The sequence below is a fragment of the Paenibacillus sp. Z6-24 genome (assembly GCF_054161335.1).
In genome coordinates this window covers 1,265,172-1,495,857 of sequence record NZ_CP096398.1, presented here as the reverse complement: position 1 = coordinate 1,495,857, position 230,686 = coordinate 1,265,172, and the positions used below count along the sequence as shown (strand labels likewise).

The window sequence follows — 230,686 nt, the reverse complement described above, 5'->3', positions numbered from 1 at the left end:
TGATAATAATCCGTCATCTGCCGGATCACTTCTTCCCGGGATACTCCGGTTTCCTTGACCTGCTCTTCAACCATCAGTTCAGCAATCGTGAGAGAACGTTCCTCACAGAGTCTGATAATATCTTTTAACGAACGGAATTGCATTCCGGTTCACAACCTTCCATTAATCCAGATTAATAACGACCGCACGGGTCACGTAGGGTAATTGTTCGATTCTGTCCAGCACCTGCTGAACAGGCGCACTGTCCAGTTCGATGATGGTCATGGCTTCACCGCTGCGTGATTTGCGATCCACGTCCATAAAGCCGATATTCAGCTCGGATTCGCTCAGCGTACGCGTAATATCGGCCAGTACACCTTTACTGTCCTGATGTTCGACTGCCAGTGTCGGATACTGCCCCGAGCCCTTGAGATCGAATCCGTTCATCTCATGAATCTCGATATTGCCGCCTCCGATCGAAGCACCTGCCAATTCGGCTGTCTGCTCACCTTGGCGCAGCCGGATACGTACAAAGTTGGGATGCGGGTAATTGCCGCTCCCTTTATCAAACCGGATCGTCATGCCCAGCTGATCCGCTTCCTCGGCTGCATCAGGCAGACGCGGATCATCAGGGCTGTAATCCAGCAGGCCTCCAACCAGCGCCAGATCCGTACCATGCCCCCAGTACGTCTCGGCAAATGAACCATACAGAATGATATCCGCATGTTCCGGGCAGACACCCAGCAGCTGTCTGGCTGCACGGCCCAGGCGTGCTGCTCCTGCCGTATGTGAACTGGATGGTCCTACCATCGATGGACCAATAATATTGAATACATTTTTAAAACGCATTCTGATTCCTCTTTCCCGCATATGCGCCTGTGAATTGTTGTCTTGAACAAGTTATATTCCGGCAGAGATCTGCTGCATGCTGTCTCTCTCCACTCCATCTGCATCGCTGCCAGTTCTATAGCGTTTCCATATCTTCCACGAGTTGACAGAAAAAAGGACAGAGCAAAGCCTGCAAGGGCCTATTGCTCTGTCCTCGTTACCTGAGAGTTTGGACAGGAAACTGCTCCTGTCATACCCCTTGGGTGGCTTGCGCTCTCTCCAGAGTTGCGTCCGGCAGCGGTTCCTGGTACCTGAGAGATTGGCCGGGGGCTGGCATTCCCTCCGACTTGCTCCTTCGGTGGCGGATCGCATACATCCGCAGACTCTCCCGCTATCTTCATTCGCAGTCTATGTTATGGGGAATATCCCCGCTTGAATTCTGCTCATTATCCTTGTCATCCCTAGCTTAATTCAGCCAGTACGACACTGTCAATTCCCTGACCAAAAGTTATGACATCCAGGCATCCCCTACCTAAATATCCCCTTTCCCGAACAGGGAAAGAGGATAGAAGTTCTGCTGTCCATGGTGCAGCAGCATATCGTATTTTGGCCGTGTAATGAAGCTGCGGTTATTACCCAATCCAGGCTGCGGACTACATCAGCAACGATTCGGTTCCGTCCACGAATACTTCCGTACCGGAAATCTGGGATGCCTGCTCGGAAGCGAGGAAGAATACCAGGTTGGCCACTTCCTCCGCTTTGCCCGGCTCGCCTTTGAGCGGATGTTGACCGTCCGGATATTCTACCCGGATCTGTACCTTTTTGAGATCATCGCTCTCATATGTGTTGTCTTCGATGTCCGTATCGATAAATCCGGGACATACGGCATTTACCCTTATTTTATAGCGCGCCAGTTCCAGGGCGGCCATTTTCATGAAAGCAGTCTGTCCGGCTTTGGACGTTGCATAGGCGGAAGCGCCGATTTTGGAGAATGTACGGTTACCGTTAATCGAGCTGGTAATGACAATGCTGCCTCCACCTTGCTTCATATATGGAATGGCATATTTGACTGTTGCAAATGTACCTCTCAGGTTAATCTCAATCGTGCGGTTCCAATCCTCTATCTCCATCGTCTCGATCGGAGCGGTCTCCCCGTTAATACCTGCATTGGCAAATACGATATCAATGCTGCCGGATTCTTCACCCGCCTGCTTCATCGCCTGCTCAATCATCTCGGGATGCGAGACATCGCATTCGATGACACTGGCCTTGCCGCCGGCGCTCTCAATTTCGGATTTGGTTTTTTCCGCCTCTTCCGGTGTACGATCCAGCATATACACTTTCGCGCCTTCGGCAGCGAGCCGGATCGCGGAAGCTTTACCGATACCGGAACCTCCGCCGGTGACGATTGCGGTTTTGCCTGCTAATTGTAATTCTGCCATGTGAGTCATGCCTCCATTCTCAGAATCTGCTTTCCTGTGTCTGTCCACATGATGCTGCAGACCGACCTGTACGTACAGTAAGTAACCGTAAGGCCGGAAAGATGAATCAGCAGGCGCTTCAAACCCGATCAGATGGTTTGTACTGCGGCAATGTTAGAGTGAAGACAGAGCCAGAGCCCGGGTTGGAAGATACATGAAGCTGACCGTGATGGTCCTGCACAATCAGATGGGCAATATACAATCCAAGGCCGGTACCGCTGACTTTGCGTGAAGCTGTAGAGTGGGAACGGAAAAATTTCTGGAAAACATGCGGCTGATCCTGCTCGGGAATGCCGATGCCATAATCCTCTATCGCAATAACGACAGAATCACCTTCCTGCTGCACACTTATATCGACAGCCATACTGTCCGGTGAATATTTGAGTGCATTGCTGATCAGATTATGAATGACCTGAATCATCCGGTGTTGATCGCCCAGAATGTACAATTCTTCTCCGTCGCTGTGCACGCGAATCCGGTGGCGGGAATGAATATCCCATTGATAACAGACCGTCTGCACCAACTCACGTACCGGCAGACAGCTCATATGATATTCGATATGCCTGGCTTCGATACGCTGACTGTCCAGGAAATCATCGAGCAGTCGGGATAACCGATTCCCTTCCTGCTGAATCGTATGCATGAACTCCTGCCGCTTGGCAGCCGGCATATCCTCATACAGGGCGAGCATCTCAATATAGCCCATAATTGCCGACAGCGGTGTTCTGAGCTCATGAGAGACGACAGTAATCAGCTCATCCTGCATCTGGCGGACCCTTCTCTCCTCCGTACAGTCACGAAATACGAGCAGGAAGCCGTGTTCAATCCCTGCCACGGGGTCAATTACCGGTGTGACGTAGAGCGACAAAATACGCTTGCTGCGCAGCAGAATCAGCTCACCCTGCTCCCAGTGCTCCCCGCTTTTCATATAATGTTCCAGCCGGTCATTCAGGGAACCGGTATTGACGGTTAGCTGATCAATATGAACGAGCAGCTCGGTAATCGGGCGGCCGGTATAATCCTCCAGATTAAAAATTGCCTGCATCGTCGGATTCATAAACGAGATCAACTGCTGGGAATCACACATGACTACTCCTTCTTCGACCGATTGCAGCAGATTGCCAGTGATGCTTTTTTGCCTTTCGGCTGCTCCCTGTTCTTCCAGCAGACGGTCATTTAGCAGCTGCAGCTGACGAGCCTGTTCATTGTGCTGTTCTTTGAGATGCTCTTCTTCTGTCAAATCATGAATGAAAAAGGTACGGAACGAAGTGCCGTCCGCCAGCACCTTGCTGCGCGTCAGTTCTACCGGGAATGTCGTACCGTCAAAGCGGGTCGCCTGTACAGCAATGCAGGTCTCCTCGTCATCACCGGGCTCCGGCAGAATAATATCCGACAGCGGACGTCCGATCGCCTCTTCCTGTCTGCAGCGAAACATCCGCTCGGCAGCCGGGTTGAAGTCAGTAATGCGCAGCTGTCTGTCCGTAGAAATAATCCCGTCGATCGCCATCTGCAAAATGGCGTCCTTCTGCGCCTCGCTTTCCGCCAGATCAAATGTGCGTTCCACGACCCGGATTTCCAGCAGTTCCTTGTCTTTTTTGATCTGCAGATACTGGTGTTCCATAATGCTGACGACCGACTTAAAGTTGCGTATCAGCTTGCGCACTTCAATAATATTCGTCTCCGGCCACTCCAGCGGACGGTTCTCTTTGACTTTGGAAGGAATATTGTTGGATGCCTTGGCCAGCTGCATCAACGGACGAGTCAATTTGCGGCTGATCGGACGTGCCAGCACCAGTGCAACTACAATCACAATTAATATTTTTAGGATACTGCATAGATAAAAGGCATAATATGGGTATAAATAAAAGTTAAGAGGCATAGTTAAGACAAGACGATATTGTTGTGACAATGGTACATCCATTACCAGATAAGACTCCTGCCAGCGTTCCAGCTTGTATTGCGCCCGGTCAGGGAACTGCTGATAAATGCTCCCATGTACAGGCTGATCCTTCAGCAGCAGCTTCCTGTATCCTGTATTATCCGCAAAGCGGCTTACCATGTCTGCAGTCATTGTCGTATAACGGGCCTGTCCAGAAGCATCCAGTACCATGGAATCTATAACAAAGTCCTTTTTGAAATCAATCATCAGCGACTGAACCCGGTCTGGTCTTATCAGCAGATTCTGCTGAATTTCCTGTGTATACAAACGCGAAGACCGGCTCATATATTCCGACCCGTAGCCCAGTATATCTTCAAACTGCTGGCGGCCATTCATAAACATGACCAGCAGTGAAGTCAGCACCACCGAAGCCAGCAAATATTTAAAAATGATCCTTCCCAGCGATATCGGATAACTCGGGCGGCTGCCGATTGCGACCCGGCTCAGCAGTGACTCGACACCAATGGAAGCGACCAGCCCGTTAATGATGCCATTAAGCACATTGTTTATCGTTAGCAGCCCGATCAACCAGCTATCAGTATTTTCCAGTGTTTCCCGATACATGATGAACAGCAGCGGCATCGCAATCAAAATCCAGAAAGAGGCATCCACTTTCAGCAGGCTGCTTCGCGGGAACAGGCGGGAGCATAGACATACAAATACCAGTTCCAGTCCGAGTACAGCGATAAGCAGTCCGTACGAGCCTGTCCACAGGAAAGGCAAATTGATGAGCAGCAGCGCAGGAAAAGCAAACTTCAGCCCATACAGTCTAACAATCATCAGGGCTGCCGTGCCTCCAAAAATAAATTGCAGCACCACCGACAGATCCAACTTGAAGCAGTTTACTGCTATGCCGAGGATCGTCAGGATGCCTGTCCCCAGCCAGGGAGATTTTAACCGGTGAAGTATTTTGTAATTCATAACGAACGGTCCTTTCTCACACGGACAGCAGTTTCACCCGTAAGACCGTCTGACGAATCGTCATACTACGCCTGAGTGCATGTATACCTGATTTGGATGTTCCGATACGACATGATCTGTCTGTCACATTATCAGCATAAAATATTCCTTATCCACCATATCCGCTAACAATGGTACAATATATCCGTATTTGTCAGAAGGTTTGTTAGCGAAATCTGTATGTAAAGTATATTGCTGTCAGCTTGTTTTATTATAACGTCAAGAGACGGTTTGGAAAATAATTCATATTGTGTTCAGATGTATAAAACTATACTTCCAGTAACCTTACTATCTTACATATTGAACAGAATTACCATGGGGTCAGCCAAATTTATACCATCCATCATGATCCTGCACAGCCATTACAGCAGGCTGCGAACCGATTACACTTAAGAATTGAACTTTTACAATGGTTTATTCGTATGTTTGCAAAAAATAGTTCACTTAAAACAGCTAATGGGCTTGATCGTCATGCATACTCATCAAGCTTATAATTTTCACACAGGAGAGTGACTAGCATGCCCATCAAAGTTTTGCTTATTGAAGATGAAAAAAGTCTCGCTGATATGATCGCATTTTTCCTGCAGGAAGAAGGTTACCATACAGAACTGATTCACGACGCCAAAGAAGCAATTGGCAAACTTCATGACTATCAGCCCGATATCATTGTAACTGATCTGATGCTGCCCGATCTGAGCGGTAGTGAACTGGTACAGCAGATCCGCCGGCAATCCACCGTTCCGGTACTGATGATCTCGGCCAATACGATGCTGAACGAACGTCTCAAGGCACTGGATAACGGCGCAGATGACTTTCTCTGCAAGCCGTTCAGTCTCAAGGAACTGGATGCAAGAATCAAGGCGCTGCTCCGCCGCAGCGGTCCCCAGCGGCTCAATGGCTATAATACGACTGCACCGGTGGCCGCCCAGGTACAATCTAGAGTGTTGGTTAATGATTACCGGCACAGCCTGTTGGTCGAGAGTCAGGAAGTGGAAGTGACCCAGATCGAATTTGCAATTATGCGGGAGCTGTATCATTCTCCCGGTAAAGTATTCACGCGCAATGAGCTGATGGACCGGATCAAAGGTGGCGACCGCGCTTATCTGGAGCGCACGATCGATGTTCACATTTCCAATCTGCGCAAAAAAATCGAACGGGACCCCAAAAACCCCGAGCATATTCTAACCGTATGGGGTACCGGTTACAAATATATAATGTAAAATCAGGCTGAACTGGCAGCATAGGAGAGCAGACATGAATCAATCCATCAAGACCCGTGAGCACTGGATTCCACTGGAAGTGCTGTACGTAATCGGTATTATCGCTATTTCGTTTTCATCCATTTTTATCCGCTGGTCGGACGCAAATGTATCGGTGATCGCCATGTATCGGCTGTATTTCACCGATCTGCTGCTGCTGCCGCTGGCGATCCGTTATTATCGCGAACTATTCCGTATCCCTCCCAGGGTATGGCTGATGCTGTTCATATCCGGCCTGATGCTGGCGCTGCATTTTCTGCTGTGGATGGGATCACTGCGGCTGACGACGGTAGCCAGCTCTACGGTCATTCTCACCCTGGAACCGATTATGGTCGTGATCGGCTCGTACTTCCTGTTCAAGACGCGAACCAACCGGTATATGATCATCGGTATGGCGATGGCGGTTATTGGTTCTGTAGCGATCGGATTCGGTGATTTCCGGTTATCCGGCACGGCGCTGCAGGGAGATATGCTGTCCTTTTTCGGTACGATCGCAGTAGCGATTCATATGCTGATCAGCAAGCATATCCGCTCTCATATGGAGGCATTGATCTATAACTTCTGGGTATTCTTCATGGCTGCCAGCGTGCTTGCCGTGTATAATCTGGTCAACCATATTCCGTTTACCGGCTATGAAGCGAGAGACTGGGGTGTGTTCTGGCTATTGGCTCTCGTTCCGACGCTGTTTGGACATTATCTGTTCAACTGGCTGCTCAAATACATGAATGCCGGAGCCGTCTCGATGGCTGTACTCGGTGAGCCGGTCTTCTCCTCCCTGTTGGCTTTCTGGCTGCTCGGCGAAGCACTGACCGGTATGCAGCTTGGAGCAGGTACACTGATCCTGCTGGGTGTCTGGGTATTTATCCAGTTTGGCAAAGACAAGACCGAAGCGCTCGTGCCGCCGGACATTATGGCACCCGAGGGAGAGAATACCGACCAGCAGCAGGAGAAGCTGACACCCGTGTCCGGCAAAAATCACTGATCGCTCCAACGAACAGGCCCAACAAGCACCTATACAGCTAAATAAACATCCGTTCTAACCCTTTAAGTGTACAGGGGATGACTATCGACAAACTTATACGCCATAACCAAAAAGAGCTGTCCCTCATCCTCACGATGAACAGGGACAGCTCTTTGGGCTGCAAGCCTATGGTGTACAACAATCCGGATCTTTTATTTAACCATTTCCCAAATACCAATCAGCCTAATCGGCCCGGCTGCCTGATGGTACAGGATCAGCTCGTCGGACGATGCCAGTTGGAACGATACATCAGATACAGGAAGTACGGAGCACCAATCAGCGCGATCAGCAGACCCGAAGGAATCTCTGTCGGTGCGATTACCGTACGTCCCACCGTATCGGCCAGCACCAGCATGACCGCGCCGGTCAGCGCAGACAGGAACAACGAACGCCGCATGTGATGACCGGTCAGCAGACGCACCATATGCGGCGCAATCAGGCCGATAAAGCCTACCGTACCGACACAGGCTACCGCGCCTGCTGCCAGCAGTACACCGACCGCCATCGCCAGCAGGCGTGTTCTGCGTACAGACAGCCCAAGTCCCGAGGCACTCTGATCGTCAAATACGAGCAGTTCGAAGCGCCGGGCCATCCACCAGGCGACCGGTACGAGCAGCACGAGGAAGATACCGATCATCTTTACATGATCCCATGTACGTGCATAGGTACTGCCGGTCAGCCAGATGTAGCTGGACCCGCCCCACAGCGTGCCCTGGACGATCAGAATCTGGATGCCCGCACCGGCAATCGCGGAGATAGCGATACCGAGCAGTACGACTGCAGACGGATTTAACCCTTTATTCCAGGAAAGGAAGAAAATGATCGACGCTGCAGCCCCTGCACCCGCTATCGCAGCAATCGGCACCATAAATGCAGGCAGCGCAGGCCACAGAATCATAATTATCATCGCCCCCAGTCCCGCTCCCGAGGATACCCCGACGATCGAAGCATCCGCGAGCGGATTGCGCACTGCCATCTGGATCAGCACGCCGCTAATCGCCAGCGCCGCACCTGCACCCGCTGCCACCAGCGTACGCGGGATACGGAACTGCAGCAGCGCCGAATACAGTCCATCCGGGCTGAACAGCGAAGGCAGCAGATCGCCCAGCGGAATACGCAGGCCGCCAAACATCGTGCTGCCTACGGTCAATACAACTGCCAGCACCGTAAAAATAACCGCCAGTCGGCCAAACGGCCAGCGCTGGGCAGATGCTCCTGTACTCATCGAAGCAGAGCCGCCGACGCCATTGGCTGCCTTCATTTTCACCAGTACCAGCCAGATCAGCCATGGTGCGCCGATTAAGGCCATTACTGCACCTGTCGGCAGTTCCATGCTGGAGTTATGGACCATCTTGGCAAGTACATCGGCGCCGATCAGCAGCGCTGCTCCCCAGATAAATACACCCGGCAGCAGCCAGCGATGAGCGCGTATGCCGCTCAGGCGAACGAGATGCGGCGCGACCAGGCCGACGAAGCCGATCGGGCCCACCACACTAACGATAATCGCAGCCAGCAGCACAGCGACCAGCAGACCGCCGGCACGCGCTACGCCTACCTTTTGTCCGAGAGAGGAAGCTGTCGATTCATCCAGATCCAGCACATCCCACTGCCTGGACAGCAGCAGTGCCGCGATCGCGATACCTACGACCCACGGCCAGGCATACTGTACCCCGCTCCAGTCATTTTGTACGAGTGTACCCGATCCCCACAGGAACAGCCCCTGCGTCTCCAGGGCAAAGAAAATATGCAGCGCACTTGTAAAGGAGCCGAGCACCATCGAGATAATCATTCCCGACAGCGCGAGCCGGACCGGACTGGAAGACCGTCCTCCGCCCATCAGATAAGCTGCCGCTGCCGCCATCAGCCCGCCAAGCGCTGCGAACAGAAAAGGCGACGTACGGAGCAGATCCGGGAACATTACCGTACCCAGTACAACAACAAAATAAGCACCTGCATTAATCCCGAGCGTATCCGATGCCGCCAGCGGATTGCGGGTGATCGTCTGCAGCAGTGCGCCGGCCACTGCCAGTGCACCCCCGGCCAGAATACCGATCATCGTACGCGGCATGCGCAGATCCCAGATCATATTATGGTTCAGCGAATCCTGTCGTCCTGTCAATGCTTCCATTACCGTATGCAGCGGAATCGCCGCTTCCCCATAACACAGGCTCACGAAGAAAAGCACTACAAGAGCGGCCAATCCGCCGCCATAGATGCTGACGACGCGCCACGGGTACATGGAGCCTGTTAATGAAACCGAACTCATCGTGCAGCCACCCCGGCAGCCTTGTCCGCAGGTCTACGCGAAGCTCTACCATTATGGTTAGCCCGGTCATAGTCAGCCAGCAGACGATTCATTGCCATTCCCTCTATTGCTGTATGTATTGTTTGTGGCATCACGATTCCATCCCCCTGTGTATGTATATCTCATAATCCATAATGATAATCATTATCATTATGGATTATGAGGGTGTATATTCGCTTTGTCAATGTAGATCACTTACTTTTTAACGCAGAAAATAACCGGGCAGATAAAACTCCCGGCTGAACGTTCTCTATTCTCTGTTTCTTGTAAATCAGAAGCCGCCTCAAAAGCCGCGTCCCCGTGCTAGCGGTTATGCAGCCATTTCTCTGCCTTGCGGTCCTTGCCGGTAGAACGCATAGGCTTATCCAGGTACTCTGCCCATGGAGACAATACGGTATACGCTTCCGCCTCGATACAGTCCATAGCGTCTTCATAATGTCCTGACTTGAAATCATCCATCAGCTGGATCAGATCTTCACGATTGAGCAGCTTGACGCCATTCACCCCGGCCAGCGTCTCACAGGCAGCGGTAAAACGTCCGGCAGACGTCAGCACAATCGAGCGTCCTGCCTGGTAGTAGCGCATGGAACCATACACTTCCTGAACCGCATCGAGACTGATCGCATTATTCTCCTGATACCGCTTGGCCTGCAGTACATTGCGCACACCATGACGGTCGGTAAAGACCAGATCCGCACCAAAATCGCTGCTGTCCTTGGTCTTGAAGGTATCTTCGTAACCCAGTTCATGGAACAGACGGTATAAATACCTCTCAAACTCCGCCCCCTCCATCTGGTCGATATCTCCAATCGTAATTCGCCGCGGGTCCAGCTGCTCCCGCCGAATGCGTGCACTGCGGCGCCGGAGTCCCCGGATAATCAGCACGAGCAGCAGGGTAGCTACTACCGCTGTCAGTCCATACATCCACATCGGCTGGGCTATAAAAAAATCGTTGTTCATATCTTGGATGTCCCTTCTTCTATGTATTCTTCTGTGTATTCTTCTATATCTCGAAGTAACTATACCAGATCCGCTCAGGCTGCGGAAGATATTGCCTTCCAAGCCGCTGCTTTGCTGGGTCTTTCGCTGCATTTTGCCATAATCAATCAGGAGTGGCTGCACTGGTTAGCAGCCCCTTTGAATCCCAGCGGTGTGATCCTGTTATGCCTCATGTTGGGATTGCCTTCTGGTTAACTGCGGATGAGTACGGGTAAATGCAGTATTAGTGACATGTGCGAAATTAGTTTTTCAAATCATTTTCAATTCAAGGAGGACAATCATATGCTAGGTAAAAAAACCATTTTCATCACAGGTGCAGGCAGCGGGCTCGGTAAAGGAGCTGCGATTGGACTCGCCCAAAAAGGACATAAAGTGATCGCTACCGTCGAAACAATCTCCCAGGTTCCTCCTCTGCAGGACTATGCCAAGGAACAGGGACTCAATATTGAAGTATTCAAACTGGATGTAAATAACCCGCTGGATCGTGCCCAGTTGGAGAAATACGATATCGACGTATTTGTCGCCAATGCCGCGATCGGTCAGGGTGGACCGCTGGCTGAACTGCCGGTCGAGAACCTGCGCCGGATTTTCGATACCAATGTATTTAGCTCCCTGGAGCTGGTACAGATTGCCGCGCGCCAGTTCGTTGCCAAGAAAAAAGGTAAAATCATCTTTATCAGCTCCATTGCCGGACTGAGTGTAACGCCGTATCTCGGACCATACTGCGCATCCAAGCATGCTGTTGAAGCAATTGCGCAGGCGCTCAAGGACGAACTAGCCGAGTTCGGTGTCCAGGTCGCTACGATCAACCCGGGTCCTTTCAAAACCGGCTTCAACGATATGATGTTCGCCGAGAAGGAAAAATGGTATGACGAGAAGACCAATTTCACCAAACGCTCCGATATGATGAAAGGCGAGAAAATGCTCGCCCAGCAGTTCGATCCGCAGGATATGATCGACAAAATGGTCGAAATCATCGACGCCAAGCATCATCCTTTCCGCAACGTCTATCCGGAAGCATCCGAACAGCAGGTCAAGGAATATCAGGCTAAGCTGTGGGAAGAGCAGGTCTAATTAGCAGTACGCGTCTTGTATGCGATTATACCGATAATTCTTCTTTAAAAGGAATTGCTTTTTAACAGCTCATAAACGGCTAGTTTTACAGAATCATTTGTAAAAGTTATATATTAGTACCTTATTGCCAGCAAGAATACTCTATTACCGAAAAGCCCGCTGTGTGCGGGCTTTTTTATTTATATCCAGTGCTTGCTGCTGTACGTCATATACTGATGAAAATGAACGCTCCAACGCAGCATCTCCCTGTACCACATCCGGAATAGATGCCGCCGCCGATACAGTGTAAAATAGAAAGCATACCTATATCTACAGACATTCCAGTGCAGCACGAATCATATTTATTCCATTTTTCATAGACGAAAGGAGCACAACATATGCAAAATACCGTATCCATCAAATGGCTGCTCGCCCGGATGTTCGAACCGGATCTGGTTATCGCCGATTGCCGTTTCTGGCTGAATGACCCGCTGGCCGGACGGCAAAACTACAATGAAGCCCATATCCCCTGTGCCATCTATCTCGATCTGGAGGAAGATCTCTCCTCCCCGGTCAGTACTCATGGTGGTCGCCATCCGCTGCCCGAGCCGGAACAGATGGCCCGCATCTTCGGTCGTGCCGGACTAAGTCAGGATGACCGGATCGTTATCTATGATGATAACAACGGTATGAACGCTGCCCGGCTGTGGTGGATGCTGACTTATCTGGGGCACAATCAGGTGTACATACTGGAGCAGGATTTCAGCGCCTGGAAGCAGGCCGGCTATCCGGTGACCGATGAGCAGCCGGTAGTCGTGCCAAAAACGTTCGAAGCGCGTCCGCAGAAGAACATGGTAGTCGATGTGGATTATGTACGTCGGATGTCAGAACGCCTGTCTAGGTCTGATCGTGTGAATACGGGTAACGTTCATGATACTGCCGTTAATAGTAACGAAGCCGAATCAGATAAACATCTGAACACTTCAACAGTGATCATTGACTCACGCGCCCATAACCGCTATCTGGGACTGGAAGAACCTCTGGACAAAAAAGCCGGTCATATCCCCGGCGCAATCAATTTTTTCTGGCAGGATGTACTGACCGAAACGGGCAGCTTCAAATCTGCCAAGCAATTGGAAGAACACTTTGCCGGCCTGGATAAAAAGGCAGAGATTATTGTCTACTGCGGCTCCGGTGTGTCGGCTTGTCCGAATGTATTTGCCCTGAAGCAGCTTGGATTCGAAAATGTGAAGCTGTATCCGGGCAGCTGGAGTGACTGGATCAGTTATGAGGATAATCCAGTGGCGACTGGAGAAGAAATGTAGCATGTTAAAAAAGTAAAAAGGATTGATCCTATATAGTGATCAATCCTTTTTACTTTCCTGCTATTCTTGTTGTCAATTCAGATAAGTATACATACCCAGCTAGAGGTTATTCAGTTACTCCACTGCTTGTATCCCAAAACGGCAAGATTCGGATTCTTGCTTGAAATAAAAATACGGAATTTTTTGTAATCATTTCGAGGTGATTTCATATATTGCTTTTGTACTTTGGAGCTTGGTTGGAAAGTCGCTACAAATACAGGTTCCCACCCTTTATCGGTTTCGGTTTCCAGGCTGAATACTACACTTTCCTTATTTTGACCGGGAAAAGGAAATGCAGTGAATTGAACATCTGTCATCCCTTCTGCATTAAAGCTTATCGTCGAATGAGGTGTGGATTCAGCAGTAAAACCAGAGATAACATAATAATCAAGATCAGGCACCGGATCTCCTGGTTGTGGCGGTTCAGGAATGATAATCGGTCCAACTTGTACGCTGCTCGGCTGCATAACGCTTGAAGCGCTTTCTGCAAAAGCAGTAGCTTGACCTGGAATAGATACTGCCAATGACAAACCTAAAGTCATAGCTAAAACAGACAAATTTTTCACCAGCGATTTTAATGTTTTCATTATTCTTCCTCACCTTCATTTATTAAAATATTCAGCTGATCTCGAGCCGTAATGTTCTGCTCTCACCTCTTTTCTCTGTCAGTCCTATCTCATGTGTATATTTCAGCTTAATTAACTAACTAAGTGCACCCTTAATATAGAATATTTAGAAATATATGTATATATAACAAGGGATTTTTCTAGAGCAGAAGCTATATCACTATCCAAAAATGCTAGCCCACATCAGCCAGTTTACCTATCCATCCCTGTCGTTTCAACCTTCCTCTACAGGGTAAGGAATCTCTAGCTGTATCGCTTTGCTGTTGATCCATTGTTAGATGCAGTGTTTCTAATATTGTTCATTCTCGCTATTCTGTTTGTCCATCATGACACATATATAAACGCCGAGAGGAGCGACATAATGACAGTTCAAAAAGCACTTATTTCAGGTGCAAGTATTGCCGGTCTCAGTACTGCTTTCTGGCTTGGCAAAGTTGGCTGGGAAGTTACGATTATTGAACGTGCAAGTGCTTTTCGCGAAGGTGGACAGAATGTCGATGTGCGCGGAGTTGCTCGCGAACTTCTTCAAAAGATGGGCATCGATGAACAGGTTCGCAAGCAGACCACTACCGAAGAAGGTACTGCATTCGTCAACGACAAAGGACAGGTAGTCGGCGCTTTTCCCGTAGAGGATTCGGATGGGCTTACCGCTGAAATAGAAATTCTACGAGGCGATTTGGCACGTATTATTCTGGATGCATTGCCATCCGGCATTTCGGTTCGTTATGGGGAGTGGATTGAACAAGTTAACGATCAGCATGAATATGTCGAGGTCACACTGCATTCCGGACAAAAAGAAAGATACGACCTGCTCATTATCGCAGAAGGCGTTCGGTCCAAAACAAGAGACAAGGTATTCGGAGATCGTGTCTCCCGAAATGAACTGGGACTGAATATGATCTATGGAACGATTGAGAAGCAAGATGGAGATGACCGATGGTGGCGCTGGTATAATGCTGCAGGTGGACGCCAAATTTCGATTCGCCCGGATAATAAGGGAACCATGCGTGCAACGCTGGCCTTCAAAGATCGCGAGCGTAATCTATCAGCTATTTCTTCCGATCAGGCACGTGCTGAACTGCCAGATATCTTCATTGGAGCCGGCTGGCAGGACGAACGCGTGGTTTATGGGTTTGCTACCTCGAATGATGTTTACTTTGATTATCTCACACAGATTATGATGCCGACCTGGTCGGAAGGCCGAATATGTGTCACTGGCGATGCAGCATGGTGTGTGACTCCTATAGGCGGAGGAGGTTCATCGCTGGCATTGATTGGCGGATATGTTCTTGCAGCCTTTCTGTCTCAGACGGGTTCCAACCGAACAGAAGACCTGCAAAGTTGTCTAAGCAAGTATGAACAGTGGATGCGTCCTATGGTGGATAAAGCTCAGAAATTGCCTCCAGGAGCTCCGGATCTGTTTTTTCCGCAAAGCAAAGCAGGAGTAGGAACCGTCCAAATGGTTTTACGGATTGCCAGTTTCGGTCCGCTGCGCAAGCTGTTCGCTCATATCGGTCATGTGGCTGACAGCAAGCAGCAGCTTCCCGAGATTCGAATATTTCAGACAACATCGTAAAATGAAAACCGCCTTGATGAAAGGCGGTTTATTTTATGATTAACATCGTTTGGTCATCATTCAATCTTGTAATCTCACATTGTTCACGGTATTCGAACTCTTTTAATCTTTCTTCGATCGTCTTGCCTGTATCATCTTGAAATATATCTTCTCGATCATAATGAGGAAAAATGAGTTTATCAGTTACGTGTAAGGCAGAGAAATCTTTTATATCGAAAGTATTCATTTGCGGAGTAAAAAATTGAACAATTTTAAGGTGTGGTCCCAGTAAAATAGTACCGGCACTTACTCCAATAATGATGACATTTTGCGAGGCCAGATGCTTTAAAATTTCATCTGCCCCACTTTTCTTCGTATGGTATAACAAATTAAACGGATTCCCACCATTGATGTATATTATATCTTTCTGAATGAGTCGTTCTGGATTGTCGAACTCTAAATCGGTAAAATCAATATTCTGAAATCCCATTTCCCTAAAATCTTTTTTTGCCTTTTGTGCATATGCATTGTTCTCTTTTTTGGGTGAAGCTGTCGTAATAATTGTAACGTTCAACCGGGAAGTCTCTCTATCGATTAGCTGTAAAAATTGATCCTTAATGGAGTCAGTGTAAAAACCACATGAAGTGAGCAATATTTTGGCCAAAGCAGTCCCCTCCTTTACCATGAAATCCTCTTCAATATCAATCCGCTTACTTCGTTCCCTCATTAAAATAGGTGATGCCCTGACCACTGATTAATGTTTTCAATCCATCCTGGTAATAAGGCATCAGCTGCGCTGCTTGCTCCACATCAATCCAGACCAATTCAGCGATTTCATCGGGTCTCACTATTTCTTCCTGCCCACCGTGTATCTCACCTTTAAAGGTAATAAATAACACATGTTCCTGCTTGGCCGGGAATACACGTTCATTGATCGCTACGATACCGTGGACTGTAATATCCAGTCCGGTCTCCTCTTTGGCTTCCCGTATGGCTGCCTCTTCCAGGGATTCGCCGTTCTCTACAGCTCCACCGGGCAGAGACCAGCGGTCGCCATCCTCATCGTAGTTCTTAACCATTAATACTTTGGAATTCGTTGGATCGGTAATGAGGGAATAGACAACATCGACCCTTCTCATTTTATTAAGCATCCTTTCTGATACGGAATTCTATGGGTAGCATCTTCCGTTTATGTAGTCTGTCACTTGTGCTTTGTAGATCTGTATCCGGGCTGCTACATCGTACTTAGCCCCGCCTTTTTACCAGCGATGTTCGCTGTTTTCCAGTACGATCGTTCCTTTTGACATCGCTTTAACAATATAGCATTATATGGATGATACAGCATAATAGAGGTTACCAGAAAAATCCAGTAGAGCAGGCAGATAACTGCAGCGGTCGATAAACATGCAAAAAAGAAGAGACCGGCACAACATATGCGAATCGTCGCGTGGCGATACGGATACTCTCATGTATTTGAAGATAAATGTAACACTATCACCACCAACGCCTACTTTTTTGAAAGCATCGCCTGTGATCATACGCATAGGCACATACGGTGTCTCGAATCCCTCGAAAGAAGCAAAAGCCCGAACAATTTGCTGTACTGAGCAGCCGAATACGGTACATCATCCAGAGTAAAATTCAGCTGCGCATCCACACGTTTCTTCTCCTAACCCATTTCATGTATGATCTCCAAACACTAACGTTCTTCCTTGAAGTCCTGTTCCAGAAACCGCTCCAGCTGCCTGGGTGAAGTAAATATGTAAATGGTCTTGTTATCTTTGAGATCATCCAGCTTCTTCAATATCTTTGGTCGCTGATCCCGGCGGTATCTCCAGATCCACTTGGCAAACTTCAAGTCCATCTTCTCCTCGCACCCAGCTGCCATATCTGGACGTGTTCTGCCTTTATACTGAAATTTTCGCTTCACTGCCCGGAACAGACTGATATACGTTGGATAATCCAGATAAATGATCGTATCCGCTTTCTGCAGACGGATGTCCATCGTCCTCCCATAATTACCGTCGATAATCCACTCGCTTTGCGCTGTCAGCTCGGTCAAGAATTGATCCCATTCTGCAGCAGGTGTGGGCACCCAGCCCGGTCTCCAGTACAGGGAATCCAGATGGTATACAGGCAGCTGGAGCTTGGCTGCCAATTTTCTGGACAGGGTGGATTTGCCGGAACCACCGGAGCCGATAATCGCTATCTTTTGCATGTTATCCCTCCATTTTTTACAGCTTGAAATTTATTGATTGAACATTTCAAAAGAAAAGGATGCTCTGTGTTAGAGCGACCTTCTTTTTACCTGATTCTTACTTGCCCGCTGCCAGCAGAAATCTCTCCAGCGGAGCGGTATCGGTGATGCTATGGTTACAAGCTTCATCATCCATGCAGATATACTGCCCTGCGGATGCAAAATTATCCGGCGAGCCGCCGCCTCTTGTCTTCACATTGAAGAATCCGAGCTCCCGGTGCCGATTGCAGAACATACAGAATCCGTTCTTATTGGTCGACGTCATCTGTCCCTCGATTCCAAGCAGCTGTCCTTCGTATGGATAAACAATATACAGACGATTGGTTGCAATATCTATCCATCTCAGATATGTCGTACGCTTGTAGTCAATAGACGCCAGATCAGGCATCTTCAGCTTTTTGGACTTGGGGAACAGCTTCTGGATCTGCTTCACTGTCACCTCTGGAAAAGGAATCATCTGCGACTCCAGACTGTCCAGATAGCTTTGCAGTTCGTAGGCTGCTTCATATTGGGACATTTGTTCCAGCAGGCTTTTCTGCTCTGCCGTCAAGTAATCAAAGGCGTCGATGGCATTCAGTACGGCTGTGCCTCTTACAGTCTCCAGCACTTTGCGATCGGCTACCGTCCGCATCGTTTTCAGCAGAAAGTCCGCCTGTTTGTGAATAACATTCAATTGATGGTTATGAATAAATGGTGTTTGCATAGCTGTCAGCCCCTTATCTGGATTGGAAAAGCAATAAGGTGCAAAGCCTGCGCATGGTAACGAAAAAGTAAATCGGGCGACCCTGTCTATCGTAATCGCGCCCTACACAAAGACTCGCCCTTGTTCAGGCTCTGCGTAAGGCCTCTCTAGTGAACGAGCAACACAGCACTGCTGCCAACATTGCCAACGGTATGACCCCCAATTCAGTAGTATAGGAAAAGTATAGCAGGCGGGAGAACAAGGAATCAATTGCCGAATCGACCTGGCAATTCTTTTTATTGACAAGAACTATGGTTTAATTTTTATCATCATATTATCGACAATACACATCATTACCCATAAAGACCTCCGTATGAAATATTATTCGATCGGCGAAGCTGCCAAGGCAGCTCTGCATTCCTTTACGCTGAGCTTGCGGCATCAGCTGAACAGTACGGCTGTAGAAGTGATCGAGATCACGCCGCCGGCCGTCAATACGGATCTGGGCGGAGCCGGACTGCATACGCAGCGAGGATAATACTTCCCTTTCAGCGGATGTTCAAAAAATGATTGAATACTCCGGTGAAAATAATATCTATTCTGTCTGCGGCGGTACTGTCGCTTTGGGTATGTATGGTGAGTTCATCGTTCTGCAGGTCAACGCTATACGATAGGATTTTATTGTCATGTACGCTTGGCATTCTGGATTCTCCTTTTAAACACTCATTGTTTCTTGCCTACCGCGATCCATCTTCTGTCTATATCTTCAAATACAAACTTCTTGTTATTATAGTCTGTTTGGATCAGTGGTCTTACAATCAGAACTCTCAGCTCTCTTAAATCCTTCCTCAAATTATAAGCAGAAGTAACATTTCCGGAATACCATTCGTCTATCCCGTATGCCGGTAAAGACGGCCCCTATTCCCATTCCTAAAGGAGACTTCACTTATGAAAAAAAGATCGACGCTTCTTTGTACTCTGACCTGTATACGAATATTCCATCTTTCCGGAAGAATCTGCTCAAAAAGAACGTAAACGCCAAACATCGGTCAAATATCTGAAAAGTATCACCACGCAGGTGACTCCACATTTGCAAAAGTTTGAGCAGCTGGCCAAGACGCTTTCTCTAAAATAAAATGGAGCATTCCTGGATGATACAGATGATCTGAATATAGACAGCACCCGGTATATACATTTACAAAAAGGCAGCCGAATTGAATCTCATTCTGGTTGTCTTTTTGCATAATATATTTGCAGACTCCAGCCGATCTACAGCAAATGCTCCAGACCATACTTCCTGAACAGCTCCTGTATCTCACTCGCCGCTACATGCACAAACTGGTCCACTTGCTCAACCGTAAAATAATCTGGAGCGATATGCGGCTCATTTCGAGGATCATTCAGCCATTCCACCTTCATTTCTCTGTACCGATTGACTTCCATTTCGGTCACAAAAGGTTCAACCGCGTAAGCTTTAGCCTGCAGTAGCAGATTGACCGGGTCATCTCCATTCTGCAGTTGCAGCGATCGCTGCAGTTCAAATTCAATCTGTGCAGCTTCCTGATGATATGCATGCCGTCTATCCTCACCGCTGTAATTGCTGCTGAATTGCTCGTACAGACCATACGTCCATCTGGCATCGGTATAAATATGAGTAAAGTAGCCGACTATAAAGTCTGTCCATTCCCGCTCATGATGCTGATCGATGTATTGCTGCAGCGTCTTCATAATGAGTGCTGCGCTCGCCAGACGATCATTTTCAACGAGATGTGTTAATCCCTTCTCCTCTCTGGTCGTCTGCCCTCTCGCATGCAGAGCATCCGGCGCGATGCTGCCGAGTAACAGTTGTGGCGTAGGCTTGCCGGAATGGAGTTGATTGGATACTGCAAAGTGAACCATTGGCCATGGCATATGTATGCCTCCTTCTATTATTCCGGCACTTCAATATGTTCGGAAACTCTTGATTTTAGCAGTTCTATCAGTTCTTCATCCATGTATCCATACTCATCTTCGATATCGAGTCTTAGGATTCGTTTCCCGTCCAGGTCTTGTCCGAATTTGGCTTTCAGTCTTCGTTCATGCTTCTTCTCCATAACGGCTATCAGATCCGCCCAGCCGATGTCCGACATTTACTTTGATTCTTGCATTTTCTGCGGTTCCTGCGGATTTAACATCATATAGTCCGTATACTTCGAATATTTTCTCGGCGGTTAGCTTCTCCATTGGTTTCGACTGCAGATAAATAATAACTTTATAATAAACCCTCCTGTATGAATTCCTTTAATTGGGATATGTTTGAATTCAACCTTATTCATGCGCTGTATATTTGTTGATCCATTCTTTCCCTGTCGACCACTCTGTGACCGGGTTATCCATTTTCAAAATATCTGTACTTGCTTTTGCCATAATCCATTCTTTCAGTCCATTTTCTTCGCTGCTTTTCAATTCTGCAGTCAAATACTGCAAACCATCTTCACCTGTATTGATAATGCTGTCGTACTCTTGCTGGTTATGCTCGATATAATCGATAGGAGCACTGGATGCGGCAATTTCCTTATCACCAATGATCTTGTCCAAATGGCCTTCTATTTCCGCAGCTACATTGTTGTTGGATTGGCAAGCTACCAGACAGACATTTATCAACAAGAGAGTTATAACAAGTATCTTTCTCATCTCTACATCTCAACTCCAATGTGTCAATGCAGCTTATATATGCTAACTACATCGCCAAAATATAATTCTTATTTGCATATCATGAGAACATTCCCGTCAGGGTCTTGGATATTAAACCAGTGACCATCTTGGATCTCAGTAAGTATGCCTACACCCTGTGACTTCAAATAATCATATGACCTATCAATATGATCTGTCGCTAATTGCAGAACTGGAATATTATGTACATGGTGAGGAGAATATATCTTACTATCTAAAATTATATTAATTCCTCCTTGCATCGGCAGCACATAAATATGCCCAAAATATATCTCTTCATCAGAAGGTAAACCAAGTAAACTGCAATACCAATCCCTCGCCTGTTCAATATTACTGACCGGAATGAATACTCCTCTAATTTTATTCTGAATTGGGTTCGTCATTATCATTAAACCTCCATCTGGTTTTGGCTTTATACGATGTTACTAGTTTGAGAATAATGTTCAGGCGTTTGATGATTCTTAATCACTGCCTGGAGCTCCACTTGCCCAATCTATCAATAAGTATCCTCTATTCGAATATATCCGTTGATTTGTTCCTTTGTTCGTTGAAATATCCCTGATCTATTATGGAAATTCCCCTCTGCTGTAATGATTCGCCCTTGTTCCTTTTTTATTATGATTCCAATATGGTCATTTGGTCCGTTACCCAATATATTATCAAATATAGTGATATTCCCTTTTAGGCGACAATCATGAAACATAATTATGACTCAACAATCAGACAATCCTTCTTTGCTTATTGTTTCTTTCAATACTGCCAGAGATTTCTTCACAATAATTCACAACCTCAATCACCAATTCGTCTTCCATGCATCATATTCCTCCGTCACATAACTTTCTTATATTTCTTCAAGTTGGATAAATATATACGAATTATTGAATACGCTATCATAAAATAAAAAGCCTTCTTGTGCCTTTACGGATGCGCCCGATTGGTTCTCAGCCAACTCACCATAAAATCAAAAAGCCCCATCGAATAGCGATGATCATCTGCACAACCCGGCAGCTCACTTCTAATCCTCTCTACATTGCTCTCAATCCCGATCGCCTCAACAAAATCCAGACTCTGTCCATCGAACAGCGTAAAATCAAATGACCAGTTATACCAGAAAGGCTGGAACAGATCGATATCAATAATTACCTGTGTCTCCTGTTCGTGCCTGGCAGCCATATGCCAGCGATCCACCTGACGTTCGAAAAACCATTCCGGATAGAGCTGATCCGGTTTTTCCCACAAAGCAGCCACCTCTGGAATATGCAAAGCGCCACTTTGAGCTGAAAGTGCAGCCGAAGTCGTCGTCTTGCCTGCTGCGCTTGCTCCTTCGATACTTATAATTGTCATTTGCAGTCCTTTCTTTAGCCCATTCACTTTCGTACACGGTTGTCCACCTTATTCGGCTGCGACTCTGTCCTTTCTCGTATTCGGTTGGGAGATTACCAGAAATTCCAAACTGCTGTCTGATTGATTGAATACCTGATGAGGTACCAATGCCTGTACCTCAATACCTTCATGAGCCTGCAATGTATATACAGTACTATCCACTTCAATAGTCATCGTTCCGGACAGGACAAAGAAAAACTGCTCGGCTGTATTATGAAAATGCCTCGCTTCACAGGTCCCTGCCGGCATTTGCTCATGGATAATGCTTTTGTCCAATCTGTCTACCAATCGCCAACCATCACAATCACTGCCCCATTTGTAATGAGGTGCATTTTGTTTGCTAATCATCTGCTCGCCTGCTTTCTTTGATTTGGTATATGAGCCGCAATATGACTATAATTTTTCATCATATTTCTTCTTCTTAACCAGTCATAACTCGATGATTCCGCGGAGAATATGTATGTGCAGCTGTAAACAATTATCTTTTAAAAGCTATTCATAGCTCACATTTTAATTCCTATAGCTGCATAAAAATATGTTTTCCCCAGTCCTTCCACTCCTCTTTGATACAATCGATCAGCCATTCTCCTCCAAAGGTTATCGATCCTTCATGAGAGCAATATATGATCCATTCTTTACTGCTATCAAACCAATACCCTTCCCCTGTGCCTTCGTAAGAAGGTTCAAACGTTTCTGATTTGACTACATATCCTTCATACCTTCCCTCTCTGATTTCAAATATTTCATTTACATCTTTCATTATTCCCCTTAGCTTAGCAAAGCCAAATTGATTCTCGAAAGCAGCTGAATCAAAAGCAATTACCGGTTTAGCACAAGTGTTATAAAGAGGGAACCAGTATTCGTCGGAAATATCCCATCGTTTTACCAGTTCATCAAACATGGTATTCATCTCATCATTACTTAATTCTCTCCGATAGTATAATTCTTGGATGGTATTCCTCCCCTTTCTGATTAGGATGTGTTCTTTCCTGGATATACTATACATTGATGCATATACTCCAATGCGGGTACATGTAACTATTTTTTGATCCATTTAATTACATCCATTAATCAGGATGAATTATATCTTTCTTTGTATAGAGCTATACTACTTGGCTGTTCTTAATATTTCTGGAAGTGATATAGGTCGTATGGATTCTCTATATTTTGAAGCTATCCAGTTCTTTGTTATATGCCAAAAGTTACTATTTCCCCTTGATCATTTACTCCTCTAAATACGAATTCTCCAGTATCTTTTATAGCTAGTTCTTTATAGGCTGCTGCGAATCCGTTTTCTAATTTTAACTCTATAAACACAGTAGAATTCTTCTTTATTTCATTGATATTACTCAACACTTTACCATCAATACTATCATTGCTTATAATCACTTTTTTAATTTTAGGATTATTTGATACTACTCCAAATATGGTTTCGTACTTGTTCATTGAATTTAAGCTCGCTGACCATATTCGTTTGATACCCTTTTCTTTTCCCTGTGAGGGTGACATAGGTTGTAACTCGGCGACATTGGATACGTGATAAAAAATCCCCCATTTGGATTCTACCAATTTCACATAGTAACTCTGATTAGTCTTCCACATCACTATTTTTTTATTCGTATAACTTTTCTCATGTATTACTGTACCATCCTGAAAAGGATACGAATTCTTAATGGCAGTTTTCTCGATAATAGAATACCCTGATTCATTAAATACATAGATAATCAGTAACAGAAAGGCCAGTAGAAATGTTAATCTTCTTATAATTTTAACGTTCATAAGTTCTCCTTTTAAACCAAAAAATCAACGTTCATACTCCGGCTGCTCCATAAGTATAGGATTCGGATTGTTCAGTACCCACTGCACTGCCAGCTCGCACAGTCTTGCAGCTTCCACATCTCCATCTCCGTTGCGAAGTGTCTGGACGAGAATCTCTGCCTCCTCCAGCAGATCTGCATGTAAAGGCGTACCCATCCCAAAATACCGAATCAAGCTGCGCAGCATTTTGCGGAATTCATTATCCCAGTTACCGGCTCCGTTATCCAGAATTTCGTAAGATCCTTTACCGGTGATGCGGATCACTTCGCCCTGTACGGTCTGCGCGTATCCTTTGGATGGAATCAGCCAGCTCCAGAGCTCATTATGCTGTGCCCGCCAATCCGTGGCCGATACGGTTATGGGAGAGATTCCATCGTGCATCTTGCGTTTCTCCACAGGCGTTCTGTCAAACAGCTCATACAGACGCGACAGTCCCAGCTCGGTCTGCTCCAAATATTCTTTATTGAACCCTTCCCGGTGGAATTCAAATTGGCTTCCGATTTGTTTTACGGCCTCCTGCATTTTCGGTGTAATGGGAGTACCCGCATGAAGCAGCCGTTCTGCCACTTCCGCCATATTGGCAATATCCGTATTTCTGCATGATACCAGCGCCTTTTCGAGTGGCGTCTGGCCCATTCCATTTAGAGCATGAATGTTGGCGCCCCAGGTGATCAGCGTATCGACTGTCTGCGGCTTGAACGATGCCGCCGCGGCAAACAAAGGCGTCTCACCGCGATAATCCGCTGCCTCGATATCTGCACCGAGATCAAGCAGCAGCTCTGTATGACCGCACCAGCTCATCGCATGACTGTGCAGAGGTGTTCGTTGGTAATTGTCCCTGGCATTGATATCCGCCCCTTGCTCGACGAGCCAGCGGATCAGCTCAGCCGGTACATTGTAAAAGCTCAGGGCTGTTGATTTGCTGTAGCCGCCGCGGGCATCCCAGTCGCACTGGGTAAATACTTCCTGCAATGCGGAGACGTCACCAGCCTCGATGAGTTCGTCAAAGTTTTTGGGTAATGTTTTTTTCTTTCTGGCCATATGTAATTGACCTCCTTGCGTCAGCGTTTATGTTCATTACTGTATAAACTTTATATATTACTATCTTTTTCATTGGTCAATTATTGTGGTGTTCATTTATTTATCTGTTCTTGTCCATATGCCATTGCAGAGCACGCTGCTCCATCTCCTGTACAAATGGCTTTTTCGCTTTGCTGTAGAACGTAGTATCATCAAAGCGCTGCGCCAGTTCTTCTTTCAAGTCTCCATAACGCCTCATTTCGTCCGGATGGGATTTCAGATAGTCCCGGAATATTAAGTGCCGCTCTATCTGCGGATGATCCACGGGATATACATGAATATGATGGGTTCGATTTTCTCCACCTTTACGAAATAAGTTGCGACCCGGTATCCCCCATTCACCTGCTGCATCATAGCCCAGCGAAGACATTTTTTCATTAAAACTTTGAATGACTTCGATATTTCTCACAATACACATCATGTCAATGACTGGTTTTGCTTTCAAACCTGGAACCGCGGTGCTTCCGAAATGTTCAAACTTCACTATCTCTTTGCCGAATATCTCCTGCAATAACTGGGTTTCCTCCTCGTACATGCGTGTCCAATTCTCATCATATTCCGAAAGGCGTATCTTCATTATGTGATCCCCTTTCCACTTTCGTGCCAGATATATTGTAGTTTGTATTTCATTTTCTCCGTTCCACGCTTCTTCTGAATACCCTTACCTATTCAGTTTTTGATGAGCCAATATGGTATGTAACCTCCCTTCCAAAGCTGTACCATTACAGTTTGCCTTTGTGAAGGGAGGTTCTAATGTTCAGTCTGTATAAGCCTGCCTGTATTTTCTCTTAATTCATCTCATTATATCGTTCAATCGCAGTGCTGAGCAGGTAGCTGAAATTCTCTGGCGTACCATCTGTAGTATGCAGGAACTGACCGCTCAGATCCGAATCCGATACCGGTTTCTTGTTATTGATGCGTTCAATAATTTTTGAAGCGGCTGCTTTGGCTTCTGTGGCAGAATGAACATAGTTCTCGATACTGAAGCTGTTCAGTCCTTCTTTTTGAATCTGTGCCTTATCTTTGGATAGAGTCACGAGTGCTTCCAGATCCGCGGTCATGAGGTCGTATTTGGCTTTGTACTTCTTCATATCGAGCTGCAATACATTGCTGGCGCTGATCCCCTGCTCATTCATTTCGAGGGCAGTAGCCTCAGCGTCGATCATGAACTTCAATGCATGATAACGGATCTGCTGATCGGCATCCTTGAAACCTTGCAGATCTGCCTGGCGCTGCTCGGCATCCATTTTTCGCAGAACGGTAAAATATTCTTGAGCTGCCTTCTCGTAAGCGAGATTGGCATGGATCAGCTTGGTGTGCAGCTGTTTGCCTTTGGCAAAATCATCATCCACATAGCCTTTGCTGTCATAGTAGACTTTCATCTCGTCCAGAACGGTCAACAGATCCTGGAGGACCGGTGTCAGCTTGGTCACGGCGGCATCTGTATTTGCAAAAGCAGGCCCACGGGTCGTATACCCTTTCGCTTGCTCAATCACGTCCCGCTGCGCTGTCGGAACATCGAGCATAATGAAGCTAACATTTTTCTCGATAACAGGCTTCTTGTTTGTACCGAACTTCTCAAAGTAATGAATCAACACTTCATTGACTCGGCCTGTCATCAGGTTGTTCAGCATGACATACGAGTTGTATTTCTCGATTTTTTGGCTCTCGCCTGGCGTCATACCTGCACCTGCCTGATTCAGGCTGGATATACCGCCCGAACAAGCGGACAACACCGTGACGAGCAGGATACTGGTAATAATAAAGGATAGCTTTCTCAAAATAAGGATTCCCCCGACTGATTATTCGACCTCTTTTTGTTTGACAATGTATGTAAAGATGGTCTACTTCATATTAGAGGGATTTGATGATAAGGTCTTGAGTCCAGAGTAATGTAATTAACTTGCATGACCTATATTTGAGTGTTTCATACAGCTTTTTGGCTGCGATATTGTCCGGACTGTAGGGAATCGAGCAGTACTGTGCTGGTCCGGCAGGATAGGTACGAACAAACTCCATTATTTTCTCCATGGCTTCCCTGCCATATCCTTGGTTCTGATGATGCTTGTCAATCATTAGCCTGAGAATGCAGTAACCATCCTCTGCGATGGAAGGCAACTCATATCCCGTAATTCCATATGTAATCATCACAAACCCGACAGGCTGCTCATCCGCATATATTGCAGACGGAAGCGGATGCCCTCCGTTGGTCGCAAGAACAAAGCATGAAGTTACACTTGACAGATTGGATGCCACATAGCGCTGCTGATCTTCGGGATCTTCCAGATTAATATGGCGCGTCTATTTTCCAGTATGATTTTTCTAAGTATAATTATGTTAAATCCTCTCCTTAAATCCTTACTTATTTTGACATTACTCGATAGATTGATGCTCATCAGCAAGATTAGTAGAGATAAAATATTCAATACGAAATTTTCGAAATGCTTTCCCTCTTTTTGAAATATATTTTAGAAGGATAGTGTTCTTTATTTTTAGGTAATTTTATTTTTTTTCCTATTATATTTGAGTAATAATTCCCAACTCCTTGGATAATATAGTTTTCATCTACCCGAATTATCCCATTGTCAAATAATTTATGATGATTACTACATAGTAACAACCCGTTATTAATAGACATTTTTTCAGACTCCTCACATTTAGACCACGGAATAATATGCGATGCCTCTAATGCTACTTCATATGGAAATCTACAAAATGCACATTTAGATTCGTAGGCTTTTAAAAGGGATTTACGAAATATAGCCTGAGCAATTCCCCTAACTTTTACTTGAGCATAAAGTTCTTCTGAACGAATAGCATTTACTAGTATCTGTTCTACTATTGAGTCTTTAGTTTTGCCTGTCTTTGCATAAGAAAAGGGATTAGGGTAATTTCTCCAATTAAAATTAAATACTTTTTCAAAGCCTTCCTCCTTATTTTGTAAATCCCATGCAATAAAGCCTTGTCCAATCTCTCCTGCTTGATTATGGACAATAATTGTTAGCGGTGGCATTTTTTCCTGTAAACAATAATCTTGAATGAGTTCTAAAAAATATCTACATGTTCTATGGTGAACATTAAGCTTCTCACCGAGAGCCTTGTATGTAATTTTTTCTTTTTCACTTGCATGATTGACCAAAACATTCCACGCTCTAAATGCTCTTTCCTCTTGATTAACTTTTATATTCATTGTCATTTTAGTCTCCATTCATATCTCATAGGATTGGTTTATTTTGACGTCCAAGATACTGAAAAAAATTTTCCGAATCATAATTTTAGTGAATATACTTTATCTGATATTTACCTACTACTGAGAAGCTTACCTACATTATAGCCATATTAAAGCAATTACTTTATTCTTTTATGTTGCGTTTCTATCTAATCTATAAATTTCTAAATAGGACAAGTCTGCATACTATGTAAACCTTTCTTAATAGCCACTGCTATAAAACGAAAAGACTTATCGTCTATATACATGAATTCTTTATTCAGATAGCACTTAACAATTTTCTCATACGCCACCCCAAATCGCTTTTAAAAAGGAGAATCACAATGCGACTGTTTGAACTGCTGCTTTTTCTCACAACTATCGGTTTGTTAGCATTATCGATCCTGTTAAGAAAAGAACGACGCAGCGCTCCCATGTTCATTGCAAGCGGGATTGCTGCACTTGTAATGGTCATTCACTGGACAATAGAAGGATACAGAATCCAGCTGCTGCTCTCCTACGGTATAGCCATCATTTTTTTAGCCATTTCGGGTTATGGCTATTTCAGAAAGTCAGCTCCTCAAAAACTCCCACGATTCTTGTCAGGTACAGCTTATACCGCTATGGCAATCCTGCTGGCTGTCACAGGAGGTCTACTGTATGCTTTTCCGGTATTCAAGCTGCCTGCACCGACAGGTGAATTCCAGGTAGGCACGCAGACGTTTCATTTCGTGGACACCCACCGGAACGAGACTTTTGCTGCAGCCAAAAATGGCAAGCGTGAGCTAATGGTACAGCTATGGTATCCGGCTCAAGCACCCACCGGCAAGTATGCGCCCATGATTCCCGATACCCGGATTCTAGGTTACATGGCTGCAGAGTATGGCCTTCCCGGATTTACTTTCCAGCATCTGAAGTACGTATCCAGTCACTCTTATGCCGGAGCCAAAGTCTCTTCGGTACAGCCCTTCTACCCGCTGATCCTCGCCAATCCCGGCAATGGCTCATCCAGATTCCTCCATACTTCACAAGCCGAAGAGCTGGCGAGTCATGGATATATCGTGGCAGTGATCGACCATACATATAACACCTTCGCAACCGAGCTGCCGGATGGCCAAATCACTACCAATACCACCAAGAATCTGTTCTCGCCAGAAGATGATTACGAGACAGGCAGAGAGAGTCGGGACCAGCTCGGCAAAGTGTTAACCGATGATGTAACATTTACGCTGGATCAATTACAGCTCATACAGTCCGGGCAGCTGCCGAGTCCTCTTCAGGGAAAGCTGGATCTTGCTCATATCGGGGTGTTCGGTCACTCGATTGGCGGAGCAACATCGTACGACGCTGCTTATGATCCGCGGATCACCGTTGGTATCGATCTGGATGGAGGGCTGTATGGACTGCATGACGGCAAAAGTCTGCGCAAGCCGTTTCTGTTCATTACCTCGGAGAGCTATTTTCACCAATTACAAAGGGTAATGGAGCACCAGGTCTATACGGATGCAGAGATTGAACAGATGGGTTCTACTAGAGAGTGGGAAGAGCAGGTAGCGGAAGACAAAAAACTGGAGCTGGATCGGATGCGCGCCACGATCGGCAAAGGGGGACAGGTACTCTATATCGCGAACACAGAGCATTTGAATTTTACCGATGTGCAGTTCGTTTCTCCGGTATTCAGTCTGCTGGGAGTTACGGGCAAGATTGTACCGGAGCGGGCGAGCACTGTGGTTAATGCCTGTATGCTGGATTTTTTTGATATGTATTTGAAAGATCGAGACGGTGCCTTGATGAAAGGAACGGACCGCCGCTTCCCGGAAGTGAAGTTGGTGACGCCGCTGCTATGAAAGAGCGGTGTCCAGTTCGGAGCATTCCTGGTACTGAATGTAGCTTAAATAAGGCGATGCTACCTTGATTTCAACACCACATAATCTTCACTCCGTATATATTGATCTGATTCTTTGACTTCCATCGTGATATACAGTCCCATTTCTTTATGAAATATTGCTAACATTAAAGTAAATAATATTCTCAATCCTTCAGCTCCTTTGCTCCAGATTTCCCAAGAGTTTATCGGTGATTCACAAAATGCTGGATATGATTGCTGCTTTTCAATGTAAGCAGTTCGGTCCGTAAGATTTCAGGATAGACTTCTAACTCTCTCAATTGATCAATAGGGAACCATTTGAAAATAAGTCTTCCATCATCTTCGACTCCATGAAATTCTTCCTCATACTTTGTGATTTCATGCCCCTCGGGAAAAGAGATTAAATAATAAAACCCAATTTCATGAAATGGCTTGCCATCGTATTCGAAGAAATCCTCATTCACAAAGAGTAATTTATCATTTTGAACTTCAATATCCAGCTCTTCTTGCAGCTCTCTCACGACGGCTTGATCTGTCGACTCATTGAATTCAACCCGCCCTCCCGGTAGGTTCCAAAAGCCATCCTTCAACGTTGTATGTAATAGAACCCGATTATCATGAATAGCAATTCCGGCGACTCTAAAATTGAACTTTGTATTTCCCTTTTCAAATGTGATCATGAGATCCGCCTCTCAGTAATTGATTGGTCATCAATTTGATATTGTTCACCTGGTTGATCTCGATGCCCATATTCAAATTTACATTAAAATCCAACTTACTTGCCGTTTTGTTTTCAAAAATCATTCCTCTTTTTTTGAGTTCTGCAATAGTACAGCATAATGAGGAAAGATAGGAAGTTTTGATGCTCGAATAATAATGCTGTAAGCAGCTTTCTCATTTGCCGGTTTTCCGAATGAGTCCAGCAAATGCTTTAAATCCAAATAGAGTGCGGATTCTACAAACTTATTTAATTCAACTTCACCCAATTGCAGCTGAGCATGGTACTTTCTTAATAAACTAATCATTCTATTTGCTTGTTCTTCATTCAATTCCTCGCTCATAATATAATCCCATAAAGCATAAGCTTCCGGATCAATGACCATATCCCGCATTAAAGATAGATAGTATTCCATTCGTATGACTCTTTCTTCAAAACTTTTATATTGCAATGAATTCACTCCTTTATATTCAAATTAAACTTGGTATTCGTAAATTCTCATTTCCTCGTCGTTTGCAGAAGATCTCCTTTACTGTATGCTTTTGTAGTATTGCACATAACTTTCGTATAGAGCTGACTCCAACCTATACCGAAGGACCGACTCTGTCAAATCGAGGAGATAGGCCCGCAGCAGCATATAAATTGTAATGTTACCTGACTGCCTGGATCTATTCCAATTCATTACCACTTGCATATAAATCAATATCCAAATCAGGATTTAATCTACATAGCCATAATAGACGAGGTCGATCGATCTAGATAAATCCTTTGAAGAAATGATTTGCGATAACTTTTATGTTCATGGTTCAACAGTTACTCTCTATTCAATCTTCTTCCTCATATACAAAGCTATTTCTTCGTTCGTTGTATCGTTATTTGAATATAGTGATACATCAATCCCTTCAATACCATAATCACAATTCATATAAAAATGAATTGCAGGCACATTGGTATTTTGAGTTTCTACCGTTACTGCCCTGAAGCCTTTCTCCCTGGCCATATCATTCACCCGATTAAGCAGTAATCTCCCATAGCCTTTTCTTGTGTGTTTTTCATTGACCTGAAGATGCCAGATCATCAGTGTATTATTCCAATTTTGCGGTTCTACAATTGCATCTGCTATGATGCTGCCTTCACTATACAGCCCAAACGAACGTAATATCACCTAAAACTTTTGATCAATATTCCATTCTATTTTTCACCTTGGTATACAAACTCAACTTTACCATCCAGCAAATATCGATATTCAAATAATTGCATGGTTCTTTCCCTAATTCTCTCCCGTATAGCTGTACCCAGACTTACCGATCCTTGTGAACCAAGGTAACCATTATTAATAAATGTCTTCTCTACAAATTCTCTTTCTTTCAGGTGATACTGTAACCACTCTTTCTGTGATTCAATTAGTGCTTCTCTTGATTCTTGATCCAACTTAGCAAGAAGCTTTTTATATATTTGATTCAGCTCTTTATCCCAAATCTCTGTATATTTGCTTTCCAACGCTCCCCATCCCAATGTTGTCACAATTTCTTTAGAATTTTGCAATTCATTAAGTTCCACTTCATAATCCTGATCTATAGGATTTCGAAGCATTTCATCATAAAATTCTCCTTTTAGATCATAGTTCCCCATGCTCATGGGTAACACTGCATTATGGGAAGGATCTGACCGGCTTTCAGTTATTTTGTTTGATTCTGTTATGTCACTTGTACTCACTTCATCAGGAGGCAGTTCAGAATTCACTATTAATTTAGTCTCGCTGTTCAACATGGTCGATTGACTACTATTTTGACAAGATGAACATAGTATCGTAATAAAATATAATAAGAATATCTTAACCTTCATAAATTATCTCCTTAATTACTATGTTATATAGTGTCCTTTTTTTCTTTCCTGCATAATTGTTGTAAATTCATTATTGCGACATTGACTGATGTTTCGATATATCCTTGGATCTGTATAAAACTAAATACATTCAGCGGTTCATGTAGTACTTGTTGTTCATATTCCATATCTCCTAATACATAAGGAACAAATTCCGATACATCACTGGACTTCACCTCATCCAGATCAATGACTTCATCCGTTTGGTTATGAATGGCTTTTCTCATTTCATTAGTACAATCATAGTACTCCAACAGCTTTCCATTCAGTAATTTGAAATCATCGTGGTACAGTGGATACACTCCAGGATCTGCTTCCATTCGATTTCTCAGCCAAGGCATATAAAATCCCTTCATCCACTGCTCATCTGCAATTAAATGTGCAAAATACCCAAGCACGTACAGGTCATTTGAGTGTGATTTATATTTATCCAGGAATTCTTGATAGTCTATGTATCTTGTAAAGTTCTGATGTTCTCCTCTGTAGAAATGAGATTCATCTTTTGTAATCACGGCGTCTGGAGCAATGCTACCCAGCAAAAATGAAGCTTTATCCGCGATATTTAATCTCTCGGCAATTTTATGACCGATAATCAAATGCATGATTCTGGATCCCATAATAAAAATCACCTCATGGTAATTTGATCTTGATCTTCATGCTCTTGCAGGCATTGCATATAATGTTTTTGTATTCACGGCTCCACGTATGTCGAGTCGTGAATATTATGTTATATGATGTCCTCTGCTTCTTGTATGGATAAGTATTTTTTGGCTTCATAAATTATTCGTTTCCTTAGTGCATCTTCATTTTTCTTCTCTCCCTCATTGTCATAAATAACTCTATCTATAGCATCATTAATTTCAAGCCATACAACCAAATCGTCTGGATAATGTAATTCAACTACCTCTCTAAATATGTCACTTGCAACCATTAGAAGATCACTCTTTTGATTTACAATCTCCTGACACATTAGAATAATATGTGCTTTCACAGTCTCTTCATCAGTGGGGCTTTTCAATCCCATTTCCTCAAGTGATTTATAAAAAAAATCTTCAAATATAAATAGACTATCGGCTTTACTCATTGACGAAAGTTTAAACAATGATTCTGATTCCACATCATTCTCAAGTAACGAAAAGCTCCAATTTAAATAGTCGCTTCCTGAAGCTATATTCTTATATATTTTATAAAACAATAGATTAGTTTCAAATTTAATTAAGTCCATATTGAATGCTCCTAATACAATTTAAGGATTTCAGATAACGTTGTGGTATTCACGATCCAACGTATAATGGACCCAGAACGAATGTCCGCAGCATGAATATTATGTTAACAGATGTCAGTGACTTCCATGAATCAACTTAAGTATCACTCTTAAAAGAAACCAATTACCATACAGAGAGCTTTGTTCTAGTGTCATTATCATCAGTTACATATTTAAGTTTTTCATAGTTTTTATTCAATGCGTTTTTATACAGGCTTTCAATCAAGTTTGGATCTTTGCAGTAAATAGAAACATAACTACTATCAATGATCAATAATGATAACAAACATTCACTTTCAATATACTCTTTATACGTCGTTAATTCCGTGGCATTCTTTCCAATTGGAAAAGCATTTAGATTTGCAAAAATCAGATAATATATATTATTTTCAATTATATTTTTCAGTTCTTCCCCGTTCATCCCACATATCATCTCTGGAAAAAGCGGTTCATCTAACTCCTGATTTATAACAAGATATGATTCTTCACCTCCTATATACCAATTATATGAAGATATATTTATTGGCCTCAAAATCTCTCTTAGAAAGCTACCATATTTATTTGGTATTTGAAAAGATAAACCTCTTTTCATATTTAACCGCCTTCCCGCTGATTTCTGCTAACGTTCCTGTATTCACGAACCTTGAAGGGTTGTCTGCTGAAATGCCTCCTCGAAATCCAACTGCAGACCAAGGCTCCAACAGAGCCGCAACGTGAATATTATGTTATGTGGAGGATTAGCCTTCTTTGTTCAGCTGAAATACGTCTTGTCATGTATTTCATTTATTATTCTTCTACTAATTTCAATACTCTTCTCTTTAGTCTCTTGAAATTGATCCCCTAAATAATCATTAAATATCTTGTATATATAATATCCTAATTCATTCTCACTTATCGTTTCTTGTTGTTCTATATATATTGTTATTTCTCTGATTTCTGAGTGGTATTCATCACTTGGACAATGAATCGCAAGCAATTCTGCGGGATCCCACTCGTCTATTATTGTCTTAACCAACGCAAATAGTTTTGGATTCATATTTGTCTCCTTTCGGTTGTTATATAGGTACTTTATAAAATCTTTGCCGATCTTTCACCTAACGTTCCTGTATTCACGACCCGACGTATGTCGGGTGTCTGGCGTATGCCAGACCAAGGACGAATGTCCGTAGCGTGAATATTATATTATCGGATGCCGGTGTCTTCTTCGAATTCCATTCAAAAATTTCAGTTCTTAATTTCAATCCAATATCTTTGTATTTCAATATCATTTACAAATTCCTCTGAATCTAATATTCCACCATTATTTATTATTGTTTTTGCTGATCCTATATTATCTTTATCACAGGTTACAAGAATCCTACTCATTCCTAATTTCTTAGCCTCAAGTAAAGCTAGTCTAAGCATCTCAGTTGCATATCCTTTTTGCCTCTCACTAGGTCTTATTCCATATCCAATATGCCCTCCTATGTGTAAAAGATTATGATTAAGTCTATGACGAATATTTACTACCCCTAATAATCTTCTATCCTGATTTGCTAACCAGAAAGTCGAGCTGTTTACTTTATTCTCTTCGAGATTTTTATCAGTTCTTAAATGGTTAAGCTCCTCAATCATGATTTGAAAGTTTTCGTTATCAAAACGCAAAACCCAAGGTATAAGCTTCTCCCCTGAACTTTTCCATTCAGTAACCATATCTAAATATTCATTTTTATATTGAGAAGACGGTTCAATTAACATTAGATTATTTATCATTGGTTTTGTCCTTTCATAAGATTCTCTCCGGTTTCAGATAACGTTCCTGTATTTACGACCCGATGACCGTCAGGTGGCCGGCGAATGCCGGGTCAAGGGCGTATGCCCGCAGCGTAAATATTATGTTAGGTGATGTTGCTGTCTTCTTCGAATACCTAGAAATAGAATTTCACATCCTTATATTCATGTATTCCTGTTCCGTGTCTAGCTAATCCTTTATTTAAAAGCTCTTGTCCTGCATTGCTTAATCTATGAATAAATTCTTGATTTAAATCTAATTCATTATGTCCTGGAAGCACTCTAGTAATATGCTCGATTTGACTGATCTTCTCTAGGGATTTGACAAACAAAAGTGGATTCGTTGTTGGATAAAAAGCAAATAACGTACCCTTGTAAGCTAAATCACCCGTATATAAATAGCCGCGTTCTTCTTCATAAATACAAAGATGTCCGGGTGAATGCCCAGGTGTATGTAAGCAAATTAACTTTCTGTTCCCTAAATCTATCGTTTGGTTATCTTTCAATACAGCAGTAGGTTTCCCTCTGAATGGCTCATAAGTTCCTATGTTAAAATCAATAGGCAAAGGTTTAGAAATATCTCGGTTCACATCATGACGGATTACTTCAAGCGGTAACCCAGGTATTCCATTCTCTAACCAATCTTTTTCTAATTCATGCACATATATTTCATTAAACTGTCCATGGCTTCCAATATGATCCCAATGAACGTGTGTAGTGATCACTTTAATGGGTAGAGTGGTTAATTGATCGACTACATTCTTAATATTTCCTATCCCTATTCCTGTGTCAATTAGAGCCGCATATTCTTCACCTATAACTAAATAAGAGTGTACATTTTCCCAATGACCATATTCACTGATGACAAAAGTCATAGGGTCGATTTCTTCAATTGTAAACCATTGCTCTAGATTCAATGACTTTCTCTCCTTTTTAATAAATTCTTCACAGCAATTTCACCTAACGTTCTTGTATTCACGATTCGACGCATGTCGAGTGTCCGGCTACTACAGGATCAAGGACGAATGTCCGCAGTGTGAATATTATGTTGTAAGATGTCAGCGCCTTCTTCGAGACACATATGCAGTTCACGTCTCGTGCAACTAAACATGCTTCTGGAGTTTGATATTACATTCTGACGTTACCGCAGTAACGTATTCAATATAGTTTACAGACCCGTTAAAGTTCAAATAGGCTTCATAACGCATGCGGATTGCAGGTAGAGTAATCATATCTAGCACATTTTCTTTTGGAACCCACCTGCAATCACTTGTTTCTTCAGATGTAGATAACTCTCCACCTAAAGATTTGCATACGAAATCAAACATTACTTTCGTTGGAACATCAGTCACACCGTCATACCACTTATGTATCGCTGTGTTTGACACGACACTGATTAAATGGCTAACAGTAGCATCGATTCCACTTTCCTCTTTGATTTCACGAATTACGCCATCAATCAAGTTCTCACCAACTTCAGTTATTCCACCCGGATAAACCCAACCATCGTCATGAGCTTTTACTAACAGGATGTTTCCCTTCTCGTCTTCAACAATTCCGCCAGCCGATATAATATGTGTTGGAAATGCCATTTACACAACCTCCTATTTAGATGAAATATGTTTGCCATGGTAATTATACTTTTTTTTCTTGAAAGTAGATGCTTGTAGATTTTGAGTTTTTGCGCTGATTTCTTATAACGTTCTTGCATTCACGAACCTTCACCATTGGAAACCCAGAAGACTAAGATAGCTCTTATCTTAGTCTCCCAGGATTTCCGGCTGCGACGCGGTTAGGTGATGCAGGGTTGTCCGCTGAATCAGCTTCTTCGAAAATGCTTCCTACGGACCAAGGAGCGTATGCCCTGATGCATGAATGTCGTGTTAGATAATGTCGTCGACTCCTTGAACTGCCTACAAAGATTTCTGTTATATTACTGATCTTCTTCTTTATATTCATAAAAAATAATTCTATTTCCAAATGGATCAATGACACAGCATTCTTCGCTTCCCCATGGTGTACTTTCCAATCTAGGTCTGGAAAAATTGTATTTCTTCTCAATAAGTTCCCTATGATATTCATTGATTCCTTCTAATTCAATTCTAATTGCAGCTCCCGGACTGCAATCTCCATAATGTTCACTTAAATGTAACTTTAAATCATTCTTTGATATCTGCATGTAAAGAGGTGAATTTGCTTCAAATCGGTGCTCCCAATCCACTTTGAATCCTAAGTAATCTAAATAAAATTCTCTTGTCTTAACTACATCAAAAATACGGAGTATAGGAATGATCTCCTTAAACTTCATATGCCCACCTCCAAAATATTTTTTTAGAATCTCGACGATTTCATCTAGCGTTCCTGTATTCACGACTCGACGTATGTCGAGTGTCCGGCGCATGCCGGACCAAGGACGAATGTCCGCAGCGTGAATATTATGTTAGCTGCTATTGCATCTTATTAAGTAATCTTTAAACCTAAATGTTTTTGAAATCAGTTTCTACTTATTCATAGTTCACTTCTTTATGCTTTGCCCAAGACAGGATGTATCTTAATATCTCATTGGTAATTAGTATCATTATCTCAAAATACGACTTTATATCTTCTTTAGTGACTTTATCTGAACTAGGCTTTCGAATGGAAAAATTTATAGTTCCCTCTTTTGCCGACTTTTCAAGCGGCATTCTCATATGCACTTCAGAAAAATGTATAAAACCAGATGCTTTTTTATAAATCTCATCAATCCATGAATAATGGTCCTTTGCATGTTGTCTTAAACGTGCATCTGTTAACTTTTTGCCTTCATCATCAGTAAGTTGATAAAACGTTTTCCCGTTAAATAATTCTAACGTAATCTGATCGCTATTGTTCGCTTTTGCTATGTAGATTAACCTTAGCAAATTATCCAATTGCATTCTGATAAGAGGGCCTGCTGAGGTAATATTCCAACTATCAACAACCTGCTTGTAAGCTTCTATAATATCAATACTTCTCTGAGCAATAGCCACAATAAAGAAGTCAGTTGTCAACATTGTATCTTTAAGACTAGACTTCACTGACTGAATAAATAAATCGAAATAATTATCTAGAAGTTCTCTTTTTTCAACTAATTCTTTATAAACTTCATGGGGCTTAGACTGCATTCTCAATCTCCTCCTTTTTTGCATTTCAGCTAACGTTCCTGTATTTACAACTCGACGTATGTCGGGTGTCCAGCGAATGCCGGGCCAAGGGCGTATGCCCGCCGCGTGAATATTATGTTGTCAGAATTTTATTCTTTCAATTTCGTTCTACGACCTGTTTATCATCTAGACTTTTAATAGTTTGGTTGAGTATTACGATTGCTGACTTGAAATTATTCAATAAATCTTCATAAGAAGTTACTTCTGGATGCAATTCACCTTGATGTATTACAAAGCTACTATATTGATATAATCTTTTAAAAGATTGTGCTGAAGTTTTATCTAATATATTTTTACTTACCAATAAAGAAATCATTCGAAAAGTAGACAATCTTTGTTCTTCATTAAAAAATTTCATATAAAGATTACTTAGAATTTTTTCAAAAATCATTCTTTGCTCCATAACTTTAATAATAAACTCTTTATTTTTGAACAATTGATCGAATTCTACTTCTTCTACATTATCAAATTCAGACATTTTAAGCTGACTATCTTTGGGTAATAAAGCTTGATTTTCTGTCTCATTCTCGTCTCTGCCATTGATGAATTTTGCAACCCGTAAATTTAATTTTGGAGTGATATATAAATAAATTAAAAATAAAGCTATTGTTATAGCAAAAGAAGCAATGCTATCTATATTTTCATTCAATCTAAGATAACTAGCCAGAGCAAGTAATACTGAAAAAAAAGAAAAGGATATGGTAGCCATCATTCGTGGCCCTATACTTGGTTCTTGATATTCAGCAAGCTTATTCTCTAACAAACCTATTGAATAATTACTTAAAATCTCTTCAAGTTCCTTAAGCAATTGAACTCGCATATCATTACTTATATGTTCATTCTCATATACTTTTGCATATATCATTTCTATCACTTCAATGGTACTTAACTTAAGCTGACTATTTCTGAGTGATTCAAATCCGTCTATCACAACCTGTAAATCAATTGCCGATATAGAAACTCCGTTACTAACATGATTCCTTATTATCAAATTTGTGATTTCATCTCTTAATCTTAGTCTTTCTTTAGTATGTTCTTTCCTAGAACGTTGTTCTTGATATATAAAAAAAATTACTGTTAGTATCAATGAAAATATAGTTATGGTATTTATTAAAGAAGTAGAACTTACAATGTTATTCCAAATAGTATTCACTAGTAATTCTCCTTATATGAATTTCTGATAACGTTCCTGTATTCACGACTCGACGTATGTCGAGTGTCCGGCGAATGCCGGACCAAGGACGTATGTCCGCAGCGTGAATATTATGTTAGATGAAGTCATTAATTATCCCTTTACGTCTAGCATGATAAAGATATAAAAATCCCTTATCTGCAAGTTTATCTTTTGTTGTTTTATTAATATTCATATAGTTAACTGATACATCTATAGCTCCTGCTATACCAACCCCTGCTAAGCTCATTGAAGGAGAAACATTTAATAACTCATTTCCCGCTATTCCTGACAAAGTAGCAAGCATAGTTGGAGACTTGAGATTTATAACTGATCTAACTGAAGATAAGAAGCAATTCACCCCTGCGCCCTTTAACATTCTTGTTGTTTCTCTTGTTCCTTTTTCGATTACTTCTTTAAATTTAACTATTTCTTCTTTCAATTCAGTTTCAGTTGGACAATTACTAATCTTTTTTTCAAAGTCATTTATAGTGTTACGAAAAGAAAGTAAATCTTCTTTATACTTGCTTTTGAACTTTATAATACTTTTATACGAAACATCACTGCTAGGTGTGGGCAAGTAATTGAACACGATATTGAACACAGGTGTTTTATAATTTCCTGGCTTTTTAGATCCATACTTTACTGGATAAACATCATTGATATCTTTAATTTGATCTGTACCAATTACAGTTTGATGAACATCACTTAAGGCTATATACTTGGCCAAAGTTGACATATAGATTATAGCTAACCTACTATCTAATTCATTCCACTGTTCTCTACGAGTCATTAAACCTTCTCTTTCAAGCAAATTTTTAATTTGATATGATAATTTATCATCATGAATAAAGTAGTTGCTTTTTAAACCACTATTATTTGATTGAATTGAATTCATTCGAGTATTTATTCTCGCTTTCGGGTTTTCTACCATCTTTTTATAATATTTAATTCTTCTTACACACTCCTTCTCAAAATCAGGCAAACGCTCACTATTCATTAAATAATCAGGATGTATTGCACGATAATACCCTTCGTCATTCAATTCGCTTATAATACGATTATTTGAATACAGATCTCTTTGCATACTTCTAGGAACAATCGAACTTACTTCATCCCAATAAAGCAATGCATTTCTGAACCAATCCCCATCAGGAATTTCTATGCTTGGATAATACATTATTGTTCTTCTCATTTTTTTCTCCTCACTTAAGTTAATGATTTCATCTAACGTTCCTGTATTCGCGACGTCCGACGAAGTCGGATGTGTCTGCTGAGCCCGCTTCTCTGAAATCCATCCAGCAGACCAAGGGTCCGTCAGGAGCCGCCGCTTGAATATTATGTTATGTGACGTTTACATATCTCATTTTTAGACCGACCCTATCATTATCAATATATAAATCGTTTTGCTGCTTATCTTCTAAATTGAATGCATTATCATCCTTACTAAGACCTTTTTTCGCATAACTTTCTATTTTTCCCGGTAAAATCAATTTAGGTCTATAATACCTTCCTATCTTCCATTTGCATATCCAAGACAACGGCATTTCAGTATAAAGCAGTTCAAATATTTTCTCGCTGAATAAATCAATTTCATAAAATTTTTCACCTTGAATTTCAATTAATTCATATGTAAAGTATTCTTCATCTAAATACTCTAATAGTCCTTGATAGTATTTTTTTGTAACCTTCTCAAAAAGTTCATTATTGAATTCTACTTTTTCATTTATAGGATCATAATATTTGCAACGAATTCCTTTATACAGGTTATAAGAAACTGAAGCAATTGAAAAATTTACAGGTATACCTCCACTTTGAGATTGAAGTTTATGAGCATTCATATCCCCATATGAACCAGAATAACCTTTAGCCTCAATAGAAAACATACTATTGTTTTGAAAAGCTATTAAGTCTGGACGTTCACCAATAATCGGTAATTTATTTAGTTTCATTGCAGCTTCATAATTGACTGTGAATCTACTATTATCAATTTGTTTTGATAAAAAATCGGCTATTGCTTTACCTGCAAGATTAGAAAATTGACTTTTTTCAGTCGGGTCTGACAACTTGGCAGGTGGTTGAGAAAATTTATTTTTTCTCATCTCATTATCTTTCATGTAATAGCTATAATGGAGAAGCATTCCGACCGTTCTCAGTATTTTACGAAGCCTTGGAGCATAACCTTGCCCAGCTACTGCTAGATGCTTAGCAAAAGCAATTTTTGTTAAATTATGTTTCTGATTGTGTATTTGTCCGTTTGCATCCTTGTATTCTACTTTTATCTCCATTGTTTTATATCCTCTCTAAATGGCATATAACGTAATATTTACGAACTTCTGTAATCACTCTTATATCGCTGTATTCTCGAATCTCTCACATAGCCTTTAGAAGCCTTCCATCCGATCAAGCGGACTTTGAATATTCCCAATATTACGCTTGCTCACATGCGTGTAACGTTCCGTGGTTCGTACACTCTGATGTCCCAGCAGCTCCTGAATATAGCGAAGATCCGTTCCATTTTCCAGCAGATGGGTAGCAAAGGAATGTCTTAACGAGTGTATACTCACCTGCTTGCGAATTCCGCCTTGAATAAGCGCCTTCTCAAATACTTTCTGTGCGGATCGTTCGGTGAGATGACGTCCTGTTCGCTGTCCTGGAAATAGCCAGACGGTTGGCTTTTCTAGTTCTATGTATTGCTTTAAGATCGAAGCCGCTACTTCAGATAATAGTGTCTGGCGATCTTTTCTACCTTTCCCCTGACGAACACGAATCACATTTCGTTCATAATCACAATCTTCTATACGAAGACGCACAACCTCGCTTACTCGCAGACCTGCCGTATACGTTAGATACAGAATAGCCTGATGTTTGATATTAACGACACTTTTTAACAAACGCACTACTTCTTCCAGCGACAGCACACCTGGCAGCTTGCTTTCCTTCTTGGGACGAACGTAAGCGCTATGAGTATGGGGTTGCTGCAACACATATCGAAAGTAGAATTGGATCGCACTGATCGCTTGATTCACATAAGCATGCGAACGATCTTTCTCGAGTAAAGATAAAGTATATTTTTGTACAGCAGTACAGTGACTCTCTATTTCATGATTAATATTAGCAGCAATAAAACGTTGCACTTGAGAGGTATACGCTTTAATGGTTTTATTACTGTATCCTCTTGCTTTCAGTGCATTAATCAGATCTTGTTTTCGTGTAGGATTCCATGGTTCATGTTCTGGAGCAAGAGTCATTTCTCGCTCTTCTTTATTGTGATGCTCTAACTGATCGACAAGATAGGAATCTCTCGAACTCAGTTCGTTATCGCACTTGAATGAGTCGGTTGGATAAGCTTGAAGTAATTGCGTTAAGGCAGCACGAGTATACGGAATCGTCCAGATTTTGTTCTCTGGTATCCATTTTCTGCCGGTTACCGAACGAACTCCTGCTCGCTCTTCAGCACCATACCGTTCCAGCTGTACTCCGATTCGTTGATTGTTTAAGTAAGTCAGATAAATACCCATTATTATTGCCTCCTTATATTATCACCTGTTCCAATAATTTGGAATTGCTTTTTAATAAAAAAAAGGACTTCTAGATGATATACATCTAAAAATCCTGATTCTTTCAGCACGTAATATTATATTTTAAAATACACTATACTACCTATCTGTTCAGTTCTAAAGGCTAGACGAATATTTCCATCATAGTCCTACTGCAATAAACAACGATTGAACTACAAGGTACACTGCCAGTGCTGCATAGATAGACGTAATCGTCGCAAAAATAATAATACCACAGCCGTAACGACCAGCAAACCTACGAGCATATAAAAAGCAAAGACCCGCTGCTCCGAATTCTTTTTGTCAGAAGGTATATAGTATGCTTACTACTGCTTTTTCAGGTTCCGCTGATCAATCCAGATCCTTGATAAAAGCTACTATTCTATTGGCTTCCTCGAATCCCAGCTTCTTATGAAATTCCTGACTGCCGTGGTTATCGAGTTCAGTGTCCGAAGCAATCTGGCTGCAGCCAAGTGACCTTGACCACTCTTCACCTGCTGCCAGCAGCCTGGTGGATATTCCTCTATAACGAAAAGCTGGATCGACGTAAATGCCTTCGACATAGCCAACCGGACTGGAGTCGGAGCCTTCCACATAGTCGTGCCGGAGGGACATATGGATAAAGCCGACACTTATGTCCTCTGCATTTGCCAGATAAACGATATCCGTCGGAGAATCCAGTATTTCCGCAAAGTCTGCACGAAGTTCTGACTCTATATTGTCCGGCCATAGCTGCATAGCGAGGCTTGTTACTTGATGGAGATGGGACAGCTCTGCTTTTACAATAATCAATAGAAGTCATCCTTTCCGGCCAATTGGGCTCTATTTGATATTGAACGTTTACAATGCAAATCTGGTTATAATCATTTCCGCTGCAGCTTTTGCGTCCAGAGCGGTATTGTTGATCCTCAGGTAATTCGTCTTCTGTATCTCCCCGGGCAGTGAATTCAATCGATACTGCTCATGGGTCTCGATCAGATCCTTTTCCGACCACTGGATATCGCGCTTGGTAGGTTTGTGCTGCAGGCGATTTTCCGTCTTGTTGCGCTGTATTCGCTGCTCCATGTTCGCTTCGAGTTCGACGTAATAGACCGTCCCGCCTCTACTTTCAAACCGTGCAGCTACCTCTTCTATGTAATCCCAGTCACTCTGCAGATCGAACGCCCATACATAGGTAAAAATCAGACCTTCCAGATCGCTCCGAGAGACTTCTTCGAAAATCTCGCGCCGGATCAGGTTCACGAGCCGTTTGCCGGAAGGAGTGCCGTAATCGAAAAATTGGGATACGAGATCAATCGACATGTGATTGTGGAACAGCTTCATATTCGTTCTGGCTGCCAGATGCTGGCCTACGGTCATTTTGCCTACTGCCTGCGGACCGAACAGGATGATTAGTCTCATGAGAATGCTCCTTCCTTTATATTATTCCTTCATTCCAGTATTCCGCTCTGGTAATATGGACATTATAAGACATGATTCCGCTCCTTTTGTTTTGTATTGGTTCTTACTATTTATGTATTTGGCTTGAAGTGATTATACTCTATATTTTCCATTGCAAACACAATTTTTCATGGTAAACTAATATCTAAATGCTTACTCGCTTTATCGCTGTGAAGCGGGATTATTAGTAGTAAAAGTTACCGATAAAATGGACCGGAGGAGAATTATGACTACATTGCTGCATCAATGGAACCGAATAAGTCTGGTGAAACGCATCCTATTGGGGATTATCGTCGGGATTATCCTGGCCCTGGCCTTCCCGAATGCTTCTGGAATCGGCATTTTTGGTTCCCTGTTTGTATCCGCGCTCAAAGCGGTTGCGCCTATTCTGGTATTTCTCCTCGTCATGTCTGCGATCTCGCAGCACAAAAAAGGACGTCCTACGAATATGAAATCCATAATTGCATTATATGGGTTAAGCACGTTTCTGGCAGGTCTGATCGCGGTTATCGCAAGCTTTCTTTTCCCGGTCAATCTATCCCTTATCCAGAGCACAGAGGATCTATCGCCACCGGGCGGCATCGTCGACGTATTAAAAGGGCTGCTGCTCAATGTGGTCGACAATCCGGTTCATGCGCTGATGAACGCCAATTACATCGGTATTCTGGCCTGGGCAATCCTGCTCGGCGTAGCTCTAAAAAATGCCAAAGACAGTACAAAAAGCATGCTGTCCAATCTCTCGGATGCCGTCTCTCTGATCGTCAAATGGGTGATCAATCTGGCGCCACTGGGCATTATGGGGCTGGTGTATGAATCCATTACAGCCAACGGTCTGGCTTCGCTGCTCGATTACGGCAAGCTGCTGCTTCTGCTGATTGGCTGCATGCTGTTCATGGCCCTGGTGATCAATCCGCTGATCGTGTACGTCAATATTCGCCGCAATCCGTATCCACTGGTGCTCAGCTGCCTGAGAGAGAGCGGGATCACTGCATTCTTCACCCGCAGCTCAGCTGCCAATATTCCGGTCAATATGAAACTGTGTGAAAAGCTGAACCTCAACCGGGATACGTACTCGGTATCCATTCCGTTAGGTGCGACGATCAATATGGCCGGCGCAGCCGTGACCATTTCGGTGCTGACACTGGCTGCCGTGCATACACTCGGTATTGAAGTCGATATCGGCACTGCCTTTATCCTGAGCCTTCTCTCTGCTGTGGCAGCTGCCGGTGCGTCCGGTGTGGCTGGCGGATCTCTGCTGCTCATCCCTCTTGCCTGCAGCCTGTTCGGGATTCCGAATGAAATTGCGATTCAGGTCGTTGGTGCCGGCTTTATTATTGGCGTACTGCAGGATTCCTGTGAAACGGCATTGAACTCTTCTTCCGATGTGCTGTTCACAGCGACCGCCGAGTATGCCAAAGAGCGTAAAGAACTAGGGAATGCTTGAGTTTAATGTTTAAGATCAATTGGGAGATAGTTACGTTTTCGATTGAAATAGATAGAAGCGTATCCTGTATAAATGAACAAAAAGAGACTGCGAAATGTATTCGCGGTCTCTTTTTGTTCATTTATACAGCCGCCTATGGATTAAGCAACTTTCTTTATTGATCGGTTTCTTCATTGATCGATTTGTTCATTCCCAGGGGAACTTAGATGCTTTCTGCTGTCAAGCTGCGCTTGCTATTGAAGAATCGATTTGCGGATTTGTTGAATAGTATCAGCAGCACGATCACCAGATATACCACTCTTGGAATGATAAAATCTGCATACAGAATCAGTGCAAGGATACACCAGCCTACAATCATCCAGCGACCTGTATTTTCTCCTCTAAAAGCCAGAATACCGCCTACAAATAACAAAAGGCCACCCAGGTAGGCTAGGATCATATTGATCATGTCAGGCGTACCACTGTAAATTATGGATTGCACCGGCAGATTGCGATTGATGGTCATGGAAATCAGAATCAGATTGAGAAATCCAATAGCCAGAACGAGTATGGAGATGATAGCGACAGGTATGGGTCTTTTGATCATGAAAATGCTCCTTTAATTGGATTTTATGTATTTCTAATCTGGTAAAATACACCTTATACGTCTTCACCTCCTATCTTTTACTGTACCTATCTAATACGGCTCTTACTCTGCGCAGCCCTGAATGTATTCAAATATACAGAGGAGGAAATACAAACATGTCTAAGAATCCATTATTACATAAGTTTCTTAAAATCTCCCAGCAGGATCATCCTGGATTTGTGGGAGGAATCGAAGATCATTTCCCCGATGCCAACCTGTCTTCAGAAGAGCTAAAAGAACAGGTCCACAACGCTTTTGATATATTTTATAATGTCATGAATACGCTGATCACCCGTCATCCGGACGATATCGACATGCACAGTCTGTATCACCTGGTGGAACATACCGGCTATCATCTGGGGCAGATTGTAGATCGTACCAAGATCCCTGTCAATCAATTACTTAACTTTTGCCAGGATGGTATCAATGAGAAGAATCTGAGAGCTCTTATCGAAAAACGCAGCAACATGTAATTAACGGAGCTAAGCGTATATATATCCATTTATTCTACCCATTTGTACAAAAAATAGAGCAAATCATTGGTTATCTCCATTAAAAGGAAGTTTAATGATTACTTACATCAAATTCACATGACAAAGGGGCACATTACCATTATGAATCAAGTGACAGCAGGCATTGAATCAACGAGCAAAAATTATATCCAGTCTGTCTACGAGACAGTCATCGCACGCAATCCGCATGAAGCGGAATTCCATCAGGCAGTCAGTGAATTTCTCGATAGTTATGGCACCTGTGATCGAGAAACATCCTGAATATCGTCAGCACGCCATTCTGGATAGACTCGTGGAACCAGAGCGCCTGATCTCCTTCCGTGTACCGTGGGTGGATGATCATGGACAGGTACAGGTCAACCGCGGGTTCCGTGTGCAGTTTAACAGCACACTCGGTCCATACAAAGGCGGACTGCGCTTCCATGAAAGTGTAAATGCGAGCATTATCAAGTTTCTCGGATTTGAGCAAATTTTCAAAAATGCGCTCACCGGGCAGCCGATCGGCGGCGGTAAGGGCGGGTCTGACTTTAACCCGAAAGGCAAATCCGATATGGAGATTATGCGCTTCTGCCAGAGCTTTATGACTGAGCTGCATAAATATATAGGTCCTGACACCGACGTTCCAGCCGGAGATATCGGGGTGGGCGGACGTGAGATCGGCTATTTGTTTGGACAGTACAAGCGCATCCGCGGCGGCAATGAGCCTGGCGTGTTGACCGGCAAAGGTATTGGATACGGCGGCAGTCTGGGCCGGACAGAAGCGACAGGTTATGGGTGTATCTACTTTTTGCAGGAGATGCTGGCTGCGCGTGGTCTTGAACTGGGCGGACGCCCTACAGTCGTGTCCGGCAGCGGTAATGTATCGATCTACGCTATTCAGAAAGCGCAGGAGCTGGGCGCGCATGTCGTAGCCTGCAGCGACTCTGGCGGTTATATTCACGATCCACAAGGAATCCGACTGGATACGATCAAGCAGATCAAGCTGGTGGAAGGCGGCCGAATCAGCGACTATGTCAATCATCATCTGGAAGCTTCCTACCATGAAGGCAGTGCGAATATCTGGAGTATTCCCTGCGAGATTGCGCTGCCCTGTGCGACGCAAAATGAACTGGATGCCCATGCTGCCCGCCAGCTGATCGATAATGGTCTGATCGCGGTCGCTGAAGGCGCGAATATGCCAAGTACATTGGAAGCGATCGATATCCTGTTATCCCATCATATTCTGTTTGGCCCGGCCAAGGCTGCCAATGCTGGCGGAGTTGCCGTATCTGCACTGGAAATGGCGCAAAACAGCATGCGGCTGTCATGGAGCTTCGATGAGGTCGATGGACAGCTCCGACAGATCATGCAGCGCATTTACCGGGACAGCGTAGAAGCTTCGGAAGAATACGGGTTTGAAGGCAATCTGGTCGCCGGAGCCAATATCGCCGGTTTCAAAAAAGTAGCCGATGCGATGATTATGCAAGGGGTTGTCTAATACAGGAATTTGTATAGTCTGTAGCAGACCGGGAGCAGATGCTTCCGGTCTTTTTCATTTGGATAATCTGCGATAATAGATACGTCATAAATATGACACTTTACGATGTTATGGCAGGATAAGCGAGGATATGGGAGTACTTTTCTGAATACCTCTGCTGAATCTTCCTCTTCCCTGGTCAGGCTTTCTCAGCAGAGTTCAGCTCGTCTGATCCGGTTTGGGAGCTGGGAGGCTTTGCCGTATAATGGTAAATATTACGTCGAGTGTAACTTCAAGTTGTGATTCGTTGGCACATATTCGACATTAGAAAACGTGAGAGGATGAATAGACTTGACTTATACAGAAGCACTGGAACGCAAAAGCGAAATGTTGAAGAAAAACGTGGAGAACTGGATTTTGAAAGAAAACCGCAGCGGACTATCCCAGCAGGAAGCTTTTATTTACCGGCATATGATCAAGGAACTTCATCAGAACAAACAGGAACTGCACACCGCACGTGAAGAAGAATGGCACCACGAGACCTCGGAGCCAGTCCATTCGGAAATGGGTAAAACGTCGACTGCAAAAGCACATAGCATGTCATAAGGAAATAGTAAAACCAAACCGCTAAACTTTGTGAATACAGAGTTTGGCGGTTTTTGTTTTACCTTTTTCATTCTGTCGGTAGAGAACTGTTAGGCGGCGGATTTATGTATTTTTCTCTGTATGTTATCGAATGGTGCCTATGATCCGATATATTTACAGATAGATGTAAATACTGGATAGGTGGCATTGTCCCGATATTGGGCCGTCTTCAAGTTATAAAACAGGTTGTGATTGATCCTATCATTTGCTATGATTAGTCCTACAATAAATTAGGTCTTATTAACTACATAAATCTCCATGTCCATAGATAATGCCTACGGACACACTCATTTTATACGAATAAGGATGTGCACAATGATGCTATTTAAAAAGCTGATTTTACCAGCTTCCGTGATTCTCGTTCTGGCCGGCTGCGGAAATACCCAGGACACTCTGCCCGCCGATCATACCGGAATCTCCTCTTCCTCATCCACCTGGAGCACTGATCAGGCGGGAGACAATGCGAATGTCGAGAACGATGATTATGCCGAGAACGACGACGATATACGCAGTACTGAGCATGCTAGTAATCTTGATAATACCAGCAATACTGACAATACCAGTAATCCTCCAACCCAGGAGAATGGCTCGGATGCCGGTAATGTGTCAGCAACCGTAAAGACTACCACCTCGGTAGAGACCAGCGTTTCTGCAGGCAGCACTTCGGTAGAAACGAGCACTTCCGTTGAGATGAATCATTCTTCCAATCCGTCGCCAACAACTGCATCTCCTTTATCTCCTCAGGAAAAAAAAGATATTCAGCAGTATTTGCAGACTTACATGCAAGCAGGAACCTATATAGGACAACAACTGCAGAAACCAAATCAGTTGTTTGAAAATAATCAAGAGCTCACCAGCAAAGAAATGTTGGTTATTTTCCAAGAGCATGCCGACAATGTAAGTACATGCATGCAAAATTTGAAAGCTGTTCCTTTTCCCAGTATTAGTGATTCCAAGGTCCGTAAGGATGTAGTACAACTCCGCGATCATGTATGGAATTTGCTGGTTGTACAAAATGATATGATGCAGGAAACGATAAGTTATCTTCAAACCGATGATGAGAGCTATGCTGATCAAATTCTCGCAAATTATCAAAAATTGCAGCCACAATCTTTAACAGTTATGCAAGAAGCTGAACAACTCGCTCCGCTACTTCAATAATTTAGAAACAGACTGTCCTTTATGGGCAGTCTGTTTTACAATTCAGCTCTTTCCAGTATCCTCTTTACCGCTGCTACTATATATGTAAGCTGCTCAATTTACACATTAACCATCTTCATTTTTAAATATTGAAAGATACCACCACATCAATTTATGATGTCCTATTAATTTGGAAGGTATATCTTTAAGGCTGTGAATACTGTATTCATAAAAATATACATTATCACGGCCATAAAGCTGATAGGTTCCATCAATCGGTATTTCATTTTTGAACTTGTATAGTGCTACTACATAATTGTCTCTTAACTCTTGATTACTGGGATCCAAATCCTTCCGTGTCATATTATCGATATTACCAATTGCTGATATTGCTTCTCTTGCCTGAATGGTAATGGGTGGTGAAGATTCCTGTGGATAAAATGCGATGGTAACCCAAATCGTTAACGATACAGCAACAACAATTTTGAAGATAGTAAACTAGCGCTTCCAATAAGGAATTAATAAACAGCCTAAAACAATGAATGTATTGATAAACAATGTTACAGGGATACTGACGATTCTGGCCAATCGGGTATACGGAAAAAATTTGATCAATAACATGGTTAATATAATTCCTGGCAGCATAAGTAATGCATAATCCAATAATGGCTTAAAATTTCTCACTCTGATCCTCCTTGTTATAGTTGAAAGTCCGTAACTACACTATTACTCGTCTTTGTTCATTCTAACTGATCCTACTTTACAGCAAATATTGGAGCATAATCTATAAATTGAATAAAAAATATAAAAATAGCCTGCAGAATCGGATCTGCAGGCTGCTTCATATCGATACACATTTATCGTTTTACTTCGTAACAACTCCAACTACCTGATCTACCAGTGCTTTGGAAGATACCGGTCCACCGAATGTCCATGTAGTACCAGCCAATGGATACGTACGTTTTTCTTTGACAAAATTCAGTCCGTTCCAGACGGAATTGTCTTTCATGGCTGCACCGAATACATCGTCATCCGGCTGGGTGATGTAGATAAAGTTGCTGTCCTGAACTTTGGACAGTGCTTCGATCCCCACTGTGGAGAAACCGTAATTCTCTACTTTATCCGACTTCCAGTCATTGATCAGTCCGATCTTCGCCAGTGTACCTGCAACAACAGAGTTATCCAGGAACATGCGCAGGCTTGCTGCATTCTGGTAAGTGAACGCCTGAGTGATTACATAATGGAAATCCGACTTGCCTGCTGCTGCCAGTTTCTCCTTGGCATCGGCATAATGCTGATCCAGATCAGCCAGCACTTGCTTGGCCTGGTCTTCTTTGCCTACGGCTGTAGCGATACTGTTGAACACTTCAACCATCTTGTCATAATCATAACCGTTACCGGTATTCAGATTATACTCGATCGTCGGTGCAATCGTATTGAGCTGGTCGTAGATATCCTTGTTGCTGTCAAAGTTGGAAATGATCAGATCCGGCTTCAGCGCTGCGATAGCTTCCAGATTGGGCTCATTACGCATCCCTACATCGGTTACATCGCTGCCCAGCGCCGCTTCCGGACTCACATATATTTTGTACTGTTCGTTATCTGCATTACCCACTGGCTGTACGCCGAGAGCGACCAGATCTTCGGTAAATGTCCACTCCAATGTAACGACACGCTGTGCAGGCTTGTCCAGCTTGGTCTCACCGTGATTGTGTTTGATCGTCACCGGACCTGCAGTTTCTGTTGATCCGCCGCCTGCCGATGTAGCTTCTCCTTCAGCTTTCGTATTTCCAGCTGTTCCGCAGCCTGCTAGTGCAAGCATCAGAACCAGCATAAGTGCGATTCCGCTTAAACCCTTTTTCATCGTTATAAGCTCCTCTGTATGTATCCAATTTTAGATAATGATAATCATTATCATCTATGGATTATGAGGGAGGAGACTGCTTTTGTCAATGGTAAACGTTCTCAATTGGATAGCATTATTGACTTTTGAAGACTGGTTCGATTTATTCCTCTCCGCGTGAATAATGCCTTGCCGCCAGACTCGATTCTCTTACAATCAACCTTGGCTCAAATTCCACGCGTTCATATTCATGATGCTCCGGTGACTGGATGCGCTTGAGCAGCAGTTCGGCGGCCAGTCTGCCCACTTCATTGCCCATAATGGATACCGAGCTGATCTGCGGAGTGGTAACTGTCGTCCACAGGTTATTATCGATACCGACGATAGCCACATCTTCGGGTACACGGACGCCCAGTTCCTTGAACCGGTTCACCAGACCGATCGCGACCATATCGTTGACCGCATAGATGGCGTCAGGCATATTTTTGAGATTATAAAAGTAATCCGCCGCCTGGCGGCCGGTCTCAAAGGTGAAGTCCTCGCCAAAGTACACCAGTGACGTATCCACATGGCGGAGGGATTGTTCATAGGCCAGATAACGCTCTTCGATCTTGTCCTTGGGTGCTCCTGCATATGCGATCCGGGTACGACCGATCTGCAGCAGATGCTCCATTACGAGCCGGCCTTCCGGACGGGCCATGCCGACAATATCGGCTTTGAGATCGGGGCTGAGCTTTTTGCTGTAGTTAATGACCGATATGGGGATAGCCGACTGGTTGATCAGGTTCTCCAGCGTTTTCGGATAGGCCAGCGGCATAATGACCAGCCCATCGACATGCAGCTTTTTGATCTCACGCAGGGTCTCCAGCTCCATCCGGGCATTGCCGAGCGTATTGATCTGTACGACACGATAGCCGTGCTGCTTGGCGGCCTGTTCGACCGACCAGGCAATATCGGGAATAATCGCATTGCGTATATCGGGTACAGCGAGTGCAATCTGGCGGGTTTGACGTATTTTCAGGCTCTGGGCAGACGTATTCGGAATAAAGCCCATCTCCTCCACAATCTCCAGAATGCGTGCCTTGGTCTTGGCACTGATGCCTTCGCTATCATTCAGAGCACGGGATACGGTAGCTATACCGACTCCTGCTTTTTTGGCTACATCTTCAATTGTTACTTTTTTTCTATTGGCCATGCCGGGTTATTCTCCTCTTACCGGAATCGTTTCCATTCCTTTATGAAATTTTTCATTCCTTCCATACATTATACCATAGCTGACAGGAAACAGGCTTCCTTGCTTATACGGAAAAAAGGAAATAATACGGCTTACCGTTCAGGAATAGTTTACTTTAAATTTTATCTACTAACCAGCTGATATAATAAGGATATATGAATATCAAGCGACAGCTTTATTTTTTCTTATTTCTTGTAGCATGGCGTCAGTTCCTGCCGAAACCCATTTGACAGTATGTCTATAATGTGACATCATTAATAACGGAAACGTTTCCTAAAATAGTGTATACTTATCGATAGCAACAAACTTATAATCTCATGACCTCATAAGGAGATGACTTCGATGCAAGCATTACGTTGGCATGGTGTAAAAGACTTAAGAGTGGATACGATTGAAGAACCGGCAGTACAGGAAGGCAAAGTTAAAATTAAAGTGCAATGGTGCGGAATCTGCGGTAGTGACCTCCATGAATACGCGGCAGGTCCTATTTTCATTTCCAAAGATTCTCCTCACCCGCTGACTCATGAAAAAGCACCTGTCGTGATGGGACATGAATTCTCCGGACAGGTAGTTGAAGTGGGCGAAGGTGTAACCAAGTTCAAAGAAGGCGACCGCGTAGTCGTGGAGCCGATCTTTGCATGCGGTAAATGTACAGCCTGCCGTCAGGGCAAATATAATCTGTGTGAGAAAATGGGCTTCCTCGGTCTTGCCGGCGGTGGCGGCGGATTCTCCGAATATGTATCCGCAGATGAGCATATGGTACACAAAATTCCAGATAGTGTTTCCTTTGAACAGGGTGCTCTGGTTGAACCGTCTGCTGTCGCTCTGTACGCTGTTCGCGAGAGCCAGTTCAAAGTCGGCGACCGTGCTGTCGTATTCGGTGCAGGTCCTATCGGTCTGCTCGTTATCGAAGCGCTGCGTGCTTCCGGTGCAGCCGAGATCTATGCGGTCGAACTGTCTGAAGAACGCCGTAAAACAGCCGAATCCCTCGGTGCGATTGGCCTGAACCCGGCCGAAGTCGACGTGGTCAAAGAAATCCACCGTCTGACCGACGGAGGCGCGGATGTAGCCTATGAAGTAACCGGCGTACCGGTTGTACTGACCCAGGCGATTGAATCGACCAAGCTGAGCGGACAGATCATGATCGTCAGCATTTTCGAGAGAGAAGCACCGATTCATCCGAACCAGATCGTTATGCAGGAACGCAATATCGCCGGTATTATCGGATATCGCAATGTATTCCCTGCTGTTATCAGCCTGATGAATCAGGGCTACTTCTCCCCTGACAAGCTCGTTACCAAACGTATCGGTCTGAGCGAGATCGTCGAAGAAGGTTTCGAAGCGCTGATGAAAGAGAAAAATCAGGTGAAAATCCTCGTATCTCCGAACAAGTGAAACCTGGAATTGTCTACACGCACCAAACTGCTGGCTAAATTATGCCAGCCAGTTCTCTCTCCTCTTTTTTAATATATAATTACTTTGAAGTCCGTTATGCGGGCTTCTTTTTTTATTTGTAATCAGACCATGATATAGTAAAAATAAATAGTCACAGCGCAATTATTCTTACTATACATAAGCTTTTATCCAAATGAATTGCATATTGTGGTATGCATTTATCGAGCTGAATGCAAAGGAGAATCAGAAATGAATGAACATGTGAAGGTATTACTGGAGGAAACATGGAACCATCTGGAGTCCCTCGCTTTGCGGGAAAAGCAGCGGATTGGCGAGCTTGGTCAGCGCAGTATGCTGCAGGTCGGGATTCATGATTATATCCGTGTCGGCTATCGCAAAGGCAAAAACAACTGGACGGCTGGCAATATGTTTGTGGAGATAGAGCGGCCTTTTTCCTGGAGTGATTCGGCGTATACGTGGGAGCCTGAAGTAGATGTGGAAGCGCTGACCGATGAGCAGCTGCTGCAGGAGTGGCTGCCGGCTTTTCGGGACAGGCTGAAGCCGGTCTTTGAGGAAGATCGGTGGGGAGCGCAGTATTATGATTACAAGCTGGAGGTCGGTCTGTATGTCGAGCGGGCGCTGACCGGCGATACGCTGCAGCATACCGAATACTGGATAAACGAGCGCAAGCGGGATGTCCTGCGTGAGGCGCTGGATCAGTTTATTACGGATAAAGTGCAGACGCCACCTCCACGGTATCCCAAACCGCTAGATCTGCACTTTTTCGGTCAGCTGCTGTTAAATCCGGATATTATGGAGTGCGATACGGACCGGATCATCGAGCTGTGCAGCCGGATGGATACCAAGCTGCAAAGTATCCCCAAACTCCGGGCGGAATGGGATCGCGATCTGCTCTGGGCGCTGCGTACATGGGCGAATGAACAATATCTGCCCCACTATTTTAATAATAGTGATAGCTACAGTCAGGAGCATACGCTCAAGCCTACTACCGAGCGCCCTGCCGTCGATCCCAAAGAAATGGAACTGCTCCTCTATGCTGCCCTGTGCATGGGCCGGGAAAGCGCGGATGAACGGCAAAAGTATCTGGAATATGCAGCGCAGATCGGTTCAGATACAGCGACGCGGTATCTCAAGGAAGGCAGCGGCGACGTAGAAAGTGTGCGCAAAAACGCTTATATCGTCGGTAAAGCGAATGATATTTTACAGCTGATCGAGATCAAGCTGCTGACCGAAGATGAAGCGGCTTACCGGGAAGCACTCACCTATATTTGTGATCTGGTGCGCCAGGATTTCCCGCGCGAATACAAGCTCAAGCTCGGCAGTAAGTCCAAGCTGCTGCTGCCTGTAAAAGGGCTCGCCAAGTCACCATTACACCGCTTTTTCGCCGGGGCATTGCAGTATGATAATCTGCATCCGCTAATCGCTGATTATGCGAAGCTGGTGATGAAAGAGTTCTCCTGGTACAACGATGTGGAACCCGGCGAGAAATCCGTTATGCCGGGAACGTATGGGGTTCTCGGGCTGGGGCTGTACAGCACCGAATATTTCCCGCTGCTGACCGAGTATATGCAGCTGGTCGATACCGAGCACCAAATGGCTCACAACAGCTATATCCAAGTCTTTATCGAGACCCATGGGCTGGAACCGCAGTTGGTGCCTGTCCTGACTGCGGTTCTGCTGGGCAGCGGACAGTCGGCACGTCCAGTTAAAGGTCTGGCGGACCACTGGAATACACCAGAGCTGATCATGGCTCTGGATGAACAGCTGGCTGCTCTGGAAGACTATCAGCGCGAACAGCTGCTGTATCTGATTTGCGGCAGTGAGAGCAAGCAAAAGAAATTCCTGCAGCAGGCTAACCGGCTGCGAGCGCAAAAATGATTCTTTAGTATAGACGGCTAGATGGCTGCAGGTCGTATCCTGCATCTATATGCTATATTCTGTATGCTGCTCTGCAGGAGATCCAACGCATAATTATTTTATAATAAAAAACTGCCAATGCGATCATGGCAGCCAGCAAGCCCGGGCAACCGGGCTTTTTTATATGTTATTCGATCTTTTCATCTTCAGCGTATTCTGTCAATGCATCCAGAAACGACTGGATATTGTCCGCGATCGGCGCTACATTCTCTTCCAGCATCTGCTGGGCCTGCTCCGGTGTATCCGTCATTTCCACAGCATCCTCGCGGACGACTGCTTCGTCATGATCCATCAGCAGCACACGAGGTTCGTCAGGGTTATGCCGGTAATCCAGCAGATAATTATTGCCGCTGCTGACACTCCAGGCAAATGGAATCAAATGTTCCGGATCGGGATTGCATTCATCGACCAGCTCCTGATTGGTAGTAATAAAATGCTCATCCAGCATCATGAACTGGATTTCCCAGTCTATGAACCCTGCTGCTGTTGTAAAATTATAAGCTTGCTGGCCTGCCCGGTCTGCAAAGTCCAGATAGACCTGCGGAAAGCGGATCTGGTAATGCTGTTCTATCTGCTGTATGGCTTCATTTTTCATAGGAATGATCCCCTTTCTGTAGCTGTGATAGGTGTACCCATGTATACAAGCCAGTGTGATCCTGTTCAATGACTGGTAGTCGATCGGTGATTATGCGAAGCCGTCCATTTCCGTTCATCCTATTCTGCTCAGCTCTTATCCAGTACGATCTGCCATGCTTCCATAACGGATACCGGCTGCTTGCTGCTGGTCTCTCCGCCTCCTTCGGCCGTCCACAGCGGCGGATAGTAGGCAAATACCTGCCCTGTCTCCAGCTGCTCGGTCTGCTGCTTCCAGTTCTGCCAGCGAAAACTCTCATAAAACTGCTGCAGATCGCCTACGGCCAGCCAGTTGATAAATCCGGAATAAGCCAGTTCGGTCGATTCCCATTCCAGTGTATCCGGGGCAAAATAACAGATCTGTCCATCACTCGTATCCAGTGCGAAGAATCCGCCAGCTGCGTCGTAAGCGACCACCAGTTTGCCAACCGGCGTCTTCACCGGCAAATGATCCTGCAGTCCGTTCCATGAACGCAGATTACCATAGATCCCTTCGGCTCCTGCACCCAGCAGTGTAATCCATCCATGATCCAGTCGAATACCACCTGCTTCATAAGCGATAGCGCCCAGATAGGAGCGCGTGCTCACCTGCAGACGACGCAGCGTCTCCTCTCCATTCCTGCGGTCAGCAGGCAAAATCTCATATGTATGATTTCCTTTTTCCAGTAATTGCACGATCTCATCCCAGGCATGATTGTCCCGGTCGATCAATTGTTCTGCGGATAATATAGACATTGTTGACACCCCTTTATATCGATTTCCCAATAACGCTGCACATATCTCTGTACATAGGTGTAAGTATATCAGACCTGCGGAAGTTTAATCCATTTAGTGGAAGAACAGCTTATCGCTGGTCACTCCATCTGTGTGTGAAAAGCATGTCAATACCTGCTAACCCGGTGTTATACTGGACACAGCGGTACGAATAATATTGGGTATCCATTTAACATACCGGAAGGAATGGGCATGATGACTGACTTTACCGCACTACATACTGCTTTGACTTCATTTATCGAACAACAGGATCGTTATAACGAGGCATATGGATTGTTTCCGGATACGTATATCCGCAGCTACCCACAGCGAACTGATTACAAAGTCGATGAGCGAATCTTTCTTTCCCCTGAGCTTGAATATTTGTACAGTCATTATGAGATGCTGGACGAAAAGGCTGCCGGGACGCTGAAGCTGAAAAACGCATCCGTATTGATCGGAAGCGGTATTTTGTTGTCTTTTGCGGCACCGGAGCATCTGTATCGTCAGCAGCTGGGCTACCGCTGGATCGGCGATTCCGCTTCACCGCAGGAATCTGCCAATTGGCCGCCGCATCATGTAGTCATCGCAGTGTACAATGATGATCCGATTATCGTCGATACCAGCCAACCGGGGTCTCCGGTATATGCAGCCTTTAAAGGTAGTGATCCTGAACCGATTGCAGCATCACTCGCTGACTTTTTTACCACACTTGCGATTATGATTGAAGGAGCTTTTGACTGGCAGGGAGAGATTATGGATGAAGAGACCGAAGAGGTCAAAGCCGGCTATATGGAGAGTATACAGCCCCGGCTGCAGGAGCTGCTGGGCGAGACATTCATGCATCATCTGCTCGTATATCTGTCCCTGCGCTGGTAAACGGCCGGGAACAGCTGATCATTTATAAAAAGGAGAAGTGACGATGATCTATGTAGCTCTGCTGCGCGGGATTAATGTAGGCGGGAATAACAAAATCAATATGAAGCTGCTGCAAACCACCTTTGAACAGGCAGGCATGACGCAGGTCACGACGTATATTAACTCCGGCAATATTATTTTCGCCAGTGAGCAGCGGCCTCATCAGGAATTGGCTGCAGCACTTGAGCAGGCGATTGCGGCGGATTTCCAGCTGGATATTCCAGTGATGGTACGCAGTCTGCCCGAGATGGAATCTGTTATGACCGCTCTGCCGGAACACTGGACCAATGATGAGCAGATGAAGAGCGATGTGCTGTTTCTGTGGGATGAAATTAATAAACCGTCTGTGCTGGAAGAGATCCCGCTCAAGTCCGATATGGGTACCCTGCTCTATCTCCCAGGGGCTGTGCTTGTATCCGTGCCAAGGGAAAATGTTACGCGCAGCGGTATGAACAAGCTGGCCGCATCGAAGCTGTATCGGTATATGACGGTGCGCAATGTGAATACAACCCGCCAGATCTATCAGCGGATGCTGGCAGCAAGCGGACTGCAGACTTTGTAACCGAATCGTCCATCAGCTGCGCTGCTTGCTTGTTTTGTTCTCGGGCTATCGCTATTTGACGGCAGGAATCAAAAAAACTTACGGTAGTATGCTGGAAGTGACCATTCAATGCAGCGCTTCACCTTCTTCGCTGGATATCAGCTGTTTTATGGTTAGTGACGAGGGCAAGGTGCCTTCGGATGATTATTTTATCTTTTATAACCAGAACATTGATCCGGACCAAGCGGTTCAGCTGGTGCAGGCATATTCGCCCCGGTCAGCGGCTGCCAGTCAATTCTGCAGATTGGCGGACAGCAAATTACATATACACCACACCATCCGCATTGACGGATGAAACCGCATTGATTCTGATAGAAGTCTACAAATACAAAGAAACGTTCAATGGGCTGTTGGGCGCGGATTTTTTGGCGGGTTGCAGCCGCTGGCCGAGTCGTTTGGTGTGGAAATTGAGAGCAGTGATCCATCGGCTGAATACGAGGCAGGACCCGGACGATAAATGACAGGGTCCTGCCTTGATTTGCAGTACACTCTATTATTCTATTCAAAAGGAAACTCGTCCCACCAGTTGGTTCTCCCCTCTTCACGCTCTTCCAGCGTATCCTTTTTGCCGTACTGTATCAGCAGCTGGCGGAACTGCTTCATCATAAGCGGCGTCTTTAGTTTGGCATAGGCACGTTCAAGGCTGGGATTACGCAGCAGCGGTTCATACGCGTCTACCTTCATCTCCCAGGCTTCCCGGTGGGTGAATTCGATCAATGCAGGCGCATGCTCCAGCGTATGGATATCCCGCAGCCCTTTCATATTCTCCAACGAAATCTTGCGCAGCCGGTTCAGACGATCCAGGGAGGGCAGCTGCCGGATATGCGGCAGCGCTTGCAGAAAAAGGTACTGCAGACCGGTCAGTGAGGCAATCACAGATACATCTTCCAGTCCCTTGATCTGGGACAACTGTAAATATTCGATGGAATCTTTGCCTGCCAGTGCCTCCAGATTACGGATGCCGCCGAGCCGAATAGTCAGCTGGCGCAGCTCTGGCAGCAGCTGGAGCATTTTCAGATCCGGTAAAGTTATCGATTGCAGGATGAGCTGCTGCAGCCGGGACAGCCCGCTGATCACCTCCAGATGCTTGTGATGTCCATCGATATGCAGACTATGCAGCTGGTGAAATCGTGCCAGCACCTGCAGATCGGGCTTACGGGAGGTCGTCCGGCCAATATGCAGGTGATTCAGGGTGGATGGAACCTGCTCCAGTATATCCAGTTCGGTGAGTCCGGTTAGTGACAGCTGCAGATGATCCAGCCTGCCAAGCGTATTCAATGCATCCAGATTCCGCACTTCTCCCTCACATTCCAGAGACAGCCTGCGAATCTCCGGCAGCCATTTCAAGAATTCCAGATTACATACCGAATCATAAAATCCATAGATACGCAGCAGCACATCCTGACGTACTGCCAGCAGATGGGTATTCAGCAGTTTCCAGCTGTCCGGTTCCAGCGCTTCCGCAACCTGGATCGTACGGATGCTGCTGTTACGGGCGATCTGCTCTACTTCTGGCATTGTCAGTGATTGTTCAATCTGAATAGTGTCCTGGTAGATCGTCTGATACATAAAGTTCCTCCATTATTGTCATCGCCCATTTGACTGCTATTCCTTCTTCTTAAAAGACGACCGAATTCACAGCTGCCTGTGCCGTCCGCAGCAAAGCAGCATACAGACGTGCCGAAATCTGCTCATATTCCTCACTCTTGCCATGTTCATATGCCGAATAAGGCGGTTCATCATTCCATGAACCCATCGCACCGAACACCCATGTTTTGTAGACGGCATTGAGCAGCCGCCTCGCTTCATCGCTGTATACGTCCGGCAGTTCAAATGCGAGTTTCGGAGCAGACTCCCCATCCAGAATCGCAATCCCAGGGTCAAAAAAATTCTGCTTCCAAAAAGACTGCTGTATCTCTTCGGCCAGCGCAGCAATCTGCTGCAATACGTCCCTAAACTGCATTGCCACTTCGTTCAAAGGCAGAAACGTCCGCTCGGACGGCTGTCCCAGATCCTGTTCCTGCTCGGTATACGTAATATTCCAGCGCACCGATGAACGGAATTGCCCGCTCTCCCAATGCGGAATCCAGATCCGGTTCTGCTGTGCGCCGAGTGTAATGATACCTGCTCTCGCACCGCCGCCTGCAAACCCGCTCGTCTGCCATTTCTCTTCCGGTTGGCTGCCGCTGACCATCATGAGCCGCTGACAGCCGATGCTGCGCAGATAGACCAGCCAACCGGGCCAGTCCCAGCTCTGTGAGCCGTCCGTAAAGGTAACATAAATGCTGTCCGTATGTTGCAGTTCCTTGCTCGATGCATCGGTTCCATGGATCAGATAACCATTGCCCAGCGATGTAATCAGCAGCTGCTGATGAATCTCTCCATTCATTATTGAAGCCCCCATTGTCCAAAATAATCGGCAACCGCATCGGCATCATATCGATCCTGGCCTTCCCAGCCTGCGACTGATATAAAATCGCTGTAATGTCCTCTGCCAAGGCGTGGTGTATCACGCGGCACCAATATACCGGCATAACCGCATATTTCCATCAATTGATCACGTTCATTTTTGCTGGAGGGCAGCCAATCTTTCCAGCGCTTTTCCAGTTGGCGTGCGCCTTCATTCGGTGCGCAACCCTGTACCTGCGCCAGCAGCTGCCGGAAGATCTCCACATCCTCTGCTCCGGCAGTGACCGGCTGCTCACGGCTGAACAATTCCAGATCCAGCCAGCAGTACAGCAGCCAGTTCAGTCGCACACCGCCCCATTTGATCCGTTCAAAATGAAGTACGTTCAGATCTGCATTCGTATAGCTGCCATCCGCCATCAATCCGCAGAAATCACAGTCCCCGCAGCTGCTTGTGTTGGCATGAACCGCTCGGCGTTGTTCATACGTATGCAGCGGCAATTCCGCAGTCAGTGCCCAGCTGCTCAGGGCGCTGCGCAGATGTATTTTACGGGTGGAGAGACTGTGCAGGAATGCTTCACTGACCTGCTCCCTCGTAATACGCTGATGCAGTTCATGCAGACGCTCGATCAGTTCATCATGGGTAATGGTCACCGGATCGAACATGACTCCCTGACTGCGTGCATATTCAAAGTCTTCACCCGTCAGCACTGGAGGTCCGGGCTTCCAGCCGCCGGTCTGCCAGAATGTCCTGATCAGTATTTGTTTGGCTTTTTTGTCCATATGATCTTCCCTGTCGGTCCTCTCCTGGTATCCATTCTCGCCATCTGCTGCCGACATGCAGGGGAACTAGGTATCTGTACGGACATGGTCCCAGTCCTGCCCCAGATAGCCGGTCAGCCAGTTCAGCGCATAATGACGCTCATACACCACATCTGCATCCAGACCGCCTGGAACCGGACGCTGATGAACACGGCTGTCCACACAGGCCCAGTCATATCGGTAAATCAAATCGGCCGCATCCAGAATCTCTGCCGACTCACGCAGACGGGAACTTTCACGGAAAGCCGCAAAGCTGTCAAACTGCTGCAGGATTCCGACCGTCCGAGCCACATCACAGATCTCTGTCGGTTCGCCCAGCGTATCGGCATGCCCGAGCGCCCAAAGCATTACCCACAGCGCTTCATAACACCAGGAAAAGCGGGCCGCCGCCTCCTGTCCCGGCTGGTCCTGCTCAATGAACGCTTTCTCTTCCAGGGTGAAAAAGCGATCGGCGTCGTACTGCCGGATAATCCGGTCGATCAGTTCCCGCGTTGTTTCTGTCGTCTCACCGGCACCGACGCATTCTCCTTTGACAGCGGTGATACAGATCGCCACCGCGCGTGCTGCCACTTCATCCCGTGTTCGAATCCCGTCTGCCAGCTCATCTCCCAGTCGGGCTGGAAGCGTCGCATTCACCGGTATGCCACGGCTTTCCAGCCATTGGTTTGAGCGCTGCTTGCGGCTTTCACCCGATGGTGTGATCTGGAATTCATCATGCAGATAGCTCGTATGCGCAGTAACGGTATAATCTTCTACTCCGGAATGGCCTTCGGCATCCAGCAGCAGTCGGCCCTGCCCATCCAGCAGCTGGCCTCCGCCCCAGAACAGCACTCCATCCAGCGAACGGACAATATGCAGCAGCTCCCCGAAAAAGGCTTCCGAAATATCTTCTTCGGTCTCGATGCCGATCACCATGTTGAATGTGCTGATTTTGAGCAGTACCTTTTGCTGTAATTCTTTGTTCACTGCCGGCACCTGATAGAAGAATCCGCCCAGCCCATCGATCATGGCGCTGAACTGTGCAGGCTCGGTCCGGCTCGTCATAATGTTAAAACCTTTGGCAGTTTTCTTGCAGAATAATCCACCTTGAACCACTTCGATATGTGTCAGGTCCTGCTTAACGGTTATTTTCTTATCCTTGTACAGTGTACGCATAATTTCTTCCAGCTGCTGCAGGTCCGGAATGGAGCTGTAAATGGCTGCATTTTTCATTATATATCCTCCTGTTATCCTGTTGTGCCGCGCCTAGTTTGGCAGCACGTCTGCTTCCAATTCTGGCCTGTTGGATGATCCGCAGTCAAGTTCATGACCGATCTGTGCATACTTTGTATTGGTTCAGTTATCATCTTTGGTACAAATTTGACCTGCACTTAACTCACCGCTAACACTACAGCACTATACTGACCATTATAGCTGCGATATGACATTTAACGCTCTATCAGTCCCTTCAAATTCACAGTACTCAAAGGATGGTTAGTCTTATGGGAATTCACGCCTATTTCCGTTCACTGGATGATCTGGAACGGATTATCCGCTGCCCGGGCAAATTTAAATTTGAACAGCACAGCGTATCCGCGCACTCCTGGAAAGTCGTTCAGTACGCCAAAACGCTGGCCGATATCGAAGAGATGCACGGAGTTACTATAGACTGGAAAAAACTCTATGAAATTACGAGCAGTCATGACTATGGCGAGATTTTTATCGGTGATATCAAGACGCCGGTCAAGCATTCTTCCCTGGAGCTTCGTTCTCTGCTGCAAAAGGTCGAGGAAGGCATGATTGAGCATTTTATCGAAGAAAATATCCCGGATGACTTCAAGCCCATTTTCCGCAAACAGCTGCATGAAGGCAAAGATGATTCTGTCGAAGGCATGATCCTGCAGGTTGCCGACAAAATGGATCAGGTGTACGAAGCATTCTCCGAGCTGCAGCGCGGCAATACGGAAAAAGAATTTATCGCCATGTACCGTAATGCGCTGGTCAAGATCAAGCATGTCGATCTCCATTGTGTTGATTACTTTCTGGAAAACATTCTGCCGGACATGGTTCATGAAGGTACCTTTTCCACGATTGATATCAAGCGGATTACAGAAGAGGCCCTTGCGCTTTAAGCCGAGCTTCGTTCCGCTTGGATGGGCGCTCAGAACTCGTATGTACTCCCTACTCCCCGTGTTACTCCGTTACAATCTCACCATACTGTACCCTGCTGCATCTTCCTGCTGATTCTGACCGGACATATCGTTCTGGCCAGGTGCGGGCAGATGTATTTTTTATTCTCTTTTCCTTTGTAGGATGCGTATACACGTATTTCTGCCGTAAATGACATTTTTGTCACGTATAATCGTTCACATCCCCTTTGACTGCTTCTTTCTTTCACTATTTTTATGATTTTTAGATAATTTCAGATATAAATATTACAAATCGCTTAACTTATTGACGAATCGTGTCGATATAGATAGTAGTTCTAAATACCCTATTCACACATCAAAACCATTACTTTTAGACTGGAAAACAAACATTTACCTATTATCTGCTATGGATTGATATTCTAAATACAATTTCCACACCTGTTCAGTACCGCTGCATTACAAAAGGGGACTTTCGGCAATCGTCCGGACTTCCACCCATCCAGAGGAGGAATTATTATGATGACGCAAAATCGCAGAAAAACACCATTTCGTTATGTATTGAAAGAGCCTGTCCCCTTCGAACTGCACATCCTGCAGATCAATGGTCAATCCGTAAATTCCAAGCCAATCCAGGCGCTGCTGCTGGACTTGAGCAGTTCCGGCTGCCGCCTCTCGTTGCCCGTGGATGTACAGGCTGATCATCAAGAGATTCGTGTCAGCATCCATATGCTGCTGCATGAAGAACCCCTGTATCTGGAAGGCAGCCTGAAATGGAACCGCACCGAATCCGAACGCTACCATTACGGAGTACAGATCGAATTCCCGCCGAATGGACGCGATCAACTGCTTCGTGAACTGCGCATTCTCACCAGCAAAAACAAAATCATCATCACCTGATCCATTCAGCTATTTTACTGTGCTGTGCTCCTTTGGTTCCCTTCAATTTAGACAGGTGTCCGGTGATGACATAATGCATGACCGTCAGGTTTACTTGAAAATACACTATTGTAAGCATATAATAAATCAGCAATTTTCTGCCTAATTATACGATAGTGGAGGAATCAGACGATGGTCGAGACGAAGAGCAAAACAGTTCTAATTACAGGCGGTGGCAGCGGCTGGAGACAATTTGTAGCATTGAAAGTGGCGGAATCAGGCGTTAGGCAACCAATTCCTGCTGCGTGACCGTGCCCCGTATATCAACGGAGCAGCGATACCGACTGACTGTGGATTTACCGAACAATAGCGAATACTGCTTGCTGATACATACAGGACAGCCAGATCCACTACCAAATCTTCAGAACCCACTACTTAAGAAACTGTACCATCCTATATAGATAGCACGACCTATACAAGCCCGTTCGCCCTGTAAAGTAAAGCATGCTTTTCCATGAACATTCTCCCATTTTCCGGGTAAATGAATGAGCATGGCAGACGTATCTTTCAGGACGACAGGGCTTTTGCTTTGGCATATGGCTTCGTATCGTATCCGCTGCTTTTATGATGATCCGGTCTGCATGATCAGCAACACATCACTTTTTTCCTCTTCTATCCGCTCTGCTCATCCGGCAGCCTACGCAGCCGCTTAATATCACTCATCGGTGGCAGGCCGAATAGCCGGGCGTACTCCCGGCTGAACTGGGAGGGACTCTCGTAACCAACCCGGTACCCGACCTCTGCTGCGTCGGCCGATTCGGACAGCAGCATACGACGTGCTTCCTGAAGCCGCACCTGTTTTTGATACTGCAGCGGACTCATTCCGGTCACTTCCTTAAAATAACGATGCAGCGAAGAACTGCTCATATTGACTGCCGATGCCAATTCTTCGATGCGCAGCGGCTGTTCATACTGTTCCTTGATCCGTTTGACAACTCCGGCAATACGGGCAGTGCTGCTGCCGGTGACAGCCAGCTGCCGCAGTATATCTCCCTGTTCACCCTGCAAAAGTCGATACAGAATCTCACGGATCATCAGTGGTGCCAGCGCATCAATATGATCCGGCGTCTCCAGCAGCCGTACCAGCCGCAGCATCGCATCCGTCAGTCCCAGATCCGTTCGGCTTACACATAGCGCACGTCTCGCCGGAGCTGCTGCAGGCTGAAGCTTCGACTGCTGGACCAGATCCAGAATTTGCGCCGGATCGATATTTAGCCGTGCCGCCAGATAGGGACTGTCCGGCAGTGCTTCAATCACCTGCCCCGAGATCGGCAGATCCACAGACACCAGAAAATAATCTGAAGGTCCGTATTCATAACTCTCCTGTCCAAGCATAACCTGCTTGCGCCCCTGAGCAACCAGGCAAATCGCCGGTTCATAGATCATATGCAGCGGTGCAGTCACCTCGGCATTACAAATCAGACTAAGCGCCGGAATCCGGGTCGCCTGAATTCCCTCCCGTACGGCAAATTTTCCAATCTCATCAGCAAGCTCCTGCAGACGGTCACGGATGCGCTGGTCTGTATCCAATATGGTCATAACGATCCCTCCAGCTTCTCGCAGTAGAATTGATTCCTACTTTAACCAATTTGCGAGGATCAGGCAAGAACGTGGGATGATCTTTCTACCTCTCTGCCATTGGACAGGTCCATAATAAAGACATCAGCAAGCGGCAGTCGGAATCGCCTTTATCATTCCTCAGGCAGGGCTGACGATAGCGAAAATAAAAACATATCCACGCCGCTTCAACGATATACTACCGCGAGAGGAGCAGCTGCAAATGAATAAACAATTGGTATCTCCCCATCCTTATGCAGGCATGTGGGTCACCGCAGACGGTCACATCCGTCACGAACTATTGCCGAACGGACGCTATGATGAAGCAAGAGGATCTGTTCAAAGTGCCTATGTGGGCAGCTATACCATTACTGGTCATCATATCGACTATGTGGATGATACGGGATTTACAGCAGATGGGGAATTTCGGGAAGATGTTCTTTACCATGCAGGCATGATTCTTTACCGGGAACGTCCGGAATAAAAATATACATTCAGGAGGAATATTAATGTCTACCATTCATGGAAAAGTCGTCGTTATTACGGGTGCAAGCAGCGGTATTGGAGAAGCCACTGCCCGGCTGCTCGCTGCAAAAGGAGCCCATGTTGTTATGGGAGCACGGCGCACCGAACGGATGCAGAGCATTGCTGCCGATATTCAGGCTGCCGGCGGATCTGCTGCCTATCACCAGCTGGATGTAACCCGGCTGGAAGATATGCAGGCATTTATCGAATTTGCCGTTCATACCTTCGGTCATGTGGATGTGCTGCTGAATAATGCAGGTGTTATGCCGCTGTCGTTTCTTGAAGAGAACAAGATCGATGAATGGAACCGCATGATTGATGTTAATATCCGCGGTGTACTGCACGGCATCGCTGCCGGACTGCCGCTCATGAAGCAGCAGGAAAAGGGACATTTTATCAATATCGCTTCGATTGGGGCCTATAGCGTAACCCCTACGGCGGCTGTCTACTGTGCAACCAAATATGCGGTCAAAGCTATCACAGACGGACTGCGCATGGAGACCGATGGGCGTATTCGGGTGACACTGATATCTCCAGGCGTTACGGAATCCGAACTGGCCGACAGCATTTCCGATGAGCACGCCCGCCAGGCGATGCAGGAATACCGCAGCGTCGCGATCCCTGCTTCCGCTATTGCCAAAGCCATTCTATATGCGATTGAGCAGCCGGATGAAGTTGATGTGAGCGAGATGGTTATCCGGCCGGCTGCCAGCGCTCACTAACCCATGAGGGCAGCTCCTCAGCCAGTAAAGTTCATCAGTTAATGCAGTTCATCAACCTCTTATCGCGATACCCGGAATTGAGACAACATCATAAAAAGCCCCTGATTCAGAATCGGGGGCTTTTCATCTTATGTCCATCTGATCCCACCTACGGACTGATTCGGTTCAATACCGGTAGGCTCCGGCATGAGAACGCTTTGGACCATGTTCCTTAAAGGCACGAATAAAACGGGCCGGGTCCTGCCGAATGGTATAGGAGAATACACCTTTGCTCGTGTGCAAATAAAACAATCCTTCTCCTGCACCCAGTCTGCGGTAAGACATATCGAATATATCACACAGCGGAAATTCCCTGCGATGGGTAACCAGACGATCCTCATACAGCACCATTTCCCGTTCGTCAGTCAGGTATTTCTGTTCACGACCAGTAATCTCACGCTCTATTTTGTAATAAGGCTGTACGGCGATCTGCTTCACTGCAACCCCTGCCTTCCCCTTCGAGTATTCAGCGCAAGTGGAGCATAACGGAATGACTACGCTGACGAATATTGTTTTTTGGCGTTACGCCTTAATTTATATCGTCTTATTACCCATTATTCGGCCAAAATGTCGGTACAGATGAGGTTTTAGCAAATAAAAACGGTGATATCCCCTATTTTTTACATAAAAGTCGATGTAAAGATATTTCTTTTACACAGTCATTACAAAACACTCTGTTTTGGAATCTTTTCTTTTTGAAATAAATGCATTTCTTCCATACATTCAGGTCGTCTGACGTGCGATTAGCTTGTACTGCAGCTGTGCCGGCTCCATCTGCTGCTTGCCCAGTACTGCCCACAGCCGGTAAAAGGCATGAGTCGCCTGCTCGGCGATCGGATTGTAGATGGTAGTAATGCCAAGCGTATCAGCCAGCTCCGTATCATCAAAGCCGACAATCGCCAGCTGTCCGGGAATATCAAGGCCCAGCTTGTTCGCTGCAGACTGGATGCCGATTGCAACGTAATCGTTGGCACACAGGACTGCCTGGGGCATCTCGGGACCGGCAGTGAGCTGCTGCAGCACCTTTGTTCCGTCTGTGGGTGTAAATACGGAATAATGGTACCAGTCCGTCCGCACAGGCAGTCCGCGGCTCTGCATAAATTGTTCATAGGCCTCGCGCCGGCTCTGTGTATTCAGGCTTTCGATCCGGCCGAATAAATTGGCAATCCGGGTATAACCTCTGGTCACCAGATGCTCCAGCGCCAGGCGGTAACCTTCTCCCTGATCCATTGCTATGGATGGAATCTCGCCGCTATCCATCCGCTGCCAGGAGACAATCGGTCCGTACTCACAATATGCCTTCAGCACACGCGGTTCATTGACACAGGTAACAATGACCAAGCCGTCCATCCGTTTGCTGCGCAGATCTTCAAAGGCACGCAGTTCATTTTCTTTGTCCCCGCGTGTCGTATATATAATGGTCTGAAATCCGTAATCCATGGCGATGTCCACAAACTGATTGAGAAAAGAAAGTACCACTTCACTCGTACTAGCCATTACAATGCCAATCTGATTCGTCTGTCCTGTCGACAGAGAAACTGCATTCCGGTTGGGCATATAGTTGAGCTGCTTCATAATGGCGGTAATTTTCTCTCTCGCCTCCGGACTGACATGACGCGAGTGATTGATGACCCGGGATACGGTCGCTCTGGAATAGCCGGATAATTTCATGATTTCATCGAATTTGGACATCGGACTTCCCCTTTTACTTCTGAATAAATAAAATGCATCGCCTACCCGTTAAGCCCGCATGCAAGGAATACGGCTGATACCGAACAATGATAATATTTCCCATTAAAATTGCAGGTTGACATGTAACCCGTTACAACGATTACGCTTGAAGGGCAGTGCTGCTATCAGTGTAGCACAAAAATCAGAAATGAATGGAGTGCTGATCATGAGTAACTCTCAAAATACCCCTCTGAACTTCCCGCCGGGATTCCTGTGGGGCGGCGCGATTGCTGCCAACCAGGCCGAAGGTGCTTTTGACCAATACGGCAAAGGCTGGTCTACCCAGGATGTGGCCCCCAAAGGCGTAACCGGTCCGATCACCGAAGTTCCGACCGAAGACAATATGAAGCTGGTCGGCATCGACTTTTACCATCGTTATAAGGAAGATGTGAAGCTGTTTGCCGAAATGGGCTTCAAAGTATTCCGTACCTCGATCGCCTGGTCCCGGATTTTCCCAAAAGGCGATGAACTGGAACCGAATGAACAGGGTCTGCAATTTTACGATGACCTGTTCGACGAATGTCTCAAATACGGCATCCAGCCGCTCGTCACCCTGTCCCATTACGAGACACCACTGCATCTGTCCAAGGAATATGATGGCTGGGTCAACCGCAAGCTGGTCGGCTTCTATGAGCGTTATGCCGAGACCGTGTTCCGCCGCTACAAGGATAAAGTCAAATACTGGCTGACCTTTAATGAGATCAATTCGATTCTGGAAGCGCCATTTATGAGCGGCGGCATCTATACGCCCAAGGACCAGCTGAGCAAGCAGGATCTGTATCAGGCCATCCACCATGAGCTGGTCGCCAGCGCTTCGGCAGTGAAGCTCTGCCACGAGATCATCCCGGATGCCCAGATCGGCTGCATGATTCTGAGCATGCCCACCTACCCACTGACGCCGAACCCGGACGATGTGATTGCTGTTATGAAATCCGAACACAAAAACTATTTCTTCGGAGATGTTCATGCACGCGGCAAATATCCGGGCTATATGAAACGCTATTTCCGCGAGAATGGTATCCAGATCAAAATGGAAGACGGCGACGAGGAGATGCTGCTGAACACCGTTGACTTTATCTCTTTCAGCTACTATGTCAGCATCTGTGAGACTGCCGATAAGAGCAAAAAACAGTCCGGTCAGGGCAACCTGTTCAGCGGCGTACCTAACCCTCATCTGGAAGCGAGCGAATGGGGCTGGCAGATTGACCCGCAGGGTCTGCGTTATGTGCTGAACATGTTCTATGATCGCTACCAGAAACCGCTGTTTATTGTAGAGAATGGCCTCGGTGCTGTGGATGAACTGATTACGGGACCGAATGGTGAGAAAACGGTCGAAGACGATTATCGTATCCAGTATCTAAATGATCACCTGGTACAGGTAGCCGAAGCCGTGGAAGATGGCGTAGAGATTATGGGCTTCACTTCCTGGGGATGTATTGACGTAGTCAGCGCCTCTTCCGCTCAGCTGAAAAAACGGTACGGCTATATTTATGTAGATCGTCATGACGATGGATCCGGTACACTGGAACGCTATCGCAAAAAATCATTCCACTGGTACAAGGAAGTCATCCGCACCAATGGTAAAAGTCTGAAGCGCTAAGCTGATATAACAAAAAAGCAGGGTACCGTGATGTATCATCATCACGGTACCCTGCTTTTTTATGTGTTCTCTGTAATTGGCTGCATCTATCCAAGAGAATCTGCCTGAAAAGGTTCATTTCCAATTGTCAGATCGGCAGGATCAACTGTTACAGCCAGCTGATTAGTTGGTAAAAATATGCTGTCCAACCGTAATGACTGCCGGTCGTCTCATACTCCACTGTGAAGTCGCAATCCGTGGATTGTAATAATACAGCGAGCCGTTGGTCGGGTCAACACCTCGTAGTGCCTGGCGTGCTGCATTATAAGCGCTCTGATTCGGCTTGAGGTTATACTGGCCGTCTGCCACTGCCGTGAATTGTCCCGGCTGCATAACCACGCCCCAGATCGTATTCGGAAATTCATCGGATTGTACACGATTCAGTACGACAGCACCTACCGCTACCTGTCCACGGAAAGATTCACCGCGAGCTTCACCATAGATAATATGTGCCAGAATATCCACGGCATCCTTATCTGCCGCACTGTAGCTGGCACCCCGATTATTGCTGGAATTGCTGAAGCTTACGCTGGCCGTGACAATACCGCTCCGCTTACCACCCAGCTTGGACAGCGTTGCCGGACCGGCTACACCATCTGCACTCAGTCCATGTGCACGCTGAAATTGCTTCACTGCCGAAGTCGTGATGCTTCCATAATATCCTGTAGTATTCGCGTGAAAGAATCCGTGCTGAGCGAGCTGCCGCTGCAGCTGAACGACGTCTCCACTTCTCATACCCTGTGTCAGGACAGCAGCGTCTGCAGGTGACGCCATTAGTGTAATGCCTACAGCACAGGCACAGGATGCTATAAAAGCGGGTAGTTTTTTCATAATTCGTTATTACCTCCATTTTTTAAATAGTTTAGACCGATACAGCTCGCTGACCGAATGCCATACTGCTGAAATCCGGGTTACCCGGTACTCTGATCTGGAACTATAGTAGTAAGTATCGGTATTTAACCTGGCGGGAATAAATGGTTCCTCTAAATAGCGTTTGTCCGTTCTATATAGTCCTGCCCTAATCAAGACAATCGATAACGCATTACAAAATTGTAACCAGGTAAACACAGCGACAATAAACATATTGGTAGCAGTATAGCATACCTTCTGCATGACATCACCATGCCATGGACCCATAATATATGATGAAATCAAGCATTTTAAACATATTTCCACATTTTCATATTTTAAACTGGGTCGTATGTTTTAAGTTTATGTGACTTTTGGTAACCAACTTCACTACCAATATATTTCAAATTTGTAATCAGATCAAACCGGATATGTATGGTATGCAAATGATGTCATAATCTAAATTATCGAGTTGAAACCTATTTTTGGATTAATTTTATATTGCTCCAACTATACCGTAATGATTGAAAATCATAATAAATTTTATTGCTCTCGCTTTTGTCGCAGTTGGACAGAAATGAAGCGAACATACTCGGTTTATACTGGATTTATATAAAGTCATTTTGCAAAACCGCAAAAATGATCAAATCCCGATCTTTCCCGTCTGATAATCTAGTTACAGAAAGGAGGAATTGCATTGACGGAGAAAACAGTCATTCAGCATAGCATTGACTATATGGAGAGTCACCTGCAGGACGAACTGACACTTGAACAGATTGCAGCGCATGCAGGGTTCTCTCCCTATCATTTTCATCGGATTTTTCGCAGAGCTACAGGTATGAACATTGCTGATTATTTAAGACAACGACGGCTGAGCCAAGCTTCGGTGCTGCTCCTTCACTCAACGACTCCTATTCTGGATATTGCACTGCACTGCCATTTTGAGAGCCAGGAAGCTTTTACCCGGGCTTTCAAAAAAGTATATGGGCTGCCACCGGGACGCTATCGTCAGGTATTTACTGCTTCCCTTTCATCCTATTTTGACAAAGGAGAATCAACTATGGATACATCTTCCCCCATCAAAGGCTGGTTTTTGAGCGGAACCCATGCCCCTAATTATGAAATCGGTCTGGATCACCATACGGTGCATACCGGCAACACTGCCGGCTATCTCAAATCGGTGAATGTTAATGAGCCGTTTGCCTTTGCCACACTCATGCAGGAGTTCAAAGCGGAACGTTATCTCGGTAAACGAATACGTTTTTCAGGCTTTGTCAAAACCAGTCATGTGCATATCGCCTGCGGCTTATGGATGAGAGTGGATGGCGCCGATCAGCAGATTCTGCAATTTGACAATATGAGCGGCAGGCATATATCCGGAGATACGGACTGGAACCATTATTCCATCGTTCTCGATATTCCCCAGGCAAGCGATGTTATCCTGATCGGTGTACTTCTTACCGGCACAGGCCAGGTCTGGGTGGACGGATTCCGTTTTGAAGAAGTGGATCACAGTGTGGCGGTTACCCATCTTGAGCTGGAGAAGAAACTGCCGGACGAGCCGTCAAACCTGGCTTTTGAAGAATTATAAACGCGATTCTGCTCCATGGATTATCGTGGTGATCTGCTGTTCCCAGCTGTAGATTCTCTTTTGGGAAGCATGGATAGCTCCAAGTTTGTTATAGACGACCGCCAGGTGAGCTGCTGCGCTGATCGCATCACCTCTTTTAACCGCTGCTCTGTAGCTTTTGCGAGCGGCAGAGCGGCTCTTTTTGTAGGCAGCGATAGTTTTGTTCTCAGCAGTAATCTGCTTTTTAACCGTCTGGACAGGTGCGATAGCATCCTTGACGATTTTTTTGCGTGCAGCCGTGTCTTTTCTGGCCTGGGTTAGAGCGGCTTTCTTTTACTTGATTTCTGTGCGGGCAGATATGACTTCGGGTTTCATTTTGTTACGTTTAAGGCTGATCAATTCGGCTGTTTTGGCATTTTTCTGCTTGCGGGCAGCGGCTGCCTGCTTACCAAGCTCTGCGTATTCAGCAAATAGAGAAGAATACTTTTTCTCTGTCTGCTCGGCTGCTGCCTTGAGCGAAGATAATCTGGACTGATCCATTTCTCTGATCTTGGCATTGACTGATTGAAGACGGCTGTTATTCTGCTTGCGCAGTGTCTGGGTATGCTGGTTCTCCATCTGAATGATCGATTCCAGCGAAGTCACGCTATCGTATATGCTCTCAATCCCGCTGACTGCCGCTGCCCAGTTATCTGCAGACGCATGAGCTGCAGGCAGCATCTGAGCAAGCAGGGTAAAGATCAATCCAAGTGATAACAATCGGCAGACCAGACTTGTCGGTATTCGATACAGCCTGCTGGACTGGCGCTGCTTCTCTGTATGTACTGGCTTTTTACTCTGGTGGATAAGGTTCATTATATATTCCTCCTAGTATATGTCAGGCGGGTAGACAACAAAAAAAAGCACCTCCAGAAACGGCATAATGCCTGTTCCTGCGAGGTGCTTCACCCGCACAACATATTGATTTTGTATCTAATATAGCTGATGATATGCGATCTGTCAATCATTTATACGAACATACGCTTCCACTTCATGCGCCTGTTATGTATAAGTAATTATGCTTTATGGCTTTATGGCTTTATGGCTTCCTGTCCTTCCTAATCCTGGTCTTCCTTGCTTTGACCCGGTTCATGCTGACGAATCCACTGGTACACCTGTGTGAACAGCTCGGATGGATCACTGTAATAACAGACCAGATGCCCGCTATCCGGGAGGATCAGCAGCTTTTTGCAGGTGTCTTCCAGCGGCAGCTGATGATACAGATAGGTTCCGCTGTGCGGCTTCACCAGATGATCGCTGCCGGCCTGAACGATGAGCGCAGGTGCCGCCAGCTTCGTATAGATCGCATGGGATTCACGTACTATTTTATAAAATTCGCGTGTCGCCTGCGGCGGTACATGCCATAGATTGTACCAGTAACTGCGGATCATCTGCGGCTGAATCAGCGTCCGCATAATCTGCCGCGGATTCAGCGGGAACACAGGTGCAGACAGCATTGTTAACGTACGGATACTTTCAGGATAACGCATACTGAGATGCGCAGCGATCAGCGCACCTGTCGAGAAGCCGATCAGATGCACACACTCATGCTGCTGAAGCAGCAGCTGCAGTTCCTTTTCTGCACCATCGATCCAGTCCTGGCGGCTCGCATTCAGCATGTCCTGTCTTGTACCGCCGTGTCCGGCCAATGTAAATGTCCTCGTTATGCAATTTCTCGCTGCCAGATAGGCACGCAGCGGTTCGATTTCATGCGTCCCTCCGGTAAAGCCATGGATCAGCAGGCATATGCTCTTCATCTGGTCCTCCTTTTCCCAACCATGATACACTGGTATTATGTATGCTATTCAGGCAACCTTGCATCTACTCAGTCTGTTTTTGGACAGGCCGATCAGATGCTGTATGGGCTGATTGGATTTAATTTGGCATCATTTATCATTACAACCCTTAAGGAGATTATACACCAATGAAGCTTGTATCATGGAACGTCAACGGCTTGAGAGCCGCTGTCAAAAAAGGATTTAATGACTATTTCGACCGTGTGGATGCCGATATTTTCTGTATTCAGGAGACCAAGCTGCAGGCGGGCCAGATCGAACTTGATCATGGTGAAGAATATGAGCAGTACTGGAATTATGCCCAGAAAAAAGGCTATTCCGGCACCGCCGTGTTCACCCGGATCAAGCCGCTGTCTGTCCATTACGGTCTGGAAGAGAATTATGAAGAGGAGGGCCGGATGATTACGCTGGAATACGAAGGATTTTATCTGGTCAATGTATATACGCCCAATGCGCGCCGCGACCTGCTGAGACTTCCTTACCGGCTGGAATGGGAAGACCGCTTCCGGCGCTATGTGCTGGAGCTGGATCAGCACAAACCGGTTATTATTTGCGGGGATCTGAATGTAGCCCATCAGGAGATTGATCTCAAAAATGCCCGTTCCAATATCGGCAATTCGGGATTCACTCATGAAGAGCGAGGGAAAATGACGCAGCTGCTGGAATCCGGCTTTATCGACACCTTCCGTCATTTCTATCCGGATCGCGAAGACGTGTATAGCTGGTGGTCCTATATGGCCAAAGTACGCGAGCGCAATATCGGCTGGCGCATCGATTACTTCCTCGCCTCTTCCCGGCTGGCTCCGATGCTGACTGATGCGCAGATTGACTGTCAGATCATGGGAAGTGACCATTGTCCTGTTATTCTGGAAATGAACGATCCGGCGCAGCAGACTTAACGAAGGTAGACTGCTGCCAACTTCCATTTACTATTTACCATTTGATAATTATTCTCATTTACCTCCAGAGTGATGTATACTGTACCTATGTTTGATTTAGATAATAAGGGACCAACATGAGCACAATATCAGAATCTGGAGGGAAATTACATATGCTCGGCGTCACTCCTGTCGCTCAGTGGTCGATAGGCAGGGGCGATGTGCAGAACTATCTACAGGACAAGCTTAAAGGGGTCCCTGCTATCTCATCGGAACTGCCTTATGAAGCTGTTATTAATTTCACCCCTGACCTGCTGCTGATCGATAGCGCGGAAATGGTCGCAGGCGAGAAATACAATCAATACGCCCAGATCGCCCCTACCTATGTCGTCGGCAACGCTCAGAATAACGACTGGCGTGAAGAGCTGCAAAGTATCGGCAGCGCACTCGGCAAAAGCGACCAGGCGAAGCAGACACTGGCCAATTACCTGTTTGTCATTAGCAAGGACGGTGAGTCTCCGAGCAAAGTATCAGTCCGGCCGTCTGGAACAGCATTCCTGCAGTCAAAGCAGGCCATGCCTATACGATGAGCATGGATGCCAGCTGGCTGTATACCGGCCCGATCGCCAACTCGATGATTATCGATGATATTCTGAAAAATGTAGTACCCGGCTAACCAGCCGGATGTTCACGCTCAAGCTGTCCTACCTGCATTTTCCGGTGAAATACAGTAGACCCTCTGCTGTACGCTTCATCCGGCGCTGTATGCGTAGCGGCAGCTTTTTGCATATTTCCGGCCATTCTCCCTGCTTTGCCTGACCAATGCAGCTACCAAATGATAGATGCCTATAAAAAGATATTTAGTTGGCATTGAATTTCATACCGGAAATACCGATTATAAGTTAGTATAGATAAATACACTGGAGTGGTTTAAAGCAGTATCACACTGAGGAGGACTTACGCTTGAAAGCAAATGAAGAAGCAACATTACAGAAAAAGCTCCGTCCACGACATATTACATTTATGGCAATGGGCGGTGTCATCGGGACAGGGATCTTTAAAGGCAGTTCCGAGACCATCAACCTCGCAGGACCCGGCGTCGTCATTTCTTATGTTTTTGCAGGTTTGCTCCTGCTGGTCGTTATGGGAGCAATCGCAGAGATGGCTACCGTCTATCCAAACAAAAATATGAAGGACTTCATATCTCTGGCCTATGGCCAGCGGCTGGCTTTTATCGTCGGTTGGCTGTATTGCTTTATGTGGCTTGCCGTATGCGTGATTGAAGTTATTGTTGCCGGTAGTTTTTTGCAGTTCTGGTTCCCGGATATACCGCTGTGGACACTCAGTCTGGCCAGTGCCGCCTTTATTTTGCTCGTCAATACGATGAGCGTCGGACGGCTCGGTGAGCTGGAATTCTGGCTCGCCGGCATCAAGATTGCCATGATTATCATCTTTATTGTACTTGGTGGCTGTCTACTGTTTGGTATCATCCCTGGCAGCGGTTCTGCTCCTTATCTGAGCAACTTTACGGCTCATGGCGGATTCCTGCCGAACGGCTGGATGGCGATTCTGTCGGCACTGCTCGTTGTTACCTTTTCTTACGGGGGTTCCGAACTGATCGGATTAACACTCACCGAGACTCCTGACGCGGATAAAGTCCTGCCGAAAATCGTAAAAAGCTTTATTTTGCGGGTCGTACTGTTCTATACTCTGCCGATCCTGATTATCTGCGGCCTGATTCCATGGAACCAGCTGAGTGATCAGACCAGCCCGTTTGTACAGGTACTGACCGATGCCGGTTTACAGGGCGCTGCTCATATTATGAATTTCATTCTTATTACTGCTGTATTATCCGCAGCCAATTCCGGTATTTATGGAGCGACCCGGATGCTCCATTCCATGGCAATCAACAATGAAGCCCCGGCTATGCTGGCCAAAACATCAAGCCGAGGTGTCCCTATAAACAGTCTCATACTGTGCGCTGTTGTGCTACTGCTCGGTTCATGGCTCGCTTATGTTGCTCAGGATCAGGTATTCGGCATTCTGATCGCAGTACCTGGCTTTGTCGTGCTGCTCGTCTGGATCAGCATCTGTCTGTCCCAGCTCAAGCTGCGCAAAAGCTATCCGGTACAGCCTTCTTTCCGTATCTGGGGGTATCCGTATATCTCCGGACTGACAGCAATCTGTCTGGCCGTGATTGCCGTACTGTTCCTGTTTGACACGAGCAACCGGATCAGTATTGGCGCCTGCGTCATTTTCCTGATTATCCTGTTCATCAGCTCACTGTTCAAGTTCCGCCGTACGACCTGATCCACAATTACAGATACGCTATATTAGAAATGCCACTCTACAGAATCAAAACAGCCTGTCTTCCATTTGTATAGGATAGACAGGCTGTTTTTGTATATGGATAACCAGTCAGGGGAAAACAACAGTAACTGTAACCATTTGGACTCTTTGACAGTCTATCCTTTAGGCGAAAATCTTTAACAATTTTCACAGATGAAATATTCCTCCTTAAATAGTGGGATTCCAAATGTTTATTATGTATTTCTACTGCTTATATAACTGACATTCTGGAGGCATGGTATACAATGTACGACGCATATCTGTTACCCGTACTATATGCTTTTCTGGCTTTTCCGCTGGCTGCAGCGGTATTCACCTTTCCTTTTCTCGTCTATCAGTACCGACAGTACGGCTATATTAATATCGTCCGGGCGATCACGCTTTATGCGCTGCTGCTGTATCTGATGAACGCCTACTTCCTTGTTATTTTACCATTTCCGGCGTCCCGGCATAATCTGCCGCTTGCCAACGGGGATTTGCAGCTGATACCGTTTCAATTCGTAAGCGATTTTCTAAAGGAAACTGCGGTATCGCTGCATGATCCATCGACGTATACGCATATTTTTAAGGAACGCGCCTTTTTGCAGGTTGTGTTCAATGTGCTGCTGACCGTTCCATTCGGTATGTTTCTACGTTATTACTTTCACCGGGGCTGGCTGTCGGCGCTTATTCTATCCTTTTTGCTGTCGCTCTCGTTTGAGTGGATTCAGCTGACCGGTATTCTCGGTATTTACGATAATGCCTACCGGATCTTTGATGTGGATGATCTGATCTGCAATACATTTGGCGGCATGATCGGCTTCCTGATGGCTGCCTGGATCTCCGAACGGCTGCCGGATGCGCAGCAGATGGACCGGCAGCTCGACCGAACACGGCGGAGAGTGACCTATACCCGGCGAGGGCTTGCTTTTATAATGGATATGATGGTCTGGGTGGTACTGTTCTCCCTGTTAACAGCAATGCATGTACCTCTGGCGTTCTGGGTATCCAGCGGGCTGTATTTTATGCTGCTGCCTTATATGGCCAATGGCGTCACCCTGGGCAAATGGATTGTACGCATTCATCTGGTGCTTACCGATCAGCCCAAGCACAGGATCACTTTCTCTGCCCTGCTGATTCGCTATGGATTGTTATACTGGGGATTTTTCGGACTGAATCTTTTGCTGAATGCGCCTTTTGCCAACGGGTCACCTTCAAGCGTGGAAGCTGTTATCTATCTGCTGATACTGTTTGTGATGAATGCCGGATTTTTTATTCATTTGGTCACCCGATTTTTCCGTAAAGGCTCCCTTTTGTTCTATGAAAAATTCAGTCATACGTCCCACCGGATCACCTGGCCGGATCCGCTTGAAGATGAAGTGGAACCCTCATCTCCTTCCGAATCCGGGCTTCCTGAAAACTATTCAGTTCCGTCAGCAATAACCGGGATACCGGACCCTCCGCCCGATGATATACCGCCGCGGTCATGATACAATACAGCCAGTTATGTATGCACTGAACGATACATCATGCAGTGCTCAAGTCCATTCTTTCTCAAAGGCGGTCGATTTTCTTGTTATATGTGATTAAATTTTTGTACAGCTTTGTTCTTCCACCGGGGTTGTTTATACTGCTGCTGCTGGCGATGTCCATCTGGCTGTGGCGGCGTCAGCTCAAGCCAGCGCTTGTACTGCTCGGGCTGACCATACTGCTGTACATATCGACGACCGGCTTTGTCGGAGATGCCCTGATTGGCAGCCTGGAGCAGCGCTATAGTCCTCCAGCTTCCGTACAGGGAGATGTGATTGTCGTGCTGGGCGGAGGCGCTACCCAGGGAACACCGGATGTGGATGGTCAGGGCAATCTGTCCGGAGCGGCAGGCAACCGGCTGATTACGGCTGTACGATTGTACCGGCAGACCGGGCTGCCGATTATCTTCTCCGGCGGTCAGGTCTTCACCGATAGCGGCAACGAAGCGGATATTGCGCGCAGGCAGCTGATTGGCATGGGGGTTCCGGAAGCAGACGTATTAGCTGAAAACCGCTCCCTGAATACCGAACAAAATGCAGCCAACACGGCAGCCCTGCTTGAGCAAAATGGATGGAAACAGCCGATTCTGATCACTTCCGCTTTTCATATGCCTCGCTCGGTGGTCGAATTCCAGCGGGCCGGTCTTACCGTAGAGCCTTATCCAACCGATTACTGGGTCAGCCAGCCGGAAGCTCTCTATCCAGGCAAATTCACACCTTCCGGCAGTGCGATGAGTTCCACCAGCACGGCGCTCAAGGAATATCTCGGTCTCCTCGTTGCTACGATCAAATCTTAAAGTCAGCAATGTCCCATTCACTTTACCCATTTATCCAAGACAATGCTCATACGAAAAAAGAGACGTGCCTGTGAGGCCGTCTCTCTTTCTCATCTATGGGGCTTTTGTCTGTTTGGCCCGTTTATCCACTCGATCTTATCCACTTTGTTCAGAACTGCACAGCCCGCTCAGTACAGTCGGTTCTTATTTCCACTCTGCTACGCTGTTGATTGGCAGACGCATCGAAGGGTAACCTTCGTTAGCCGCTTTACCAATCGTCAGCAGCATAACCGGTACATAACGTTTGGTGTCCATGCCGAACAATTCAGCCATTTGTTCTTTCTCATAACCGCCGATTGGGTTGGTATCATAACCGTGCGCACGGGCTACCAGCATCAACTGCATAGCTACCAGACTGCTGTCAATCAAAGCAATATCTTTGCGTGCCTGCTCGGACAGATTCTCGTAATAAGCCAGAGTAAATGGAAATTGTCTTTCTTTGACTTCAGCAGGCATATAACCCAGTTCCACTGCTGTATTGAAAATTTCTTCTGCGTTCAGGTCATGCTGGAGATCGCCAAAGATCGCGATAACTGCTGAAGAAGTCTCTACCTGGTGGCTATTGAATTTCGCCAGCGGCAGCAGCTCCGCTTTGGCTTCTTCGCTCTCGATCACGAGGAAACGCCACGGCTGCAGGTTGATCGAAGATGGAGCGCGAGTCGCTTCATTCAGGATCTCGGTCATTTCTTCACGGCTGATTTTAACGGATGGATCATAGCTCTTGATGGAGCGGCGCTCCAGAGCGATTTTACGGAAATCATTGGTTTGGGTTACAGCATTGGTAGTTGTCATACGGTAAACTCTCCTTTTATATGGGTGTAAATGAATGCATTCTCCAGCTTAGATCTGGCTGATATTCTGGTTGATCCGCTTCAGCATGCCGGATAGTTGTTCCTGTTCATCCGTGCTGAAGCCATCCAGCATCCGTGCCAGGAAATCTTCGCGTTCCTGCCGGAAGGCTACAATCTTCTCTCGTCCATGTTCGGTGAGTTGAACAAGTGTAAATCGATTATCCTTCGGACTGACGCGGCGAATGACAATATTCTCTGCTTCCAGCTGCTTCACATGGCGGGTAATAGCGGCATGATCAATACCGACCAACTTTTGCAGAGAAGACTGACTGATTTCTTCGGACTGGTACAGCTGACAGAGCAGCTGCAGACGGGAAGCGCTAATTCCTGCACACCGCTCAAACGTACTGGTCAGCTGGCGGTGAAGTCCCTGAATCTGATTGAATATTTCCTGGGATGATAGTTCTGGCATCAGGCTTCTCTCCTCTCTGACTGTACTGCGGTTATTCACGGAATACAGCTCAACACATTTATTTGACCTATCAATCATTGACCGGTCAAATAATAACATAGATCAATCTATTTTGCAATTGTATGCCAGGAAATTAAATTGATAAAAATCTTTATCGCCGATTTATTCCTCTTTTAATCACAGTCAAAACAGATTGTTGTGAACTGTCATGATTCATCATAGTTCATAGACTTTAAAATAATAATAAGTTATAGTGCATAGTCCAATGTTAACTTGTATGATTCAGGAAGGAACGTATTGAACTTATGAAATTTGCTATTGGAATGCGTAATCTCAAAACGGCGCTGGCCGTACTGATCTGTCTGATCATCTCACAGCTGCTGCATCTGGAATATCCATTTTTTGCAGTCATTGCGACCATTATCGCCATGGAGAACTCGGTAACCAACTCGTTTACTGTCGGTAAAAATCGGGTGATGGGAACTATCGTAGGCGCACTTTGTGGATTTTTGTTTGCTCTTATTGATCCTTACAGCGCCGTCTTCTCTGCTATAGGTATTGTAGTCGTCATTTATATATGCAATCTACTGAACTGGAACAAGTCGATCTCGATTGCCAGCATTGTCTTTCTCGCAGTCATGCTCAATCTTCGTCCAGGCGAGAGTCCTTTGTTCTACGGTATGAATCGGGTAACCGATACGTTAATCGGGATTGGTGTAGCTGTTCTGGTCAATTATCTCGTCTATCCACCCAACCATGAGCGCGGCCTCGAACAGAAACGAATGATTCTGAGGCGCAATATGACGCGTCTCGCCCATGAACTGCTCCGCGAAGGCGGCGGCGTACATATCAGCTCGCTGCGTGATGATATGGTAGCGATGGAAGAAGCCTACAAGACCTACACCTCCGAGTTCCGCCTGAAATTAAGCAAACAGCTGTTCATCGATCATATTGAGCAGGAGATCGATATTTACCATAACACGTATTCTCATATGCGAATGCTGCGCCTGCTGACCGATGAGCCGGAGACTGATCTGGCCCCGGGAGTGATGCAGCGCCTTCGTTCTTCGGTGGCCGCTCCGATTACGGTACATCCGGAATACCTGCCGCTAATCTACCAGTACCATGTGCAGTGCATTTTGCAGGAAATGCAAATACTCGGTCTGATGCTCCCCACCCACATCGCTACTCCGAAAAAGCTGCAGCCGGCTAGGGCTGAACTGGTGAGCAACAGTGAAACCAATGAATAGATAGCAGCTCATCACAGCTACCCACCAATCTGATAACCACAAGAAAAATAACCTTAACTCCTACAGCAGCAAGGAGTTAAGGTTATTTGGGTTATTCAAAATTATTTCTCTTTGGGCGATAATTCCAGCCCGATAATCCGGTTCTTGTTCTGTTCATCCGGGCTGGCCCCCAGTGTATAACTGCCGACATTATAGAAAATGAGATAATCCCCGGTACTCTCCATCAGCCCTTCATCCACAGATGGACCGAATCGCTGGTTCAGAAATGATCTTGTGAGCTGATGCTCCTGAACGTTCAGTACTATTTTCACTACAGGATCGTCGTCTTTTATTTCATCAGCCGTACTTCTGGGAAAGAAAAAGGCAGCATCCTGGTAACCGTAATATATCCCTTCATAATTATCAATACGATCAGGCTGACCCAGCGCTGTACGCAATTGTGCAGCTGTCGTGCCTATACCGATCTCTGCATCATCCAGTTTTCCCTGTGCCAGATGTTCCCTGGTCAGCCATGGCAGCGAGATTGCTGGAGTATCCGCTGAGACGGAATTCTTGTCCTGGACGGCTTTATCCTGTTTGACCGGGGTATTGCCGGTCTCATTTTGCTGAACGTTTGATGCGGTATTCGTCGGTGCAACCTGCTGATTGTATCGATATAGCAGTGCACTGCCGACGCCAATGACAAGCACTGCTGCCATCATCCATACTGATTTTTTCAAGCTGTTCAGTCTCCTTTACCTGATGCAGGCCAACAGTCTATCCCGTGACTTGCAAGAAAGCACAATCTTTTATTTCGGCAAATCAACTGCTTTGATACGCAGAATTTTACCGGCAGATTCGGATAGCGGTTCGGTATCCGTGCCCAGTCCAAAATAAAAGTCTCCCTTATATTCTTCCAGCGATTTGGCATAGGTGTCCTGTTTGAATGTCAGCACTTCTTCCCACTTGTTCAGATTGCGTGTTTGGTAGACGCGGTTGATGTAGCTGCCGTCTGCCTGCTTGGTATACGTAAGCACATACAGCATCTTGCCGCGCACAATCATATCGGTCGGACGGGCGCTCCGGTCCGGCAGCTGAATTGCTCGCGCGTTATCGATACTTTTGGCGGCGATCAGCGACTCTGGCATAATCTGGGAGTCATTGTATAGTTCTCCGGCAATATAGACGAGTTGATTGTTCAGAACAACGGTTTTGCTGATTTTCTTGTACGGGCTGGAACCCGGTTTGGCTACAAAAGTCATCCCCGGCAGCAGACTTTTCCCGGTTACTTTCTGCTGATGAATATTCAGATTCTTATCGATAGCGAGCAGATGAGTCTCATCGTCCCAGATTTTGTTATCAGGCATAATAATCGCGGAAGCGTACAGCATCCCTTTGAACTGGAAAAACTTGTACGTGCGGCTGCCCAACCCATCGATCTTGGCGAATTCTTTCCAGGTCTTGCCGTTATCTCCGGACATCAGTACAACCGGTACATCTTCTGTGCCGATCGCTGCGAACAGCTTGCCCTGATAATAGGCCATATCATATACATGAATACCACCCGGCAGATTCTGATACTCGTTCCAGTGATCACCGCTGAGTTCGTAATAATTGCCATACTTCCAGCCGGGTATTACAGAGTCATTGCCCGGTATGTAGAGCTTGTTTTGGAATATTTTGAACGTATCGATCTGTTCATCATCCGTTACACTGCGGGTCTCCTGCTTGCCGGTTTTGGCATTGGTCGCGATGACCTTTTGCGTGACGAACTTGCCGGTCTGTGGATCATAATAAATAATCGGCACCGGGCCAGCGTTAGGTGAAGGGCCAGCGTTACTGCTGTTGCCGTGGCCCAGATAGATTTTGCCATTAAATACCTGCATGTCCCATACATTCCGGGCATAAGGTTCATTGGTAAAAGGCTGTCCGAGCATTTCCAGCTTGGATGTTACATCCGCATTAACCACTTTCTTCGTCTGTGCACTATATCCGTTGACCGGAAAGGCTGCACTGCCAGTCACCATAATACATCCTGCCAGCAGAGCCGGGGTTAGGATTTGTCTGATCTTCATATTATTTCATCCTTTCTGTTATACAGATTCAGAATTATAATGCAGCTTGCGTGATCCCTCCTGCAGGTGAGTCATCAGTATCCATCACCTTCTATTAATATATCACATACGGAAACTGGAATCGAAAGCAGGGAATTACATATCATTGATACAGCTGCTATGACCATTTGAATGATCCATGCTGGAAAGCTGCTGTATCACACTGTTCTCTTCTTCCAATCAAAAAAGCGGACTGATCCGAATGAAATATTCATTCGTCAGTCCGCTTTCCGGTTTCTGTTAATCCTTGTGCAACAGTTCCTCACCAGCAATTCCCGGCTCGGTCATCTGATAAGGATCCAGAATAATATTCAGTTCTTCCTCAGTCAGCACATTGTAGAGCAGACACAGTTCACGTACCGACTTACCGGTCTGAATCGCTTCCCGGGCGATCCTTGAAACCACCTCATAACCGAGATGCGGATTGAGTGCCGTAATCGTACCGACACTGCGCTCCACATACTGGCGGCAGTTGTCCACGTTCGCCTGGATGCCGTCCACACAGTGCAGACGGAATACGGTGAAGCCCTGCTTCATAATCTCCAGTGATTGCAGCAAATTGTACACCAGTACCGGCTCCATCACATTCAATTCCAGCTGTCCCGCTTCGGAAGCGAGACAGATCGTATTATCGTTACCGATTACCTGGAACGCGATCTGGTTGATGACTTCACACATGACTGGATTAACCTTGCCCGGCATGATCGAAGACCCCGGCTGACGGGCAGGCAGACTCAGTTCGTTCATACCGGCGTACGGCCCGGAAGCCATCATGCGAATATCGTTGGCGACTTTGGACATATTCATCATGCAGATCTTCAGCGCTGCGGATACTTCGGTATACGCATCCGTATTCTGGGTCGCATCGACCAGATGATCGGATGCAGTCACTTCGAATCCGCTGATTTCGGCCAGAATCTCGGCTACACGAACAATATAGCGGCGGTCTGCGTTAAGACCTGTGCCTACAGCGGTCGCTCCCATATTAATATGCAGCAGATTCTCGCGGGTCGCTTCTACGCGGCGGATATCACGGCTCAGCACACGTGCATACGCCTGGAACTCCTGACCGAGACGAATCGGCACGGCATCCTGCAGATGCGTACGGCCCATTTTGATAACCGTATCGAATTCATCGGCTTTGGTCTGAAAAGACTGCTGCAGATCGCGCATGGCCACCAGCAGTTTCTCGATCATTGACAGGGTAGCCAGATGAATGGCTGTCGGGAAAGCATCATTGGTCGACTGTGCCATATTGACATGATTATTCGGACTAATGTCCACATAAGCGCCTTTTTCCTTGCCCATAATTTCAAGAGCGCGGTTGGCAATCACTTCATTGGTATTCATATTAATGGATGTTCCTGCACCGCCCTGGATCGGATCAACAATGAACTGATCCAGCCACTGCCCCGCCAGAATCTCATCCGCTGCCTGTACGATAGCTTCCCCTTTGGGACCGTACAGACGCGACAGCTCCATGTTAGCGAGTGCAGCTCCTTTTTTGACCATGGCCATGGCCCGGATCAGTTCCGGGTGCAGGCGTTGACCCGTAATCGGGAAATTCTCTACTGCACGTAATGTCTGAATGCCGTAATACGCTTCGTCCGGAACTTCTTTGGTGCCCAGAAAATCCTTTTCTACTCTCACGATTCATTCCTCCGGCTAGCTAGACTGTTGGTTTACTAGACTTTTGGTTTACTGTTTATGTCTCACAACAGTCCTATTATACGTTTACTATTGGGAAGGTTCCAGTAGTATCCCTAATTAATTTACCGTGTATTACTCTCGTTCCACTGCAGGTCATTTAGAGCCAGCAGCGCACCGCCGATCATGTTTTTTTCCTTTTTGATTACGGCGCGTTCCAGTTCCTCATTCAGCAGCATCCGTGTCTGCTGCACCTGTTCCCGGTCTGTGAAAATGTCAGCCGGATTCGCAAACCTGGCCAGTACGGTAATCACGACCTGACGCTGGACACCATTGCCGTTCAGCCAACGGATCACATCTTCAGCGGATGGATTGGAAATGGCAAACAGCTGATCCCAGCCATCATACGGATAGCTTACCCGTTTGCGTTCACTCATCCATTCAATCACACGGCGGCTTCGAAATGGCTTTAACCAACAGTTGGCCATATAGCCATTCAGCCGCTTTTCCTGCTCGGCCCGTTCCAGCTCGGTCCATACCCGGTTCAATCCTTCCTCTTCCGGCAAACAGGAGGCTGTCAGATTGGCGAGTACGGCAGAGTTGATTCGCTCCTGCTCCGGCAGTGCCCACAGGCTTCTGACCCAATCTGCCGCATATTGTCCGTTCATTGCGCCAGCATATTCCATAAGGCTGTTGCGTATATTTTTGTCCTTTTCCTGATCGATCCGCTGCATCCAGGCCTGGAATACCGCTTGTGGATCATGCGCCGCAAAAGCGTCCCGCAGTTCCTGCTGCGCTGTTCCACGGACTTCTGCATACCGGATGAGCAGCCGCAGATCATCCTTGGCTTCTTCCAGTGTTAGATGCAGAAAATCATTTATCCAATTCGCCCAGCGTCTGGCATTGACGCTGTTGACGTTAATACCAAGATGATCAAGGAACGGTTCATACTGCCAGGATTCTGCCCCGATCCCATACAGGGCGGTCACTCTGTCCAGGAAATCCGTCAGCGAACCGGCGAGCAGCTTGAACTCGTTAGCCTCGTGATACCAGTGAACGACCGCCGGGTGATCGGTATGACTTTCCAGATCAAGCAGCAGCATGTCCCCATTACCGGCGTGGTGAAAGCCAAGAAATCGTTTCTGCTCGGTCATCGTCTCATCCCAGAAATCCGGAAATTCCAGCGCCTGCAAAGACCAGCCAAGATCACCGGCAGCCCCGAAAGGAACCTGCACATCATCCATAATGGACCAGACCACATATCCTTCCGCTCCACCATGAACAAGCAGCTCTTTTAACTCTCTCGGCAGCGGGATGCCCAGCCGGCTCTCCGCTTTGGCGATCTGTTCGGGCGCTGCAGGCGGCCCGATCATCATCGTTGCTTCGGCTCCTTTTGCCTGAAGCGCCTCGACCAGGTGCCTCCATTGCTCCTGCCATCCTTTTAACTGTTCATAGAATGTCACTTTGCTCATCCTCTCCTTACCGTAACCATCTCTATTTTTCTATATTCGTCTATGAACGTCAGTCTGCTGACCATCCCGATGTCGGAAGTCTACCCGGCTGACGGCTAACTCAAATAAAAATTACAATTATATCTACTTATATTTCTACTTAACTGACTTTCCAGTCATTTCAGCTGTGTGCTGTTTCCTATTATAATACGATACCGCAGTAAAGTGATTACGATTTCGTACCATCCCTGCTCTTCATTGTTACATTCGAATACTCTATATTCACATACCAGCCTGCTGCAGCAGGCATTCTTCCGCTATTACCGTATTCTCTATTACGGGTGCAGGTTACGCATAATTCATAAAACCAAAAAGCCGCAGCATGAATCGCTGCGGCCCTATTTTGTATAACTTCAGAATAAACGCCTTGCCGTTGTCATAAACGGATTAACGGGTGTAAAAGGCTTCCAGCTGACGAATCACTTCATTTAGATCATGGTCAATAATCGTCTGATGCTGCGGCATCGAGAACAGTGCCTGGATCGGCGCAGGGAACTCCTGCTCAATCTCGCACAGCACGATCGCTTCATCGAACTTGGCCGGATGGGCAGTTGCCAGCGTAACACATACCTCTTCCGGTGGACTGCATTGTTCGTAAGCAGCAATACCACAGGCCGTATGAGGGTCCAGCAGATAATCATACTCATTTTTATATTTGATAATAGACTGCAGACAATCCTGGTTGGAAGCTCCATACGCTGCAAAGTCACGCTGCACATGCTCCAGATCTTCTTCGCTCAGTACGATCTGGCCTTCGGTTTGCAGCTTCTGCATATAGGCGGAGACTTTAACTGCATCTTCCTTGAGGAAATAATACAGATACCGCTCAAAGTTGCTCGCTACCTGAATATCCATGGATGGACTGTGGGTTCCGCGGAATTCACCTGGCTGGTATTCGCCGGTTCTCACAAAACGCTCCAGAATATTATTTTCATTGGTCGCAATAATCAGCCGGTTGATCGGCAGTCCCATCTGACGGGCCAGGAATCCGGAGAAAATATTACCGAAGTTGCCGGATGGCACGCTGATATTGATTTTGCGCTCGCTGCCCTGCTCCTGTGCACGGAAGTAAGCATAGAAGTAATACACCGTCTGCGCCAGAATCCGTACAAAATTGATCGAGTTGATCGCCCGCAGATGATATTTCTTTTTGAAGGTGAGATCGGCAAACAAGTCCTTGATCATTTTCTGGCAGTCATCAAAGTTTCCTTTGACCGACAGATTCAGCACATTATCATCGTGGACAGTCGTCATCTGCAGTTCCTGTACTTTGCTGACTTTACCATGCGGATGCAAAATGCAAATCTTGATCCCTTCCTTGCCGCGCACACCCTGGATCGCAGCCGCTCCCGTATCACCGGAAGTCGCCCCCAGAATATGAATGATATCCCCGTTCTTCCGGGACATATAGGAATACAGTTCACCCATAAACTGCAGTGCAACATCCTTGAAGGCAAAAGTCGGTCCATGGAACAGTTCCATAATATAAAGAGAATCATTTATTTTCTTGACCGGCGTCACTTCCGGATGACGGAAATTCCCGTAGCTGCGTTCGGCCAGCTCGCGCAGATCCGCCGCCGGAATCTCATCATTTACATATCGCGCAAATATCTGCAAAAACAGATCGACATAGCTCAGCGAACTCCACTCACGAAGCTCTTCCGGCGAGATGACCGGCACCTGTTCCGGCACCATCAGACCGCCATCATCGGCCAGCCCCATTAATACCGTATCGATAAATCCTTTTGGCTCAACCTGTCCCCTGGTACTGATATATTTCATACATATCCCCCAATTGATTAATATTCAAGCCTGGATTCTGCAAAATGTACATTTTGCAGACCTGCGCTGTTCGGCATCAAACACGTTATTCCTATCATACCCTGTCACAGAACTGCATCCAAGCATTAATTTACTAAAGCCTTGCGGATAAGCTCCTTTATTTGTTCAACATATTATCATAAATCACATCTTTTGTGATCTGCAAATTTTTTATACTATCCTGCAGTTTAATCATACTATTTGGAAAAATGATATCCATCTTCTCCCAACTCTTCACTAACAAATCTGTAAAACCGATAAAGAATAGGTAAATTCCGATTAAACATAGAGAGGATAACAGCAGTGAAGAAACATAAAACTTGGAGTTATCTCGGATGTATGATTCTGATTGCCGCCCTTCTCCTGAGCGCCTGCTCCGGACAAAAGACTGCGGATACATCCGCCAGCAAGCCAAAATTAAAAGTTGGAATTCTTCTGTCCAATATCGGTCTTGGCGACCAATCGTTCAGCGATGGCGCATTCAAAGGTCTGATCAAAGCTCGTAACGAAGGCTCAATCCTGTTTGACTACAGGGAGATCGCCGAGACGGGAACCTATGACGAAGGATTGGAACAGCTTGTTACAGAAGGCAATGATCTTATTATCGGTCTCGGCTATTCCGTCAAAGAAAGCATAGAGAATGTTGCCAAAAAACACCCGGATCGTCAGTTCTTGCTAATCGATGAAAAGTCGGAATTAGCAAATGTCGCTTCCATTACCTTTAAGGAAGAAGAAGGCAGCTTTCTCGCCGGCGCCCTTGCCGCTATGGCCAGCAAAACCGGTCATATGGGATTCATTGGCGGGGTTGAATCTTCCTTACTCCATAAATTCCAGGCCGGCTATGAACAGGGGGCACGCGCTATCAACCCCGATGCCAGATTCTCGGTCAATTATACCGGTGATTTTGGCAAAGCCGAGCTGGGTGCAGCCGCTGCCAGAGAAATGATCACTCGTGATAATACAGACGTTATCTATACCGTAGCCGGGCTGACCGGTGTCGGCGGACTGCAGGAAGCCCAGAAACAGGGTAAATATTCTATCGGTGTCGACAGCGATCAGTTCTTCCTCGCAGAGAAGTCCGTTATCGCTTCCATGATCAAAAATATTGATGTAGCCATCTATAATGCTCTGCAGGACTACATGAAGAACAATGCCTCTTTCCCGCAAAAAGATATGGTGTTCGGATTGCAGGATGGCGGTGTGGGACTAACCCAAATTCATATATTGGAGCTGACCAAAGAGCAGCAGGCTAAAATGGAAGAATTGCAGCAAAAACTGATCTCGGGTGAAATCAAGATCACTATCCCGAATTCCTAATCCGGGACAGAATCCAGACAATAAACCCGATCACGGCATATAACGAATCTCATTGACTGAACCACGCGTTTGGAGACCAAACGCTGTAAATGGAGGCTAATATGAAACTACAAGGCAAATTGATGCTGAATGCAATGATATCGCTGGTCGCCTCACTGGTGCTGGTCGGCTATATCATTTTCCAGCTGCTTAGCATTAATTCCCAAAATAATAATCTGGTACCGGCCATGCTGGATGTTCAGCAGCTGGATGGGGATCTGGTACAGACCGGACAGGCGCTGAGCAACTTCTCCTTTTCCATGTCTGCGAGCAATAAAGCACTGGTAATGGATCAGCTTCAAAAAATTCAGACGACGCTGGATGCTCTCTCCAATGGCATGCTGCAGACTGCTGAAGAGCAAAAGCTGCTGGCAACCGCCAAAACCAAATTCCAGAAATTAAACGATGAATCCACAACAGCTATGAACAATATGAACAGCGCAGAAGCCAAGCGCCAAAGTATCCGTGTGGAAGGTATCCAAAATGATGTATATATGCTGGATCAGTTGACCAAAGCAGGCTACAGCGAATACACCAAGGATCTGACCAACAGTATTGATCTGACCTGGCAAATTGCCCTGGCTGGAGCTATTCTGCTGCTGATCGCTGTAGGCTGGTTCAACACCCATACTGCCCGTCAGCTCGCCAAGCGTGCCCATGTTCTCAATAATGCCGCCCAGCGAATTGCCGATGGTGACCTGACTGTAGAGCTTGCTCCGACCAAAGGCAAGGATGAACTGGACGAGCTGAACGCTTCTTTCCGTCAGATGATCAGCAACCTGCGCAGCATTGTCGGTTCAATTGGTCATGCCGGCAACCGTGTCGACGAGATGGCTCAGGATATTGATCGCAGCAATGACCGTATGCAGGAGATGGTGAGTCAGGTCGCCATCTCTGTAGAAGAACTGGCCATCGGCAGTCAAAAGGTGGCTGAAGATCTCAGTATGACTGTATCTGTCGTTGATAAAATGCAGCACAAATTCCAGGCTAACCTGGAAACAACCGCCGAATCCGCGATCTACAGTGAAGGCGCGATCCAGTCAATCGAGCACGGCAGCAGCCAGATGAAAGAACAGCTGCAGCTCGTATCCAGCAATCGTGCCGCCATGGCCGAAGTCGCCCAGACCGTGCGTGCACTGGAGACTAATGCGTCCGAGATCGCCAGTATGACCATGCTCGTATCCGAGATTGCTTCCCAGACCAATCTGCTGTCACTGAACGCATCGATTGAAGCTGCCCGTGCCGGTGAAGCCGGTCAGGGATTCGCTGTCGTCGCTGGTGAAGTCAAAAAGCTGGCCGATCAGTCGGTGACTGCCGCCAGCCAGATTTTCAAAGCGGTTGATTCCATTACTTCGGCAGTCAGCCAGGTACAGGCTTCGGTCTCTCAGAGTCTGACATTGTTCCAACAGCAGGAGCAGGCAACCGCGTCGACCGATGCTTCCTTTGCTGAGATCAGCGAGCAGGTCAAGCAAATTGCCGGTCAGGTCAACAAACTGGCCCAGGATATGCAGACATCGCATGAGCTCAGCAATCAGGTACAGCAGGCGATTGAAAATATCAGTGCTATCACCGAACAATCCGCTGCAGGCAGCCAGGAGATCACCGCATCCACTGTGGAACAGCAGCAGGCCTTCCGCCAGTCCGGCGAGAAAGTCAAAATGCTGCGCCAGATCCGTGAGGAAATGCAGCAGGAGCTGGATCGCTTCCATATGGATGCATCCACTGCATCCACGGTATCTGCTGCTGCAGACGATACAGCAGGCAGCGCTTCTTCTGCAGCTTCCACTGTACCCACAGCTGCACCACAGGCCTGATTACCAATCAGCCAGCAGACCGAATGGATTACAATTTCGTTTGTATACTATGCAAAAGCCGCTCCGGAATACCGGGCGGCTTTTATTTATGCTCTATACTTTTTGTTTATCCTCCATAGATATATCGCTTTATCTGCTGCCTTCAGCCTCCGATATGCGACATCTCTACCCGCGGTCCATCCTGATCGCGAACCGCCGAGTCGCTTCCGCGCTCCAGCGAGTACTGGTCATGCCGGTTGGTCCAAATTCCGGCTACCGCCCGAGCGACCTCTTCATCCGTCTGTCCGGAGCGCAGCAGTGCACGCAGATCATGACCTTTGGTCGCAAACAGGCAGGTATACAGCTTGCCTTCCGCTGACAGGCGGGCACGTGTGCAGGTCGAACAGAATGCTTCGGTGACGGAAGAGATGAATCCCACCTCTCCTTTGCCATCCACGAAGCGGTAACGTGTTGCCACTTCGCCTTCATAGTTCGGTGCGATCGGCTCCAGCGGCCAATGTGCGCCGATCCTGTCCAGCAATTCCTGCTTGCTGACGACATGCTGACGGTTCCATCCATTCGTATTGCCTACATCCATATATTCAACCATCCGCAAAATATGACCGCGTTCACGGAAATACTCTACCATGGGTACCACTGCTTCTTCGTTAAATCCCTTTTGCACGACCATGTTCACCTTTACCTGCAAGCCTGCATCCGCAGCAGCATCAATCCCGTTCAGCACCGGCTGAACCCGGCTGCGTCCGCCGTTCATTTTCAGGAACATGTCGTCTTCCAGGCTGTCCAGGCTGACCGTAATCCGGTGCAGACCGGCTGCACGCAGAGCTGCAGCTTTGCGGGCCAGCAGACTGCCGTTGGTAGTCAGGGACAGATCTTCAATATCCAGTGCGGCCAGACGCTCTATGATGCTGACCAGATCCTTGCGCAGCAGCGGTTCCCCGCCGGTAATACGCAGCTTGCGAGTCCCCATCCCAACAAAAATGGCAGCGATCCGGCCGATCTCCTGCTCACTCAGCATATGTTCATCCGGCAAAAAGGCGTAGTCTTTGCCGAATATTTCTTCAGGCATACAATACCGGCAGCGGAAATTGCAGCGATCTGTGACAGAGATCCGTAAGTCTCTTAATATACGGTTATGCTGGTCATAGGCTGTCATCGTATCTCCTCCAATCATCGCTTGCTTAACCTGGTCGATCCAAACAGAACCGAATTTTCCATTCCCTTATGCAGTGTATGCTGCTCATGGTTGTTCCTTTTAGAATAGCATAGAATTTTGCGCTTTGTCCGCATATTCACGGATTCTTTGTGGATGGGTATAGACATTGCAGCTGTCATTGCGCACAAAGCCAACTGTAGTGATGCCGAGATGATCCGCCAGATCAAGCGCCAGTGCAGTCGGTGCCGATTTGGATAAAATGACTTCACAGCCAATCTTGGATACCTTGGTCAGAATTTCGGAAGAAATCCGCCCGCTGAAAACGATGATTTTTCCCTGCATGCTCATCTGATGACGCAGACACCAGCCGTAGATTTTATCCAGAGCATTATGGCGACCGATATCACTGCGGCTCAGCAAAATATGATCCGGTTCACAGAGTGCAGCTGTATGTACCCCGCCTGTGCGCTGAAACAGCTCCGCTGACTGCTGCACCTCATCCATCAGTTCAAAGCACTGTTCAAACGATACACGCACATGGATATCGTCCATTTTCTTGGCTGTGCGGGCATCGTTAAAAAAAACAAATCCCTGCCGGCTTGTCCCGCAGCAGGAAGTAATATAGCGTTTGGTGAACAGCTGACGATGCTGCGGATTCCAGCGGTCAGTATGCACATGTACATATCCGTGCTGCTCTTGCACCCATAGTTCCTGGATATCACTGTACTGCTGAATGACCCCCTCGGAAGCGAGAAAGCCTATAGTCATATCTTCGATATATTCGGGGGTACAGACCAGGGTCACAAACTCTTCGCCGTTGACCTTGACCGTCACCGGCTGTTCGGATACGACAATATCCGGCTGCTCGGTGAACTGACCTCGTTGATAGCGGACAATGCTGCGCTGCTGCTGTACGTTATGCTCCATCATCTCATCCCTGTTCGCTGTTTTTTTTCGAAGGCATAACAAAAGATCCATTCCTGCGCTGCCTACTGTAATATCGGTAAACCAAACCGTTCATTTCGAACCGTCTCTTTTTCAGGTTTATCCGTCAAAAGACCAGTCCTCCCCGTCAATATCCCGCATGGATTCATCCATTTCAGACGTTCGAAATTATTTATAACAGCATATACAGCAAAAAAAACTGACGCTCAGGGGAGGGCGTCAGCTTTTTATATCAACTGTCTAACCGGTATTTGGCAGATACTGGCTGGACAAGGGGTTTTTGGCCGATCTGAAAGGGGGGACTTCCGGTCAGCTTCTTACTTTTGTGGAACAGTCAGTTGGTAGCCGGCAGGCAGCAGGTTGTTGGCAGCAACCAATTCGTCTACAGTCACACCATATTGAGCAGCAATTTCAGTCAGGCTGGCACCTTGTGGAACAACAACAGTGATTGGGGATTTAACATCTGTGTTTTCTGTAGCAGCAGGTGTAGTTGTTGCTGATTGTTCTGGCGTTGTGCTGTTGTCTTCTTTGTTAGTACCGAACAATTTGTTGAATTGTTCTTCCTGTGCAGCTACGAATGCAGCGTTGTTGGCAAGATTTTCATTTCTGTCTTTGCGTTTGTCATGGCTGGACTGGCTGTCAGTGGCAGCGAAAGCATGGCTGCCTCCGATTGGTGCTACAACGGCAACGGCTCCCAGACTTGCTGCTAAAGCGGTGGACAACATAACTTTTTTGAATGTACTGTTCATTTTAAATTGCTCCTCTTTTTTAATTTAATATGATAATCTTCTTTAAATAAGTAATATGTGTTCATTTCGTAACTTTATGAATTGATAATACCATTAATTAAAGAAGATTGCAACCCTATTTAAATATAATTTAATTATATTGGGCAAAATTAATTTCTTTACTATATTGGTAACCAACCTAACTATATTCTAAACACTATCTATGTAAATTACAAATTTAGATAGCGATTGATCAATAATAGCGATAGGCCTAGCCTGTTTGATTTACCGGTTATCCTTTTTATTAAATGCCAACTGTAGCACCATGCGCTTCCTCTCTCCTGTACCAGGTGTACGGAATTGCAAAAAATGCTACAATACGTAAGGTATGTTACTTGGAAAATACAACATCAGCAGATACGATGAATACGACTGATATGTATATGATGGAAAGTGAGGAATTCAATTCTATGATTATTAAACCCAGAACACGCGGATTTATCTGTACGACTGCTCATCCGGACGGCTGTGCACGTCAGGTTCAGGAACAGATTGACTATGTACAATCCCAGCCCCGAATTCAGGGACCACGCAATGTGCTCGTCATCGGTGCTTCTACCGGCTACGGACTGTCTGCACGCGTTGTTGCCGCTTTTGGTGCAGGTGCGAATACGATTGGTGTATACCGTGATGGAGGCTCTGTCAAAGGCCGCACCGCTTCTGCCGGCTGGTACAATTCTGCCGCATTTGAAAAAGCTGCTGATGAAGCAGGTCTGAAATCCTTCAGTGTTATTGGCGATGCCTTTACCAATGAATTAAAAGCCAGCACCATCGAAGCGATCCGCCAGGAATTCGGCAAAGTCGATATGGTCATCTACAGTGTAGCCGCACCACGCCGCACCGACCCAAATACCGGCGAGACGTATACATCCACCCTGAAGCCTATTGGAGAGACCTATACCAATAAGACGGTGAACTTCCATACCGGTGAAGTGACGGATATCAGCATCGAACCGGCTAGCGACGAAGAGATCGAAGCGACCGTACGCGTTATGGGCGGCGATGACTGGCAGTCCTGGATGGACCAGCTGAGCGCAGCCGATGTGCTGACCGACGATGTAGTGACTGTAGCCTTCTCCTATATCGGTTCGGATATTACCCAGGCGATCTATCGTCAGGGCTCGATCGGACGTGCCAAGGATCATCTGGAAGCGACTGCACGCCATATGAACGAGCAGCTTGGCTCTAAAGGCGGACGTGCCTATGTCGCTGTATGTAAAGCACTGGTCACTCAGTCCAGTTCTGCGATTCCGGTCGTGCCGCTGTACATGTCCGCCCTTTACAAAGTGATGAAGGAAAAAGGGCTGCATGAAGGCTGTATCGAGCAAATGTACCGGATGTATGCGGATCGTCTGTATACCGAAGGTGAGACACCGGTCGATGAGAAGCAGCGTCTTCGTCTGGATGACTGGGAGATGCGTGAAGACGTACAGACCGAAGTTACCCGGATCTGGAACGAAATCAGCACGGACAATGTATACGAGCTGACGGATCTGGAAGGCTATCGCAGCGAATTTTTCCAGCTATTCGGCTTTGAGACGGACGGTGTGGATTATGAAGCCGATGTCGATCCGGATGTAAAAGTACCGCATACACGCTAAGCAGCCGCTGGCTTATTGGTGGTTTGTTCTAAAGTGACCTCGCTTATTAGTCGCTTGGACAAGTAAAAAAGCACGTTCTCCTGTAAAGGTGAACGTGCTTTTTGCTTTATGATGAAATATTGTACCGGATGCACTATGACGTAATGTTACTGCCATAAGCTGCAGTTCTCAGTTGGTGCCATAGACGGTATACTGCTGCCTTGGGATATATAATGATACAGCCTTACATCCTGTTCGCTTGAAATTATACTTTGAAACGGTGTACGAGTACCTGCAGTTCCTCGGCCAGATCGGTCAGGGACGAAGCGGAATACATAATTTCTTCACTGGAAGCCAGCTGTTCTTCGGTAGCTGCAGCAATTTCCTGGGTGCTGCCGGAGATATCGCGTGTACCCTGGTTGACCTGGTTCATCGCCTGGGCAGATTCGGTAAAGTCCTGATTCATCTGTACGGTATGCTGTGCAATCTCATTGGTTTTGCCGGAAATGTCCTCTACAGCTTGCAGAATACGGGTAAACTGCTCCACAGTGGAGCGGGTCACTTCGCTGCCTGCAGCCACATCCGCCTTGACGGTCTGGATAGCGCCCAACGTAGATTGGGTCTCTGTCTGAATGCGGGTAACCAGATCCTTGATCTGCTGGGTAGCTGCAGCAGATTGCTCTGCCAGTTTACGCACTTCATCGGCTACAACGGCAAAGCCTTTACCATGCTCGCCGGCACGGGCTGCTTCGATAGCCGCGTTAAGCGCCAGCAGGTTGGTCTGCGCAGAAATCTCATTGATCAATGTAGTCATCGAGTCAATCTGGCTTGCATGATTGGCCAGTGTGGATACACTCTGGTCTGCCTGATCGACAGACTGATGAATCGAGCTCATCTGGTCGCCAACCTGACGAATGGAATACGATCCTTCTTCGGCTTGCTGACGCATCGTGTTGGAGAAATCCGCCATATCCGTAGCATTGACGGAAATGGTCGACAACTTATCAAGCGAGTTCTGCAGCGTCACACTGGTACGATCCAGCTCACGGGTCTGACGACCTGCCTGATCGGCAATAACCTGCATCGATTCGGCTACCTGCTGAGTAGTCGCTTTGGACTGACCGGCGCTCGCAGAGAATTCCTCTGCCGATGCTGCGACCATTTCTGAAGAAGCCCCAATCTGACTGACAATATCACGCAGAGAAGCAACAAACTTGTTAAAGCTTCCTGCCAGTACACCAAATTCATCCTGCTGCTTGATCTGGATCTGCTGGGTCAGGTCGGCTTCGCCTTCGGCGATATCCATCATCTGCTTGTTCAACAGATTAAGAGGCTTCAGAATCGAGCGAAGCAGAATAATACCCAGTACGATTCCGACTACGGAAGCAGCGATCGTCACAATCAGCAGAATCAGATTGCTCAGCTTGGCATGCTGGTCATTGTTTGCTTTCAACTGGGTCACATCATTAGCCAGTTTGTTAACCAGTTCATCAACCGCCGGAGTAAGCACTTCCTTGCGCAGTGTACGCTCTTCTCCAAAGTGCAGTGAAGTGGCAGCCTGCTCGTCCTGCGCACGCAAGGCCACCATTTTCTCATTCATGGCAATCGCCTGAGTGAGGATATCGTTCAATTTCTGTGCGGAAGAGAGATATTCCTGGCCATAAGGTGACTGCTGGATCACTACCAGTGTCGTCTGAATGTCCTGGATTTTCTTTTTCATTCCGTCTGCGTAATCCTGTTTCCCTGTCAGCAAATAACCGCGTTCATCATTGGAGAGTCCGGAGAGCAGGAATTCCAGCTGCTTGGTGTGCTCCTGTAATTCCATTTTCCCCTGCAGCATACTGCTTTGTTCAATCGACTGTGCAATAGTAGTAACGGACAGTGTGCCGCTGCCCAGAATAGAAATAATGAGTATGGATAGAATCAATATAAGTCTTGTTTTTACCTTCATTTCATTTTCCCCCGAGTAGTTGTTCTGTAACTAACTTTATTATCGGGTTTTTTACAATATAATTTAGTTAAATTTTTTGGTGTAATACGACTTAATTTCCTACTATAGACATATTATACATTTCTAATGTATATAGATCTAGAGAACTATTTTCGACAAAAATCGCAAATTGTGTGATTGGGTTAATGAAATCAAATTATTTGCCTTATTTAACGTTGTTATGTGAAGTCATCGCTTTATATGTATGTTGTTTATATTATTCCTCTTTTGTATCGAATTTCAATAATTCGTAACTTTATAAGCAGATTTTTTTTATTTTATACGATATATTTAAATTATTAAAATTTTTATTACTTCATGTCAGGGAGATCCGAAAATACTGCTTGTCCTGAGGTAATGAACTGGAGGAACTGTAACGATGTTCAAAAATGCCATGTCTTTGCTGCGAATCGTCGGTAATGTGGAAGCGCTATCCTATTTGCTGCTTGTCCTTGTAGCCATGCCGCTCAAATATTGGGCCGGTCAGCCGCTGATGGTTACCTATGTTGGCATGATCCACGGTGTGCTGTTTGTCAGCTATGCTGCGGTTATTGCCCTCACACTAATGATTCGCAAGTTAACCTTCAAGCAGGCGATACTTGCCATGATCGCTTCCATGCTGCCTTTTGGACCGTTTATCTTTGATCGCTATCTCAAGCGTCAGGAGCCAACACTCGTACCGGAAGCACGTATCCAAAAAGGATAAGAATAGGATTAGGTACGTAATTATCATTCTACGGCTATGGTAACATAGCCGTTTTTGTGCAGTCTGTGTACAATAACAAAGAGATCTATACATATACTCTGAATCACAGGAGGACAAAATGCAGGTTCCTTTGGAAACGCCGCCCTTGGCTGCCGAGCCTCTCTCCATGCTGGGCAGGCTGCTCTCTCCTGTTCGGCAATCACGGGCATTCACCTATCTATGGCTCGGACAGCTAATCGCAATGCTGGGCAGTTCGGTTACAATGATTATTCTGCCGATTGTGGTATACAACCTGACCGGCTCCACGACGATGATGGGACTGGCGATGACGATCTACATCCTGCCCAATGTGCTGGTGCTTCCCTTATCCGGCTGGATCGTGGATCATACGGACAGGGTGCGGCTTGTGCTGTTCACCAATACGGTGCGATTTGCCATCATGTTCACAGGAGCTATACTGATCTTCACCGATCAGCTGACCCTGCCTCGTCTGTATACCGGATTGGCCGTATACGGACTGATGGATGGTATCTTCAATCCGGCCTATGCGGCGCTGCGGGCGGAAATATTCACGCCGGATATTCGTAATGCTGCCAATGCACTGACCCAGATGAGTATACAGGGTGTGCGGCTGCTTGGCCCTTCGCTGGGAGGACTGCTGGTGACTTTCACCTCGCCGGGCAGCGGCTTTGCCCTCGATTCACTCACTTATCTGATCTCGCTGATCTGCTTTATGATGCTGGGTCGTCAGTTTGTATCCAGTCGGCGCTCTGCCGTGGCAGCCAGTCGATGGTCTGATGAGGAGGATAACAGGGGCATTAAGCATACCAGGCCCGATCCGGCTCGCGCTTCCATCTGGCAGGATCTGCTGGAAGGTGTCTGGATTCTGAAAAAGGTACCCTGGCTGTGGATCACTATTGTTATCTTTTCCCTGCTGAATATATGTTATCAGGGCATTATTGCGGTGATGGTTCCATGGCTGTTCAAAGTGCATCATCAGCTGACACCGCTGCTGTATGGACTCGCCATGGCTGCTACCGGGATAGGAGCGATTATCGGAGCGCTGATCTTTGGCTCGCGAATTCACTGGCGTCGGCGCGGCTGGATCGGTTACGGCGGTGCACTGCTCAGCGGAATCGCCCTGTTCCTGCTGTCGGTCATTACCTGGACACCCGGACTAATTATGGTCATGATGCTGGAAGGATTCGGTCTGATGATGTTTGCACTCGTCTGGGAGACAAGTCTGCAGGAAATGGTACCAACCGAGAGCTTTGGACGGGTGGTCAGTCTGGATATGCTCGGTTCGTTTGCCCTGCTGCCGGTCGGTTATCTGCTGGTCGGATGGCTGGCAGACCAGATTGGCGGCATTCTTACGATTGGCATATTCGCAGGCTCCGGTATGCTGCTCGTCATCCTCGGATTATGTATACCGGCGATCCGGCGATTCGATTAGGCTGGATCGGCGAGCATGAACATGTAACAGGTATGATACTGCTCGATAGGCATAAAAAAAGAAGCATCATCCCGTAGAATCCGCTTCTTGTGTTTGATCTTTTGCATTCGTTCCTGCTTGCTCGGGGTAATGCGTGTGTGCTGCGATATCGCTGCGAATTCCTGATTGGATCTGCGCTCGAGGGTTGAAGCAATGCTGCCGCTTCGCAGTGCTTTACGAATTGCTTTTTGTGTCTGTGTACGTGCCATTTATGATTCACTCCCAGATTATAATATGTGCCTAACACTCTTATTTTACCACTTTTATCCTGAATATCCCAGTATATAATTCTTATTATGATGTTATGAAATGAATCAAATAGCGAATGATATGTTAATTAATTTTACATATTATTCGCTATTTTTTTGTTTTCATGTTCAATTCATGCCAGAATGATTGTGCAGTTTATTAAAACAGTGAAATTTTGCTGCTTTTAGCCATTCTATAATGTTATAAAATGCTACATAAACTTATGCGAAATAAAGGAGGCCTTTTATGTCCTTTTTCAGATCCCTGTTTTTTCAGATTATTGTAGCTGTCATTATCGGTATTGGAGTCGGGATGCTCTGGCCAGGCTTTGGCGCCATGCTGCAGCCGCTTGGCACCGGATTTATCAAACTAATCAAAATGCTGATCGCTCCACTGATTTTCCTGGTTGTGGTTGCAGGTATTGCCAAAGCAGGCAATCTCAAGGCGGTAGGACGGATTGGTCTCAAAGCGATCATCTGGTTTGAAATTGCGACTACAGTTGCCCTGGTGCTTGGACTGGCTGCTGCCAAATGGATGCGGCCGGGAGAAGGAATGAATATCGATGCCAGTACGCTCGATCCCAATGCGGTAGCTGCCAAAACAAACGGAGCAGAGCTGCCGCATACGGTGGATTTTATCCTGAATATTATTCCGACCAGCGCTGTAGATGCCTTTGCCCAGAATGCACTGCTGCAGGTGCTGCTGCTGGCCTGTCTGTTCGGTACGGCACTGGCGGCGAGTGATAGTGTCCTCAAGCATAATGTGCTGACCCTGGTGGATCAGATCATGGAGCTTGTGTTCCGGGTAATCGGTTATATTATGAAGCTGGCTCCGATCGGGGCATTCGGCGCTATTGCCTATACGGTTGGCGCATACGGCGCTTCGACCCTGGCCTCCTACGGCATGCTGATTGTTGCCTGCTATGCGTCTGCGCTTGTCTTCCTTGTCTGTCTTGGACTGGCGGCATGGTGGCTGACCGGAATGAATATGCTGCAGTTTATCCGTTATACCCGTTCGGAGATTATGCTGGCGATCGGTACGGCATCTTCCGAAGTGGTGATGCCGCGCATGATGGACAAGCTGACCCGGGCAGGCTGCAACCGGGCGGTTGTGGGGCTCGTTGTGCCGACAGGGTATTCCTTTAACCTGGATGGCGCTTCGATCTATCTGTCACTGGCGACGGTGTTCCTGGCGCAGGCTGTCGGAATTGAATTGACACTGACCCAGGAAATTACGATTCTGGCTGTGCTCATGCTCAGTTCCAAAGGAATGGCCGGGGTACCTGGATCGGCATTTCTGGCATTATCCGCTACAGCTGCTGCGCTGAATGCCTTCCCTGTCGCTGTCGTCGCCCTGCTGCTCGGTGCTGACCGGTTCATGGATACAATGCGTGTATTCACCAATCTGATGGGCAATTGTGTAGCAGCCTTTGTCGTGGCCCGCTGGGAAGGGATGCTGGACACCGACCGGATGAAAGCCGTTTTGTCCGGCGAGATCTCCGCGGACGAACCTGCCAGGGATACGGAAAAGAAAATTCACCCCGATCCTCTCTCCCCTGCAGGCGAAATGGCAGTGGACGCCTATCCCCATACGGTACTGCCCGAGCCGCGTCCCGGTTCGATCTAATCGATAGCTGGATGACAAAAAAGAGCTACTGTCATATGGACAGCAGCTCTTGTCTATTTATTTTATGGATAATCAGGAATTCAGTGTAATCGTTCTGCCTTCTGCCTGGGATTGGAAAGCAGCCAGAATAACATTCAGGGAACGGCGTCCTTCTTCACCTGAAATGATCGGTGCCGTGCCGGTCTGGATACAGCTGATGAATTCGTCCATCACACCGCTCGCCACCTGCTTGTCATTGGTGGCAATCTCGCCGATCTGGTAACGCTCCACTGTGCCGTTGCGCAGCTCCACGATCACCTGATCCACCGGATCGGTACCGATCTTCATGACACCGTTCTCGCACCATAGTACCGTACCATTATCTTCGCCACGGTAGGATGTCCAGCTCGCTACAAGGGAACCAATCGCGCCGCTGCCCATACGCAGCAAACAAATGGCATTATCATCCACATCCGTATCGGTTTTATCAAGAGTTCCAATAAATGCGCTTACGTTAACCACTTCATCCTCCAGCAGCCAGCGGATCATATCCGACTTATGTACGCCCAGATCGCCCATTGCACCCATGATTGCTTCACCTTTGCGGAAGAACCAGCTGTTCTTGCCGTCGATACTCCAGCCTTCCGGACCACCATGTCCAAATGCGGTACGGAAAGTCAGCACACGGCCCAGATGACCCTGCTTGAGGATTTCTTTGGCTTTGAGATGCGGAGGCATGAGACGCTGATTATGTGCAACCATCAGGAACACATTGTTTTGCTCAGCCGCTGCGATCATATCACGCGCTTCTTCATCTGTAGTAGCCATTGGCTTCTCGACCAGTACATGTGCACCTGCTTTGGCTGCTGCAATGGATACTTCCGCATGCAGTGCATTCGGCGTGCATACGCTTACAGCATCGAACCCACCAGCCGCCAGCAATTCTTTATAATCGGCATAGGCTTTGGCATTATACAAATCCGCATAGCCCTGTGCTCTCTCCAGTACCGGATCAGCAAAAGCGACCAGCTCTACATCCGGGTTGGCTGCATATTCCGGAATGTGACGACGTTCCGAGATACTGCCGCATCCGACTACTGCTACTCTGACTTTACCCATGAATCCCATTCCTCCTAGAATTGAAGTGAAGTGCTCAACAGTTATATTATCGAATTCCTGTCTATTAATCCAGCACCTGGACAATAATTACCCAAATTTGGATGTTAGCATAACAAAAAGCAAACCTTGCAAACAACTTGCCGCTTGTTTGTAAGGTTTGCCCTATTCGATCTATAAGATTACGATAATTTTATTGCATTCGGCATCCAGCTGCTCCGCAAGAAAGTTGCTCCTGTCAGGCAGTCACCGGAGCTCATTTCCGATCAGATGTTTTCTCCACTGATCCGGCTCATAAATTGCTGTGCACGAGCACTCTGCGGATGATTGATCACCTGATCCGGCGGTCCCTGCTCGATAATATGTCCGCCATCCATCAGAATCACATGATCCGCTACGTCTGCAGCGAACTTCATCTCATGGGTAACAATAACCATCGTGCGGCCTTCCAGAGCCAACTGCTTGATTACACCCAGTACTTCGCCGACCAGTTCGGGATCGAGCGCAGAGGTCGGTTCATCGAACAGCAGTACATCCGGCTCCATCGCCATTGCACGGGCAATGCCGACGCGCTGCTGCTGTCCACCGGACAATTGGTGAGGGTAGTAATCGCCGCGATCACCGAGTCCCACTTTGTCCAGCAGTCCCTGAGCGGTTTTACGAGCCTGTTCTTTGTTCTTTTTCTGAACGACGACAGGGCCTTCCATAATGTTCTCGATGACTGTTTTGTGCGGGAACAGATTGTACGATTGGAATACCATTCCGGTACGCTTGCGCAGCTCGGTCACTTCACGTTTGGACAGTTTGCCTCCCGGCTGAAAGTCCAGCGTCCGGTCACTCAGTTTCATCTTGCCCTGATCCGGCAGCTCCAGCAGATTAATACAGCGCAGCAGCGTTGTTTTGCCTGAGCCGGAAGGTCCGATAATAGCCAGCACTTTTCCTTTTTCCAAATCTACATCAATGCCCTTCAGCACTTCCAGGGAACCAAATGCCTTATGCAAATTGCGTATCTCCAGCATCATCGTCGAATCACTCCTTTGCCATGAATTAGCAGTATACCTTGTATATTCAGCCCGATATACTCAGGCTGCGTTTAGTTCGAAAGTGAACGGCCGAGCCGCCTCTCCAGGTAACTCTGCAATACGAACAGTACCGAGGTGAAAATAAGATAGATTACAGCAGCTTCCGCATACAGAATCAGCGCTTCATACGTACGGGCCACCACCTGCTGTGATTTATAAAACAGTTCAATATACGTAATGCTGGAAGCCAGCGAGGTATCCTTAACCAGTCCGATAAAGGAGTTCGCCAGCGGCGGTACCGATACACGAGCGGCCTGGGGCAAAATAACCCGGCGCAGCGCCTGTCCGCGTGTCATACCGATCGAATAGGCTGCTTCCCATTGTCCCTTCGGTACCGACTGGATCGCAGAACGTACGATCTCCGATCCGTACGCCCCTACACTCAGGGAGAAACCGATCAGCGCCGCCACAAAGGCAGGAAGGGTAATACCGATCGTTGGCAAACCATAAAAGATAATAAACAGCTGTACCAGCAGCGGTGTTCCCCGGATAATCCATACATAGACACGGGCGATAAATTTCAAAATACGTATGCCGGAGATTTGGGCCAGCGCTGTCAGTACAGCCAGTACCAATCCAATCGCAAAAGAACTGAGCGCAAGCGGGATGGTATACTTCAGTGCGGCTTGAAATAAAGGCCAGAACGAGTCAAGTACAATTTGAATCTGGCGGTCATCCATCGCTATTCCTCCTCAATGTAAAATATATTTTCGGGTATTCGCATCCGTTCAGATGAATTCGCATAAAAACACAATATCTTGACGTCCCTCAGGAGCGTCAAGATATTGTGCTGCAGCAGACGGAGTCTGATTACCTCAGTTCTCTGTCATTTATCCAATTATTTGGATACATCTTCACCAAAGTACTTTTTGGAGATTTCCAGATAAGTGCCATCGGCTTTCATCTCCTGCAGCGCTTTGTTGACAGCGTCTACGAGATCCTGGCTCTTCTTGTTGAAAATCGCTGCACTTTGGGAAGCATCCTCCTGCTCGGCTACCACTTTGATCGGTGCATCCGGCTGTTGTTTCTTCATATCCAGATAGGATAAATTGTCATTCACCGTTGCATCGGCACGTCCGGAAGCCAGCAGCTGTACAGCCTGCGGGAATCCATCAGCGGCTACGAGTTCCGCACCGTTTTCTTCGGCAATTTTACCAAAGTTACTGGTCAGGGACTGAGCGGATTTTTTGCCTTTCAGATCGGTAAAGGCCTTGATATCGGTGTTATCTTCACGTACAATCAGCACGCCTTTGGAAGTGATGTACGGATCGGAGAACAGATACTTCTCCTGACGTTCAGGCGTTACGCCTACTTCATTAAAGACCGTGTCAAAACGGTTGGCATCCAGACCTGCGATCATGCCGTCCCATTTGGCTTCGACAAATTCAGGCTCTACGCCCAGGCGTTTGCTCACTTCTGTTGCAATATCCACATCGAATCCGGTCAGCTTGCCGCTCTCATCATGGAAAGTAAACGGCGCGTACGTGCCTTCTGTACCGATGCGCAGTTTACCGCTGGCTTTAACCGATTCCAGAGTGGCTGCACCGGAGGAAGCTGGCGCACTCTCGGTCGTTGCAGCCGATTGATCTGTTCCGCTGCCTGTTGTCGCTGTATTCGAGCTGTTACCGCATGCTGCAATCACCAGCATGGTCAGGATCAGCATTAGAGTTAAAGAACCCCATTTTTTCATTTGTAAGACTCCCCTCAAATTATGAATGTTATGAATATCTATACATTCGGCTCTATGATAAGCCCTTCGGTCGCTGTTTGTTGAAACTTCCGCAATTCATACGTTAGTATTTCCTCACCTGGTCTCAAAAAATAACGAACTGCAAATTGTATAGTACACCGTCTGACATTATCCGTCAACTCTTTTTCCGATAAAAATGGTTGGTTTAATTAATTTATCATAATTCGCCCCATTTGACTATTTGATAAATAACAGCAGAGGAAGAAATTGTGACCATTCAGCAAATACATTTCACATCTTTCATAGACCAAAATCCGCTTATTCAAACATTCTGTGAGTATATACATGATAATGTTCTTTATGAATAATATGCACAATTGCCAAATGAACGCTCAAAAGGTTGTTAACATTGACATGGATGACACTGGAATATATTTTGCGGGTTGTTGTCGCCGGCGTATGCGGTCGGTATTGGAGTTACTGCGCTCATACTGATTGTGCAGTTCGCCATGCATGGCCGCAGTGCGCCTGTGCTCGGTGCCAAATCGTATACGCTGTCTGTCAGTCTGGTCAATCATACCGATCCGGCCGGGCTATATCGTCAAGCTGTATTACGAGACCAACACACCGACCCGGAACAATTCGGATATTCCCGATGCCCATATCCAGTCGAACATCGAACTAAAGGTAGAGATCAAGTTTCCTGCGTCAATGCGTACTTCGGACGTGATGCTGATCCTGCAATCACAGCCGGATGCACGCCGAATTAATCTGGACTAAGCCAGCACAAAGACGCCCATCCTGCACAAGGATCGGCGTTTTGCTTTGCTATCGTTCTGCTATTTCTTCTGCTGCAGCATCTTGATCTGGTTCATATGATTGAGAATATACAAATAATGCTCGGATTTCTTGTCGCCATTGTAGATCAGTTCATCAATATTCTGATTTTGCTTGCTGGACAAATCCGCGATATTGGAAATGTTTCTGGCGATGCCGTTGATGCTTTTTAGCTGTGAAGACTTTACAGCCTGCAGCTGACGGTTCACTTCCGCTTCGGCAGTCATCACACTCTCAAAACTCTCGGCCGAACGCTGCATCGTATCACTGGCTACTTTCACAATATTTTTTCCTTTGTTGGATTCCAGACGGATCGATTCGAGGATAGTGTTCATATCTCCGAGCAAATCCAGAATATCGGTAGCGCTTTTTTTCGTCGTATCGGACAGGGACTTGATTTCACTGGCAACCACGGCAAATCCCCTACCTGCTTCTCCGGCCCGTGCAGCTTCGATCGAGGCGTTCAGCGACAGCAGATTAGTCTGGGTCGCAATACTCGTGATAGTGCTGGCGAACTGATTGATCTCTTTGTATTTCACTTCGATCGCATTGAATACGGCAACCATATTCTCGAAAACGCTGGAGACTTCGTTCATGTTGCCTGCAGACTGATTGACCAGATTCTGCGTATCGACGATCGTATCCTGCGAGACTGCGATGCTGGAGGCTACTTCATTAATAATCGTCTCGGTCTCTTTGTCCAGATCGTGCAGCACATTTTCGATGCTTTTAATTTCTGTAGTTGTTTCGTTCAGGGAAATTGCAGCCTGCTTGAATCCGTAGGTAATATTTCGCTCCTCGGCCAGCACCAGCTGAATGTTTTTCTCGATTTCGTTGGTTAACATATATACATAAGGCAGCGCCGAAAATGGTTTCTCGGCCTGTACCTGCTGAGTTGGTGGTGTAAATTCAACAGCATTCGATTTTTTTATTTTAAATACGCTTTTCAGCATTTTCATTCCCCCTATTCAAACGCCAGAAGTACCATCGTCTGGTTAAAATGCTTGTTATGGATCTGTTCGCCATAGCTGATAAAGCCCGCCTGATTGCGGCTGACACTTAGCAATTTATCATCCAGTATTTTCCATGTGTTTTCGCTTTTGAACTTCAGGCTGCGCAGAATACAATGAATAGACAAGATAAAAGATGGCTTAAACTTTATCGCATTTAGCGTTTCCTGGAAGCACTGATGTACATCCAGCGGCTGCAGCACATCTACATACGTATTGGGTGCAATCTGGGAGTAGAAGGTGATCGACTTGTCCGGGTTTACTTTCATCGGTGAGGTAATATACGTGCTGTCCTTGATCACTTTGCCCAGCGGATTGTTCATAAATGCCTTTTCCAGCTGATTCTCCGGGATACCGAGCACACTGGCATATTCCGTAGAAGCCGGACGATTGTTAAATGTGCGTACGAGCCGGTTCAGAGGCTCCGCATCAGTCACGAGCAGACGCTCACCTGTCGTGTAGTAGAGATTTTCCTTGAGCAGCTGGGTTCGTCTCGGCCAGTTAAAGTACAGGGCCACACCGTTTACTTTTTGGCTGCCGATATAGACAGCAGTTTCCTTGAATTTCACATAGTCGCCGGAGCTGCCGCCGATGACCTTGAACTTCTCATCCATAAAGAAGAGTGTTGTCATGACACTCTCTTCCTGCCCGGACAGTCCGTCATACAGAATGAACATAAATGCATTGGGATTGTGGCGCACTTTGTTGTAACCGGATTGGAGTTCGTCGATGCTGAGAATCGCTGGTGACTTGATCTCGATCAGTTCTACCAGATCACGCTGGTAGGCGAATCCGCTGATAACGCCTTCTTTAAATCCTTCGGAAGTATATTCGCCGGCGGTAGAGCAGAGCACCACATGTTCTGTTGCGAAAGTGCTCAGTTCTTTGACATTTTCTACTGTCGTGAATAACACGATCCCTTTATCGGGATTGGAGTGAATGTATTCTTTGGCCTGTCCGGTTGTTTTAAAATATAGTGATTTCATCGTATCTTCCTCTCATCACAAAGTATCGCCTAAAGTTCCATACATCGATGCATTCTGAATTGCATTCAACCATAAAATAACTAAGTTAGTGGAATATATACCTTGGACAAGGATGCCAATCAAAGCGTAACAAGTATTCTTTTTCTAAAATAAAAACTGCCATGCTGCAAACGATTTATCAAACCTATGTCGTATGCAGCATGACAGTGTCATCAGCAATTTATTTAGTTATCGGTTTTGTCTCGACTAAAATTTACATGCATTGAACATAATATGACAATTTTCACCAATATGAGTTATGTTCATTAGAATCTTTGTTTCAGTTTGTCGAATTGTTCACGTACCCGGTCACGGATATCTTCCATTTTGTGAGGAAGTTGGCATATCCATATGCCAGGTTGTTATTTATGTAGATTATTTTACAGATAAAAAGAGGATATTAAAAAAACTGCCCGATTCAGGTGACCGGGTCAGCTTTCTTTATGACGTTGCATGAGCAGGGACCATTCTTTTAAAACTTTGAGCAGTTCCGGGTATTCAGTGAATTCACTTTTTTTGTTGATCTGATTGGCAATAGCGAGACATTTGGACATGTACTCAATGCCTTCAGAGTAGTTGGCCTGACGAAAATGATATACTGCGAGTTGACGGTATAATTGCTCAAATCTATCTATATTGATGCTGTTTGTATAATATCCATTATTATTTTGAAGATCTTCTTTCATCCTTTCAATAATTGGTAAAAATTCTGTAATAACACGATCTACTAAAAAATTATGTTTATTAGCAGCATCCAAGATTATCATTAAACCAGGAAGCGCTTCATTATAATTAGTTCTTAAAAATTCTACATATTCTGGCAATAATTCTTGATTTCCTATTAAAAGATGCACAGCAAAAGAATTGCCTTTAGCAAAATGAGTTAGTTTTAAGACTTCTTTTTCTCCTATTTCATCTAATCCATCAAACCAACTTAAGTCTTGGTAGCCAGAAATATATTTTAAACCTTCTTCGTATTTTCCCTGTTCAACTAAAGAATTACTTTTTAAAACATAGCCTTGACCATAATAAACAACTAGATGTCTTTCAGTCTTTAATCCTGGTTCTTCATGATTATTGTTTAAATAAAATTTACTATTATAAACTTCTATAGCCAATTCACGTAATTTATCAGCGAAAAACTCTGACTTGTCCCATATATGCTGATTATAATAAACATTAGAAATTTTCATCAGCGCATCTAATTTATAACCCACTGGTAACTTCTGCAAATAAGGTTCGCAAATAATGGCAGCCCGTAGGTTAATCTCCAAATTCTCGTTTTGACTCAAACAAAAAATTCGATACTGACTTACGGCTAGACGCTCAGCCTGAAGATATTTTTCACTGTTAATTACATGTTGATAAAAAGGTATCAACTCTTCGCGATGTCCTTTGCTGTACCATTCCTCTGCTGCATCAAATACAGCTGCTGTTTGATTAAAATCTTCTACTAACCAATTCAGCGCCTGTTGTATAAGTTCATTTTTATTTGATTGCATACAACGATACAAGAAATTTTTTAGCCTTCTCCAATGAGAAACCTCTCGATCAAAGCACTCCTCCAGATATAATTCATACAACCAACCTTGCTCATATTCTAAAGCTTCTGCAATTTTATCCATTTGTGGAACTGAAGGCAGCTTAGCAGGATTACTATTAAGGATAAGACTGAGCGTACCGCGATTCATTCCTGAAATTTGACTGAATCGGCTTAAATTTTAGCCTTTCTGTTGGATCTCATACTCTATAATAGAACGAATATCGTTATTCTTTCTCATTTTACTGTCTCTCCTTACTTAACTGGGTAAATAGAAATCTACTTTGTTCCCTCCTGTCCATTATACATATTTATAAATTTATATACCTTTTACTATAGTTTTTCACTTCCTTTTTTACTTAATAAGTGACATTTGAGTGATTAATAAAGAAACCTCGGAGCTCTCGAGGAGCTCCGAGGTTTACAGGTTGAATTTGCTGCTGTCATACATGCAGGCATAGCGGTTGAATTCATTCAGCGTTTGATCCAACTGCTGGGATTTGACCAGTACCCGATGATCCGAGAAACCGTACTGCTCCACCAAATAATGAAGTTCTTCACGTTCCTGTTCAATCCTTTTTAGGCATCCGATCATGTCCACCTGTCATCCCTTCCTCTGGTTCCATAATATTCTTTTATATTCATCATATGTTTTTTGTGTTTATCTTAAGTTTTACTGGGCCTATCCTACTCTTGGTAAAGCTGCGCTTAACGACCGGCTGGCAGCAATCTCGTGGTAAAGACAACTATTATTTATATCGGTTGATACCCTCTCATATTTTGTATTAATTTATGTATAATCCCTAATTTGATCAAAAAAATAGACAGCAGCTTTTCTCATGATGATGCCGCTGAGAAAAGCTGCTGTCCTGGTGGGGGTAACAAGGTGATCATGTACCATCACCTACTTTGAATGGAAGCTCTTCCGCTTCGGATTATATGGGATAATCCGAGCGGGTAGAGAGCCGATTCTGTACTGCTATTACTCGGTAACTGTGCCGTATACGAGTGTTGGCGCGTCTGCATGATCCGCAATACGGATATTCTCGTACAGCATTGCCATTACATCGTCTACATTCTCACGGTTGGAATGAATGGTTACGAGGGATTCGCCAACTTTGACGGAATCGCCGACTTTTTTGTTCAGCATCAGGCCGACAGCCAGATCAATCTCGGATTCTTTGGTTGCGCGTCCTGCGCCCAGCAGCATCGCTGCTGTACCGATCTCATCGGCTACCAGTTCCGCTACCACACCGTCCTGCTTGGCAGGTACTTCGATATGGAATTTCGCCTGCGGCAGGCGCTCCGGATGATCCACGACAGATGCGTCGCCGCCCTGATTCGCCAGGAACAGCTTGAATTTCTCCAGTGCTTTACCATTGGCAATGACTTCTTTGAGTTTTTGCTCGGCTTCTTCCAGGGAGCTTGCTTTGTTGGCCAGGAAGACCATCTGGCTGCCCAGTGCAAAGCACAGTTCTTCCAGATCTTTTGGACCTTGTCCTTTGAGTGTGTCGATCGCTTCCTGGATTTCCAGGGAGTTACCGATCGCAAGTCCGAGCGGCTGGCTCATATCGGAGATAACGGCCATCGTTTTGCGGCCTACGTTGTTACCGATGCTTACCATGGCGTGTGCCAGTTCTTTGGCATCTTCCGGTGTTTTCATAAATGCGCCTGCACCTGTTTTAACATCCAATACGATTGCGTCGGCACCGGCAGCGATTTTCTTGCTCATGATGGAGCTGGCGATCAGCGGAATGGAGTTGACGGTTGCTGTTACGTCACGCAGTGCATACAGCTTTTTGTCTGCAGGCGTCAGGTTGCCGCTTTGTCCGATAACGGCGATTTTGCTTTCGTTAACGAGCTTGATGAATTCATCCTTGGTAATTTCCACATGGAATCCTTCTACCGCTTCCAGCTTGTCGATTGTACCACCTGTGTGTCCCAGACCGCGTCCGGACATTTTGGCTACTGGGATATCGAGAGCCGCTACGAGTGGAGCCAGTACCAGTGTTGTTGTATCGCCTACACCGCCGGTGGAGTGCTTGTCGACTTTGACGCCTTCGATCGCGGACAGGTCAATTGTCTCGCCGGAGTTCACCATGGCCATCGTCAGATCGGCACGTTCGCGCTCGGTCATATCTTGGAAGAATACAGCCATGTTGAACGCACTCATCTGGTAATCCGGAATCTCGCCGTTGGTATATCCTTCAATAATAAAGTTGATTTCTTCCGTAGTCAGTTCTTTACCGTCACGCTTTTTCTCAATCAGGTCTACCATTCTCATCGTTGGATCTCCTCACTTGTAGTGGAATATTTAACATGAACCTAACATCGATATAAGCAGCTGCAGAGCATCCGAAGCATTGTTCCTCTCTATCCGATGCTGCTGTGCTGTATGTGTCCGGGAAAGGTGATGGTGATCCGCATGCCCTAGTACGGTGTACACGATGCAGCGGATGTCCAATCACCCTGTTCCCGGCTGTCTGCCGTCTATGCTGGACGGTTAGCGATCCGGATTACTTTTGAAAAGAGATCGCTGCGTCCAGAGCCACTTCCATCATATCGTTGAATGTAGTCTGTCTTTCTTCGGACGTTGTCTCTTCGCCTGTCAGCAGATGGTCACTTACGGTCAGAATAGTCAGTGCGTTCACACCAAACTTGGCCGCCAGTGTGTACAGTGCGCTGGTCTCCATCTCTACACCCAGTACGCCATATTCCATCAGGCGGCCGGTGATCGTCTTGTCATCACGGTAGAAGGAGTCCGAGCTGAAGATGTTACCCACATGCAGGTTCAGACCTTTTTCTACGCCACGATCATAAGCTGCTTTGAGCAGTGGGAAGCTGGCCACCGGTGCAAAGTTGTATCCACCGAAGATGTGGTTATTCATGCTGGAATCAGTGCTTGCCGCCTGGGCGATAACTACGTCGCGTACTTTGACGTTCTCCTGCATACCGCCGCATGTACCGACGCGGATCAGGTTCTTCACGCCGTACTCGCTGATCAGCTCGTTCACGTAGATGCTGATCGATGGCAGGCCCATGCCTGTACCCTGTACGGAAATGCGCTGGCCTTTGTACGTACCGGTAAAGCCGAGCATACCGCGTACTTCGTTATAGCAGGTTACATCTTCCAGATAGGTGTCGGCGATGTATTTGGCGCGCAGGGGATCTCCCGGCAGCAGGATGGTTTCGGCGATGTCGCCGGGTTTGGCAGCAATATGAACACTCATTTGTATATACCTCCGAATAAATAGTTTGAGCTTCGAAGCGACCTCGCTTCAGCAATGGATCGGCTTTCACCCTCTGTTAAAAATGAATATCCGGAATGACTGCCTGCAGCAGTCGATATTCATTTTTAAAGGAGGCCGTTACGCTGTTTCAGTCCGATTCCATTGCTTCCGTTTGGACGGAAGCCATTTTTATGGAGGGGTTAACGGCATTCGCTTAACCCCTTGAAAAATAAAACATAAAGAAAATTTAGTTTCCTTTAAATCAATACACTTGTAAATCAATACACTTGCGATGTACTGGTTATGCTTTGTCGCTGTTCCTCCCGATCTTACTTGAGATCGGACAGGAAGCTTTCGCCGTATTCGGGCATCGTTACGCCGAAGTTCTCGGCTACGGTTGCGGCGATGTCGGCGAAGGTTTTGCGCAGAGGGAGTTCTTTGCCTCCATTTGCAAAACGTTTGGAGTAGACGAGCAGGGGCACGTATTCACGGGTATGATCGGTTCCGGTGTAGGTTGGATCGTTACCGTGGTCGGCAGTGATGATGAGCAGGTCATCTTCTTCCATTTTCTCGAATACTTCCGGCAGGCGTGCATCGTATTCTTCCAGTGCGTCGGCATAGCCTTTTGGATCACGGCGGTGACCGAACAGAGCGTCAAAGTCGACCAGGTTCAGGAAGCTCATACCGTGGAACGGCTTGGATACAACGTTCACCAGCTGATCCATGCCATCCATATTGGACTTGGTACGGATCGATTCGGTTACGCCTTCGCCGTCGTAGATATCGGAGATTTTACCGATTGCGATTACGTCCAGTCCGGCATCCTTCATCGCATTCATCGTCGTCGGTCCGAATGGCTTCAGTGCATAGTCATGACGGTTGGATGTACGGGTGAATTTGCCGACTTCACCGACAAATGGACGCGCGATAATGCGGCCCAGCATGTACGGATCATCCAGTGTAATCTCACGGCAGAACTCACAGATCTCATACAGTTCCTTGAGTGGAACGACTTCTTCGTGTGCGGCAATCTGCAGCACGGAATCGGCGGAAGTATAGATGATCAGCGCTCCGGTCTTCACATGCTCTTCGCCCAGTTCGTCGATAATCTCGGTACCGCTGGCCGGCTTGTTGCCGATGACTTTGCGGCCGGTCTTCTCCTCGATGCGCTGGATCAGCTCATCCGGGAATCCGTCCGGGAACACGCGGAACGGGGTATCAATATACAGTCCCATGATCTCCCAGTGTCCGGTCATCGTGTCTTTACCGCGGGAAGCTTCCTGCATCTTGGTATAGTAGGCAAGCGGCTGCTCCGCTGCCGGTACACCCTCGATTTCACGGATATTGGACAGACCCAGTTTGGCCATGTTCGGCATGTTCAGTCCGCCGTTCTCACGGGCAATATGTCCGAACGTATCAACATCCACGTCGCCGAATTCTGCGGCATCCGGTGCTTCACCGATCCCCACCGAATCCATTACTACCAAATGTACACGTTTGAATGGTGTCATCGTTGATTACTCCTTTCAAAATAGACAGCTTGCTGAATCATACGCCATGTCATACAGGATATAACACCCTGTAGCCATGCTCAAACAGCAGGGGCTGCCCGAGAAGTACGATTCAACAAGCTGATAAGCTGTAAAATTGTGCAAAGGACTATTTTACAACAGATAAGTTACGATTGGAAATACTCTTTATTACAGGAACAGACCGGCGATGATCGCGGACAATACGCTGACCATAGTCGCGCCGTACAGCAGCTTCAGACCAAACTTGGCAACTTCGTTACCTTTCTTCTCGTTCAGGCCTTTAACCGCACCGGAGATAATACCGATGGAAGAGAAGTTGGCAAAGGATACGAGGAACACGGATACGATACCGATTGTGCGTGCGCTCAGCTCGGTGTGTTTGCCCAGATCCAGCATCGCCACGAACTCGTTGGATACCAGCTTGGTCGCCATCAGGCTGCCCGCTGTAACCGCTTCGCTCCAAGGTACACCCATGATGAATGCAAATGGTGCAAAAACATAACCCAGCAGTTCCTGGAACGTGATATGGAAGATCAGATCGAACAATCCGTTGATCATAGCGATCAGGGCTACGAAACCGATTAGCATCGCAGCTACCGTAATGGCAACTTTGAAACCGTCCATAATATACTCGCCCAGCATTTCGAAGAAGCTCTGTTTCTCTTCTTCCTGTACTTCCAGTATATCTTCTTCCTTGGTTACACGATATGGATTAATGAGTGAAGCGATGATGAAACCGCCGAACAGATTCAGTACAAGCGCTGTTACTACGTAACGCGGCTGCAGCATTACCATGTAGGAACCGACGATGGACATCGATACGGTCGACATGGCGGAAGCACACAGCGTGTACAGACGGTGCTTCGGCAGCATACCGATCTGCTTTTTCACCGAGATGAATACTTCGGATTGTCCCAGAATCGCGGATGCTACCGCGTTGTAGGATTCCAGCTTGCCCATGCCGTTTATCTTGCTCAGCACCAGACCGATGTAGCGGATGATGAACGGCAGAATTTTGAAATACTGCAGAATACCGATCAGCGCGGAGATGAATACGATTGGCATCAATACGCTGATAAAGAACGGCGTGGAACCTTCTTTGTAAGCAAATCCGCCGAATACGAAGTCCGTACCTTGATGCGCATACCCCAGCAGGTGATTAAATACGGTTGAGAATCCGCCGATCAGCCATGCACCTGCAGTTGTATTAAGCAGGATAAAGGCCAGTATCGCCTGGAGCACAATCATGATAATGAGCGGACGATAGCGGATATTTTTCTTGTCATTGCTGGCAACATAAGTCAGTGCGAACACTACGAGAATACCAATAATCGCGATAAGATATTTCATAAAAGATTAGCTCCTATTCTAAATCTGCATCCCATCCGGTGCAGGCACCCGTTCATCACGGTCAATATTGTAACTTGCTGTGAAACATTTGCGAAACGCTTTCTTAAAAATCATAAAGCGCTTACATACTTTGCCAAAAGAATGACTCCCTGAGGATCATCTTTTTAAAAATAAAGTGAAACGGTTGCTGCTGTGGCTGAATATTGGGATTATCCCATCAGCCTTTGTTCATATCCTTGGCCTGGAAATATCCCGGCAGAATCTCGGATACGCTCCATTCGCTAACGTCTCCCTTGAGGTTCGTCAGATAGACGCGAGTGTTCTCGTCGCTGAATTCCGCAATGACCTGGCGGCAGGCTCCACATGGAGATACCGGTCCGTCCGTATCGGCTACGATCGCGATTGCATCGATCTTGCGAATGCCTTCGGAAGCAGCTTTGAAGATTGCAGTACGTTCTGCACAGTTGGTCAGTCCGAAGGATGCGTTCTCAATGTTCGCTCCACCGTATACTTTGCCATCTGCGAGCAGTGCCGCGCCAACCTGGAAGTTGGAATAAGGTACATAGGCGTTCTGGCGCGCTTCAATCGCGGCCTGAATCAGTTGTTCTTTCATCGTACATAGCCTCCTTGGGCATGAATATTGACGATAATGAAGCCGGAAAGCCAGACGGCCGGAAGATTGCCACTCGGATGAATGGTCATGTTGTACTGCAATCTCCGGCAGCCTCTCTGTCCTGTGTACTGCCTGACCATCGATTCCGTCTCTGCTGCTGGTCGCAGACCGGACGGAATCGATGGGCTGTTGTGAATTAATAATCGGAAGTGGATTGTCCACCTTCCATAATCTTCACACCGGAGCTCGCGCCGATACGTGTCGCGCCGGCTGCAACCATCTGGTTCAGGTCTTCCAGGCTGCGTACGCCGCCGGAAGCTTTGACGCCTACATCAGGTCCTACCGTTTTGCGCATCAGGGCGATATCTTCTGCTGTCGCTCCGCCAGTAGAGAAACCAGTGGATGTCTTCACAAAGTCTGCTCCAGCTTGAACAGACAATTCGGAAGCGCGAACTTTCTCTTCGTCGGTCAGCAGGCAAGTCTCGATGATGACTTTTACCAGTGCTTTACCTTTGGCTGCATTGACAACCGCCTGGATATCACGCAGTACCAGATCGTTGTCGCCGTCCTTGAGGGCGCCGATGTTGATAACCATGTCGACTTCGGTTGCACCGTTCTCAATGGCATTCGCTGCTTCAAAAGCTTTCACTTCAGGAGTGCTCGCTCCCAGAGGGAATCCGATAACGGTACATACATCCACTCCGCTGCCTTTGAGCTGCTCTGCGCAGTAGGCTACCCATGTGGGGTTGACACAGACAGAAGCAAACTGGTACTTTCTCGCTTCATCCGTCAGTTTGGTGATTTCCGCCTTTGTTGCGTCCGCTTTCAACAATGTATGGTCAATAAGCTTGGCCAAATTCATATGTGTATCGCTCCTTTAAACTATTCATTATTTCATACTCTTGTTATTACCCTGGATAACAAATTGCATGCTGTGTATATGGCAAATCTGTTGTGATCCTTGTTTGCATTAACATCATAGCACTGGTATGAACAAATGTAAAACAGTTTTTGAAAGTTTGTTCAGAGACGGACGAACAATCGTCAGAAGGGGAAAACTATTGTATGATAGCACAAAATTCGCGGATTGGCATGTGAATTTTTCGTGAGGAGGATTTGAGTTGTTTTCGGGTTGTTAGATGTTTCTTAGAGAGCTAAATGAGTATGGACATCACATACTACAAAAGAAGTAACCGTTATATTCCATTTATCTACTGAATATTATTTAATTTTTGTCTAATCTCTTAAGATTAAAATTTGAACCAATCACCAACTAATTTAATAAAACTCAATAGAAATGTCTAATTTTAAATAGATATACATTTATAAAATAACTTAAGATTTATAAAAAACTTAGCGTATTACTCTTCATTAATTGAAAATTATTATTGGCTTATTATGCTAGAAGACTTTGTTGAGACGTTAACCATGAATTTTTCTTGAGGTATTCCTAGTTCTTTTGTTGTGTACAAAAGGTAAATATTATCATTTTTTGTAACTTCAAGTTTCACCCAATGATTTGTTTTCTTCACTCCTAATCCTATAATTTCATTAGTTTTAATATTAACAGGTATGTGAGTCACTTCCCCAGTCTTTAAATCTTTAAGATAAAGTTCTGCAGAACTATTTTTTTGAAATAAATTAACCAAATCAATATGATATTCATATTTTTGATCAGCAGTGATTTTAACTGAATCACTTTCTATTTTTTTATTTATCCAACCATAATTTTTCACACTATTAACTAAAGCTATGGAAATTAAGAGGGTTATTATTAGAGATATACTAAGACCTATATAATCTAATTTGCTTGTTGGGTTCCATCTTTTAATAAGAATTAGGACAAGTAGTGTGCTAAATAATAGAAGCGGTAATCCCACGTACCATAGATATGCAGTACCTATAATATCCATACCTCGTTGAAAATATGCAGTGGCACCAGTAATAAACCAAAAAAAGCATATAAGGCTAGTTATAATAATAATTAAAAGTGTAATTTTCAGCGCACCCTGCATAATAATTATTAACTCCTTTTGTTTAATAAAATTCTAGTCTAGACAGTATCAAGTAGCTATCTAGACTAGATTAAATAGATAATACTTATTATAAGGCTTTAAAATATAACTTTTTATTTTACTTTTCACTTGTTTTAATATTTTAAATAATTTTCTTAAAAAGATCCTCCAGAACCTGAATACCAATATCTTCCTTTATGCAAAACCGGTTCAATATACTTCTTCCATATTTTCACGTCACTATGCATCGTAGAATGTGATTCAATTTTTGTGCCTTTCTCTCCATCTTTAGCATATATATTATCTGCATTATCAAATTTCCTTGTCAATGTAGTTCCTGCTAACCACCAGTGTCCTGCCATATCTCCCTGTACTATATCTCTTTCATTATAAACATTTATATGTTGTCCTACCTTGGTCTCCAATTGATATTCTCTTACTGGGGTTGCAATGGTAACTAAAGTGTTTACAGGTACTTTATCTTCTAATAAGTTTGCGACCATAATTGCTACATTACCTCCATGACTATGTCCGATTAATCTTACTGGTTCATTAGGATGATCCTTTTGCCATTCATAAATTCTACCAGCAAACTCTTCAGCTGCATCCGAACGTGCATTATTATTATTCTCACCTGACCAATTTAACTTCTCACTTGTTTCATTGAATACCTTCTCAATATAATCAACAAATTCAGGTGTCCAAGTATTCCCATCAGAAAAAGTTCCATGAATTAACCAAGCTTTATTTCCATAGGGATCAATATGAATCAGTGGGTTATTATGAACGTAAGTATAAAGGTTCAAACTTAATGGATTTGTAAGTTCCCCTTCATATGTGTCTTCATTCAGAAATCTCCCAATACTAGGATCATAATATCTTGATTTTAAATAATATAATCCTATCTCTCCGTCATATATCTCTCCAGCATACTTAAACTCATTTGTCACCGTCTCTTTTTGCTGGGTAATGTTCCCCCACTCATCATAACGATAGCTGTTCACCAGACTGCCATCTGTTCCAATCATCTGTACGACATCACCATGTCCGTTATACAGATAATAGTAATCCTTCTTATTCGTCTGGTCTTTTTTGACAAGCACCCGGTCACCGCGAATGTAGCTGGATGCTGTACCATCGGCAGTTTTGTCAGAAACCACCTTACCGGCTCCATTGTATCCGTACTGGGTGACTTTGGTTCCCGTAGTCTTTTTGGCTCGTAGTCCGTCTGGTAGATAGTCGAAGCTGGTTTTACCTTTGGCTGTGGTTGCAGATGTTAGTGTATTCTGCAGATCATACGTATAGCTTGCCGGCTCTGTCTCCGGCAGTTCCTGGGTATCACTCATCGTCTTGCGGTTGCCGCGCAAATCATACGTATACTGGGTCTCGCTGCCGTCGGCTCTTTTCACCACTGTGAGACGATTTAACTTGTCATACGCATACGTTGAAGTCTGTGCTGCACCGCTCTGCACCTGTTCCTTGATCTCTGTAATGTTGCCGTTAGCATCATATTGATAGTTATATACCGACAACAATTGGTCGCCTTTTGTATTGGTCAGTCGGGACAGGCGATTCAGCGGATCGTAGCTCATGGTCTCACGCAGGGTCGTTCCATCCGACAGGGTAGGGAACGTGATACTGCGTACTTGACCAAGGGGTGTGTAGTCATATTGTACATTCGCTGTCTTGGCCGTTGTGCGGGTCTGACCGCCAAATGATGAGAGTTATCACCCGATTCATTCGGCACTGGATGGAGATAAAACAATGACCTTGAAGGCGTTACCCTCAAGGTCTATAAATATCTACTGACTGACTTTGTCGAGCATTGATTGCAATTGAGTTATTCTTTGGCTCATACTTATGAGAGAGTTTATTTGGGCCAATTCTGAAATAAATTTCTTCACATTATTAATCACCTCTTCGCTAAACTCCTCCTTTTTGACTATAATGTCTTTCCATTCGGGATAAACTCGATTCTCTAAAGGCTTGGTAATGACATACTCACTAATGAAACTGTCCGACTGAATCACGCTCACAAGCAAGTCATTATCAGCAGAAATAAATTCAAGCCATGTATTGTAAGATTCTGTATCCTTTATCGCTACATACTTCGTATTGTCTATTAAAAGACATACTTCTAATAAATTTGATAACCAAGTTGAAATAATGTCAAAACCCTGTTCACCCTCTGCCAATTCCCTATCATGGTAATAACCATAATTAACTGAATGCAGATTTAACTGAAAGAAGCCCTCAATTCCGCCTTCCTTTTCAATTGTATCTAAATTCATTTTTTTCCAGTAACTCTCATCAATAATAATTCGGTATTTTATCTCAAACAAGTTTGATTACCTCCCGAAATCAGCTGGTGTTAGCTTATGTTGACCAAATGCTGTATCATTTTCATTTATCATACTAATAAAAAAACCATATGAGAGTATAATATTCCCATATGGTTTAAAATATGAATTTAAGTGACTATCTTCCAAATAATCACACTATTAAAAATCAATAAATTTAAATCCTGTTTAATTTTCCAATTTAACTAATAAAAATAAGTCGCCGTCTTTATTTAAGATAAGTTCTTTATTGTTGGTATAATACATAATATTCCCATCACCATAATAAATTTTTTTATACTTAGCATCCTCATATAGACTTATCTCTTTTAAACTTTGAAGATTTAAATTTGTTGCTATAGTACTTTCTTTTATCCAATCAATATCAGAAAAGAAGCTTTCATCGGAACTTTTACTAACTTTATAAAATATAGGTTTTTTATTCTTTTCTTTACCGAATTTAATAGAATTTGAACTGAGTATGATTTCTGTCCCAATTAATTTTTCAATAGTCTGTTCATCATTTTTCGAGCTACCAACTCCATAGGCATAAATACGTTTCACCTTCCATTTACCTATCAGATCCTCTACTAATTCAGGTGTTGATTTATTAATAACTACAGCAGAGTTAGTGATATCTGATTCTGGAGTTTCAATCTGTAAACTATTATTTTTTATTCCACAGGAAGTAGCTAAAAATAAATTTAGAACCAAAAAAATTACTATACCTATTTTTTTCATTGTATGACCTCCTTATTTATTCTAAAAACCTTTAGGTATCTTTCTGTTATAATTCCTTTTATAATCACCTTTCACGAACATTTCCCATTCATCATATCTACGCAAATATAATCCAGATAACTTCTTACCACTAGCTTTTACCCATAAAAGCATTTCATTTTTAAACTCATTTTGAAATTTAGCAGACGAAAAATTTCCAGATGCCAACATTTCTCCCGGATCACTTCCTAAAAAGTCTCCCCCATTGAACCTCCAACTAACAAGAGCATCAAATTGTTGTTGTGTAAAAACTACACCATTTTTTTCCGCCCATTTATTTACATAATTTTCAGCTTTATTATGAATATCTGATTTTAATAAAGATTGTGCTTGATCTTCTGTAATACCTTTCAGCAAACTTTCCTCTCCAGGTTGAATTACATGCCCATAACCTATCGTTTTTATATCTCTTTTTTCTTCTTCTTTTGTAGCATAATACCATCGTCCAGAAAATGTTTCATAAGTTTTAAGAAACTCGACTAGTTTATCACTAGCATGTTTTTCTATGTTATCTGGAGTTACTGCTGGTTTACTAGGATCTTCTTTAAACGTATAATGTCCTGTTGGATCTGTATAAATTAATGGATTATTCTCTACATACGTATAAATATTTTGACTTATTGGATTTTCATTTTCGCCCTCAATTATATCTTCATTTAAAAATCTTCCTATACTTGGATCGTAATACCTAGCTTTTAAATAGTATAATCCCGTCTCTGCATCATACGTCTCCCCAGCATATTTAAACTCATTCGTCACCGTCTCTTTCTGCTGGGTAATATTCCCCCACTCATCATAACGATAGCTATTCACCAGACTGCCGTCTGTTCCAATCATTTGGACTACGTCACCATGTCCGTTATACAGATAATAGTAATCCTTCTTATTCGTCTGGTCTTTTTTAACAAGCACCCGGTCACCGCGAATATAGCTGGAAGCTGTACCATCGGCAGTTTTGTCAGAAACCACCTTGCCAGCTCCATTGTATCCATACTGGGTGACTTTGGTTCCGGTAGTCTTTTTGGCTCGTAGTCCGTCTGGTAGATAGTCGAAGCTGGTTTTACCTTTGGCTGTGGTTGCAGATGTTAGTGTATTCTGCAGATCATACGTATAGCTTGCTGGCTCTGTCTCCGGCAGTTCCTGGGTATCAATCATCGTCTTGCGGTTGCCGCGCAAATCATACGTATACTGGGTCTCGCTGCCGTCGGCTCTTTTCACCACTGTGAGACGGTTTAACTTGTCATACGCATACGTTGAAGTCTGTGCTGCACCACTCTGCACCTGTTCCTTGATCCCTGTAATGTTGCCGTTGGCATCGTACTGATAGTTATATACTGACAACAATTGGTCGCCTTTTGTATTGGTCAGTCGGGACAGGCGATTCAGTGGATCGTAGCTCATACTCTCACGCAAGGTCGTTCCATCCGACAGGGTAGGGAACGTGATACTGCGTACTTGACCAAGCGGTGTGTAGTCATATTGTACATTCGCTGTCTTGGCCGTTGTACGGGTCTGACCGCCATTGGTCTGAATCTGGGTTAGACGGGATTTATCGTAGCCATAGTTGGTGAACAGGCTGTTACCATTCAGACTGTTCTTCTGGCTCGTCATCCGATCCAGCGAATCGTATGTTACATTCAGCTGTGCATTGTATCCATTGGCTGTCGAGACCAGATTGGTGACCCGATCCAGCTTGTCGATGGTACTTGTCTGCGTGGCTGTTTTGGTACCGTTCAGGTACAATTCATGACGATCTGTAAGCAGATTGCCGTCACTGCCAAAGATGCTCTTGGTCTGCAGCGTGCTGCCGTCTGTCCCTTTTAGAGTAGCTACAGTACGTTGGCCGCGTTCGTCATATTGATAATTCGTCACGGTGCCATTGCGGTCCGTTTGCTGATCGTTCAGACCACGCTGATTGTAGGTCAGATCAGTACTGTTACCGGATGGATCGGTCTTCTTGGTCATCTGGCCAAGCTCGTTATAGTCTTTGCTGTACAGGGTCTCATTTTTGCCTGTTGTATCGCTAATTGTCACTTTGGACAAACTGCCGATTCCATCATAATCATAACGGCTCGTCTGATCCATCGCATCCTGTACGGAAGTCAGACGGTTCAATCCGTCATACGTAAAGGCTGTAGTCACGCCGCTAGCATTACGGTTATTATTCGGGTCGGTATAAGTCAGTATGTTCCCGACCAGATCATACGAATAGCTCTCCCTGATCGGTTGGCTGCGGGCCGATCCATCCTGGTAAGCGAGCATTCCTGTCATATGTCCGTACGCATCGTAGGATTGCTCCACATAGTTAAGCTGGATCGCTGCATTGCCCGGGTTGGAGCGATAGGCAGATACCTGATCGGCTGCAACAGCAAACCGTTTGGCTTTATGTTGAGTCAGCTCGGCTTTATTCACAAACATGTTGCCCTGGGCATCTGTAAATTCTATCTGCTGGCCCCATGCGTCGTAGGCTGCAGTCTGGGTATTGCCAGCCGGGTCTATTGCATAGACGGCACGCCCCTGATCGTCCGGATGATACTGGGAACGGGTCCAGCCATTGGTGCCATTATACGTCTCATCTACACGCAGGAAGCCCATGCCATCGTAATAGGAGGACTGGCGTGTCAGTATGGTCGTCGCACCCGTCGCTGTATTGGTATACTGGCGGATGCTGTCCACTCGCATCGTCAGGATACCGCTGTTGACGCTGTCTGCCTCGGTACTGTAGGCACGATTGGTGTAGGCATACTGGTCTTCTACTGCGTATACGGTGCCATCCAGATTGGTGATCGATGGAGAGACAATCCGGGTCGGTCGGCCGAGAGCATCGTAAGTCGTCGTTGTCTTGCGTCCATCGCTGTCCGTTTGTTCTGTTAACAGACCCGTGCCGCTATCGTACTTCATTGTCTGACGAACGGTTTGTGTATTTTTGCCTGCATTGGTCAGTGTCTGGGTCTGTTCGGTTGGATAGGCATAGTTATAGTCGGCACCGAATGTTGTCGTGACGCTGGTGCTCATACCATCGCGCACTTTACGAGTTTCGGTGACTTTCTGGATCTGGTTGGGCCCCGATGGTGAAGGTTCATAGCTATAGTTGGTTACTTCTCCTGCAGCATTGGTTGTACTTTGCAGACGACCGGAAGTGTTATAACTGTATTGTTCGCTGATTTGTTTGTTATCGCTTTGATACCATGATTTGCTGAGTGGCAAATGGTACACAGGATCATAGGTGTAGTTTACGGTATGACGTGCTCTGGTATCAGCGTTGTTATAGTCGCTTTCCAGCAGGTCATCGGTTTCAGCTGATGTGCCACCCCAGTCGGTATAGGTAATATCCTTGTAGCGGGTGACTGTGCCGTTCGCATCCTTCTGAATCGTTTGGATTTTGGTAGGGTTGTATTCATAAGTTGGATCAAACTGCTGATAATTCGTTGTAACTGTCTCGCCTTGAGGGTTCTTGGTTTCTGTGGAAAGCAACTGATGTTTACCATTGTAGGTATTAGTGATTTCAGTTCCATCAGCTGCTGTGCTGCTCTTAACATGGGCAGTTTGAGAGTAACGGTATAAGGTACGATCCCCACCATTAGCCTGATTAATATCATAATATTTGGTATAGTCATTAATATAGGTATAATCGATTTGATTCATTCTATTACCCTGGCTATTATTCGCCAGAAGAGGAACATCATAACGTGAACGAATTCTGTATTCTGTGCTCTCTCCTTTGTTCCCTGGTCTACGACTTGCTTGCTCATATTCATAATGTGTGACAGAACGAGGAGAAGTCACTTGGTTTAGCAAGAAATAAGGTTCATCTACAAAGTTCTTAGAACTCTTAAAGCGAAAAGAAGCATTAACCACGCTATAATGGAAAGTTTGCTTTTCTTGCATATTATTAGTAATACTTTGTAGTAGCGGTACATATCCTTGATCTTTTTCATTTTGAATCAATTTAGCTCTGCTTTTGGTATAAACCACTTTTTGCTGGGGCTGACCTTGAGGATTATATACAGTAACAACGATATTTTCCCCTTGGAAATCATCACCCTGATTCAGTTTGGTTTCATAATCAAAAGTCACTTTGCGCCCGAGCGTATCTGTAATATAGGCTAGTATAAAACCACCCCAACCTTCAGTCACTTCAGAGTTTACTTTCCGATCCTGATAATGGTAGGTAATTGTATTTCCATATCGGTCTACTTTACCAATCAGTAAACCAAAAGAAGAAAAGTATTCTTTAGTTCCATCTAGCTGTTTAGTCAGATAACATGCTTGTAATTCTCCGTTAGAAAATTGCTCAGCATCTGGAATATATCTTGAAAATGTTAGAAGAACACCGCTCTCTTTTTTTATTTCAACAGTAGGTTCATAACCCGTATAAAGCCTATAGCTTTGTCCTGTACCCGAATGATAGACAAAATGAGCATAATTGCAGTTAGGTCCTCCTCCTTCTACAGAAGGAAGTCGGAAAGACCATCCCATTCCTAAATCATTCCGCTCATAAGTGTAGCTGCGTTTATACACGCTAGCACTACCTTTTTTAGAAGATTTTCTTGTAAAAGCAGAAGTATCCAAGGAATCGTAACGTACTCCAATATCCAAATCCAGCCCATCTCGTCCCGGAAGATGGATTTGATTAGCATTCCAAGTTAAACTACCGCTTGAAGTACTAATATTTTCCGTATTTTCCGGATTCTCATCATATTGCTGTTTGCCCAGATTATCAATTCGTTGATCATTAATCATATCATCCAGTGCACCAGTTAGAGCAGCCGACAGCGTCATTGCAGGCGCGCTGGAATTTTCAGCTGTCAATCCTCGTATCGCATGTAGACCTTGTGTAGAGAGCATTGGTCCATATGTATCATCCTGTACGTTTCTATATACATCTTCTGTAACAGATGCTTTGTTGTATTGTTGCTCTAATTCCGCCCATTTTATGTTCTGTTGACGATAGTCTTGCCAGATCTGATCTCCGTCTTTGCCTGTGATCCGGTGCAGATATTCAATCCAGTAAATATCTACAGGTGCTGCTCCATCCTTGAGCAGCAGGTAAATCTTCTCTTCTCCCAGTTCAGTAATCGGCTCTGGTTCCGGAAGTGTCGTCGTCTCGGATTGGAGAGCGAAGGAATTCACCCGGGAATTTGCTGCCGGATAGTCCAGCTGCTTGAGCTTCTCTTCCAATGCATCCATCTCTGGATCATCTTCCTCGTATACATCACCGTAGACGCTCTTCGCAACCGTCGTCCATTGATCCGGATCGGTATCCGGCGCCGCTGCCGTGCGGCTTGGTGGCTGAACGGAAGAGAATGTTTCTTTGGATGCTAACGTTCCAGCTGACGCATAGGCCGGTACCAAGATCATCTCCAGTATCAGCATCAGGCTGAGTATCCACACTACCGGGACCTTTAATCGCTTGATTATATTCACTTGTTTATCCCCTTCGAATCTCTGTTTATTTTTTGTTGGTTGCGCTCAGATTGACACTATAGTTCCCTTTTTCCACTTTTTTATTTAGCAGATTACCGTTCTTGTCGTAACTGTATGTGACTTTCTGTGTTGCTGTGTAGGTAGTGGTCAATCTGCCATTGATATCGTATTCATACACTCTGGTAGAGGCAGCAGAGGCTGTAAGTACAGCGGAGAACAGGATACTTACAGAAAATAGCACCACTGCGAATTTGCGAAGATAATTTGGGATCATATACGTCTTTTCCCTCCTTTCTTAATCGTATAGACGTGTAAATGGAAGTAAACTGCCCTATGTATGAATATACAGGGTATTAATAGCAGCTTACAGCCCTACAGCATCTTGCAGAAGATTATACTGCCTGTTTACAAAAATGGGAATAATACTTATTAATAAACTTTTATATTTATTATTCCAATAACTGTACATATGAGTCTATGTTTAATCATCACAAAAAAAGGCCAGCTGATCAGAAAATCAGCTGGCCTCTTTACATTCTATTATCTTCCTGTCCTCTACTTCGCCTGCCCGGCTGTCCATCTCGACTGCACGGTATACAGCACAATCACGATCACGACAAGCAGCGCCAAGCCGGAGAAAATATTGCTAAACGTATACGCTTCGCTAAACAGCGCAGCCGGGTTCAAATGAAATCCATTGGCATCGGTATCGATCACCTTGCCGATAATGCTCGTCGCCATTGCACCGGCGATAAAGTTCAGCAGGGAGAACATGCCCATCCCTACCCCGACCTGATCCTTGGTCAGCGTACGGGAGATCGTATTCGACATGGCTATCTGCATAAATGTCTGTCCCACATTGCCGAAAATCAGCAGGAACAGCACCACATATGGCGAGATGCCGACCATGATCGACAGCGTGACAAAGCAGATAAAGATCAGCGTGGTAGCAATATAGACGAGATACGAATTGCCTTTCCGGTCAGCCAGTCGTCCGCCCTGACGGCCCAGGATCGCCGAGCAGATCGCGGCCGGGAACATGATCAGACCGATAATCGCCGGGGACAGTCCATTCAGGCTGGACAGGAACTGCGGTGTCAGGAACGGCAGTCCAAAGCTCATGCCTGTCGCCAGAAAGGCGATAAACAGGCTGAAGGAATACTGGCGATTGCGGAACAGCTGAGGCTGGATAAACGGTTCCTTGGCCGTACGAATACGAACAATGAACAGCACGAGCAGAATAATACCGACCACGAGGCTGATCCAGTTGCTCTGGGAAATGGACAGCAGCAGCAGTGCCACCGCACCTCCGAGCAGTCCACCGCCGAGGAAGTCAATCTTCTGCGCCGTCCCCCTGGCATCATCCAGGTATTTACGGAAAAATGGCAGTGCAATCAGCGGCAGAATCGACAGCAGGAACAGAAAGCGCCAGCTGGCAAAGCTGGTCACAAGGCCCGATACAATCGGGGCAATCGCGGTTCCGAGCGCCAGACCGACTGCTGTCATACCAAGTGCGGCACCACGCTTTTCCTGCGGGAAGTAGCGCACCGGCACGATCATTGCGGTAGCCGGGATAACAGCCGCACCTGCAGCCTGCAGGACACGACCGAGAATCATCATCCAGAAATGGGTGGCGGTTAGACCGACGACCGAACCGAGGGCAAAGAAGATCAGGCCAAAGGTCAGCAGATCCTTGAGCCGGTACTTGTCCGCCAGCTTGCCGTACGTGACGGAGCCGACAGCATAGACGATCATATAGGCGGTCAGCAGCCAGCTGACCTCGGATGCTCCGATATGGAACTCCTGGCTGATAATCGGCATAACAACATTAAACATCGAAGCATTCATGACGGAGAAAACGAGCGTAAATGCCAGCACGCGCATCAGCTTATCGCCATTGGGGTAGACCTGTTCCTGATTCATGAGAGAATAAATTCCTTTCTATAAATAAAAAATATGGAGAATAAACACACCAAGCATAAAATAATAAACTCTAAAAAGTGACTGGTGAAAATGATTAAAAACAATAACAACAGCGAGCCGTTCAGGAAGACCGGTATACCGCATTCAGCTTGGACAGCAATCCGTGAAGCTGCTCCAGTTCCTCTGAGGTCAGGGCGTTGCGGGAACGCTGCTTGACCTCTTCGACCGCAGCATGGGCCGCCTGATGCATCTGCTGTCCGGCTTCGGTCAGTTCATTCTGTCGCATACGTGCGTCTTCCGGATGACTTCTGCGGGTGACCCAGCCTTTCTTTTCCATGCCGTTCATCAGGCTGGTCACGCTAGACTTCTCGATCATGAGCTGATGTTCCAGTTCTGTATTGGTCAGACCGGGTGAATGGGATAGTGCATGCAGTGCCTGTCCCTGCTGAGGGGTCAGACCGAGCGGACGCAGCGCCGTCTCAATCTCGCGCCGGATCATGATATAGAGCACTTTGACGATATGAGCCGGACTATTCCTTGTATCATCAGGCTGTATTGATGGAGAATCCATGAACAATCACTGTTTCCTTTCCGGTACAGATATTTCAAAATTGCATATCTTTATGCAATTAGTTCGAACTCGAACCAATATTAGTTTAATATGCAACTATTGTCAATACAAATGATCAATATTTTACATTGTAAAAGGCAAATCAAACAGCACGGCTGCCGGTATATCCGGCTTCCGTGCTATGGCCAAGTGATTCTATATTCAAGCACTTCGATAATATATGACTGTGTCTGAAGATCAAAGGACAGAATATGGCTATTCAAGATCTACTATGCAAAATATCGCTATTCAGAATATTGCTATTTCAGTATGATTTGCATTCACTCAACTGTCCCCTATTGCTCTTCTCCATTCTCTCCTCGTCCCGCTGAGCCCATATCATGTCTCACTTAACAGAGCCTGGGCGGTGAACTGATCAGTGACCAGAATATTCGCATACTTGCCCACCAGCGCCGCTTCGATTGCTTCGATCTTGCGCTGACCGCCGGTGACGAGAATGGATTTTTCCTTTTTACGCAGATCGGGCAGGTCGATGCCGACGGTGCGTTCATTGATTGCCGTGCTGCATATATTGCCGTCTTTATCAAAGAAGCGGGAGCAGATATCGCCTACACCGGTGCGCTGCAGCAGCTGCTGCTCTTCCTTGTTAAAGTAGCCGAGCCGGAACAGCAGCGCATCTTCCTTGACCGTACCGACCGTGAACATGGCGATATTGGCCTGCCGTCCCAGTTCAATGATGCGCTGGATATGGCGGTCTTCCTCGACCATGCGCTTGACCTCGATATTATCGAAAATCACCGGTAAAGGCAGATACCGCGCACTCGTATGATACGCTTCGGCGAACAGATTAACCGTCTCGGCCGCATACGTATTCACATGGGAATGGCTGACCCCGCCCTTGAGCTGAACAACCTCCACTCCGCGCACCTGCTTTTGCTCCAGCTGGCGGGCGACCGAGTACATGGTGGTTCCCCAGGTGACGCCGATAATATCCGAATCCTGCACAATCTCGTACAGATAATCGGCCGCCCGCTTGCTGATATGCTTCTGGATCTCCCGGTATTCATTGACCGGAGAATAGCATACCTGCACGGTATCGAGCTTGTACTTGCGCTTGAGCTGTTCACCAAGCTCGTCCAGATCTTCCAGTGGATCGACGATATTGATTCGTACGTAACCCTTTTCCTTGGCATATTGCAGCAGACGGGATACCGTTGGCCGGGACACGCCGAGCCGGGAAGCGATCTCCTGCTGGCTGTAGTCGGACAGATAGTATAACCGGGCGGTCTCGATGCTGAGCCGCTGTTTCTCATGATCCATAGTTTTCATCCCACATCTCTATCGTGATCTTGTCTGTGCCATTGCATGCACAGATACCGTTTACATATTATACATTTTTCCCAAAATAATTACGATGGGTAGACTATAATCCCCTGTCTATTACAGCTAATATTGGATTTTCCATATTTAATTTATATTGTGAACTTTAAATGAAGATTAGGTCACTCTCTTCCTTTTAACGTTTGCGGTGGATAAATTAGGGTATTGGTTGTATAGGCTTTATTTTTCTCAATACAGTTTTTTGCAATAAAATGATTACGCACAATACAACTGAATAATGGAGGTATGATTATGTTCACACGTCTTGACCAGATTATGATTGAAATTCCCGATGTGGACCGTCCCGATCCGAATGCGGCAGCTGCTGTACAGGAACTGCTGGGTGGTAAATTCGGGGAAATGTCGACTCTGAACAACTACCTGTTCCAGTCCTTTAACTTCCGTAACAAGACCAAGCTCAAGCCGTTCTACGATCTGGTAACGAGTATTACCGCCGAAGAACTGGGGCACGTCGAGCTGGTCGCTCACGGAATTAACAAGATTCAGGCCGGCTCCACTTCCTATAAGCAGCCGGATGACACACCTCTGGAGTCTGTCAAAAATGCAAGACTGAGCTATCCATACCTCGCCGGTGCCCAGGGCGCCATGCCGCGTGATTCCATGGGCAGACCGTGGACAGGTGACAATGTGTTCAACAGCGGTAATCTGGTGGAGGATCTGCTGCACAACTTTTTCTTGGAGTGCGGTGCCAGAACACATAAGATGAAAGTATATGAGATGACCGATCATCCGGCAGCCCGCGAAGTCGTCGGTTTCCTGCTCGTCCGCGGCGGTGTGCACGTCGTCGCTTATGCCAAAGCGTTGCAAATGGCAACCGGTGTCGACGTGACCAAACTCGTCCCTGTTCCTTCATTGAGCAATAAAGCATTCAATGAAGCACGTAAATACGAAGATAAAGGCGTCCATACCAAACTGTACACCCACAGCACCGAAGACTTCAAAGCGATCGACCAAATCTGGAAAGGAACCCACCCGGAAGACGGTCTGCCGCTGGAAGTTATTCACGGATTCCCGCAGGGTGTACCTGTTCCAGAGTATCCTGAGGTCGAAGAAGAGTTCGCGCCGGGTATCTCGCAAGAAGACTTTGCCGAGATTGCCAAACGCCTCAAAGCTAACGGAAACATCAAGTAAATCAAGGGATCTCCCCGCCTGCACCTTGACCGGTGCAGGCTTTTTTCATGCCTTATGGGCAGGGCTGCCAACCAATTTATTTATTAAATTTCGAACATACGGTTTAAAATAGTTATCAGTGGTTAATAAATAGACGACAAGAGATTATCGAATACACTTTCCAAACTAACTTACTTGCTTCACGGATATCCTAAGTTATTTTGAAAAAGTACTCGACTATCTTAAGAAAGATATTGACTTACTTAGGAGGAGAAAATTATGGGATTCATTTGGTCATTAATCGTAGGTGGTATTATTGGTTGGATCGCAGGTATGATCGTAGGCCGCGACATTCCGGGTGGTATCATTGGTAATATTATTGCAGGTTTCATCGGTGGTTGGTTAGGTAACATGCTGCTGGGTAACTGGGGTCCTGAGATCGGCGGATTCTATGTGATTCAATCGATTATCGGTGCAGTCGTACTGGTATTCATTGCAAGCATGATCTTCCGTTCGATGCGTCGTACACGCAGCTAACAACTGCCATACGTGATGAATAAATAAGCAATCAGGAACGTATATACTTCCTGCCAGAAAGCCCGCTCTTTGACAGAGCGGGCTTTTTTTGTTCTGTCTACTGTTATGGAATTAATCATATATTGCAGTAAAACAGAGCGTGCACCTTACATTTAACGATCCGAAATATCAATCGGAGCTGCAGGAAAAGGGTAATCAATATTTATGCAAATGACACAAAAAAGGATGGTGAATATGTACATTATCGATGACTTGATACAATGGTATTACAATGTACGCTGGATTGATTTGTTTGTATCCATCGTTATTTTGATTTTATTTTTGTTATTCCGCAAGTTGTTTACCCGGTACCTATTTGCCTTTTTAATCGGGCGCTTCAAGAACCATCCCGCTCTGATTCGCTGGGCTCAAGCCTTTGAAAAGCCTTTGCAGTATTTCTTTATACTGATCGGGACGTATGCGGCACTGCGTTACTTTATGCATGAACAGTGGAATTTTGTGATTGATATTAACCGGATCTATCGCAGTATCAGTGTGATCCTGCTGGGCTGGGGATTCTATAATGTATCTGCGGCTTCCTCCATCCTGCTGGAAGGTGTGGGCAAGAAGTTTGGACTGGATGCCACCAGTATGATTATTCCTTTCCTGTCCAAAGTGGTCCGATTTGTGGTTGTCGTGCTGGTAGTGACCAGTATTGGCGCGGAATGGGGATTCAGCATTAACGGCGTTGTCGCAGGAATGGGACTGGGTACGCTCGCTATCTCGCTGGCCGCCCAGGAGTCGCTCAGCAATATTATCGCCGGAATTGTCATTATTCTGGAGAAGCCTTTTTCCAAGGGAGACTGGATCTCTACACCGGACATCGAAGGCATCGTCGAAGATATTACGTTCCGCAGTTCCAAGATTCGCACCTTTACCGATGCGCTGGTGATTGTACCGAATTCCAAACTGGCCTCGTCGGCGATTACGAACGGCAGCCAGATGGGCAAACGTAAAATCTTTTTCAATATCAAGTTATCCCTGCAAACTCCGGGTGACCGGATCGAGCGGATTGTAGATCGGCTTACCGAGCATCTGGAAAATGATGAAGCGGTAGCTCCCGGTTCGGTTATGGTTAAATTTAACGAATTTTATGAGAGCAGCCTGGGAATCATGGTACAGTGCTTTACCAAGTCGCCTGCCTGGGGAGACAATCTGGAATACCGTCAAAAGCTGAACCTGTTCGTGATGCAGGTACTGCAGGAGGAAGAAGCCAAGCTGGCTTATCCGACTCACCGGGTACTGGTGCAGGAACCGGATGCCGAGAAGGCCTAAACTCCAGGATGAAAGTATAACGCGTTCATTTATGACCCTGCCTCTTGGCCAGCAGCATAAAAACAAGCAGCCTCTGACGTAATAGACAGAAGCTGCTTATTTTTATGAAAATTATGTTGTCGATTCCTTATCAAATAATGCTCGATTTCCTGTGATTCTACCTTCTACCGTTCCTGTAATCAGCGGGACAGCGGCAGCCACTCCAGTACACGCTGGATCTTGGTATCCCAGTAGCCCCACTCGTGCATCCCCGGCTCTTCTTCATACGTGAGCTCTATTCCGAGCTGGCGCACATGGTCCCGGAATCGGATATTATCGTCATACAGAAAGTCCTCTGTACCGCAGCACTGGTACAAGTACGGCAGCTTCGTCCCCGGCTCTGCAGCCGACAGCTGCCCGGCGAGATGGAACAGGTCATTGTTTGATCCCTGCAGCTCCTCCAGCGAACCGAAAATGCGTTTGATCTCGGTCGTATATTCTTCATCGCCCCGCTTGTACAGGGAGGTAATATCTGTCGCACCGGACAGACTTGCTGCCGCAGCATAGCGGTCTGGCAGGCTTATACCCAGCTTGAGCGCTCCATACCCACCCATGGACAGTCCGGCTACAAAACGGTCCTCACGGCGGTCAGAGACCTGGAAAAAGGATTCTGTGAGCCGCGGCAGCTCTTCGCTGACAAAAGTAAAGTATTTGCCGCCCTCCTTCATATCCGTATAAAAGCTGCGGTGTACATTAGGCATCACGATCGCCAGACCATAAGCAGCCGCATAACGCTCGATCGACGTCCGGCGCAGCCAGATCGTATGATCATCCGACAGACCGTGCAGCAGATACAATACCGGATGCCTGCCTCCAGTCGTATGACCTTCCATCCCTATCTGGCTGTGTGTCTCCTGCGGAATAATCACATTCATGGAAGTGGACAGTCCCAGTACTTCCGAATAAAAATTACATTGCATCAGTGCCATAATCCATTACCTCCCCGGAATAAAGTTATCTTTATTATCATACGTCTTTTTATTAATGAAAGCGATTTCTTATACAGACATAATAATGGACATGCTCCGGATCGGAACATGCCCTGATATGTAGTTCAACCCGTATGATATGGAAATAATTCCATCACAGCCCAATTTCTAATCTTTGTGGATATACTATTTCAAGACAGTACTGCTTCTATGTCGTCTCGGAACGTGCGTAATTATGATCCGTCCACCTTGTAGAGCAGATGACGGCTGCTGTTAAACCATTACCGATTAGCGTTTTCTGTAAGTCGTTATGCTTGTACTTGCTGCCATTTGAGCATTCAGCAGCTCTTGGAAACTCTGTCCACCAGTACTTGCACTGGACTTATCCGCTGTCATTGTGGCCTGCGGTCTGAATTGCTGGTGGTTGTAGGGGGTCGCTTGATATACGCTTAAGTTGATGTTCAAAACCTTCACGCTCCTTTATGATAGTGGTTTAAATTCCATTTATTTGCTAAGTAGGAATTGCCTTCCTAGTCGGTTCCTATTACTTCCTATGCTGATATCTTAGTTATTTAAGTTATACCCTCTATTCTTCCTATTGAAAACATAAAATAGTCACATTTTTCCTAGTATTTTATAAATGATTCAGCAGTCCTGGTTTCGCCAAAATCCCCCTAATATTACTTAGGATTAATTTTGTCATTATTTGACTATAACTAAACCCAAAGTACTATATATGTCGAAAAAACCGATCCCAGTAAGTCGATACTTATTTATTAAAAATTAAATTAACAGTATCAAAACTGCAACCTAATAGGAACAGGTCGCGTCTGTAGGAATAGGAAGGGCCAAAATAACAGTGTGAGAGGGGAATAGGAAATGGGAATACAGCCTAAATGGATGTCCCTTCTGGCCGCCTCGGTGCTGACGCTTGCAATAAGTGGACAGGTACTGGCAGCAGATGGCGAGTTTACGGATATCCGTAATGTGCAGGGACAGCAAAAGATCGAATCACTCAAAGATCGCGGATTTATCAGCGGGGTGACTGCTACCGAATTCAAACCGGATCAGACGCTGAATACAGCGCAGGGCATCCAGATGCTGGTCAATAGCTTCCAGCTCAGCCTGGCGCAGTTTACATTTATTAAAGCACCACAGGCAAGTGACTCCTATACCAAAGTAAAAGATGGCGTATGGTACTCGGATGCCTTTATTATTGCAGCTGTAAATGGAGTCGAAGTTCCTCGTTCGGTCGATCCTGCAGCGGATTTGACGCGTGAACAGTTCACCAACTATCTGATGCAATCGATGCAAAAAGCAGGCAATCTGCCGATGAACATTAATGAACTGGATGCCAAAGGAAACTTTGATCCGAAAGCCAAAATCACCCGTGCGGAAGCGGCTGTAATGATCTACAATGCGCTGGATTATCTGCAAAAGCATCCCGCATCGGCCCAGCCTGCAGCGGACAGCTCTGCTGATGAAGGTACTGCAGCCGATTCGATGGGTACACCAGCCAGTGAGGATACTGTTCAATAATAGGAACCGATGATACTCGTAACAAAAAGAACCCGCAAGCTGGCATGTTGCCGCTGCGGGTTCTTTTCTTTGCATAAGTTAATATATGTTGCTGTCGCTGCTGTTATTGTTACTTTGGCTTCTGACCCATCGTCCGTATTTGTGTATTGTTGATCGAATTGCAGTCCTGTTATATCGGGTTGCGATCTGCTGCTGTCAGGTTCTGATCGACAGCAGTACGGGTACTCTCCCACTCTTCACGCAGAATACCCATCCGGATCGAATCGTAATAGACTCCATTATACAGCCGGCATTTGCGAAGACGTGCTTCCATCGTCATGCCCAGCTTGTAACCGACGCCAATCATCCGCTCATTGCCCGACCAGGTCGTATAGCCGACCCGGACAAGCGGCAGCGTGGAGAACAGATGATTCATCCACATCCGGAGTGCCCGGGTACCATAGCCGCCGTTCCAATAGGATGGCACGAAGATGACAATGCCCATCTCCAGCCAAAGGGAAGCTTCATGTTCCCAGTAGTAAGTGACCAGTCCAACCAGCTCGCCATCTACCTCGATACCCCAGCGGCTCGGACTGCGCAGCATGCTCTCCTGCTGGCCTGTACAGAACTGCTCATAGGTGAGCGGAGTATGTTCGTAATACGGAGCATCCCACCTTTTCCATTCGGGAGCGGCTTCCCGAACACTGATCTCCCACAAGCGGTACATATCCCGCTTTTCCATCGGACGTATGCATACTTCCCCGTCTCTATACATAAGCAGCTCATCAGCTCCATTTACATGCGTATTCTACAAATATTGTCCAAACCAGCCGGCAATATGCTCCAGCCGCTGGATTCTCAGCTGCGGATGACCGCTGCGGGACAGATTATGATCGGCATCCGGGAAGCGAACGAGTCGGGTCACAGCTCCAATACGCTTGAGTCCGGTAAACCACTGTTCTGCCTGCTCCATCGGACAGCGCAAATCCTGTTCACCATGCAGTACCAGAATAGGCGTCTTCACATTCTCCACAAAAGCCAACGGGGAATGCTTCCACAACGTCTCCAGTCGCTGCCATGGCGTACTGCCAATCTGGTCCTCGGTAAAGTAAAACCCGATATCGCTCACCCCATAAAAGGAAACCCAGTTACAGATCGAGCGCTGGGTTACAGCGGCCTTGAAGCGGTCGGTATGACCGACAATCCAATTCGTCATAAAGCCGCCATAGCTGCCGCCGGTCACACCGAGCCGATCCGGATCGATCCAGTCGTAATGCTCCAGTACATAATCGGTCACTTCCATCAGATCGCGGTAATCCCCGCCGCCGTAATCGCCCCGGCAGGCGTTGACAAACTGCTGACCATAGCCGTGACTGCCGCGCGGATTGGCGAATATGACCGCGTATCCCTGCGAGGTCAGCAGCTGAAACTCATGCATAAACGTATATCCGTACATCATATGCGGTCCGCCGTGAATCTCCAGAATGGCCGGCACAGGGTTATCGGCATCGTATTCCCGGGCAGGCGGCATCAGCCATGCCTGCAGCGGCCGTCCATCGACCGAGGTCAGCTGAATCTCCTGCGGAACACTGAGCCGCAGCTGGGACAGCAGTTCATCATTCCAGTGAGTGAGCTGCCGCTCTTCCAGCTGGACGGTATCTCGGCAGAACAGTTCGCCCGGCTGCAGGCTGTCTGCTGCGACGAAGAGGATATGTTCATCCGTTGTCAGGGTAAAATAATGGACATTGCGCGGCCCATCCAACATCAGCTGATAACCGGAACCATCGGTCGCTGTTGCAATCAGCTGTACAGTACCCTGCTCGCTCATCAGCGTATAGATTTGCTGACCATCTCTGCTGTATACCGGTTCGACGGTCGAACCGACCCCGCTGTCGCCGACCAGATAATTACCAATCAACCGATCCGAATTCTGGCACAGACAGGAGATGCTGCCCTCCGGCAGAGACAACTGATACAACCGGGTCAGCGTCGCATTATGATACGATTGGTCACTCGCAATAAAAGCAATCTGCTGACCATCCGGTGACCAGGACAGGGAGATCATCTCGTATTCATTGTGCGTCCACCGGTGCAGATGATCCCCCTGAATATGAAGCGTATACAAATCGCTGCTTCGGACAAAGTCGGGATCGGCTTCATTATCGGATGGAATATGTGCTGTGAAAGCAATCCGGGTACTATCCGGCGCCCAGGCATAGCTGTGTACATCATATTCCCCTGTCGTAAGCCAGCGACCGGCACCATCCACCAGCGAATGCACATACAGATGCTTACGACGTCCCTGCCACAGTCCTTCGCCATCCCATTTGTATGTAATCCGATCGATAATAACGGCTTTTTTACTGGCAGCAGCTTGTTCAGATGTCTGATTCGTATCGCTGCCCTGTTGTGCTGCAGCTATCTTTTCCAGCTGATCTTCCTGTTCCCGCTCCGCCGACAGCAGCAGCCAGCTGCCATCCGGTGACCACCTGAAAGATTGGACTCCATGCTTCAGGTCGGTTGCCGGGTAGGCCTCGCCGCCGTCTGCCGGTATGATCCACACCTGGGTATGCTCATCCTTTTTACGTAAAAAAGCCAGCTGCTGTCCGCTTGGGGACCATGCCGGTGAATGATCCCGCTCACCTGCTGTGAATCGGCGATCTCCACTGCCATCCTGATGAATCATCCGCAGATGGGAATGGTAACCCTCACGGCTGTCATTAACCTGACGGCTTACATATACAATCGCCCCGCCGGATGGAGAGGCCTCCGGCTGTTCGATCCATTTTAGCCGGTAAAGATCTTCTGCCTGTACATTACGTTTGTCCTTCATCTGAATTGCCTCCCTTCCGGGTGCTGCTTGGAAGCTTAATCAACCTGTTTCTTCCATCTTCACCCATATATGCATAGTAGCCCAGCGAGTACTATTCTGCAATGTGACTACAAAAAACCGGAATAATCAGCCGGCAGGATACATGGATGCCAACAAATTATTCCGGGATTGGATATTAAATGAATACTTTGCGAATACGGATTTTGCGTTCTTTGGACAGATCGATAAATTGCGTATCTGTCTGGACCAAGGGGCGGAACATGTCGGTCTGGTTTGCCAGCACAATCATTCCATTTTCCCCGTTGTCCAGTTGGACTTTTTTGCCGACCAGATTGGGAGACATATGGTGAACCAGCGCCTGCACCGGCTTCTCATGCAGCTTGGAGAATCCGAGTTCATAGATATTCTGCAAAATGGTGACCAGCCCCTGTTTACTGCCGTCGCTGCTCGCCGAGGTCATATTCACAAATACATCCGCTACCGATACGATACGGGTATAATCATGAATGCCATTTTTGTAAAGGCGCTGCGGGTAGCCTGTGCCATCATTACGCTCATGATGCTGCAGAGCGACGAGCGCTGTCGTTTTGTCATTCAGCGATTCCATAATGAGATCATAACCGTACTGGGTATGCTTTTTAAGCTCTTTGCGCTCGGATTCGTTCATGCTCTCGCGGTCGGAACGGATAATGGAAGGCAGACGGCTTTTGCCGATATCATGCAGATAGCCCGCTCGGCTGATCCGGTAGCTCTCCTCTTCGGAGTAACCAAGCCAGTCAGCAATGTAATAGCTGAGCAGACCCACTTTGAGTGAGTGGCTGTAAATATGATCATCTTCGGCTTCCAGCATCAATAGCAGTGAGACGATATCATTTTTGCCATTCAGATCAAGCAGCAGCGGCTCCATCAGCTGGTCTGCCAGCTCGGCACTGAATTTGCTTTTAGTCAGCGCTTCCAGAAAGATCGACTGATACGTTTGCAATGATTGTTCGACACTCTGTTTGAGCCGGGCTGGGAGTCCGATCAGATCCTGCTGCAGATCGAATTCCGGAAGTGATGCGCTTCCCTGCGAGGAAGAGGCATCCACATAGTCGAGCTGATGACGCGTAAGCAGTGTGATATCTTCTTCAGTCAGTTGTGTTCCTTCTTTTAATAAGGGAACGCCCTGGCGGTTGAATGCATCCGCAAGCAGCTTATCTCCCTGCTTGAGATCGGTGATATGGATTAACAATAGTACCCCTCCGTTTATGTATACCTGCCTGGTCCATCTAATCTGGTAATGCTGCATTATGTATAGCAGATATTCGTTAAATATATTAGTTATCGGCAAACGAAGAGGCAGACTGTATAGAGCTTAGTACTTAATAATTGGGCTGCTGTCTGCATATTTGTGTAGACCACAGTTTTTTTGAAACCAGAAAGGTAAAATGAACTTTGCTGAGTCTGCCGTCTGCCGTTGCTAACGCCTACTTCTGCACAATGAAGCTTCAGCAATACGCAGACAGTAAAGAAGCGAAACGGATGATCCGCTTCGCTTCTGCTGCTTGTTCATTTATCCGATTACTCGGCTCTTACTGATCCTGTTGTTCAGGAACGGTAGAAACGGACGGAGAACCATCGATGGCATATATCAATCTCCAATCAGCTTTATCCGCTTGTCACGATCAGGATCTTCGACCAGATTGATCTGGCGATTGAAGATAATGGTCGTGCGATCATGCTTTTTGTAGTCTCCCCATGGGATCTCCATCGTGGCCGGTGTCGTCGTATGGGCAAAGGTAATCCAGGCTTTTTGCATTTGCACCGCCAGATTGTTGGTCAGCTCATCCGGCTCAATCCCGATATGTCTCAACAGCGGCAGATTGTTGAATACAAAAGCAATCTCGGCGGCATGGGTAGCCGTTCCGAGCCAGGAATGTCCGGGCTGATTCCAGTCAAATCGGTACATCCACACCGGACCATGATTAATCTGCGCCTGCGCATACCGGACAGCTGAACGCCAGAAGAACAGATCAGTCATAATCTGTGCCTGTCCTTGCACCGTCATCGGGTACTGCTCCAATAGATGTTCTCCGTTCAACCCCGTCATCATTTCCAGTGCCCCACTGATCTGTTCACGTGACAGCAGCTGGGAAGACTGATTAATAAACAGTGAACCTTCATCCTGATTAGTGCCGACAATAAGTGCGATATTTTTGGCTGCACCATTCTCAATCGCTACGACTGGTTCCACCGGCAGCGTCTGCGGATGAATCACCGGCTGGAACATCAATGCCAGCATATTTTCCCGGCCGGAATTACGCAGCCGATCCGCTGCCTGCAGCAGCTCTTCCGTCGTAGCTGAATACAGCACCGACAGATCCTCCGGACTGCCGCCCAGCTCCCGCAGGTAAGCATCCGCGATCCGTTTGCCCATTTCCGGCGGCATCACCTGGGAAGCGCCGCTTTGCATAATGGCTGCACGGAACAGCCCTTTGGCTGCCGGCATAGCCAGCAGTGCCGCGATACTCATCGCACCGGCCGATTCACCAAATATGGTTACCTTTTCCGGGTCGCCGCCAAAGGCAGCAATATTGTTGCGTACCCATTCCAGCGCGGCAATCTGATCCAGCAAGCCCAGATTGGCTGCATGCGCATTGCCATAGGAAGACAGATCAAGGAAACCAAGTGGTCCCAGACGATAATTAATGGTAACGACAATCATGTCCCCATTGACCGCAAGGGAAGTACCATCGTAGATCGGCAGGCTTCCTGCTCCGGTAACAAAGGCTCCGCCATGAAGCCAGACCATTACTGGACGGTTCTCGGTAGATTTGTCGGATGCCCAAATGTTCAGATACAGACAATCCTCTGACTGTACCGGACGTGCATTGGATGCGCCAAACATACTGTCCAGCTCATTACCGGGCTGCGGACAGACCGGTCCGAACCGGGTCGCTTCCCGTACACCTTCCCATGGCTTCGGTGGACGAGGCATATGAAACCGCAGATCTCCAACCGGAGGCTCGGCATACGGGATTCCTCTCCACACTACTGCACCATTTTCCCGTATACCCTGCACTTCTCCATATTGAGTACGAATTTGAGTCGTTTCCATTGCCAATCTCCATCCTTCCATCTGCTGTGATCGGTACGGCGGGAATCCTTTGCTGCCCCGATTCTCCTCCATGTACCCTGCTTGTTACGATAAAATCATTAGGTATACGAAATACCCCTCTCTCTTCATTAAACAGAACCGGCCATTCTGCCACAATATTCGGCAAAACGAGCGGTTCATCCGGATGCCGATTTCCGCCCTGAAGACTGATGAATAGGTACAGTTCCCATTTCGGCAAATACGGGATTGACATGATATACTAAAAACATATAGTACTCTAAAGGAGGCTTGTATGATGATCACGAGGAAGGCACGACCAGAGGATGGAGCGTTTGTCGTTCCCTTGATTTATGCAGCGATCGGTGATATTGCCTTTGTACTGACCGGTACAGAAGACACAGATCAGGCAATGACCGTGATAGAGCAGCTGTTCCGCAATACAGGGAACCGGCTCAGCCATGAGAATGTCATCGTCACCGAGCAGGAAGGCCAGGTGGCCGGTTTTGTCCTTTCCTATCACGGACAGGATATCGCCCGGCTGGATGCGCCGATTATTCAGCGCCTGCAGCAGCTCGGTCAGTCTGCGGAAGATGTGATTCCGGAAGCGCACCCGGATGAATATTATCTGGATTCGATCGCAGTTCATCCTTCTTTTCAGGGACAAGGAATTGGCTCGCAACTGATCGCCAGTTTCGAACAACTGGCTGAAGAGCAGGGACATGCCCGGCTGCTGCTGATTGTGGATGTGGATAATATCAAAGCCAGATCCCTTTATGAACGGCTCAGTTATACAGAGGATGGCATGATCCATATCCGCGGGCATGCCTACCACCGGATGGTCAAGCTGCTGCCGGTCACCCAGCAACCGAACAAGTAGACCGCGGCGAAATTTTGCTTTCTGATCCATTCTGTTCACTTCTTCACATTTTACGTATCTCCATATGTATGATCGGCCGGACACTCGGGGTGCCCGGCTGTTTGCTGTTTAATGATCGACCGTTACGTTTAACCATTCTGTAGAAAGAATATAGGAGAACTGTCTCTAGTCTTATATAATACGCTGCATTTTATACTACTTTTAACGGGAGGCTGACACATGAATGCACCATCCTGGAAAGAATCCGTTATTTATCAGATCTATCCGCAGAGCTTCAAAGACAGCAATGGTGACGGTTGGGGAGATTTGCAAGGAATTATCTCCAAAGTGGAGTATCTCGTCAAACTCGGAGTCGATATCGTGTGGCTCGGTCCGATTTGTGACTCGTCAATGGTTGATAACGGCTACGATATCAGGGACTATCAAAAGATTCATCCCCGCTACGGTACGATGGAAGACTTTGACCAGCTGCTCGCCAAACTTCATGAAAACGGCATCAAACTGATTATGGATCTGGTTATTAATCATACCTCGGATGAACATCCCTGGTTCCAGCAGGCCAAAAGCTCCAAGGACAGTCCTTACCGGGATTACTACATATGGAAAGATCCGGGACCGGATGGCCAGGAGCCCAACAACTGGATGTCTTTCCTGAATGAACCGGCATGGACGTATGATGAGCAGAGCGGACAATATTATCTGCATCTGTTTGACCGCAAACAGCCCGACCTGAATTGGGAAAACGAAAGTATGCGCCAGGAATTGTATACCATGATCCGCTGGTGGCTGGACAAAGGCATCGATGGATTCCGTCTGGATGCGATCAATATGATCTCCAAGGATCCGGCACTGCCCGATGCAGCACCGGATGCACCTCACCCACCGGGACAGGAATTTTACAAAAACGGACCGCGGATTCATGAATTCCTGCAGGAACTGCATGAGCAGACGATCTCCCGTTATCCGGATGTAATCACCCTCGGGGAAGCACCATCGGTCACGATGGATGAAGTTGTACGCTATACGGACCCGCAGCGGCGCGAGATGGATATGGTGCTTGCCATGGATCTGATCCGGATCGGCAAAGATCCCAAGGACCCTTGGGGGTCGCGGGAATGGTCCATCCTTGAACTGAAGAAATCGGTCAGTCAATGGTATGAAGGCGTGTTTGGCAAAGGCGGCTATGTACTGTATCTGAGCACCCATGATCATCCGCGAATTATGCCGGATCTGATTGGTTCCGGGGAACACGAGACGGCCGCAGCCAAGCTGCTTGCGACCTTTATCCATACGGTTCCGGGTACGCCGTTGATCTATCAGGGCGAAGAGCTCGGTCTGTGCAACACCACCTATGACCGGATCGAAGATTACCGGGATACCGGTACAATCACCTATTATGAACATGCGCTGCAGGAAGGGATATCTCCCGAGCAGGCGCTTGCCAATATTCATCGCCGCAGTCGTGATGGTGCACGCTCTCCGATTCCATGGGATGACAGCAATGCCTATGCAGGCTTTAGTGCAGGAAAACCATGGATTGACCTGCCTCCTGCCGAACAGCTGGAAGGCAAGCGTGTCAGCGATCAGGAGAATCATCCGGATTCGGTATTCTACTACTACCGCCAGCTGATTCAAATGCGCAATCAGAATCCGATCATGTCCCAAGGATCTTTTACCCTGCTGCTGCCGGAGCATGAAGAGATTTTTGCTTTTACAAGAGAATGGGAAAACGAGAAATGGCTGGTTGTTCTGAACTTTGCCGACCATGAAGTGGAGATTGACTGGAGTGGCGAAGGATTGGAGTGGGCCGATCATATGATCAAGCTGCATGGCAACTATACCAAGTTCTCCCGCCCGGTCGACCGGGAAGATGAGCATACGATGGCAGAACTGCAACGGCTGCGTCCGTATGAGGCTCTCATTTACCGGATGTAAGGTAGTTTGCCGGACAATATCCATATTTATATACCTAACAGCATTTATATGCCAAAAAGCTCTGCCGCACACCTCCTGTTACATCTATAGGGGTGATACGGCAGAGCTTCTTGATATGGTGCAACAGCAGCAGGACCTGCCAAATGCCGATTATATATGTACTCCGGTTGTATCTGCCAGAACTTCCGACCGGTGCACCGGGCTGCTCCGTTCCTGCTTTATAGCCCGCTTATAACATCTTGGACATCTGGTAGTCGGTAATGACATAACCGGCTTTCTGATACACATGCAGTGCTCGCTGATTATGACCGAATACATGCAGTCCAATTCGTACGGCGCCCTGCTGGATCGCCGCTTCATCCAGTGCCTTCATCGTCTGCTGCCCATAACCCTGATTCTGGTGCTCATCATAGATCAGGATATCGTAAACAAAGGCATACTTGCCTTTTGGCGTATCGGTAATATTCATCCAGGCATGCCCCACAGACTGCTGCCGCGCTGTCTCAAATATGCTGTAAATAAAAGCGCCGGCCGTATCCCGTCCATCCGGCAAATATTTACGGAACGACTCGGCTGAACGATCCATGGCTTCCTCTTCGGTCCACTCTCCGGCAGCCACTTTCTCCGCCGCATAATCCTTCGTGGACAATCGATAGAATTCTGTGTATTGTTGGTCGTCCATCGGAATTAATTCGATCATCTTCCTATCTCCTGACTGCGTTGGTATTTGGTTTCCCTTCTATTTTACCTGCTTAGGCGACCAGCGTCGAATGTACCGCATTACAGAACAGTATGGAAAGGATGGCAGTACAAGAACCGATCTATTTCTGACAAAGACCGGTCACTGGTCCTGCAGATGAATTACAGATCTTCCATCGGTTCGCTGGTCATGCGCTTCTCCAGCATACGCTGCTGGAAGTCGCTGATATCCGCATAATCTTCGGCAAATTTGCGGGAGATGCGGATATAGATCGGCAGCAGCTCCCGGTAAATGGCCGCATGTTCCTTATACGGCTTGTGCTCATAGGTGGTGCCGATCATCTTGGACACTTCGTCCAGCGAGTCGATCCGCTTCAACGCATACAGACCGAGCACGGCTGCACCCAGGCAGGAGCTTTCGATACTTTCCGGTACGACTACCCGCTGGTCGAAAATATCCGCCATCATCTGGCGCCACAGCTCGGAACGGGCAAATCCGCCGGTTGCATGGATTTTCTGCGGTACGCCGATCTGTTCTTCCACAGCCAGCATCACCGTATACAGATTGAACAGCACACCTTCCAGAGCTGCACGGATCATATGCTCTTTTTTGTGATGAAGGGCAAGACCAAAAAAGGACCCTCGTGCATCCGGGTTCCACAGTGGTGCTCGCTCACCGGACAGATACGGGTGGAACAGCAGCCCATCCGCACCGGGACGCACTTTCTCGGCAATCCGTGTTAATACGTCATATGCACTCAGACCCAGACGCTTGGCTGTCTCCACTTCGGAAGCGGCGAACTCATCACGAATCCAGCGGAAAATAATGCCTCCGTTATTGACCGGACCGCCAATCACCCACTTGTCCTCGGTCAGTGCATAACAGAAAAAGCGGCCTTTGGGATCGGTCACAGGCTTGTCGGTTACGGTGCGGATCGCGCCGCTTGTACCGATCGTAACCGCGACAACGCCCGGATCAATCGCTCCGACTCCCAGATTGGACAGTACGCCATCACTGGCGCCGAGCACGAACGGCACCGCCGCATGCAGTCCCATCTCTGTCGCATACGTCTCATTCAATCCGTTCATCACATGCGTGGTCGGAACCAGCTTAGACAGGTGATCACGGGTAATCCCTGCTGTGGACAGTGCTTCCTCATCCCAGTCGAGCTCATGCAGGTTCATCAGCCCAGTAGCCGAAGCCATCGAATGATCGGCCACATATTCATCGAACAGCTTCATAAAGACATATTCCTTGATCGAAATGTATTTGTGTGCGGCACTGGCAATCTCGTGATGTTCCCGGGTGATCCACATAATCTTGGTCAGCGGGGACATCGGATGGATCGGCGTACCGGTGCGCATATAGAGTTCATGACCTTTTTTCTCATTCTTTAACTGTCTGAAATAAGGGGCGCTGCGGTTATCCGCCCAGGTCATGCACTGGGTGAGCGGCTTGCCGTCCTTGTCGACGACCAGCATGCTGTGCATGGCGGAGCTGAACGAGACGAACAGAATATCTTCAGGCGCTCTGCCGCTCTTGTCCATCGCCTGGCGGATAGAGTCAATGACAGCACGGAACAACTGATCCGGGTCCTGCTCGGCCACTGACGGTACAGGTGTATGCAGAGGATATTCTACGGCTCCCTGTGCGACGATTTTTCCTGATTCTTCAAATAGAACTGCTTTGGTGCTGGTTGTTCCGATATCCACACCGATCATAAATTTTGCTTCGCTCATATCGTCTACCTACTTTCCGTCATAATTTCATGGTTTTTATTGCATATTCGGTTCCTGTATCTGAATAACTGCTTCTCTATACCATTATATTCAATATAAAAATGATAATAAACGCGACCAGCGACAGGATCGTCTCCATCACTGTCCAGGACTTCAGCGTCTGCGGTACGGACATATTGAAGAACTCCTTGACCATCCAGAACCCGGCATCGTTCACATGAGACAGAATCAGTGATCCTGCACCGGTCGCCAGCACGACCAGCTCCACATTGGCACCCGGCGTCAGAGCCAGCACAGGTGCGACAATACCTGCTGCCGTCGTCATGGCTACGGTAGCCGAACCAGTGGCTACACGAATCAGGGCAGCGACCAGATAGGCAAAGACCACTACATTGACATGAGCCGCGGTCGCTACGCTCGCAATCGCCTCCCCTACACCACTGTCGATCAGTACTTGCTTGAACGCACCGCCCCCGCCGATAATCAGAATAATCGAAGCCGTCGGTGCAAGACAGTCACTGGTGAACTTGGAGATCTCCTCCTTGCTGAATCCCTGGGCAAATCCGAGCGAGAAAAAAGCAAATACGGTCGCGATAAACATGGCGACAACCTCGTTACCGATAAACCGGAAAAACAGAGCCATTCCGCTGTTGCTCTCCGGCGTCACAATCTCGACAATCGAACCGGTCAGCATCAGAATGACCGGCATCAGAATCGTCAGCATGGTCAGACCGAATCCTGGCAAGGATCGCTCCGCCTGATCCGGACGGTGCGAGGTGAACTGCTCGGATAATCCCTGCGGAGGATGCACTACGATCCGGCTGCCGATATATGTACCGAACAACGGGCCGGCAATGATCGCTGTTGGAACACCGACGATCAAAGCATACATGATGGTCATGCCGATATTAGCACCAAAGGCATCAATTGCAATCATCGGTGCCGGATGCGGCGGCAGCAGACCATGTACGGTCGACAATCCGGCCAGCATCGGGATACCTACTTTGAGCAGCGATATATTGGTCTTGCGGATCACGGTGAACAGGATCGGAATGAGCAAAATAATGCCCACTTCAAAAAAGACAGGCATCCCTACGATCAGACCAACGATCAGCATCGCCCAAGGTACCCTTTTCTCCCCAAACCGGTCAATCATCGTCGTAGCGATCTGTTCCGCTCCGCCTGATTCGGCCATCATCTTGCCGAGCATCGTACCCAGCCCGATGACGATCGCAATGGAACCGAGCGTACCGCCCAGCCCACTCTGCACGGAATCGACCACATCCAGCGGGTTCATCCCGATGATCAGGCCAAGAAACAGCGACGCCATCAGCAGAACGACAAAGGGGTTCCATTTAAACTTGGCAATCATTACGATCAAAATGACAATAGCCACCAGCGCCCAGATTAGCAGAGTGGCTTCATGACTGAGTCCAAAAAGAGAATACATTTCTGTCTTCCTCCTGTCTCTTCATTTTCTCTGTTCTGGCGAGCTGTATGGCTGTGCAACATGGTACCTCCTTGACAGCATGTCTATTCCGCCAGACGTTATCCTGCCCAAATCCCGCTTATTGCAGCATGAATGAATCTTTTTCTTATTAACCTGTTTGCGATAATTTTCAAACGATACACTGCCTGTATGCGTTTATTTGTGCGTAATCCTGCTTTACGCCGAACAGGCCTTTTCCATACACTGGAGTGTACAGAAAAGACCTGCCATTATTCATTCACTTAGGAGTGACCATTCATCTGGCCCTGTGTGATCTGTGCAATATTAAAGGTATGATGGGCCAATCCATCACTGAGTCCTCGCCAGCTGGCCAATAGTACCGAACACTGCATATGCTCAAAAATGGTATTCAGGATCATCGTGCCGGCGACAATGATGTCGGCACGGTCTGGAGCCAGGTCAAATTTGCGGATACGCTCTTCCAAATCCAGCTCGGCCAGTGCATCCGCATAGAAACGGATCGTATCCGCTTCGATAGGAAAAGGATCACCAGCTGGCTTAAGCTGATGCTTACGCTCCCTTTCCATTCGCGCCAGCGCCCGAATGCCGCCGCCCAGACCAATCAGCGGCAAACCGGTATGCGTCGCTGTCCATGGATAATCCTGCAGCTGACAGCTAATCTTCTCCGCCAGCCGCTGCCTGGCCGGTTCATTCCAGGTATCCTGGCCACCGTTTTGCATCGTCATATTGACCGCTCCGCAGGGCAATGATGTGCTGTGCAGCAGCTCTTCCTGCTTGAAATATGAAATCTCCGTACTTCCGCCTCCAATATCCACAATAAATCCTTCATCGATATGAGCAGGCAGTGAACGGGTTACCCCGAGAAATCCATAATAAGCTTCTTCTTCCCCAGAAAGCACTTGTACGGCAATGCCGGTCTCCTGCTCCCATCTGACGATAATGTCTTCCATATTGGTCGATTGACGGACAGCTGCTGTAGCAACTGCCCGGATCTGTGCAGCTCGGTTCGCCTTGCAGATCGTCTTGAATTTATGCAGAATCGGAATCACCGTCCAGATATCCTGCTCGCTCATGTTACCATACTCATCCCTGCGTACACCAAGACGCACCGTTTCCTTGGCCTTGTGGACCATGCGGCTGGTACGATCATTACCCGCCTCATAGATAATCAGACGGATGGAGTTCGAACCTATATCAATGACTCCGAGCCGGTTACGATTATCGCTCATTGTGTCCTCGCCATGCACGCATCCTTGGTTGTAATCATCGTCATCAACGAGTTCCTCCTTCGGTAAAGTCATTATTCACGTTTACGGGTTGGTTATGATTTTAACAGGAACAGTCCGTGATTTCCACAACCAATGCACCAGACATGGGTATCCGTCTCCCCGGCATGGCAAAAAGCCGCCCGATTATGGGCGGCTCTGCCTGGATCAGCCGGTTGGTTCAATATCAAATTCCGGGTCGCCACTCTTGATAAGCACTTTCATTGTGTCCTGCTTCGTATCGACAAAAATGTAGCGGTCTGTATCAATATCTTTGGCCTGCCATTCCTTGAGACGGATAATAAAGCCGATATTCGTCTCATCCGGAGCGATCAGAATATTTGCAATTGCGCGTCCGTTTTCTACCCGCTCGAAATCTACCTGACGGTGACCGAGTACGGATCCCCATACCCAGAGATTCCAGCCGCGGTAATCCTGATTCGGACGCTCGTATTCTACTTCGATGCTGCGCGGTACATACGGCATCACTTCCACGAACCACTGGGCAGTCGCTTTGCCGCAGGTTACCGTGATCTTGGTCTTGCCTGGATAGATGCCGCGCACCACACCATCCTTGTTCACCCGTGCTACCCGCTTATCGCTGGAATTCCAGGTCAGCTTGGGACGGGCGATAGGGCGTCCATACTGGTCAAGCACGTCTGCCTTCAGACGCATTCTTTTGCCGATATAGACCTGATGCTCGCCCTGCAGGTTCACCATATGCGGTACCAGTGTCTCCACATGCAGCAACAGACAGCTCTCCACATTGCCGCAGGATACGCAGATCGTACTGGAACCTTCACTCTGGGCTTTCATTTGTCCGTCGGAGCGAACCGAGACCACCTCTTCGTTGGAGGACTGATAGCGTACACGTTCAGCCGTATAGATTCTTCCACGCTGATCCCGCGGCACGACTCTCAGGTGCAGCTTCTCTCCCGGTTCCATAATGCTAGGGGTATACTCCCATTCCAGGCTCGCCGGAATCGGCTTGTACTCATCTTCTTCATCGAACAGGACCATCATGGATAATGGAGCTACCGCCACTTCTCCACCGAGTACCGAAGCGAGCGGATAAACGCCTGCTTCACGGTCATTTACAACTACCTGCCATTGACGGCTGAACTGCGGCAGGGTGACTTTCTGTTCGGTCGTCGCCGAATTGTAAATAACGATAATGTGACGCCATTTGTCGCCATGTGCATACTCGCCCAGCTGGAAAGCAACAATCTGGTGATCGCTGCGCAGTACGCGCAGATGCTTCTCGACGTCTTTACGGTCACTCATACGGAACGCCGGATGGCTCATCCTCAGCTGGATTAACCCTTTATAATAATCGAATACCTGACGGAAACGCTGTTTGTTGCTCCAGCGGATCGCATTGATAGCATCCGGACTGCGATAGCTGTTATGATCGCCGTACTTGCTGCGCAGCAGTTCATCGCCTGCATGAATAAAAGGAATGCCCTGGCTCGTCAGCACAATGCCGTTAGCCAGAATCGAGCGGCGTACCCATTCATGAGCCAGCACATCATTGGGATCAACATATTTGTAAGGATTTGCCTGTTCCACAGCTTCCGCAACATCGCGTCCATCCGGCAGCCGGCCGTTGTCCATATGCAAGAAGGACAGCTTTTCCTCCGCACCGCTCACCCGTACAATTTTATCCCACAAATTCAGATTGTCATGGGCTGTCACATAGTTGATACTTTCACTGGGATGATCGGTAAAGTCGCCAATGGAGCCATAGATGCCCTTTACCAGATCGCCTTCCTTGCCAAATTCGCCGGTAGCAAATCCGCGGGTCTCGTCATCACTGCCACCCTTGATCGCACTGCGGAAATTATCATTGAATAAAGCGAAACCCTTGCCGCGCTGGGCACCTTTGAGCGTCTGCTGAGGCAGCGGTGACCAGCCGCCTGTCCATGGCTCTCCATAGATCAGGATGCAGGGATCAATATCGCGACGCAGTTCCTGGGTCAGCTGGGTGACGGTCTCGGTATCGATCAGACCCATCAGGTCAAAGCGGAAGCCGTCCAGATGGTACTCGTTCGCCCAGTAACGGAGCGAATCTTTAATATACTTGCGCACCATTGGACGCTCGGTGGCAATCTCATTGCCTACGCCGGAGCCGTTGGTGAGCTGTCCGCGCTCATCCGTCCGGTAGAAATAACCCGGAATCAGACGGTCAAACGGACCATCATCGACGGAAAATGTATGGTTGTACACAACATCCAGCACGACACGCATCCCTTCGCCATGCAGCGCCTGTACAACTTTTTTGAATTCACGAATACGGGATGTTGGATCCCATGGATCTGTGGAATAAGCACCTTCCGGCACATTATAATGCTGTGGGTCATAACCCCAGTTGTATTTGGCCTGCTCTGAATCGGGATCATCCACTGTCAGTTCGTTAACCGTCTGAAAATCTGCGATCGGCAGCAGATGGACATGGGTTACACCCAGCTCACGCAGATGGTCAATCCCGATACTGTTGCCATATTCATCGCATAAGCCGGTCTCGGTAAAAGCAAGGAATTTGCCTTTATGCTGTATCGGTGCGTCCTTGTCTACCGAGAAATCCCGCACATGCAGTTCGTAGATCACCGCATCGGTCAGACTGGCCATCGGCGGACGAATATCATTTTCCCAGCCTTCCGGATCTGTGCTGCGCAGGTCCACAACAGCCGTACGCTGGCCGTTCGGCGAGACAGCACGAGCATATGGATCAACTGCATATTCCACACTGCCATCCGGAAACTCCGCCCGGTACATATAATATTTGCCGGCCAGATCGCCTTCGTGATCGAGTACCCATACACCGCCTTCTTCCGATTGCATCGGAATCTCCAGGCCACCGGTATGATCATGCACCAGACCTTCGTGATCATATTCGCCGGGTTCATCGTACAATGCCACACTTACTTGCACCGCATCCGGTGTCCACACCTTGAAAATGCTATGCTGCGGCGTATATTGAATGCCCAAATCATCTATATCATAAAAATAGTCAGTCGCAATATCCATATTACGGGTTAACGAGTGATTCATTTTATCCAGCATATTATTCACCACCATTTGAATAGACTTGTTTTTCTTTTACGGTTTCCTTACGACTCAGGCGCCTCTTTTATTTCTCTATCGGTTCATTAACCCATACGGCAAATTTATTCCTCTATTTTATATATCCTAATAGATTCCATAATTATTCATCGGAAATTTTGTCGAATTCTTGAAGGTTCTGTAAAACTTTAGTCCTATAAAACCGACTTAGATTCTAGAAAATAAGGAATACAGCTCTAAGTGCAAACGTTGGCACGGAAAAAGGAAGCTTATTTGTGTTCTTTCCTGTTTCCTGTTTCCTGTTTATCAGGTTATTATTTGAACTATTATTACCGCAAATTACCTAGTTTGAATAAAAAAATACAATTTTAGTTGAATTAAAAAAAGCAGCCATAAATCACTCTTCATTGGATCCCGCGTTCATACTGCCAAACGCTAAACAAATAATATAGTAAACCTTGCCTGTTGTTTGAACAACTTGGCAGCTTTCGCTTATTATGGAACTCTATGGATTACTATTCGTATAACCAGCTATATCCGTAGATCAAGGAGGTGTTCCTATGTATAGACTGATAAAGGTTGGGAAATGGATCGTATTGACTCCGTTTATTTTGCTGGCAGGTGCTCTCAACCTAGACGATTATGTATTATTTTCAAGAGATATTCTGCACGGTAAGCAGCAGCATGAAGGCCAAGCGATGTATAATCAGATTGAGAAAATTCGCAGTTAATACGCTGCAGCTGCATAACTTACTTCGATTTGCAGGTAGACATACAACAATACCTTTTGCCAGATCGTGATACTTCCCGCTTACCTACGCTACATACAAAACAGCCTGCTCCCCTCGAAGGAACAGGCTGTTTTGCTATAAGGACAGCAATATTGGCTTGTACGCCCGCTTCTCAAAAGAAGCCGATTAAGCAGTTAAACGTCCAGTCGTTTGCCTAAAATAGCCAGGTGACGCTCTACGCCATCCAAAATCGCTACGCGAGGCAGATGACCCCAGTCTTCAAAGCCGAACTTGCGCAACAGATTCAAGCTTGGATCATTATGAGCAAATACGAATCCCAGCAGCGTATGAATATGCAGCGATGGCGCCTGCTCGATCGCATAGCTGACCAGCTTGCTGCCGATACCTTTTCCATGAAAATCATGATGCACATATACGCTCAGCTCTACTGTTCCATTATAGGCCGGACGGCCGTAAAAGGTCTGAAGGCTCGCCCAGCCTGCAATCTGTCCGTCCTGCCACAATACCCAGAGTGGACGGCGCTCCGGCACATGCTCGTCAAACCAGGCCTGACGGCTCTCCACGGTCACCGGCTCTGTATCGGCAGTTGCCAGACGACCCGGAATGGAAGCATTGTAAATCTCCACAATCGGCTGCAGGTCCTCCTGCCGGGCAATTTGGATCTCATAGGAAACAGCTTTGTTCAAGGGTATCACTCCTGCACTATATTTTTATATACGATACCACCTGAACGCCGATTCGTCTATCCACTCCTGCTGTATCCGGAATTAACGGATAAATGTATTTTTGACACGTACGGAACGTGTGAAATACATATTCCAAGCCAGCGTCAATACCGCACCCCAGATCATGGAAGCGACCATGGTCGATGTAGGCGGCACGACGAAAAAGGCAATAACGGCAAAAGCCAGGCTGAGAATCAGATACATTCTGGCGATTCTCGGGAACGACTTTCTGCGGGTATACAGCATCACCATCATCAGGATCAAAAGGACAAACTGGATGATCGAGACCACAAGCTCATAGACCGACAAGGACTGCAGATTATCCCCGTACATGGACATCACCGAGCGAACTTCCGCAGGAAGCGCGTCTTCGTTGGCTGCCAAAAACAGCATCGCTATGTATGTAGGGATGGAGATAAGCGCAATAAACAGGCTCCAGTATATATAGATCTGAAACACGGTCAACCAGCCACCCAGCCCGACCAGCGGAGGACGGGAACCTGGAGGACCCGGAGGCTGTGGTGCACCATGGGGCGGACGTTCACGTTCATGGTCATTCGGATTAGGCGGATAATTATTATTCATTTTTTCGTACCTTCTTTTCTCTAAAAATTAGCATCAGTCCATGACGCCGGAACAACATTCTTATTCAGTCTACCACAGGTTCCGGGAGAATCACATTTTAAGTCTCCGTCTGCAAAAGGTACATATGACCTTATTTACAGCAGCAGCGATCATGCTGCCGCTGCCAACACATCCTATTTGGCATGAGCGGCAGGCAGCAGGCCATCCTTGCCGATTCACAGCCCGACCTGCTGCTCACTCCATGTCCACAGCCGTTCGGCTTCCTGCTGGTCTTCCGCTTTTTGACGCAATGGATGCAGCTGCTTGCGATAATAGTAAGCGCCTGACTTGCCTTCTACCGATTCATCGTCTGCCAGAAAAATCGCGGTCTCCGCTCCCTGCTCGGGTGTCTGGAAAAAGGGCATATGGGCGACCGAAGCGAGAATGCGCTTGCCGAATCCAGTCTCCCGGTCGACTCCGATGCTGGTTGCTACGGCTCCGGGATGCAGGCTGTTCACCGTGACGGATGTGCCTTCCAGCCGCTGGGCGAGGATGCGGGTAAAGTAAATATTCGCCAGCTTGGACTGGGCATATGCTTTGACCACATTGTACCCGCTGTGCAGGTGAGGATCGTCCCAGTGAATTTTGCCCAGCTTGTAGGCGCCGGAGCTGACAACGACGATACGGGCAGCTTCAGCCTTGTGCAGGCTGTCCAGCAGCAGATTGGTCAGCAGGAAATGCCCCAGATGATTCACACCGATACTCATTTCAAAACCGTCGGACGTCTCCTTGCGCTTCAGGTTGACAACGCCTGCATTGTTGAGCAGCACATCTAGGTGATCGTAACGTTGATTGAATTCCTTTGCAAAGCTGCAAATCTTCTCCAGTGAGCCCAGATCGCATTTCATCAGGGTCAGCTTGTTCGATCCGCTCTCCTGACTTGCCTGCTCCAGTGCTTTCTGACCGCGCTCTTCATTACGGCAGCCCATAATCACTTCGTGTCCGCGCCGGGCCAGTTCAATCGTCGATGCGAGGCCCATGCCCGAATTGGCGCCGGTGATGAATATTCGTTTGGTATTCATGGTGTTCCTCCTGTTGGGTTTATTCTTTTAAATAAACGCCGGGGGAGTTTTTCACTCAACCAAAGGTGTGATGGATCCAAGGATAATTGCATCGGTACTTTTTATGGCTCATAAGTACTCTTGGTGGGCTTAGCGTTCTTAAATACTCCTAAGTGCTCTTAGTACCCTTAGTGTTCTTGGTAACTGTAGTGCTTGTGATCTTCTTATTGCTTGGGGTTGTTCTTTTTTCATGTTGTTTTGATAGATTGGAGAAAGTAGGTACTTACCGCTCCGTAAAAGGATCGTACTTCTACTCTCTGTTAAGATCAGCTATCTTGAAAGACTGCCTTCAGCAGTCGATAGCCGATCTTAAAGGAGAGCTTCAGTACGATTCCTTTTCCTGCGCTTGGTGAATCTAGTTTTTGCATTGTGAAAAGATTGGAAAGATTGAAAAGCTTTAAGAATTTCGAAGCTCTAAGTAGGTAAGGCGCTTTTAGTGCTTTTATATTTTCATTAATCTCTTTGAATGTTCCTTGATTTTGCTTCATGCTAATTAATTTTCTTTAGCACTTTAATAATTTTTAATTCTCCTTGTGGTTTCTTCATCATCCTTATTACTCTTTAGTCTTTTAATGTACGTAACCCTTCTGGATGTCCAAGGAACTTGGGGTGATAGAAATTATTGATCGGCGCTCACAGTATGTATTTTTTAAGGAATAATTTTGTGATAAACAGTCCGTAATCATTGGGAATAGGGCGTAATAAAGAAAAATAAAATATACATGCACAAATAATCCCAAACACCGGGCTGCTAGAATTGGCAGGTGGCGGCAAACTTTCTTGATCTGAATACGGCGAAATCGCTGGATGCAGGGTTTGTTTAATTGGAAAGTTGGCTGGATTTTGGGGGATTATTGTGCTTTTGGGTTGGTGGATATGGGTGGAAGCAGGCATGGTTAGGCGGTATGCCTGCTTCCGGATCATTGTTTTATTTTTCAGGTGCCATATGTATCCTGTGCCATGGTTCTCGGTACGAGAGAATTAGGTTGCGGCAGGTAGTTAGCAGGTTTGGATGTATGGCGGGTTGGTGACTGGTGGTGATCCATTAGTCTTGAACGTGCTCGGCGTAGGCTTTGGCGTCCATCAGTTTGGACAGGGCGCTTTCCAGTTCGTCGGTTACTTTGAGTTCGATCATCCAGCCGCGTCCGTAAGGGTCGGAGTTGACCAGTTCGGGTTCGGTCTCCAGGTCAGGATTAAATGTGGTAACGGTACCGGCCAGCGGACAGAACAGCTCGGACACAGTTTTGACGGATTCGATTGTGCCTACGTCTTCATCTGCTGCGACTTCGCGCCCTTCTTCCGGCAGTTCGACGAATACGATATCTCCGAGCTGATGCTGGGCAAAATCGGTAATGCCGATACGGACGGTATCTTCGCTGATGCGCTCTACCCACTCATGTTGCTCGCTGTACAACAATTGATCTTTGATCTCACTCATCGTTCCATTCCTCCGGTTCCATGTCATAATTGGGTTTTGATGCCACAAGCGTATAGTAAGGAAGATTGCGCTGTCAAGAGTCTTGACATCCCTCTTTGAATCAAGTATTAATATAATAAACATACATTTTTAATATTTTATTCTTGAATGTTCGGAAATACATAACATCATATGTGAGCGGATGAACGTACAGGGAGAGACTGCCGGCATCAAGGCAGCGCCGAAGGAGTAAGCCGTTATGGTGAATCTCTCAGGCAAAAGGACCTGTACTGGACGCGGCTCTGGAGAGAATCCGGCGGTTATGAACAGACATCATAATCATACCTGAGCGGATCACCAAAGGGGAAACTTATCTCGGCCATATGCTTTTACGAGGAGTATAGCATACAGTGATGGAATATGCTGTATGATCATCCGGCAGTGGACAAATAAGGTAACTCTCAGGTACCAAGGACAGGGAGGAAAAGGAAAATACGGGCGATGCCTGTTTATTTCCTGATCCTCCCTGTTTTTTTGTCTATATGACCCATCCTGTTCCATACCAAATAAACCATGAGGTGAATCATTGATGACTACAGAACTCAAGCGCACACCGCTTTATCCGTTGTATGCCGCATCCGGTTCCCCGCGCTGCATTGATTTTGGCGGTTGGGAACTGCCTGTCCAGTTTACAGGCATCCAGAAAGAGCATGAAGCTGTCCGTGAGAAAGCAGGATTGTTCGACGTCTCCCATATGGGCGAAGTGATCATCAGCGGGTCCGGTTCCCTCGATTACCTACAAAAGATGCTGACCAATGACGTCTCCCGGCTGCAGGATGGTCAGGCGCAGTATACACTCATGTGTTATGCGACCGGCGGTGTCGTCGACGATCTGCTCGTCTACCGGCTGGGCGAAGAGCATTATATGCTCGTCATCAATGCTTCCAACATCGACAAGGATATAGAGTGGCTGCAGAAACATCTGCCGGAGAGCGTCACGCTGCAAAATATCTCCGAGCAGACGGCGCTGATCGCGCTGCAGGGTCCGCTCTCCGCAGATATTCTGGCAAAAGCTGCCGGGAGTGATGCGTACAAGGAATTGCCCGGCTTCTCCTTTATCGCCGATGCGGAACTGTTCGGTGCCAAAGTCATCCTGTCCCGCACCGGCTATACCGGTGAAGATGGCTACGAGATCTATGCGCCGGCCGATCAGGCTGGTGACATCTGGACCGGCCTGCTGGCAGCCGGTGAAGCCGACGGACTGTTACCCTGCGGACTTGGTGCGCGAGATACACTGCGCTTTGAAGCCAAGCTGCCATTATATGGACAAGAGTTATCTGCAGACATTACGCCGCTTGAAGCCAGCCTCGGTTTCTTTGTGAAGCTGGACAAAGGTGAATTTATCGGCCGCAGCGTACTGCTGGAGCAAAAGGAAAACGGAGTACCGCGCAAGCTGGTCGGCGTGGAGATTACCGATCGGGGTATCCCCCGCTCCCATTATCCGGTCTTCCGGGATGGCCGCCAGATCGGCGAAGTGACGACCGGTACCCAGTCCCCTACACTCAAGCGTAATCTCGGTCTTGCCCTGATCGAAACGGAACACGCGGCCATCGGTACCGAGATTGAAGTGGAGATTCGCGGTAAACGTCTCAAAGCCGAAGTCATCAAAGCTCCTTTTTATAAAAGAAAGCCTGTGACCGTCTGATTGATTATTCCCGTGTCTGATCAACCATCACCCGGCAGCTCCTGCTGCCGAAAGGAGTCTATATAATGAAATTGCATCGCTATATTCCGATGACTGCCCAGAACGAAGCCGATATGCTGGCTGTCGTAGGTGCATCATCCATCGAGGATCTGTTCAAGGATATTCCGGCAGCTGTTCGCTACCAGGGCACACTGCCGATGTCGGACATGCTGGACGAATACGCACTGACCCGTCATATGTCACAGCTCGCTGGTCGCAATGCCGATACAGACCGTTACACCAGCTTCCTCGGTGCAGGCATTTACGACCATCATGTGCCTTCGGTGATCAACCATGTGATCTCCCGCTCCGAATTCTACACTGCCTATACTCCGTATCAACCGGAGATCAGTCAGGGTGAGCTGCAGGCCATTTTTGAATTCCAATCCTACATTTGCGAATTGACCGGGATGGCTGTAGCCAATGCGAGTATGTACGATGGAGCGACTGCGCTGGCCGAAGCGGCTTCACTGGCAGCCTCTGCGACGCGCCGTACCAAGATCGTCGCCTTCTCCACCATTCATCCGGAAGCACGCGCTGTCGTACGCAGCTATGCACGCGGATTAAATCTGGAAGTGGTCGAAGTGCCCTATGGCGACGGAGTGACCGATATCAGCGCACTTGCCGAAGTGCTGGATGATCAGACGGCTGCCGTACTGGTGCAGTCTCCGAACTTCTTTGGTGGTATCGAGGGGATTCGCGCTGCTGCGGATCTTGCTCATGAACACGGTGCACTGCTCGTTGTCAGCACCAACCCGATTTCACTCGGTCTGCTGGAAGCACCGGGCAAGCTGGGAGCGGATATCGTTGTCGGCGATGCACAGCCGCTTGGCATTTCCATGTCCCTCGGCGGTCCTACATGCGGATTCTTCGCGGTATCGCAGGCCCAGATGCGCCGTATGCCGGGCCGTATCGTCGGCCAGACGACCGATCGTGACGGCAAGCGCGGCTTTGTACTGACGCTGCAGACACGCGAACAGCATATCCGCCGCGACAAAGCGACTTCCAATATTTGCTCCAACCAGGCGCTGCTGGCACTGTCCGCTTCGGTCTACATGTCCATTATGGGCAAACAGGGCATGATCGATGTCGCCGACCTGAATGTGCAGAAGTCCCATTATGCCGCACAGAAGCTGTCTTCCGTGCCCGGCCTTAAGCTTGCATTCCAGTCTCCGTTCTTCAATGAATTTGTAATCCAACTGCCGGAAAGCACGTCCGCAGCCGAGCTGAATGTGAAGCTGCTGGAGCAGGGTGTCATCGGTGGTTATGATCTTGGTCTGTCCTATCCGGAGTTATCCGGTCACATGCTGTTCGCTGTAACGGAAAAGCGCACCAAATCCGAGATTGATCAACTGGCAACCCAACTGGAGGCATCCCTATGACAAATGAAACGGTAACGACAACCCCTACAGACGCCAAGACTACAGCATCCGCCGAACTAATCGGCGCAGTGATTAAGGAAAAAGCGCTGATCTTCGAACTCAGCCAACCCGGCCGTGTCGGCTATTCCCTGCCGGAATGCGATGTGCCGCGTGTCGAGATGAGCGACGTCATTCCGCAAGACATGCTGCGCAGTGAAGCGGCTGCCCTGCCGGAAGTCTATGAAGTGGATGTTATTCGTCACTATACCGAGCTGTCCCGTCTGAACTTTGGCGTGGATAACGGATTCTATCCGCTCGGCTCCTGTACGATGAAATACAACCCGAAAATCAACGAGGATGTCGCCCGCTATGCCGGTTTTGCCAAAATTCATCCGTATCAGCCGGAGCAAAGTATCCAGGGAGCGCTGGAAATGCTGCATACCCTGCAAAACGATCTGGCTGCCCTGACCGGTATGGACGCCGTAACCCTGCAGCCGGCAGCCGGAGCGCATGGAGAATGGACCGGCCTGATGATGATTCGTGCCTATCACGAGAAGCGGGGCGAGCATCGTACCAAAGTCATCGTGCCGGATTCCTCGCACGGAACCAACCCTGCCAGCGCAACGGTCGCAGGCTTCCAGACGATTACCATTCCTTCCAATGAACGCGGCCTGGTCGATCTGGATGCCCTGCGTGCAGCGGTAGGACCGGATACGGCAGCACTCATGCTGACCAACCCGAATACACTGGGATTGTTCGAAGAACAGATTACCGAGATCGCCCAGGTCGTGCATGAAGCCGGCGGTCTGCTCTACTACGATGGCGCCAACTCCAATGCGATCATGGGCGTCACCCGTCCGGGCGATATGGGCTTTGACGTGGTCCATCTCAACCTGCACAAGACGATGAGCACGCCTCACGGCGGCGGTGGCCCGGGTGCCGGTCCGGTCGGTGTGAAAAGTCGACTGCTGCCTTTCCTGCCGGAGCCTGTCGTCGAGAAGCTGGAAGATGGCAGTTACACACTGCGTTCCGGTTCACCGGATTCGATCGGTCGTGTCAAAGCGTACTACGGCAACTTTGGTATTCTCGTGCGTGCCTATACGTATATCCGCACCTACGGTCCGGAAGGCCTGCGCCGGGTATCCGAATGTGCCGTGCTGAATGCCAACTACATGATGCATCGCCTCAAGGATCACTACATTATGCCGTATGATAATGTATGCAAACACGAATTCGTTATGTCCGGCAAAGGACTGAAGCAGTACGGTGTACGCACGCTTGATGTCGCCAAACGATTGCTCGACTTTGGCTACCATCCGCCTACCGTCTACTTTCCGCTCAACGTTGAGGAATGCATCATGATCGAGCCGACCGAGACCGAGAGCAAAGAAACGCTGGATGCCTTTATCGATACGATGATCCAGATTGCCCAGGAAGCCAAAGACACGCCGGAGCTGGTGCTCAACGCACCATATACAACGGTGGTCAAACGCCTGGACGAAGCAACCGCAGCCCGCAAACCGGTACTCAACTGCGCTTGCAGCTAAAATTTATAGCTCATAGCTTACGGCATATATAGATTAAAGCAATCAAGGAACTTATCGTAGCGATAAGCTCCTCGATTGCTTTTTGTATGTACTTTATACCCGCGCTGGCTTTAAATAAGCGCTATCGATTACCTGATATGCGATTTTCTAATATCCGCATAACCCATTTAATTCTTACTATTTACCTGCTGCTTCATCAGGCTGTATATTGAGAGATAAGATTTTATATTGATTTAAGTAGGAGGATAACCATGATTTACAGAAACGCTACAATCGATGATATACCGGCTATCGCTGAATTACAGCAAAAATACCATATTACAACCATCAGTGAACAGGACAAACCTCATGGGTTTGTGACCACCCTGTTTACAGACGAGCAATTCAAGGAGATCATTGAAAAGGAAAATGGAGTCACTATTGCGTGTGATGGCGATAAAGTTATCGCTTACGTGATGGCCGCTTCCTGGGAATACTGGTCCAAATGGCCCCTTTTCCAGCATATGATTGGCGATCTGGAGCATACCGAGTACAAAGGAACCGTACTGTCTACAGACAACAGCTACCAATACGGACCGATCTGCATCGATACAACATACAGAGGCACCGAAGTACTCAAAAAGGTTTTCGAATTTTCCAAAAAACAAATGAGTCAACGATATCCGATCCTGATCACATTCATCAACCATATCAATCCAAGATCCTATGCCGCCCATACCCAAAAACTCGGTCTCGATGTTATCAAAAGCTTTGAATTCAACAATAACAACTACTATGAACTGGGCTGCCTGACATCGGATTAAATGACTGCGCATCACATCAGTCAACTGTACTTCGGATTACGCTGTTATACATCAATATGATCGAATACACAATCACTTTACGCTTTCCTGCCAACCCATTTTCGATAACCATCACCTATTCATTTACGAAAAGAGGAATATTATGAGCAGATTCGGATTGTTCGGCAAATTTACAGTACAGGAAAACCAGCGCGACAACATGGTCAGCATTCTGCTGGGCGCTGCAGAATCGATGAAAGATCTACAAGAATGCGAAATTTACACGATCAGCATCGCCGAAAATGAACCGAATTGCGTATATGTCTACGAAGTATGGAGCAGCGAGCAAGCCCACCAGGCATCCCTGCAACTGGAAGCTACCCAGACTCTAATCCAACAAGCCAAACCCATCATCACCGGCATGGAAAGAATCAGCACCTTTCACCCCCTCGGCGGCAAAGGACTGCCTTCCACCTTATAAGCAATACCTATTATCACCTGAATTCGAGTCCATACTCATTACCTATCAATACCGTTTTCTCTTCAAAAACTCTTAACCCACTGCTTAAACCAACCTATTCCCCTAACTCAGCTCTCGTTTCTTTTGTGCAAGACTGGTTCCAACCAAAGTCCCCCAGGCGCACTTAGCGAAGGGAAAGGAATCATTCCAGAGGCCGACATTTAAGAATGGATATTTACCGCAATAGCGGTCATTCCAAATATCCATTCTTAACCGGAGGCCGCCGGAATGATCCTTTCCCGCAGCGAATTCCCTCTTAGCTCTTGTTCATCTTTACACAAAAAAACCGAAAAAAAGCTGATTTCCCGAATCAATTCAGGAAATCAGCTTAATGGGATTGTTGGAAAAAGAATAAATGAATCGAAAACGGTAGGTCCGTCGATTACACCTGAATCGCGTTTACCAGTTCGACAACCTGCTCTGCTGTCTGCATGTCGAGTGCTTTGGCAGCAAGCTCCTGCATTTCAGCTTTGGACAGTTTGGCAATTTGGCTGCGTGCAGGCAGAATCGAGCTTGCACTCATACTGAACTCATCGAGTCCCAGACCGAGCAGCAATGGAATCGCTGTAGCGTCCCCTGCCATCTCGCCGCACATTCCGGCCCATTTGCCTTCTTTGTGCGCTGCATCGATAACCATTTTAACCAGACGCAGAATGGACGGGTTATATGGTTGATACAGATAGGATACACGTTCGTTCATACGGTCAGCTGCCATCGTGTACTGGATCAGATCGTTAGTGCCGATACTGAAGAAGTCCACTTCTTTGGCAAACTGGTCGGCCAGAACTGCTGTGGAAGGAATCTCAACCATGATGCCGAGTTGGATGTTGTCCGATACGGATACACCTTCAGCAACCAGTTTTTCTTTTTCTTCCATCATTACCGCTTTGGCTTCACGGAATTCGCCCAGTGTCGCGATCATTGGGAACATGACGCGCAGTTCACCATATACGCTTGCACGAAGCAGCGCACGCAGTTGAGTGCGGAAAATGTCCTGACGATCCAGACACAGACGGATAGCACGGAAACCGAGGAACGGGTTCATTTCTTTTGGCAGAACCAGGTAAGGCAGTTCCTTGTCGCCACCGATATCCAGTGTACGAACAACTACAGGCTTGCCTGCCATTTTTTCGAGCACGGTTTTGTAGGCATTGAACTGTACATCTTCGGATGGCAGCTCATCACGGCCCATGTACAGGAACTCTGTACGGTACAGACCTACTGCTTCGCCGCCGTTATCAATAACGCCAGCTACATCATTTGGAGTACCAATGTTGGCAGCCAGTTCGATGTGAACGCCGTCTTTAGATACAGTTGCTTCATCGCGCAGTTTGCGCCATTCTGCTACCTGTGCCTCATAAGCTTCACGTTTCGCACGGTATTCTGCCAGTGTCGCTTCATCCGGATTCACGATTACGTTACCTTCGAGACCATCGACGATAACCATATCTCCGTTTTGTACAACTTCCATAACTTCCTTCGTTCCTACTACTGCCGGGATCTCCAGGGAGCGTGCCATGATCGCAGAGTGAGAAGTACGTCCGCCAATGTTGGTTGTGAAGCCTTTTACATAATTGCGGTCCAGCTGAGCTGTATCGGAAGGCGTCAGGTCTTCAGCAATGATGACCACTTCTTCACGGATTTCAGCAGGGCTCTGGAAATTCACGCCCATCAAGTGGTTGATCACGCGTTTCGTTACGTCGCGCATATCCGCAGCACGTTCTTGCAGGTACGCGCTTTTCATGTTTTCAAACATGGTTACGAACTGGGAAGCCACTTCGTTCAGTGCATATTCCGCATTGATCATATCGGAAGAAATTTTATCTTTTACCGGATCGATCAATTCAGGGTCATTCAGAATGAGCAGGTGAGATTCGAAAATCTCTGCCTTTTTTGCTCCCATTTCTTGCAGCGTGCGCTCTTTGATCGCCTCAAGTTCTACTTTGGATTGCTCCAGAGCAGACGTGAGTTTAGCCAGTTCCGCATCGGCATCACTTACTGAGCGTTTGGTGATTTCATACTCAGGATGTTCCAGACGGAATGCTTTGGCAATGGCGATGCCCGAAGACGCCGCAATTCCCAAAATATTAGCCATTGATTTCGCCTAGCCCTTCATTAACCATTACATCAGTCAGAGCTTGCAGAGCCGCTTCTTCTTCTGCACCAGTAGTGGACAGAACGATAGTGTCACCTTGCTCCAGACCCAGGGACAGAACGCCCAGGATAGATTTCAGGGTTACTTTTTTACCTTTAGCTTCAGCGAAAGATTCAGTAGAAGCAAATTTGTTAGCAGCTGTTACCAGTGCAGTTGCCGGGCGTGCGTGGATACCATCTTCATCAACGATTTTGAATGTTTTTTCCATTATAAAGTCACTCGCTTTCTGTTAGTAGTAATAGAGATGTAACTATTAAGCCATCCACTCTATTGTACAGCATAATAAACCTTGATGCACGTTCTGTAAGAAAAAAATTCGACTTTTTTCAGCAATACGCAGCAATTTGCGGCAAAATTTAGGCAAATTCATTTCTTTACCATACAAATGCTCTTTCTTGCTAAAACATGCTTTCATTTTATAATGATAGCAAACTATAGGCGAAGTTCCAGGGAACCGCCTATAGTTTGCTGTGAAACACATCCTGCATACATACACTTAATACTTAGACATAAATCCTGAGGATTAAGCAGCTTACCGAGCTGATTCGTCGAAATGAGTTGTGTTTTTCTGGATGTCGGACTATTCAGTTGGAGGCTGATCGATCTGCCTGTTAAGCAGCTGATTGTAATACAGAGAATGTATTCCGGCAAGAATCCCTTTTACGGACGGCTCTTACCGGACCTTGCGAATACGTCATTCACATTGAAACTGCGATTATTTAATGGAGATAATATCGCCTTCTCCAGATTTGACTGTTCCGGATTTCTTCAGCGTTACCGCTGCGCCTTCCGGCAGGTTGGAGAAGATTACCGGTGTAATAATCGATGGAGCATTAGCTTTTACATATTCCAGATCCACTTCGAGGATCGGTTGGCCTGCCATTACATCGTCACCTTCAGCAACCAGCACAGTGAAGCCCTGGCCTTTCAGTTTAACGGTGTTCACGCCAACGTGTACCAGGATCTCTTTGCCGGTCTCGGACATGATGCCGATCGCATGCTTGCTCGGGAATACGTTGAATACTTTACCGTTTACCGGAGAAGCGATTGTTCCATTCGAAGGCAGGATCGCAAAACCGTCACCGGTCATTTTCTGCGAGAATACCGGATCCGGTACTTCGCTGATATTCAGCAGTTCGCCGCTTGCCGGAGCTACGATAACTTCTTCAGTCATCACATCTACCTGGTTTTCGGCAGTGCCTTTGGCTGGTTCATTATCTACACTTGGAGGTGTAGCACGCGGTGTGCGTCCAGCGATAATGTCCTGCATTTGCGATTTGATCGTATCGGAACGTGTACCGAAGATCGCTTGAACGTTGTTACCCACTTCCAGTACGCCAGAAGCGCCCAGCGATTTCAGACGGTCTTTGTTAACGTTTTTCGGTTCTTTAACCTGGATACGCAGACGAGTAATACAAGCATCCAGACTGGAGATGTTTTCCTGGCCGCCAAAAGCGTCCAGAATCTTGCCAGGCAGTTCGTCTTGTGTTGCGCTGCCGCCAGTGTTGTTCTCATCCGAAGCAACCGTATCTTCACGACCCGGTGTTTTCAGGTTGAATTTGCGGATAGCGAAACGGAAACCAAAGTAGTACACAACTGCTAGGATCAGACCGACGATGATAACATCCCACCATGCGGTACGGTTCGGAATAACCCCGAACAGGATAAAGTCAATCAGACCACCAGAGAAAGTCATACCGATCTTAACGCCGAGAATCTGCATCGTCATGAAAGACAGACCTGCGAAGATGGCATGGATACCGAACAGGACTGGAGCTACGAACAGGAATGAGAATTCCAGCGGCTCTGTAATACCTGTCAGGAAGGAAGTCAGTGCTGCAGAAGCCATGATACCTGCAACATATTTTTTGTGTTGTGGCTTGGATTCATGATAGATTGCCAGTGCTGCCGCAGGCAGACCGAACATCATGAACGGGAACTTACCAACCATGAATGTACCCGCTGTGAACGGCACACCGTCACGCAGCTGAGCCATAAAGATCTTCTGGTCACCACGTACCAGTTGACCGGCTTTATTGACATATTCACCAAATTCATACCAGAACGGTGAGTAGAAGATATGATGCAATCCGAAAGGAATCAGTGAACGCTCGATAACCCCGAAGATAAATGCGGACAGTGTAGGGTTCGCATCGACCATGTTGTGGGAAACGTTATTCAGCAGAGACTGAATCGGAGGCCATACCACGATCATAACCAGACCCAGGAGCAGGGATGTAACAGCCGTCATAATTGGAACGAAACGTTTACCTGCAAAGAAGCCCAGGTAGGACGGCAGTTCGATTTTGAAGAACCGCTTGTACATCGCTGCTGCCAGAATACCGACGATGATACCGCCGAATACACCGGTTTGCAGCGTAGGGATACCGAGTACGGAAGCCAGTGCAAAGTTACCTTTACCCACATCTTCAGCTTTGATACCCATAGCTGTACCCATGGTTACGTTCATAATCAGATAACCGATAATCGCTGCCAGACCAGCAACGCCTTCTCCTCCTGCGAGCCCGACGGCAACCCCGACGGCAAATAACAAGGATAGGTTATCAAATACGATTTGCCCGGAGTTCATCATTACTTCAGCAGTAATTTGAACCCACTTGGCATTCAATGCAGGAATATACTGCAAAAAGTCTGGGTTAACCAACAGGTTACCGATACCCAGCAACAAACCTGCAGCTGGCAGAATCGCAACCGGAAGCATCAGTGCTCTACCAACTTTTTGCAAAACGCCAAACAGACGTCTAAACAATACAGCCACTTCCCCTCTTAAATATAATGTATGATTTTGAGTTGCAGTGCAGGCAGGATTCACTTCTTCAATGTGTATGACCCAAACCGATAATATATTAAACCCATTCAGCTAATATATTATGAAAATGGAACTTTCTTGATTCCTTGACCTCACTGCGTTCAACAACCGACTAGTGTATAGCATGCAAAAAAGGCATGAGCAAACAATGTATATGTACACAGAAACTATGCCTGCAGATAAGGATATAATGATCCCTCTGCTATGCAGCTTCGCTACAAATACTTTGTTAACTCATGCCTGATCGAATCAGTAACACGTTATAAACGCTATTCGTTTGTTGATTACGTTCTGAATTATAGCACTCTCATTTTGAACATGCAAGCCTTTTCATTAAAAAAGTATTCAGCATACTTTTTTACACTGTCCGGACACCATTTCATGATCCATTCTCGGTTTCATTCTTCTCGACGAACCGCTGCAGATGCATGGTCAGATAACTGACTTCGGCTCCATATACCGGCCGGCGCAGGCGTCTTTCCATCATTTTGGTCAGCTTCCAGGCCAGTGAATACACTTCCGGATATTCGACTTTGAGCATCTCTTCCAGCCGATGGGTCGCCGCTACTTTCTCGCCGCGCCGGATGCGCTCGATCGCAAACCGCAGATGGGTCAGCAGACGGGAGTAATCCAGACTATCGCCGGTAATGGTAATATGCAGACTATCCTCCACTACTTTGACCATATCGGCGATCAGACGGGAATGCGCCTTGATCTGGGTAATATGCTGGTCCGTCAGCGCACTGTAAATATGCAGCGCGACAAAACCGATCTCGTCTTCTTCCAGGCTAACGCCCAGTTTATTTTTGATCATCTCCAGTGCGTGCTCGGCCAGCCGGTACTCGGTCGGATACATCTCCCGGGTCTCATACAGAAAAGGATTTTGCACGGTCATGCCCTGTTCGGCACGCTTGATTGCAAATGCGATATGATCGGTCAATGCAATATGAATATGCTCGTTGAGCGGGGTTTTGCTTTCTTTATTAATAAAGTGAATAATCTCGTTAATCACTTCAATGATACGTTCGTCAATCTGTGTGGCCAGCTGCTTGTACTGCTCCTGCTCCTGCTGATTGGTTAGAATGAACATTTTCTCGACGACATTGAGCGGAATCTGATCGCGCGTCTTGCGGTTGAATCCGATCCCCTTGCCGATCACGACTACCTCTTCATACTGAGGATGATCTGCAATAATTACGTTATTATTCAGTACTTTAGCCACCTGTAGGCTGCTCACAGTTGCACCCCTTTTACTATCGCCTTATCCCGAATAAGTTATCAAAAAATAACAGGCTAGTCAACATAATCTGCACATTGCTCCGTCACAGCGAAAAAGACGATAAAGCCTTGATTTATCCGGCTTCATCGTCTTTTTGCCTATTCCATGGATATCCTGATCCGGAATCCAGAGTTGTTATACACAGATACATCTATTATACACTTGCCGCGGGCAGGTTACAAATGATAAGCAGGTATGGGCATAGGCACTGATGGCAGCATACATTGATTTCATCGGTGGCCTTGCAAAATGGATCGGCTTTACTCTTTATCCATTGTGGCATCGGGGATGCGGTTGGTGGATTTGATTTCAAGAGTCGGTGTTGTCAGTTCCACTGGCCGGATACCGTCTGCTTCGCCATGTGCCGGGTACGAACGGTTAGTATCGGAAAGTACGGGCTGGCGTTCGGCAGAAGTATTGTTTTTGCCGGCGAATCCCTGAATCAGCTGTTCCAGATCGAGACCCGATACACTTTTGAGCATCTCGGGAGCGGTTGCCATCAGCTCGGTGACATAGCTGCTTACCCGTGCTGCTCCGCCGCCTTCCCCTTTGCCGGTGTCGACGACGGTCAGCTTGTCGATATTGCTGAGCGGCTGGGCGATTTTGCCTGCCAGTTCCGGCAGCATTTTGGCGACGATATCGAGAATGGCCGCCTGACCGTAGTTTTCGAAAGCTTCCGCCAATTTTTGCTTGGCTTCGGCTTCGGCCAGGCCGCGCAGACGAATAACTTCGGCTTCGGCGGTACCTTTGGCACGTTCAGCATCGGCTGTCGCCAGACCAGCGAGCCGTTGCTGCTCGGCAGATGCTTTGGCTTCTGTTTCAATGGAGTACTGTTTGGCTTCGGCTTCACGCATTTTACGTGCTTTGTCCGCCTGGGCAGCCTGCTCGACCGCAAAGCGATCGGCTTCGGCCTTTTTCTTCACTTCGGCGTCATACTGTTTCTCGCGTACGGTAATTTCTTTTTCTTTCAGATCGATCTCGCGTTCTTTGCGGACGAGTTCGATTTTCATTTGTTCTTCGATCATGATCTGTTTGGCTTTGGCTTCCTGAATCTGATACGCCTGATCGGCTTCCGCACGTGCGGTATCCTGATCTTTTTTGAAGGCGGCGATTTTCAGTTCTTTTTCCTTTTCCGCTTCGGCGATATGGGTATCCCGCAGCAGTTCGGCTTTTTGTCCTTCTTCTTCGGCACGGGCTTTCTGAATGCGGGAGTCACGCAGTGCTTCGGCCTCGGCGATATCCGCATCACGCTTCACAGCGGCAATGCGCGGTTTACCAAGAGATTCCAGATAGCCATGCTTGTCACGAATATCCTTGATGGTAAAGGAAACGATCTGCAGACCCATCTTCTTGAGATCACGCGCTGCCACGCTCTGTACTTCCTGAGCGAAGCGGTCACGGTTGCGATACACTTCCTCGACGGTCATGGAGCCCATAATTGAACGCAGATGTCCTTCCAGCACTTCCTGGGCTTCGCCCTGCAGCGCTTGAATCGGCTTGCCCATGAACTGCTCGGCGGCTGTAGCCACATCTTCAACAGAGCTGCCGATCTTGATAATGGCTACGCCATCTGCCAGTACCGGCACACCCTGCTCTGTATACACTTCGGGTGTCGTTACATCCAGCTTGTGGGACAGCAGGGACAGAAATTCGGATTTCTGAAAAATCGGCCAGATAAATGCACCGCCGCCGCGGACGATCTTGATCTTGCGGCCGGCGCCATCATCCGAGATGTTTTTGCTGCCGAGAAAGGAACCGGTCACGACCATCGCTTCATCGGTGCTTACCGTTTTGTAACGGGCCCAGAAGGTAATACCCAGTACGACGAGTACGATTACGACAACAGCAGGAATCAGAATCATTTCATTCATTATGGTCATTGTATTCTCCCCTTTGAATCGGTGATAGGTGTTGTAACACGGTTGCTATAAATGATAAGTGTTGCAACACGATTGCTATAATTGATCGCTGTAACTTCTACTTCTACTTTTACTTCTGACGGCACTGCACAAGCAGTCATACATTATTCTTGCAGCACTATAATGATTTTATTGGTTGTTCCAGCGGGTCCGCTGCCTGATTCTGCTCAAATTCCGCCACTGCCAGTACACCTGCCGACTCCTCTATGATGACGACACGGACACCTGCCGCGATAGGACAGTGCTCAAAACTGGACGCGATATGTACCGTATTGCCACCTGCGACTTTGATCATGACTTCGCCATATCCCTGACCGGGAACCGGTATGGTCACTTCCCCGATCCGCCCGATCATCTCCCGGATCGAATAGGACGTGGATACTTCGCTGTTCTCCATCGGTTTGACATAGGCAAAAAATACAAACAACGCGCCTGCAACCGCCGCCAGAATGGATAGTAACAGCTCCACGCCAAGCGACAGCTCCGTATACCTGGCCAGCAAAATACCTGCTCCACCAAATACGGTGACCATGCCTGCCAGTACGACCGGCTTGAATACGTCCGGTCCGGGCAGCTCCAATCCGCCCAGCACATCACCCAGCAGGTCACCGAAAAGCAGACTGAACAGCGCATATACCGCTCCGATAATCAGACAGGTCCAATATAGCGTTTCCATAAATGCTCGCTCCTTTCCCTTCTCTGACATGACCGCCGCAGCCTGTAAGAATGGTATACGATAACAGGCGAATAGGGCTGATAATTGGCGATATACCGATATTTACGTATTATATGGCGTGAAGTTGCATTTTTTTACCTTTAAAAGGAATAGTTATGTCAAAATAACACCTTCATTCGATTCTTATCTCTTCACGTTATATGTGCCATTACAACCAATAGGTACATTTACAACCAATAGGTGCAGTTACAAAAAAACAAATACAACTCTTACTGACTGAACACAAAAAAGCACTGTTTCCAAACGATCCTGAGGATCGAGGAAACAGTGCTTTTGGCTATATATGTGCTGAATTGATATTAACACCATCCTTTATTCCGATCCAGCCTTATACAGGCAGCAGGTTCGTATTACTGATCTGCTGCTGCATAAATGCTGTGATAAAGGTACGGATAGATCTCGAAATGTCTGCTGCTTACAGGGACATACGGTAGATTTCGCGTACATCGTCTGCCTGCAGTTTGGCAAAGTTACCGAAGGAAGGACCGAATTTCAGTGTTTTCTCGACCATCAGGTCGATCTGGCTGTCATCGATATCATAATCGGCCAGACGGCTAGGTGCACCAATGGATGTCCAGAAGTCACGCAGTGCCTGGATACCTTCTGCGCCCACTTCTTCATCGCTCTTGCCTGCAGGGTCAACGTGGAATACGTTAACAGCCAGCTTGGCAAAACGGGAAGGGTCCACTTTGAGGTTGTACTGCATCCAGTTCGGGAACAGGATCGCCAGACCGCCGCCATGAGGGATATCGTACACTGCGGATACCGCATGCTCAATATTGTGGGTTGCCCAGTCACCGGTTACGCCCATGCTCAGCACACCGTTCAACGCCATTGTACCGGAGTACATGATGGTGGAACGCAGCTCGTAGTTCTCCAGATCATTGATCAGGTGAGGAGCGGCATCGATCACGGCACGCAGTACGGACTCACAGGAGCCGTCCTGTACCGGTGTGTTTTGCTCGGGATGGAAATACGTCTCCAGTACGTGGGACATCATATCCACCACACCATATACCGTCTGATCCTTCGGCAGGGAATACGTAAATTCCGGATCGAGGATCGAGAATGCCGGGAAGGAATACTGGGAACCCCAGCCAAGCTTCTCCTGAGTCTCGCTGTTGGTAATAACGGAACCGGAATTCATTTCCGAACCGGTCGCTGCCATGGTCAGCACTACGCCAAGTGGCAGTGCGCCCTGTGGAGCGGCTTTGCGTTCGATAATATCCCACATGTCACCATCGTATTTGGCGCCTACGACGATCGCTTTGGCACAGTCGATAACACTGCCGCCGCCGACAGCCAGTACCAGATCGATCTGGTTGGCTTTGCACAGCTCTACACCTTTATGAACAGTGGACAGACGCGGGTTTGGTTCTACGCCTGCCAGCTCGGTTACATTGGCATCAATCTCTTTTAAGTATTGAACAACCTGGTCGTACAGTCCGGCACGCTTGATGCTGCCGCCGCCGTATACCAGCAGTATGTTTTTACCGTATTTCGGTACTTCACGCTTCAATGTCTCCAGCTGGCCTTTACCAAAGATAAGGCGGGTTGGATTATAAAATTCAAATGATTTCATCTGAGAATAGCCTCCCTTACAGGATATAAGATTTGGGGAACTCCGTGAGAAACACACTCATTCAGGTTTGAAGATCAGAATATTGATAGTAACTAATAAGTAAGTTACGGTTTCTCACTACTTTACAAGTATACACCTTTGCGCCGCAAAAACAAAATCCAGCTTGTTCCCTTTGCTGATTTAACCACAAAATTCTCATACCAAACGAAAAGAACTCCTCCTTTGCGCTTCCTATTCCTTCTGTGACTCCACCCAGAGATTGATATTGGGCGATTATGCTGAATAAGTAGTTAAAAATTCCTCTTCCTGTCCAATATACGAGTAGAGGTTGTGGACATTCTAAATAAAGCACGAAGGTTGTATCCATGGAACCTCTACGGATCTGCAAGGCTTTTGTCGATATTCAAAGTTCTCTATCGATCTGTAACGTCTTCGTGCTTTCTGCAACGCCTGTTTGCAATGCCTATTATTGAAGGAAAGGATTACCCTACTTATGAAAACATCCAACTCTGCAGGACCCCGCAAAAGCGGACGCTCCTGGAAAAAAATCCTCCTCCGCACTTTTATTTCGCTGGTTGGAGTGATCATTCTGCTGCTGGCAGCAGGATTCATTTATGAACATATCGCTTCCAGGCAATCCCAGGCGAGCTATCCGCCGCCCGGCAAAATGATCGACATTAACGGTTACCGGCTGCATGTGCACACTTATGGCAGCGGATCGCCGACCATCCTGCTGGAAGCTGGCAGCGGAGAGTCCAGTCTATCCTGGAGGCAGATTCCCGAGCAGCTGGCGGCCTCTACAGGCGCCACCGTCGTCACCTATGACCGTGCAGGATATGCCTGGAGTGACAGCAGCCCGCTGCCGCGTACCGGACAGAATATCGTCAAGGAGCTGCACACCGCCCTGCAAAAAGCCGATATTCGCGGTCCCTATCTGCTCGCCGGTCACTCACTCGGCGGCATGTATACCCGGCTGTTCGCCCAGACGTATCCGGATGAAGTAGCCGGTATGGTTCTTATTGATGCACGGCCTGAAAATGATGCACGACGAACTGAAGCGATCTATGAAGAAGAGCATGCCGGCAGTTCCACGCCGTCTCCGTATATTTCCATTTTCCTGACGGAGGTAGGGGCTTTCCGCCTGTTCCCGAACTTCATGCTGACCGGAAGGGTAGAGCCGGAAGACCGCAAGGATTTCGTCAATGTGGTCGCGTCGCCGAAATACTTTAAAGCCGTCTCCGAAGAAGGACAGCTTGCCCGTACGACCGAGGATGCCATTCGCGATCAGAATCTTGGTGATCTGCCGGTCCGGGTGATTGCACGCGGGCAGGAACAGGATCTGACCCGCTTTGGGATCAGCAAGGAAGCCAATGACAAGATCGAGCAGAGCTGGCAGATTGGCCAGCGTGAGATGCTTTCCATTTCCCATAACAGCAAACTGATCATAGCCAAGAAAAGTGAACATATGATTATTCATGATCAACCCAAGCTGGTTATCCGGGTGATCGAAGAGCTGCTGGCAGAGATTCGGGAGAAATCCCCTGCTGGCGGCAGCAAAGGAGCGGCTGTCGCCTCTTCCTGATCAGACAGCTGAATATCACCGAATTCCAAATTGGAAAATCCTTTGGAAGCGAACATAAAAAAGGAACACGCTGGGTTTGACTGAGGCCCAGCGTGTTCCTTTTTGTTTTCACATACGGTCCTGTGATAATGTCAGCTTCACTGCATGGGATCGCTATACAGTCCCATACGGTTCGGCGCCGAAATACCTGTTCAAACATCGGTATCCATGAATTGGTTTACTATCAACGGTCAGGACAGGATTGGCTTCTCCTGCTCAGCCTGTACAGCCGTCTGCGCCAGAATTTGGCGGATAACGGATGTGTTGACTCCCACATACTCCGAATCCAGCAGTACATCATGGGTACCCTCTACCGGATATTCGGCGTACCCACCGGAAGTGGACTGCTGCCACTTCAGATGATCTGTAGGCTGTGAACCGCTGCAATCCACTTCGGCGATCAGTGCGTGAATATTGGCACGGATCTCACCGGCATTGATCAGTTCGTTGCGGTAAGCGGAATAAACCAGCATCTTGCTGCGTACTGCCTCGCGATCATCCGGGTTCTCCAGGAACTCGCGGTATTGATCGGCTACGCTGTTCAGTACAGTGTCAACGATATGCTCCATTTCTACCGGAGTCATCTCATCCGGAGCTGTCTTGCGCATGGAATCGACCATGATGACATCGCTCACGGTGTATCCGCGTGCCTCCATCGCCCGGGCAACTTCAAAGGCCAGATTGCCGCCAAGGGAATATCCGAGGAACACATACGGACCTTGCTGCTGAATACCGGTAATGGTATCCACATACTGCTCCAGCATCCCTTCACCCTGCAGACGGTCACCGATAAACTCCAGACCGATCACTTCCGCATCCTGCTGCAGTTCACGGGCCATCTCGTAATAACCGAGCGAGTAACCGACCCGAGGCGGGAAGCAGAATACTTTGCGGTCGCTGCGGCTGTGGAAGCGGATGATCTCCATCTCTTCCTCCGCATTGCTGTCACCGGATGCGCTCTGATCCAGCTGCAGCAGCAGGTCTTTCAGTACCGGATGAGCAAATACGGTCTGCAGACCGATCTCCACATTCAGTTCCTGCTGAATCCGCTGAATCAGCGTCAGCACTTTGAGTGAATGTCCTCCCCGTTCGAAGAAATTATCGTTCATGCCGACATGTTCCACACCGAGCACGTCACTCCACATATCAGCCAGCTGCTGTTCCAGCGCGGTGGCCGGTGCGACGTAGTCTGTCGACGATTGCAGCAGCTGCTCCGGTGCAGGCAGTGCTTTGCGATCCAACTTGCCGTTCACATTCAGCGGCATCTGTTCCAACTGGATAAAGGCACTTGGAATCATGTAGGCAGGCAGTTCCTCGGCCAGTGCCTTGCGCAGTTCTCCCGCGCTCAGCGGCTGACTGGCGACAAAGTAGGCGCAAAGTTGGGCGCTTCCGCCTGCATCCTGGAGTGCCAGTACGACGGTCTCCTGTACTGCCGGAATGCGCAGCAGCTGCGATTCCACTTCACCCAGTTCAATCCGGTAACCACGGATTTTGACCTGATGATCCATCCGTCCCAGATATTCGATATTGCCGTCCGGCAGCCATCTGGCCATATCACCAGTCCGGTAAATGCGCTCGCCCGGCTTGTACGGATGGGCGGCAAACTGTACGGCGGTCAGCTCCGGCTTGTTGAGATAGCCTCTCGCCAGACCTTTACCGGCAATCACGAGTTCCCCTGGTACGCCGACCGGTACGAGCCTAGCATGTTCGTCCACGACCAGCACTTCCATATTGCCATACGGCTTGCCGACTGGTACGAGCGGCAGTGCCGCTGTGGCCGGTGTTGTTGTATAGCGCGTTGCATATACGGTCGCTTCGGTCGGGCCATAGATATTTTCCAGTCGTCCATGCGGAGAGACTTTGTAATATTCACCGACCAGACGCGCCGGCAGAATCTCACCGCAGGCAAACAGGTATTTCAGACTGCGCATACTGTCACGTCCGTTGACCTTGAGCTGCTGCACAAGAATCTGCAGCATCGACGGCACCAGATTGAGATGCGTAATCCGCTGCTTCTCGATCGCTTCCAGCAGAGCAGCCGGATTCTTGTCATCGCCTGGCGGCAGGATAACGAGTGTGCCCGGGCCGAAGAACCAGCTGAACAGCTCCGGAATGGAGAAGTCAAACGTGATCGTCGTCTTCTGCAGGAAACGGTCGCCCGGCTGCATCGGATAATCGGCCTGCAGCTGATCAAGCAGATTGACTGCAGAGCGGTGTTCAATCATGACCCCTTTTGGCTGGCCGGTGGAACCGGAAGTATAGATGATATAGGCAAGATGTTCCGGTCTCGACAGCGGCTCCAGATTGGACTCGTCTGCAGCATAGCTGGCAGCATCATCGATATCGACCAATTGAATATGGGCCAGCGGAATCAGATTCTGCCATGCGGCACGAGTCAGCATCAGCTGGGCTCCCGAATCTTCCAGCATGTAGCGAATCCGCTCTTCCGGGAATTCCGGATCAACCGGTACATAGGCACCGCCGGCTTTGAGAATCGCCAGAATACCGACCATCATATCCAGAGAACGTTCCAGCATGATCGCCACCGGCTGATCCGGTGTGACTCCGCCCGCCCGCAGGGTACGTGCCAGTGCATTGGCTCTGCGGTTCAGCTCGTCATAGGTGAGCTGCTGACTGCCGCTGATCAGTGCCGGATGATCCGGCATACGTGCAGCCTGCTCTTCCAGTACGCTGTACAGCGTGCTGTCGGTGCGGATTGGCGCTGCCGTGTCGTTCCACTGATCCAGAATCATCGATTGTTCGGCAGCGGTCATCATATCCAGCCGGTTCACCGGCATGGCAGGATCGGCAGCCACTTCTTCGAGAATCTGTACCAGATGGGCCTGAATCTGTTCAATGCTTTCCTGCTCGTACACGATACCGTTGTAGCGGTACAATACCTGCAGATTCGGCCCCGGCATGACGATCAGGTTAAAGTCATAGTTCGTCTGTTCAAACATCTGCACATCGGTAATCTCAAAGCCGGACTTGCCACCGACCTGGCGCTCATCCAGTTCTTCCTGAACCGGATAATTCTCAAATACCATAATATGCGAGATAAGTTCCTGCTTCTGATCGCTCTGTGCCTGTACTTCATATAGTGGATAGAAGTCATAATCATGACCTTGTACGTACAGCTGCTGCTGGCGTACCAGCATATCGGCAAAGCTGTCTTCCTCCAGCGCCTGCACACGAACCGGCACGGTATTGATAAACAGGCCGATCATGCTCTCAATGCCCTGAATCTCGGCGGGACGCCCGGAGATGACGCTGCCAAAGACCACATCACGGCTGGCATTATACCGCTGCAGCACCAGACCCCAGGCGGATTGCATCAGAATGTTCATTGTTACCCGGTGGCGCTTGGCCAGCTGCTCCAGACGTTCAGTCAGCGCTGTACCGAGAGTGAATTCCATTTTCTCGGACTGGTACTGCTTGGACTGACCCTGCAGGCGTGCCTGTGGAATCAGCGTCTGACGGTCATAACCGGACAGGTATTCTTTCCAGTAGGCGGACGCTTCTGCTTCTCCGCGCTCATCCAGCCACTGGATATAACGGCTGTATGGTACGGTATCCGGCAGCTCCGGTACGCGGCCTTCATGCAGTGCGGCATACGTATCGAATACTTCCTGGATCACGAGCGGCATGCACCATCCATCCATAATAATATGATGGAAACTCCACAACAGCAGATGACAATCGTCTGCGGTCTGCATCACCGTTACACGCAGCAGCGGATCACGGGCCAGATCGAATCCTTTTTGCTTGTCCTTGGTCATCAGTGCGTCGATCTGCAGCTGCTGTTCATGTCCGCTCCAGCTGCGCAGGTCTTCATAGGCAATCCGGACAGGACGATCCCTGAACACCACCTGCACCGGCAGATCATGATAGCCGCTATAGAAGTTGGTGCGCAGAATGGCATGACGCTGAATCATATGGTTGAAGCTGCGTTCAAAGTCGGCGATATCAAAGCTGCCCTGCAGTTCAAATCGTCCCTGCTCAAAATACACTTCCGAACGGGAATCCAGCAGATTGTGGAACAGCATCCCTTTTTGCATTGGTGTCAGGGAGTACATATTCTCCATCTCACCAATGGAAGCAGTCTGCACTTCCAGTGCCTCGATCAGCTCGAGGGTCGCTTCCTTGAGCAGTACGTCATGCGGTGTGAGTGATGTACGCTGTCTGGATACGCAGTGTTCGATAACCTGGCTGAAGCGCTGCTGCAGCAGGCTGGCGAGACGATCTATCGTTTCCTTGCGGAATTGACGACGGTTGTAGCTGATTGTCAGTTTCAGTACATCATCTGCGATCAGGCCGTTCATATTCAGTGCCTGATGCTGGATCATCTGTCCGCTGACTTCGCGTCCGGTCGGATAGGTGGACATTTGCAGCAGTCCATCGGTCTGTCCGTCATCGAATTGGCCCAGATAGTTAAAGGCAATCTCCGGTTCGCGGCGGTTCGTCCATTGGCTTTCATTGACAGACATGTATTTCAGAATGCCATAGCCTGCCCCTTTGTTCGGAATGCGGCGCAGTCCTTCCTTGATCGTCTTGATCGCTGCACCCGGCTCCAGTTCGGACATATCCAGCACGACCGGATACTGACTGGTAAACCAGCCCACGGTGCGGCTGATATCCAGATCCGGTACCAGTTCTTCCCGTCCGTGACCTTCCAGGATAATCGCTATCTGTTCGATTCCGCTCCACTGTCGAACCGCCATGCCAAGCGCGGTCAGCAGCAGATCGTTGGCTTCGGTATTGTAGGCACGATAAGCCTTTTTGAGGAACTGGGCAGTGACTTCCCTGCTCCACTCGACCGTAACCGATTCGCTGTCCTGTACATGCAGTACCGGATGATCTTCATCCTTGGGCAGCTCGGCAAATTGATCCGGCAGCTGTGACCAGTACCGGCGATCTACCTCTGCCTGCTCACTATCCGCATAAAGGGCAATTCCGTCCGCCCAGGCGCGATAGGAGTCGGTCTTCTGCGGCAGCTTGATACTTTCGCCGCGGCAGGCCTGTTCATAGCCATTTTCCAGATCTTCCAGCAGGATGCGCCAGGAAATGCCATCGACGACCAGATGATGAATTACGATCAGCAGATGATCTCCGTCTGTATCCTGGAATAGTGCCAGCTTTATCAGCGGTCCCTCGGTAATCGACAGACTTTCCTGAATCCGCTGGGCATGTGCTGCCGCCGCGGACTCTGGATCGGAAGCGGACGCGATGTCCACGATTTCCAGCGTATGGAAAGGACCTTCCTGTATACTGCGGTTCCATGCGGTTCGCTGACCATCCTGCATCCGGATAACGGTACGCAGAGCATCATGATGATGGGTCATTTTCACGATGGCTTTTTCCAGAGCGGCCTTATCCATGTGACCCGGATAATACAGCATAACCGATTGGTTGAAATGATGCAGATCCTGCTGCTGATGCTCGAACAGCCACTGCTGTGCAGGGGTCAGTCTCACTTCACCGGTCACTTCCGACTGATCGGCGGTATGACGAACCTGGCTCAGCTGAGGAGCCAGCTCGGCAATCGTCGGGAATGTAAACAGGTTCTTGATCTCCAGCTTGTAGCCCAGATTGAGCAGGCGGGAAGAGACCTGGATCGCCTTGATCGAGTCGCCACCCAGTTCGAAGAAATGATCATGGATGCCGACAGCGGCTGTACCCAGTGTGCTCTGCCATACCTCGGCCAGTGCCTGCTCCGCTTCATTACGCGGTGCCACATAGGCGGTGCTGCTGGACAGTGTGCTCAGATCCGGGTCCGGCAGCGCTTTGCGATCCAGCTTGCCGTTTGGTGTCAGCGGCATCCGATCCAGCTGTACAAAGTACGACGGAATCATATAGGATGGCAGCTCACGGGCCAGCTGTTCGCGCAGTTCGCTGATCGTCCATTCACGGTCTGCGACAAAGTACGCACACAGGGATGTCTGACCGGCAGGGTCTTTCCAGGCGACTACGATCGTTTCTTCGACGGTCGGCAGATCCAGCAGGCGGGCTTCCACCTCGCCCAGCTCAATGCGATAACCGCGAATTTTGACCTGATGATCCATCCGGCCGAGGTATTCGATCGCTCCGGACGGCAGTCGTCTCGCCAGATCACCGGCACGGTACATGCGTCTGCCCGGTACGAACGGATCGTCCATAAACCGCTCTGCTGTCAACTCCGGACGGTTGAGATAACCCGGTGCCACACCATCGCCGCTAATATACATTTCTCCGCCTACACCTACCGGCACAAGCTGCATCTGTTCATTCAGCAGGTAAATGTTAAAGTTGTCCGCCGGCAGACCGATCGGTACGGATTCACCTTGATCGGTAGCCGGGTCATAGCGGTGAATCATACAGCCAACTACCGTCTCGGTCGGACCGTATTCGTTATAAATGTCCACGTCTCCGTTATACATTTCATGGATTGCATGCGCCAGCTGGGTGTTCAGATTCTCCCCGCCGACGATAAACTTGCGGATACGGCACTGCTCCGGCAGCTGAATGTCCTTGAAAAAGCTCAGATGCGTCGGTGTCAGTTTGAGAATATCCACTGCGTTCTCACGCACGATCTGCTGGATAACGCCAATTTTATCGGCCGCATCGTAGATAACGATCTGGCCGCCGGTAATGAGCGGTGTGAAGATCGACGTATACGTCAGGTCAAAGGAAATAGAGGAGTACAGCGGGAAGCTCATGGCTGTACCGTCGGTATACACCTTCTCGGCCCACCAGATATAGTTGAGCAGCCCTCGATGTGTAATCATCGTTCCTTTTGGCTTGCCGGTTGTACCGGAAGTATAGATCATGTAGATCAGATCTTCATGCACGACCTGTACATCCGGACGCTCTGCATTATCGCTGTAGCTTGCCGGCTGATCCACTTCCAGGGTCAGTCCGTCAAAGGCTACCGTTCCATTTAGATGGCGCTGGGTCAGCAAAATCTGTACACCGGAATCCTGCAAAATATATTCCGTACGATCCTGCGGATACTCCGGATCAATCGGGATGAACACGGCGCCCTGCTTGAGTACCGCCAGGATCGAGACGATCAGTTCCGGCGAACGGTCCAGCAGCAGACCGACCGTATTTCCTTTGCCCAGTCCGCGGGCTGCCAGGTGATTGGCCAGACGATTCGACTGCTCATCCAGCTCGCGGAAAGTCACACGGCGCTCTCCGCAGACAGCAGCGATAGCGTCCGGTGTCCGGCGTGCCTGTTCTTCGAACAGATGATGGATGCAGCGGTCAAGCGGATAATCCGTAATCATGCCATGCCATGTCTCCAGCAGCATCTGCTGTTCGGCAGGCGTGATCAATGCCAGCTGATCGACGGGTATTTCCGGCTGTGCAGCTACCTGTTCCAGCAACTGCAGCAGATGTCCACGGGTGCGGGCAATCGTATCCTGCTGGTACACCGAAGCGTTATAGCGCAGACAGATACGAATATCCTGTCCCGGAATAACGATCAGGTTAAAATTATAGTTGGTCTGCTCGAACATTTGGAAATCAGCCACTTCCAGTGCATCTGCATCTTCATTACCGGACTGTTCCACCTGCTCATCGAGCGGATAATTCTCAAAGATCATAATGTGCGAGATCAGATCCTGCTTTTGCTCGGTATAATTCTGGATCTCGTACAGCGGATACGTATCATAGCTGCCGCCAGCCAGCGACTGTTCCTGCACACGGCGCATCACGCCGGTAAAGGTATCGTCTGCCAGTGACTGCACGCGGACCGGTACGGTGTTGATAAACAGTCCGACCATGTCCTCGATACCTGGAATCGCTGCCGGACGACCGGAGACGACGCCGCCAAATACCGCATCCCTGCTTCTGTTATACTGCTGCAGGATAATGCCCCACGCCGATTGCAGCAGTGTATTGACCGTTACCTGGTGCTGCCTTGCAATCTGATCAAGACGGGCAGTCAGTTCACTTCCCAGCTGCAGAATCTGCTCTTCCAGCACATAGGCGCCACCGGATGTTTTGGATGTCTCCGGTAGCAGAGTATGTCCTTCATAATCAGCCAGATAATGCTGCCAGTAAGACGAAGCGGCATCCTGATCCATCCGGTTCAGCCATTCGATATACGTACTGTACTGCGGTGCAGGCGGCAGTTCAGCCTGCTGATCCTGACACAGCGCCGTATAATGAGTGAAAATCTCGCCGGTGACAATCGGGATACACCAGCCATCCATAATAATATGATGGAAACTCCACAGTACCCGGCAGCCATGATCCAGATGGAAGATCGTCGCTCTCATCAGTGGGTCGGTATCCAATTGGAATCCGCGCTGCATATCCTGCGCTTCATACTGCTGCATCCGCTGCTGCTGTTCTGCCCCGGAAAGGGAACGCAAATCCATATAATCGACCGGCATCTCTCTCGTACGGAATACGACCTGCAGCGGCTCATCATGAATATTGCTGTAGAAGCTGGTGCGCAGGATAGCATGTCTGCTCATCAGTGCCTGCAGACTTCCCCGGAACGCTTTGACATTGACCTGACCGCGCAGTTCAAAGCTGGCCTGTTCAAAATAAGTCACACTGTCCGGCTCCATCAGGCTGTGGAACAGCATTCCTTTTTGCATCGGAGTAAGCTGGTACACATCTTCCAGTTCCCCGGCTGATGACGTACGCTCCAGCAGACGATCCAGCTGGGCAATCGTCAATCCTTTGAACAGCAGATCACTTGGAGTCAGCTGCGGCTGCTCCTGAACTGCACAATGACGGATGACCATAGTCAAACGGGATTTCAACATATCCGCCAGTTGACGAATGCGCTCCGGCTGATACTGGTTGCGGCTGTACATAATGGAGATCGACAGTTGTCCTTCTGCGATCATACCGTTCAGATCAAGTGCATAGTGCAGCGGTGTCTGGCTGCCCAGCGACTCGCCCACACTGTAACGCGATATGCTCAGTGCGTTGTTGTCCAGATCCTGATCAAACTGTCCCAGATAGTTAAAGGAAACTTCCGGCTCGGCAGCATCTGCAGCCAGACCCTGACCATTCATATACTTCAGTAGTCCGTAGCCGATGCCTTTCTCCGGAACGGCACGCAGGGTTTCCTTGACCTGACGGATCAGTGGAGAGATATCCACATGCTCCGGTACGTGCAGGGCAACCGGATACTGGGTCGTAAACCAGCCGACCGTACGGGTAATATCCATATCCGGCAGAATCATCTCACGCCCGTGGCCTTCCAGATTAATCAGCACCTGCTCCGTACCCGCCCAGTCGCGCAGCGCCATGCCCAGTGCAGTCAACAGCAGATCATTGGTCTCGGTGTAGTACGCACGGTTCGCCTGACGCAGCAGCAGCTCCGTATCTTCGGCGGACCAGGACACCTGTACCGATTCGCTGTCAGCGACCGTACCCGGTGCGGCATCGTAATCTTTTGGCAGCGGTGCGATATAGCCTCCGCTGATCGCATTCCAGTAACTGCGTTCCTGTTCCAGCGCAGAACTGGCAGCATATTCAGCCAGCTCGTTCGCCCACAGACGATAGGAATCGGTCTTCTGCGGCAGTGCTACAGTCTGTCCATTTAATGCCTGTTCATACCCTGTCGCAATATCTTCGAACAGAATCCGCCAGGAGACGCCATCGACGACCAGATGATGAATAACGATCAGCAGATGATCTCCATCCACGGCCTGGAACAATGTCATTTGCACAAGCGGCCCGTGTGTCAGATCAAAGCTGGATTGTACGCGATTCGCTTCGCTGCGAATTACTTCTTCCGGATCTGCGGCGAAGCGGATATCCAATGTGTTCAATGTATACAGTGCACCTTCGCCTGCACTGCGATTCCAGGCGGTATACCCGTGTTCTCCCTTGCGGAAAATCATGCGCAGTGCATCATGATGCTTCACTACCGCATCCATCGTCATTCGCAGCGGCTGCTCTTCGAACCGGTCTGCACGATGCAGCATAATAGCATGATTGTAATGATGCGGCTCGGCCAGATGACGCTCGAAGAACCAGTGCTGGATCGGCAGCAGTTCGGCGGCTCCGGTAATCTCGCCCTGCTCGGCCATACGTCCGGCGGCCTGCAGATGTGGACTCAGTTCGGCAATCGTCGGATATTTGAACAGGTCCTTGATCTCCAGCTTGTATCCGGCCTGGAACAGTCTGGACGAAATCTGGATAGCCTTGATCGAATCGCCACCCAGATCGAAGAAATGATCATGAATCCCGATCTGCTGTGTTCCGAGAATGCCCTGCCATACCTGAGCCAGCGCTTCCTCGGCCGGTGTACGCGGCGCTTCATAAGCAGCACCGGTCCAGACGCCGGCTTCCGGCTGCGGCAGTGCGCGGCGATCCAGCTTGCCGTTTGGCGTCAGCGGCATTTGTTCCATTTGCACAAAATAGGACGGAATCATATAACCCGGCAGTTCATTCGCCATTTCACTGCGCAGCGTGCTGGCAGTAAGCGGAGTATCCGCTGTAAAATAGGCGGCCAGTGACTTTTGCCCGGATGCTTCGGTATGAGCGATAACGACTGCTTCCCGGACAGCATCTACCTGCAGCAGTCTGGATTCCACTTCACCGAGCTCGATCCGGTAGCCGCGAATTTTAACCTGATGGTCGATCCGGCCCAGATACTCGATACTGCCATCCGGCAGCCAGCGTGCCAGGTCACCGGAGCGGTACATGCGCTCACCCGGTACAAAAGCATGCTCGATAAATTTCTCGGCCGTTGTCTCCGGACGGTTCAGGTAACCACGTGCCAGTCCGTCACCGGTAATGTACATCTCTCCGGCGATACCGATGGGCTGCAGATGACGCTGTTCGTTCAGGATATAAGCGCCCAGTGTCGGAATGGTCGTACCGATATTGCTGCGGCCGAGTGCAATATCGGTCTCGGTAATTTCCTTGTATGTGACATGGACGGTCGTCTCGGTAATACCGTACATATTGATCAGCTGTACATGCGGGTAGCGGCTTCTCCATTCCCCGAGCAGTGCCGGGCTGAGTGCCTCTCCGCCAAAGATAATCATGCGCAGTCCCAGATCGCTGCCGGTATGACCCAGCTCTTCCTGCATCAGCTGGTAGAAGTAGGTTGGTGTCTGATTCAACACAGTGACCTGACGATCCTTGAGCAATTGCAGGAACTGCTCCGGACTCTTCGCAGTCATCGCCGGTACGATCACCAGACATCCTCCGTACAGCAAAGCTCCGTACATTTCCCAGACAGAGAAGTCGAAGCAGCAGGAATGGAATAATGTCCATGTATCACCCGGACCAAAGTCGAACAGATTGCGGTCATTGAACAACAGCCGTACTACATTGCGATGTTCGATCAATGTGCCTTTTGGCTTGCCGGTTGTACCGGAAGTGTAGATGACATACGCCAGATCTTCCGGACGGCTGATCGATTGAAGCGGTGCCGCCGACTCGCTGTAGGATGCAGCATCGTCCAGCTCAATCGTCGTTCCTGTGAAATGAGCAAACTGATCACGCAGCTCCCCGCGCAGCAGCAGCAGCTGACTGCCGGAGTCCTCCAGCATGAACCGGATACGCTCCTCCGGATAATCGGCATCTACCGGCACATATGCGCCGCCAGCCTTGAGAATGGCGATCATGCCGACGATCATTTCCAGTGAACGGTCTGCCACGACAGCGACCAGATGATCACGCTCTACACCCCACTGACGCAGTCTTCGTGCCAATGCATTGGTACGTTCATCCAGTTCACCGTAAGTGAGCAGCTGATCATTCAGACGAACCGCTACCGCTTCCGGTGTACGTGACGCCTGTGCGGTGAACAGGCTGTGAATGCTCTCTTCCCGCGGATAGTCTGCAGGCAGACCGGCCGATTGCAGCATCAGCAGTGCTTTCTCCGCCGGGGTCACCATATCCAGCTCGGCCAATGGTGCATCCGGCTGCCGTACAGCGGATTGGATCAGCTGTACGAAATGACCGGCCATACGCTCGATCGTCTCCTGTTTGTACAAGGAAGTCGCGTATTCAAGCGTGCACTCCAGCGCATCATCCGATTCCGTAACCGTCAGGGTGAGATCGAACTTGGCTGCCGGATGGGACAGCTCGTACGGGGTAAATTGCAGCCCCTGGATCGTACGCTCGGTCTGCTCCATATTTTGCAGAACAAACATCGTATCAAACAGCGCATTGCGGCTCAGATCGCGCGGAATATTCAGTTTCTCCACCAGCTCTTCAAACGGATACTCCTGATGATCAAATGCCTGCAACGCGATATCTTTTACTTCCTGCACATAATCGGCAAAGCTCTTCTCGCCTTCCGGATACGTGCGCAGCGGCAGCGTACCGACGAACATGCCGATCATTTCCTGCAGATTGTCATACGGTCTGCCCGCTACCGGAGAACCGACGACGATATCTTCCTGACCGGTGTATTTGTGCAGCATGGTCTTGTACGCGGCCAGCATAACCATGAACAGCGTCGAGCCTGTCTGTGCGGCCAGTTCATGCAGCGAACGGCTCATTTCCGAATCAATACGGAACGAGATCGTATGACCGGCAAAATCACGTAACGCCGGACGTACTTCATCGGTCGGCAGATCCAGCACCGGCAGACTGCCGCGGAATGTCTCCAGCCAGTAGGCTTCCTGCTGACGCATCGCCTCACTGTGGATACGCTCCTGCTGCCAGACGGCATAGTCCACATACTGAATGGACAATGGCGCCGGCTGCTCGCCATGATAATAACGAACGACTTCTTCAATCAGAATATTCATCGAGACACCATCGGAAATGATATGGTGCATATCGAACAGCAGCAGATGACGCTCTTCCTCCAGCTGGATCAGACCTACACGCAGCAGCGGAGCCTGGGCCAGATCGAACGGACGCACAAACTGGCTGATAAACTGCTCTGCCTGCTCCTCGCTCGCCGTCTCAAAATTGATGGCAAAAGGAACCTGCTCCAGAATCTGCTGTACCGGCTCACCCTCTACCGTAATGAAAAGGGTGCGCAGTGATGCATGGCGCCGGATCAGATCGCGGAATGCTTCTTCCAGACGGGTACGATCCAGCGGCCCGTCAACCTGCATCACACCCGGCATATTGTAGCTGACTTTGCCATTTTCCATTTGTCCAAGAATGAACAGCCGCTTCTGTGCTGAAGATAACGGATAGTATTCCCGCGCTGTCGCTGCCGGAATATCCGTTGTGCTCTGTTGTTCCTGACTATCCAGCACGAGAGCCAGTTCGGCGATCGTCGGTGCTTCGAAGACCTCGCGCAGCTTGATCTCGCGATGCAGTTCTTTGCGAATGCGTGAAGCCATCAGGGCTACCCGCAGGGAATGACCTCCAAGGTCAAAGAAGTTATCGGTCACACCGATCTTATCGACACCGAGAATATCCTGCCAGATCGCGGCCAGTGCGATCTCGGTCTCTGTACGAGGTGCCTGGAATGCCGCCGCTTCCCGTGCTGCTGAACCAGCCAGTTCCAGATCAACCAGCAGGCCCATGTATTCAATCGTTCCATCCGGCAGCAGGCGGGCCAGCTCACCCGTATGATACACCTGCTCGCCATCATGCAGCGGATGATTGGACTGTTCCAGCGTACGGATATGCTGTCCAACAGCATCATCACTGAGCGCTTCGACAGCAATGCACAGCTCGCCCATCACGCCTACCGGCTGATGGCGCTGCTGGCGATCGACGATGACCAGCTCATACGCCTGTTCCTGCTCTGCATTATGTCCCAGAGCGGACAAACGGGACAGCAGCGATGACTGCGGATATTCCGCCGCCAGTCTCCATGCAGGCAGATGGTACTGTTCGCCATCAATCAGGGATAGCTCATCCACCGCGATCTGCGGCCGGGCAGCTACCTGTTCCAGCAGGCAGACGACATGCTGCTGCATCCGCTCGATATCTTCGGGACTGTATACAGCGGCATTGTATTGGAACATCAGCTGCATATCACGTCCCGGCAGTACGATCAGGTTAAAGTCATAGCTGGTCTGCTCCTGCAGCTCGGCATCCTGAATCTCAAATGACGATTTCTCACCGCCAGCCTGTTCCATTTCCTGCTCGACCGGATAATTCTCGAATACGAGAATATGGGAGACCAGTTCCTGCTTCTGTCCGGTATTCGCCTGAATCTCGAACAGCGGATGTGTACTGTACGGCTGGGCATCGACGTACTGCTCCTGCTGCTGCTTCATCAGCTGCGGGAATGTCATCCCCGGTACCGTCTGTACACGGACCGGAATCGTATTAATGAACAATCCGATCATCTGCTCCACACCCTGAATTTCGGCAGGACGGCCGGATACGACCGTACCGTACACCACATCACGGGTATGATTGTACCGCTGCAATGCCACACCCCATACGGATTGCATCAGGATGTTCAGCGTGACGCCATGTTCACGGGCAGCCTGCTCCAGCTGGGCGGTCAACGACTCACCGGCACTGTATTTCAGCTGCTCGGCGATATAACCACTTTCCGTAGAAGCCGCTCGTGCGGACGGAGCCGCGATGGTCGGCAGCAGTGTGCGGGAACGGTATCCTTCCAGATAACGGCTCCAGTAACCTGCCGCTGCCTGGTGATCCTGCTGTTCCAGCCACTGGATATACTCGCTGTATGGCGGCACATCGCTCAGTTCCGGTTCTTTTCCTTCTATATAAGCAAAGTAATAATCAAACACTTCGCGGGTGATTAGCGGGATGCACCAGCCATCCATAATAATATGGTGGAAGCTCCAGATGAGGCGGAAGCTCTCTTCGCCTGTACGCAGGATGGAGATTCGCAGCAAACTGCCTGCGGCCAGATCGAATCCACGCGCCTTGTCTCTCGCGGCAAAGGTCTGCATATACTCCGCCTGTGCATTCTCATCCATTCCCCGGATATCCTCATACACCTGCTCGGCCGGACGGTCACGGAATACGGTCTGCAGCGGCTCACTGCCCCAATCGGTATGGAAATTGGTCCGCAAAATGTCATGACGGCTGACCAGCAGATCCATACTGCGACCGAATGCTTCCGGCTGGAAGCTGCCTTTCACATCAAAGGCGGCCTGTTCAAAGTACGCTCCATCCTGCGGCTCCAGCAGATGATGGAACAGCATGCCTTTTTGCATAGGTGTCAGGTTGTAGATGTTCTGGATCTCGCCAATACTGCGTGTATGCTGTACCAGTTCTTCCAGTTCATTATTGGAAATACCTTTTGCCATAATATCGCTCAGCGTCAGCTCACGGTACTCCTGGGCGAGACAGTGCTGCAGTACTTCACGCAGGCTGTGCTCCAGCTGTCCGGCGAGCTGTTGGATCGTGGAGGACTCATATTGTCCGCCATGGTACGTAATGGTGAGTTCCAGCTGTCCATCCACTACAGCGCCGTTCAGATCGAGCTTGTATTCCAGCGAATCGCGCAGGCTCTGCGCTTCACCAGTGGAATAAGGCGACAGCTCTAGACCGTTATTGCTCAGATCCTGGTCAAACTGACCGAGATAGTTAAAGGAAATCTCCGGTGTCAGCGCGCGGTAATCTGCCGGCAGCTGATCATCCATTCGGGTCAGCAGACCGTAGCCGATGCCTTTGCCCGGAATACGGCGCAGTCCTTCCTTGATTCCTTTGATCCAGTCGGCAGTACTTCCTTCGCCGTTAGCGTGCAGCAGGAATGGATACTGGGTCGTAAACCAGCCGACCGTGCGCGTAATATCGATATCCGGGATAATCTGCTCGCGTCCGTGTCCTTCCATATTGACGAGGAAACGGTCCTGTCCGGACCAGCTGTTCAGCGCGATCCCCAGTGCGGCGAGCAGCAGATCATTCGTCTCGGTCTGGTACGCATAATGCGCTTTGCGGAGCAGTTGATCGGTCTCTTCCGCAGTCCAGCGGATCGTCTCGGACCGGCTGCCGCTGCGTTCCAGCGACTCCGGCTGATGATCGGCAGGCAGAGCGGCCATCGGCTCCTCCTGCAGGGACAGCCAGTAGCTGCGGTGCATATCCATCTGTGGACTGTTCACGTAACTTGCCAGTGCCTGACCCCATTCGCGGAACGAATGTGTCTTCAGCGGTAGCTCTACATTCTGCCCCTGAGCCACCTGTTCATAGGCAGCAGCCAGATCTTCAAGCAGAATCCGCCAGGAGACGCCGTCTACTACCAGATGGTGAATCGCTACCAGCAGATGATCGCCATCATCGCAGCGCATGATTCCCAGCTGCATCAGCGGTCCCTCGGACAGATTCATTCGGGACTGGATATCTGTTGCCAACTGCTCCACTTGACCAGCCGGATCTTCCTGTCCGCGCAAATCATGTACACTCAGGCTGAACAGGGAACTTGGGTCTGCGGAACGGTTCCATGCCTGATATCCTTGCTCGGTTACGGTAAATACCGAACGCAGTACATCATGATGAGCTGCCAGTGCGCCTGCAGCCTGTTCCAGTACAGATTCATCGAATCTTTCAGCACGGTACAGCATTACCGCCTGGTTAAAATGATGCGGTTCTTGCAGATTCCGTTCAAAGAACCAGCGCTGTACCGGTGTGAGCACCATCTCGCCCTCTACCGCGCTCTGGTCGATCTGTTGTACAGCCGACTGCAGCAGCGGAGCGAGCTGGGCAATAGTTGAATATTTGAACAGCTGCTTCATTTCCATCCGGTATCCCGCCTGGAGCAGGCGTGAAGATACCTGGATCGCCTTGATCGAATCACCGCCCAGTTCGAAGAAATGATCATGTACCCCTACCGGTCCTGTACCGAGCACTTCCTGCCATACACGGGCCAGCGCCTGTTCGGCCGGCGTCTGCGGTGCGGTGTAGGTACGTCCGGACTGCTGTACACCCGTCTGCGGTGCAGGCAGTGCGCGGCGATCGACTTTACCATTTACCGTCAACGGAATCCGGTCCACCTGAACAAAGTAGGATGGAACCAAATAACCCGGCAGCTGCTGGCTGAGCAGCTGCCTTACATCCGCCGGTGAACATTGCGTTTCGGCAGCATAATACGCACAGAGCTGCTTTTGCCCGGTTTCGTCCAGATGAACGACCACTGCGGCTTCACGGATAGCATCCAGCTTGAGAATCTGCGCCTCGATTTCCGGCAGTTCGATCCGGTAGCCGCGGATTTTGACCTGTTCATCGATCCGGCCTTTGTATTCGATCGTGCCGTCCGGCAGCCAGCGAGCCATATCGCCGGTACGGTAGCAGATCTCACCGGGACGGATGATGTCCTTGAGGAATTTGTCCGCTGTCATCTCCGGCTGGTTCAGATAGCCGCGGCCGACTCCATCGCCGCCGACCAGTAGTTCACCCCATGTACCTACCGGCTGCAGATGGAATCCTTTGTCCACCACATAGGCGGTCGAGTTGTGAATCGGGCGTCCGATCGGCACGCTGCCACTGATCGGTCCGCTGATGCGATGTGTCGTCGAGAAGGTTGTATTTTCGGTTGGACCATAGCCATTGATAATGGTCAATTCCGGATGATTTGCCAGTGTGCGGTTCACATGCGATACAGACAGTACATCACCGCCGACGATCAGCGTATGTACGCCGGTGAACAAATGATCATCCTGCTGGGTCAGCTGATTGAACAGCGGTGACGTCAGCCACATTGTATTGATTTCCCATGTGCGAATCGCTTCCTTGAGCTGATCGGCCACGAGAATGACATCGTTATCGGCCAGATAGAGCTGTCCACCACTCAGCAGTGCTCCCCAGATCTCGAAGGTCGATGCGTCAAAGGAAACCGAACCAGTCTGCAGAATGCGTGTTGATGCATCCAGCTGCACATAATCCGTATTTCTCACCAGACGGACAACGTTCCGGTGCTCGATCATAACGCCTTTTGGACGTCCGGTTGTACCGGAAGTGTACATCAGGTAGGCGAGTGCTCCGGCATGTCCGACAGGATGCGGCAGAGTATGTCCATCCGTATAGGCCTGTTTATCATGCAGATTCAGTATAGTGACGCCAAAGTCTCCCTGAGCCATCTCCCAATCCTGAACGAGCATCAGCTTCACGCCGCCGTCACTGAGCATATACTGTACACGATCTTCCGGGTATTCCGGATCGACCGGCACATAGGCACCGCCTGCACGCAGAATACCGAGCAGAGCCACGACCATCTCGATGCTTCGCGTACTCATGACCGCTACCGGTTCTTCCGGCTGCAGTCCCTGAGCCATCAGTGTACGGGCCAGTGCAGCAGAACGCTGCTCCAATTCGTAATAGGTCATTTTGCGATCCATGGTAACGAGCGCAATCTGATCCGGTGTCCGCTTGGCCTGCTCCTCGAACAGCTCATGGATCGTACTGTCATGCGGATATGGGACGGTCGTGTTATTGAACTGCTCCACAATCTGCTGCTTCTCCGCCGGCGTAATGATCTCGATCTCATTCAGCGTAATCGATGCATTCTGGCTGACCGACTGAATGACTTTCAGGAAATGAGCAGCCAGCCGCTCGATACTTTCCCGGCGATACAGCGAAGTCGCATATTCCAGGCTAAAGGCCAGTCCGTCCGCTTCCTCGGATGCATTAAGGGACAGATCGAACTTGGCGACATTAACTTCCTGCGGATATGGAGTAAAGCGCAGATCGCCCATTCCCCGCTCGCTGCGATCCATATTTTGCAATACAAACAAGGTATCAAATACGGGGTTACGGCTGGAATCACGATCCAGCTGCAGCCGATCCACCAGCAGATCAAACGGATATTCCTGATGGTCAAAGGCATGCAGCACCGTCTCGCGCACGTCAGCGAGGTAATCGCGGAATGTACGCGTTCCTTCCGGACGCACACGCATGGCCAGCGTATTGACGAACATGCCGATTGTGCCTTCCAGCTCTGCCTGCGGTCGTCCGGCTACAGGGGAACCAATCACCAGATCATTCTGACCAGTGTACTTGTGCAGCAGTACCGAATAGGCTGCGAGCAGTACCATATACAGCGTCGTACCGGTCTCGCGGGTCAACTGCTGAATCGCTTCACTTTCTGCCAACCCGGCTGCAAAATCAATCCGGTTCCCGGCAAAATGACGCACCGCCGGACGTACATAATCGGTCGGCAGATCCAGTGCCGGAATCTCTTCCTCGAAAATGCGAAGCCATGCGGCTTCCATTTCCTTCATCCGCTCCTGCTCCAGCTGTTCATGCTGCCATACGGCGTAATCCTTGTACTGGATACGCAGTTCCGGCAGGGCCTCTCCTTCATAGAGAGCGGACAGTTCTTCGGTCAGGATCGCAATCGAGATGCCATCGGATACAATATGATGCATATCAAACAGCAGCAAATGGCGCTCTCTGCCAAGGGATATGAGTCCTACCCGCAGCAGCGGTGCCTTACTCAGGTCGAATGCCCGTACGTACTGCTCAATGACCTGTTCCAGCTGCTCTTCGCCAGCTTCAATATGTTCGATGCCGAATTCCACCTGTTCATGAACCTGCTGCACCGGTTCCCCATTTTGTAAATGAAAACTCGTGCGCAGGGATTCATGACGACGAATCAATGCGCGGAAAGCCACTTCCAGCTGCTCCGTATCCAACGGACCTTCCATCATAAAGGCACCCGGCATATTGTAGCTGGTCTCGCCGCCTTCCAGCTGGCTCAGTACATACAGACGTTTCTGCGCCGAAGATACCGGATAATGATCCATCTTCGCTGCCGGAGCAATGGACTCATATACTGCCGGAATCTGACCATGCAGCAGCAGGGACATACTTTCAAGCGTTGGTGCCTGGAAAATATCCCGCAGGGAAACTACACAGCCAAACTGCTGCTGAATCCGCGAGGACAGCTGGGCAGCGCGCAGGGAATGGCCGCCTGCCTCGAAGAAATTATCGAGCATTCCGACGTGGTCCACGCCGAGTATTTCCTGCCAGAGTGCTGCCAGCTGCACCGCTTCCGGTGTGGTGGGAGCCACATATTCGACAGCGGACTGTACACCGGTCACCGGTTCAGGCAGTGCGCGGCGATCCAGCTTGCCATTCGAAGTGAGCGGCATACGATCCAGCTGGATAAAGTAGGACGGTACCATATACGCAGGCATTGCCGCCGTCAGCTGCTGACGAAGCTCTGCCGCAGGCAGTTCCTCCGATGCGGTGTAATACGCGCACAGCAGATGCTGCCCCTGTTCATCCGGACGTGCCAGTACAATTGTCTCCAGCACCGACGGAATCCGCAGAATTTGTGCTTCTACTTCGCCGAGTTCGATCCGGTAACCGCGGATTTTGACCTGATGGTCGATCCGGCCCAGATATTCCAGATTGCCATCCGGCAGCCAGCGCGCCAGATCACCGGTACGATATATGCGCTCGCCCGGCTGGAATGGATGCTCGATAAATTTCTCGGCCGTCGTCTCCGGACGGTTCAGATACCCTCTGGCCAGACCGTCTCCGGCGATATGCAGTTCGCCCGGAATGCCTACCGGTTGCAGGCGGCGCTGCTCATCCAGAATGTAGGCGCTGAGCGTCGGAATCGTTACCCCGATATTGCTTTTGCCCGCCGCGATCTCGGCAGCACCGATCTCCTTGTACGTAACATGGACAGTCGTCTCCGTAATGCCGTACATATTGATCAGCTGGGTATTCGGGTAGCGGTCATGCCAGTCCTTGAGCAAATAAGGACTGAGCGCTTCACCGCCGAAAATAATTTGACGCAGACCCAGTTCACTGCCGGTATAAGCCAATTCTGCCTGCATCAGCTGGTAAAAGTAGGTCGGCGTCTGATTGAGAATGGTGACTTGTTCCTGCTTGAGCAGCTGCAGGAATGATTCGGGACTTTTAGCGACCATGGAAGGCACAATAATGAGCTTGCCGCCGTACAGCAGCGCACCATACATTTCCCACACCGAGAAGTCAAAGCAGAACGAGTGGAACATCGTCCATACATCACGATCATCAAAGTCAAAACGGTTCTGATCGTTAAACAGCAGGCGAACGACGTTTTTATGTTCGATCAGCGTGCCTTTCGGCTTGCCGGTCGTACCTGATGTGTAGATCACATAAGCCAGATTACGAGGTCCCGATACATGCGGCAGATTGGAACTGTCTCCTTCAGCAGCCGCTTCACGAATATTGATCCATGTGCCGTCAAATGGAATCTGCGCCTGCAGATGATTCTGACTCAGAACGATCTGCACACCGGAATCTTCCAAGATATAGCGGATACGCTCTTCCGGGTACTCCGGATCGACCGGTACATAGGCGCCGCCGGCTTTGAGTACAGCCAGCATACCCACGACCATTTCCAGCGAGCGTTCTGCGATGACACCGACCAGGGAGTCTGCACCGACGCCCCGGGTGCGCAGCTGATGGGCGACACGGTTGGCCTGCTCATTCAGCTGATGATATGTAAGACGCTGTTCATCGATTTGCACAGCGGTATGCTGCGGCGTGCGCTGCACCTGCTGTTCGAACAGACCATGAATATTCTGCTTACGCGGATAATCCGCTTCAGCCATTTTGGAAAAGGACAGTACCTGCTGCTGTTCCGCTTCACTCAGCAGCGATACATCGCCAATCGTCATCTCCGGATAACGTACGATCTGTGCCGTAATCATGCCCAGATGATCGACCATATTGGCAATTTCCACATGGTCAAACAGTTCCTTGCGGTAATCGACATGCAGTATCATCTGATCCTCATCCAGCATCTCCGTAATATGCAGCACCAGATCGTTGATTTCGTCTCCGCAGAAGTCATAATCCGTCAGAATCCGGATTCCTTCCAGGTCGACCCAGCTGATCGGACGGTATTCCATTGAGACACCGAATAACCGCTGCAGATCCTTGTGGTGATGCGCATCCCGCAAATCCTGAATGAGCTGATTGTATGGATACTGCTGATGACGGAGTACCGACATTTGTCCACGGGCGACCCCTTTGACAAAATCAAACACTGTCATCTCTTTGTCTACCAGCGCCCGCTCGGCAATGGTACTGACAAACATGCCCATCGTCTGCTTTTCCTTTTTGGTACGGCGGTTGGCGAGAGAAGTACCGATGACGATATCCTGTTGATTGGTCATTTTGTGCATGTACACGTACATGGAGCTCATGAACAGTTGGAACAAGGAAATCCGGTTTTCCCGGCAAAAGGCATGAATCTCGTCCTTGAGATAACCCGGCACTTCAAAATGTTCCCGTACTGCAGCCGTGCTGACTGTCATCGGGTTGTACGATTTCCAGCCGGTGACCTCGGGGATATCGGCGAATTTGTCCATCCAGTAAGCGCGATCCTTGGCATACTTCTCGGACTGTACATATTCTTCTTCCGCGGTCAGATAATCGATATAGGAGCAATCTTCCGGGATCACCGGCTCTTTACCCTGCATCATTTCAATATAGTAGTCGGTAAACTGGTTACCGAACAATACCATCGAGATGCCGTCAGAGATAATATGATGCACCTTAATATTCAACCAGTACTCATCGTCACTGATTCGTACGAATAGGAAGCGGTACATGCAGGCATCCAGCACCGGCAGCGGCTGGCGTTTCTGTTCGTCCAGCCAGGTTTCCAGATGTTCCATGCTGCCAAAGTCCTCAAGGTTTACACATTCAAACTGCTGCTCTTCGTAAGGAACCACGTACTGACGAGGTTCCCCTTCTACAGTCGTAATGCGCAGACGAAAAGCGTCATACTGGCGAATAACCAGATTGATCGCCTTCATAAAAGTGGGCAGGTCCAGTTTCCCTGTCATTCGAATAGTGGCAGAGAGCTGAGATGCGGAAGTGCCTGGATACAGCAGCTCTGTGTACCATATCCGTTGTTGGGCGTTCGTTAAGGAATATAGCTGCATTTTCTGTTAACTCCCTTTCCATGGTGGTCTTAACGCTTCAGATCGTAGGAGACAATCTCATCCGCTTCGAGGACGATTCGTTCCCCTACGGAAGCTATTCCTTTACCAAGCACATAACCTTTGCGGCGACGGAGCACCTCTACATACAGATCAATTCGTTCCCCGGCAGCAGCCTGACTCAGCACACGCACCCCTTTTAATGTGGTCAAAAAGGAAATGCCCGCTTCGTCGATGGTGGCAAATGCCAGCAGCTGTGCCAGCGATTCCACGACCAGCGTGGAAGGCATATAGGGCTGTGCTTCACTGACATACCACTCGTTCCAGCTGACCAGCTTGCTTCCCCTGGCCCAGCCGGAAGTCTCGTAACCGGACACCTCATCGATCATCAGAAACGGATAACGATGAGGCAGTACGTCAGGAATATGAATCTTGGTCAAATCCAAAGGAGTTACTCTCCCTTCCATTTGCGTACAGCAATGCATACATTATGTCCACCAAAACCGAAGGAGTTGCTGATGGCTGCATTAACTTCCCTTGCCTGACTTACATTCGGGACAAAATTCAGTTCCGGGTCTTCCGGATCATCGCAGTTGAGCGTAGGCGGAACCGTGCTGTGCAGCATGCTTTGCACGGTTGCAATCAATTCCACCGCACCTGCTCCGCCCATCAGATGGCCGGTCATCGACTTGATCGACGAGATGGCGAGCTTGGGCGCATGTTCCCCGAACACTTTGCGCAGGGCATTCACTTCCATCCGATCGTTAAAAGGAGTACTCGTGCCGTGTGCATTTACATAATCCACATCTTCCGGCTGAAGTCCACCGTCTTCCAGTGCCAATCGGATTGCATCGGCCGCGCCCGATCCACTCAGATCCGGAGCTGTAATATGATAGGCATCTGTGGTACAGCCATAGCCGACCACTTCGGCCAGAATAGTCGCATTGCGTTTCAGTGCATGTTCCAGTTCTTCCAGAATAACGACACCGGCTCCCCCGCCGATCACAAAGCCGTCACGTGCCGAGTCAAACGGACGGCTCGCCTGCTGCGGCTCTTCATTGCGTCTTGATAATGCATGGATATTGGCGAATCCCGCCAGATCGAGCTGGCTGAAGTTTGCTTCCGCTCCGCCGGCGATAATCGCATCGGCTGTGCCGTACTGGATCGTACGCAGCGCTTCGCCGATTGCATTGCTGCCGGTCGCACAGGCGGTAACTACACCGAACGAAGGACCTTTGGCACCAAAGGCAATGGAGACTTCACCGGGCGCCGAATTGATCATCATCGCCGTTACAAAATGCGGCGATACCCGCTTCGGACCGATTTCGGTCAGCTTGCGGTAATTTTCTTCCACCACATCCAGGCCGCCCGCTCCCGAGCCAATCACGACACCAACACGGGAAGCATTTTGTTCATTGATAACCAGTCCGGACTGCTGCATCGCCTGATGGGACGCAGCCAGTGCAAACTGGGTGAACTGCGCTATTTTGTTGGCTTCTTTTTTGCTCATATACTGCAGCGGATCAAAGTTTTTGACCTTGGCTCCAATCTTGGTTGGAATCTCGGATACGTCAAAATGGTCCACCGGTTCCACACCGCTGCGGCCCTCGACCAGCGAGTTCCAGAAATCTTCTGTATTCAGCCCAACCGGTGTGATTACACCCTGACCGGTCACCACTACGCGCCTTTTCAATATGCCCACGTCCCCTTTTATCGTTGTTGAGATTATTTCGTAACTGCCGACAGTTCCGGCAATGGGAAGTCGCCGTATACATGACGGATTTTCTCATGAATATCCGTCAGTGTGACATGCACATCCACAATGACCAGTCTGCCGGCACGATAGGAGTCCCAGGCTGCGGACAGCTGTTCTGCCGCTTCTTCCCGGCTGCGGATGACTCTATTTTCCACAAATTCATGACGGATGCTGCTCACATCCAGCTGTTCCTGGGCAGACACGAACGGATAGGAACCGTTCAGCCCGGAAGACTGGTAACCCAGCTGATTCTGCAGCCAGCCGTAACCGCCGTTATTCAGCACCAGATACAGTGCCGGAATCCGGTATTCCGCTGCCGTAATCAGATCGGAACGGAACAGGTTGAATGCGCCGTCCCCCACCAGTGCCACGACTGGACGCTTACCGGATGCAGCCGCTCCAAGCGCAGCAGCTGCGCCGAATCCGAGACTTGTCTGGTCACTCGGCACGATCGACCAGGCCTGTTTGCCAAAGGCAAAATACGGATAAAAGTACGACCACATATCCTGCAGTCCATTTTCCTGCACGAGTATCAGATCGTCGGCGCACCGGGTGCGGATCAGCTCCAGCAGCTCCGGTACATGCAGTCCCGGTTCACCGGCAATCTCCGTCATCGAAGCATTGCGGCGCTGTACGGCGGCCGCTTTGCAATCGGCAATCCGCTCTACCCAGCCCAAGTCGGCCGGACGAAGCGTCTGCTCCTGCCAGTGGTCCAGTACAGCATACCCGTCACCGAGCAGCCGGATTCCTTTATACTGATGAGCCAGATCATTCAGCTCCATATTAACCTGGATGAGCGGCTTATGCTCCAGCCAGGATTCCCATTCGAAAGTAGCGGTCTCCTCCAGGCGGCTGCCCAGCGCAATGACCAGATCCGCTTCTTCCCATAGCATCCGGCAGCTGACATCCGTATACAATCCGGCGACTCCGCCGAACAGCGGATGATGCTCATCCATCGTGCCGCGCCCGGATGCTGTAGCGAATACTGCTGCTCCATAGGCAGCAGCAAATTGTTCCAGCTTCTCGCCATCTCCATTCTTCATGCCGCCTCCGGTCAGAATGAGTGGACGACGGGACTCGCGCAGCAACGCATCCGCCGCCTGCAGTTGATGCCTACCCGGCAGTACACTGAGTCTTTCCAGCGGGGCAAAGCTGTCCCGTACCGGAGACAGTTCATCGACCAGCTGCTCCGGCAGTTCGATATAGACCGGACCCGGTGCACCATTGACGGCCAGAAAGGCCGCTCTTTCGAGCGCCCATTGCAGCCTTTCTCCATGCTCTACCCGGTACGCCCATTTAACGAGCGGCTTGACCATCGACATCTGATCCGCTTCCTGAAAGGAACGGGTACCCAGCTTGTCCCCTCCGGTACCGAGCGCGAGCAGCAGCAGCGGCACACTCAGGTTTTGTGCTTCCAGCAGGCCGGTCAGCGTATTGCTGAGTGCCGGCCCTTTCCCTACTACACAGACTGCGAGACGGCTGGTAGCCAGCGAATACCCCGAAGCCATAAACACCGCATTGCGCTGATCCTTGCAAATAATAAATTCCATATCCGCTTTGGACAGCGGCTCCAGAATTTTCAGGTCATCACTCGGCAATCCAAACAGATGCTTGACGCCGACCGATTCCAGATAACGTACGACGATATCCCATGCGGGCAGTGAAGCGGTCATACCAGAGTCCTCTTGTCCTGCAGGTACTCCGCAACAACCGCCGAGATCAGGATTGGCTTGGATACGAGCGTATTGTTATGGAAAATATAGTTGGACATCGTGCCGTAGCCGCCAAACGCCTTGTTCCCCTGATCCACATCTTCCAGTGTCTCGTTGATGGTCAGCGTATGCTTGCGGCGCAAAATATCACTCAGATGCTCGGAACCGTACAGGCTGCAGCCCATTGCCCGCTCGCTGAAATAACTGGAAGAAATGCGCTGGATCAGCTGCTGATCATCACGATAACTCACCACGTTGAACACCGGCGAGAAATACTCGATAATATCAAGGTTCTCATCCAGCGTGCTGTACAGAATCGTCGGATCCATCTTTTTGGTACGGAAATCAATTCCTCCGCCGTAGACGATAAACTGGTCATGCGTATTGAAGTACTCGGAGACGCTGTACAGGGTATCCTTGTAGAAAATCGGCGTGTAATGTGCATCCGGATCCTGATTATGACCATAGGTCAATCCCTGTACACGCTCGATCAGCAGATTTTTGAATGTATCGGCCACTTCCTGATGAACGAGGATGATGTCCGGACCGAGGCAATCCTGACCGGAGTTGAACAAACGCATACGGATCACATCTGTTACTGCCAGTTCCAGATCGGCATCGGGACCAATTACGAACGGGTTGATTCCCTGTCCGAAGAAAATGTACAACTGTTCTTTGCGCAGCTGCTTTTTGATCTGCTCGGCGTTGGAATAGCCGCCGGTGAAGACCACGATATCAGCCGGTTTGACATGCTCGTTGACAAATACTTTCTGGCTGACCTTCTGGTGATAGATCGGCAGACCGTGAACCGCCTGCAGCTTCTCATGCAGCACACCCACATGTTCAGCCACATAGGATGCTGGGCGGAAATCAATCTTATTGACATACAGCGAAGGAATCAGCAGGTACAGTGCATAGGAGTACAGGATCACGTTTGAAGGCATAAATACTGCCATCGACTGCTGCCAGCCGGGCTTATTGTTCCGCACTTCTTCCAGTGCCCCCTGCAGTGTCATAATGGTGGAATCGATTTCCGCATTGGCAGCCCGGTAGGACGAGATCTTTGACAAAATATCCAGTACTTCCTGACGCTGTGTGATCAGATAATTCAGGCACTTCAGTACCGCTCCGTGCCTTTCCAATAACATCAGATCCTCCGTCAGCTTTTGGTCCATACTCATTATTAATCATCCCTTCTCTCCTGAAATGGTTCTGATCATTCTTCTGCTTTGTGATGACAGCGAAAGAAGTCAGTATAAAAAACTACAAATTGTAGTTTATTAAATGGTTGTTATTCGCTTTACACTAACGTTTCGGCGGATTTACGTACACTACGCTCTGTAGTTTTGGTTATGGCGAGTTTCTCCAATTCCAGCCGATCTACCTTGCCGTTACGATTGAGCGGAAAACCGGGCAGCGGAATCAGCAGATCCGGGTACATATAGGTCGGCAGGATCTGATTCATTTCCTTGCGCAGTTCGGCCAGTGTCAGGGCGGCTTCTTCTTCGATAAAAGCAATCAGCAAACTGCCTTTGAGTTCATCGTCCAGCGCGATTACGCAGGAGCGGCAGCCGAGCAGACTGATCCGGCTCTCGATATAGGCAGGAGATACGAGATAGCCCATCCGGTTTACCGTTTTGCCTGTTCGTCCGACGACATGCAGATTGCCGTTATCGGTACAGCCCATATCGCCGGTGCGAAACCATCCGTTATGAACAGCCGCTTCAGTCAGATCGGGACGGTGAAGATAACCTTCCATACAGCCGGGGGTCTGAATCCATACTTCGCCGATCTCCTGATCGGGCAGCGGATTCCCCAGGCTGTCCAGCACCTTAATCTGTATACCGGGCAGTGGTGCGCCGCAGCCATGCGGGTTACCCAGCGTTCCGAGTGTTACATTTCCCAGTTCGGACAATCCGTATCCATTGAGCAGCGGCTTGTGGAACAGGGCATCAAACTTTTCTTCCAGGTCTCTCGTCAAAGGAGATCCGCCCACGCACCACATCCGAACCGGAGCATTTTGCAGGGCTTCCAGCTGTCTGGGCTTACGGGCCAACATGCGTAACATGGTGTAAAAAGCAGAGGGGTTGGCATCTACGATTGTAGCTCTTTCGCGAATAATGTTCGTAATGACGCTCCGTAGATTCTGTGGGTTGCATACAATGAGGGAGCAGGCGGTTAACCACCATGAGAAGATCAGTGAAATTCCGTAAAAATGTGAATACGGTACAACAGGCAGCATACAATCCGTGGGCTGGTAGCCCATTGCCCGGATCGAGTGCACGATATTATCCATAAAGAGCTGTCCGGCTTTGACAATGCCTTTTGGCTTGCCGGTTGTACCCGAAGAATACAGGATCAATGCGTCGCGCCGTGCACACCAGGCGTCCAGATCAAGTGACTCCTGTGGTGACTGAATTTCCATTCGGCGCTGCACCGCCAGGCTGTCCGCGAGTTCGGAGAGCAGAATCGTCTCCATTCCCGGCAGCATCAGGTCAGTATCGGTCAGCAGCAGATTCGCTTCGGTCTCGCCGTGAATATGCAGCAGTTCATCCCGGCCGATCTGCGGATCGACCACAACGAGAGATACCGCTTTGTGACACAGGGCAAACAGTGCAGCGATAAACCAGTACGAGTTGGCGGATTTCAGGATAACCCTGCTGTCCGAAGAAAATCCCCGGAGTGATAACAATCGGCTTAATCCGGTTGCATCCTGTTCGAGTTGTTCCCGGCTTGATCTGCCGTCCACTGAAATAATCTGACATTTCATCTGTGCAGTCAGCACAAGGGCGCCTCCTTACATTCCAGTAATATGATAACCGGCATCCACATGAATCACTTCACCGGTAATACCGCGAGACCAATCCGACATCAGGAATGCCGCTGTATCTCCCACCTCGGTCGTATCGACGGTTTTGCGCAGCGGCGTGATTTCTTCGATTTTTTTGAGCATGCCGTTGAAATCCTTGATTCCATAAGCAGCCAGTGTACGGATCGGACCAGCCGAGATGGCATTGACACGAATTCCGTGCATCCCCAGATCATTGGCCAGATAGCGTACGGAAGCTTCCAGTGTCGCTTTTGCAACTCCCATCACGTTATAGTTTGGAATGGCCCGCTCTGCACCGATATAGGTCATCGTCATGATGCTTCCGCCTTCGGTCATCAGCGGATGTACCCGGCGGGCAACAGCAACCAGTGAATAGGCGCTGATTTCCTGTGCCAGACCGAATCCTTCACGTGATGTATCGACATAATGACCATCCAGATCTTCCGGACGCGCATAGGCGATACTATGGACGTATCCATGCAGTACTCCGATATGTTCAGACAAGTAAGCAGCCAGCTGATCGATCTCGGATTCATTTTGCACATCACAAGGCAGCAAAACAGATCCGGGAATAGACTCTACCAGCTTCTCAACACGGCTCTTAACCCGCTCATTCTCGTATGTAAAAATGAGCCGTGCATCCTGTTCAGCGAGCGATTGGGCAATTCCCCAGGCGATACTGCGGTTATTGGCCACCCCCATAATCAAGATATTCTTATTTGCCAGCAGTTTTAATCCCATACTCTCTCCTTTTTTAAATTTTGATAGTTAAAAATAAAAAAATAATAATGTGTATCGTTCTTACAAGGCTACCTTAATACATCCGGCAGGACCTGTAAATACGTTTTTTGAAATTTTAACAAAAAATAACTTAAACATTACATTTATTGTATTTATGTTAATTAATTCTATTTAAAAAGAGCATCACAAACAGCACCAAATCCGTCAGTTTACAAAAGACGCTGGTGATACCGGAAACGAAATAACAGAATAACCGAAACCATGAATGTCTCAATGAATGAATACAATACGTTTTTAAGCTGGTCCTATCATGGACTGTGCCATTCATGAATCAACAGGCGGAAATTTTTCAGTGAGCCGCTATTTTCCTGCTCCGATTTATCCTGTCGCACATTCTCATACCCTTTCCTGTTGACTTCCATATGGGCAAGAAATATCGACTATGTATAACAGATTCCATCCCTTCGGGTCTGCCATTTCCATTTGGGAAGATTTGGTACGTTTGCTTGTATTATAACCACCTATTATTACCAGTTTCAACTTCACTTCCTTATTTCGCTACTCTTTCTGATTCTTAACATTCAGCTTACACAAATTGCGTACTGGCATCCGGGCTTTTTACCTTTTTCGGCCTTTTTGATTTTGTGATATACTGCCGTAATTTGATACCGGTACGTATTTAAGTAAAGGATGGACATCAGGAGTTTACCAAATGCTTCTGCCTGCCGCACGCCGGCTTCTCCGTCTATCCTAATAAAAAGAAATAGACAAGATATTTCTCACTCTCTCCCTTATTCTCCTTTCCTGCACTCGATCAGCAGCAAAAAAAAAGACGACCCCTTTTACTCAAAAGGAGGCGTCTTCCATACGTATATAAATAAATGGATACTGTGTAAACGGAGTGTATTCACCCAATCAACAGCGTTAACATAATATTATTTTAAGCGGTAACCCATGTGTGTCATAAAGCGGCCAAAGGCTTCGCGGCCGGCAGTATCCTTCTTATACACACCTGCATGCTCCATAATCCGGGCAAACTTGCGTCCCACCTCATCCTGGACAGCCAGCATAGCCTGATCGTGATCCAGCTCGGTACCATACTGATCGACCATCTGCTGAATCCATGGACCATGCAGAGCCAGCTGATGTTCCGGCTGCGCACGCACCGCTTCCAGCAATGCCGCGTCTCCGGTCAGAATGGAAGCGATCAGATCGAGTTCTTCCTTCAGACGACCCGGCAGAATCGCCAGTCCCATGACTTCGATCAGCCCGATATTCTCGCGCTTGATATGATGCATCTCCGGATGCGGGTGGAAAATACCGTCCGGATACTGTTCGCTCGTCCGGTTGTTGCGCAGCACCAGATCCATCTCATACTGCTCGCCCTGGCGGCGGACAATCGGCGTGACCGTATTATGGCGTACTGGCGTACCATCCGGGCCTGGAGAGGAAGCCAAAATATCTACCTGCTCGTCGCTGTACACTTTCCACTGCTCATACATATCATTGGCCGCTTCCAGCAATTGCGAGTCGTTATGGGAACGCAGACGTACCACACTCATCGGCCAGTTCACCAGTTCCAGCGTCAGCCCTTCACGGGAAGGATGCTGGTACACCTGCTCTACAGCAGCCTTTTCGATCGGGAATGTATGACGGCCGCCCTGGAAATGATCATGGGTTAGAATCGAGCCGCCTACAATCGGCAGATCGGCATTGGAGCCGAGGAAATAATGCGGGAACTCGTCCACAAAATCAAGTAGACGGCGCAGCGTCTGCTTCGTCAGCTGCATCGGCACATGATCATGATGGAACACGATGCAATGCTCATTGTAGTACACATACGGCGAATATTGCAGGAACCACGATTCGCCGTTCAGCTGCAGCGGGATCACGCGCAGGTTCTGACGGGCCGGGTGGTTGATCCGACCGGCATAGCCTACATTCTCCCGACATAGCAGACATTTCGGATAGGACGGAGGCGGCATCAGCTTGGTTAGCGCAATCTCGGCCGAACTCTTCTCCGGCTTGGACAGATTGATCGTCATTTCCAGATCGCCGTATTCGGTCGGCTGCTTCCAGTATACATTTTTGGATATACGGTCCATGCGGATGTAGTTGGAATTGATCGACAGCTGATAGAATTGATCGGTCGCGGCTTCGATGCCTTCCCGGTCCAGTGTATCGTAAAAGTCTGCCGTCACTTCCGACGGGCGCGCCATCAGTAGGCCCATGATCTCGGCGTCCATCAGATCGCGGTACGTATCGGTATTTTCCTGCAGCTGGCCGATACTGTGGGCATAATCGATCAATGTGTCGATCATGATCTGCGGCTCGGCAGCCGCTTCTCCCTCACGGACCATGCTCAGAATGGAGACGTCCGGATTGTAAGGTTCGTCAAACCGGAACTTGCTCAGCAGCAGATTCCGGCTGTAGTCCAGATCGGCTATTTTGATCATCTGTTTGGCAAAAGCGAACTTGACCAGCTCATCAATCGCCAGCAGTGCGCTGTTCTGTTCTACGTTACGTTCGGCTTTGTTATTATTCATGGTCGCCATATCCCTGTGGATGAGATTCATGCCACTGCCAGGCGCTGGCAATGATGTCTTCCAGTTTGTCACGTGAAGGTTGCCAGCCGAGTACGCTGCGCGCTTTGTCCGAAGAAGCGACCAGTGTGGCAGGATCGCCGCTGCGGCGCGGTTCGTAGTTCGTTGGAATCTCGCGGCCGGTTACTTTTTTGGCCGTTTCGATCACCTGCTTGACGGAGAAGCCGAGTCCGTTACCCAGGTTGAATACGTTACTGGAACCGCCTGCTGTGAGGTATTCCACTGCTTTGACATGGGCGTCTGCCAGATCGCTGACATGGATGTAGTCACGGATACAGGTGCCATCCTCTGTCGGATAGTCATCACCGAATACGGAGATATGCGGCCGCTGGCCGAGTGCTGTCTGCAAGACCAGCGGTACCAGATGGGATTCCGGGCGGTGGTCTTCACCGATTTTGCCGCTGGCATGTGCGCCTGCCGCATTGAAGTAGCGCAGGGCCACATAGCGGATATCATGGACTTTATCAAACCAGGACATCATCCGCTCCATCACCAGCTTGGTCTCACCGTACACATTGGCAGGCTCGGTACGGTCGGTTTCTTCGATCGGTACCTTTTCCGGTTCACCATAGGTCGCTGCCGTGGAAGAGAAGACGATATTTTTGACGCCGGCTTTTTGCATTTCTTCCAGCAGGCACATGGCGCCGTATACGTTGTTGTCATAATATTTGGACGGATTCTGCATACTCTCGCCGACGAGGGAGCTGGCGGCAAAGTGGATCACTGCCGTAATGCTGTTTTCGCTGAAAATCCGTGCCAGTAGTTCCTTGTCACGCAGGTCACCTTCGTACAGTTTGCCGCCCAGCAGCGCTTCACGATGTCCGGTCATCAGATTGTCGATCACGACAACTTCTTCGCCGCGTTCCAGCAGATCTGCCACTGTATGTGATCCGATATATCCTGCTCCGCCTGTTACCAAAATAGCCATGTTTTTTTCCTCCTGTCAGTCCTTCCACCCGCAGGCTTGCCGCTTTTGGATGCGGGCAAGCCTGCGGGTGGAAGGCTGTGTGTAATTGAACTGCTCCATAACCTTTTACCGCTCTATTATACTGCCTTAGCTTTAACTTTAGATGAACTGCACATCTCAATGAACTGAACAATCGTATATTCACAATCGGTGATTCCTGAACACTTACTCCTGCGACTCATTCCATTCCTCTACGCCATTGCCTACACCGCAGATATAAAAGTCTGCTTCCAGTCCGGTGCGTTCACGATAAGCCTGTCCTACCTGCCGGACGAATGCATCGGTATCATCCTCATGCACCAGCGATACGGTGCATCCACCAAAGCCTGCGCCGGTCATGCGGGCGCCGAGCGTTCCCTTAATGCGGCGTGCTTCCTCTACCATCACATCCAGTTCCTCACAGCTCACTTCATACAGATCGCGCAGCGATTCGTGCGACTCGTTCATCAGCTGGCCGAAGCGCTGCAGATCATCCTGCTTGAGCGCTTCGACAGAAGCCAGTACACGTGCATTTTCTTCCACCACATGTCTTGCCCGGTTGCGAACGATATCGTCCTGAATCTGCTCTTCCAGCAGACCGAACTGCTCCGGAGTCAGCTGGGCGAGGTAATTCAGGTTATCCACATGCGGCTGCAGTGCTGCCAGTGCAGCTTCACACTGGGAACGACGCTCATTGTACTTGGAATCAACCAGTCCGCGGCGCTTATTGGTATTGCCGATGACCAGCTTGTACTGTCCTGTACGGAACGGTACACGGTCATACTCCAGCGTATCGCACATGAGCAGGATCGCATGATCCTTGATTCCGTTGGCGACAGCGAACTGGTCCATAATGCCGCAGTTCACACCGACAAATTCATTTTCCGCCTTTTGTGACATTACTGCAATTTCGACAGTGTCAATGTGACCTTGCTCCATGCTGATCAGCGCATAGGCAGTTACCACTTCGATCGAGGCCGAGGAGGACAGGCCCGATCCGTTCGGAATATTGCCGAAGAACAGCAGATCGTATCCGGATGTGAGCGTGGTTCCCTTTCCTTTCAGCACGGTAATGATGCCCAGTGGATAATCCATCCATTCCTTTGTCGTTTTCAGTCCGATCTCCTGCAGGGCAAATGTCCCTTCCAGCTCCGGGAAATTGACCGAGGCCAGCCTGACCATACCGTCGTTATTGGCCCGGATTGCCAGCAGTGTACCGAATTCCAGAGCTGCCGGCAGTACATAGCCGCCGTTGTAATCAATATGTTCACCAATCAGATTCACACGTCCCGGAGCATGGAAAATGCGAATCTCTCCGCCTGTTCCGTACTTCTCCGTAAATGCCTGTTTCATCTGCTCTTGATTCATGGGTTAATTCCACCTTATCCGTAAAGTCCGCTTGCTGTGCTGAAGCGTTATTGCTGATCCCAGTATACCCTGAAAGCGCTATGATATGTAATGAACAGATGTGCCGTGTATATGGATAAATGTGACCTCACTGCGTTATAATCCTACTATAAAACAACAAGATGCAGCCGACCCGCTCCAAATCCATTATCAATCCCAACATATCCCCGAAGTTTCATATCAGCAATCATGCCCAAGGAGGCACTGTCCATTATGCCCGACAAAACCTATCAGGTCGCTCCCAACCCGATCTTTCACGATGAAGGTACACTGTATGTCCTGTTCACCGGAGAGAGCCAGACTCCGCCTTCCCATAGGCTGGGCCCCAAAATCTATGATTATTATCTGTATCACTATATTGCCAGCGGACAGGGACAGTTTATTACCGAGGATCGCACGTACAAGCTGAGCGCAGGGGATTCTTTTCTTATCCATCCCGGCCAGCTGGTCAGCTATGTATCCGACCGTCAGCAGCCCTGGCATTATCACTGGTTTGCCTTTGCCGGTGATCAGGCCGATGCCCTGGCAGAGCAGGCCGGATTTCATGCCGGTTCACCGGTTGCCCGTTCGGAACAGCAGGAAGACCCGGGCCGGATCGGAGCGTATTTGCAGGCTATGCTGCAGGCTTTTTACACGCAAAAAGAAAGCTCCGATCTGGCCGCTCTTGGGTATCTGCATCTGATTATGGCCGAAGCCAGCGAGCTGCTGACCCGCCAGGCGGCCCTGCCGGGAGCCGAATCGATCACCCGCCGTACGGTCAAGCAGATGATCCACTACATGTCCAGTCAGTATGCGCACCCGGTATCCATTGAGGATATGTGCAGCAGTATTGGCTACAACCGGGCATACATGTCCCGCATTTTCAAAAAGGAAACCGGCATGACCCCTGTCACCTATCTGCTCAAGCTGCGCATCGACAAAGCGCGCCAGCTGCTGCGCGAGCGGCCGGAGCTGTCCACCCAGCAGATCGCCGCTTCGGTGGGTCTGACGGATGCGCTGTATTTCTCCAAGCAGTTTCGGCGCTTTTACGGCGTGTCTCCGAGCGAGTACCGTGCTTCCATTCATCCGTCCAACCATAAATAAATTCCCTTACCGGAAAGACCGATGCACCCTGTCTCGGAGTAATTGTCCATATCAAAAAAGGGGAAAGACCCTGTCACATGCAGAGCCTTTCCCTTTATATTCGAATTCAATCCAAGTATCCATGCGGGCCCACAAATCAGGTGATCAAACCGCATTCTGTAACAGTTATCCGCCCTGTGCTGGCCTGCAGCCTATCCGGCGGATAGAGCAAGCGTTATTCGCTGTGTTCTGCCGAAGATTTCAGAATTTTGTCAATGCGCTGCAGCTCTTCATCGGAAAATTCCAGATTATTCAGTGCAGCGATATTTTCTTCAATCTGGGATACACGGCTCGCACCAATTAATGCAGAAGTCACTTTGCCATGACGCAGTACCCAGGCAAGCGACATTTGCGCGAGACTTTGACCACGCGTACCGGCCAGCTGATTCAGTGCATATACTTTGCGAATCGTTTCCGGGGTAATCTTGTCTTTGCCCAGAAATACCGATGAGCCGGCTGCACGTGAATCTTCAGGCACTCCATTCAGATATTTACTGGTCAATACACCCTGCTCCAGCGGACAAAAAGCGATACTGCCTGCTCCGGCCTGTTCCAATTCATCCTGCAGACCATTCTCAATCCAGCGGTCCAGCATCGAGTAACGGGGTTGGTGGATCGTCAGCGGTGTACCGAGCTGTTTCAAAATGCCTACTGCTTCGCGCGTCTGTTCGGCACTGTAGCTGGAGATGCCCACATATAATGCCTTGCCCGAGCGAACGATATGATCCAGTGCCATCATTGTCTCTTCCAGCGGAGTCTCCGGATCAAAACGGTGAGAATAGAAAATATCCACGTATTCCAGGTTCATCCGTTTCAGACTCTGATCCAGACTGGAAATTAAATTTTTGCGTGATCCCCATTCTCCATAGGGACCCGGCCACATGTAGTAACCCGCTTTGGTGGAAATCACCAATTCATCACGATAAGGAGCCAGATCCTGACGAAGCACCTGACCAAATGTCTCTTCTGCCGAACCGGCAGGCGGACCATAGTTATTCGCCAGATCGAAATGCGTGATTCCCAGGTCAAATGCTCTTGTCAGCATCGCTCTTGAATTCTCATACGTATTAATGCCGCCAAAATTATGCCACAAACCAAGTGAAATCGCGGGAAGCTTAAGTCCGGAACGTCCGGTACGATTATATTTCATATTGTCATAACGTTGTTCTGAAGCTACATATACCATACTGATCCCAACCCTTCTACTGAGTAAAATCTGTACACATATCCTCAAAAATCATAACGGAAGCATTACCATTATGCAAATAGATTCTCACGTGCTCGAGGGTATGTGCTGCTTTATCCATTCCCCCTGCCATATTCCGCTAGCAAGGTCCTCGGATGCATCATAACAGCTGCTGTACCTGCCGCATCACCGCTCCCATCGGCTCGGTAATGATCAGATCGGCATGACGGTCATGTGCGGTTGCCGACGCATTCATCAGCACGGTATGTCTGCCGCGAAAATACGAGATAAAGCTGGCCGCCGGATACACGGTCAGGGAAGTCCCGCCGATAATGAGCAGATCGGCGGCCGACAGCGCTTCTACCGCTGCAGTGATCACATCTGCATCCAGCGATTCTCCGTACAGCACCACATCGGGGCGGATAATTCCTCCATCCACCGAACAGCGCGGTACACCGGATTGGGCCAGCACCTCGGCCAGCGTGTATTGCTGGCCGCAGCTCATGCAGTAATTGCGATGTACCGAACCGTGCAGCTCCAGTACATTTTGGCTGCCTGCCTTCTGGTGCAGCCCGTCGATATTTTGCGTGATGATCGCCAGCAGCTTACCCTGCTGCTCCAGTTCGGCCAGAATCTCATGCACCGGATTGGGCTGCACATCCGGGTAGAGCATTTTGGAACGATAAAATTCATAGAACAATCCCGGCTCCCGGTCAAAAAACGGCCGGCTCAACATTTCCTCCGGCGAATAGCCCTGCTTGCCGCTTTCCTGGTACAATCCGGTCGCTGAACGGAAGTCAGGGATACCGCTTTCGGTGGATGTACCTGCTCCGCCGAAAAATACAATCCGATTGGATTCTCTAATCCATTCGGTGAGTTGGTTTACTTTATCCATAGGGATCACTCCTTGTATTGTAAATATTCTATTTGGGCTGCATGGATAGCCGTAATTATTCCTGCACGAATTGTTAGCCGTCTGCTGTGATGATCTGCAGTTCCCGGTAGTCGTGAATAATAATATCGGCGTCCGGCAGATGGGTGGGGGCTTCGGCAGTTGGAGCAATGCCAATGCAGCAGGCCAGTCCGGCCTGACGGGCCATTTGCATGTCGGCGTTGCTGTCGCCGATCAGTATGGTACGGCCCGGTTGGACAGACAGGCGTTGGCAGGCCAGCAGGGCCATATCGGGTGCAGGTTTTCCGGATGTTACCAGATCGCTGCCGATGATCTCGGTAAAGTACGTCTCCAGCCCGCTCCAGCGCAGATGTTTGAGCGCTTCGGAGGTCCAGTCCGAGGTTACGACGACCAGGGGCATACCCGCCTCACTGCAGCTGTCCAGCAGGGGAATCAGGTTCGGCAGCGGCTGTACCGGACGGGTCTGTTCCATCTGCTCCATGGCCTGACGGCTAAAGTCAGTGATCTGCAAAATGGCTTCATCCCAGGGAACGCCTGCGCTGTAAAGCTGCCAGGCCAGTACGGCCGTCGTCTCCTGAACAGAGGCCATTGCCATCGGTCCGCGCGGGTCATAGCCGGTCAACTTGCCGGATGCATTATAGATCGTGCCCATCACCTTTTCCCGGCTGCCGGTAAAGGAATGACCGCGATTCTGCAAATAATCTTCCATATAACCCAGCAGCAGTTCGGCCCAGCTGCCCCACAACTGCATAAAATCCAGCAGTGTGCCGTCTTTGTCCCATAGTATGGCATCGCACTCGATGCGCTGCGATTGGTATGTGATTAACGCCAAAATCATCTTCCTTCCTGTCTATACTTGTCTCCCATATTAGTTTACCCCCAAAACCGCCTATGCAAAAAGCAGTGTATTCTCCGAATGCTGCAAAGGAAGAACACACTGCTTTTACATTTCATTATTTTATTCCATACGTTCGGTCTATGTCCGGCTGTTGCTGTTGACTGCAAGATGGATGCTTCGCTTCCTGCAGCGAAGATTTTCGCTTCCTGCAGCGAAGATTTTCGCTCCTTGCAGCGAAGATTATTTTTTGCCGGCTGCCGGTATTTCCTTCATCCAGCTGAGCAGTGCATTCACAGTCTGAGCACGCTGCTCCTCTGCACTGACCTTGGCAGGCTGATCGCCCTTCTGCTCGCCATAGCTGCCAAACTGACCGTGGTTGCCGCCCCGCACGCTGTAATAGGCCGTATCGGCCGGCAGCAGGGAACGGGAAGCTTCATACTTGTCCTTTTGCAGGACGCTATCCTCGGATCCGGTAATCGACATCACCGGCAGTCCCATATTCGCCAGATTGCCATTTTGATCCGGATAGGAAGCGAGGAAAAACACCCCTGCGATCCGGTCCTGGTGGTTTACCGCATACCGCGAAGCAAATATGCCGCCCAGAGAATGCCCGCCAATAATAAACTTCTCATCGGGATGGCTGCTGATTACCGCATCGGCGGCGTTGGCTTTGGTAAAAGCAAAATTAAATGGAAATTTCATAATATATACGGAATGCCCCGCAGCCGCCAGATCTCTGGCAAATAGACTGTAGGATTCCGGTTTCACCCGTGCGCCGGGATAGAAGATCAGACTGTTACCCGTCGATTTGGCAGCATCAAATTCAATCCAGTTCTCTGTCGTATGTACAGTTACCCCTTGCTGTTGTGCGGTCAATGCCTGCTCCGCTTCTCCTGTCGGCCCATAAGGCGTCAGCAGGTACCAGGCAGCCAGTCCGCCCAGAATGAGCAGCACAATCAGAATACCCAGTAGAATTTTACCGATTTTACCGGCACGTCCGCCGCGGCGGCTGCCTCCATAACTTCCTGCATATTTACGTTTCTGTCTAAACATAAGTTCTCCTTCCACTTCAAGTCCGGTTCGCATGAATTCCTCGGTACTGCAGTCCGGTCATGAACGGCTCTTTTATCATCTTCGCCTGTTCAATCCGCATATACAGTATGTATCCGCCAGCTTTGCCGGAGCCTTGCTGATATACAAGAGCAGCCTGTCTCCCTAGCAGGACAACAGGCTGCTCTATGTGTAGTATACCACTTTCCATGGAACGGAATACACTTTCACGCGCATCCGGGACCAAAATAGTTATTTTGGAGTAATTATTGGGACTCTTTGACTGCAGAATAAATACAGACCATTTTTACAGCAACATTTCGAAAATAATTCTAAAATATCTTCAGCAAGCTGGGCAGGGTATGCCAATAAAATATTCCGTCCAAAAGGTATTGGTTCTCTATAGTTTTTAACAGAACTCTACAGATCTTGATACAATCTCTGTAATTTTATGCACACGTCTGCAAAAATGTATAGAAAGCAGCCTTAATCAGACCTGCTTGGCCTCATGGTAAGCTTGCATGTACTGCTCGGCTCTTTGGCGTACCAGACTAAGATTGCCTGTTTTCAAAGCTTCTGTCGTCAGATCGGAACCAATGCCTACTGCCACTGCGCCACCTTTGATCCATTCACCCAGATTATCCAGCGATACACCGCCTGTTGGCATGAAATTGGCCTGCGGCATTGGACCTTTGAGCGTCTTGATAATGGATGGTTGATACAGATTGCCCGGGAACAGCTTCACGATATCCACGCCCAGCTCCAGCGCCTGTTGTACACCCTCCAGCGTAGTCACACCCGGCAGTACAGGCACACGGTATAGATTGCAGATTTTTACTGTTTCCGGATTCAGCGATGGACCAACGACAAATTCGGCACCCGCCATAATCGCTGCCCGTGCGGTCTGCGGTTCCAGTACGGTACCGGCTCCAATAATCGCAAAGTTGTCGCCTTCCGACTTCCAGCTGTACATCCGGCTCAGCTTCTCGATCGCACTCAGTGCTCCCGGTACGGTCAGCGTAACTTCAATCACTTTGATTCCGCCGGCGATGGCCTGCTCGGCCATGGCGAATACCTGCTCTGCGGAATCTCCGCGCAATACGGCTACGACACCGTTATCCATCATCTTTTGCAGCAGTTGTAACTTTTTCATGTTGTCTCTCCTCATATGGAAATGAATTTGGGAAATGCATTTGACCTGTCTGTATGGCAAGGAGTGAACCCTGACATTACAAAGATTAACGGCTGATCAACGCTCTACATGTGCTTTGTTGCTAAGCTTTGCCTGGACCTGGGCATCGGTCGGCAGCGCCTCCCAGTCCCCTACCGCCTGGATGACCATCGAACCATTCAGATTGCCCAGACGTACAGCCTCCTCAATGGTATACCCGCGCAGCAGACCGGTAATAAAGCCTGCACAGAATCCATCCCCTGCCCCCACCGTATCCAGCACGCGTTCCGCTTTGAAATAAGGTACTTCCAGAGTCGCTTCCTTCTCTACCACATAAGTAAGATCCGGACCGCCCTTCACGATGCTGACCGCCTGCAGCTGGCGCAAACGCCGGAAAATCTCTTCCTGGTCGTCCGTCTCATACAGCAGCGCCAGCTCATCCAACCCGGGCAGGAAATAATCGCATTTCTCCGCCAGTGCCAGCAGTACCGGACGCGCCTGCTCCAGCGTCCACAGCTTCAGCCGCAGATTCGGATCAAAGCACACGGTGACTCCGGCTTCCCTGGCAATATCCATCGCCCGATTCACTGTCGCCAGCCCGGATTCGCTGATCGCCGCCGTAATGCCGGTGACATGCAGCACACGGGTATTGCGGATATACTCTTCATCCAGATCGTCAGGTGTCATATGACTGGCTGCAGAGAGCTTGCGGTAATAATACACCGACGCATGACCGGAGGCATTCTCGCGCAGCATCAGCCCGGTCGGTTCCCCTTCCGCCAAAATGGAACGGGATACATCAACACCTTCTCCACGGATTGACTTCCGGATCATCTGTCCAAGCGGATCATTGCCGAGTCGGCCGCACCAGCCGGCCGAGTGACCAAGCCGTGCAATACCGATCGCCAGATTGCTCTCCGCGCCGCCAAATGATTTGCGCAGCTGGGCCGCATATTCGAGTCCGCGGGAATCTTCCGCAGTCAGCAAACCCATGGATTCCCCGAAAGTGACCACTTCCGGATAACCATTCTGATTATTCATTATCCATCCTCCTGATTCGGCACCAAGATCATGCCGTGGTATGTAGCTGGTCATATTATCCATTTTCGCAACCGCTTTCTTTGTTGTCAATGATGCAGCTTCATCATATATACACAATTTTAATTATGGAGAGCGCTTTCTATTGTGAATTTAATCACAATATTCAATTCTTTTTTGTCTTATTTTTAAATCATCAGAATTGTGGAGGGAAAATGATGAATATCAGCCATCTCTATCAACCGGTTCGTACATCCGTCCGTGCCCGCTGCTCCGCGGCCGGCGAGACTTACTTTATAAATTTGCGCTTTTTGTTGATCGTATGTGTGGTGATCGGCAATATGCTGGAGCCGCTGATCCCTCATTCCGATGTGGCACATGGTATTTTTCTGTGGATATTCTCGTTTCATATGCCGCTGTTCGTACTGGTCACCGGATACTTTGCCCGCTCCAATCTGCATGGACGCACAGGAATGAAAATCCTGCGCACGATCGGGATGCAGTACATCGTGTTCCAGAGCATTTATTCGCTGCTCGATTTTACCGTTTTTCGGGTGCATGGCATCACGCACTCCTTTTTCGCCCCTTATCTGCTGCTCTGGTTCCTCACCGGACATATCCTGTGGCGGCTGATGCTAATCATGATGCGACAGCTCACTTTTGCCCAGCAGTTGACCCTGTCGGTAGTGCTTGGGTTGGTCGTAGGCTCACTGCCTATGGACGGTGTATGGCTGGCATTATCACGGACATTGATCTATTTCCCGTTTTTTGTGATCGGCTATCATTTCCGATTTGAACGTTTTGCTGCATGGTTCCGCAGCTATCGGCTAATGCTGGCAGGCGGTCTGTCGGTTGCACTGCTGGCCGGATTCATTATGATGGACTGGTCGCTGAATAATGGCTGGTTTTACGGCAACCAGACCTTTATGCAGCTGGGTGTGGATACATGGCATGGCATGGTTACACGGCTGGGCATGTATATATTGCAGCTGGTCGCTTCTCTGGCCTTTCTTGCCTTTGTACCGTGGAAGTTCCGGCAGATTACCGATCTGGGCCGACGTACGCTGTATGTGTTTTTGCTGCATGGTCTGGTCGTGCGTACGCTCGAAGTTTCCGGTTTATTCGCCCATGTCAGCAGCACAGCCGGTGTACTGGTGGTGATCGCGCTAGCGGTTATTTTGACACTGCTTCTTTCCCGGCCTGCTGTCCGCAGCTGGACTCATCGGTGGGTCGAGCCGGAGCTGCCCCGTTATGTACGCCTCAAATTCCGCCATGCCCAGCGCCGATATTCCTTTTTGCGCTGAACAATCTGCAGCCGATATCTAAATAAATGGCTAAATATCGTTTCACTCTATAGAGACCGGGTAATTAAAGAGCAACTACATTTAGCCTTACCCAATCTATTGTGACAGGAGTGATATTGTTATGGCACGCAGCAAGAGCAGCGGGAAAATGAGCCGTGAAGAAGCCGGACGTATGGGCGGACAGGCGACTTCCAAAAACCACAGCAAAGAGTTTTATCAGCAAATTGGTAAAAAAGGCGGTCAGGCCACTTCCCAATCCCATGACAAGGAATTCTACCAGGAAATCGGGCGCAAAGGCGGAGAAGCTACTTCCGAGTCCCATGACAAAGATTTTTATAAGGAAATTGGACGCAAGGGCGGCAGCCGTTAATTCTCCCTATAGATGCAATATGCCTACGCATATTGCAAGATTAAGCAGACTTCTCTGATTCGTTTCTGACAGAGACGTCTGCTTTTTGTATTGTCCTCCGGATAATTACCGTAATATACGCTAGCAAAAAGAGAATACATATGATAGACTCTATTAAAAACTTTTGTGTAATTCGTGTAGTTTCATGTCGCATTATGCAATTTCTTTTCAGCTTCTGTCTTTGGTCTTACAACGCGCTAAAGTAAAAAAGCTACTATTACTATATATTTGGGGGGAAACCGACACCATGGCAGTTAACACAAACAAAAAGATGCGTTCCGATATGATCAAAAAAGGCTTTGATCGGGCGCCACATCGCAGTTTGCTGCGTGCAGCAGGGGTAAAAGAGGAAGATTTTGATAAACCGTTTATCGCGGTATGTAACTCTTACATCGATATCGTACCGGGACATGTGCATCTGCAGGAGTTTGGTAAAATCGTCAAGGAAGCGATCCGTGAAGCCGGCGGCGTTCCATTTGAATTCAATACCATCGGTGTTGACGACGGTATTGCTATGGGACATATCGGTATGCGTTATTCCCTGCCAAGCCGCGAAATTATTGCGGATTCCCTGGAGACTGTCGTCTCCGCTCACTGGTTCGACGGCATGGTCTGCATCCCGAACTGTGACAAAATTACACCGGGTATGATGATGGGCGCACTGCGTGTGAACATCCCGACGATGTTTGTCAGCGGCGGACCGATGAAAGCCGGTAAAGACAGCACTGGCCGCTCCATCTCCCTGACGTCCGTATTTGAAGGCGTTGGTGCCTATCAGGCAGGTAAAATTGATGATAAGAGTCTGCTGGAACTGGAACAGTTCGGTTGTCCAACCTGCGGCTCTTGCTCCGGTATGTTTACCGCCAACTCGATGAACTGTCTGGCGGAAGCACTCGGTATTGCACTGCCGGGTAACGGCACGATCCTCGCCGTATCCGAAGACCGCAAGGAATTCGTCAAAAAATCGGCCAAACAGCTGATGGAACTGATCAAGCTGGATCTCAAACCGCGTGATATTGTTACGCTGGAAGCGATCGATAATGCATTTGCACTGGATATGGCGATGGGCGGTTCCACCAATACGGTATTGCATACGCTGGCACTGGCACACGAAGCCGAGATCGACTATCCGATCGAACGCATCAACGAAGTCGCCAACCGTGTACCGCATCTGGCGAAGCTTGCTCCGGCATCCGACTGGCATATTGAGGACGTGCATCTGGCTGGCGGCGTAAGCGCCGTACTGAATGAACTGCTCAAAAAACCGGGCGCCCTGCACGAGAACTGCATCACCGTTACCGGCAAGACGCTTCGTGAAAATGTAGAAGGTCAGGAAATCCAGAATCATGAAGTAATCCATGCGATCGACAACCCGCATTCCGAACGCGGCGGTCTGGCTGTATTGTTCGGCAACCTTGCTCCCGAAGGCGCGATTATCAAAGTCGGCGCTGTCGATGCATCGGTTGGAGGCTATCACAAAGGGCCTGCCATCTGCTTTGACTCCCAGGATGATGCGCTGTACGGTATCGCCAATGGTCATGTCAAAGAAGGACATGTGGTCGTTATCCGTTATGAAGGTCCAAAAGGCGGACCGGGTATGCCAGAGATGCTTGCGCCTACTTCCCAGATCGTCGGCATGGGCCTCGGTGCCAAAGTCGGCCTGATCACAGATGGACGCTTCTCCGGCGCTTCCCGCGGTATCAGTATCGGTCATATCTCACCGGAAGCAGCCGAAGGCGGTCCAATCGCTTTCGTACACGATGGCGATATCATCGAGCTGGATCTGAACGAGCGTAAAATCGAACTGCATATCAGTGAAGAAGAAATGGCTGAACGCCGCCGTACCGAATGGAAAGAATTCGAGCCAAAAGTCAAAACCGGCTACCTGGCCCGTTATTCCAAGCTTGTTACCAATGCGAGCATGGGCGGTATCATGAAAATCTGATTCAGACTTGGTTTCCGGCGGGAATGCACTCTATTCCACGCCGGATCGTACAAGGCTTTCTCCCTGATCACGATCAGGCGGGAAAGCCTTTTGTGTGTGAACAGGCCTATTATCTTTTATACTGAAGCCGCTCTTTTATCTTTTTGTAACGAATACGGTATAGGGCCGTATATGTAAAGTCGGACTTGCTGCTTGATTCCCTTGCTGACCGGATCAACCCGGGCAGTACAAGACGGAGGCATGTTCGCCCATTTTAACAAGCAAAGGAGATTTGGCATTACATGTTACCCCTTTATAAAAAATACTGGCGCACGGCATTTGATATCGGAGTCGTCGTACTGACAGTCTATCTGATTCTGCTGATTTCCAGCCAGCTCTACCGGATTGCCGCTCCGGTGTTTCTGTCTGTGCTGATTTTTGCCATGATTGAGCCGTTTGCGATGTTCCTGAACCGCAGAGGATTGCCCAAAATGTTCTGCTCCGCGATTGCGGTACTTACGTTTGTGCTTGTTATTCTCGGTGCACTGTTTGGAGCCGGATTGATTTTTATATCCCAGATCAGTCAGGTTGCTGATGAACTGCCCCGGTATGCGGTCATTGTACAGCAGCATTTTGCCGGCTTCACAACGATTCTGCAGCGGGAAATGAATGCACTGCCTGCAGATCTGACCGAACGCATCAATGAATATTTTGCTGCTTTTACCGCCGGGCTCGCTGGCTGGGTCAAAGCTACATTTAATTACGCTATCGGCTGGCTGGGTACTTTTTCTTCCTTTATCGGAAATTTTGCGGTAGGTATTATTCTCGCCTTTTTCCTGAGTGCAGAGATCAATCTGTGGCGGCGGATTGCCGGCGAGAAAACGCCGAACACGCTCAAAAAGGCATATTTCTTCCTCAAACAGTATGTATTCCGTGCAATCGGCGGCTATATCAAAGCCCAGCTGATCATGGTCATGATTACGTTCGTGCTTGTATACATAGGATTGCTGATTCTGCGTGTGGATCATTCTTTTGCACTGGCACTGCTCAGTGCGGCATTTGATATTTTGCCGCTATTGGGTATTCCGGTGGTATTTATTCCATGGATCATTTACCTGTTTATCGTAGGACAGACAGGGCTGGCTATCGGATTAACCGTACTGCTGGTCGTCGTGATGCTAACCCGCCAGCTGCTGGAGCCCAAAATCACCGGCAACTCGATCGGCATCTCCTCCGCCTATCTGATGCTGTCCGCGATGATCATCTCGCTCTCCATATTCGGCGTCGCTGGTCTCGTACTGTCTCCGGTACTGATCATTCTGCTCAAAGAGCTGTTCCAGCAGGGTTATCTCAAACGCTGGATTCGTCTGCCCAAGGAAGAGTTCGAGCCTATTCGCGACGATATTCCCCGGACATAACCAAAACCATCCGTATCTGACTGCTGCAATAGCCAGGTACGGATGGTTTTTTATTGGTTTTATTGGTTTTTATTAGTTCCTTATTCGATTGAAATAGATACAACTGCATCCCCAGCTGGAAAGTCAGTTAATTTTCTTTACGCTTCTTTTTCGAGGATCGGTGGTTCTGCTGTTTCCTTTTTAGCAGAACTTGCATTTTCCAAAGTATTCGGTTCTGAAATAGAGGCTGTATCCGATTTTACCAATGATATGGTCTCTATCTCAGCATTGTCCAATTTCACTGGCTTTGCAGATTCGACGTTGAATTCGGTATCATCATCATCTTCTCCAACAGGTTCCACGCTCTCAGCACCAGCACCAGCATCAGCACCAGCATCAGCATCAGCATCAGCATCAGCATCAGCATCAGCATCAGCATCAGCATCAGCATCAGCCGTATTATCCGACTCATCTTTATCCTGTTCAATGGTAAAACGTGAAATCGTTTCTTTCAGCTCGACCGATACATTTTCCAGCTGGCCGGATAATGCTACCAGTTGACCGCTGACATTTTGCTGTTCATTACTGAGGGAAGCGACTTCTTCCGACGTAGCAGAAGACTGTTCAGCCACTGCGCTGACATTGCTCATCGCTTCATTGATCACCTGCTGTACCTGATTCAGCTCACTGATCGAGGAGGTGGCAGAATTCAGCTTCTGGACAAATTCCTGCATCTGGCTCTGTACCGTCTCAAAGATCGAGGTAGTATCCTTGACTGATTCGGTCTGCTGCTGGAAGAGCGGATAAGCCTGATTCAGCACACTGACCGTTTCTTCCATTTCATTCTGGATATTGGCAGTGATCTCTCCTACCATCAGGATGGACTGACGGGATTGCTCGGCCAGATTACGCACCTCACCCGCTACAACCATAAAGCCTTTGCCTGCTGCACCTGCCCGCGCCGCTTCGATTGTTGCATTCAGGGAAAGGATATTGGTCTGTTTGGTAATATTCTGCATGGCATCCAGCACCTGCTGCACTGAAGAAGTACTCTGCTTGAGCGAATCGATGCGTGCTCCCAGGGAACGGATCATTTCCTCGGTGACGGTCGTCCGGTTCAGCAGCTGCTCCATATGCTGCACACCGGTCTCACTCGCTTTCTCCACCTGCTGGGCAGAGGTGCCCATCTGTTCATTGGCTGCTACGACTCTGCTCATCTGCTGGTTCATCGTATCCGCCAGTTCGGTTCCCCGCTCCGCTTCACGTGCCAGACTGCCTGCTCCGTTAGCGATCTCCTCGGTAGCTGTCGCAATCTCGCTGGCTGATGCAGCAGTCTGTCTGGAGGCCTGGCTGAGCGATGAGGCGGTATCCAGCACTTGCTGGGCGGACTGGCTGGTCTGCTGGACCAGCGCTGTAATATTGCTCATCATATCGTTAAAGGCAAGCGACAGCTGGCCGATCTCATCCGAAGACCGATGATCCGTACGCACATGCAGCATCCCCTGAGCTCCCTGGTTCATCAGCTGCTGCAGCTTGCGCAGCGGTCTGCCGATCATGCGTATGATCAGTATACCAATCACAATAGCGACCACCCCGTCGATCACCGCCATAATCCAGGTCATCGTCAGAATCCCGCTGGCACTTGCTACGAGTGAGTCTACAGGTACTGTACCTACCAGCTTCCAGTCCACGGTATCCAGCACACTATAAGCTATTAGCGTCGGCTCCCGGCCTTGATCATTCTGGAAACGTCCGCTGCCATTTTGAATCTGATTCAAAAATCCATGTACTGAAGGCTGGGCGACCGTATCCGGTTCCGTAGAAGCGATCACGGTCTGCTCCGGCCCGCCAATCAGATCGACATGGCTTCCGTCTCCCAGCTTCAGGCTGCTGATCTGATCATTGATCCACTTGCTGTTAATGCTCATGACGAATACGAACGAACTGGCACTGCTGGATGTACGCATCGCCCGTGCATACGTAAAGTTCTTGTTGGAACCATCCATCTGGGTCGTTGGGATCCAGGTCATGACACTGTCACCTTTGGCGAGTGATTGATACCATTCCTGGCTTCGAATCTCGCTGGCTTCCGGTATGCCTACACCTGCCCCGATAATATCCATCGATTCATCCAGCGGCACCATATAGATCGCCTCAATAGAGTCCATCGAGTTCATCTGATTCTGCAGATTGTCACTCACCGAGTTGACTGTCTGATACTTTTCATATTCGCTGAGATCACTTCGGCCCAATGCCGACAGATCTTTTTGCATTGTAGGATTAAAGAACACCTGAATCGACGAATTTACCAGTTGGTTCAGCATAACATCCAGTTTCTCGCCGGTCTGGATAATCGTCTGCTCATTGCTGATCGCCGCATTTTCCTTGATTACACTTTTGGCCTGAAAATAAGAAAAGCTGCCAAGTGAGATCACAAATACCATAATCGCGACAAAGAAAATCAAAAACAGCTTCATTCCTACCGATTTGGCTGGATGAAGTTCACGCCAGCTGCCGGCCATTTGCCTAAGCGATGCAGTTGCTTTTTTTCGTTCAAACCATTTATGTACTGCGGTTGAAGAGGATGAATCTGTTGTAACCGTTATGTCTGTCTGCTGTGCATTACCCTTGCTTTCTCTGCTTTTTTTCAATAATTTCTTATCCAGTCTGACCGGCTGCTGTCCTGACTTGTTCCGTTTCCGTCCCAATCCCATAACCCTTCACCTACCACTTTAGAATTCATTTTAAAAGGATGTCATTCTAAGTTAGTTATACAGTTAAAATGTACTATCACAAACTGCCAAACAGGTACGATGGATATACGTATGCATTCATTATCGGTGCAGAACAGGGATAAATTAACCTTTTTAGCGCAAAAATAAGGCCCTTTATACTATTACGTATAAAAAGCCTCATTTATTTAGTTAAAGCTATC

At 48.1% G+C, this 230,686-nt stretch carries 185 protein-coding genes, 3 pseudogenes and 2 riboswitches (1 of these 190 running past the window's edge); of the genes and pseudogenes, 55 read left to right on the top strand and 133 right to left on the bottom strand.

Annotation, left to right across the window (positions count from 1 at the left end; translation table 11 throughout):
- The 4 genes from sdaAA to M1D61_RS06625 all read right to left on the bottom strand — a co-directional run.
- Positions 1 to 143 carry the beginning of an L-serine ammonia-lyase, iron-sulfur-dependent, subunit alpha gene (sdaAA, locus tag M1D61_RS06640; protein WP_458121658.1) on the bottom strand. It extends 751 nt beyond the left edge of the window, so the window shows 143 of its 894 coding nt (coding positions 1-143); the start codon lies at positions 141 to 143; its stop codon lies beyond the left edge, outside the window.
- Between the two features lie 19 nt (positions 144 to 162).
- Positions 163 to 828, bottom strand: a complete 666-nt coding sequence (gene sdaAB, locus M1D61_RS06635) for an L-serine ammonia-lyase, iron-sulfur-dependent subunit beta (protein ID WP_458121657.1) — start codon at positions 826 to 828, stop codon at positions 163 to 165.
- Positions 829 to 1,095: 267 nt separating this feature from the next.
- Positions 1,096 to 1,208: riboswitch (glycine riboswitch) on the bottom strand.
- Positions 1,209 to 1,460: 252 nt separating this feature from the next.
- The gene (locus M1D61_RS06630) at positions 1,461 to 2,249 is read right to left on the bottom strand and encodes an SDR family oxidoreductase (protein WP_458121656.1); all 789 of its coding nucleotides are present in this window, start codon (positions 2,247 to 2,249) and stop codon (positions 1,461 to 1,463) included.
- A gap of 118 nt (positions 2,250 to 2,367) precedes the next feature.
- Positions 2,368 to 5,148, bottom strand: a complete 2,781-nt coding sequence (locus M1D61_RS06625; RefSeq protein WP_458121655.1) for a PAS domain-containing sensor histidine kinase — start codon at positions 5,146 to 5,148, stop codon at positions 2,368 to 2,370.
- A 557-nt stretch (positions 5,149 to 5,705) separates the two neighbouring features.
- Here M1D61_RS06625 and M1D61_RS06620 point away from each other — a divergent pair.
- Positions 5,706 to 6,407 (top strand): response regulator transcription factor, encoded by a 702-nt coding sequence (locus M1D61_RS06620; protein WP_458121654.1) that lies wholly within the window; start codon positions 5,706 to 5,708, stop codon positions 6,405 to 6,407.
- 34 nt (positions 6,408 to 6,441) lie between these two features.
- Positions 6,442 to 7,428 carry a DMT family transporter gene (locus M1D61_RS06615; protein ID WP_458121653.1) on the top strand — a complete coding sequence of 329 codons (987 nt, stop codon included), beginning with the start codon at positions 6,442 to 6,444 and terminating at the stop codon, positions 7,426 to 7,428.
- 253 nt (positions 7,429 to 7,681) lie between these two features.
- On the opposite strand, the gene M1D61_RS06610 is transcribed toward M1D61_RS06615, so the two are convergent.
- The 3 genes from M1D61_RS06610 to M1D61_RS06600 all read right to left on the bottom strand — a co-directional run bounded on the left by M1D61_RS06610 (position 7,682) and on the right by M1D61_RS06600 (position 10,732).
- A complete protein-coding gene (locus M1D61_RS06610) occupies positions 7,682 to 9,733 on the bottom strand; it encodes an iron ABC transporter permease (RefSeq protein ID WP_458121652.1) in 2,052 nt (683 codons plus the stop codon).
- Positions 9,730 to 9,867 (bottom strand): hypothetical protein, encoded by a 138-nt coding sequence (locus M1D61_RS06605; RefSeq protein WP_458121651.1) that lies wholly within the window; start codon positions 9,865 to 9,867, stop codon positions 9,730 to 9,732. Before M1D61_RS06605 ends, M1D61_RS06610 begins: the two co-directional genes overlap by 4 nt.
- Before the next feature lie 208 nt (positions 9,868 to 10,075).
- Positions 10,076 to 10,732 (bottom strand): restriction endonuclease, encoded by a 657-nt coding sequence (locus M1D61_RS06600; protein ID WP_458121650.1) that lies wholly within the window; start codon positions 10,730 to 10,732, stop codon positions 10,076 to 10,078.
- A gap of 321 nt (positions 10,733 to 11,053) precedes the next feature.
- On the opposite strand from M1D61_RS06600, the gene M1D61_RS06595 reads away from it, so the two are divergent.
- Positions 11,054 to 11,845, top strand: coding sequence for an SDR family oxidoreductase (locus M1D61_RS06595; RefSeq protein WP_458121649.1), 792 nt, complete (start codon positions 11,054 to 11,056; stop codon positions 11,843 to 11,845).
- A gap of 377 nt (positions 11,846 to 12,222) precedes the next feature.
- Positions 12,223 to 13,149, top strand: a complete 927-nt coding sequence (locus tag M1D61_RS06590; protein ID WP_458121648.1) for a sulfurtransferase — start codon at positions 12,223 to 12,225, stop codon at positions 13,147 to 13,149.
- A gap of 110 nt (positions 13,150 to 13,259) precedes the next feature.
- Here the strand turns inward: M1D61_RS06590 and M1D61_RS06585 are convergent, their stop codons facing one another.
- Positions 13,260 to 13,775: a hypothetical protein gene (locus M1D61_RS06585; protein WP_458121647.1), complete on the bottom strand. Its 516-nt coding sequence runs from the start codon at positions 13,773 to 13,775 to the stop codon at positions 13,260 to 13,262.
- A gap of 400 nt (positions 13,776 to 14,175) precedes the next feature.
- On the opposite strand from M1D61_RS06585, the gene M1D61_RS06580 reads away from it, so the two are divergent.
- Complete coding sequence (locus M1D61_RS06580; RefSeq protein WP_458121646.1) at positions 14,176 to 15,390, top strand: FAD-dependent monooxygenase; 1,215 nt, start codon at positions 14,176 to 14,178, stop codon at positions 15,388 to 15,390.
- Positions 15,391 to 15,418: 28 nt separating this feature from the next.
- On the opposite strand, the gene M1D61_RS06575 is transcribed toward M1D61_RS06580, so the two are convergent.
- From M1D61_RS06575 to M1D61_RS06560, 4 genes are all read right to left on the bottom strand, one after another.
- A complete protein-coding gene (locus tag M1D61_RS06575; RefSeq protein WP_458121645.1) occupies positions 15,419 to 16,033 on the bottom strand; it encodes a Type 1 glutamine amidotransferase-like domain-containing protein in 615 nt (204 codons plus the stop codon).
- Between the two features lie 46 nt (positions 16,034 to 16,079).
- Positions 16,080 to 16,508: an NUDIX hydrolase gene (locus tag M1D61_RS06570; RefSeq protein WP_046213586.1), complete on the bottom strand. Its 429-nt coding sequence runs from the start codon at positions 16,506 to 16,508 to the stop codon at positions 16,080 to 16,082.
- A gap of 560 nt (positions 16,509 to 17,068) precedes the next feature.
- Entirely contained in the window at positions 17,069 to 17,587 is a 519-nt protein-coding gene (locus tag M1D61_RS06565) for a DNA topology modulation protein (RefSeq protein WP_458121644.1), read from the bottom strand.
- Between the two features lie 97 nt (positions 17,588 to 17,684).
- Complete coding sequence (locus M1D61_RS06560) at positions 17,685 to 18,329, bottom strand: FusB/FusC family EF-G-binding protein (protein WP_458121643.1); 645 nt, start codon at positions 18,327 to 18,329, stop codon at positions 17,685 to 17,687.
- A 367-nt stretch (positions 18,330 to 18,696) separates the two neighbouring features.
- Here M1D61_RS06560 and M1D61_RS06555 point away from each other — a divergent pair.
- Positions 18,697 to 18,837 (top strand): annotated as a pseudogene (locus M1D61_RS06555) (SDR family NAD(P)-dependent oxidoreductase); the annotation flags it as partial.
- A 740-nt stretch (positions 18,838 to 19,577) separates the two neighbouring features.
- Here the strand turns inward: M1D61_RS06555 and M1D61_RS06550 are convergent.
- The 13 genes from M1D61_RS06550 to M1D61_RS06490 form a co-directional block, all read right to left on the bottom strand.
- Positions 19,578 to 20,219 carry a hypothetical protein gene (locus M1D61_RS06550; RefSeq protein ID WP_458121642.1) on the bottom strand — a complete coding sequence of 214 codons (642 nt, stop codon included), beginning with the start codon at positions 20,217 to 20,219 and terminating at the stop codon, positions 19,578 to 19,580.
- A 17-nt stretch (positions 20,220 to 20,236) separates the two neighbouring features.
- Complete coding sequence (locus M1D61_RS06545; RefSeq protein ID WP_458121641.1) at positions 20,237 to 20,437, bottom strand: protein tyrosine phosphatase; 201 nt, start codon at positions 20,435 to 20,437, stop codon at positions 20,237 to 20,239.
- Positions 20,438 to 20,615: 178 nt separating this feature from the next.
- The gene (locus M1D61_RS06540) at positions 20,616 to 20,981 is read right to left on the bottom strand and encodes a hypothetical protein (protein ID WP_458121640.1); all 366 of its coding nucleotides are present in this window, start codon (positions 20,979 to 20,981) and stop codon (positions 20,616 to 20,618) included.
- Positions 20,982 to 21,049: 68 nt separating this feature from the next.
- On the bottom strand, positions 21,050 to 21,403 hold the full coding sequence (locus tag M1D61_RS06535; RefSeq protein WP_046213577.1) for a VOC family protein: 354 nt from the start codon (positions 21,401 to 21,403) through the stop codon (positions 21,050 to 21,052).
- Between the two features lie 535 nt (positions 21,404 to 21,938).
- The gene (locus M1D61_RS06530; protein WP_458121639.1) at positions 21,939 to 22,364 is read right to left on the bottom strand and encodes a hypothetical protein; all 426 of its coding nucleotides are present in this window, start codon (positions 22,362 to 22,364) and stop codon (positions 21,939 to 21,941) included.
- A gap of 48 nt (positions 22,365 to 22,412) precedes the next feature.
- Positions 22,413 to 22,751, bottom strand: a complete 339-nt coding sequence (locus M1D61_RS06525; protein ID WP_458121638.1) for a cupin domain-containing protein — start codon at positions 22,749 to 22,751, stop codon at positions 22,413 to 22,415.
- Positions 22,752 to 22,920: 169 nt separating this feature from the next.
- On the bottom strand, positions 22,921 to 23,304 hold the full coding sequence (locus tag M1D61_RS06520) for a hypothetical protein (RefSeq protein WP_458121637.1): 384 nt from the start codon (positions 23,302 to 23,304) through the stop codon (positions 22,921 to 22,923).
- Between the two features lie 287 nt (positions 23,305 to 23,591).
- Positions 23,592 to 24,182, bottom strand: coding sequence for a hypothetical protein (locus M1D61_RS06515; RefSeq protein WP_458121636.1), 591 nt, complete (start codon positions 24,180 to 24,182; stop codon positions 23,592 to 23,594).
- A 24-nt stretch (positions 24,183 to 24,206) separates the two neighbouring features.
- The gene (locus M1D61_RS06510) at positions 24,207 to 25,262 is read right to left on the bottom strand and encodes an ankyrin repeat domain-containing protein (RefSeq protein WP_458121635.1); all 1,056 of its coding nucleotides are present in this window, start codon (positions 25,260 to 25,262) and stop codon (positions 24,207 to 24,209) included.
- Positions 25,263 to 25,362: 100 nt separating this feature from the next.
- A complete protein-coding gene (locus M1D61_RS06505) occupies positions 25,363 to 25,878 on the bottom strand; it encodes a GrpB family protein (protein WP_458121634.1) in 516 nt (171 codons plus the stop codon).
- Positions 25,879 to 26,089: 211 nt separating this feature from the next.
- Entirely contained in the window at positions 26,090 to 27,082 is a 993-nt protein-coding gene (locus M1D61_RS06500; protein WP_458121633.1) for a YiiG family protein, read from the bottom strand.
- 73 nt (positions 27,083 to 27,155) lie between these two features.
- Positions 27,156 to 27,557, bottom strand: coding sequence for a GNAT family N-acetyltransferase (locus M1D61_RS06495; protein WP_458121632.1), 402 nt, complete (start codon positions 27,555 to 27,557; stop codon positions 27,156 to 27,158).
- A 166-nt stretch (positions 27,558 to 27,723) separates the two neighbouring features.
- The gene (locus tag M1D61_RS06490; RefSeq protein ID WP_458121631.1) at positions 27,724 to 28,491 is read right to left on the bottom strand and encodes an HNH endonuclease; all 768 of its coding nucleotides are present in this window, start codon (positions 28,489 to 28,491) and stop codon (positions 27,724 to 27,726) included.
- Between the two features lie 362 nt (positions 28,492 to 28,853).
- On the opposite strand from M1D61_RS06490, the gene M1D61_RS06485 reads away from it, so the two are divergent.
- Positions 28,854 to 30,356, top strand: a complete 1,503-nt coding sequence (locus tag M1D61_RS06485; RefSeq protein ID WP_458121630.1) for an alpha/beta hydrolase family protein — start codon at positions 28,854 to 28,856, stop codon at positions 30,354 to 30,356.
- Between the two features lie 223 nt (positions 30,357 to 30,579).
- On the opposite strand, the gene M1D61_RS06480 is transcribed toward M1D61_RS06485, so the two are convergent.
- The 19 genes from M1D61_RS06480 to M1D61_RS06390 all read right to left on the bottom strand — a co-directional run bounded on the left by M1D61_RS06480 (position 30,580) and on the right by M1D61_RS06390 (position 45,326).
- Positions 30,580 to 31,056, bottom strand: coding sequence for an NUDIX hydrolase (locus tag M1D61_RS06480; RefSeq protein ID WP_458121629.1), 477 nt, complete (start codon positions 31,054 to 31,056; stop codon positions 30,580 to 30,582).
- A gap of 120 nt (positions 31,057 to 31,176) precedes the next feature.
- A complete protein-coding gene (locus tag M1D61_RS06475) occupies positions 31,177 to 31,545 on the bottom strand; it encodes a DUF1878 family protein (RefSeq protein WP_458121628.1) in 369 nt (122 codons plus the stop codon).
- 369 nt (positions 31,546 to 31,914) lie between these two features.
- Positions 31,915 to 32,259 carry a GNAT family N-acetyltransferase gene (locus M1D61_RS06470; protein ID WP_458121627.1) on the bottom strand — a complete coding sequence of 115 codons (345 nt, stop codon included), beginning with the start codon at positions 32,257 to 32,259 and terminating at the stop codon, positions 31,915 to 31,917.
- Positions 32,260 to 32,285: 26 nt separating this feature from the next.
- A complete protein-coding gene (locus M1D61_RS06465) occupies positions 32,286 to 32,939 on the bottom strand; it encodes a lysozyme inhibitor LprI family protein (protein WP_458121626.1) in 654 nt (217 codons plus the stop codon).
- Between the two features lie 23 nt (positions 32,940 to 32,962).
- The gene (locus M1D61_RS06460) at positions 32,963 to 33,595 is read right to left on the bottom strand and encodes a zinc dependent phospholipase C family protein (protein ID WP_458121625.1); all 633 of its coding nucleotides are present in this window, start codon (positions 33,593 to 33,595) and stop codon (positions 32,963 to 32,965) included.
- Positions 33,596 to 33,705: 110 nt separating this feature from the next.
- Complete coding sequence (locus M1D61_RS06455) at positions 33,706 to 34,203, bottom strand: hypothetical protein (RefSeq protein ID WP_458121624.1); 498 nt, start codon at positions 34,201 to 34,203, stop codon at positions 33,706 to 33,708.
- A 163-nt stretch (positions 34,204 to 34,366) separates the two neighbouring features.
- Positions 34,367 to 34,834: a DUF2691 family protein gene (locus tag M1D61_RS06450; RefSeq protein WP_458121623.1), complete on the bottom strand. Its 468-nt coding sequence runs from the start codon at positions 34,832 to 34,834 to the stop codon at positions 34,367 to 34,369.
- A gap of 159 nt (positions 34,835 to 34,993) precedes the next feature.
- Positions 34,994 to 35,278, bottom strand: a complete 285-nt coding sequence (locus tag M1D61_RS06445) for a hypothetical protein (RefSeq protein WP_458121622.1) — start codon at positions 35,276 to 35,278, stop codon at positions 34,994 to 34,996.
- A gap of 188 nt (positions 35,279 to 35,466) precedes the next feature.
- Positions 35,467 to 35,994 (bottom strand): GNAT family N-acetyltransferase, encoded by a 528-nt coding sequence (locus tag M1D61_RS06440; protein ID WP_458121621.1) that lies wholly within the window; start codon positions 35,992 to 35,994, stop codon positions 35,467 to 35,469.
- Positions 35,995 to 36,149: 155 nt separating this feature from the next.
- Positions 36,150 to 36,887, bottom strand: a complete 738-nt coding sequence (locus M1D61_RS06435) for an MBL fold metallo-hydrolase (RefSeq protein ID WP_458122429.1) — start codon at positions 36,885 to 36,887, stop codon at positions 36,150 to 36,152.
- Between the two features lie 228 nt (positions 36,888 to 37,115).
- On the bottom strand, positions 37,116 to 37,604 hold the full coding sequence (locus M1D61_RS06430; RefSeq protein ID WP_458121620.1) for an NUDIX hydrolase: 489 nt from the start codon (positions 37,602 to 37,604) through the stop codon (positions 37,116 to 37,118).
- Positions 37,605 to 37,945: 341 nt separating this feature from the next.
- Complete coding sequence (locus tag M1D61_RS06425) at positions 37,946 to 38,320, bottom strand: glyoxalase superfamily protein (RefSeq protein WP_458121619.1); 375 nt, start codon at positions 38,318 to 38,320, stop codon at positions 37,946 to 37,948.
- Between the two features lie 196 nt (positions 38,321 to 38,516).
- Entirely contained in the window at positions 38,517 to 39,155 is a 639-nt protein-coding gene (locus M1D61_RS06420) for a hypothetical protein (protein ID WP_458121618.1), read from the bottom strand.
- 136 nt (positions 39,156 to 39,291) lie between these two features.
- On the bottom strand, positions 39,292 to 40,347 hold the full coding sequence (locus tag M1D61_RS06415) for a hypothetical protein (RefSeq protein WP_458121617.1): 1,056 nt from the start codon (positions 40,345 to 40,347) through the stop codon (positions 39,292 to 39,294).
- A gap of 115 nt (positions 40,348 to 40,462) precedes the next feature.
- On the bottom strand, positions 40,463 to 41,560 hold the full coding sequence (locus M1D61_RS06410; protein WP_458121616.1) for a DUF6236 family protein: 1,098 nt from the start codon (positions 41,558 to 41,560) through the stop codon (positions 40,463 to 40,465).
- Positions 41,561 to 41,708: 148 nt separating this feature from the next.
- The gene (locus M1D61_RS06405) at positions 41,709 to 42,653 is read right to left on the bottom strand and encodes a hypothetical protein (RefSeq protein ID WP_458121615.1); all 945 of its coding nucleotides are present in this window, start codon (positions 42,651 to 42,653) and stop codon (positions 41,709 to 41,711) included.
- Between the two features lie 96 nt (positions 42,654 to 42,749).
- Positions 42,750 to 43,886 carry a tyrosine-type recombinase/integrase gene (locus M1D61_RS06400; protein ID WP_458121614.1) on the bottom strand — a complete coding sequence of 379 codons (1,137 nt, stop codon included), beginning with the start codon at positions 43,884 to 43,886 and terminating at the stop codon, positions 42,750 to 42,752.
- A gap of 390 nt (positions 43,887 to 44,276) precedes the next feature.
- The gene (gene aac(6'), locus M1D61_RS06395; RefSeq protein WP_458121613.1) at positions 44,277 to 44,717 is read right to left on the bottom strand and encodes an aminoglycoside 6'-N-acetyltransferase; all 441 of its coding nucleotides are present in this window, start codon (positions 44,715 to 44,717) and stop codon (positions 44,277 to 44,279) included.
- Between the two features lie 48 nt (positions 44,718 to 44,765).
- The gene (locus M1D61_RS06390; protein ID WP_458121612.1) at positions 44,766 to 45,326 is read right to left on the bottom strand and encodes an AAA family ATPase; all 561 of its coding nucleotides are present in this window, start codon (positions 45,324 to 45,326) and stop codon (positions 44,766 to 44,768) included.
- A 265-nt stretch (positions 45,327 to 45,591) separates the two neighbouring features.
- On the opposite strand from M1D61_RS06390, the gene sstT reads away from it, so the two are divergent.
- Positions 45,592 to 46,809, top strand: coding sequence for a serine/threonine transporter SstT (gene sstT, locus M1D61_RS06385; protein ID WP_458121611.1), 1,218 nt, complete (start codon positions 45,592 to 45,594; stop codon positions 46,807 to 46,809).
- A 202-nt stretch (positions 46,810 to 47,011) separates the two neighbouring features.
- On the opposite strand, the gene M1D61_RS06380 is transcribed toward sstT, so the two are convergent.
- Positions 47,012 to 47,395: a hypothetical protein gene (locus M1D61_RS06380; RefSeq protein ID WP_458121610.1), complete on the bottom strand. Its 384-nt coding sequence runs from the start codon at positions 47,393 to 47,395 to the stop codon at positions 47,012 to 47,014.
- A gap of 155 nt (positions 47,396 to 47,550) precedes the next feature.
- Between M1D61_RS06380 and M1D61_RS06375 the strand changes: the two genes are divergently transcribed.
- The 4 genes and pseudogenes from M1D61_RS06375 to M1D61_RS06360 all read left to right on the top strand — a co-directional run bounded on the left by M1D61_RS06375 (position 47,551) and on the right by M1D61_RS06360 (position 51,208).
- The gene (locus M1D61_RS06375; RefSeq protein ID WP_458121609.1) at positions 47,551 to 47,907 is read left to right on the top strand and encodes a hypothetical protein; all 357 of its coding nucleotides are present in this window, start codon (positions 47,551 to 47,553) and stop codon (positions 47,905 to 47,907) included.
- 141 nt (positions 47,908 to 48,048) lie between these two features.
- Positions 48,049 to 49,423, top strand: a pseudogene (gdhA, locus tag M1D61_RS06370) (NADP-specific glutamate dehydrogenase).
- A gap of 330 nt (positions 49,424 to 49,753) precedes the next feature.
- Positions 49,754 to 50,008, top strand: coding sequence for a hypothetical protein (locus M1D61_RS06365; protein WP_046213536.1), 255 nt, complete (start codon positions 49,754 to 49,756; stop codon positions 50,006 to 50,008).
- A gap of 354 nt (positions 50,009 to 50,362) precedes the next feature.
- Positions 50,363 to 51,208 (top strand): hypothetical protein, encoded by an 846-nt coding sequence (locus M1D61_RS06360; RefSeq protein ID WP_458121608.1) that lies wholly within the window; start codon positions 50,363 to 50,365, stop codon positions 51,206 to 51,208.
- An 844-nt stretch (positions 51,209 to 52,052) separates the two neighbouring features.
- Here the strand turns inward: M1D61_RS06360 and M1D61_RS06355 are convergent.
- Both M1D61_RS06355 and M1D61_RS06350 read right to left on the bottom strand, forming a co-directional pair.
- On the bottom strand, positions 52,053 to 53,051 hold the full coding sequence (locus tag M1D61_RS06355) for an ABC transporter substrate-binding protein (protein WP_458121607.1): 999 nt from the start codon (positions 53,049 to 53,051) through the stop codon (positions 52,053 to 52,055).
- A gap of 142 nt (positions 53,052 to 53,193) precedes the next feature.
- Complete coding sequence (locus tag M1D61_RS06350) at positions 53,194 to 54,225, bottom strand: LacI family DNA-binding transcriptional regulator (RefSeq protein ID WP_458121606.1); 1,032 nt, start codon at positions 54,223 to 54,225, stop codon at positions 53,194 to 53,196.
- A gap of 381 nt (positions 54,226 to 54,606) precedes the next feature.
- On the opposite strand from M1D61_RS06350, the gene M1D61_RS06345 reads away from it, so the two are divergent.
- Positions 54,607 to 55,659 carry a 2,3-butanediol dehydrogenase gene (locus M1D61_RS06345; protein ID WP_458121605.1) on the top strand — a complete coding sequence of 351 codons (1,053 nt, stop codon included), beginning with the start codon at positions 54,607 to 54,609 and terminating at the stop codon, positions 55,657 to 55,659.
- 249 nt (positions 55,660 to 55,908) lie between these two features.
- Positions 55,909 to 57,558, top strand: coding sequence for a DUF6138 family protein (locus M1D61_RS06340; RefSeq protein WP_458121604.1), 1,650 nt, complete (start codon positions 55,909 to 55,911; stop codon positions 57,556 to 57,558).
- A 166-nt stretch (positions 57,559 to 57,724) separates the two neighbouring features.
- Here the strand turns inward: M1D61_RS06340 and M1D61_RS06335 are convergent, their stop codons facing one another.
- Both M1D61_RS06335 and M1D61_RS06330 read right to left on the bottom strand, forming a co-directional pair.
- Entirely contained in the window at positions 57,725 to 58,192 is a 468-nt protein-coding gene (locus M1D61_RS06335; protein WP_458121603.1) for an SMI1/KNR4 family protein, read from the bottom strand.
- A 128-nt stretch (positions 58,193 to 58,320) separates the two neighbouring features.
- A complete protein-coding gene (locus tag M1D61_RS06330; RefSeq protein ID WP_458121602.1) occupies positions 58,321 to 58,965 on the bottom strand; it encodes a DUF2625 family protein in 645 nt (214 codons plus the stop codon).
- Between the two features lie 231 nt (positions 58,966 to 59,196).
- Between M1D61_RS06330 and M1D61_RS06325 the strand changes: the two genes are divergently transcribed.
- The 4 genes and pseudogenes from M1D61_RS06325 (at position 59,197) to M1D61_RS06310 (ending at position 60,963) form a co-directional block, all read left to right on the top strand.
- Positions 59,197 to 59,862, top strand: coding sequence for a hypothetical protein (locus tag M1D61_RS06325; RefSeq protein WP_458121601.1), 666 nt, complete (start codon positions 59,197 to 59,199; stop codon positions 59,860 to 59,862).
- Positions 59,863 to 59,905: 43 nt separating this feature from the next.
- Positions 59,906 to 60,463, top strand: coding sequence for a DUF1697 domain-containing protein (locus M1D61_RS06320; RefSeq protein WP_458121600.1), 558 nt, complete (start codon positions 59,906 to 59,908; stop codon positions 60,461 to 60,463).
- A gap of 88 nt (positions 60,464 to 60,551) precedes the next feature.
- A pseudogene (locus tag M1D61_RS06315) lies at positions 60,552 to 60,644 on the top strand (hypothetical protein); the annotation flags it as partial.
- On the top strand, positions 60,643 to 60,963 hold the full coding sequence (locus tag M1D61_RS06310) for a hypothetical protein (protein WP_458122593.1): 321 nt from the start codon (positions 60,643 to 60,645) through the stop codon (positions 60,961 to 60,963). The pseudogene M1D61_RS06315 and the gene M1D61_RS06310, both read left to right, overlap by 2 nt.
- Before the next feature lie 37 nt (positions 60,964 to 61,000).
- On the opposite strand, the gene M1D61_RS06305 is transcribed toward M1D61_RS06310, so the two are convergent.
- From M1D61_RS06305 to M1D61_RS06290, 4 genes are all read right to left on the bottom strand, one after another.
- Entirely contained in the window at positions 61,001 to 62,071 is a 1,071-nt protein-coding gene (locus M1D61_RS06305; protein ID WP_458121599.1) for a hypothetical protein, read from the bottom strand.
- A 49-nt stretch (positions 62,072 to 62,120) separates the two neighbouring features.
- A complete protein-coding gene (locus tag M1D61_RS06300; protein WP_458121598.1) occupies positions 62,121 to 62,891 on the bottom strand; it encodes a hypothetical protein in 771 nt (256 codons plus the stop codon).
- Positions 62,891 to 63,691 (bottom strand): hypothetical protein, encoded by an 801-nt coding sequence (locus tag M1D61_RS06295; protein ID WP_458121597.1) that lies wholly within the window; start codon positions 63,689 to 63,691, stop codon positions 62,891 to 62,893. Before M1D61_RS06295 ends, M1D61_RS06300 begins: the two co-directional genes overlap by 1 nt.
- 66 nt (positions 63,692 to 63,757) lie before the next feature.
- A complete protein-coding gene (locus M1D61_RS06290; RefSeq protein ID WP_458121596.1) occupies positions 63,758 to 64,942 on the bottom strand; it encodes a DUF4272 domain-containing protein in 1,185 nt (394 codons plus the stop codon).
- A 269-nt stretch (positions 64,943 to 65,211) separates the two neighbouring features.
- Here M1D61_RS06290 and M1D61_RS06285 point away from each other — a divergent pair, with 269 nt between their 5' ends.
- Positions 65,212 to 65,841: a YfbR-like 5'-deoxynucleotidase gene (locus M1D61_RS06285; RefSeq protein WP_046213523.1), complete on the top strand. Its 630-nt coding sequence runs from the start codon at positions 65,212 to 65,214 to the stop codon at positions 65,839 to 65,841.
- 534 nt (positions 65,842 to 66,375) lie between these two features.
- On the top strand, positions 66,376 to 66,756 hold the full coding sequence (locus M1D61_RS06280) for a PilZ domain-containing protein (RefSeq protein ID WP_458121595.1): 381 nt from the start codon (positions 66,376 to 66,378) through the stop codon (positions 66,754 to 66,756).
- Between the two features lie 651 nt (positions 66,757 to 67,407).
- Here the strand turns inward: M1D61_RS06280 and M1D61_RS06275 are convergent.
- Positions 67,408 to 68,334 carry an AraC family transcriptional regulator N-terminal domain-containing protein gene (locus M1D61_RS06275; protein WP_458121594.1) on the bottom strand — a complete coding sequence of 309 codons (927 nt, stop codon included), beginning with the start codon at positions 68,332 to 68,334 and terminating at the stop codon, positions 67,408 to 67,410.
- Between the two features lie 241 nt (positions 68,335 to 68,575).
- Here M1D61_RS06275 and M1D61_RS06270 point away from each other — a divergent pair, with 241 nt between their 5' ends.
- On the top strand, positions 68,576 to 68,836 hold the full coding sequence (locus tag M1D61_RS06270; RefSeq protein WP_458121593.1) for an Atu4866 domain-containing protein: 261 nt from the start codon (positions 68,576 to 68,578) through the stop codon (positions 68,834 to 68,836).
- Between the two features lie 25 nt (positions 68,837 to 68,861).
- Positions 68,862 to 69,599 carry an SDR family oxidoreductase gene (locus M1D61_RS06265; protein ID WP_458121592.1) on the top strand — a complete coding sequence of 246 codons (738 nt, stop codon included), beginning with the start codon at positions 68,862 to 68,864 and terminating at the stop codon, positions 69,597 to 69,599.
- Positions 69,600 to 69,764: 165 nt separating this feature from the next.
- Here M1D61_RS06265 and M1D61_RS06260 read toward each other — a convergent pair whose 3' ends face one another.
- Positions 69,765 to 70,076 (bottom strand): hypothetical protein, encoded by a 312-nt coding sequence (locus M1D61_RS06260; protein WP_458121591.1) that lies wholly within the window; start codon positions 70,074 to 70,076, stop codon positions 69,765 to 69,767.
- Between the two features lie 285 nt (positions 70,077 to 70,361).
- Positions 70,362 to 71,330 carry a LacI family DNA-binding transcriptional regulator gene (locus tag M1D61_RS06255; RefSeq protein WP_458121590.1) on the bottom strand — a complete coding sequence of 323 codons (969 nt, stop codon included), beginning with the start codon at positions 71,328 to 71,330 and terminating at the stop codon, positions 70,362 to 70,364.
- 205 nt (positions 71,331 to 71,535) lie between these two features.
- Between M1D61_RS06255 and M1D61_RS06250 the strand changes: the two genes are divergently transcribed.
- Complete coding sequence (locus M1D61_RS06250) at positions 71,536 to 72,969, top strand: glycoside hydrolase family 1 protein (RefSeq protein WP_458121589.1); 1,434 nt, start codon at positions 71,536 to 71,538, stop codon at positions 72,967 to 72,969.
- Positions 72,970 to 73,131: 162 nt separating this feature from the next.
- Here M1D61_RS06250 and M1D61_RS06245 read toward each other — a convergent pair whose 3' ends face one another.
- A complete protein-coding gene (locus M1D61_RS06245) occupies positions 73,132 to 73,743 on the bottom strand; it encodes a cell wall hydrolase (protein WP_458122428.1) in 612 nt (203 codons plus the stop codon).
- A gap of 811 nt (positions 73,744 to 74,554) precedes the next feature.
- Between M1D61_RS06245 and M1D61_RS06240 the strand changes: the two genes are divergently transcribed.
- Positions 74,555 to 75,448 (top strand): helix-turn-helix domain-containing protein, encoded by an 894-nt coding sequence (locus M1D61_RS06240; RefSeq protein ID WP_458121588.1) that lies wholly within the window; start codon positions 74,555 to 74,557, stop codon positions 75,446 to 75,448.
- 312 nt (positions 75,449 to 75,760) lie between these two features.
- On the opposite strand, the gene M1D61_RS06235 is transcribed toward M1D61_RS06240, so the two are convergent.
- Both M1D61_RS06235 and M1D61_RS06230 read right to left on the bottom strand, forming a co-directional pair.
- A complete protein-coding gene (locus M1D61_RS06235; RefSeq protein WP_458121587.1) occupies positions 75,761 to 76,282 on the bottom strand; it encodes a hypothetical protein in 522 nt (173 codons plus the stop codon).
- Between the two features lie 242 nt (positions 76,283 to 76,524).
- Complete coding sequence (locus tag M1D61_RS06230; protein ID WP_458121586.1) at positions 76,525 to 77,223, bottom strand: alpha/beta hydrolase; 699 nt, start codon at positions 77,221 to 77,223, stop codon at positions 76,525 to 76,527.
- A 167-nt stretch (positions 77,224 to 77,390) separates the two neighbouring features.
- On the opposite strand from M1D61_RS06230, the gene M1D61_RS06225 reads away from it, so the two are divergent.
- The 5 genes from M1D61_RS06225 (at position 77,391) to M1D61_RS06205 (ending at position 82,794) form a co-directional block, all read left to right on the top strand.
- Positions 77,391 to 78,161: an exodeoxyribonuclease III gene (locus M1D61_RS06225; protein ID WP_458121585.1), complete on the top strand. Its 771-nt coding sequence runs from the start codon at positions 77,391 to 77,393 to the stop codon at positions 78,159 to 78,161.
- A 116-nt stretch (positions 78,162 to 78,277) separates the two neighbouring features.
- A complete protein-coding gene (locus M1D61_RS06220; protein WP_458121584.1) occupies positions 78,278 to 78,730 on the top strand; it encodes an ABC transporter substrate-binding protein in 453 nt (150 codons plus the stop codon).
- A 373-nt stretch (positions 78,731 to 79,103) separates the two neighbouring features.
- On the top strand, positions 79,104 to 80,450 hold the full coding sequence (locus tag M1D61_RS06215) for an amino acid permease (protein ID WP_458121583.1): 1,347 nt from the start codon (positions 79,104 to 79,106) through the stop codon (positions 80,448 to 80,450).
- A 284-nt stretch (positions 80,451 to 80,734) separates the two neighbouring features.
- Positions 80,735 to 81,958: a VanZ family protein gene (locus M1D61_RS06210; protein WP_458121582.1), complete on the top strand. Its 1,224-nt coding sequence runs from the start codon at positions 80,735 to 80,737 to the stop codon at positions 81,956 to 81,958.
- Between the two features lie 83 nt (positions 81,959 to 82,041).
- Complete coding sequence (locus M1D61_RS06205; protein ID WP_458121581.1) at positions 82,042 to 82,794, top strand: YdcF family protein; 753 nt, start codon at positions 82,042 to 82,044, stop codon at positions 82,792 to 82,794.
- A gap of 183 nt (positions 82,795 to 82,977) precedes the next feature.
- Here the strand turns inward: M1D61_RS06205 and M1D61_RS06200 are convergent, their stop codons facing one another.
- The gene (locus tag M1D61_RS06200; protein WP_458121580.1) at positions 82,978 to 83,625 is read right to left on the bottom strand and encodes a nitroreductase family protein; all 648 of its coding nucleotides are present in this window, start codon (positions 83,623 to 83,625) and stop codon (positions 82,978 to 82,980) included.
- A 48-nt stretch (positions 83,626 to 83,673) separates the two neighbouring features.
- The gene (locus M1D61_RS06195; RefSeq protein WP_458121579.1) at positions 83,674 to 84,096 is read right to left on the bottom strand and encodes a MarR family winged helix-turn-helix transcriptional regulator; all 423 of its coding nucleotides are present in this window, start codon (positions 84,094 to 84,096) and stop codon (positions 83,674 to 83,676) included.
- A 305-nt stretch (positions 84,097 to 84,401) separates the two neighbouring features.
- Between M1D61_RS06195 and M1D61_RS06190 the strand changes: the two genes are divergently transcribed.
- Entirely contained in the window at positions 84,402 to 85,346 is a 945-nt protein-coding gene (locus M1D61_RS06190; RefSeq protein ID WP_458121578.1) for an FUSC family protein, read from the top strand.
- Between the two features lie 101 nt (positions 85,347 to 85,447).
- Here M1D61_RS06190 and M1D61_RS06185 read toward each other — a convergent pair whose 3' ends face one another.
- The 5 genes from M1D61_RS06185 to thrC all read right to left on the bottom strand — a co-directional run bounded on the left by M1D61_RS06185 (position 85,448) and on the right by thrC (position 92,379).
- Positions 85,448 to 86,065, bottom strand: a complete 618-nt coding sequence (locus M1D61_RS06185; protein ID WP_458121577.1) for a hypothetical protein — start codon at positions 86,063 to 86,065, stop codon at positions 85,448 to 85,450.
- Positions 86,066 to 86,134: 69 nt separating this feature from the next.
- Complete coding sequence (locus M1D61_RS06180; protein WP_458121576.1) at positions 86,135 to 87,400, bottom strand: hypothetical protein; 1,266 nt, start codon at positions 87,398 to 87,400, stop codon at positions 86,135 to 86,137.
- Positions 87,401 to 87,679: 279 nt separating this feature from the next.
- Positions 87,680 to 89,089, bottom strand: coding sequence for an aspartate ammonia-lyase (gene aspA / locus M1D61_RS06175; protein WP_046213496.1), 1,410 nt, complete (start codon positions 89,087 to 89,089; stop codon positions 87,680 to 87,682).
- A 122-nt stretch (positions 89,090 to 89,211) separates the two neighbouring features.
- Positions 89,212 to 90,558: an SMI1/KNR4 family protein gene (locus M1D61_RS06170; protein ID WP_458121575.1), complete on the bottom strand. Its 1,347-nt coding sequence runs from the start codon at positions 90,556 to 90,558 to the stop codon at positions 89,212 to 89,214.
- 426 nt (positions 90,559 to 90,984) lie between these two features.
- On the bottom strand, positions 90,985 to 92,379 hold the full coding sequence (gene thrC, locus M1D61_RS06165) for a threonine synthase (protein ID WP_458121574.1): 1,395 nt from the start codon (positions 92,377 to 92,379) through the stop codon (positions 90,985 to 90,987).
- Between the two features lie 378 nt (positions 92,380 to 92,757).
- Between thrC and M1D61_RS06160 the strand changes: the two genes are divergently transcribed.
- Both M1D61_RS06160 and M1D61_RS06155 read left to right on the top strand, forming a co-directional pair.
- On the top strand, positions 92,758 to 93,735 hold the full coding sequence (locus tag M1D61_RS06160) for a BMP family lipoprotein (protein WP_458122427.1): 978 nt from the start codon (positions 92,758 to 92,760) through the stop codon (positions 93,733 to 93,735).
- 101 nt (positions 93,736 to 93,836) lie between these two features.
- Positions 93,837 to 95,588, top strand: a complete 1,752-nt coding sequence (locus tag M1D61_RS06155; RefSeq protein WP_458121573.1) for a methyl-accepting chemotaxis protein — start codon at positions 93,837 to 93,839, stop codon at positions 95,586 to 95,588.
- A gap of 142 nt (positions 95,589 to 95,730) precedes the next feature.
- Here the strand turns inward: M1D61_RS06155 and moaA are convergent, their stop codons facing one another.
- The 3 genes from moaA to M1D61_RS06140 form a co-directional block, all read right to left on the bottom strand.
- Positions 95,731 to 96,744, bottom strand: a complete 1,014-nt coding sequence (moaA, locus tag M1D61_RS06150) for a GTP 3',8-cyclase MoaA (RefSeq protein WP_458121572.1) — start codon at positions 96,742 to 96,744, stop codon at positions 95,731 to 95,733.
- 99 nt (positions 96,745 to 96,843) lie between these two features.
- Positions 96,844 to 97,671 carry a formate dehydrogenase accessory sulfurtransferase FdhD gene (gene fdhD / locus M1D61_RS06145; RefSeq protein ID WP_458122426.1) on the bottom strand — a complete coding sequence of 276 codons (828 nt, stop codon included), beginning with the start codon at positions 97,669 to 97,671 and terminating at the stop codon, positions 96,844 to 96,846.
- A gap of 335 nt (positions 97,672 to 98,006) precedes the next feature.
- Entirely contained in the window at positions 98,007 to 98,438 is a 432-nt protein-coding gene (locus tag M1D61_RS06140; RefSeq protein ID WP_458121571.1) for a LysM peptidoglycan-binding domain-containing protein, read from the bottom strand.
- A gap of 449 nt (positions 98,439 to 98,887) precedes the next feature.
- Here M1D61_RS06140 and fabV point away from each other — a divergent pair, with 449 nt between their 5' ends.
- Positions 98,888 to 100,078, top strand: coding sequence for an enoyl-ACP reductase FabV (gene fabV, locus M1D61_RS06135; protein ID WP_458121570.1), 1,191 nt, complete (start codon positions 98,888 to 98,890; stop codon positions 100,076 to 100,078).
- Positions 100,079 to 100,322: 244 nt separating this feature from the next.
- Here fabV and M1D61_RS06130 read toward each other — a convergent pair whose 3' ends face one another.
- Positions 100,323 to 102,008 (bottom strand): methyl-accepting chemotaxis protein, encoded by a 1,686-nt coding sequence (locus M1D61_RS06130; RefSeq protein ID WP_458121569.1) that lies wholly within the window; start codon positions 102,006 to 102,008, stop codon positions 100,323 to 100,325.
- A 418-nt stretch (positions 102,009 to 102,426) separates the two neighbouring features.
- Between M1D61_RS06130 and M1D61_RS06125 the strand changes: the two genes are divergently transcribed.
- Both M1D61_RS06125 and M1D61_RS06120 read left to right on the top strand, forming a co-directional pair.
- Positions 102,427 to 102,753 carry a DUF3817 domain-containing protein gene (locus M1D61_RS06125; RefSeq protein WP_458121568.1) on the top strand — a complete coding sequence of 109 codons (327 nt, stop codon included), beginning with the start codon at positions 102,427 to 102,429 and terminating at the stop codon, positions 102,751 to 102,753.
- Between the two features lie 166 nt (positions 102,754 to 102,919).
- A complete protein-coding gene (locus tag M1D61_RS06120; RefSeq protein WP_458122425.1) occupies positions 102,920 to 104,206 on the top strand; it encodes an MFS transporter in 1,287 nt (428 codons plus the stop codon).
- Here M1D61_RS06120 and M1D61_RS06115 read toward each other — a convergent pair.
- Positions 104,203 to 104,454 (bottom strand): hypothetical protein, encoded by a 252-nt coding sequence (locus M1D61_RS06115; RefSeq protein WP_458121567.1) that lies wholly within the window; start codon positions 104,452 to 104,454, stop codon positions 104,203 to 104,205. The genes M1D61_RS06120 and M1D61_RS06115 overlap by 4 nt on opposite strands.
- A 286-nt stretch (positions 104,455 to 104,740) precedes the next feature.
- On the opposite strand from M1D61_RS06115, the gene dctA reads away from it, so the two are divergent.
- Positions 104,741 to 106,120: a C4-dicarboxylate transporter DctA gene (gene dctA / locus M1D61_RS06110; protein ID WP_458121566.1), complete on the top strand. Its 1,380-nt coding sequence runs from the start codon at positions 104,741 to 104,743 to the stop codon at positions 106,118 to 106,120.
- Between the two features lie 72 nt (positions 106,121 to 106,192).
- On the opposite strand, the gene M1D61_RS06105 is transcribed toward dctA, so the two are convergent.
- The 4 genes from M1D61_RS06105 to M1D61_RS06090 all read right to left on the bottom strand — a co-directional run bounded on the left by M1D61_RS06105 (position 106,193) and on the right by M1D61_RS06090 (position 109,987).
- Positions 106,193 to 107,218: a Gfo/Idh/MocA family protein gene (locus M1D61_RS06105; protein ID WP_046213482.1), complete on the bottom strand. Its 1,026-nt coding sequence runs from the start codon at positions 107,216 to 107,218 to the stop codon at positions 106,193 to 106,195.
- Positions 107,219 to 107,481: 263 nt separating this feature from the next.
- Entirely contained in the window at positions 107,482 to 108,234 is a 753-nt protein-coding gene (locus tag M1D61_RS06100; protein WP_458122424.1) for an amino acid ABC transporter ATP-binding protein, read from the bottom strand.
- Between the two features lie 74 nt (positions 108,235 to 108,308).
- Positions 108,309 to 108,977, bottom strand: coding sequence for an amino acid ABC transporter permease (locus M1D61_RS06095; RefSeq protein ID WP_458121565.1), 669 nt, complete (start codon positions 108,975 to 108,977; stop codon positions 108,309 to 108,311).
- 158 nt (positions 108,978 to 109,135) lie between these two features.
- On the bottom strand, positions 109,136 to 109,987 hold the full coding sequence (locus M1D61_RS06090) for an amino acid ABC transporter substrate-binding protein (RefSeq protein WP_458121564.1): 852 nt from the start codon (positions 109,985 to 109,987) through the stop codon (positions 109,136 to 109,138).
- Positions 109,988 to 110,500: 513 nt separating this feature from the next.
- Here M1D61_RS06090 and M1D61_RS06085 point away from each other — a divergent pair.
- Positions 110,501 to 110,767: a hypothetical protein gene (locus M1D61_RS06085; RefSeq protein WP_458121563.1), complete on the top strand. Its 267-nt coding sequence runs from the start codon at positions 110,501 to 110,503 to the stop codon at positions 110,765 to 110,767.
- Between the two features lie 59 nt (positions 110,768 to 110,826).
- On the opposite strand, the gene M1D61_RS06080 is transcribed toward M1D61_RS06085, so the two are convergent.
- From M1D61_RS06080 to M1D61_RS05990, 19 genes are all read right to left on the bottom strand, one after another.
- Complete coding sequence (locus tag M1D61_RS06080) at positions 110,827 to 111,777, bottom strand: methyl-accepting chemotaxis protein (protein ID WP_458121562.1); 951 nt, start codon at positions 111,775 to 111,777, stop codon at positions 110,827 to 110,829.
- Between the two features lie 11 nt (positions 111,778 to 111,788).
- Complete coding sequence (locus M1D61_RS06075) at positions 111,789 to 112,820, bottom strand: FIST signal transduction protein (RefSeq protein ID WP_458121561.1); 1,032 nt, start codon at positions 112,818 to 112,820, stop codon at positions 111,789 to 111,791.
- Positions 112,821 to 113,290: 470 nt separating this feature from the next.
- Positions 113,291 to 114,550: a DNA-binding protein gene (locus tag M1D61_RS06070; protein ID WP_458121560.1), complete on the bottom strand. Its 1,260-nt coding sequence runs from the start codon at positions 114,548 to 114,550 to the stop codon at positions 113,291 to 113,293.
- A 270-nt stretch (positions 114,551 to 114,820) separates the two neighbouring features.
- On the bottom strand, positions 114,821 to 114,994 hold the full coding sequence (locus tag M1D61_RS06065; RefSeq protein WP_458122423.1) for a Spo0E family sporulation regulatory protein-aspartic acid phosphatase: 174 nt from the start codon (positions 114,992 to 114,994) through the stop codon (positions 114,821 to 114,823).
- A gap of 387 nt (positions 114,995 to 115,381) precedes the next feature.
- A complete protein-coding gene (locus M1D61_RS06060) occupies positions 115,382 to 116,683 on the bottom strand; it encodes a pyrimidine-nucleoside phosphorylase (RefSeq protein ID WP_458121559.1) in 1,302 nt (433 codons plus the stop codon).
- Between the two features lie 232 nt (positions 116,684 to 116,915).
- Positions 116,916 to 117,629: a purine-nucleoside phosphorylase gene (gene deoD / locus M1D61_RS06055; RefSeq protein ID WP_458121558.1), complete on the bottom strand. Its 714-nt coding sequence runs from the start codon at positions 117,627 to 117,629 to the stop codon at positions 116,916 to 116,918.
- A 329-nt stretch (positions 117,630 to 117,958) separates the two neighbouring features.
- On the bottom strand, positions 117,959 to 119,140 hold the full coding sequence (gene deoB / locus M1D61_RS06050; protein ID WP_046213472.1) for a phosphopentomutase: 1,182 nt from the start codon (positions 119,138 to 119,140) through the stop codon (positions 117,959 to 117,961).
- Positions 119,141 to 119,329: 189 nt separating this feature from the next.
- Complete coding sequence (locus M1D61_RS06045) at positions 119,330 to 120,511, bottom strand: NupC/NupG family nucleoside CNT transporter (protein ID WP_458121557.1); 1,182 nt, start codon at positions 120,509 to 120,511, stop codon at positions 119,330 to 119,332.
- A gap of 217 nt (positions 120,512 to 120,728) precedes the next feature.
- Entirely contained in the window at positions 120,729 to 121,124 is a 396-nt protein-coding gene (locus M1D61_RS06040) for a cytidine deaminase (RefSeq protein ID WP_046213470.1), read from the bottom strand.
- A gap of 196 nt (positions 121,125 to 121,320) precedes the next feature.
- Entirely contained in the window at positions 121,321 to 121,986 is a 666-nt protein-coding gene (deoC, locus tag M1D61_RS06035) for a deoxyribose-phosphate aldolase (RefSeq protein WP_458121556.1), read from the bottom strand.
- A 523-nt stretch (positions 121,987 to 122,509) separates the two neighbouring features.
- Positions 122,510 to 123,139: a hypothetical protein gene (locus tag M1D61_RS06030; protein WP_458121555.1), complete on the bottom strand. Its 630-nt coding sequence runs from the start codon at positions 123,137 to 123,139 to the stop codon at positions 122,510 to 122,512.
- Positions 123,140 to 123,294: 155 nt separating this feature from the next.
- Positions 123,295 to 124,731: an RHS repeat-associated core domain-containing protein gene (locus M1D61_RS06025; RefSeq protein ID WP_458121554.1), complete on the bottom strand. Its 1,437-nt coding sequence runs from the start codon at positions 124,729 to 124,731 to the stop codon at positions 123,295 to 123,297.
- 210 nt (positions 124,732 to 124,941) lie between these two features.
- The gene (locus tag M1D61_RS06020; RefSeq protein ID WP_458121553.1) at positions 124,942 to 125,481 is read right to left on the bottom strand and encodes a hypothetical protein; all 540 of its coding nucleotides are present in this window, start codon (positions 125,479 to 125,481) and stop codon (positions 124,942 to 124,944) included.
- A gap of 186 nt (positions 125,482 to 125,667) precedes the next feature.
- Positions 125,668 to 126,219, bottom strand: coding sequence for a hypothetical protein (locus tag M1D61_RS06015; protein ID WP_458121552.1), 552 nt, complete (start codon positions 126,217 to 126,219; stop codon positions 125,668 to 125,670).
- A 21-nt stretch (positions 126,220 to 126,240) separates the two neighbouring features.
- Positions 126,241 to 131,685 (bottom strand): RHS repeat-associated core domain-containing protein, encoded by a 5,445-nt coding sequence (locus M1D61_RS06010; protein ID WP_458121551.1) that lies wholly within the window; start codon positions 131,683 to 131,685, stop codon positions 126,241 to 126,243.
- Between the two features lie 25 nt (positions 131,686 to 131,710).
- A complete protein-coding gene (locus M1D61_RS06005) occupies positions 131,711 to 131,959 on the bottom strand; it encodes a hypothetical protein (RefSeq protein WP_458121550.1) in 249 nt (82 codons plus the stop codon).
- A gap of 281 nt (positions 131,960 to 132,240) precedes the next feature.
- Entirely contained in the window at positions 132,241 to 133,608 is a 1,368-nt protein-coding gene (locus M1D61_RS06000) for an MFS transporter (protein WP_458121549.1), read from the bottom strand.
- A gap of 121 nt (positions 133,609 to 133,729) precedes the next feature.
- A complete protein-coding gene (locus tag M1D61_RS05995) occupies positions 133,730 to 134,179 on the bottom strand; it encodes a MarR family winged helix-turn-helix transcriptional regulator (RefSeq protein WP_458121548.1) in 450 nt (149 codons plus the stop codon).
- Between the two features lie 378 nt (positions 134,180 to 134,557).
- Positions 134,558 to 135,499 carry a sugar-binding transcriptional regulator gene (locus M1D61_RS05990; RefSeq protein WP_458121547.1) on the bottom strand — a complete coding sequence of 314 codons (942 nt, stop codon included), beginning with the start codon at positions 135,497 to 135,499 and terminating at the stop codon, positions 134,558 to 134,560.
- A gap of 312 nt (positions 135,500 to 135,811) precedes the next feature.
- On the opposite strand from M1D61_RS05990, the gene M1D61_RS05985 reads away from it, so the two are divergent.
- The 3 genes from M1D61_RS05985 (at position 135,812) to M1D61_RS05975 (ending at position 138,541) form a co-directional block, all read left to right on the top strand.
- Positions 135,812 to 136,711 (top strand): manganese catalase family protein, encoded by a 900-nt coding sequence (locus M1D61_RS05985; RefSeq protein WP_458121546.1) that lies wholly within the window; start codon positions 135,812 to 135,814, stop codon positions 136,709 to 136,711.
- A 258-nt stretch (positions 136,712 to 136,969) separates the two neighbouring features.
- Entirely contained in the window at positions 136,970 to 137,227 is a 258-nt protein-coding gene (locus M1D61_RS05980) for a GlsB/YeaQ/YmgE family stress response membrane protein (RefSeq protein ID WP_046213461.1), read from the top strand.
- Positions 137,228 to 137,461: 234 nt separating this feature from the next.
- Positions 137,462 to 138,541 carry a mechanosensitive ion channel family protein gene (locus tag M1D61_RS05975; protein ID WP_458121545.1) on the top strand — a complete coding sequence of 360 codons (1,080 nt, stop codon included), beginning with the start codon at positions 137,462 to 137,464 and terminating at the stop codon, positions 138,539 to 138,541.
- Positions 138,542 to 138,720: 179 nt separating this feature from the next.
- On the opposite strand, the gene M1D61_RS05970 is transcribed toward M1D61_RS05975, so the two are convergent.
- Positions 138,721 to 139,509, bottom strand: coding sequence for an alpha/beta hydrolase (locus M1D61_RS05970; protein WP_458121544.1), 789 nt, complete (start codon positions 139,507 to 139,509; stop codon positions 138,721 to 138,723).
- Between the two features lie 879 nt (positions 139,510 to 140,388).
- Here M1D61_RS05970 and M1D61_RS05965 point away from each other — a divergent pair.
- Positions 140,389 to 141,048 (top strand): S-layer homology domain-containing protein, encoded by a 660-nt coding sequence (locus M1D61_RS05965; RefSeq protein ID WP_458121543.1) that lies wholly within the window; start codon positions 140,389 to 140,391, stop codon positions 141,046 to 141,048.
- Positions 141,049 to 141,217: 169 nt separating this feature from the next.
- Here the strand turns inward: M1D61_RS05965 and M1D61_RS05960 are convergent, their stop codons facing one another.
- The 4 genes from M1D61_RS05960 to M1D61_RS05945 form a co-directional block, all read right to left on the bottom strand.
- Positions 141,218 to 141,802 (bottom strand): GNAT family N-acetyltransferase, encoded by a 585-nt coding sequence (locus M1D61_RS05960; RefSeq protein WP_458121542.1) that lies wholly within the window; start codon positions 141,800 to 141,802, stop codon positions 141,218 to 141,220.
- Between the two features lie 33 nt (positions 141,803 to 141,835).
- Positions 141,836 to 143,860 (bottom strand): S9 family peptidase, encoded by a 2,025-nt coding sequence (locus tag M1D61_RS05955; RefSeq protein ID WP_458121541.1) that lies wholly within the window; start codon positions 143,858 to 143,860, stop codon positions 141,836 to 141,838.
- 175 nt (positions 143,861 to 144,035) lie between these two features.
- Positions 144,036 to 145,091, bottom strand: a complete 1,056-nt coding sequence (locus M1D61_RS05950; RefSeq protein ID WP_458121540.1) for an HD-GYP domain-containing protein — start codon at positions 145,089 to 145,091, stop codon at positions 144,036 to 144,038.
- Positions 145,092 to 145,490: 399 nt separating this feature from the next.
- Positions 145,491 to 146,957, bottom strand: coding sequence for a carboxylesterase/lipase family protein (locus tag M1D61_RS05945; RefSeq protein WP_458121539.1), 1,467 nt, complete (start codon positions 146,955 to 146,957; stop codon positions 145,491 to 145,493).
- Positions 146,958 to 147,249: 292 nt separating this feature from the next.
- Between M1D61_RS05945 and M1D61_RS05940 the strand changes: the two genes are divergently transcribed.
- Together M1D61_RS05940 and M1D61_RS05935 are read left to right on the top strand one after the other, a co-directional pair.
- A complete protein-coding gene (locus M1D61_RS05940) occupies positions 147,250 to 147,834 on the top strand; it encodes an N-acetyltransferase family protein (RefSeq protein ID WP_458121538.1) in 585 nt (194 codons plus the stop codon).
- A gap of 219 nt (positions 147,835 to 148,053) precedes the next feature.
- Positions 148,054 to 149,769, top strand: coding sequence for a glycoside hydrolase family 13 protein (locus M1D61_RS05935; protein ID WP_458121537.1), 1,716 nt, complete (start codon positions 148,054 to 148,056; stop codon positions 149,767 to 149,769).
- A 229-nt stretch (positions 149,770 to 149,998) separates the two neighbouring features.
- On the opposite strand, the gene M1D61_RS05930 is transcribed toward M1D61_RS05935, so the two are convergent.
- The 5 genes from M1D61_RS05930 to pulA all read right to left on the bottom strand — a co-directional run bounded on the left by M1D61_RS05930 (position 149,999) and on the right by pulA (position 158,007).
- Complete coding sequence (locus M1D61_RS05930) at positions 149,999 to 150,469, bottom strand: GNAT family N-acetyltransferase (RefSeq protein WP_458121536.1); 471 nt, start codon at positions 150,467 to 150,469, stop codon at positions 149,999 to 150,001.
- Between the two features lie 161 nt (positions 150,470 to 150,630).
- Positions 150,631 to 152,208 (bottom strand): gluconokinase, encoded by a 1,578-nt coding sequence (gene gntK, locus M1D61_RS05925; protein ID WP_458121535.1) that lies wholly within the window; start codon positions 152,206 to 152,208, stop codon positions 150,631 to 150,633.
- 76 nt (positions 152,209 to 152,284) lie between these two features.
- Positions 152,285 to 153,658 carry a GntP family permease gene (locus M1D61_RS05920; RefSeq protein ID WP_458121534.1) on the bottom strand — a complete coding sequence of 458 codons (1,374 nt, stop codon included), beginning with the start codon at positions 153,656 to 153,658 and terminating at the stop codon, positions 152,285 to 152,287.
- Between the two features lie 281 nt (positions 153,659 to 153,939).
- The gene (locus M1D61_RS05915) at positions 153,940 to 154,908 is read right to left on the bottom strand and encodes a Ppx/GppA phosphatase family protein (RefSeq protein ID WP_458121533.1); all 969 of its coding nucleotides are present in this window, start codon (positions 154,906 to 154,908) and stop codon (positions 153,940 to 153,942) included.
- A 204-nt stretch (positions 154,909 to 155,112) separates the two neighbouring features.
- Positions 155,113 to 158,007 carry a type I pullulanase gene (pulA, locus tag M1D61_RS05910; RefSeq protein WP_458121532.1) on the bottom strand — a complete coding sequence of 965 codons (2,895 nt, stop codon included), beginning with the start codon at positions 158,005 to 158,007 and terminating at the stop codon, positions 155,113 to 155,115.
- Between the two features lie 560 nt (positions 158,008 to 158,567).
- On the opposite strand from pulA, the gene M1D61_RS05905 reads away from it, so the two are divergent.
- Positions 158,568 to 158,738 carry a hypothetical protein gene (locus M1D61_RS05905; RefSeq protein WP_458121531.1) on the top strand — a complete coding sequence of 57 codons (171 nt, stop codon included), beginning with the start codon at positions 158,568 to 158,570 and terminating at the stop codon, positions 158,736 to 158,738.
- Between the two features lie 194 nt (positions 158,739 to 158,932).
- On the opposite strand, the gene M1D61_RS05900 is transcribed toward M1D61_RS05905, so the two are convergent.
- From M1D61_RS05900 to gcvH, 5 genes are all read right to left on the bottom strand, one after another.
- Positions 158,933 to 159,445, bottom strand: a complete 513-nt coding sequence (locus M1D61_RS05900; protein WP_458121530.1) for an N-acetyltransferase family protein — start codon at positions 159,443 to 159,445, stop codon at positions 158,933 to 158,935.
- Positions 159,446 to 159,526: 81 nt separating this feature from the next.
- Complete coding sequence (locus M1D61_RS05895) at positions 159,527 to 160,069, bottom strand: DUF2569 family protein (RefSeq protein ID WP_046213447.1); 543 nt, start codon at positions 160,067 to 160,069, stop codon at positions 159,527 to 159,529.
- A 215-nt stretch (positions 160,070 to 160,284) separates the two neighbouring features.
- On the bottom strand, positions 160,285 to 161,130 hold the full coding sequence (locus M1D61_RS05890; RefSeq protein ID WP_458121529.1) for an SDR family oxidoreductase: 846 nt from the start codon (positions 161,128 to 161,130) through the stop codon (positions 160,285 to 160,287).
- 305 nt (positions 161,131 to 161,435) lie between these two features.
- On the bottom strand, positions 161,436 to 161,657 hold the full coding sequence (locus M1D61_RS05885) for a hypothetical protein (RefSeq protein ID WP_458121528.1): 222 nt from the start codon (positions 161,655 to 161,657) through the stop codon (positions 161,436 to 161,438).
- A gap of 557 nt (positions 161,658 to 162,214) precedes the next feature.
- The gene (gene gcvH / locus M1D61_RS05880; RefSeq protein WP_458121527.1) at positions 162,215 to 162,607 is read right to left on the bottom strand and encodes a glycine cleavage system protein GcvH; all 393 of its coding nucleotides are present in this window, start codon (positions 162,605 to 162,607) and stop codon (positions 162,215 to 162,217) included.
- A 181-nt stretch (positions 162,608 to 162,788) separates the two neighbouring features.
- Positions 162,789 to 162,883, top strand: a riboswitch (glycine riboswitch).
- Positions 162,884 to 163,175: 292 nt separating this feature from the next.
- Here gcvH and gcvT point away from each other — a divergent pair.
- The 5 genes from gcvT to M1D61_RS05855 all read left to right on the top strand — a co-directional run bounded on the left by gcvT (position 163,176) and on the right by M1D61_RS05855 (position 168,501).
- Positions 163,176 to 164,291 (top strand): glycine cleavage system aminomethyltransferase GcvT, encoded by a 1,116-nt coding sequence (gcvT, locus tag M1D61_RS05875; RefSeq protein WP_458121526.1) that lies wholly within the window; start codon positions 163,176 to 163,178, stop codon positions 164,289 to 164,291.
- Between the two features lie 65 nt (positions 164,292 to 164,356).
- A complete protein-coding gene (gcvPA, locus tag M1D61_RS05870) occupies positions 164,357 to 165,712 on the top strand; it encodes an aminomethyl-transferring glycine dehydrogenase subunit GcvPA (RefSeq protein WP_458121525.1) in 1,356 nt (451 codons plus the stop codon).
- Between the two features lie 68 nt (positions 165,713 to 165,780).
- A complete protein-coding gene (gene gcvPB, locus M1D61_RS05865) occupies positions 165,781 to 167,238 on the top strand; it encodes an aminomethyl-transferring glycine dehydrogenase subunit GcvPB (protein ID WP_458122422.1) in 1,458 nt (485 codons plus the stop codon).
- 251 nt (positions 167,239 to 167,489) lie between these two features.
- Positions 167,490 to 168,041, top strand: a complete 552-nt coding sequence (locus tag M1D61_RS05860) for a GNAT family acetyltransferase (RefSeq protein WP_458121524.1) — start codon at positions 167,490 to 167,492, stop codon at positions 168,039 to 168,041.
- A 142-nt stretch (positions 168,042 to 168,183) separates the two neighbouring features.
- Positions 168,184 to 168,501 carry a putative quinol monooxygenase gene (locus M1D61_RS05855; protein ID WP_458121523.1) on the top strand — a complete coding sequence of 106 codons (318 nt, stop codon included), beginning with the start codon at positions 168,184 to 168,186 and terminating at the stop codon, positions 168,499 to 168,501.
- Between the two features lie 421 nt (positions 168,502 to 168,922).
- On the opposite strand, the gene ptsP is transcribed toward M1D61_RS05855, so the two are convergent.
- The 7 genes from ptsP to M1D61_RS05820 all read right to left on the bottom strand — a co-directional run bounded on the left by ptsP (position 168,923) and on the right by M1D61_RS05820 (position 179,041).
- On the bottom strand, positions 168,923 to 170,635 hold the full coding sequence (gene ptsP / locus M1D61_RS05850) for a phosphoenolpyruvate--protein phosphotransferase (RefSeq protein ID WP_458121522.1): 1,713 nt from the start codon (positions 170,633 to 170,635) through the stop codon (positions 168,923 to 168,925).
- Positions 170,628 to 170,903, bottom strand: a complete 276-nt coding sequence (locus tag M1D61_RS05845) for an HPr family phosphocarrier protein (protein WP_017813500.1) — start codon at positions 170,901 to 170,903, stop codon at positions 170,628 to 170,630. Before M1D61_RS05845 ends, ptsP begins: the two co-directional genes overlap by 8 nt.
- A 507-nt stretch (positions 170,904 to 171,410) precedes the next feature.
- Positions 171,411 to 173,465 carry a glucose-specific PTS transporter subunit IIBC gene (gene ptsG / locus M1D61_RS05840; RefSeq protein WP_458122421.1) on the bottom strand — a complete coding sequence of 685 codons (2,055 nt, stop codon included), beginning with the start codon at positions 173,463 to 173,465 and terminating at the stop codon, positions 171,411 to 171,413.
- A gap of 439 nt (positions 173,466 to 173,904) precedes the next feature.
- The gene (gene glcT, locus M1D61_RS05835; RefSeq protein WP_046213437.1) at positions 173,905 to 174,762 is read right to left on the bottom strand and encodes a glucose PTS transporter transcription antiterminator GlcT; all 858 of its coding nucleotides are present in this window, start codon (positions 174,760 to 174,762) and stop codon (positions 173,905 to 173,907) included.
- 302 nt (positions 174,763 to 175,064) lie between these two features.
- On the bottom strand, positions 175,065 to 176,684 hold the full coding sequence (locus M1D61_RS05830) for a flotillin family protein (RefSeq protein ID WP_052723632.1): 1,620 nt from the start codon (positions 176,682 to 176,684) through the stop codon (positions 175,065 to 175,067).
- 157 nt (positions 176,685 to 176,841) lie between these two features.
- Complete coding sequence (locus tag M1D61_RS05825) at positions 176,842 to 177,399, bottom strand: protease (protein WP_458121521.1); 558 nt, start codon at positions 177,397 to 177,399, stop codon at positions 176,842 to 176,844.
- Positions 177,400 to 177,874: 475 nt separating this feature from the next.
- Positions 177,875 to 179,041, bottom strand: coding sequence for an iron-containing alcohol dehydrogenase (locus M1D61_RS05820; protein ID WP_046213435.1), 1,167 nt, complete (start codon positions 179,039 to 179,041; stop codon positions 177,875 to 177,877).
- Between the two features lie 493 nt (positions 179,042 to 179,534).
- On the opposite strand from M1D61_RS05820, the gene M1D61_RS05815 reads away from it, so the two are divergent.
- The gene (locus tag M1D61_RS05815; RefSeq protein WP_458121520.1) at positions 179,535 to 180,623 is read left to right on the top strand and encodes an alpha/beta fold hydrolase; all 1,089 of its coding nucleotides are present in this window, start codon (positions 179,535 to 179,537) and stop codon (positions 180,621 to 180,623) included.
- Positions 180,624 to 180,853: 230 nt separating this feature from the next.
- Here M1D61_RS05815 and M1D61_RS05810 read toward each other — a convergent pair whose 3' ends face one another.
- From M1D61_RS05810 to M1D61_RS05765, 10 genes are all read right to left on the bottom strand, one after another.
- Positions 180,854 to 203,407 carry a non-ribosomal peptide synthase/polyketide synthase gene (locus M1D61_RS05810; protein WP_458121519.1) on the bottom strand — a complete coding sequence of 7,518 codons (22,554 nt, stop codon included), beginning with the start codon at positions 203,405 to 203,407 and terminating at the stop codon, positions 180,854 to 180,856.
- 29 nt (positions 203,408 to 203,436) lie between these two features.
- Entirely contained in the window at positions 203,437 to 203,871 is a 435-nt protein-coding gene (locus M1D61_RS05805) for a beta-hydroxyacyl-ACP dehydratase (protein WP_458121518.1), read from the bottom strand.
- Positions 203,856 to 205,100 carry a beta-ketoacyl-ACP synthase II gene (fabF, locus tag M1D61_RS05800; protein ID WP_458122420.1) on the bottom strand — a complete coding sequence of 415 codons (1,245 nt, stop codon included), beginning with the start codon at positions 205,098 to 205,100 and terminating at the stop codon, positions 203,856 to 203,858. The genes M1D61_RS05805 and fabF overlap by 16 nt, the downstream gene beginning before the upstream one ends.
- A gap of 29 nt (positions 205,101 to 205,129) precedes the next feature.
- Positions 205,130 to 206,833 carry a thiamine pyrophosphate-binding protein gene (locus tag M1D61_RS05795; protein WP_458121517.1) on the bottom strand — a complete coding sequence of 568 codons (1,704 nt, stop codon included), beginning with the start codon at positions 206,831 to 206,833 and terminating at the stop codon, positions 205,130 to 205,132.
- Positions 206,830 to 208,053: an aldehyde dehydrogenase family protein gene (locus M1D61_RS05790; RefSeq protein ID WP_458121516.1), complete on the bottom strand. Its 1,224-nt coding sequence runs from the start codon at positions 208,051 to 208,053 to the stop codon at positions 206,830 to 206,832. Before M1D61_RS05790 ends, M1D61_RS05795 begins: the two co-directional genes overlap by 4 nt.
- Before the next feature lie 119 nt (positions 208,054 to 208,172).
- Positions 208,173 to 209,657, bottom strand: coding sequence for a class I adenylate-forming enzyme family protein (locus M1D61_RS05785; RefSeq protein ID WP_458121515.1), 1,485 nt, complete (start codon positions 209,655 to 209,657; stop codon positions 208,173 to 208,175).
- 12 nt (positions 209,658 to 209,669) lie between these two features.
- Entirely contained in the window at positions 209,670 to 210,443 is a 774-nt protein-coding gene (fabI, locus tag M1D61_RS05780; RefSeq protein WP_458121514.1) for an enoyl-ACP reductase FabI, read from the bottom strand.
- 935 nt (positions 210,444 to 211,378) lie between these two features.
- Positions 211,379 to 212,989 carry a UDP-glucose--hexose-1-phosphate uridylyltransferase gene (locus M1D61_RS05775; protein WP_458121513.1) on the bottom strand — a complete coding sequence of 537 codons (1,611 nt, stop codon included), beginning with the start codon at positions 212,987 to 212,989 and terminating at the stop codon, positions 211,379 to 211,381.
- Positions 212,982 to 213,974, bottom strand: a complete 993-nt coding sequence (galE, locus tag M1D61_RS05770; RefSeq protein WP_458121512.1) for a UDP-glucose 4-epimerase GalE — start codon at positions 213,972 to 213,974, stop codon at positions 212,982 to 212,984. The genes M1D61_RS05775 and galE overlap by 8 nt, the downstream gene beginning before the upstream one ends.
- A gap of 204 nt (positions 213,975 to 214,178) precedes the next feature.
- Complete coding sequence (locus tag M1D61_RS05765; protein ID WP_458121511.1) at positions 214,179 to 215,360, bottom strand: galactokinase; 1,182 nt, start codon at positions 215,358 to 215,360, stop codon at positions 214,179 to 214,181.
- A gap of 252 nt (positions 215,361 to 215,612) precedes the next feature.
- On the opposite strand from M1D61_RS05765, the gene M1D61_RS05760 reads away from it, so the two are divergent.
- Entirely contained in the window at positions 215,613 to 216,482 is an 870-nt protein-coding gene (locus M1D61_RS05760; RefSeq protein ID WP_458121510.1) for an AraC family ligand binding domain-containing protein, read from the top strand.
- Positions 216,483 to 216,696: 214 nt separating this feature from the next.
- On the opposite strand, the gene mgrA is transcribed toward M1D61_RS05760, so the two are convergent.
- The 6 genes from mgrA to M1D61_RS05730 form a co-directional block, all read right to left on the bottom strand.
- Positions 216,697 to 217,707, bottom strand: coding sequence for an L-glyceraldehyde 3-phosphate reductase (gene mgrA, locus M1D61_RS05755; protein WP_458121509.1), 1,011 nt, complete (start codon positions 217,705 to 217,707; stop codon positions 216,697 to 216,699).
- A 160-nt stretch (positions 217,708 to 217,867) separates the two neighbouring features.
- A complete protein-coding gene (locus M1D61_RS05750; protein WP_458121508.1) occupies positions 217,868 to 218,602 on the bottom strand; it encodes an NAD-dependent protein deacylase in 735 nt (244 codons plus the stop codon).
- Between the two features lie 73 nt (positions 218,603 to 218,675).
- Positions 218,676 to 219,452 (bottom strand): HAD family hydrolase, encoded by a 777-nt coding sequence (locus M1D61_RS05745; RefSeq protein ID WP_458121507.1) that lies wholly within the window; start codon positions 219,450 to 219,452, stop codon positions 218,676 to 218,678.
- A gap of 246 nt (positions 219,453 to 219,698) precedes the next feature.
- Positions 219,699 to 220,511 carry an alpha/beta fold hydrolase gene (locus tag M1D61_RS05740; RefSeq protein ID WP_458121506.1) on the bottom strand — a complete coding sequence of 271 codons (813 nt, stop codon included), beginning with the start codon at positions 220,509 to 220,511 and terminating at the stop codon, positions 219,699 to 219,701.
- 487 nt (positions 220,512 to 220,998) lie between these two features.
- Entirely contained in the window at positions 220,999 to 221,661 is a 663-nt protein-coding gene (locus tag M1D61_RS05735) for a bifunctional 2-keto-4-hydroxyglutarate aldolase/2-keto-3-deoxy-6-phosphogluconate aldolase (RefSeq protein WP_458121505.1), read from the bottom strand.
- 96 nt (positions 221,662 to 221,757) lie between these two features.
- The gene (locus tag M1D61_RS05730; RefSeq protein ID WP_458121504.1) at positions 221,758 to 222,720 is read right to left on the bottom strand and encodes a sugar kinase; all 963 of its coding nucleotides are present in this window, start codon (positions 222,718 to 222,720) and stop codon (positions 221,758 to 221,760) included.
- Positions 222,721 to 222,932: 212 nt separating this feature from the next.
- Here M1D61_RS05730 and M1D61_RS05725 point away from each other — a divergent pair, with 212 nt between their 5' ends.
- The 4 genes from M1D61_RS05725 (at position 222,933) to M1D61_RS05710 (ending at position 227,772) form a co-directional block, all read left to right on the top strand.
- Complete coding sequence (locus M1D61_RS05725) at positions 222,933 to 224,021, top strand: acyltransferase family protein (protein WP_458121503.1); 1,089 nt, start codon at positions 222,933 to 222,935, stop codon at positions 224,019 to 224,021.
- 121 nt (positions 224,022 to 224,142) lie between these two features.
- Positions 224,143 to 224,391 (top strand): KGG domain-containing protein, encoded by a 249-nt coding sequence (locus tag M1D61_RS05720; RefSeq protein WP_046213418.1) that lies wholly within the window; start codon positions 224,143 to 224,145, stop codon positions 224,389 to 224,391.
- A gap of 310 nt (positions 224,392 to 224,701) precedes the next feature.
- Entirely contained in the window at positions 224,702 to 226,375 is a 1,674-nt protein-coding gene (ilvD, locus tag M1D61_RS05715) for a dihydroxy-acid dehydratase (protein WP_458122419.1), read from the top strand.
- A 281-nt stretch (positions 226,376 to 226,656) separates the two neighbouring features.
- On the top strand, positions 226,657 to 227,772 hold the full coding sequence (locus tag M1D61_RS05710) for an AI-2E family transporter (protein WP_458121502.1): 1,116 nt from the start codon (positions 226,657 to 226,659) through the stop codon (positions 227,770 to 227,772).
- A 137-nt stretch (positions 227,773 to 227,909) separates the two neighbouring features.
- Here M1D61_RS05710 and M1D61_RS05705 read toward each other — a convergent pair whose 3' ends face one another.
- Positions 227,910 to 230,465, bottom strand: coding sequence for a methyl-accepting chemotaxis protein (locus M1D61_RS05705; protein ID WP_458121501.1), 2,556 nt, complete (start codon positions 230,463 to 230,465; stop codon positions 227,910 to 227,912).
- Positions 230,466 to 230,686: the final 221 nt, after the last annotated feature.

Excerpts from the sequence above, each read along its gene's own strand:
- M1D61_RS05725 (WP_458121503.1), top strand. The coding sequence starts at position 222,933 with ATGATGAATATCAGCCATCTCTATCAACCGGTTCGTACATCCGTCCGT.
- M1D61_RS06275 (WP_458121594.1), bottom strand. The coding sequence starts at position 68,334 with ATGACCATATTGGATACAGACCAGCGCATCCGTGACCGTCTGCAGGAG.
- M1D61_RS06560 (WP_458121643.1), bottom strand. The coding sequence starts at position 18,329 with ATGCAAACACCATTTATTCATAACCATCAATTGAATGTTATTCACAAA.
- M1D61_RS06535 (WP_046213577.1), bottom strand. The coding sequence starts at position 21,403 with ATGACGAACCCAATTCAGAATAAAATTAGAGGAGTATTCATTCCGGTC.
- M1D61_RS06100 (WP_458122424.1), bottom strand. The coding sequence starts at position 108,234 with ATGCTGGAGATACGCAATTTGCATAAGGCATTTGGTTCCCTGGAAGTG.
- M1D61_RS05750 (WP_458121508.1), bottom strand. The coding sequence starts at position 218,602 with ATGGATAAAGTAAACCAACTCACCGAATGGATTAGAGAATCCAATCGG.
- M1D61_RS06480 (WP_458121629.1), bottom strand. The coding sequence starts at position 31,056 with ATGATCACATTTGAAAAGGGAAATACAAAGTTCAATTTTAGAGTCGCC.
- M1D61_RS05960 (WP_458121542.1), bottom strand. The coding sequence starts at position 141,802 with ATGTATAGAGACGGGGAAGTATGCATACGTCCGATGGAAAAGCGGGAT.
- M1D61_RS06485 (WP_458121630.1), top strand. The coding sequence starts at position 28,854 with ATGCGACTGTTTGAACTGCTGCTTTTTCTCACAACTATCGGTTTGTTA.
- M1D61_RS05855 (WP_458121523.1), top strand. The coding sequence starts at position 168,184 with ATGAGCAGATTCGGATTGTTCGGCAAATTTACAGTACAGGAAAACCAG.
- sstT (WP_458121611.1), top strand. The coding sequence starts at position 45,592 with ATGACTACATTGCTGCATCAATGGAACCGAATAAGTCTGGTGAAACGC.
- M1D61_RS05740 (WP_458121506.1), bottom strand. The coding sequence starts at position 220,511 with ATGTTTAGACAGAAACGTAAATATGCAGGAAGTTATGGAGGCAGCCGC.
- M1D61_RS06265 (WP_458121592.1), top strand. The coding sequence starts at position 68,862 with ATGTCTACCATTCATGGAAAAGTCGTCGTTATTACGGGTGCAAGCAGC.
- sdaAB (WP_458121657.1), bottom strand. The coding sequence starts at position 828 with ATGCGTTTTAAAAATGTATTCAATATTATTGGTCCATCGATGGTAGGA.
- M1D61_RS05765 (WP_458121511.1), bottom strand. The coding sequence starts at position 215,360 with ATGAATCAAGAGCAGATGAAACAGGCATTTACGGAGAAGTACGGAACA.
- M1D61_RS06210 (WP_458121582.1), top strand. The coding sequence starts at position 80,735 with ATGTACGACGCATATCTGTTACCCGTACTATATGCTTTTCTGGCTTTT.
- M1D61_RS06285 (WP_046213523.1), top strand. The coding sequence starts at position 65,212 with ATGGGAATTCACGCCTATTTCCGTTCACTGGATGATCTGGAACGGATT.
- M1D61_RS06335 (WP_458121603.1), bottom strand. The coding sequence starts at position 58,192 with ATGAAAAATGAAGCCATACAGCAGATAGAACAGCATTACCAGATCCGC.
- thrC (WP_458121574.1), bottom strand. The coding sequence starts at position 92,379 with ATGAAATATATCAGTACCAGGGGACAGGTTGAGCCAAAAGGATTTATC.
- M1D61_RS06610 (WP_458121652.1), bottom strand. The coding sequence starts at position 9,733 with ATGAGTTCGGTTTCATTAACAGGCTCCATGTACCCGTGGCGCGTCGTC.
- M1D61_RS06080 (WP_458121562.1), bottom strand. The coding sequence starts at position 111,777 with ATGCTGAAAAGCGTATTTAAAATAAAAAAATCGAATGCTGTTGAATTT.
- fabV (WP_458121570.1), top strand. The coding sequence starts at position 98,888 with ATGATTATTAAACCCAGAACACGCGGATTTATCTGTACGACTGCTCAT.
- M1D61_RS05790 (WP_458121516.1), bottom strand. The coding sequence starts at position 208,053 with ATGAGTATGGACCAAAAGCTGACGGAGGATCTGATGTTATTGGAAAGG.
- M1D61_RS06190 (WP_458121578.1), top strand. The coding sequence starts at position 84,402 with ATGAAATTTGCTATTGGAATGCGTAATCTCAAAACGGCGCTGGCCGTA.
- M1D61_RS05970 (WP_458121544.1), bottom strand. The coding sequence starts at position 139,509 with ATGGCACTGATGCAATGTAATTTTTATTCGGAAGTACTGGGACTGTCC.
- M1D61_RS06245 (WP_458122428.1), bottom strand. The coding sequence starts at position 73,743 with ATGAGAAGTGGAGACGTCGTTCAGCTGCAGCGGCAGCTCGCTCAGCAC.
- M1D61_RS05920 (WP_458121534.1), bottom strand. The coding sequence starts at position 153,658 with ATGTATTCTCTTTTTGGACTCAGTCATGAAGCCACTCTGCTAATCTGG.
- M1D61_RS06630 (WP_458121656.1), bottom strand. The coding sequence starts at position 2,249 with ATGGCAGAATTACAATTAGCAGGCAAAACCGCAATCGTCACCGGCGGA.
- M1D61_RS06355 (WP_458121607.1), bottom strand. The coding sequence starts at position 53,051 with ATGAAAAAGGGTTTAAGCGGAATCGCACTTATGCTGGTTCTGATGCTT.
- M1D61_RS05985 (WP_458121546.1), top strand. The coding sequence starts at position 135,812 with ATGTTCACACGTCTTGACCAGATTATGATTGAAATTCCCGATGTGGAC.
- mgrA (WP_458121509.1), bottom strand. The coding sequence starts at position 217,707 with ATGGTATATGTAGCTTCAGAACAACGTTATGACAATATGAAATATAAT.
- M1D61_RS06085 (WP_458121563.1), top strand. The coding sequence starts at position 110,501 with ATGGCCGCAGTGCGCCTGTGCTCGGTGCCAAATCGTATACGCTGTCTG.
- M1D61_RS06070 (WP_458121560.1), bottom strand. The coding sequence starts at position 114,550 with ATGAATCGCGGTACGCTCAGTCTTATCCTTAATAGTAATCCTGCTAAG.
- M1D61_RS06105 (WP_046213482.1), bottom strand. The coding sequence starts at position 107,218 with ATGGGTAAAGTCAGAGTAGCAGTAGTCGGATGCGGCAGTATCTCGGAA.
- M1D61_RS05825 (WP_458121521.1), bottom strand. The coding sequence starts at position 177,399 with ATGGAAACGCTATATTGGACCTGTCTGATTATCGGAGCGGTATATGCG.
- M1D61_RS06570 (WP_046213586.1), bottom strand. The coding sequence starts at position 16,508 with ATGAGAAGGGTCGATGTTGTCTATTCCCTCATTACCGATCCAACGAAT.
- M1D61_RS06400 (WP_458121614.1), bottom strand. The coding sequence starts at position 43,886 with ATGGGTATTTATCTGACTTACTTAAACAATCAACGAATCGGAGTACAG.
- M1D61_RS06320 (WP_458121600.1), top strand. The coding sequence starts at position 59,906 with ATGATCTATGTAGCTCTGCTGCGCGGGATTAATGTAGGCGGGAATAAC.
- M1D61_RS06410 (WP_458121616.1), bottom strand. The coding sequence starts at position 41,560 with ATGAGAAGAACAATAATGTATTATCCAAGCATAGAAATTCCTGATGGG.
- M1D61_RS06615 (WP_458121653.1), top strand. The coding sequence starts at position 6,442 with ATGAATCAATCCATCAAGACCCGTGAGCACTGGATTCCACTGGAAGTG.
- M1D61_RS06420 (WP_458121618.1), bottom strand. The coding sequence starts at position 39,155 with ATGCAGTCTAAGCCCCATGAAGTTTATAAAGAATTAGTTGAAAAAAGA.
- M1D61_RS06170 (WP_458121575.1), bottom strand. The coding sequence starts at position 90,558 with ATGAGCAAAGTGACATTCTATGAACAGTTAAAAGGATGGCAGGAGCAA.
- M1D61_RS06230 (WP_458121586.1), bottom strand. The coding sequence starts at position 77,223 with ATGAAGAGCATATGCCTGCTGATCCATGGCTTTACCGGAGGGACGCAT.
- M1D61_RS06445 (WP_458121622.1), bottom strand. The coding sequence starts at position 35,278 with ATGAATCCAAAACTATTTGCGTTGGTTAAGACAATAATAGACGAGTGG.
- M1D61_RS05990 (WP_458121547.1), bottom strand. The coding sequence starts at position 135,499 with ATGGATCATGAGAAACAGCGGCTCAGCATCGAGACCGCCCGGTTATAC.
- M1D61_RS05945 (WP_458121539.1), bottom strand. The coding sequence starts at position 146,957 with ATGGAAACGACTCAAATTCGTACTCAATATGGAGAAGTGCAGGGTATA.
- pulA (WP_458121532.1), bottom strand. The coding sequence starts at position 158,007 with ATGCTGGATAAAATGAATCACTCGTTAACCCGTAATATGGATATTGCG.
- M1D61_RS06360 (WP_458121608.1), top strand. The coding sequence starts at position 50,363 with ATGATGCTATTTAAAAAGCTGATTTTACCAGCTTCCGTGATTCTCGTT.
- M1D61_RS06565 (WP_458121644.1), bottom strand. The coding sequence starts at position 17,587 with ATGCAAAAGATAGCGATTATCGGCTCCGGTGGTTCCGGCAAATCCACC.
- M1D61_RS06140 (WP_458121571.1), bottom strand. The coding sequence starts at position 98,438 with ATGAACAGTACATTCAAAAAAGTTATGTTGTCCACCGCTTTAGCAGCA.
- M1D61_RS06015 (WP_458121552.1), bottom strand. The coding sequence starts at position 126,219 with ATGAAAAAAATAGGTATAGTAATTTTTTTGGTTCTAAATTTATTTTTA.
- M1D61_RS06380 (WP_458121610.1), bottom strand. The coding sequence starts at position 47,395 with ATGATCAAAAGACCCATACCTGTCGCTATCATCTCCATACTCGTTCTG.
- M1D61_RS06585 (WP_458121647.1), bottom strand. The coding sequence starts at position 13,775 with ATGAAAACATTAAAATCGCTGGTGAAAAATTTGTCTGTTTTAGCTATG.
- M1D61_RS06250 (WP_458121589.1), top strand. The coding sequence starts at position 71,536 with ATGAGTAACTCTCAAAATACCCCTCTGAACTTCCCGCCGGGATTCCTG.
- fabI (WP_458121514.1), bottom strand. The coding sequence starts at position 210,443 with ATGGGATTAAAACTGCTGGCAAATAAGAATATCTTGATTATGGGGGTG.
- gcvH (WP_458121527.1), bottom strand. The coding sequence starts at position 162,607 with ATGAGTGAGATCAAAGATCAATTGTTGTACAGCGAGCAACATGAGTGG.
- deoD (WP_458121558.1), bottom strand. The coding sequence starts at position 117,629 with ATGAGTGTTCATATTGCTGCCAAACCCGGCGACATCGCCGAAACCATC.
- M1D61_RS06435 (WP_458122429.1), bottom strand. The coding sequence starts at position 36,887 with ATGACTTTTGTCATCAGTGAATATGGTCATTGGGAAAATGTACACTCT.
- M1D61_RS06625 (WP_458121655.1), bottom strand. The coding sequence starts at position 5,148 with ATGAATTACAAAATACTTCACCGGTTAAAATCTCCCTGGCTGGGGACA.
- M1D61_RS06115 (WP_458121567.1), bottom strand. The coding sequence starts at position 104,454 with ATGGCACGTACACAGACACAAAAAGCAATTCGTAAAGCACTGCGAAGC.
- M1D61_RS05905 (WP_458121531.1), top strand. The coding sequence starts at position 158,568 with ATGTATAGACTGATAAAGGTTGGGAAATGGATCGTATTGACTCCGTTT.
- M1D61_RS06530 (WP_458121639.1), bottom strand. The coding sequence starts at position 22,364 with ATGACAATTATAAGTATCGAAGGAGCAAGCGCAGCAGGCAAGACGACG.
- M1D61_RS05730 (WP_458121504.1), bottom strand. The coding sequence starts at position 222,720 with ATGAATAATCAGAATGGTTATCCGGAAGTGGTCACTTTCGGGGAATCC.
- M1D61_RS05895 (WP_046213447.1), bottom strand. The coding sequence starts at position 160,069 with ATGAATAATAATTATCCGCCTAATCCGAATGACCATGAACGTGAACGT.
- dctA (WP_458121566.1), top strand. The coding sequence starts at position 104,741 with ATGTCCTTTTTCAGATCCCTGTTTTTTCAGATTATTGTAGCTGTCATT.
- ptsP (WP_458121522.1), bottom strand. The coding sequence starts at position 170,635 with ATGGCTAATATTTTGGGAATTGCGGCGTCTTCGGGCATCGCCATTGCC.
- M1D61_RS05885 (WP_458121528.1), bottom strand. The coding sequence starts at position 161,657 with ATGAAGCAAAATCAAGGAACATTCAAAGAGATTAATGAAAATATAAAA.
- M1D61_RS06305 (WP_458121599.1), bottom strand. The coding sequence starts at position 62,071 with ATGTATCAGACGATCTACCAGGACACTATTCAGATTGAACAATCACTG.
- M1D61_RS06155 (WP_458121573.1), top strand. The coding sequence starts at position 93,837 with ATGAAACTACAAGGCAAATTGATGCTGAATGCAATGATATCGCTGGTC.
- M1D61_RS05775 (WP_458121513.1), bottom strand. The coding sequence starts at position 212,989 with ATGAATAATAACAAAGCCGAACGTAACGTAGAACAGAACAGCGCACTG.
- M1D61_RS06255 (WP_458121590.1), bottom strand. The coding sequence starts at position 71,330 with ATGTCCAAATTCGATGAAATCATGAAATTATCCGGCTATTCCAGAGCG.
- M1D61_RS06075 (WP_458121561.1), bottom strand. The coding sequence starts at position 112,820 with ATGAAATCACTATATTTTAAAACAACCGGACAGGCCAAAGAATACATT.
- M1D61_RS06450 (WP_458121623.1), bottom strand. The coding sequence starts at position 34,834 with ATGAAAAGAGGTTTATCTTTTCAAATACCAAATAAATATGGTAGCTTT.
- M1D61_RS06620 (WP_458121654.1), top strand. The coding sequence starts at position 5,706 with ATGCCCATCAAAGTTTTGCTTATTGAAGATGAAAAAAGTCTCGCTGAT.
- M1D61_RS05810 (WP_458121519.1), bottom strand. The coding sequence starts at position 203,407 with ATGCAGCTATATTCCTTAACGAACGCCCAACAACGGATATGGTACACA.
- M1D61_RS06040 (WP_046213470.1), bottom strand. The coding sequence starts at position 121,124 with ATGAAAGAACAACTGATTCAGGCCGCGATTGAAGCGCGCCAGAACGCC.
- M1D61_RS06595 (WP_458121649.1), top strand. The coding sequence starts at position 11,054 with ATGCTAGGTAAAAAAACCATTTTCATCACAGGTGCAGGCAGCGGGCTC.
- gntK (WP_458121535.1), bottom strand. The coding sequence starts at position 152,208 with ATGAGCGAAGCAAAATTTATGATCGGTGTGGATATCGGAACAACCAGC.
- M1D61_RS06490 (WP_458121631.1), bottom strand. The coding sequence starts at position 28,491 with ATGAATATAAAAGTTAATCAAGAGGAAAGAGCATTTAGAGCGTGGAAT.
- M1D61_RS06005 (WP_458121550.1), bottom strand. The coding sequence starts at position 131,959 with ATGATCCCAAATTATCTTCGCAAATTCGCAGTGGTGCTATTTTCTGTA.
- M1D61_RS06430 (WP_458121620.1), bottom strand. The coding sequence starts at position 37,604 with ATGGCATTTCCAACACATATTATATCGGCTGGCGGAATTGTTGAAGAC.
- M1D61_RS05795 (WP_458121517.1), bottom strand. The coding sequence starts at position 206,833 with ATGACCGCTTCACTGCCCGCATGGGATATCGTCGTACGTTATCTGGAA.
- M1D61_RS06235 (WP_458121587.1), bottom strand. The coding sequence starts at position 76,282 with ATGAACCTTATCCACCAGAGTAAAAAGCCAGTACATACAGAGAAGCAG.
- M1D61_RS06290 (WP_458121596.1), bottom strand. The coding sequence starts at position 64,942 with ATGAAAAATGCAGCCATTTACAGCTCCATTCCGGACCTGCAGCAGCTG.
- M1D61_RS05830 (WP_052723632.1), bottom strand. The coding sequence starts at position 176,684 with ATGACCATAATGAATGAAATGATTCTGATTCCTGCTGTTGTCGTAATC.
- M1D61_RS05975 (WP_458121545.1), top strand. The coding sequence starts at position 137,462 with ATGTACATTATCGATGACTTGATACAATGGTATTACAATGTACGCTGG.
- gcvPA (WP_458121525.1), top strand. The coding sequence starts at position 164,357 with ATGAAATTGCATCGCTATATTCCGATGACTGCCCAGAACGAAGCCGAT.
- M1D61_RS06120 (WP_458122425.1), top strand. The coding sequence starts at position 102,920 with ATGCTGGGCAGGCTGCTCTCTCCTGTTCGGCAATCACGGGCATTCACC.
- M1D61_RS06025 (WP_458121554.1), bottom strand. The coding sequence starts at position 124,731 with ATGAGCTACGATCCGCTGAATCGCCTGTCCCGACTGACCAATACAAAA.
- M1D61_RS06350 (WP_458121606.1), bottom strand. The coding sequence starts at position 54,225 with ATGGCCAATAGAAAAAAAGTAACAATTGAAGATGTAGCCAAAAAAGCA.
- M1D61_RS06125 (WP_458121568.1), top strand. The coding sequence starts at position 102,427 with ATGTTCAAAAATGCCATGTCTTTGCTGCGAATCGTCGGTAATGTGGAA.
- M1D61_RS06310 (WP_458122593.1), top strand. The coding sequence starts at position 60,643 with ATGATTATTTTATCTTTTATAACCAGAACATTGATCCGGACCAAGCGG.
- M1D61_RS05955 (WP_458121541.1), bottom strand. The coding sequence starts at position 143,860 with ATGAAGGACAAACGTAATGTACAGGCAGAAGATCTTTACCGGCTAAAA.
- M1D61_RS06340 (WP_458121604.1), top strand. The coding sequence starts at position 55,909 with ATGAATGAACATGTGAAGGTATTACTGGAGGAAACATGGAACCATCTG.
- deoB (WP_046213472.1), bottom strand. The coding sequence starts at position 119,140 with ATGACACCATTCAAACGTGTACATTTGGTAGTAATGGATTCGGTGGGG.
- M1D61_RS05720 (WP_046213418.1), top strand. The coding sequence starts at position 224,143 with ATGGCACGCAGCAAGAGCAGCGGGAAAATGAGCCGTGAAGAAGCCGGA.
- M1D61_RS06195 (WP_458121579.1), bottom strand. The coding sequence starts at position 84,096 with ATGCCAGAACTATCATCCCAGGAAATATTCAATCAGATTCAGGGACTT.
- M1D61_RS06200 (WP_458121580.1), bottom strand. The coding sequence starts at position 83,625 with ATGACAACTACCAATGCTGTAACCCAAACCAATGATTTCCGTAAAATC.
- M1D61_RS06065 (WP_458122423.1), bottom strand. The coding sequence starts at position 114,994 with ATGATCGGATGCCTAAAAAGGATTGAACAGGAACGTGAAGAACTTCAT.
- M1D61_RS05940 (WP_458121538.1), top strand. The coding sequence starts at position 147,250 with ATGATGATCACGAGGAAGGCACGACCAGAGGATGGAGCGTTTGTCGTT.
- M1D61_RS06505 (WP_458121634.1), bottom strand. The coding sequence starts at position 25,878 with ATGAAGATACGCCTTTCGGAATATGATGAGAATTGGACACGCATGTAC.
- M1D61_RS06300 (WP_458121598.1), bottom strand. The coding sequence starts at position 62,891 with ATGAATGGAGAGATTCATCAGCAGCTGCTGATTACATCGCTGGGCAAT.
- M1D61_RS05805 (WP_458121518.1), bottom strand. The coding sequence starts at position 203,871 with ATGGAAGGGAGAGTAACTCCTTTGGATTTGACCAAGATTCATATTCCT.
- M1D61_RS06330 (WP_458121602.1), bottom strand. The coding sequence starts at position 58,965 with ATGTCTATATTATCCGCAGAACAATTGATCGACCGGGACAATCATGCC.
- ilvD (WP_458122419.1), top strand. The coding sequence starts at position 224,702 with ATGCGTTCCGATATGATCAAAAAAGGCTTTGATCGGGCGCCACATCGC.
- M1D61_RS06060 (WP_458121559.1), bottom strand. The coding sequence starts at position 116,683 with ATGAGAATGGTAGACCTGATTGAGAAAAAGCGTGACGGTAAAGAACTG.
- M1D61_RS06510 (WP_458121635.1), bottom strand. The coding sequence starts at position 25,262 with ATGGCCAGAAAGAAAAAAACATTACCCAAAAACTTTGACGAACTCATC.
- M1D61_RS05820 (WP_046213435.1), bottom strand. The coding sequence starts at position 179,041 with ATGAAATCATTTGAATTTTATAATCCAACCCGCCTTATCTTTGGTAAA.
- M1D61_RS05760 (WP_458121510.1), top strand. The coding sequence starts at position 215,613 with ATGCCCGACAAAACCTATCAGGTCGCTCCCAACCCGATCTTTCACGAT.
- M1D61_RS06160 (WP_458122427.1), top strand. The coding sequence starts at position 92,758 with ATGATTCTGATTGCCGCCCTTCTCCTGAGCGCCTGCTCCGGACAAAAG.
- M1D61_RS05845 (WP_017813500.1), bottom strand. The coding sequence starts at position 170,903 with ATGGAAAAAACATTCAAAATCGTTGATGAAGATGGTATCCACGCACGC.
- M1D61_RS05735 (WP_458121505.1), bottom strand. The coding sequence starts at position 221,661 with ATGAAAAAGTTACAACTGCTGCAAAAGATGATGGATAACGGTGTCGTA.
- M1D61_RS06425 (WP_458121619.1), bottom strand. The coding sequence starts at position 38,320 with ATGAAGTTTAAGGAGATCATTCCTATACTCCGTATTTTTGATGTAGTT.
- M1D61_RS06580 (WP_458121646.1), top strand. The coding sequence starts at position 14,176 with ATGACAGTTCAAAAAGCACTTATTTCAGGTGCAAGTATTGCCGGTCTC.
- M1D61_RS06405 (WP_458121615.1), bottom strand. The coding sequence starts at position 42,653 with ATGGAGATAAAAGTAGAATACAAGGATGCAAACGGACAAATACACAAT.
- M1D61_RS05710 (WP_458121502.1), top strand. The coding sequence starts at position 226,657 with ATGTTACCCCTTTATAAAAAATACTGGCGCACGGCATTTGATATCGGA.
- M1D61_RS05915 (WP_458121533.1), bottom strand. The coding sequence starts at position 154,908 with ATGAGCGATAATCGTAACCGGCTCGGAGTCATTGATATAGGTTCGAAC.
- M1D61_RS06525 (WP_458121638.1), bottom strand. The coding sequence starts at position 22,751 with ATGATTAGCAAACAAAATGCACCTCATTACAAATGGGGCAGTGATTGT.
- M1D61_RS05890 (WP_458121529.1), bottom strand. The coding sequence starts at position 161,130 with ATGAATACCAAACGAATATTCATCACCGGCGCCAATTCGGGCATGGGC.
- M1D61_RS06465 (WP_458121626.1), bottom strand. The coding sequence starts at position 32,939 with ATGAAGGTTAAGATATTCTTATTATATTTTATTACGATACTATGTTCA.
- moaA (WP_458121572.1), bottom strand. The coding sequence starts at position 96,744 with ATGACAGCCTATGACCAGCATAACCGTATATTAAGAGACTTACGGATC.
- M1D61_RS05980 (WP_046213461.1), top strand. The coding sequence starts at position 136,970 with ATGGGATTCATTTGGTCATTAATCGTAGGTGGTATTATTGGTTGGATC.
- M1D61_RS06600 (WP_458121650.1), bottom strand. The coding sequence starts at position 10,732 with ATGAACAACGATTTTTTTATAGCCCAGCCGATGTGGATGTATGGACTG.
- galE (WP_458121512.1), bottom strand. The coding sequence starts at position 213,974 with ATGGCTATTTTGGTAACAGGCGGAGCAGGATATATCGGATCACATACA.
- M1D61_RS05995 (WP_458121548.1), bottom strand. The coding sequence starts at position 134,179 with ATGGATTCTCCATCAATACAGCCTGATGATACAAGGAATAGTCCGGCT.
- M1D61_RS05965 (WP_458121543.1), top strand. The coding sequence starts at position 140,389 with ATGGGAATACAGCCTAAATGGATGTCCCTTCTGGCCGCCTCGGTGCTG.
- M1D61_RS06540 (WP_458121640.1), bottom strand. The coding sequence starts at position 20,981 with ATGAGAAAGATACTTGTTATAACTCTCTTGTTGATAAATGTCTGTCTG.
- M1D61_RS06545 (WP_458121641.1), bottom strand. The coding sequence starts at position 20,437 with ATGTCGGACATCGGCTGGGCGGATCTGATAGCCGTTATGGAGAAGAAG.
- M1D61_RS06295 (WP_458121597.1), bottom strand. The coding sequence starts at position 63,691 with ATGGACAAAAAAGCCAAACAAATACTGATCAGGACATTCTGGCAGACC.
- M1D61_RS06130 (WP_458121569.1), bottom strand. The coding sequence starts at position 102,008 with ATGAAGGTAAAAACAAGACTTATATTGATTCTATCCATACTCATTATT.
- M1D61_RS06515 (WP_458121636.1), bottom strand. The coding sequence starts at position 24,182 with ATGAACGTTAAAATTATAAGAAGATTAACATTTCTACTGGCCTTTCTG.
- M1D61_RS05705 (WP_458121501.1), bottom strand. The coding sequence starts at position 230,465 with ATGGGATTGGGACGGAAACGGAACAAGTCAGGACAGCAGCCGGTCAGA.
- M1D61_RS05815 (WP_458121520.1), top strand. The coding sequence starts at position 179,535 with ATGAAAACATCCAACTCTGCAGGACCCCGCAAAAGCGGACGCTCCTGG.
- M1D61_RS06045 (WP_458121557.1), bottom strand. The coding sequence starts at position 120,511 with ATGAAATATCTTATCGCGATTATTGGTATTCTCGTAGTGTTCGCACTG.
- M1D61_RS06440 (WP_458121621.1), bottom strand. The coding sequence starts at position 35,994 with ATGATAAATAATCTAATGTTAATTGAACCGTCTTCTCAATATAAAAAT.
- M1D61_RS06225 (WP_458121585.1), top strand. The coding sequence starts at position 77,391 with ATGAAGCTTGTATCATGGAACGTCAACGGCTTGAGAGCCGCTGTCAAA.
- fdhD (WP_458122426.1), bottom strand. The coding sequence starts at position 97,671 with ATGGAGCATAACGTACAGCAGCAGCGCAGCATTGTCCGCTATCAACGA.
- M1D61_RS06270 (WP_458121593.1), top strand. The coding sequence starts at position 68,576 with ATGAATAAACAATTGGTATCTCCCCATCCTTATGCAGGCATGTGGGTC.
- M1D61_RS06390 (WP_458121612.1), bottom strand. The coding sequence starts at position 45,326 with ATGAGACTAATCATCCTGTTCGGTCCGCAGGCAGTAGGCAAAATGACC.
- M1D61_RS05930 (WP_458121536.1), bottom strand. The coding sequence starts at position 150,469 with ATGATCGAATTAATTCCGATGGACGACCAACAATACACAGAATTCTAT.
- M1D61_RS06280 (WP_458121595.1), top strand. The coding sequence starts at position 66,376 with ATGATGACGCAAAATCGCAGAAAAACACCATTTCGTTATGTATTGAAA.
- M1D61_RS06090 (WP_458121564.1), bottom strand. The coding sequence starts at position 109,987 with ATGAAAAAATGGGGTTCTTTAACTCTAATGCTGATCCTGACCATGCTG.
- gcvT (WP_458121526.1), top strand. The coding sequence starts at position 163,176 with ATGACTACAGAACTCAAGCGCACACCGCTTTATCCGTTGTATGCCGCA.
- M1D61_RS06590 (WP_458121648.1), top strand. The coding sequence starts at position 12,223 with ATGCAAAATACCGTATCCATCAAATGGCTGCTCGCCCGGATGTTCGAA.
- M1D61_RS06520 (WP_458121637.1), bottom strand. The coding sequence starts at position 23,304 with ATGTTTGATGAACTGGTAAAACGATGGGATATTTCCGACGAATACTGG.
- M1D61_RS06180 (WP_458121576.1), bottom strand. The coding sequence starts at position 87,400 with ATGAAGATCAGACAAATCCTAACCCCGGCTCTGCTGGCAGGATGTATT.
- M1D61_RS06345 (WP_458121605.1), top strand. The coding sequence starts at position 54,607 with ATGCAAGCATTACGTTGGCATGGTGTAAAAGACTTAAGAGTGGATACG.
- M1D61_RS06455 (WP_458121624.1), bottom strand. The coding sequence starts at position 34,203 with ATGGACTTAATTAAATTTGAAACTAATCTATTGTTTTATAAAATATAT.
- M1D61_RS05860 (WP_458121524.1), top strand. The coding sequence starts at position 167,490 with ATGATTTACAGAAACGCTACAATCGATGATATACCGGCTATCGCTGAA.
- M1D61_RS06325 (WP_458121601.1), top strand. The coding sequence starts at position 59,197 with ATGATGACTGACTTTACCGCACTACATACTGCTTTGACTTCATTTATC.
- deoC (WP_458121556.1), bottom strand. The coding sequence starts at position 121,986 with ATGAATTTGGCCAAGCTTATTGACCATACATTGTTGAAAGCGGACGCA.
- M1D61_RS06000 (WP_458121549.1), bottom strand. The coding sequence starts at position 133,608 with ATGAATCAGGAACAGGTCTACCCCAATGGCGATAAGCTGATGCGCGTG.
- M1D61_RS06030 (WP_458121555.1), bottom strand. The coding sequence starts at position 123,139 with ATGCAGGGTGCGCTGAAAATTACACTTTTAATTATTATTATAACTAGC.
- M1D61_RS05935 (WP_458121537.1), top strand. The coding sequence starts at position 148,054 with ATGAATGCACCATCCTGGAAAGAATCCGTTATTTATCAGATCTATCCG.
- M1D61_RS06460 (WP_458121625.1), bottom strand. The coding sequence starts at position 33,595 with ATGGGATCCAGAATCATGCATTTGATTATCGGTCATAAAATTGCCGAG.
- M1D61_RS06095 (WP_458121565.1), bottom strand. The coding sequence starts at position 108,977 with ATGGATGACCGCCAGATTCAAATTGTACTTGACTCGTTCTGGCCTTTA.
- M1D61_RS06550 (WP_458121642.1), bottom strand. The coding sequence starts at position 20,219 with ATGCCATGGCCAATGGTTCACTTTGCAGTATCCAATCAACTCCATTCC.
- M1D61_RS06375 (WP_458121609.1), top strand. The coding sequence starts at position 47,551 with ATGTCTAAGAATCCATTATTACATAAGTTTCTTAAAATCTCCCAGCAG.
- M1D61_RS06220 (WP_458121584.1), top strand. The coding sequence starts at position 78,278 with ATGAGCACAATATCAGAATCTGGAGGGAAATTACATATGCTCGGCGTC.